This window comes from Paramesorhizobium salinisoli, from assembly GCF_003335045.1.
Taxonomy (GTDB): domain Bacteria; phylum Pseudomonadota; class Alphaproteobacteria; order Rhizobiales; family Rhizobiaceae; genus Paramesorhizobium; species Paramesorhizobium salinisoli.
Genome location: NZ_QOZG01000004.1, coordinates 56,694 through 281,739, shown reverse-complemented (window position 1 = coordinate 281,739; position 225,046 = coordinate 56,694). Strand labels below are relative to the sequence as shown.

Annotated in this window: 226 protein-coding genes, 2 tRNA genes, 1 other RNA gene and 2 pseudogenes (2 of these 231 only partly in view); 120 read left to right on the top strand and 111 right to left on the bottom strand. The window is 61.0% G+C overall.

Annotated elements, in window-relative coordinates; translation table 11 throughout:
• From DUT91_RS11075 to DUT91_RS11040, 8 genes are all read left to right on the top strand, one after another.
• Positions 1-469, top strand: the 3' end of a protein-coding gene (locus DUT91_RS11075) for a conjugal transfer protein TraG (protein WP_114440451.1). 1,517 nt of this gene lie to the left of the window's left edge; the window shows 469 of its 1,986 coding nt (coding positions 1,518-1,986); its start codon lies off the left edge, out of view; its stop codon occupies positions 467-469.
• 10 nt (positions 470-479) lie between these two features.
• Positions 480-914: a CopG family transcriptional regulator gene (locus DUT91_RS11070; protein ID WP_114440450.1), complete on the top strand. Its 435-nt coding sequence runs from the start codon at positions 480-482 to the stop codon at positions 912-914.
• 292 nt (positions 915-1,206) lie between these two features.
• Positions 1,207-1,491, top strand: coding sequence for a c-type cytochrome (locus DUT91_RS11065; protein ID WP_342634449.1), 285 nt, complete (start codon positions 1,207-1,209; stop codon positions 1,489-1,491).
• Between the two features lie 12 nt (positions 1,492-1,503).
• Positions 1,504-1,956 (top strand): (2Fe-2S)-binding protein, encoded by a 453-nt coding sequence (locus DUT91_RS11060; RefSeq protein WP_114440448.1) that lies wholly within the window; start codon positions 1,504-1,506, stop codon positions 1,954-1,956.
• Between the two features lie 3 nt (positions 1,957-1,959).
• Positions 1,960-4,179 (top strand): xanthine dehydrogenase family protein molybdopterin-binding subunit, encoded by a 2,220-nt coding sequence (locus DUT91_RS11055; protein WP_114440447.1) that lies wholly within the window; start codon positions 1,960-1,962, stop codon positions 4,177-4,179.
• Positions 4,180-4,400: 221 nt separating this feature from the next.
• Complete coding sequence (locus tag DUT91_RS11050) at positions 4,401-4,868, top strand: (2Fe-2S)-binding protein (RefSeq protein ID WP_114440446.1); 468 nt, start codon at positions 4,401-4,403, stop codon at positions 4,866-4,868.
• A gap of 77 nt (positions 4,869-4,945) precedes the next feature.
• Entirely contained in the window at positions 4,946-5,554 is a 609-nt protein-coding gene (locus DUT91_RS11045; protein WP_245419690.1) for an Isoquinoline 1-oxidoreductase subunit, read from the top strand.
• A 30-nt stretch (positions 5,555-5,584) separates the two neighbouring features.
• Positions 5,585-7,786, top strand: a complete 2,202-nt coding sequence (locus DUT91_RS11040) for a xanthine dehydrogenase family protein molybdopterin-binding subunit (RefSeq protein WP_245419677.1) — start codon at positions 5,585-5,587, stop codon at positions 7,784-7,786.
• An 11-nt stretch (positions 7,787-7,797) separates the two neighbouring features.
• Here DUT91_RS11040 and DUT91_RS11035 read toward each other — a convergent pair whose 3' ends face one another.
• Complete coding sequence (locus DUT91_RS11035) at positions 7,798-8,850, bottom strand: AraC family transcriptional regulator (RefSeq protein ID WP_114440444.1); 1,053 nt, start codon at positions 8,848-8,850, stop codon at positions 7,798-7,800.
• Between the two features lie 172 nt (positions 8,851-9,022).
• On the opposite strand from DUT91_RS11035, the gene DUT91_RS11030 reads away from it, so the two are divergent.
• From DUT91_RS11030 to DUT91_RS11020, 4 genes are all read left to right on the top strand, one after another.
• Positions 9,023-9,907, top strand: coding sequence for an NmrA family NAD(P)-binding protein (locus DUT91_RS11030; protein ID WP_114440443.1), 885 nt, complete (start codon positions 9,023-9,025; stop codon positions 9,905-9,907).
• A gap of 39 nt (positions 9,908-9,946) precedes the next feature.
• The gene (locus DUT91_RS27170; RefSeq protein ID WP_281032610.1) at positions 9,947-10,195 is read left to right on the top strand and encodes an SDR family NAD(P)-dependent oxidoreductase; all 249 of its coding nucleotides are present in this window, start codon (positions 9,947-9,949) and stop codon (positions 10,193-10,195) included.
• Positions 10,120-10,701, top strand: a complete 582-nt coding sequence (locus DUT91_RS11025; protein WP_281032609.1) for an SDR family oxidoreductase — start codon at positions 10,120-10,122, stop codon at positions 10,699-10,701. Before DUT91_RS27170 ends, DUT91_RS11025 begins: the two co-directional genes overlap by 76 nt.
• A 109-nt stretch (positions 10,702-10,810) precedes the next feature.
• A complete protein-coding gene (locus DUT91_RS11020; protein WP_245419676.1) occupies positions 10,811-11,239 on the top strand; it encodes a DUF1097 domain-containing protein in 429 nt (142 codons plus the stop codon).
• A 10-nt stretch (positions 11,240-11,249) separates the two neighbouring features.
• Here DUT91_RS11020 and DUT91_RS11015 read toward each other — a convergent pair.
• The 3 genes and pseudogenes from DUT91_RS11015 to DUT91_RS11010 form a co-directional block, all read right to left on the bottom strand.
• Positions 11,250-11,606: pseudogene (locus DUT91_RS11015) on the bottom strand (lipocalin-like domain-containing protein); the annotation flags it as partial.
• Positions 11,607-11,684: 78 nt separating this feature from the next.
• Positions 11,685-12,047, bottom strand: coding sequence for a Rossmann-fold NAD(P)-binding domain-containing protein (locus DUT91_RS25510; protein ID WP_147272174.1), 363 nt, complete (start codon positions 12,045-12,047; stop codon positions 11,685-11,687).
• Positions 12,044-13,000 carry a quinone oxidoreductase family protein gene (locus tag DUT91_RS11010; RefSeq protein WP_114440440.1) on the bottom strand — a complete coding sequence of 319 codons (957 nt, stop codon included), beginning with the start codon at positions 12,998-13,000 and terminating at the stop codon, positions 12,044-12,046. The genes DUT91_RS25510 and DUT91_RS11010 overlap by 4 nt, the downstream gene beginning before the upstream one ends.
• Positions 13,001-13,111: 111 nt before the next feature.
• Between DUT91_RS11010 and DUT91_RS11005 the strand changes: the two genes are divergently transcribed.
• A complete protein-coding gene (locus DUT91_RS11005; protein WP_114440439.1) occupies positions 13,112-14,059 on the top strand; it encodes an AraC family transcriptional regulator in 948 nt (315 codons plus the stop codon).
• A 79-nt stretch (positions 14,060-14,138) separates the two neighbouring features.
• Here the strand turns inward: DUT91_RS11005 and DUT91_RS11000 are convergent, their stop codons facing one another.
• From DUT91_RS11000 to DUT91_RS10990, 3 genes are all read right to left on the bottom strand, one after another.
• Positions 14,139-15,236, bottom strand: coding sequence for an aldo/keto reductase (locus DUT91_RS11000; RefSeq protein WP_114440438.1), 1,098 nt, complete (start codon positions 15,234-15,236; stop codon positions 14,139-14,141).
• Between the two features lie 73 nt (positions 15,237-15,309).
• Positions 15,310-15,894, bottom strand: a complete 585-nt coding sequence (locus tag DUT91_RS10995; protein WP_114440437.1) for a dioxygenase family protein — start codon at positions 15,892-15,894, stop codon at positions 15,310-15,312.
• 26 nt (positions 15,895-15,920) lie between these two features.
• On the bottom strand, positions 15,921-16,874 hold the full coding sequence (locus DUT91_RS10990) for an MBL fold metallo-hydrolase (RefSeq protein ID WP_114440686.1): 954 nt from the start codon (positions 16,872-16,874) through the stop codon (positions 15,921-15,923).
• Between the two features lie 138 nt (positions 16,875-17,012).
• Here DUT91_RS10990 and DUT91_RS10985 point away from each other — a divergent pair, with 138 nt between their 5' ends.
• The 12 genes from DUT91_RS10985 (at position 17,013) to DUT91_RS10930 (ending at position 27,997) form a co-directional block, all read left to right on the top strand.
• Positions 17,013-17,969, top strand: coding sequence for a LysR family transcriptional regulator (locus DUT91_RS10985; protein WP_200834946.1), 957 nt, complete (start codon positions 17,013-17,015; stop codon positions 17,967-17,969).
• A 352-nt stretch (positions 17,970-18,321) separates the two neighbouring features.
• Entirely contained in the window at positions 18,322-19,257 is a 936-nt protein-coding gene (trbB, locus tag DUT91_RS10980; RefSeq protein ID WP_425373782.1) for a P-type conjugative transfer ATPase TrbB, read from the top strand.
• Positions 19,254-19,586: a TrbC/VirB2 family type IV secretion system protein gene (locus tag DUT91_RS10975; protein ID WP_114440435.1), complete on the top strand. Its 333-nt coding sequence runs from the start codon at positions 19,254-19,256 to the stop codon at positions 19,584-19,586. The genes trbB and DUT91_RS10975 overlap by 4 nt, the downstream gene beginning before the upstream one ends.
• Positions 19,586-19,867: a VirB3 family type IV secretion system protein gene (locus DUT91_RS10970; protein WP_048649014.1), complete on the top strand. Its 282-nt coding sequence runs from the start codon at positions 19,586-19,588 to the stop codon at positions 19,865-19,867. Before DUT91_RS10975 ends, DUT91_RS10970 begins: the two co-directional genes overlap by 1 nt.
• A gap of 12 nt (positions 19,868-19,879) precedes the next feature.
• Entirely contained in the window at positions 19,880-22,318 is a 2,439-nt protein-coding gene (trbE, locus tag DUT91_RS10965) for a conjugal transfer protein TrbE (protein ID WP_114440434.1), read from the top strand.
• A complete protein-coding gene (trbJ, locus tag DUT91_RS10960) occupies positions 22,315-23,082 on the top strand; it encodes a P-type conjugative transfer protein TrbJ (protein ID WP_114440433.1) in 768 nt (255 codons plus the stop codon). Before trbE ends, trbJ begins: the two co-directional genes overlap by 4 nt.
• Positions 23,083-23,092: 10 nt before the next feature.
• The gene (gene trbK-alt, locus DUT91_RS10955; RefSeq protein WP_114440432.1) at positions 23,093-23,455 is read left to right on the top strand and encodes a putative entry exclusion protein TrbK-alt; all 363 of its coding nucleotides are present in this window, start codon (positions 23,093-23,095) and stop codon (positions 23,453-23,455) included.
• Positions 23,456-23,459: 4 nt separating this feature from the next.
• Positions 23,460-24,824: a P-type conjugative transfer protein TrbL gene (gene trbL / locus DUT91_RS10950; protein WP_114440431.1), complete on the top strand. Its 1,365-nt coding sequence runs from the start codon at positions 23,460-23,462 to the stop codon at positions 24,822-24,824.
• Positions 24,824-25,507 (top strand): conjugal transfer protein TrbF, encoded by a 684-nt coding sequence (trbF, locus tag DUT91_RS10945; RefSeq protein ID WP_114440430.1) that lies wholly within the window; start codon positions 24,824-24,826, stop codon positions 25,505-25,507. The genes trbL and trbF overlap by 1 nt, the downstream gene beginning before the upstream one ends.
• The gene (gene trbG / locus DUT91_RS10940) at positions 25,504-26,553 is read left to right on the top strand and encodes a P-type conjugative transfer protein TrbG (protein ID WP_114440429.1); all 1,050 of its coding nucleotides are present in this window, start codon (positions 25,504-25,506) and stop codon (positions 26,551-26,553) included. The genes trbF and trbG overlap by 4 nt, the downstream gene beginning before the upstream one ends.
• Positions 26,550-27,776: a TraB/TrbI/VirB10 family type IV secretion system protein gene (locus tag DUT91_RS10935; protein ID WP_114440428.1), complete on the top strand. Its 1,227-nt coding sequence runs from the start codon at positions 26,550-26,552 to the stop codon at positions 27,774-27,776. The genes trbG and DUT91_RS10935 overlap by 4 nt, the downstream gene beginning before the upstream one ends.
• A complete protein-coding gene (locus tag DUT91_RS10930) occupies positions 27,776-27,997 on the top strand; it encodes a DUF2274 domain-containing protein (protein ID WP_114440427.1) in 222 nt (73 codons plus the stop codon). Before DUT91_RS10935 ends, DUT91_RS10930 begins: the two co-directional genes overlap by 1 nt.
• A gap of 99 nt (positions 27,998-28,096) precedes the next feature.
• Here the strand turns inward: DUT91_RS10930 and DUT91_RS10925 are convergent, their stop codons facing one another.
• The 5 genes from DUT91_RS10925 to DUT91_RS10905 form a co-directional block, all read right to left on the bottom strand.
• On the bottom strand, positions 28,097-29,218 hold the full coding sequence (locus tag DUT91_RS10925; RefSeq protein ID WP_114440426.1) for an SDR family oxidoreductase: 1,122 nt from the start codon (positions 29,216-29,218) through the stop codon (positions 28,097-28,099).
• Between the two features lie 182 nt (positions 29,219-29,400).
• Entirely contained in the window at positions 29,401-30,315 is a 915-nt protein-coding gene (locus DUT91_RS10920; protein ID WP_114440425.1) for an SDR family oxidoreductase, read from the bottom strand.
• 200 nt (positions 30,316-30,515) lie between these two features.
• The gene (locus tag DUT91_RS10915) at positions 30,516-31,463 is read right to left on the bottom strand and encodes an SDR family oxidoreductase (RefSeq protein WP_114440424.1); all 948 of its coding nucleotides are present in this window, start codon (positions 31,461-31,463) and stop codon (positions 30,516-30,518) included.
• Positions 31,464-31,720: 257 nt separating this feature from the next.
• Positions 31,721-32,608 carry a DUF2306 domain-containing protein gene (locus tag DUT91_RS10910; RefSeq protein WP_114440423.1) on the bottom strand — a complete coding sequence of 296 codons (888 nt, stop codon included), beginning with the start codon at positions 32,606-32,608 and terminating at the stop codon, positions 31,721-31,723.
• Positions 32,605-33,075, bottom strand: coding sequence for a DUF2147 domain-containing protein (locus tag DUT91_RS10905; RefSeq protein WP_114440422.1), 471 nt, complete (start codon positions 33,073-33,075; stop codon positions 32,605-32,607). The genes DUT91_RS10910 and DUT91_RS10905 overlap by 4 nt, the downstream gene beginning before the upstream one ends.
• A gap of 392 nt (positions 33,076-33,467) precedes the next feature.
• Here DUT91_RS10905 and DUT91_RS10900 point away from each other — a divergent pair, with 392 nt between their 5' ends.
• The gene (locus DUT91_RS10900) at positions 33,468-33,929 is read left to right on the top strand and encodes a MarR family winged helix-turn-helix transcriptional regulator (RefSeq protein WP_114440421.1); all 462 of its coding nucleotides are present in this window, start codon (positions 33,468-33,470) and stop codon (positions 33,927-33,929) included.
• Positions 33,926-34,741: an NAD-dependent epimerase/dehydratase family protein gene (locus DUT91_RS10895; protein ID WP_114440420.1), complete on the top strand. Its 816-nt coding sequence runs from the start codon at positions 33,926-33,928 to the stop codon at positions 34,739-34,741. The genes DUT91_RS10900 and DUT91_RS10895 overlap by 4 nt, the downstream gene beginning before the upstream one ends.
• A gap of 129 nt (positions 34,742-34,870) precedes the next feature.
• Here the strand turns inward: DUT91_RS10895 and DUT91_RS10890 are convergent, their stop codons facing one another.
• Positions 34,871-35,794 (bottom strand): AraC family transcriptional regulator, encoded by a 924-nt coding sequence (locus tag DUT91_RS10890; RefSeq protein WP_200834945.1) that lies wholly within the window; start codon positions 35,792-35,794, stop codon positions 34,871-34,873.
• 164 nt (positions 35,795-35,958) lie between these two features.
• Between DUT91_RS10890 and DUT91_RS10885 the strand changes: the two genes are divergently transcribed.
• From DUT91_RS10885 to DUT91_RS10860, 6 genes are all read left to right on the top strand, one after another.
• Positions 35,959-37,272 carry an MFS transporter gene (locus DUT91_RS10885; protein WP_114440419.1) on the top strand — a complete coding sequence of 438 codons (1,314 nt, stop codon included), beginning with the start codon at positions 35,959-35,961 and terminating at the stop codon, positions 37,270-37,272.
• A gap of 71 nt (positions 37,273-37,343) precedes the next feature.
• Positions 37,344-38,192, top strand: a complete 849-nt coding sequence (locus tag DUT91_RS10880) for an SDR family oxidoreductase (protein ID WP_114440418.1) — start codon at positions 37,344-37,346, stop codon at positions 38,190-38,192.
• 229 nt (positions 38,193-38,421) lie between these two features.
• Positions 38,422-39,216, top strand: coding sequence for a MipA/OmpV family protein (locus DUT91_RS10875; protein ID WP_114440417.1), 795 nt, complete (start codon positions 38,422-38,424; stop codon positions 39,214-39,216).
• Between the two features lie 172 nt (positions 39,217-39,388).
• The gene (locus DUT91_RS10870; RefSeq protein ID WP_160113639.1) at positions 39,389-40,030 is read left to right on the top strand and encodes a DedA family protein; all 642 of its coding nucleotides are present in this window, start codon (positions 39,389-39,391) and stop codon (positions 40,028-40,030) included.
• Positions 40,031-40,080: 50 nt separating this feature from the next.
• The gene (locus DUT91_RS10865; protein ID WP_114440415.1) at positions 40,081-40,698 is read left to right on the top strand and encodes a class I SAM-dependent methyltransferase; all 618 of its coding nucleotides are present in this window, start codon (positions 40,081-40,083) and stop codon (positions 40,696-40,698) included.
• A gap of 83 nt (positions 40,699-40,781) precedes the next feature.
• Positions 40,782-41,738, top strand: coding sequence for a LysR family transcriptional regulator (locus DUT91_RS10860; RefSeq protein WP_114440414.1), 957 nt, complete (start codon positions 40,782-40,784; stop codon positions 41,736-41,738).
• Here the strand turns inward: DUT91_RS10860 and DUT91_RS27405 are convergent.
• Positions 41,722-41,913, bottom strand: a pseudogene (locus DUT91_RS27405) (IS5/IS1182 family transposase); the annotation flags it as partial. The gene DUT91_RS10860 and the pseudogene DUT91_RS27405 overlap by 17 nt on opposite strands.
• An 87-nt stretch (positions 41,914-42,000) precedes the next feature.
• On the opposite strand from DUT91_RS27405, the gene DUT91_RS10850 reads away from it, so the two are divergent.
• Both DUT91_RS10850 and DUT91_RS10845 read left to right on the top strand, forming a co-directional pair.
• Entirely contained in the window at positions 42,001-42,960 is a 960-nt protein-coding gene (locus DUT91_RS10850; protein ID WP_160113638.1) for an SDR family NAD(P)-dependent oxidoreductase, read from the top strand.
• A complete protein-coding gene (locus DUT91_RS10845; RefSeq protein ID WP_160113637.1) occupies positions 42,957-43,520 on the top strand; it encodes a TetR/AcrR family transcriptional regulator in 564 nt (187 codons plus the stop codon). Before DUT91_RS10850 ends, DUT91_RS10845 begins: the two co-directional genes overlap by 4 nt.
• A 250-nt stretch (positions 43,521-43,770) precedes the next feature.
• Here DUT91_RS10845 and DUT91_RS10835 read toward each other — a convergent pair.
• Positions 43,771-43,855, bottom strand: a tRNA-Leu gene (locus DUT91_RS10835).
• A gap of 366 nt (positions 43,856-44,221) precedes the next feature.
• Between DUT91_RS10835 and DUT91_RS10830 the strand changes: the two genes are divergently transcribed.
• Both DUT91_RS10830 and DUT91_RS10825 read left to right on the top strand, forming a co-directional pair.
• Positions 44,222-44,809, top strand: a complete 588-nt coding sequence (locus tag DUT91_RS10830) for a YqaA family protein (RefSeq protein WP_114440411.1) — start codon at positions 44,222-44,224, stop codon at positions 44,807-44,809.
• 48 nt (positions 44,810-44,857) lie between these two features.
• Positions 44,858-45,385 carry a disulfide bond formation protein B gene (locus DUT91_RS10825; protein WP_200834954.1) on the top strand — a complete coding sequence of 176 codons (528 nt, stop codon included), beginning with the start codon at positions 44,858-44,860 and terminating at the stop codon, positions 45,383-45,385.
• Between the two features lie 2 nt (positions 45,386-45,387).
• On the opposite strand, the gene DUT91_RS10820 is transcribed toward DUT91_RS10825, so the two are convergent.
• Both DUT91_RS10820 and DUT91_RS10815 read right to left on the bottom strand, forming a co-directional pair.
• Complete coding sequence (locus DUT91_RS10820) at positions 45,388-45,945, bottom strand: HNH endonuclease (RefSeq protein WP_114440409.1); 558 nt, start codon at positions 45,943-45,945, stop codon at positions 45,388-45,390.
• Between the two features lie 119 nt (positions 45,946-46,064).
• On the bottom strand, positions 46,065-46,709 hold the full coding sequence (locus DUT91_RS10815; protein ID WP_114440408.1) for a DNA-3-methyladenine glycosylase family protein: 645 nt from the start codon (positions 46,707-46,709) through the stop codon (positions 46,065-46,067).
• A 70-nt stretch (positions 46,710-46,779) separates the two neighbouring features.
• Here DUT91_RS10815 and gluQRS point away from each other — a divergent pair, with 70 nt between their 5' ends.
• From gluQRS to mbfA, 7 genes are all read left to right on the top strand, one after another.
• On the top strand, positions 46,780-47,655 hold the full coding sequence (gluQRS, locus tag DUT91_RS10810) for a tRNA glutamyl-Q(34) synthetase GluQRS (protein WP_114440683.1): 876 nt from the start codon (positions 46,780-46,782) through the stop codon (positions 47,653-47,655).
• Between the two features lie 81 nt (positions 47,656-47,736).
• Positions 47,737-49,764: a hydantoinase/oxoprolinase N-terminal domain-containing protein gene (locus tag DUT91_RS10805; protein ID WP_114440407.1), complete on the top strand. Its 2,028-nt coding sequence runs from the start codon at positions 47,737-47,739 to the stop codon at positions 49,762-49,764.
• Positions 49,765-49,931: 167 nt separating this feature from the next.
• Positions 49,932-52,103, top strand: a complete 2,172-nt coding sequence (locus tag DUT91_RS10800; RefSeq protein ID WP_114440406.1) for a malate synthase G — start codon at positions 49,932-49,934, stop codon at positions 52,101-52,103.
• A gap of 120 nt (positions 52,104-52,223) precedes the next feature.
• The gene (locus DUT91_RS10795; RefSeq protein WP_114440405.1) at positions 52,224-52,805 is read left to right on the top strand and encodes a helix-turn-helix domain-containing protein; all 582 of its coding nucleotides are present in this window, start codon (positions 52,224-52,226) and stop codon (positions 52,803-52,805) included.
• A gap of 12 nt (positions 52,806-52,817) precedes the next feature.
• The gene (locus tag DUT91_RS10790) at positions 52,818-53,327 is read left to right on the top strand and encodes a GNAT family N-acetyltransferase (RefSeq protein WP_114440404.1); all 510 of its coding nucleotides are present in this window, start codon (positions 52,818-52,820) and stop codon (positions 53,325-53,327) included.
• A 4-nt stretch (positions 53,328-53,331) separates the two neighbouring features.
• The gene (locus DUT91_RS10785; RefSeq protein WP_114440403.1) at positions 53,332-53,823 is read left to right on the top strand and encodes a GNAT family N-acetyltransferase; all 492 of its coding nucleotides are present in this window, start codon (positions 53,332-53,334) and stop codon (positions 53,821-53,823) included.
• Between the two features lie 109 nt (positions 53,824-53,932).
• Positions 53,933-54,916, top strand: coding sequence for an iron exporter MbfA (mbfA, locus tag DUT91_RS10780; RefSeq protein ID WP_114440402.1), 984 nt, complete (start codon positions 53,933-53,935; stop codon positions 54,914-54,916).
• A 24-nt stretch (positions 54,917-54,940) separates the two neighbouring features.
• Here the strand turns inward: mbfA and DUT91_RS10775 are convergent, their stop codons facing one another.
• Complete coding sequence (locus DUT91_RS10775) at positions 54,941-55,351, bottom strand: cupin domain-containing protein (RefSeq protein WP_425373781.1); 411 nt, start codon at positions 55,349-55,351, stop codon at positions 54,941-54,943.
• Between the two features lie 89 nt (positions 55,352-55,440).
• On the bottom strand, positions 55,441-55,668 hold the full coding sequence (locus DUT91_RS10770) for a DUF6356 family protein (protein WP_114440400.1): 228 nt from the start codon (positions 55,666-55,668) through the stop codon (positions 55,441-55,443).
• 119 nt (positions 55,669-55,787) lie between these two features.
• Here DUT91_RS10770 and DUT91_RS10765 point away from each other — a divergent pair, with 119 nt between their 5' ends.
• The 4 genes from DUT91_RS10765 (at position 55,788) to DUT91_RS10750 (ending at position 60,247) form a co-directional block, all read left to right on the top strand.
• On the top strand, positions 55,788-56,258 hold the full coding sequence (locus DUT91_RS10765) for an Lrp/AsnC family transcriptional regulator (protein ID WP_114440399.1): 471 nt from the start codon (positions 55,788-55,790) through the stop codon (positions 56,256-56,258).
• A gap of 53 nt (positions 56,259-56,311) precedes the next feature.
• Positions 56,312-56,791, top strand: coding sequence for a dUTP diphosphatase (gene dut / locus DUT91_RS10760; RefSeq protein ID WP_114440398.1), 480 nt, complete (start codon positions 56,312-56,314; stop codon positions 56,789-56,791).
• Between the two features lie 241 nt (positions 56,792-57,032).
• Positions 57,033-58,301, top strand: a complete 1,269-nt coding sequence (locus DUT91_RS10755) for an efflux RND transporter periplasmic adaptor subunit (protein WP_114440397.1) — start codon at positions 57,033-57,035, stop codon at positions 58,299-58,301.
• Between the two features lie 2 nt (positions 58,302-58,303).
• On the top strand, positions 58,304-60,247 hold the full coding sequence (locus DUT91_RS10750) for a MacB family efflux pump subunit (protein WP_114440396.1): 1,944 nt from the start codon (positions 58,304-58,306) through the stop codon (positions 60,245-60,247).
• Positions 60,248-60,338: 91 nt separating this feature from the next.
• On the opposite strand, the gene DUT91_RS10745 is transcribed toward DUT91_RS10750, so the two are convergent.
• Genes DUT91_RS10745 through exbB form a run of 3 tightly spaced genes read right to left on the bottom strand, consistent with a single transcriptional unit; the run spans position 60,339 to position 62,769 of the window.
• The gene (locus DUT91_RS10745; RefSeq protein ID WP_114440395.1) at positions 60,339-61,277 is read right to left on the bottom strand and encodes a TonB family protein; all 939 of its coding nucleotides are present in this window, start codon (positions 61,275-61,277) and stop codon (positions 60,339-60,341) included.
• On the bottom strand, positions 61,274-61,747 hold the full coding sequence (exbD, locus tag DUT91_RS10740; RefSeq protein WP_114440394.1) for a TonB system transport protein ExbD: 474 nt from the start codon (positions 61,745-61,747) through the stop codon (positions 61,274-61,276). Before exbD ends, DUT91_RS10745 begins: the two co-directional genes overlap by 4 nt.
• Before the next feature lie 5 nt (positions 61,748-61,752).
• Positions 61,753-62,769: a tonB-system energizer ExbB gene (gene exbB / locus DUT91_RS10735; RefSeq protein WP_245419675.1), complete on the bottom strand. Its 1,017-nt coding sequence runs from the start codon at positions 62,767-62,769 to the stop codon at positions 61,753-61,755.
• A gap of 260 nt (positions 62,770-63,029) precedes the next feature.
• On the opposite strand from exbB, the gene purU reads away from it, so the two are divergent.
• A complete protein-coding gene (gene purU, locus DUT91_RS10730; RefSeq protein WP_114440393.1) occupies positions 63,030-63,884 on the top strand; it encodes a formyltetrahydrofolate deformylase in 855 nt (284 codons plus the stop codon).
• Positions 63,885-64,050: 166 nt separating this feature from the next.
• Here the strand turns inward: purU and DUT91_RS10725 are convergent, their stop codons facing one another.
• Positions 64,051-65,331, bottom strand: a complete 1,281-nt coding sequence (locus tag DUT91_RS10725) for a glycerate kinase type-2 family protein (RefSeq protein ID WP_114440392.1) — start codon at positions 65,329-65,331, stop codon at positions 64,051-64,053.
• Positions 65,332-65,527: 196 nt separating this feature from the next.
• Between DUT91_RS10725 and DUT91_RS10720 the strand changes: the two genes are divergently transcribed.
• From DUT91_RS10720 to DUT91_RS10705, 5 genes are all read left to right on the top strand, one after another.
• Positions 65,528-66,700, top strand: coding sequence for an AI-2E family transporter (locus tag DUT91_RS10720; protein ID WP_114440681.1), 1,173 nt, complete (start codon positions 65,528-65,530; stop codon positions 66,698-66,700).
• Between the two features lie 86 nt (positions 66,701-66,786).
• A complete protein-coding gene (locus DUT91_RS25775; RefSeq protein WP_160113636.1) occupies positions 66,787-66,945 on the top strand; it encodes a hypothetical protein in 159 nt (52 codons plus the stop codon).
• Between the two features lie 68 nt (positions 66,946-67,013).
• The gene (locus DUT91_RS10715) at positions 67,014-67,172 is read left to right on the top strand and encodes a DUF3309 family protein (protein ID WP_114440391.1); all 159 of its coding nucleotides are present in this window, start codon (positions 67,014-67,016) and stop codon (positions 67,170-67,172) included.
• Between the two features lie 84 nt (positions 67,173-67,256).
• Positions 67,257-67,589 (top strand): ElaB/YgaM/YqjD family protein, encoded by a 333-nt coding sequence (locus DUT91_RS10710; RefSeq protein WP_114440390.1) that lies wholly within the window; start codon positions 67,257-67,259, stop codon positions 67,587-67,589.
• Position 67,590: 1 nt separating this feature from the next.
• The gene (locus tag DUT91_RS10705; protein ID WP_114440389.1) at positions 67,591-68,064 is read left to right on the top strand and encodes a phage holin family protein; all 474 of its coding nucleotides are present in this window, start codon (positions 67,591-67,593) and stop codon (positions 68,062-68,064) included.
• A gap of 10 nt (positions 68,065-68,074) precedes the next feature.
• Here DUT91_RS10705 and DUT91_RS10700 read toward each other — a convergent pair whose 3' ends face one another.
• The 3 genes from DUT91_RS10700 to DUT91_RS10690 form a co-directional block, all read right to left on the bottom strand.
• On the bottom strand, positions 68,075-68,995 hold the full coding sequence (locus DUT91_RS10700; protein WP_114440388.1) for a diacylglycerol/lipid kinase family protein: 921 nt from the start codon (positions 68,993-68,995) through the stop codon (positions 68,075-68,077).
• Positions 68,996-69,089: 94 nt separating this feature from the next.
• Positions 69,090-70,448, bottom strand: coding sequence for a sensor histidine kinase (locus tag DUT91_RS10695; protein ID WP_245419674.1), 1,359 nt, complete (start codon positions 70,446-70,448; stop codon positions 69,090-69,092).
• A gap of 200 nt (positions 70,449-70,648) precedes the next feature.
• On the bottom strand, positions 70,649-71,410 hold the full coding sequence (locus DUT91_RS10690; protein ID WP_114440386.1) for a Crp/Fnr family transcriptional regulator: 762 nt from the start codon (positions 71,408-71,410) through the stop codon (positions 70,649-70,651).
• A 218-nt stretch (positions 71,411-71,628) separates the two neighbouring features.
• Between DUT91_RS10690 and DUT91_RS10685 the strand changes: the two genes are divergently transcribed.
• Positions 71,629-72,015 carry a response regulator gene (locus tag DUT91_RS10685; protein ID WP_147272173.1) on the top strand — a complete coding sequence of 129 codons (387 nt, stop codon included), beginning with the start codon at positions 71,629-71,631 and terminating at the stop codon, positions 72,013-72,015.
• 8 nt (positions 72,016-72,023) lie between these two features.
• On the opposite strand, the gene DUT91_RS10680 is transcribed toward DUT91_RS10685, so the two are convergent.
• Positions 72,024-72,590 carry an RNA polymerase sigma factor gene (locus DUT91_RS10680; protein ID WP_114440384.1) on the bottom strand — a complete coding sequence of 189 codons (567 nt, stop codon included), beginning with the start codon at positions 72,588-72,590 and terminating at the stop codon, positions 72,024-72,026.
• A 24-nt stretch (positions 72,591-72,614) separates the two neighbouring features.
• Positions 72,615-72,833 (bottom strand): NepR family anti-sigma factor, encoded by a 219-nt coding sequence (locus tag DUT91_RS10675; RefSeq protein ID WP_114440383.1) that lies wholly within the window; start codon positions 72,831-72,833, stop codon positions 72,615-72,617.
• 169 nt (positions 72,834-73,002) lie between these two features.
• Between DUT91_RS10675 and DUT91_RS10670 the strand changes: the two genes are divergently transcribed.
• The 4 genes from DUT91_RS10670 (at position 73,003) to DUT91_RS10655 (ending at position 76,016) form a co-directional block, all read left to right on the top strand.
• Positions 73,003-73,797 carry a response regulator gene (locus DUT91_RS10670; protein ID WP_114440382.1) on the top strand — a complete coding sequence of 265 codons (795 nt, stop codon included), beginning with the start codon at positions 73,003-73,005 and terminating at the stop codon, positions 73,795-73,797.
• 125 nt (positions 73,798-73,922) lie between these two features.
• The gene (locus tag DUT91_RS10665) at positions 73,923-74,087 is read left to right on the top strand and encodes a DUF1328 domain-containing protein (protein ID WP_105741613.1); all 165 of its coding nucleotides are present in this window, start codon (positions 73,923-73,925) and stop codon (positions 74,085-74,087) included.
• A 168-nt stretch (positions 74,088-74,255) separates the two neighbouring features.
• Positions 74,256-75,263: a sensor histidine kinase gene (locus DUT91_RS10660; protein WP_114440381.1), complete on the top strand. Its 1,008-nt coding sequence runs from the start codon at positions 74,256-74,258 to the stop codon at positions 75,261-75,263.
• A gap of 363 nt (positions 75,264-75,626) precedes the next feature.
• Entirely contained in the window at positions 75,627-76,016 is a 390-nt protein-coding gene (locus DUT91_RS10655; protein ID WP_114440380.1) for a hypothetical protein, read from the top strand.
• Here DUT91_RS10655 and DUT91_RS10650 read toward each other — a convergent pair.
• Positions 75,986-77,104 (bottom strand): Gfo/Idh/MocA family protein, encoded by a 1,119-nt coding sequence (locus tag DUT91_RS10650; protein WP_114440379.1) that lies wholly within the window; start codon positions 77,102-77,104, stop codon positions 75,986-75,988. The two genes, DUT91_RS10655 and DUT91_RS10650, sit on opposite strands and share 31 nt — an antisense overlap.
• Before the next feature lie 197 nt (positions 77,105-77,301).
• Between DUT91_RS10650 and DUT91_RS10645 the strand changes: the two genes are divergently transcribed.
• On the top strand, positions 77,302-78,147 hold the full coding sequence (locus tag DUT91_RS10645; RefSeq protein ID WP_114440680.1) for a MurR/RpiR family transcriptional regulator: 846 nt from the start codon (positions 77,302-77,304) through the stop codon (positions 78,145-78,147).
• A gap of 45 nt (positions 78,148-78,192) precedes the next feature.
• Here DUT91_RS10645 and iolG read toward each other — a convergent pair whose 3' ends face one another.
• Positions 78,193-79,182, bottom strand: coding sequence for an inositol 2-dehydrogenase (gene iolG, locus DUT91_RS10640; protein ID WP_114440378.1), 990 nt, complete (start codon positions 79,180-79,182; stop codon positions 78,193-78,195).
• A gap of 164 nt (positions 79,183-79,346) precedes the next feature.
• Here iolG and DUT91_RS10635 point away from each other — a divergent pair, with 164 nt between their 5' ends.
• The 5 genes from DUT91_RS10635 to iolB are packed head-to-tail and all read left to right on the top strand — an operon-like array spanning position 79,347 to position 85,142.
• Positions 79,347-81,272: a bifunctional 5-dehydro-2-deoxygluconokinase/5-dehydro-2-deoxyphosphogluconate aldolase gene (locus DUT91_RS10635; protein WP_114440377.1), complete on the top strand. Its 1,926-nt coding sequence runs from the start codon at positions 79,347-79,349 to the stop codon at positions 81,270-81,272.
• A 49-nt stretch (positions 81,273-81,321) separates the two neighbouring features.
• Positions 81,322-83,172, top strand: coding sequence for a 3D-(3,5/4)-trihydroxycyclohexane-1,2-dione acylhydrolase (decyclizing) (gene iolD, locus DUT91_RS10630; RefSeq protein ID WP_114440376.1), 1,851 nt, complete (start codon positions 81,322-81,324; stop codon positions 83,170-83,172).
• Positions 83,173-83,216: 44 nt separating this feature from the next.
• Entirely contained in the window at positions 83,217-84,098 is an 882-nt protein-coding gene (gene iolE / locus DUT91_RS10625) for a myo-inosose-2 dehydratase (protein WP_114440375.1), read from the top strand.
• Positions 84,099-84,112: 14 nt separating this feature from the next.
• Positions 84,113-84,322, top strand: a complete 210-nt coding sequence (locus DUT91_RS10620; RefSeq protein WP_114440374.1) for a DUF3329 domain-containing protein — start codon at positions 84,113-84,115, stop codon at positions 84,320-84,322.
• A 4-nt stretch (positions 84,323-84,326) separates the two neighbouring features.
• On the top strand, positions 84,327-85,142 hold the full coding sequence (iolB, locus tag DUT91_RS10615) for a 5-deoxy-glucuronate isomerase (protein ID WP_114440373.1): 816 nt from the start codon (positions 84,327-84,329) through the stop codon (positions 85,140-85,142).
• 117 nt (positions 85,143-85,259) lie between these two features.
• Here iolB and DUT91_RS10610 read toward each other — a convergent pair whose 3' ends face one another.
• The 3 genes from DUT91_RS10610 to DUT91_RS10600 all read right to left on the bottom strand — a co-directional run bounded on the left by DUT91_RS10610 (position 85,260) and on the right by DUT91_RS10600 (position 86,451).
• Positions 85,260-85,688 carry a Fur family transcriptional regulator gene (locus DUT91_RS10610; protein WP_114440372.1) on the bottom strand — a complete coding sequence of 143 codons (429 nt, stop codon included), beginning with the start codon at positions 85,686-85,688 and terminating at the stop codon, positions 85,260-85,262.
• A gap of 111 nt (positions 85,689-85,799) precedes the next feature.
• A tRNA-Glu gene (locus DUT91_RS10605) sits at positions 85,800-85,875 on the bottom strand.
• Between the two features lie 111 nt (positions 85,876-85,986).
• Positions 85,987-86,451, bottom strand: a complete 465-nt coding sequence (locus DUT91_RS10600; RefSeq protein WP_114440371.1) for a hypothetical protein — start codon at positions 86,449-86,451, stop codon at positions 85,987-85,989.
• A 106-nt stretch (positions 86,452-86,557) separates the two neighbouring features.
• Between DUT91_RS10600 and DUT91_RS10595 the strand changes: the two genes are divergently transcribed.
• Both DUT91_RS10595 and rpoH read left to right on the top strand, forming a co-directional pair.
• Positions 86,558-87,565 (top strand): RluA family pseudouridine synthase, encoded by a 1,008-nt coding sequence (locus DUT91_RS10595; RefSeq protein WP_114440370.1) that lies wholly within the window; start codon positions 86,558-86,560, stop codon positions 87,563-87,565.
• Positions 87,566-87,812: 247 nt separating this feature from the next.
• Positions 87,813-88,718, top strand: coding sequence for an RNA polymerase sigma factor RpoH (rpoH, locus tag DUT91_RS10590; protein ID WP_114440369.1), 906 nt, complete (start codon positions 87,813-87,815; stop codon positions 88,716-88,718).
• A gap of 87 nt (positions 88,719-88,805) precedes the next feature.
• On the opposite strand, the gene DUT91_RS10585 is transcribed toward rpoH, so the two are convergent.
• From DUT91_RS10585 to DUT91_RS10560, 6 genes are all read right to left on the bottom strand, one after another.
• Complete coding sequence (locus DUT91_RS10585; RefSeq protein ID WP_114440368.1) at positions 88,806-89,576, bottom strand: SDR family oxidoreductase; 771 nt, start codon at positions 89,574-89,576, stop codon at positions 88,806-88,808.
• Positions 89,577-89,754: 178 nt separating this feature from the next.
• Complete coding sequence (locus DUT91_RS10580) at positions 89,755-91,293, bottom strand: transcriptional regulator (RefSeq protein WP_114440367.1); 1,539 nt, start codon at positions 91,291-91,293, stop codon at positions 89,755-89,757.
• Positions 91,294-91,421: 128 nt separating this feature from the next.
• Positions 91,422-92,711, bottom strand: a complete 1,290-nt coding sequence (locus tag DUT91_RS10575) for an adenylosuccinate synthase (protein WP_114440366.1) — start codon at positions 92,709-92,711, stop codon at positions 91,422-91,424.
• 160 nt (positions 92,712-92,871) lie between these two features.
• Positions 92,872-93,390 (bottom strand): GNAT family N-acetyltransferase, encoded by a 519-nt coding sequence (locus DUT91_RS10570; RefSeq protein WP_114440365.1) that lies wholly within the window; start codon positions 93,388-93,390, stop codon positions 92,872-92,874.
• An 8-nt stretch (positions 93,391-93,398) separates the two neighbouring features.
• Positions 93,399-95,000 (bottom strand): phosphoglycerate dehydrogenase, encoded by a 1,602-nt coding sequence (gene serA / locus DUT91_RS10565; protein ID WP_114440679.1) that lies wholly within the window; start codon positions 94,998-95,000, stop codon positions 93,399-93,401.
• Positions 95,001-95,074: 74 nt separating this feature from the next.
• A complete protein-coding gene (locus DUT91_RS10560) occupies positions 95,075-96,250 on the bottom strand; it encodes a phosphoserine transaminase (protein WP_114440364.1) in 1,176 nt (391 codons plus the stop codon).
• 247 nt (positions 96,251-96,497) lie between these two features.
• Here DUT91_RS10560 and DUT91_RS10555 point away from each other — a divergent pair, with 247 nt between their 5' ends.
• Positions 96,498-97,751, top strand: a complete 1,254-nt coding sequence (locus DUT91_RS10555; RefSeq protein ID WP_114440363.1) for an MFS transporter — start codon at positions 96,498-96,500, stop codon at positions 97,749-97,751.
• Positions 97,752-97,904: 153 nt separating this feature from the next.
• On the opposite strand, the gene DUT91_RS10550 is transcribed toward DUT91_RS10555, so the two are convergent.
• From DUT91_RS10550 to ybgC, 12 genes are all read right to left on the bottom strand, one after another.
• Complete coding sequence (locus tag DUT91_RS10550; protein ID WP_114440362.1) at positions 97,905-98,801, bottom strand: outer membrane protein; 897 nt, start codon at positions 98,799-98,801, stop codon at positions 97,905-97,907.
• A 189-nt stretch (positions 98,802-98,990) separates the two neighbouring features.
• Positions 98,991-99,851, bottom strand: coding sequence for an outer membrane protein (locus DUT91_RS10545; RefSeq protein ID WP_114440361.1), 861 nt, complete (start codon positions 99,849-99,851; stop codon positions 98,991-98,993).
• Between the two features lie 210 nt (positions 99,852-100,061).
• Positions 100,062-101,414, bottom strand: coding sequence for a phosphoglucosamine mutase (glmM, locus tag DUT91_RS10540; RefSeq protein ID WP_114440360.1), 1,353 nt, complete (start codon positions 101,412-101,414; stop codon positions 100,062-100,064).
• 297 nt (positions 101,415-101,711) lie between these two features.
• Entirely contained in the window at positions 101,712-103,643 is a 1,932-nt protein-coding gene (ftsH, locus tag DUT91_RS10535) for an ATP-dependent zinc metalloprotease FtsH (protein WP_114440359.1), read from the bottom strand.
• Between the two features lie 134 nt (positions 103,644-103,777).
• Positions 103,778-105,178, bottom strand: coding sequence for a tRNA lysidine(34) synthetase TilS (gene tilS / locus DUT91_RS10530; protein WP_114440358.1), 1,401 nt, complete (start codon positions 105,176-105,178; stop codon positions 103,778-103,780).
• A complete protein-coding gene (gene ybgF / locus DUT91_RS10525) occupies positions 105,153-106,268 on the bottom strand; it encodes a tol-pal system protein YbgF (RefSeq protein WP_114440357.1) in 1,116 nt (371 codons plus the stop codon). The genes tilS and ybgF overlap by 26 nt, the downstream gene beginning before the upstream one ends.
• A gap of 260 nt (positions 106,269-106,528) precedes the next feature.
• On the bottom strand, positions 106,529-107,041 hold the full coding sequence (gene pal / locus DUT91_RS10520; RefSeq protein ID WP_114440356.1) for a peptidoglycan-associated lipoprotein Pal: 513 nt from the start codon (positions 107,039-107,041) through the stop codon (positions 106,529-106,531).
• Between the two features lie 202 nt (positions 107,042-107,243).
• Positions 107,244-108,557 (bottom strand): Tol-Pal system beta propeller repeat protein TolB, encoded by a 1,314-nt coding sequence (gene tolB, locus DUT91_RS10515; RefSeq protein ID WP_114440355.1) that lies wholly within the window; start codon positions 108,555-108,557, stop codon positions 107,244-107,246.
• Between the two features lie 55 nt (positions 108,558-108,612).
• Entirely contained in the window at positions 108,613-109,677 is a 1,065-nt protein-coding gene (locus DUT91_RS10510) for a hypothetical protein (RefSeq protein WP_114440354.1), read from the bottom strand.
• Positions 109,678-109,684: 7 nt separating this feature from the next.
• Positions 109,685-110,134 carry a protein TolR gene (tolR, locus tag DUT91_RS10505; RefSeq protein WP_114440353.1) on the bottom strand — a complete coding sequence of 150 codons (450 nt, stop codon included), beginning with the start codon at positions 110,132-110,134 and terminating at the stop codon, positions 109,685-109,687.
• 26 nt (positions 110,135-110,160) lie between these two features.
• A complete protein-coding gene (tolQ, locus tag DUT91_RS10500; RefSeq protein WP_114440352.1) occupies positions 110,161-110,877 on the bottom strand; it encodes a protein TolQ in 717 nt (238 codons plus the stop codon).
• Positions 110,878-111,138: 261 nt separating this feature from the next.
• Positions 111,139-111,651 (bottom strand): tol-pal system-associated acyl-CoA thioesterase, encoded by a 513-nt coding sequence (gene ybgC / locus DUT91_RS10495; protein WP_114440351.1) that lies wholly within the window; start codon positions 111,649-111,651, stop codon positions 111,139-111,141.
• A 57-nt stretch (positions 111,652-111,708) separates the two neighbouring features.
• Here ybgC and DUT91_RS10490 point away from each other — a divergent pair, with 57 nt between their 5' ends.
• A complete protein-coding gene (locus tag DUT91_RS10490; protein ID WP_114440678.1) occupies positions 111,709-112,980 on the top strand; it encodes a glycoside hydrolase family 5 protein in 1,272 nt (423 codons plus the stop codon).
• Here DUT91_RS10490 and ruvB read toward each other — a convergent pair.
• The 6 genes from ruvB to DUT91_RS10460 form a co-directional block, all read right to left on the bottom strand.
• Positions 112,977-114,017, bottom strand: coding sequence for a Holliday junction branch migration DNA helicase RuvB (gene ruvB, locus DUT91_RS10485; RefSeq protein WP_114440350.1), 1,041 nt, complete (start codon positions 114,015-114,017; stop codon positions 112,977-112,979). The genes DUT91_RS10490 and ruvB overlap by 4 nt on opposite strands.
• A 67-nt stretch (positions 114,018-114,084) precedes the next feature.
• Positions 114,085-114,702 (bottom strand): Holliday junction branch migration protein RuvA, encoded by a 618-nt coding sequence (gene ruvA / locus DUT91_RS10480; protein ID WP_114440349.1) that lies wholly within the window; start codon positions 114,700-114,702, stop codon positions 114,085-114,087.
• Positions 114,699-115,214, bottom strand: coding sequence for a crossover junction endodeoxyribonuclease RuvC (ruvC, locus tag DUT91_RS10475; RefSeq protein WP_114440348.1), 516 nt, complete (start codon positions 115,212-115,214; stop codon positions 114,699-114,701). The genes ruvA and ruvC overlap by 4 nt, the downstream gene beginning before the upstream one ends.
• 92 nt (positions 115,215-115,306) lie before the next feature.
• The gene (gene rcdA, locus DUT91_RS10470) at positions 115,307-115,831 is read right to left on the bottom strand and encodes a protease adaptor protein RcdA (protein WP_114440347.1); all 525 of its coding nucleotides are present in this window, start codon (positions 115,829-115,831) and stop codon (positions 115,307-115,309) included.
• A 438-nt stretch (positions 115,832-116,269) separates the two neighbouring features.
• A complete protein-coding gene (locus tag DUT91_RS10465) occupies positions 116,270-117,460 on the bottom strand; it encodes an OpgC family protein (protein ID WP_425373780.1) in 1,191 nt (396 codons plus the stop codon).
• A gap of 197 nt (positions 117,461-117,657) precedes the next feature.
• The gene (locus tag DUT91_RS10460; protein ID WP_114440345.1) at positions 117,658-118,425 is read right to left on the bottom strand and encodes a sulfite exporter TauE/SafE family protein; all 768 of its coding nucleotides are present in this window, start codon (positions 118,423-118,425) and stop codon (positions 117,658-117,660) included.
• A 170-nt stretch (positions 118,426-118,595) separates the two neighbouring features.
• On the opposite strand from DUT91_RS10460, the gene DUT91_RS10455 reads away from it, so the two are divergent.
• The 7 genes from DUT91_RS10455 (at position 118,596) to DUT91_RS10425 (ending at position 125,869) form a co-directional block, all read left to right on the top strand.
• Positions 118,596-119,252 carry a thiamine phosphate synthase gene (locus DUT91_RS10455; RefSeq protein ID WP_114440344.1) on the top strand — a complete coding sequence of 219 codons (657 nt, stop codon included), beginning with the start codon at positions 118,596-118,598 and terminating at the stop codon, positions 119,250-119,252.
• Positions 119,253-119,255: 3 nt separating this feature from the next.
• Positions 119,256-120,245: a tetratricopeptide repeat protein gene (locus DUT91_RS10450; RefSeq protein WP_114440677.1), complete on the top strand. Its 990-nt coding sequence runs from the start codon at positions 119,256-119,258 to the stop codon at positions 120,243-120,245.
• 244 nt (positions 120,246-120,489) lie between these two features.
• Positions 120,490-121,053: an elongation factor P gene (efp, locus tag DUT91_RS10445; protein ID WP_114440343.1), complete on the top strand. Its 564-nt coding sequence runs from the start codon at positions 120,490-120,492 to the stop codon at positions 121,051-121,053.
• A 77-nt stretch (positions 121,054-121,130) separates the two neighbouring features.
• Positions 121,131-121,931: an inositol monophosphatase family protein gene (locus tag DUT91_RS10440; RefSeq protein ID WP_114440342.1), complete on the top strand. Its 801-nt coding sequence runs from the start codon at positions 121,131-121,133 to the stop codon at positions 121,929-121,931.
• Between the two features lie 168 nt (positions 121,932-122,099).
• The gene (locus tag DUT91_RS10435) at positions 122,100-123,137 is read left to right on the top strand and encodes a MotA/TolQ/ExbB proton channel family protein (RefSeq protein ID WP_114440341.1); all 1,038 of its coding nucleotides are present in this window, start codon (positions 122,100-122,102) and stop codon (positions 123,135-123,137) included.
• 2 nt (positions 123,138-123,139) lie between these two features.
• A complete protein-coding gene (locus DUT91_RS10430; protein WP_114440340.1) occupies positions 123,140-124,171 on the top strand; it encodes a peptidoglycan -binding protein in 1,032 nt (343 codons plus the stop codon).
• 39 nt (positions 124,172-124,210) lie between these two features.
• The gene (locus DUT91_RS10425; RefSeq protein ID WP_114440339.1) at positions 124,211-125,869 is read left to right on the top strand and encodes an FAD-binding dehydrogenase; all 1,659 of its coding nucleotides are present in this window, start codon (positions 124,211-124,213) and stop codon (positions 125,867-125,869) included.
• A gap of 43 nt (positions 125,870-125,912) precedes the next feature.
• Here DUT91_RS10425 and DUT91_RS10420 read toward each other — a convergent pair whose 3' ends face one another.
• The gene (locus DUT91_RS10420) at positions 125,913-127,655 is read right to left on the bottom strand and encodes an ABC transporter transmembrane domain-containing protein (protein WP_245419671.1); all 1,743 of its coding nucleotides are present in this window, start codon (positions 127,653-127,655) and stop codon (positions 125,913-125,915) included.
• Between the two features lie 262 nt (positions 127,656-127,917).
• Here DUT91_RS10420 and rpmE point away from each other — a divergent pair, with 262 nt between their 5' ends.
• Complete coding sequence (gene rpmE, locus DUT91_RS10415) at positions 127,918-128,139, top strand: 50S ribosomal protein L31 (RefSeq protein ID WP_114440337.1); 222 nt, start codon at positions 127,918-127,920, stop codon at positions 128,137-128,139.
• A gap of 127 nt (positions 128,140-128,266) precedes the next feature.
• On the opposite strand, the gene DUT91_RS10410 is transcribed toward rpmE, so the two are convergent.
• On the bottom strand, positions 128,267-129,016 hold the full coding sequence (locus tag DUT91_RS10410) for a YebC/PmpR family DNA-binding transcriptional regulator (RefSeq protein WP_114440336.1): 750 nt from the start codon (positions 129,014-129,016) through the stop codon (positions 128,267-128,269).
• Between the two features lie 271 nt (positions 129,017-129,287).
• Here DUT91_RS10410 and DUT91_RS10405 point away from each other — a divergent pair, with 271 nt between their 5' ends.
• From DUT91_RS10405 to DUT91_RS10390, 4 genes are all read left to right on the top strand, one after another.
• Positions 129,288-130,175, top strand: a complete 888-nt coding sequence (locus DUT91_RS10405) for an MBL fold metallo-hydrolase (protein ID WP_342634448.1) — start codon at positions 129,288-129,290, stop codon at positions 130,173-130,175.
• Positions 130,176-130,243: 68 nt separating this feature from the next.
• Positions 130,244-130,912: a GntR family transcriptional regulator gene (locus tag DUT91_RS10400; protein WP_114440335.1), complete on the top strand. Its 669-nt coding sequence runs from the start codon at positions 130,244-130,246 to the stop codon at positions 130,910-130,912.
• Positions 130,913-131,057: 145 nt separating this feature from the next.
• Positions 131,058-131,621 (top strand): biotin transporter BioY, encoded by a 564-nt coding sequence (locus tag DUT91_RS10395; protein WP_425373786.1) that lies wholly within the window; start codon positions 131,058-131,060, stop codon positions 131,619-131,621.
• A gap of 9 nt (positions 131,622-131,630) precedes the next feature.
• On the top strand, positions 131,631-132,056 hold the full coding sequence (locus DUT91_RS10390; RefSeq protein ID WP_114440333.1) for a DUF1284 domain-containing protein: 426 nt from the start codon (positions 131,631-131,633) through the stop codon (positions 132,054-132,056).
• A gap of 55 nt (positions 132,057-132,111) precedes the next feature.
• Here DUT91_RS10390 and DUT91_RS10385 read toward each other — a convergent pair whose 3' ends face one another.
• From DUT91_RS10385 to DUT91_RS10360, 6 genes are all read right to left on the bottom strand, one after another.
• Entirely contained in the window at positions 132,112-132,864 is a 753-nt protein-coding gene (locus DUT91_RS10385) for a TerC family protein (protein ID WP_114440332.1), read from the bottom strand.
• A gap of 102 nt (positions 132,865-132,966) precedes the next feature.
• On the bottom strand, positions 132,967-133,791 hold the full coding sequence (locus DUT91_RS10380; RefSeq protein ID WP_114440331.1) for a TIGR00282 family metallophosphoesterase: 825 nt from the start codon (positions 133,789-133,791) through the stop codon (positions 132,967-132,969).
• Positions 133,792-133,803: 12 nt separating this feature from the next.
• Positions 133,804-134,409 carry a 5-formyltetrahydrofolate cyclo-ligase gene (locus DUT91_RS10375; protein ID WP_114440330.1) on the bottom strand — a complete coding sequence of 202 codons (606 nt, stop codon included), beginning with the start codon at positions 134,407-134,409 and terminating at the stop codon, positions 133,804-133,806.
• 88 nt (positions 134,410-134,497) lie between these two features.
• Positions 134,498-134,654, bottom strand: a non-coding RNA gene (gene ssrS, locus DUT91_RS10370) — 6S RNA.
• 119 nt (positions 134,655-134,773) lie between these two features.
• Positions 134,774-135,145, bottom strand: a complete 372-nt coding sequence (locus DUT91_RS10365; RefSeq protein ID WP_114440329.1) for a cell division protein ZapA — start codon at positions 135,143-135,145, stop codon at positions 134,774-134,776.
• 16 nt (positions 135,146-135,161) lie between these two features.
• Positions 135,162-135,434: a DUF4164 domain-containing protein gene (locus tag DUT91_RS10360; protein WP_114440328.1), complete on the bottom strand. Its 273-nt coding sequence runs from the start codon at positions 135,432-135,434 to the stop codon at positions 135,162-135,164.
• A gap of 341 nt (positions 135,435-135,775) precedes the next feature.
• Between DUT91_RS10360 and tkt the strand changes: the two genes are divergently transcribed.
• The 5 genes from tkt to DUT91_RS10335 all read left to right on the top strand — a co-directional run bounded on the left by tkt (position 135,776) and on the right by DUT91_RS10335 (position 141,905).
• A complete protein-coding gene (tkt, locus tag DUT91_RS10355; protein ID WP_114440675.1) occupies positions 135,776-137,770 on the top strand; it encodes a transketolase in 1,995 nt (664 codons plus the stop codon).
• 47 nt (positions 137,771-137,817) lie between these two features.
• Positions 137,818-138,831: a type I glyceraldehyde-3-phosphate dehydrogenase gene (gene gap / locus DUT91_RS10350; RefSeq protein WP_114440327.1), complete on the top strand. Its 1,014-nt coding sequence runs from the start codon at positions 137,818-137,820 to the stop codon at positions 138,829-138,831.
• Between the two features lie 63 nt (positions 138,832-138,894).
• Positions 138,895-139,461: a putative glycolipid-binding domain-containing protein gene (locus DUT91_RS10345; RefSeq protein WP_114440326.1), complete on the top strand. Its 567-nt coding sequence runs from the start codon at positions 138,895-138,897 to the stop codon at positions 139,459-139,461.
• Positions 139,462-139,532: 71 nt separating this feature from the next.
• Positions 139,533-140,726 carry a phosphoglycerate kinase gene (locus DUT91_RS10340; RefSeq protein WP_114440325.1) on the top strand — a complete coding sequence of 398 codons (1,194 nt, stop codon included), beginning with the start codon at positions 139,533-139,535 and terminating at the stop codon, positions 140,724-140,726.
• A gap of 153 nt (positions 140,727-140,879) precedes the next feature.
• On the top strand, positions 140,880-141,905 hold the full coding sequence (locus DUT91_RS10335) for a class I fructose-bisphosphate aldolase (protein ID WP_114440324.1): 1,026 nt from the start codon (positions 140,880-140,882) through the stop codon (positions 141,903-141,905).
• A gap of 60 nt (positions 141,906-141,965) precedes the next feature.
• On the opposite strand, the gene DUT91_RS26155 is transcribed toward DUT91_RS10335, so the two are convergent.
• Positions 141,966-142,133: a hypothetical protein gene (locus DUT91_RS26155; RefSeq protein ID WP_200834944.1), complete on the bottom strand. Its 168-nt coding sequence runs from the start codon at positions 142,131-142,133 to the stop codon at positions 141,966-141,968.
• A gap of 171 nt (positions 142,134-142,304) precedes the next feature.
• On the opposite strand from DUT91_RS26155, the gene DUT91_RS10325 reads away from it, so the two are divergent.
• From DUT91_RS10325 to DUT91_RS10310, 4 genes are all read left to right on the top strand, one after another.
• Positions 142,305-143,090, top strand: a complete 786-nt coding sequence (locus DUT91_RS10325; protein ID WP_114440322.1) for an SDR family NAD(P)-dependent oxidoreductase — start codon at positions 142,305-142,307, stop codon at positions 143,088-143,090.
• A gap of 88 nt (positions 143,091-143,178) precedes the next feature.
• A complete protein-coding gene (locus DUT91_RS10320; RefSeq protein WP_114440321.1) occupies positions 143,179-143,364 on the top strand; it encodes a hypothetical protein in 186 nt (61 codons plus the stop codon).
• A gap of 150 nt (positions 143,365-143,514) precedes the next feature.
• Positions 143,515-144,102, top strand: a complete 588-nt coding sequence (locus DUT91_RS10315; RefSeq protein ID WP_114440674.1) for a DJ-1/PfpI family protein — start codon at positions 143,515-143,517, stop codon at positions 144,100-144,102.
• Between the two features lie 5 nt (positions 144,103-144,107).
• Positions 144,108-144,815, top strand: coding sequence for a helix-turn-helix transcriptional regulator (locus DUT91_RS10310; protein WP_114440320.1), 708 nt, complete (start codon positions 144,108-144,110; stop codon positions 144,813-144,815).
• A 90-nt stretch (positions 144,816-144,905) separates the two neighbouring features.
• On the opposite strand, the gene DUT91_RS10305 is transcribed toward DUT91_RS10310, so the two are convergent.
• Complete coding sequence (locus DUT91_RS10305) at positions 144,906-145,598, bottom strand: DUF1013 domain-containing protein (protein WP_114440319.1); 693 nt, start codon at positions 145,596-145,598, stop codon at positions 144,906-144,908.
• Between the two features lie 220 nt (positions 145,599-145,818).
• Between DUT91_RS10305 and DUT91_RS10300 the strand changes: the two genes are divergently transcribed.
• Positions 145,819-148,032 carry an esterase-like activity of phytase family protein gene (locus DUT91_RS10300; protein ID WP_114440318.1) on the top strand — a complete coding sequence of 738 codons (2,214 nt, stop codon included), beginning with the start codon at positions 145,819-145,821 and terminating at the stop codon, positions 148,030-148,032.
• Between the two features lie 55 nt (positions 148,033-148,087).
• Here the strand turns inward: DUT91_RS10300 and DUT91_RS10295 are convergent, their stop codons facing one another.
• Positions 148,088-149,092 carry an NAD(P)H-quinone oxidoreductase gene (locus DUT91_RS10295; protein ID WP_114440317.1) on the bottom strand — a complete coding sequence of 335 codons (1,005 nt, stop codon included), beginning with the start codon at positions 149,090-149,092 and terminating at the stop codon, positions 148,088-148,090.
• Positions 149,093-149,206: 114 nt separating this feature from the next.
• Between DUT91_RS10295 and DUT91_RS10290 the strand changes: the two genes are divergently transcribed.
• Entirely contained in the window at positions 149,207-149,395 is a 189-nt protein-coding gene (locus DUT91_RS10290; RefSeq protein WP_114440316.1) for a DUF1192 domain-containing protein, read from the top strand.
• A gap of 134 nt (positions 149,396-149,529) precedes the next feature.
• Complete coding sequence (locus tag DUT91_RS10285; RefSeq protein WP_114440315.1) at positions 149,530-150,774, top strand: MFS transporter; 1,245 nt, start codon at positions 149,530-149,532, stop codon at positions 150,772-150,774.
• Between the two features lie 99 nt (positions 150,775-150,873).
• On the opposite strand, the gene DUT91_RS10280 is transcribed toward DUT91_RS10285, so the two are convergent.
• Positions 150,874-151,056, bottom strand: coding sequence for a YdcH family protein (locus tag DUT91_RS10280; RefSeq protein ID WP_200834952.1), 183 nt, complete (start codon positions 151,054-151,056; stop codon positions 150,874-150,876).
• 395 nt (positions 151,057-151,451) lie between these two features.
• Here DUT91_RS10280 and DUT91_RS10275 point away from each other — a divergent pair, with 395 nt between their 5' ends.
• The 5 genes from DUT91_RS10275 (at position 151,452) to DUT91_RS10255 (ending at position 154,351) form a co-directional block, all read left to right on the top strand.
• Complete coding sequence (locus DUT91_RS10275) at positions 151,452-151,655, top strand: YdcH family protein (protein WP_114440313.1); 204 nt, start codon at positions 151,452-151,454, stop codon at positions 151,653-151,655.
• Between the two features lie 103 nt (positions 151,656-151,758).
• Positions 151,759-152,256 carry a 5-(carboxyamino)imidazole ribonucleotide mutase gene (purE, locus tag DUT91_RS10270; RefSeq protein WP_114440312.1) on the top strand — a complete coding sequence of 166 codons (498 nt, stop codon included), beginning with the start codon at positions 151,759-151,761 and terminating at the stop codon, positions 152,254-152,256.
• 2 nt (positions 152,257-152,258) lie between these two features.
• Complete coding sequence (locus tag DUT91_RS10265; RefSeq protein ID WP_114440311.1) at positions 152,259-153,332, top strand: 5-(carboxyamino)imidazole ribonucleotide synthase; 1,074 nt, start codon at positions 152,259-152,261, stop codon at positions 153,330-153,332.
• 141 nt (positions 153,333-153,473) lie between these two features.
• Positions 153,474-153,599, top strand: coding sequence for a type B 50S ribosomal protein L36 (gene ykgO, locus DUT91_RS10260; protein ID WP_114440310.1), 126 nt, complete (start codon positions 153,474-153,476; stop codon positions 153,597-153,599).
• A gap of 110 nt (positions 153,600-153,709) precedes the next feature.
• The gene (locus DUT91_RS10255; protein ID WP_114440673.1) at positions 153,710-154,351 is read left to right on the top strand and encodes a tetratricopeptide repeat protein; all 642 of its coding nucleotides are present in this window, start codon (positions 153,710-153,712) and stop codon (positions 154,349-154,351) included.
• A 61-nt stretch (positions 154,352-154,412) separates the two neighbouring features.
• Here the strand turns inward: DUT91_RS10255 and pyk are convergent, their stop codons facing one another.
• Both pyk and DUT91_RS10245 read right to left on the bottom strand, forming a co-directional pair.
• Positions 154,413-155,849: a pyruvate kinase gene (gene pyk, locus DUT91_RS10250; protein WP_114440309.1), complete on the bottom strand. Its 1,437-nt coding sequence runs from the start codon at positions 155,847-155,849 to the stop codon at positions 154,413-154,415.
• Positions 155,846-156,262, bottom strand: coding sequence for a DUF1036 domain-containing protein (locus DUT91_RS10245; RefSeq protein ID WP_245419688.1), 417 nt, complete (start codon positions 156,260-156,262; stop codon positions 155,846-155,848). Before DUT91_RS10245 ends, pyk begins: the two co-directional genes overlap by 4 nt.
• A 273-nt stretch (positions 156,263-156,535) precedes the next feature.
• On the opposite strand from DUT91_RS10245, the gene DUT91_RS10240 reads away from it, so the two are divergent.
• From DUT91_RS10240 to DUT91_RS10225, 4 genes are all read left to right on the top strand, one after another.
• Positions 156,536-157,369 (top strand): N-formylglutamate amidohydrolase, encoded by an 834-nt coding sequence (locus DUT91_RS10240; RefSeq protein WP_425373779.1) that lies wholly within the window; start codon positions 156,536-156,538, stop codon positions 157,367-157,369.
• Between the two features lie 100 nt (positions 157,370-157,469).
• Entirely contained in the window at positions 157,470-157,775 is a 306-nt protein-coding gene (locus tag DUT91_RS10235; protein WP_114440307.1) for a DUF1244 domain-containing protein, read from the top strand.
• A 129-nt stretch (positions 157,776-157,904) separates the two neighbouring features.
• A complete protein-coding gene (locus DUT91_RS10230; RefSeq protein ID WP_114440671.1) occupies positions 157,905-158,165 on the top strand; it encodes a DUF2312 domain-containing protein in 261 nt (86 codons plus the stop codon).
• Between the two features lie 41 nt (positions 158,166-158,206).
• Complete coding sequence (locus DUT91_RS10225; RefSeq protein ID WP_114440306.1) at positions 158,207-159,151, top strand: aldo/keto reductase; 945 nt, start codon at positions 158,207-158,209, stop codon at positions 159,149-159,151.
• Between the two features lie 29 nt (positions 159,152-159,180).
• On the opposite strand, the gene DUT91_RS10220 is transcribed toward DUT91_RS10225, so the two are convergent.
• The 3 genes from DUT91_RS10220 to DUT91_RS10210 form a co-directional block, all read right to left on the bottom strand.
• The gene (locus DUT91_RS10220; protein ID WP_114440305.1) at positions 159,181-161,001 is read right to left on the bottom strand and encodes an ABC-F family ATP-binding cassette domain-containing protein; all 1,821 of its coding nucleotides are present in this window, start codon (positions 160,999-161,001) and stop codon (positions 159,181-159,183) included.
• Between the two features lie 148 nt (positions 161,002-161,149).
• Positions 161,150-161,431 carry a hypothetical protein gene (locus DUT91_RS10215; protein WP_114440304.1) on the bottom strand — a complete coding sequence of 94 codons (282 nt, stop codon included), beginning with the start codon at positions 161,429-161,431 and terminating at the stop codon, positions 161,150-161,152.
• Positions 161,432-161,555: 124 nt separating this feature from the next.
• Positions 161,556-162,188 (bottom strand): thiamine diphosphokinase, encoded by a 633-nt coding sequence (locus DUT91_RS10210; protein ID WP_114440303.1) that lies wholly within the window; start codon positions 162,186-162,188, stop codon positions 161,556-161,558.
• A 315-nt stretch (positions 162,189-162,503) separates the two neighbouring features.
• Between DUT91_RS10210 and thiB the strand changes: the two genes are divergently transcribed.
• The 4 genes from thiB (at position 162,504) to cdlP (ending at position 167,624) form a co-directional block, all read left to right on the top strand.
• Entirely contained in the window at positions 162,504-163,508 is a 1,005-nt protein-coding gene (gene thiB / locus DUT91_RS10205) for a thiamine ABC transporter substrate binding subunit (protein WP_114440302.1), read from the top strand.
• Positions 163,509-163,551: 43 nt separating this feature from the next.
• On the top strand, positions 163,552-165,177 hold the full coding sequence (gene thiP / locus DUT91_RS10200) for a thiamine/thiamine pyrophosphate ABC transporter permease (protein ID WP_114440670.1): 1,626 nt from the start codon (positions 163,552-163,554) through the stop codon (positions 165,175-165,177).
• Positions 165,174-165,902 carry a thiamine ABC transporter ATP-binding protein gene (gene thiQ, locus DUT91_RS10195; RefSeq protein WP_114440301.1) on the top strand — a complete coding sequence of 243 codons (729 nt, stop codon included), beginning with the start codon at positions 165,174-165,176 and terminating at the stop codon, positions 165,900-165,902. Before thiP ends, thiQ begins: the two co-directional genes overlap by 4 nt.
• Before the next feature lie 243 nt (positions 165,903-166,145).
• Entirely contained in the window at positions 166,146-167,624 is a 1,479-nt protein-coding gene (cdlP, locus tag DUT91_RS10190; RefSeq protein ID WP_114440300.1) for a cell division protease CdlP, read from the top strand.
• Between the two features lie 6 nt (positions 167,625-167,630).
• Here the strand turns inward: cdlP and DUT91_RS10185 are convergent, their stop codons facing one another.
• From DUT91_RS10185 to DUT91_RS10155, 7 genes are all read right to left on the bottom strand, one after another.
• Complete coding sequence (locus tag DUT91_RS10185; protein WP_425373778.1) at positions 167,631-168,551, bottom strand: RNA polymerase factor sigma-32; 921 nt, start codon at positions 168,549-168,551, stop codon at positions 167,631-167,633.
• Between the two features lie 256 nt (positions 168,552-168,807).
• Complete coding sequence (locus DUT91_RS10180; RefSeq protein ID WP_114440668.1) at positions 168,808-169,392, bottom strand: CarD family transcriptional regulator; 585 nt, start codon at positions 169,390-169,392, stop codon at positions 168,808-168,810.
• A gap of 480 nt (positions 169,393-169,872) precedes the next feature.
• Complete coding sequence (gene fdxA, locus DUT91_RS10175; protein ID WP_114440299.1) at positions 169,873-170,211, bottom strand: ferredoxin FdxA; 339 nt, start codon at positions 170,209-170,211, stop codon at positions 169,873-169,875.
• Positions 170,212-170,476: 265 nt separating this feature from the next.
• On the bottom strand, positions 170,477-170,878 hold the full coding sequence (locus tag DUT91_RS10170; protein WP_114440298.1) for an RNA-binding S4 domain-containing protein: 402 nt from the start codon (positions 170,876-170,878) through the stop codon (positions 170,477-170,479).
• Positions 170,879-170,882: 4 nt separating this feature from the next.
• Entirely contained in the window at positions 170,883-174,095 is a 3,213-nt protein-coding gene (locus DUT91_RS10165) for a helicase-related protein (RefSeq protein WP_114440297.1), read from the bottom strand.
• Positions 174,096-174,662: 567 nt separating this feature from the next.
• Complete coding sequence (phbB, locus tag DUT91_RS10160; RefSeq protein WP_114440296.1) at positions 174,663-175,388, bottom strand: acetoacetyl-CoA reductase; 726 nt, start codon at positions 175,386-175,388, stop codon at positions 174,663-174,665.
• A 60-nt stretch (positions 175,389-175,448) separates the two neighbouring features.
• The gene (locus DUT91_RS10155) at positions 175,449-176,642 is read right to left on the bottom strand and encodes an acetyl-CoA C-acetyltransferase (RefSeq protein ID WP_114440295.1); all 1,194 of its coding nucleotides are present in this window, start codon (positions 176,640-176,642) and stop codon (positions 175,449-175,451) included.
• A gap of 271 nt (positions 176,643-176,913) precedes the next feature.
• Between DUT91_RS10155 and phaR the strand changes: the two genes are divergently transcribed.
• Positions 176,914-177,531 carry a polyhydroxyalkanoate synthesis repressor PhaR gene (phaR, locus tag DUT91_RS10150; protein WP_114440294.1) on the top strand — a complete coding sequence of 206 codons (618 nt, stop codon included), beginning with the start codon at positions 176,914-176,916 and terminating at the stop codon, positions 177,529-177,531.
• Positions 177,532-177,654: 123 nt separating this feature from the next.
• A complete protein-coding gene (locus DUT91_RS10145) occupies positions 177,655-178,086 on the top strand; it encodes a GlcG/HbpS family heme-binding protein (RefSeq protein WP_114440293.1) in 432 nt (143 codons plus the stop codon).
• A 129-nt stretch (positions 178,087-178,215) separates the two neighbouring features.
• Here DUT91_RS10145 and rpmF read toward each other — a convergent pair whose 3' ends face one another.
• Positions 178,216-178,398: a 50S ribosomal protein L32 gene (gene rpmF, locus DUT91_RS10140; RefSeq protein ID WP_114440292.1), complete on the bottom strand. Its 183-nt coding sequence runs from the start codon at positions 178,396-178,398 to the stop codon at positions 178,216-178,218.
• Between the two features lie 164 nt (positions 178,399-178,562).
• Positions 178,563-179,291, bottom strand: coding sequence for a monofunctional biosynthetic peptidoglycan transglycosylase (mtgA, locus tag DUT91_RS10135; RefSeq protein WP_200834943.1), 729 nt, complete (start codon positions 179,289-179,291; stop codon positions 178,563-178,565).
• Between the two features lie 216 nt (positions 179,292-179,507).
• On the opposite strand from mtgA, the gene DUT91_RS10130 reads away from it, so the two are divergent.
• On the top strand, positions 179,508-180,428 hold the full coding sequence (locus DUT91_RS10130; RefSeq protein ID WP_114440667.1) for a polyprenyl synthetase family protein: 921 nt from the start codon (positions 179,508-179,510) through the stop codon (positions 180,426-180,428).
• Positions 180,429-180,453: 25 nt separating this feature from the next.
• Here DUT91_RS10130 and ispG read toward each other — a convergent pair whose 3' ends face one another.
• The gene (gene ispG / locus DUT91_RS10125) at positions 180,454-181,707 is read right to left on the bottom strand and encodes a flavodoxin-dependent (E)-4-hydroxy-3-methylbut-2-enyl-diphosphate synthase (RefSeq protein WP_114440666.1); all 1,254 of its coding nucleotides are present in this window, start codon (positions 181,705-181,707) and stop codon (positions 180,454-180,456) included.
• 235 nt (positions 181,708-181,942) lie between these two features.
• Here ispG and DUT91_RS10120 point away from each other — a divergent pair, with 235 nt between their 5' ends.
• Entirely contained in the window at positions 181,943-182,725 is a 783-nt protein-coding gene (locus DUT91_RS10120; protein ID WP_114440290.1) for a 3-hydroxybutyrate dehydrogenase, read from the top strand.
• 5 nt (positions 182,726-182,730) lie between these two features.
• On the opposite strand, the gene DUT91_RS10115 is transcribed toward DUT91_RS10120, so the two are convergent.
• The 11 genes from DUT91_RS10115 to DUT91_RS10065 form a co-directional block, all read right to left on the bottom strand.
• Positions 182,731-183,951: an MFS transporter gene (locus tag DUT91_RS10115; protein WP_114440289.1), complete on the bottom strand. Its 1,221-nt coding sequence runs from the start codon at positions 183,949-183,951 to the stop codon at positions 182,731-182,733.
• 16 nt (positions 183,952-183,967) lie between these two features.
• Positions 183,968-184,756, bottom strand: coding sequence for a DeoR/GlpR family DNA-binding transcription regulator (locus tag DUT91_RS10110; protein WP_114440288.1), 789 nt, complete (start codon positions 184,754-184,756; stop codon positions 183,968-183,970).
• 311 nt (positions 184,757-185,067) lie between these two features.
• Positions 185,068-188,529: a pyruvate carboxylase gene (pyc, locus tag DUT91_RS10105; RefSeq protein WP_114440287.1), complete on the bottom strand. Its 3,462-nt coding sequence runs from the start codon at positions 188,527-188,529 to the stop codon at positions 185,068-185,070.
• Positions 188,530-188,767: 238 nt separating this feature from the next.
• Positions 188,768-189,883 (bottom strand): branched-chain amino acid ABC transporter substrate-binding protein, encoded by a 1,116-nt coding sequence (locus tag DUT91_RS10100; protein WP_114440286.1) that lies wholly within the window; start codon positions 189,881-189,883, stop codon positions 188,768-188,770.
• Between the two features lie 161 nt (positions 189,884-190,044).
• On the bottom strand, positions 190,045-190,407 hold the full coding sequence (locus DUT91_RS10095; RefSeq protein WP_114440665.1) for a DUF6867 family protein: 363 nt from the start codon (positions 190,405-190,407) through the stop codon (positions 190,045-190,047).
• Between the two features lie 69 nt (positions 190,408-190,476).
• Positions 190,477-191,208 carry an ABC transporter ATP-binding protein gene (locus DUT91_RS10090; RefSeq protein WP_114440285.1) on the bottom strand — a complete coding sequence of 244 codons (732 nt, stop codon included), beginning with the start codon at positions 191,206-191,208 and terminating at the stop codon, positions 190,477-190,479.
• Positions 191,208-192,263 carry an ABC transporter ATP-binding protein gene (locus tag DUT91_RS10085; protein ID WP_425373777.1) on the bottom strand — a complete coding sequence of 352 codons (1,056 nt, stop codon included), beginning with the start codon at positions 192,261-192,263 and terminating at the stop codon, positions 191,208-191,210. Before DUT91_RS10085 ends, DUT91_RS10090 begins: the two co-directional genes overlap by 1 nt.
• On the bottom strand, positions 192,263-193,642 hold the full coding sequence (gene livM, locus DUT91_RS10080; protein ID WP_114440284.1) for a high-affinity branched-chain amino acid ABC transporter permease LivM: 1,380 nt from the start codon (positions 193,640-193,642) through the stop codon (positions 192,263-192,265). The genes DUT91_RS10085 and livM overlap by 1 nt, the downstream gene beginning before the upstream one ends.
• 2 nt (positions 193,643-193,644) lie before the next feature.
• Positions 193,645-194,553, bottom strand: coding sequence for a branched-chain amino acid ABC transporter permease (locus DUT91_RS10075; RefSeq protein WP_114440283.1), 909 nt, complete (start codon positions 194,551-194,553; stop codon positions 193,645-193,647).
• Between the two features lie 389 nt (positions 194,554-194,942).
• Positions 194,943-195,944 (bottom strand): 4-hydroxyproline epimerase, encoded by a 1,002-nt coding sequence (locus DUT91_RS10070; RefSeq protein ID WP_114440282.1) that lies wholly within the window; start codon positions 195,942-195,944, stop codon positions 194,943-194,945.
• Positions 195,945-195,956: 12 nt separating this feature from the next.
• Positions 195,957-197,216, bottom strand: coding sequence for an NAD(P)/FAD-dependent oxidoreductase (locus DUT91_RS10065; RefSeq protein ID WP_114440281.1), 1,260 nt, complete (start codon positions 197,214-197,216; stop codon positions 195,957-195,959).
• 196 nt (positions 197,217-197,412) lie between these two features.
• Here DUT91_RS10065 and DUT91_RS10060 point away from each other — a divergent pair, with 196 nt between their 5' ends.
• Complete coding sequence (locus tag DUT91_RS10060) at positions 197,413-198,132, top strand: GntR family transcriptional regulator (RefSeq protein ID WP_425373776.1); 720 nt, start codon at positions 197,413-197,415, stop codon at positions 198,130-198,132.
• An 85-nt stretch (positions 198,133-198,217) separates the two neighbouring features.
• On the opposite strand, the gene DUT91_RS10055 is transcribed toward DUT91_RS10060, so the two are convergent.
• Entirely contained in the window at positions 198,218-198,493 is a 276-nt protein-coding gene (locus tag DUT91_RS10055; protein WP_147272172.1) for a hypothetical protein, read from the bottom strand.
• A gap of 253 nt (positions 198,494-198,746) precedes the next feature.
• Between DUT91_RS10055 and DUT91_RS10050 the strand changes: the two genes are divergently transcribed.
• Complete coding sequence (locus DUT91_RS10050; RefSeq protein WP_114440279.1) at positions 198,747-199,058, top strand: hypothetical protein; 312 nt, start codon at positions 198,747-198,749, stop codon at positions 199,056-199,058.
• A 27-nt stretch (positions 199,059-199,085) separates the two neighbouring features.
• Here DUT91_RS10050 and DUT91_RS10045 read toward each other — a convergent pair whose 3' ends face one another.
• The 8 genes from DUT91_RS10045 to DUT91_RS10010 form a co-directional block, all read right to left on the bottom strand.
• Positions 199,086-199,535 carry a MarR family winged helix-turn-helix transcriptional regulator gene (locus DUT91_RS10045; RefSeq protein ID WP_114440278.1) on the bottom strand — a complete coding sequence of 150 codons (450 nt, stop codon included), beginning with the start codon at positions 199,533-199,535 and terminating at the stop codon, positions 199,086-199,088.
• Between the two features lie 221 nt (positions 199,536-199,756).
• Entirely contained in the window at positions 199,757-200,164 is a 408-nt protein-coding gene (locus tag DUT91_RS10040) for a F0F1 ATP synthase subunit epsilon (RefSeq protein WP_114440277.1), read from the bottom strand.
• 78 nt (positions 200,165-200,242) lie between these two features.
• Positions 200,243-201,799 (bottom strand): F0F1 ATP synthase subunit beta, encoded by a 1,557-nt coding sequence (gene atpD, locus DUT91_RS10035; protein WP_114440276.1) that lies wholly within the window; start codon positions 201,797-201,799, stop codon positions 200,243-200,245.
• 76 nt (positions 201,800-201,875) lie between these two features.
• On the bottom strand, positions 201,876-202,754 hold the full coding sequence (locus DUT91_RS10030) for a F0F1 ATP synthase subunit gamma (RefSeq protein WP_114440275.1): 879 nt from the start codon (positions 202,752-202,754) through the stop codon (positions 201,876-201,878).
• Between the two features lie 74 nt (positions 202,755-202,828).
• Positions 202,829-204,358, bottom strand: a complete 1,530-nt coding sequence (gene atpA / locus DUT91_RS10025) for a F0F1 ATP synthase subunit alpha (protein ID WP_114440274.1) — start codon at positions 204,356-204,358, stop codon at positions 202,829-202,831.
• The gene (locus tag DUT91_RS10020; protein ID WP_114440662.1) at positions 204,358-204,918 is read right to left on the bottom strand and encodes a F0F1 ATP synthase subunit delta; all 561 of its coding nucleotides are present in this window, start codon (positions 204,916-204,918) and stop codon (positions 204,358-204,360) included. The genes atpA and DUT91_RS10020 overlap by 1 nt, the downstream gene beginning before the upstream one ends.
• A gap of 240 nt (positions 204,919-205,158) precedes the next feature.
• Positions 205,159-205,548: an AGROH133_08824 family phage infection protein gene (locus tag DUT91_RS10015; RefSeq protein ID WP_114440273.1), complete on the bottom strand. Its 390-nt coding sequence runs from the start codon at positions 205,546-205,548 to the stop codon at positions 205,159-205,161.
• A gap of 251 nt (positions 205,549-205,799) precedes the next feature.
• Entirely contained in the window at positions 205,800-207,986 is a 2,187-nt protein-coding gene (locus DUT91_RS10010; RefSeq protein ID WP_114440272.1) for a primosomal protein N', read from the bottom strand.
• 101 nt (positions 207,987-208,087) lie between these two features.
• Between DUT91_RS10010 and fsa the strand changes: the two genes are divergently transcribed.
• Positions 208,088-208,741 carry a fructose-6-phosphate aldolase gene (fsa, locus tag DUT91_RS10005; RefSeq protein WP_114440271.1) on the top strand — a complete coding sequence of 218 codons (654 nt, stop codon included), beginning with the start codon at positions 208,088-208,090 and terminating at the stop codon, positions 208,739-208,741.
• Positions 208,742-208,787: 46 nt separating this feature from the next.
• On the opposite strand, the gene DUT91_RS10000 is transcribed toward fsa, so the two are convergent.
• The 3 genes from DUT91_RS10000 to leuS are packed head-to-tail and all read right to left on the bottom strand — an operon-like array spanning position 208,788 to position 213,106.
• A complete protein-coding gene (locus tag DUT91_RS10000) occupies positions 208,788-209,885 on the bottom strand; it encodes an AAA family ATPase (protein WP_114440270.1) in 1,098 nt (365 codons plus the stop codon).
• A gap of 31 nt (positions 209,886-209,916) precedes the next feature.
• A complete protein-coding gene (gene lptE, locus DUT91_RS09995) occupies positions 209,917-210,501 on the bottom strand; it encodes an LPS assembly lipoprotein LptE (RefSeq protein ID WP_114440269.1) in 585 nt (194 codons plus the stop codon).
• Positions 210,488-213,106 (bottom strand): leucine--tRNA ligase, encoded by a 2,619-nt coding sequence (gene leuS, locus DUT91_RS09990; protein WP_114440268.1) that lies wholly within the window; start codon positions 213,104-213,106, stop codon positions 210,488-210,490. Before leuS ends, lptE begins: the two co-directional genes overlap by 14 nt.
• Before the next feature lie 124 nt (positions 213,107-213,230).
• On the opposite strand from leuS, the gene DUT91_RS09985 reads away from it, so the two are divergent.
• Positions 213,231-213,914, top strand: coding sequence for a YggS family pyridoxal phosphate-dependent enzyme (locus tag DUT91_RS09985; RefSeq protein WP_114440267.1), 684 nt, complete (start codon positions 213,231-213,233; stop codon positions 213,912-213,914).
• On the opposite strand, the gene DUT91_RS09980 is transcribed toward DUT91_RS09985, so the two are convergent.
• Both DUT91_RS09980 and DUT91_RS09975 read right to left on the bottom strand, forming a co-directional pair.
• Positions 213,911-214,426 (bottom strand): FUSC family protein, encoded by a 516-nt coding sequence (locus DUT91_RS09980; protein ID WP_114440266.1) that lies wholly within the window; start codon positions 214,424-214,426, stop codon positions 213,911-213,913. The genes DUT91_RS09985 and DUT91_RS09980 overlap by 4 nt on opposite strands.
• Positions 214,427-214,493: 67 nt before the next feature.
• Positions 214,494-214,763 (bottom strand): usg protein, encoded by a 270-nt coding sequence (locus DUT91_RS09975; protein WP_425373775.1) that lies wholly within the window; start codon positions 214,761-214,763, stop codon positions 214,494-214,496.
• A 282-nt stretch (positions 214,764-215,045) separates the two neighbouring features.
• On the opposite strand from DUT91_RS09975, the gene acs reads away from it, so the two are divergent.
• On the top strand, positions 215,046-216,998 hold the full coding sequence (acs, locus tag DUT91_RS09970) for an acetate--CoA ligase (protein WP_114440265.1): 1,953 nt from the start codon (positions 215,046-215,048) through the stop codon (positions 216,996-216,998).
• 61 nt (positions 216,999-217,059) lie between these two features.
• Here acs and DUT91_RS09965 read toward each other — a convergent pair whose 3' ends face one another.
• The gene (locus tag DUT91_RS09965) at positions 217,060-217,926 is read right to left on the bottom strand and encodes a LysR family transcriptional regulator (protein ID WP_114440264.1); all 867 of its coding nucleotides are present in this window, start codon (positions 217,924-217,926) and stop codon (positions 217,060-217,062) included.
• Between the two features lie 105 nt (positions 217,927-218,031).
• On the opposite strand from DUT91_RS09965, the gene DUT91_RS09960 reads away from it, so the two are divergent.
• Positions 218,032-218,601, top strand: a complete 570-nt coding sequence (locus DUT91_RS09960) for a DUF4865 family protein (protein WP_114440263.1) — start codon at positions 218,032-218,034, stop codon at positions 218,599-218,601.
• Positions 218,602-218,923: 322 nt separating this feature from the next.
• Here the strand turns inward: DUT91_RS09960 and DUT91_RS09955 are convergent, their stop codons facing one another.
• Positions 218,924-219,115 carry a DUF1674 domain-containing protein gene (locus DUT91_RS09955; protein WP_245419668.1) on the bottom strand — a complete coding sequence of 64 codons (192 nt, stop codon included), beginning with the start codon at positions 219,113-219,115 and terminating at the stop codon, positions 218,924-218,926.
• Between the two features lie 128 nt (positions 219,116-219,243).
• Between DUT91_RS09955 and htpX the strand changes: the two genes are divergently transcribed.
• The 4 genes from htpX to purH all read left to right on the top strand — a co-directional run.
• A complete protein-coding gene (gene htpX / locus DUT91_RS09950) occupies positions 219,244-220,236 on the top strand; it encodes a zinc metalloprotease HtpX (RefSeq protein ID WP_114440262.1) in 993 nt (330 codons plus the stop codon).
• A complete protein-coding gene (locus DUT91_RS09945; RefSeq protein WP_245419667.1) occupies positions 220,233-221,624 on the top strand; it encodes an RsmB/NOP family class I SAM-dependent RNA methyltransferase in 1,392 nt (463 codons plus the stop codon). The genes htpX and DUT91_RS09945 overlap by 4 nt, the downstream gene beginning before the upstream one ends.
• Positions 221,625-221,773: 149 nt before the next feature.
• Positions 221,774-223,489, top strand: a complete 1,716-nt coding sequence (locus DUT91_RS09940; RefSeq protein WP_114440260.1) for a heparinase II/III family protein — start codon at positions 221,774-221,776, stop codon at positions 223,487-223,489.
• A 133-nt stretch (positions 223,490-223,622) separates the two neighbouring features.
• Positions 223,623-225,046, top strand: partial view of a bifunctional phosphoribosylaminoimidazolecarboxamide formyltransferase/IMP cyclohydrolase gene (gene purH, locus DUT91_RS09935; RefSeq protein WP_114440259.1) — the 5' portion only. It continues 193 nt past the right edge of the window; the window shows 1,424 of its 1,617 coding nt (coding positions 1-1,424); the start codon lies at positions 223,623-223,625; its stop codon lies beyond the right edge, outside the window.

Sequence of the window (225,046 nt, the reverse complement as noted above, 5' to 3'; positions counted from 1 at the left end):
GGAAACCGCCAGGCAGTTACTCACGCCCGGCGAGATCATGCAGCTTCCGCCCTCCGACGAAATCGTCATGGTCGCCGGCACCCCGCCGATCCGTGCCAAGAAGGCGCGCTATTACGAAGATCGCCGGTTTCAGGAACGAGTTCTGCAGCCGCCCGCGATCACCAAGCCGGATGGGGTCTCGACCGACGACTGGAGCAAGCTGGCGTTACCGGCGTCGCCGGAGATCGTGAGAGCTGCGAGGGAAGCCAATCCGGACGAGGAGGACACAACGGATTCCGAGCGCCGCCGCCAGCCCGAGCTGAGCCGCGTGCAGCCGATCGCTAAGGTGGCGCCGATCGAGAATGAGTTCGAGATCGACCCGGCGGACGATGCCGATGACGACGCCGCGCGCCTCAGTCGCATGAACCAGAACATGCGGCAGGTCGCGCGCCAGGCTTCGCTCGACCCGGGCGACGGCATCGAGCTTTAGGAGTGCCGCGATGACGAAATCCCCGAAGAAGCAGCGGCTCTCCGTCTATCTCGACCCCGACGTCATGAAGGCGCTCTCTGCGCATGCGGCCCGGCGTGGCCATTCGCTGTCGCTGGTCGCAGAAGCCGGCATTGCGTCCTTCCTGTCGCCTGACGCGGTCGAGCGCCAGGAAGCAGCCATCACCAAGCGGCTCGACCAGCTCGATCGGCGCATGACCCGCATGGAACGCGATGTCGGCATCTCCGTGGAGACGCTGGCCATCTTCGTTCGCTTCTGGCTAGCCACGACGCCGGCATTGCCCGAGCCTGCCGCTCAGGCCGCTCGTGCTAAGGCCGGCGAGCGGTACGAGGCGTTCATCGCGGCTCTGGGTCGCCGACTCGCGAGCGGCCCAAAGCTCAGGCAGGAGATTTCGGAGGATATCAATCAAGCGCATCGGGCAGAATAGTTTCCGCCAACACGGCTATAATAGCGAGCGCATCCATCGAAGATATCAAACATCAATGCCGGACGATCGAAAAGATATCACGGATTTCCGAGCATAGATCGTTTCCACGGGCATAACTATCGTATCGCCTGACTAAGGAGGCGATACAATGATTTGCACCACGATCCATTCCATAACCGCGCCTGCAGCAGGTCGCATCAAAGGACCGGCGGGCGCTCTGCTTACAATCATTTTGCCTATCGGACTGTTCTTCGGGTCTTCAGCCGCCGCTCAGGAGGTAGATGGAGAGCGCTTGTTCCGGCAGCGTTGCGCCGCCTGCCACAACATCGAGCCGGGACAAACCAAAATGGGCCCCTCACTCCTTGGCATTATCGGCCGGACTGCCGGCAGCGTCGAAGGCGCGAACTATTCCCAGGCGATGCAATCTTCCGGCATCACCTGGGATCGCCAGTCACTCGAGACCTTTCTCACCGCGCCGCGCCAAATGATCCGCGGGACACGGATGACCGTCAGCATCCCCGATGGCGCACAGCGGGCTGCAATCATCAACTACCTCGAGAGCCAATCACCAGATTGAGGAGAAGCATTCATGACAGCCTTCACGATCAACGGACAAGCGGTCAATGTCGCCGCCGAACCGGATACACCGCTTCTTTGGGTGATCCGGGAACATCTGAAGCTCACCGGCACCAAATTCGGCTGTGGAATTGCTCAATGCGGAGCCTGCACCGTCCACGTCGACGGCGAGCCGATGCGCTCCTGTCAGACTTTCCTGGAGGATGTCGCCGGCCGGAAGGTCACAACGATCGAAGGTCTGTCGCCGGATTCCAGCCATCCGCTGCAGAGGGCTTGGATCGCCGAGCAGGTGCCGCAATGCGGCTACTGCCAATCCGGCCAGATCATGCAGGCGGCCGCCCTTCTTGCCGCCACGCCCAACCCCACCCGCGAACAGATCGTCGACCACATGGACGGGAATATCTGCCGTTGCGGGACCTATGTCCGCATCATCAGCGCGATCCAGCGCGCAGCAAGGGAGGGCTGAGCCATGACCCCGATTCTCCAGCCTCAAAGCCGCGTGCTGTCGCGACGTAGTTTTCTCGTCACGACCGGCGGCCTCGGCATCGCTGTCGCGTTCGGGAGCGTGCCCGACCTTGCCAGCGGCGCAGCCATGGCACCCGCCGCCGAGGGCGACTTCCGTCCCAACGCCTGGATCACGATTGGCGTGGATGGCACGGTCAGCATTATTTCGCCGGCCGTCGAAATGGGCCAGGGCATCACGACAACGCTGCCTCTGCTCGTCGCGGAGGAACTGGATGCCGATTGGAGCCGTGTGCGGGTGGTCCAGGCGCCGTCCGACGCGGAAACCTACGGCAATCCTGGTTTCTACGGGATTCAGCTTACCGGCGGCAGCGAGTCGACGCGCGGGTACAATGCGCTGCTTCGCATGACCGGTGCCCAGACACGATTAATCCTGCTGACGGGCGCAGCTGGGGTGCTAAACGTGCCAGTGGGTGAGCTCGAGACCGAGCCCCACAGGGTTCTGCATCCAACCTCGGGGCGCTCGTTGGACTACGGTGAGATCGCTGCCAGGGCGGTGCTTCCGGATCCGTTGCCGCAGGCCACAGAGGCCGACCTGAAGCAAAGCCACAGGTGGCGCTATATCGGAAGCAGGACGATCCAGCGCATCGACGTACCCTCGAAGGTCAATGGAACCGCGGTCTTCGGTATCGACGTTCAGCTTCCGGACATGCTCTACGGGGCGGTCCTGCGGGCGCCGGTTCAGGACGAACGGCCTGAGACCATCGACGATGCCGAAGCGCGCGATGTGCCCGGCATCACCCATATCGTCCCACTGTCGTATGGCGTCGGCATTGTCGGCGAAACCGTTGAAGCCACGCGGCGCGCGAAAGATCTGCTCAATGTGACCTGGAGCACGACGTCAAGGGTTCGCAACTATAGCAGTCAGCGGCTGCTCGACGAGTATCGCGCCGTCGGCCGCGACCTTGGCCAGCAAGGCGTTCCCGCGCATACCAATGGTGACGCCGAGGCCGCGATCGCTGGCGCCACGACGGTCATAGAAGCCGATTATATGAGTGACCATGTCGCCCACGCGACCATGGAGCCGATGAACGCCACGGCGCTCGTGACCGGCGACAGGGTGGAGATCTGGGCGCCGACGCAAGGTCCGACGGGCACACAGGGCTTCGCAGCAGAGGTGGTGGGCACCACGCCTGACAAGGTCAAGGTGAACACAACCCTGCTCGGCGGCGGCTTCGGACGCAAGGCGGAGGCGGACTTCATCATCGATGCAGTGTCGCTGGCCAAAGCCGTGGAGGGCCGACCGGTTAAGGTCATCTGGAGCCGCGAGGACGACGTCCGGCACGACAAGTTCCGGCCGCTCGAGGCGCAGCACGTCAAGGTCGGGCTCGATGCCGAGGGGAACATCGTCGGCTGGCGTCACCGCATTGTGGCGGATTCGATCTTTGCACGAACCTTGCCACCGGTGTTCGAAGAAGCAGGCGGCCACGACGACGTCGTGACCGAGGGTGCGAAGTTCAATTATACTGTTCCCGCCCATCAGATAGAATATCTACGCCAGGACAACGGTCTCGCCATCGGTTTCTGGTTCGCCGTGGGGGTCGGCTATACGAGGTTCGCAATCGAATGCGTTGTCGACGAGATCGCCGCCGCCAGAGGCATCGATCCGGTCGCGTTGCGGCTGGAGCTTCTCAAGGACCAGCCGCGCGCGCGCAAGGTGATCGAGACCGTGGCCCGGATGGCTGAGTGGGACCGGGCGCGAGACGGCCGGGGGCTCGGCGTCGCTTACTCCGATGCCTTCGGCTCGCATTGTGCCCAGGTCGCCGAGGTCTCGCTCAACCGGGACACCGGCGCCATCCGGGTGCACAAGGTCTGGTGCGCGATCGATCCCGGTGTGGCGATCCAGCCTCTCCATATCGAGGCCATGATGATGACCGGCATCACCAACGGTACCGGCCATGCGCTGTTCGAGCAAATCAACGTCGTCGACGGCGAGGTGCAGGAGTCGAATTTCGATACGTACCGGGTGATCCGAATGTCCGAGGCGCCTGAGATAGAAGTAGCTGTGGTGCCGACGCCCGGGAGTCCTTTTGGCGGCATTGGTCAGGCAGGTCTTCCCCCCACCGGCCCGGCAATCGCCAACGCTGTCGCGCGGCTCACCGGAGGTGTGCGGCTTCGCCACTACCCGTTCACGCCAGAACGAGTGAAGGCAGCTCTGGATACCTGAATCTTCTTTGGGCAACGCAGCCCCCCACAACTGGCTCGGCGAACGACTTCCCATAGCCGCGCGGCATCGCGGCTATGGGCTCTCCCGTTCAATCACTGCCGGCGGGCGGCCATTCAAGAATTTGTAGGAATGGGCAATTTTTCTGAAGGATCGCGCGTGTCCGTCTGAGCGAGAAAAGAATAGCCTCTCAGGCGACATAGCTGAAATCCTGAGAGTTGTTCATGTCCTATGCGATCTCCGTCAATGGCCAGATTCACCACGTCGAAGATGACGGGCAGACTCCTCTTCTTTGGGTGCTTCGCGACACGCTGAAGCTCACAGGCACCAAATATGGCTGCGGGGTCGCGCAATGTGGCGCCTGCACCGTGCATGTCGATGGCACACCGATGCGCTCCTGTACGCTCCCGCTGGAAGTGGCTTCCTCGGCTCGAATCACGACAATCGAGTCCGTCGAAGGAGTCGAGGCGCAGGCGATCCGGGACGCATGGGTTGCGCGCGATGTTCCGCAATGCGGATTCTGCCAATCCGGGCAGATCATGAGTGCCGTTGCGTTGCTCCGCACCCTCAAGACACCTACAGACCGTGACATCGATGTGGCCATGAGCGGCAACATCTGTCGCTGCGCCACGTACAACCGGATTCGTGCCGCGATCCATGACGCTGCAGCGCAACTCGGCGCGGCCCGATGAGGTGGCGACGATCCCGTTCCGAGCCGCGGCGTGGGCGCCTTCGCATCGGCCGGTGGCTGTTCGCCACATTCGCAGCGATGATCGCGGCAACGCTCGTCTATACGCTCTACCCTCGGCCCGTGCCGCAGACCCAGGCTATTCAGATCAGTCAGCCGCTTCCGGATATCGAGCGTCTGCGCACAGTGGCGGAGTTCGCTGCAATCGCCGATCTGGACCAGCGTTCGGTCGCGTTATTCGAGGAAGCGGGTCGCGTGATCCAGCACCCACGCTGCATGAATTGTCATCCGCGAACGGATCGTCCTACCCAGACAGACGCGATGCGTCCGCACAGGCCGTGGGTATCACGCGGTCTGGATGGCGCCGGAGAGCCGACGCTCCGCTGCTCGACATGCCATGGAACCACGAATTTCGAGTCATCCGGCGTGCCCGGCAACCCAATGTGGATGCTCGCACCGATCGAAATGGCCTGGCAGGGCAAGACTCTTGGCGAGATCTGTCGGCAGCTTCTGGACCCGGCACGCTCTCATATGAGCCGCGAGGAACTGCTTCAGCACATGAGCGAGGACGCGCTTGTTGGTTGGGCCTGGCGCCCTGGCGGAGGTCGCAAACCCGCGCCGGGCACGCAGGCGGAGTTCGGGGCAATCATCAAGGCTTGGCTCGATACCGGCGGAAAATGCCCTGCATGAACCAGCCATTTTTCTGAAAAGGAAACGCCCGTGAACAAGCCGCAGGCCCCCAAACGAGGGTTCCGTATGACGCGTCGGCGGATGATCCTGGGCGGATCGCTGATCGGCGGTGCCCTGATCGTCGGCTATACCGCCACGCACCCCATGCAAGTCGCTGGCGCGATCCTTCAGGGCGGCGGCAGCGATCCGGAACCGAGCGCCTTTGGGCCCTTCGTTCGCATCGGTTCCGATGGATGGGTGACAGTGGTCAACAAGCAGCAGGAGATGGGCCAGGGCATCCATGCCGGCATAGCCGCGATGGTCGCTGAGGAACTCGACGCGGATTGGGATCGCGTGCGCGTGATTGAGGCGCGCAACAACTTCCGCGCTTACGGCTTGCAAATGACGGCGGGGTCGAACGCCATCGCCAGCAATTGGGACGCAATGCGCAATGCAGGCGCTGCGGCGCGCGCCATGTTTGTCGCGGCCGCCGCGCACCGCTGGAATGTTTCGCGCCAGTCCATCGAGGTGCGGGACGGCGTTGTGTCGCATCCGGGCTCGAACCAGTCTGCGACGTTCGCCGACCTGCTTGAAGACGCGTCTCGCCAGACGCCTCCGCAGTCGCCCACGCTCAAACAGCCTAAGGACTATCGTCTGATCGGCACCGATAGGGTGCATCGCAAGGACAGCCTGGCAAAAAGCACCGGCGCCGTGATCTACACTCAGGATATTCAACGTCCCGATATGCTGGTCGCGATGGTGGCGCACAGCCCCCGTTTCGGCGGAACGCTGGCGCGGTTCGACGCGTCTGACGCGCTGAAGGTGAAGGACGTCGTCGACGTCTTCGCCATTGAGACCGGTGTCGCGGTGGTGGCGAAGACGACATTTGCCGCACGGCGCGGACGGGACGCACTGCGTATCGAGTGGAACGATAGCGAAGCCGAGATGCGGTCAACCCCGGAGCTCATCGAATATTATCATCAAATTGCGGCCGGGCGGGGTGACCTGGAGCCGGGCGACTTCGGGACCAAGGGCGAAAATCCTGAGGCCCCCTTCGACGGCGACGTCGTCGAGTTCGCGTTCGATTTCCCCTATCTGGCCCATGCTCCGATGGAAACGCTCGATTGCGTTGCCCAAGTGGACGGCTGGAACGTGTCGATCACCTCAGGCGCCCATCTGGCGACACTCGACCAGGTCATGGCGGCGATCGCCGCCCGCACGATCCCCGGCAAGGTCGACCTCGAAGTCGTGCCGGCCGGCGGCTCGTTCGGCCGCCGCGGCATCATGTCTTCCGATTATCTTGTCGAATGTGTACGGCTTGCAAAGCGGATCCAAGGGCGTCCCATCAAGCTGATCTGGAGCCGGGAGGACGAGATGATGTCTGGCTACTACCGGCCGATGTCGCATCATCGCGTTTGGGTCCAGATGGGGGCCGATACCTTCCCGGCGCGTTGGCGCGTCCACAGCGTTTGCCAGGCCTTGACGCCGATCGGGCCGAATTTTCAGGCGACTGAGGGGATCACCAACTCACCCTATTTTTCGACCGCCTCGACTGTCGACGGCAAGATCTTCAGTCCGAGCTTTCCGGTCGTGGTCGGCTTCTGGCGCTCTGTCGGCGCTTCGCACACCGCCTTCGTGATGGAGCATATCATCGATCAGCTCGCGCGGCGGGCCGATCGCGATCCGGCGGCGTATCGGCGTACCCTCTATGAGAAGGCCGGCGATACGAGACGGATCGGGGTGCTCGACGAGCTTTGTCACAAGGCGGACTGGGGCAGCCCGCTCCAACCCGGCTGGGCCCGCGGCCTCGCAATTGCCGAGGCGTTCGGTACGGTCGTCGGTCAGGTCGCCGAGGTGCGGCTGGTCGACGGCCGTCCGATCGTGCGCCGCGTTGTCGCTGTCGTCGACTGCGGCATTGCCGTTGCGCCCGACCAGATCGCAGCGCAAATGGAGAGCGGCGTCGGCTTCGGCCTATCGGCAGCGCTGTACGGGGCGGTCACCTTGAAGGACGGTATCGTCCAGGAGACCAATTTCGACAGTCATCCGGTCCTGCGCATGAACGAAATGCCGGCGGTCGAAACACATATCATCAAGTCCATCCGTCGGCCGACCGGCATGGGTGAGCCCGGCGTGCCGCCGATCGCGCCTGCGGTGGCGAACGCGATGCTGGCATTGACCGGATCTCCCACGAAAAGCCTTCCGTTCCTGAGCGGCAACGCGCTCGGCAATAGCGACATATCTGCGCAATCCTAGCGGTCAGCGTATCATGCAGGTCCTTGGTCCGACGCAAGTCGAATACCCACTGCCGCCGCCGCAACACGATGCTCAAGGCGCCGGCTCCCATTGTTGGCAACGGGGCGCATCCGACCGGTAGGCAAGTCTCCAGCAACAGAACGGGTCGTTGTTTCGACCTTCAGACGACCGTATTGGCGAGGCGAACAGCCCATGACGCGTTTGAAGGCCGTGCTGAACGCACTTTCCGATTCATAGCCGAGCGAAGCGGCAATCGTCGCCACGGGGTCGCCTGAATTTTCCAGCCTGTCGCAGGCAAGCAGCATCCGCCAACGCGCCACGTACTGCATCGGCGGCTCCCCGACGCGCTCCTTGAACCTGAGCGCAAATGTCGAGCGCGACATGCCGGCAATCTCACCGAGCGCTTGCAAGGTCCATTGATACGCCGGTTCGGCATGAATTGCCTTGATGGCGGCTCCAAGCTGCCTGTCCGCCAAAGAGAAGAACCAGCCGATACGGTCGCCGCCATCCGCGTCCAGATGCGCACGTAGCGCCTGCACCAGCATCATATGGGCCAAATGCTGCGCCACGAGGGCGTTGCCAGGCTGCTCTTCACGCAGCTCCTTCATCATTTGCTCGACAGACCAGCGCAGCGCCACCTGCTCGGGTTGCTCGTGGATGTGCACGATTGGCGGAAGCAGGCCCAGCAGCATATCGGCATGGCTGCCCTTCACGCCGAAGCGGCTTCCAACGAGGAACAAGCCGCCGCCGCCGTTGTGCGTGACGACGCCACCGCTTCGCACGACCGGGAATATCTCCCCGGCTCCGATGGCCGGCCCATCAAGGCTGCTGCCAAGCCGAAAAGGCCGCCCAGTCGGCAGTACGAAACATTCGCCGGCCTCGAGGCGCACTGCGTCGCTGACACCCTCGACGGTGAGCCAGCAACCACCCGACACGACCGCATAGCATTTGATGAGCTTGTGTTGATCGCCGAACTGAACAGCCCAATCGCCGCCTGCATCGAAGCCGGACGAGACGTAGGCATGCGGCTTAAGCAGAGAAAGGACGTCTGAAAGTGGATCCATGGCTCATCTCGGACGATTGCGCAGATAAGATGGATTATGCAGCATAGACCGTCCTAAAACAACCACCTACCTTCAAGCCGGAACATAAATGCTGGCACGGCATGTCTACATGTCCAACTGGCGGGTGCGGTCACGCCGCTCCCGCTTTCGCCGTCAAACACCGAAGTAATACATGATCGTTGTAACCACTCCCACTGGCGATATTGGCCATCAAGTCGTCCAAAACCTTCTCCAGTCGAGCGCGCAAATCCGAGTGATCGCGCGCGATCCATCACACTTAGCCGAAGAAGTGCGAGACAACGTCGAGATCGTCACAGGCTCCCATGGGGACGCTGGCGTCGTGAACGAAGCGTTCAGTGGCGCCGACACGGTATTCTGGCTCGCGCCTGCTGATCCGAAGGCCACCTCCGTCACGGAGGCTTATGTCGATTTCACACGCCCTGCAGCGGCGGCACTGAAAGACCAAGGCGTCAAGCGCGTTGTTTCGATCACCGCGCTCGGGCGGGGTTCTCCCGTCGCCGACAAGGCGGGCTTTGTCACCGGCTCTCTGGCGATGGACGACTTGATCGTCAGTATGGGTGTCGCATTCCGTGGCCTGGCTATGCCGTCCTTCATGGACAACATCGCCCGACAGGCGATCACGATCAGAAATCAGGGCAAGTTCTTCCTGCCGATCGCCGCCGATCTCAAACTTCCGAGCGTTGCGACGCGCGACATCGCAGCGGTCGCGGCACGTTGGCTGCTTGATGACAGTTGGACAGGCCAGAGCGAGGTTCCGGTCCTCGGCCCCGAGGACATATCGTTCGACGATATGGCCGCAATCATATCCGAGGTGCTCGGCAAGGCGGTGACCTACCAGCAGATCAGCCTCAACGCCTACAAGGCTCGCTTCGTGCAGTTCGGCATGTCCGACGCCATGGCGCAGGGCATGACGGACATGGCTTGGGCCAAAGATCAGGGCCTCGACCTGGCAGTGTCGAGGACACCGGAAAATTCAACGCCCACGAGCTTCCGCCAATGGTGCGAGGACACGCTCAAGCCCGCCGTGCTCGACTGAGCCCGCATTTCGATCCGCCAACAGCAGGAGCACTAAGCCATGCATTTGACTGGCCACACCATTCTCATCACCGGCGGCACGAGCGGCATCGGCCGGGGCCTCGCCGAGGCTTTCCATTACCTCGGCAACCAAGTCATCATCGCTGGACGTCGTCAGACGCTCATCGACGAGATCACCGCTGCGCATCCGGGAATGCGTGGCCTGAGGTCGATATGCAGGACCGGACGGCGATCGCTCATCTGGCCAAAGAGGTTCAATCGCATTTTCCCGACCTCGACGTTCTCGTGAACAATGCCGGCATTTCCCGGATCGAGGCGTGGGACGGCGATGTGATCGACATCGACACGTCGCTCTCCATCATCGAGACGAACGTTATTGGCGTCCTGCGTTTGACGGCTGCCCTACTACCAACACTCGCGAGGCAGGCGTCCGCGACCATCGTCACCACCACTTCAGGCCTCGCCTTCGTACCTCGCTTCAACTACCCGACCTATTGCGCGAGTAAGGCGTTCCTCCATTCGTGGCTGCAATCCCTGCGTCACCAACTGCGCCAAAAGCCGATTGAAGTCATCGAGCTTCCGCCTCCCTACGTGCAGACCGAACTCGCGGGTCCTCGGCAGGCGAGCGATCCCGCCGCCATGCCACTCGCTGACTACATCGCCGAAGTCATCAAGCTTCTCGGGGAGCCTGCGCCGGCCAGCGGCGAGATTCTGGTCGAGCGGGTCAAGGCTCTGCGCATGGCGGAGCAGCGCGGTGCGTATTCGGAAATCTACGCAAATCTGAACCCGGCATAGGTGTCGGTGTCGTCACACGGTCAGAGCGAAACGCCGAGAGCATAGTTCGACTGAGTGCAATCCTCATTTCGAACCAGGTCTTGAGAGATTCACGAAAGGAAACTTCACGATGAGCAGCGGACACGTTCAAGAAGTGCCCCGAACACAGCCACGGGCCAATCACGACCAGCCACGCGGAAAATACATCCTCTGGACAGTTATTGCTTCAGTCGTGGCGGCCTTCGCCGCCTGGCTCAGCGCGGCATTGAACCTCGAGGTCTGGGTGATGTTCGCTGGGTTTATCGCCTGGTTCACACGCCCAACATCGCTGAAGAATAGCGCGGCGGCGATGCTGTGCCTCTGGCTCGGCATCGCGATAGGCGCCGTATCTCATGTCGCGACCGGCGCCCTCATCCCCTCGCTTGACCACATGGCGCTGCCGGCCGTTGTGTTCCTTGTAGCAATCCTCATTGTCGGTCTGCGCACCCAGGCCGCAACAAAGGGTCCGACAAGCGCGGTTGAGCGCGAAACCTGGTGCTCAGCCGTAACATTTGCATAGCATCGGAGCGCTAACGCACACGCCCCCAGATAATCGTCACCTTCGCCCCCAAGGCGCGAAAGTTCTCGATCATCCGATTGCCCTCAACCACCATCTTTAGTTCGTTCGTTGTACGAACATCCCCGATCCAGTTGAGAAAGGACGCACCCTTCACCGTGTTTCCGCTGAAACTGCCGCCCACATCGACGGTGTATCGGCCACATAAGGCGAGAGTGCCTGCCATGGCGCCCCTATTCTCCTCGTCTGTCCCGCCACCACGTTCGTTCGACGTAATGCGGAGGATGCGCGGATCGTACAGGAACTCGACGAAATGCAGGTCGCTCGTAAACACCAGCTTTCCCTGCGGCTCAGGGATATAGGGGCGCGAAGCAACGCCACTGGGGTGGCGATGGAAAGGACCATCGCGGCGGGGCCGGCCACAAGCATTGCTCTGCGCTCGATGATCTCAATCTTCCTTTTGATCGGCCGAAGAGGCGAGACTCGTCGGCCTTCGAGCGCTCCCGGTCAATGTGAGCGCGGCGCGGATGTTCTCATTGGCGGTGCTACCTAGCGCGAGTTGCAATGGTGGGTGATCCGAGTCGGCGGTCTCGATCATCGCATCGACGGTGTTGGAGGCGTCACCGCGGATCTCGAACGCACCGTTGACGATGAGACGGCGAACTTCGCCTGCGGGTGACCTACTTCTTTGAATTTGTCGCCGGGCGCTTCCGCGCCCCTGGTCGAGACCGACGTTTTCAAAGCGGCCGGCCGTGTCCGAGGCCCTACCCGCCCGACCAACGGTCGGACGGATATTGCCCGTGCGCGTCAATATGTGTGACCCGCTGCCGACAGGATGTAGCGAATATCTGAGGGGCCGGTCCACGCGTCAGCGACGGCCATGAGTGGGAGCGTCGTGACGGGGGCATCGAATCCGGCACTGTTCGTCTCCGTCAGAAGCTCGCGAGCGCCAGCCAACAATTCCCGGATGGCGACGCTGCCGATGCCGCTGCCCATCAATTCGAGCCCAGAACTGCGAAAAGCATCGCCACGGATCGAAATCTCGTCGCCCGCCACCGTGCCGAGTTGCACGTAGCGCACACGCGGTTCGCCGCTCCGTGCCCCCCGGTTTTTGGTTGCGGCGGCAATGACCCTAGCGGCAGGCTCGCCCCATAGGAAATCAAGCACGACATCGACGCCTCGATCGAATTCCGCGCGCAGGGCTTCATCGGCACGGTCGTCGAGAGCGATGCGCGACTCGACATCGAGCCGGTCCAGCGCTGTCTTGTTGCGACCAACTGCGATGACCCTGCCTGCGCCGAAATGCCGCGCGATCTGCACGGCCATGCCTCCAGCAGCACCCGTCGCTCCGTTGACGAGAACGGTGGCGCCCGGCTGAACCGACGCCCTCCGCGTCAGAGCGACCCAGGACGCCAAGCCGCCGGTCGCGACCGCTGCGGCGCGCACGTCCGATATTTCATCGGGGATGGCAACGATCATTTCGTCAGAGACCAGCGCCAGTTCGCCCATCGAGCCGAAGGGGGCCTTGGGGAACAGGAAATAAACCCGCCGGCCCTCCGGGTCGGTGCCAACGCCGTCCACGCCTGGTACGAAACCCGCCTGGGCGCCACTTGTGTAATGCTTGCCTGATGCCAGAGCCTTGACGATTGGGCTCAACGGCGCGGCGTGAACCCGCACGATCGTTTCTCCTTTCCCCGCGACCGGGTCCCGGAAATCGCCATAGGCGGGCGCTTTCCCGAAATCTGTAACGACTGCTGCTTTCATCTTTTTCTCCTATCGGGCGATGGACTGTCGGTTCGGGGATGCAAGTAGCTTAGATCCTTGGTACGTTCTCTAGCTAGAGATACCAATTTTCTTCGCGATCGTACCGTTCCTATGGATCCACTGTCTGAAATCCTCTCGCTCCTGAAGCCGCGCAGCTACATCACCGCCGGGTTCGACGCCGGCGGCGACTGGTCGCTGCGGCTGGACGATCTTGCCGGCCGCATCAAATGCTACGCCGTGATGCGCGGCAGTTGCTGGCTGTTGCTGGAGGAGGCCAGAGAACCGGTCCAGATCGTCTCCGGAGACTGCTTCGTGCTTCCGAGCGGACGCCCGGTGCGAATCTCCAGCGACCCGGCGCTGGCGCCAACGCTCGCAAGCGAAGCCCTTGCGCCGGACCGGGACGGAGAGACTGTCATCTACAACGGCGGCGGAGACGTGCTGCTGACCGGAAGCCGGTTCGAAGTCAGCGGTCGGCATGCCGACGTGCTGCTCCGGACGCTGCCGCCCGTCGTGCATCTCAAGGCTGCCGCGGACCAAGCGGCACTCCGTTGGTCGATTGAGTTGATGATGCAGGAACTGCGGGAAGCGAAGCCGGGCGCGCCTCTCGTAGCGCAGCACCTTGCGCATATAATGCTGACGCAAACGCTCCGCCTATATCTGACGCAACAGTCCGGCACGGAGATCGGCTTGTTCGCCGGCCTGGCCGACCCGCAGGTCGGCTCCGCCATCGAGGCGATCCACGCCGATCCGAGCCACGGCTGGACGCTCGAAATGCTTGCCGCGCATGTCGGCATGTCACGAACTGTCTTCGCGCGACGTTTCCGCGAAAAAACCGGAGATACGCCGGTCGCTTACCTTACGCGCTGGCGGATGATGCTGGCCGCCGAGAAGCTCGCCGGAAATGAGACGCTAGCGCATATCGCGCGCGCTGTCGGCTACGAATCCGAGAACGCATTCAACACCGCCTTTACCCGTGTCATGGGGTTGTCGCCGCGGCGCTATTCCAAAGCCGTGGATGCTCGCTCCCTTGTCGAGCCGCGACCGGGTGAGGACCTCTGACCCCTGCGTGAAGAATACCCTGCGGGAGATCACACTGCAGCACAGTTCGTGAGAGCAACTGCTTTGCCAATTCGAAAACTCATTGCCCCAGACGCGTTCGAGCAGTTGCCTGGGCCGCTCGGATCAGTCCCTGATACTGGGCTTCCTTGCCGGGATACCAGGGCATCCGTCCTATGTCGGCGAAACCCGGGATCGTCTCCATATGCTGGACCATGCGCCGGCGCATCGTCTCGTCCGGCAAGGGCCCGTACATGGCTTGGACATTGTCCTCCGCATGCTCCGGATTCGAGGTGCCACACAGCACTGTCGTGACCGCGCGATGCGCCATAACCCACTTGAGGAAGAACTGCGCCCAGGTCGCCGCTTCAAATTCCCGGGCGAAGTCCGGCAGCGAGCGACCTTCCACCACCTTCATCAGGCGCGCCTTTTCGAGCGGAAGGTTGATGAGGACGCCGACCCCGCGGGCTTCGGCCGCCGGCAGCAGGCGCCGCTCAGCGCTGCGGTCGAATATCGAATAGTTCGTCTGAATGAAATCGACACCGCCACGCTCGACGAGTTCGGCAAGCTGGTCCTGCGCGGCGGCTTCATGATGGGTAACGCCGACATAGCGAATGCGACCTTCCTTCTTCCAGGCCTGCATCAGCGGAATGACCACCGGTGCGTTGACGATGCTGTGGCATTGCATGAGGTCGATCGTATCGCGCCAGATGCGCAGCCTCGACTGCTCGAAACTTGCCACAGCATGGCTCTCGTCGCCGAGATACTCGCCAGTCGACCAGATTTTGTTGGCAACAAAAATCTCCGATGCCTCCGGCGTGCCGGCGAGGAACGCGCCAACAGAGACTTCCGCCGATCCGTACAGAGGTGACGTGTCGACGACCCGACCACCGCCCGCGACGTAGCGCCGAAAGACCTCGCCGAGATTCCTTCGATCATCGCCCGGCTTAGCGTCAAAGGTCAGGAAGGTGCCGAGACCCAGAGTGGTGAGGGTCTGCTGCGTTCTCGGAATCGTTCGTGTTCGCGCAGATCTCGTGGAGGCGGTCGCCGCCACGCTCGGTTGGCCTTGGGCATGGGCCTCACCGGAAAAGAAAGGTGTTGCCGCCAGCATCGTGGCACCTGTGCCAAGAGCACCGATGAAGCCGCGTCGGTTGAGGCCGGAATGCTGCTGTTCGCTCATGCAATAGTCTCCATCCTTTGTTTGAGTGCCTCATGCACGTACCGCGGCGCGCCACCGCTGGGCGCCCCATGGCTCAGACCACGAAGTCAAAGCGCGCGAACTGGCCGTCGCCCGCGGGGCTGATCGTCATGAGCAGCGTTTCGTCAAAAATCCGATCGCGCGCATTGCCCGGCTCGCCCGGAAAGAAGAGCTGCGTCGTCAGGACATCTCCGCCCGGCCGTTGAACCCTGAAATGGAAGTGTCGCGTGCGTCCCGGATACAGCGCCGGCACAATGGTGTTGAACCACCAGCGTCCCCGCGCGTCGGTGAACTGATGTCCCCGCAAGCGGAAGCCTCGACGATCATACTCGCCGTTTTCGTCGGCTTGCCAGATCTCAACGAGGCTATGCGGCACAGGGCGGCAGCGATCATCGACGACGTGGCCGGCAATGGTGATGCGCTCGCCGCGCGGCGCATCCAGATAGAGATCCTGCTTCAATGGTGAATTCGGCTTGAAGTAGGGACCGGCCTCACGGGCGGGCGTCGGCTCAACTCCGTCAGCGCAGGCGCGTGTCAGCGACAGCACCGGCGCTTCCTGTCCGAAAGCGATCACTCCGGCCAGGGGCACGAGCGGCATGGCAAGGAAACCCGACAAAAGTGTGCGCCTTGATGTCGTCATTGCGGGGCCTCCGTTACTCACTGAAATTAGAACTGCCAATTGACCGGGACCCAGGCATAGCCGGCGTCCGTCTTGAGCATTCGGCCAAGGCCCGGGAACGGATAGTGGAAGCCGAGAACTAGGAGCCGGTCTGCCGCCGCCATGTCGAAGATGCGGCGGCGGGAGGCGAGTGCGGTGTCCTTGTCGCGATCTGGCCCAGGCACCCATGGCCGGTCGACATTGACGATCGGGTGGTAGGCGAGATCGGCCGTCAGCAGGAGTTGATCGTTCCCGGATTGAACAAGGAAGTTCGCCATGCCCGGGGTGTGGCCAAATGCCGGAAGCGTGGTCAGCCCAGGGACGATCTCCGCGCCGGCTTCATACAACTCGATCCCGTTGGTGACGGGTTCGACGCTCCGCTTAATGGCCGCTGCGAAACTGCGGCGGAAATCCTCGGGTACCGGCATGTAGGAAAGGTCCGGATCGTTGCGGACGAAGAAGTCCCAATCGGCCCGCGGCGTAAAGATCGCCGCCCGCGGAAATGCCTTGCCGCCGTCCGCCGTGCGAAGGTTGCCGACATGATCCGGATGCGTGTGCGAGACAACGACAACGTCGATGTCCTCGGGCGATAAACCAATGGCTGCCAGGTTCTCGAAGATGCGACCGCCTTGCGGACCCATGGTCTGCCCGGCTCCGGCTTCAAGGAGGATCCGCCTGCCATTCGTCTCGATAAGAAGCGTGTTGAGGTTCAGCGTCAGGCGGTCAGCCGGCAGGAAGGCGCGCCGCAGAACCTCCTGCAGTTCTGCCTCCGGCGCGTCGCTTGCGTAGACCCGCGGAGGGCCGCCGATCAGCCCGTCGCTCAACACGGTCGCGGAGATGTCGCCGACCCGAAAGCGGTAGTGGCCGGCGTTTCCACCCTGGGCTGGGGGCGACGCGGCGGGAGCCGTCTGCGCAAAGGCCATGCCGGTCGGCAAGATCAGTCCCGTCGCGGCCGTCAGCATGATCTTTCTGCGATTCAGTGTGATTTCACCCATAGTTTTGCTCCAATCCAATTGCTGATCGCGCGCTCGAGTTCAGCGTCGGTGGTAAGGGCCGCCATTGGCCGCGGCTTCGCCTCGCGACATGTTGTTTCTCTAGGGATGACACGGATTGGCCGCGCGGATAAGCTAATCAAAATTGATCAGCTTATTAAGCAGGACTTTGCAATGCGGCCACTACGACTTGATAGCTTGGAGATCTTTGAGGACGTCGTACGCTGTGGTGGCTTTAGAGCCGCCGCGCTTGGCAGGGGCGTTTCGTCGTCCGCCATCAGTCAATCGATCAGCGTGCTCGAAGAAGCGCTGGGCATCCGGCTGCTGAACCGAACGACACGCAGCGTCGCGCCTACTGAAGCAGGCGAGCAACTTCTCGAACGACTAAGTCCCGCCCTTCACGACATCAGAACAGCGATCGACGATCTCAATCAGCTTCGCGAGCGCCCATCAGGCACCGTACGGATCAATGCACCAGGTCCGGCCGCCGACCACGTCCTGTGCCCCCTGGCCTTTGAGTTCATGAAAATTTACCCCGACATCAACGTCGAGATCGTCAGCGATGCCGCGATCATCGATATCGTGGAGCAAGGGTTCGACGCCGGCGTGCGCTTCGGGAACCAACTCGCTCAAGATATGATCGCCATGCCCCTGGGCCCCGCCCTGCGATATGCCATCGTTGCCTCCCCCGAATATCTTCGCAAACGCGGCCGACCCGGCTCACCGAGCGATCTCTTGCAGCACGACTGTATTCGTCGTCGCTTTCCCGGCGGAACCATGGTGACGTGGAAATTTGAGAGAGACGGCGACGAAGTGGAAATCACGCCGAAAGGTCGGTTGACACTGAGTTCAGCGCAGCAAGAGCTCCAGGCCGCGCTTGCGGGATCTGGAATCGCCCACCTGTTCGAGGACTATGTCCGTGATGAGGTTGAACAAGGCCGGCTTATCGAATTGCTCAGCGACTGGAAGCAGAAGCTGCCGAGTTGGTATCTGTATTATCCGAGCCGGAGGCATATGAGCGCGGCCGTGCGAGTTTTCCTCGAATACATCCGCAATCGGAGATGACGTCCAATCACAAGTAATCCTCAGCGTGCCGCATACGCTCAGGATTACTGCGCCGCCAAAGACACTTTCATATCCGCAGGACGCCACGGCCACAGTATCCGGAAGTTCAACTGTGCGGGCGGTCGAATTCGAACGATGGATCCGTAGACGTTGCGCTTTCTCGGTGATCCCGCCGTTTGCCTGTCTTTGTACGCCACAGTACGACGACCACATTTCGGTTGTTGTCATGCCCTGATTTCTGCCTCTTCTACTCATCCCCGATCCAGGGCCGCACTTCGCGGGCCCGCACGAGAACGGGGACGACGTGGCGGCCACTCACCAGAAATCGGAGGCAATCCTTCGCGGCGCACGCATGCTGCGTACGGCCCTCGGGCCGGCGATCGCCCAATTTCTGGAAGATCCCGCGATCGTCGAGGTGATGCTCAACCCCGATGGGCGGCTCTGGATCGACCGCCTGTCCGAGGGACTGTCCGACACGGGTGAGAGGATGTCGCCGGCCGATGGCGAACGCATCGTCCGCCTCGTGGCGCACCATGTCGGCGCCGAGGTTCATCCAGGCAGCCCCCGCGTCTCTGCCGAGTTGCCGGAAACAGGAGAGCGGTTCGAGGGCCTTCTGCCGCCAGTGGTGGCCGCGCCGGCGTTCGCCATCCGCAAGCCTGCGGTCGCCGTGTTCACGCTCGACGACTATGTGTGGACCGGCGTCATGTCCGGCGATCAGGCCGAGGCGTTGCGCATCGCCGTCGCCGAGCGTCGCAATATCCTGGTCGCCGGCGGCACCTCGACCGGCAAGACCACGCTCACCAACGCGCTGCTCGCCGAGGTGTCGAAGACCGCCGACCGCGTGGTGCTGATCGAGGACACGCGCGAGCTCCAATGCGCCGCGCCGAACCTCGTCGCCATGCGCACGAAGGACGGCGTCGCCTCGCTCTCCGATCTCGTCCGATCCTCGCTGCGTCTGCGCCCCGATCGCATCCCGATCGGCGAGGTGCGAGGCGCTGAGGCGCTCGATCTGCTCAAGGCCTGGGGCACCGGCCACCCCGGCGGCATCGGGACCATCCATGCGGGCACCGCCATCGGCGCGCTCCGCCGCCTCGAGCAGCTCATCCAGGAAGCTGTCGTCACCGTTCCCCGCGCCCTGATCGCCGAGACGATCGATTTGGTTGCGGTGCTCTCCGGCCGCGGCGCCTCGCGCCGGCTCGCCGAACTCGCTCGCGTCGAAGGGCTCGGCCCCGACGGCGATTACCGCGTCATCCCCGCCAGCCAGCACCTCACAGGAGATCCGTCATGATCCAGCATGCCATGCGTATCCGCCGTCACGTAGCGACAGCGGCCTCCATCACCTTCCTCACCTTGGCGCTCGCGCCCGCGGCCCACGCGTCCGGGTCGTCCATGCCGTGGGAAGCGCCGCTGCAGTCCATACTCGAATCCATCGAGGGCCCTGTCGCCAAGATCGTCGCGGTGATCATCATCATCGTGACGGGCCTGACGCTCGCCTTCGGCGACACTTCGGGCGGCTTCCGGCGCCTGATCCAGATCGTCTTCGGCCTGTCGATCGCGTTCGCCGCGTCCAGCTTCTTCCTGTCGTTCTTCTCGTTCGGCGGCGGAGCGCTAGTCTGATGGCGACGTCGGCCGAGACGGCGAGCGAAGTGCCGGGCTTTTCGGTCCCCGTCCATCGCGCGCTGACCGAGCACATCCTGCTCGGCGGCGCGCCTCGCTCGATCGCCATCCTGAATGGGACGCTGGCGGCGGCGCTCGGGCTCGGCCTTCGCCTCTGGCTGGTTGGAATTGGCCTCTGGGCGATCGGACACTTCGCCGCCGTCTGGGCCGCCAAGCGCGACCCGCAGTTCGTCGATGTGGTGCGCCGGCATCTGCGCATCCCCGGTCATCTGTCGGTTTGAGGGCGCGCGGCCATGATGAACCTTGCCGAATATCGCAACCGCAACACCCGGCTCGCCGACTTCCTCCCCTGGGTCGCGCTGGTGGGGGAAGGCGTTGTCCTCAACAAGGATGGGAGCCTGCAACGCACCGCCCGATTTCGCGGTCCCGATCTCGACAGCGCCGTGCCGGCCGAGCTGATCGCGGTCGCCGGACGGCTCAACAACGCCTTCCGCCGCCTCGGCTCCGGCTGGGCGATCTTCGTCGAGGCGCAGCGACACGGCGCCGCGACCTATCCCGCCAGCATGTTCGCCGACAGCGCGTCCGCGCTGGTCGACGCCGAACGCAAAGCGGATTTCGAGGAAGCCGGCGCGCATTTCGAGTCGAGCTACTTCCTGACCTTTCTCTATCTGCCCCCAGCCGAAGATGCCGCCCGCGCCGAGACCTGGCTCTATGAGGGCCGCGACCACACCGGCGTCGATGCCCACGAAGTCCTGCGCGGCTTCACCGATCGCACTGATCGCATCCTCCAGCTCATCGACGCCTTCATGCCGGAATGCGCCTGGCTCGATGACGCCGAGACACTGACCTTCCTGCATTCGACGGTCTCGACGAAACGCCACCGCGTCCGGGTGCCCGAGACGCCGATCTATCTCGATGCACTGCTGGCCGATCAGCCGCTCACCGGCGGGCTAGAGCCTCGCCTTGGCGAAACGCATCTGCGCATCCTCACCATTGTCGGCTTCCCGACCGCGACCACGCCCGGCATCCTCGACGAGTTGAACCGGCTCGCCTTTCCCTATCGCTGGTCGACCAGGGCTGTCCTCCTCGACAAGACCGACGCCACCAAGCTGCTGACCAAGATCCGGCGGCAATGGTTCGCCAAGCGCAAGTCGATTGCAGCCATCCTGAAAGAGGTGATGACCAACGAGGCTTCAGCGCTGGTCGACACCGACGCGGCAAACAAGGCGGCCGATGCCGACATGGCGTTGCAGGAGCTTGGCGCCGACTATGCCGGCCAGGCTTATGTGACGGCAACGATCACCGTCTGGGACGACGATCCGCGCATCGCGGCTGAGAAGCTGCGCCTCGTCGAGAAGGTCATCCAGGGCCGCGATTTCACCGCAATGCCCGAGACCATCAACGCCGTCGACGCCTGGCTCGGCAGCCTGCCCGGCCACGCCTATGCCAATGTGCGGCAGCCGCCCATCAACACGCTCAATCTCGCCCACATGATCCCGTTATCGGCGGTATGGGCGGGACCGGAACGGGACGAGCACTTCGCAGCACCCCCACTGCTGTTCGGCAAGACCGAAGGCTCTACCCCGTTCCGGCTTTCCATCCATGTTGGCGACGTAGGTCACACACTGATGGTCGGACCGACCGGCGCCGGCAAGTCGGTGCTGCTCGCGCTGATGGCGTTACAGTTCCGCCGCTACGAGCGGTCCCAAGTGTTCGCCTTCGATTTCGGTGGCTCAATACGGGCCGCGGCGTTGGCCATGGGTGGCGACTGGCACGACCTCGGCGGCGGACTCACCGATGGCGCCGAGGACAGCGTGTCGCTGCAGCCGCTGGCACGCATCGACGACGTCGCCGAACGGGCCTGGGCGGCTGACTGGCTCACTGCCATTCTGGGACGCGAGAGCGTTTCGATCACGCCCGAGGTCAAGGAGCATCTCTGGTCGGCGCTCTCGTCGCTCGCCTCCGCGCCGATCGGCGAGCGCACACTGACGGGCCTATCGGTCCTGCTACAGTCCAATGATCTCAAGCAGGCGCTTCGGCCCTACTGCGTCGGCGGCCCCTATGGGCGCCTGCTCGACGCCGAAGCCGAATATCTTGGCCAGGCGTCGGTACAGGCGTTCGAGACCGAAGGACTGATCGGCACGGGCGCCGCGGCTGCGGTACTCGCCTATCTCTTCCATCGTATCGAGGATCGTCTCGACGGCCGGCCGACGATGCTGATTGTTGACGAAGGTTGGCTCGCCCTCGATGACGAGGGCTTCGCGGGTCAGCTTCGCGAATGGCTGAAGACGCTGCGCAAGAAAAACGCCAGCGTCATCTTTGCCACGCAGTCGCTCTCCGACATCGACGGCTCCGCCATCGCGCCCGCCATCATCGAGAGCTGCCAGACCCGCATTCTGCTGCCGAACGAGCGCGCGATCGAGCCACAGATCACCACGATCTATCGCCGCTTCGGGTTGAACGATCGCCAGATCGAGATCCTGGCGCGGGCGATGCCTAAGCGCGACTACTACTGCCAGTCACGGCGCGGCAATCGCCTGTTCGAGCTTGGCCTGTCGGATGTGGCGCTGGCCATCTGTGCAACATCCTCAAAGACCGATCAGGCCGCCATCGCGCAGACTATCGCAGCTCACGGGCGCGAAGATTTCCTGGCGGCCTGGTTGCGCCAGCGCGGCCTCGACTGGGCCGCCGATCTCATCCCCAACCTCAACAACATGGAGATGTCCTCATGACCCCGCGTCGTTCGCGCGGCGTGCGCCTTGCCGCCGCGCTGCTCACCGCTTCCACCGCATTGTCACCGATCTTCTGGGCGCCACCAGCGGCGGCGCAGTTGATCGTGAAGGATCCGACGAACTACGTGCAGAACGTGCTTCAGGCGGCCAGGTCGCTGGAGCAGATCAACAACCAGATCAGTTCGCTTCAGAACGAGGCGACGATGCTCATCAACCAGGCTCGTAATCTCGCGAGCCTGCCGTACTCCTCGATCCAACAACTTCAGCAGTCCGTGCAACGCACCCAGCAACTGCTGCAGCAGGCTCAGCGCATCGCCTACGATGTCCAGAACATCGATCAGGCGTTCCAGACCACCTACGGCAACGCCTCGATGTCGGCGTCCGATCAGCAACTCGTCGCTGGCGCCCGGGAACGCTGGCAGAATACCGTCGGCGGCTTGCAAGATGCCATGCGCGTGCAGGCCGGTGTCGTCGGCAATATCGACACCAACCGGTCCGAGATGTCGTCACTGATCGGCCGCAGCCAAGGAGCGACCGGCGCGCTGCAGGCGACGCAAGCCGGTAATCAGCTCCTCGCGCTGCAGGCGCAGCAGCTCGCCGATCTCACGGCCGTCGTCGCTGCCAACGGTCGCGCACAGTCGCTCTCAGAGGCAGAGCGCGCAGCGGCCGCCGAACAGGGCCGTGAGCAGCGCCGCCGCTTCCTCACGCCGGGTTCCGGCTACCAAGCGGGCAACGCCCGCATGTTCCCGAACAGCGGCAACTGAGGGCGCGGCGATGGACGGCAAGATGCTCGCCCGACTTGGCGCGGTGGTGTTCGTCGCGGTGGCCGTCACCGCGACGGCGATCGAGTTAAGCCGGGATGAGGAGCAGGCGGAGAGCTGGGCTTCGTCACGACCGAACACGGCTCCGTCCGACCCGTTGCGCGATGAGTTATTCCGCTGCCAGGCCCTCGGCGAAGCCGGGCCGCGTGATCCTGCCTGCCTGCGGGCCTGGGCGGAAAACCGCCACCGCTTCCTTGCGCCGGGCGCTCGACCGGCAGAGAGGCTGCCGGAAGCGGCGCCGGCTCCCCATCCGCAAGCGGACCCGGCCATGCCGACCCATCCGGCGCTGGTGTCGCCGTCGGCCGAGACTCGGTAGCGTCATGGGCAACACCGGCGTCATCGACCACTTTCTCGAAGTCTTCACCCGTTACATCGATTCCGGCTTTGGCCTGCTGAGCGGCGAAGTCGCGTTCATCGCCACGACCCTGATCGTGATCGACGTGACGCTGGCGGCGCTCTTCTGGTCCTGGGGCGGCGATGACGACATCTTCGCCCGGCTCGTGAAGAAGACGCTGTTCGTCGGGGTGTTCGCCTACATCATCGGCAACTGGAACAACCTCGCGCGCATCGTCTTCGAGAGCTTCGCCGGCTTGGGCCTCAAGGCCAGCGGCACGGGCTTTACGACCGCCGATCTGCTGCGGCCTGGCAAGGTGGCTCAGACTGGCCTCGACGCCGGACGTCCGCTTCTGGAATCCATCTCAGGCCTAATGGGCTACTGGTCGTTCTTCGAGAACTTCATCCAAATCGCCTGCATGTTCCTGGCCTGGGCGCTGGTGTTGCTCGCCTTCTTCATCCTCGCCATCCAGCTCTTCGTCACGCTCATTGAATTTAAGCTGACAACGCTGGCCGGCTTCGTCCTCATCCCGTTTGGCCTGTTCGGCAAGTCGGCCTTCATGGCCGAACGGGTGCTCGGCAACGTCATCTCGTCCGGCATCAAGGTGCTGGTGCTCGCCGTCATCATCGGCATCGGCTCGACGCTGTTCTCCGAATTCACCGCCGGCTTTGGTGGCGCGACTCCGTCCATCGACGAAGCCATGGCCATCGTGCTCGCCGCGCTGTCGCTCCTCGGCCTCGGCATCTTCGGTCCCGGCATCGCCAGCGGCATCGTCTCTGGCGGTCCGCAGCTCAGCGCCGGCGCGGCGGTGGGCACAGGCCTCGCCGCCGGCGGCATGATCGCAGCCGGAGCCGGCGCGGTCGGCGCCGTTGCCTCCGGTGGCGCGGCGCTTGCCGGAGGCGCGGCAGCCGCGGCCCGGGGCGGCGCGGCGATGGCGGGCGGCGCATCCACGGCCTACAGCCTCGGCGCGGCCGGCCAATCAGGCGCCAGTGGCGTCGCGTCAGGTCTCGGCGGTGTTGCCCGGGCCGCAGGCAGCGCCGCTGTCTCACCGCTGCGCCGCGCCGCCTCACGCGCCGCCGAGAGCATGCGCTCCAGCTTCAACGCCGGCGGCAAGGCTGCGTTCGAAGCCACTGGCGGCTCCTCGACGATGGGATCGGTCGGTGGCGATGCAGCGGGCGACAGCAGCGGCTCGGCCGCACCGGCAACCGCCGGCGGACCGCCCGCATGGGCGCAGCGCATGCGCCGCTCCCAACGCATGACCCACGCCGTCCAGGCGACCGCCCACGCCGTGCGTTCCGGTGACGCCCATGGCGGCGGCTCCTCCGTCAATCTCTCCGAAGGCGACCGCTGATGTTCAAACGACCCTCTACCCACTATGGCAAAGCCCCCGAACCCGAGACGCCCTACCAGCGCGCCGCGCAGGTCTGGGACGAGCGCATCGGCGCCTCGCGCGTCCAAGCGAGGAACTGGCGGCTGATGGCCTTTGGTTCGCTGATCCTCTCCACCGGCTTCGCCGCCGCGCTGGTCTGGCAATCGGCGCGCGGCACGATCGTGCCCTGGGTGGTGCAGGTCGACCGGCTCGGTCAGGCGCAGGCCGTGGCGCCGGCTGTTGCCGACTATCGCCCGACCGACCCCCAAATCGCCTTCCACCTGGCACGATTCATCGAGCAGGTCCGCTCGATCCCGGCCGACGCCATCATCGTGCGGCAGAACTGGCTGCGCGCCTACGACTTCACGACCGATCGCGGCGCGGCAGCGCTCAACGATTATGCGCGGGCCAACGACCCGTTCACCAAGGTCGGCCGCCAGCAGATCGCGGTCGAGGTCTCCAGCGTTATCCGCGCGTCCCCCGACAGCTTCCGTGTGGCCTGGGTCGAGCGCCGCTACGAGAACGGCCAGCTCGCTACGACCGAACGCTGGACCGCGATCCTGACGATCGTCGTGCAGGTCCCGCGCAACGCCGATCGGCTCAGGGCGAACCCGCTCGGCATCTACGTCAACGCCATCAACTGGTCACGGGAGCTTGGTCAATGAAGCCGTCTTTCCGTAAAGCCGGAAACCCGGCTTCACACATTTCCGCAGTTCCGGCTTTGCGCCCAGGCGCATTGCCGCTTCTGCTGCTCGCAACGTCCGCGCTCGCCGGCTGCGCCACCAACACGCCGCCGCCCGAAATCTCCTACGATGCTGCCGCGCCGGCTGTGCAGACCGTCGATCCACCGGCGCCGGTCACCGTGGTCGAAATTCCGCGACCGCTTCCGCTGCCCGGGCAGATGCAACGAGTCGAACCGTCTCGAACCACCCCGGAGCCGACCGATCCGACCGCCCGGGTCAACCAGGCCAACGCCGCTGCGCGCATACAGCCGGTGCGCAACGGCTTCATCAACTCGATGCAGGTCTACCCCTTCACGCAAGGTGCGCTCTATCAAGTCTACACCGCCGTCGGGCAGATCACGGACATCGCGTTGCAGCCCGGAGAGCAGTTGGTCGGATCGGGTCCGGTCGCCGCCGGCGACACAGTGCGCTGGATCATTGGCGACACGCAGAGCGGCGCCGGGCCGACGCTGCAGGTCCACATCCTGGTGAAGCCGACCCGGCCGGATCTGATGACCAACCTCGTCATCAACACAAACCTGCGCACCTATCACATGGAGCTGCGCTCGACCGAGCGGACCTATATGGCCTCGGTCTCCTGGCAGTATCCTCAAGATCAGCTCATCGCGCTGCGCCGCCAGAACCAACAGGCCGAGGCCGCGCAGCCGGTCGCATCTGGCCTCGACCTCGCCAACGTCAACTTCCGCTACGCGATCGATGGCGACCGCGCGCCGTGGCGGCCACTGCGCGCCTTCGACGACGGCCGACAGGTCTTCATCGAATTCCCGCGTGGAATCGGCCAGGGCGAAATGCCGCCGCTATTCGTCGTCGGCCCGGAGGGCAATACGTCGGAATTGGTGAACTACCGGGTGCGCGGCCATCACATGATCGTCGACCGGCTCTTCGCCGCCGCCGAGCTGCGGTACGGCTCCGGCGATCGCCAGAAGCGCGTCCGCATCGTGCGCACCGACGGGAGGCCGGCGTCGTGAGCGAGACGGAGCCCCGGAAAGAGGAAGGGCCGGACGAGGAGGCTCGGCCGTTGACCGGCGAGCCCGTCGGTCCCGCGCAGATGCGGCTGCGCGCCGAACCACCGCGCGTCACCCGACTGTCGCGAAAGGTGCTGGCCGGGCTCGGCCTGGTCGCGAGCGTCGGGATCGGGGGTGCGCTCATCTACGCCCTACAGACCCGCGATGACGGTCGGCCTAGCGAGGAGCTCTACTCGACAGAGAACCGCTCGACGGCCGACGGAATTGCGGGCCTTCCACGCGATTACAGTGGCGTGCCTCAGCTTGGCCCGCCGCTCCCGGGCGACCTCGGACGCCCAATTCTCGGGGCCCAAAACCGCGGCCAACCCGTGCCGACGCCCGGCGTGGCCCCGCCCAACCCCGGCCTCAGTGCGGAAGAGCAGCGGCGCATTCAAGAACTTGAATCGGCACGCACGGCGCGGCTGTTCGCCGCCACCGAAACGCGGACGGCCGCCGCAACGCCCTCCCAGGCGACGCCCGGCGCGCAATCCGTGCCCGATCTCACCAGTCTCGGGCTGGCCCCGCCGCCGACGACGCCAACCGCGCAGGATCGGCAAAACGCCTTCCTCAACGCTGCTGCCGATCGGCGCACTGTCGCCGCTGATCGCGTCGCCGCGCCAGCCTCGCCAAACGTGCTGCAGGCGGGCGCCGTGATCTCCGCCGCGCTGATCACCGGGATTCGATCGGATCTGCCTGGCCAGATCACTGCCCAGGTGACCGAAAACATCTATGACAGCCCGACGGGCCGCATCCTGCTCGTGCCCCAAGGCACGCGCGTCATCGGCCAGTACGACAACAACGTCCAGTTCGGACAAAGCCGCGTGCTGTTGGTATGGAACAGGCTGATTTTCCCCAACGGCCGGTCGATCGTGCTCGAGCGCCAGCCGGGGGCAGACGCCGAGGGCTACGCCGGTCTGCAGAATGGCGTCGACTACCACTGGTGGGACCTCGCCAAAGCCGCAGGCCTTTCGACCTTGCTCAGCGTCGGCGCCGAACTCGCCGTGGACAATGACGATCGACTATTCCAGGCGATCCGCAACGGCGGTCAGGACACGATCAATGACGCGGGCCAACAGATCGTCCGGCGCCAGCTCAATATCGCTCCGACGCTCACGATCCGCCCCGGCTTCCCTGTCCGCGTGATCGTCACGCGGGATCTGGTACTCGAACCCTATGGAGGATCGTGATGGCGAAGCTGAAGCTCGGCCCAATCGTCGATGATAGGCCTGTGAAAGTCACTCTGGAGCTGCCTGCGGCGCTGCACCGCGACCTGCGCGCCTATGCTGAAGCTCTTGGCAGGGAACAGGGCGAACCAGCCACCGATCCAATTCGTCTGGTAGTCCCGATGTTAGAACGGTTTATTGCAACCGACCGTGGATTCTCCAGCATTCGACGGCGATCAGCTTGAGAGCCAGATGTGCATCGAGACTCACAGCCTAGGGCTATTCATAAGGGGCACAAGATCAATGCGCACAGTGGATCGCGCATCGAGCGAGAACTTTGTGCATCAGCCCATTCGCCCGAATGTCACGTCGCCAAGCTGCTCAAGTGTGGTCCACAGCCTCCCCGCAACTTGCTGGTCGTCGGCTTTTTCAGGAATCCCGGCCCAGCCGGGTAAGCCGCCTAGCCCCATCGCCCCGTTGGGGCCGTAGTATCCGCCAGCCGCCGCTTGCGGCGACGTTGCCGCATACAGGGTTGGCAAAGCGCCTTGAGCGGGCGGTTGGAACAGGAAAGGCATGTATCGATGATTGCGCCCCTCCAGGCTGTCCGGGCCGGGGCCGTCGGGAACGAGGTTCGTGCGGGCGATGCCGGGATGGGCAGCTATAGACGAGATACCCCAGCCTTCCGCCACGCTGCGCCTCTGCATCTCGAAGGCGAGCATGAGGTTGGCGAGCTTGCTGTTGTCGTAAGCCGCCCCATAATCGTAATCCTGAACCAGTTGCAGGTCGGTGAAGTTGATTGCGCCCATGAACGAGCGGCTGCTGGAAACCCAGACGACGCGCGGGGATTGGCCTTCGCGAAGCAGCGGCAGCAGTAGGGCGGTCAACACAAAATGACCAAGCGTGTTCGTGGCAAAAACCCGCTCGAATCCGTTGGCGCTCACTTCGCGGCTTTTCCGCCCCATGACGCCGGCATTGTTGACGAGAATATCCAGACTTCCTCGGGACGCGCGCATACGCTCCGCAAATCCGGCGACCGAAGCGAGGTATGAAAGATCGAGCGTCTCGAAGCGGATCGAAGCGCCGGGAACGATGCTCCTGATGTGTCTGACCGCTTCCTCGCCCCGTTCTTGCTTCCGGGACGCGATGGTTACGTCCGCCCCGGCGCGAGCGAGTTCAAGGGCGTCATGAAAGCCCAGGCCGCTTCGATCGCCTACGGGATAGCCATTGCCACCGGTGACCAGCGCCGAGCGCCCTCGCAGCGAGGGGATGTCGGCCGCCGTCCAATCGGGGATCCTCGGCAGTCCCTGCTGACGCGGGGAAACGGGCGGCCTGTTCGCCCAGACGGCGACGCCGCCGCCCACGGCCGCAACAGCAAGGCCCGCCGCGCCGTATCGAACAAATGAACGGCGCGACAATCCCGATGCTTTGGCTTTGCTAGGCCCATTCCCTCCGCGCGTGTCTGTCATTTCAGGAATCCTTCCCAGTAATGAATTTGGATGGTTCGGCGATGTCAGTGTTGCGAAAGGTGAGCGGCGATGCACTCGTTTGCGATCAGCATGAACGGGAGTATCCGGTCGATCGTCGCCGGATTAGGTCAACCGTGTCACTTGCCTTCTCGATGTAAAACGGTGCCCACCACCTGGACGTTTCACACGAACGTCACGTTCGTCAGTTCCTGAGACGCATCCCAGAGGCGCGCCGCCACTGAGGCATCGAGCGCCTGCATGGGAGGCTTCTCTTCGGTCGGATAGCCACGCGTCCCACCCAACCTGTCAGGTCCGTAGTAGGCGCCGTCGCGCGCTGTAGGCTCCGTTGCCGCATACAGCGTCGGTAAGGCGCCCTGCCACGCGGGCTGGAACAGGAACGGCAGGAAGCGGCGCGCCATCCCAGGCGCGCTCGTCTGTCCCGCTCCGTTCGGGAGCAGATCGGTGCGCGAGATACCGGGGTGGGCCGCCAGGCTCTCGACGCCCCATCCGGCCGCCTTGCTGCGCCGGCTCAATTCGAATGCGAACATGACGCAGGCGAGCTTCGATTGGCTGTAAACCGGCATCGGCTTGTAGTCGTGCTCAGCCTGCAGGTCGTCGAAGTTGATCGCTCCTTGGCGCGCCGCGACGCTGCCGAGGGTCACGACGCGCGGCTTCCGGCCTTTCTTCAGGAGCGGCATCAGATGCGCCGTAAGCGCAAAATGGCCGAGATAGTTGGTTCCGAACTGCAACTCGAAGCCGTCCTTAGTCTCGCGGCGCGCCGGCGGCGTCATGACACCAGCATTGTTGATCAGAAGATCGAGGCCGTCTTGTTCCCGCGCAAGTTGCGCGGCGAATTCGGCGATCGAGGCGAGGTTGGCGAGATCCACCTCCCCAAACCGCACTTGTCCGCCAGGGATAGCTTTCTTGATCGCGGCCACGGCCTCAGCGCCCTTCCGCGCGTTGCGCCCGGCGATCACGACGCTTGAACCGGCTCGAGCCAAGGCCAATGCGTCCTCGTAGCCCAATCCTCCAGTCCCAGTGACGACCGCTGTACGGCCGTGTTGCGGTGGAACGTTGCTTGTTGTCCATTTGGTCATATAGGAGCCACGCCTTCTCAAAAGTTCAGCGAGACTTCGGGTGAGGATTGTCTCAACGCGCCCGCTTTTCACCTCCCTCAATAGAACGGCTGCGGCACCAAACCTCCATGCCTGAATTGGCAAAAAACGTGCCTATTCCTACATTCATTTGGCTGTCGAGGAATATCGAAAGAAAGTAGACGCCGACTTGTCGAGGCCTACTAGGTCGGCGCGGTCAAGGCCCGCTGGCGTCCTACAAGTATGTCCACGTTGGTCAGTTCCAGCGAAATCTCCCAGAGGCGAGCCGCGACGGCTGTGTCCAGCGCTTGGCCAGGAGGTTTCTCCTGGACCGGATGGCCTCGCGTCCCACCAAGCCGGTCAGGCCCGTAGTAAGCGCCGATCTGCGCCGCCGGTTCTGTCGCCGCAAAGAGCGTGGGCAAGGCGCCCTGCCATGCGGGCTGGTAGAGAAACCATAAGTAGCGCCGCGCGAACCCCGGTGCGCTCGACCAGCCCGGTCCGTTCGGTATCAGGTCAGTGCGTGAGATGCCGGGATGCGCCGCCAGGCTCTGCACGCCCCATCCGGCCGCCTCGCTGCGTCGGTTCAGTTCAAAGGCAAACATGATGCAGGCCAGCTTCGACTGGCTGTAAACCCGCATCGGCTTGTAACCGCGCTCGGCTTGAAGGTCGTCGAAGTTAATCGCTCCCCACCGCGCTGCCACGCTGCCCACAGTCACGACGCGCGGGTTTTGCCCCCTCTTCAGGAGCGGCAGTAGATGCGCGGTGAGAGCGAAATGGCCGAGATAGTTCGTGCCCAGTTGTAGCTCGAAGCCATCGCTGGTCTCGCGACGCTCCGGCGTTCTCATAACACCAGCGTTGTTAATCAAGAGCTCGAGGCCATCTTGCTCCTGTGCGAGCTGAGCGGCGAATTCAGCGATCGAAGCAAGGTTCGCAAGGTCCAGCTTACCGAACCGAACTTGCGCGCCAGAGACGACATTTCTGATCGCCGCGACGGCATCAGCGCCCTTCTGGGGATTGCGCCCGGCGATCACAACGTTAGTGCCGGCGCGCGCCAGGGCCAGCGCCGTCTCAAAACCCAGCCCTCCGGTGCCGGTGACGACTGCCGAACGGCCGTGTTGTGGTGGAATGTTACTTGTCGTCCACTTGGTCATCAATCATCCTTGCCTTTTCGCTCGGCGGAGATTTCGAGCGTTGATGGTCTCTACGCACCCGCCTTTTTGTCCTCTTCGGCAGGATGCCCGAAGCGCGGCAACCCTCCATGCCGAAACCAGTAAAAGGCATGCCCGATCCTACATTTGTGCGGCTTGCACCGGCTCGGGGAGGGCAAGCAACGGCAGATGTCCTGATGGTGCTGAAATTCACACGGTAACCGCGTCATCTGCCATGGCAGTACCGCGTGGCGGATGGCCTACAGTGCCGCTTCCGTGATGCCGCTGATCATTCCCGGCCCCCAACTGCGAGCGGTGAAGCTCCAGGTCGCGAAGATTATGAAGGCGCTTGCAGCCAAGAGCACCGTTGCTGCCGCACAGCTGGCAACCGCTCCGCGATCCCGCCGGCGCGCCCGAATGAAGAGTTCAGCGACGATGAGATTGGGGACGTAGAAGAAGAACATCATGATCGCGTCGAACCAGCCGGTAAATCCGCTCGCCGTTCCAATGCCACCGGATAGCAGGAACCAGGCGCCATATTCCATCCGGTACAGCCAGGAGCCGACCGTCAGCGCAAACAGCCTGATCGCCCAGGCACGATGCTCGTCGTAACTGCCAGCCCGGGCGCGGGCGTAGGCCATGGCGGCGCAGAGCACCATCAACGCGCCGTAGATGCCGAAGCCTGTGTCCATCAGCGGGCCGCCGACCGTGCCTCTTCCCAATATGAAGCCAAGCCCACCCAGACCAGCCAGGCCGGCCGAAATGACGTAGATTCGGCCCAGCCAGCGATGGAGGCCGGGCACATTGTGGCGCACGCTCCCAATCAACTGAACAGGTCCGAGCAACAGGAGCACACCCCCGGCCATGAAGTGCGCGCCGATGGCTGCCGTAGAAAGCAGTGCGCTCCCATCGTATAAATCGGGAAGAGACTCGTTCCATCGTTCGGCGGCTCCGCCTAACGCGACGCCACCGAAGAAAGCGAGGATGTAGGTGGCAAAGATGGCGCCGCTGATCCAACTTGCGGCCACGAGCAGCCGAGCGCTCCAGCGCAGGGCTGCACCATGAGAGCCGCCGGTTGGCTCGGCGAGTTCACGACCAACGATCGATGAACTGTCCGTTATGGGGATTGTCTTAAATCTTGCACTCATTGTGCGCGGCGAAGCACCATGGTTCGACCGAGTATGGCGGTGCCCATATATGCGCGAAGTTCCAGTTTTCCGCTCACCAGCGTTGCTCGAGCAGAGTGGGTCTGACCAGTTGCGCCGCTGTAGAAATTACCGCCTTCCCAGCGACCGTCAGCGGCATCCCATTTGAGGTTGGTCACGAGAACGGCTCGCTCCAGGGAGCGGCTTCTGAGGTTCGGGTCCGGATTGAGTGTGTCCTTCTTGAAGGTCTTGCCGTCGGCCTCCATCAGAAGCTTTCCGTAGAGGACCCGGGCGGCATAGGTTTCGCCGGCGTCGAACATCTCAAGTTTAAGATTGCCGTCCTCGGACTCCCAGACGCCGACAATCTGATCCGGCGAAGAGGCCTGTGCGAAAGCCTCTCCAACGGGGAGACCTGTCATTCCTGTGGCGAGCGTGGCGGCCAGCAAAGGCCCTCTTACCGATTTGAGCATCCTGCATTTCCTTTCTGATGGGTTGGCGCGTGTGGGATAGGCGCGAAAGATTTCGCGCCGCCCGAAACTTCATGCCTGCGGAGTGATCCGCCGTTCACCTCGTCGAGAAAGCGCGATGTCGAACCGAGCCCACTGCTCCCGAGGCAATGCGCCGTGAAGCTACCCGCCGGCTGTACGATGGCGAATACCGATTACCGCGAATTTCCTGCCTGATCCTCCAGCTGGATTGAGGTAAGTCCTGGCCGGTGGGTTCTTGCCCAAATTCTCGACGGGGCAGGATTCGAGGACCGGCACCCAGCCATCTGAAACGCGGTCGAGCGAAGCGGACCCCTTGGCACTTGTTAGGCACCTTACATATTTGCTAGGTAGCTAGCGAGATTGGAGGCGCAGCGATGGTTGAGAGGCGAAAAAGCGCGGATCGCGACCTCATCGGAGCTTGGGCAAAGCGGTGCTATTTCGCTGGCCGGGCGGTCATGGATTCCGTCCTGCGTCCTTATGATCTCGGCTCCGTGCAATGGTACGTGCTCTACCAGCTCGCGACTGTCGGGCCGACCATGCAGCGTGATCTCGTGCGGTTGCTCGCGATCGAACGGGCGACAATGACCGGAATCGTCGCAACGCTCGTGCGCAAGGGTCTCGTCGAGCAAGAGGCCGACCGTGTCGATCAGCGCCAGAAGCTCCTGCGCATTACCGCCGCCGGCGCGACGCTTTGGGGCGAGTTGCCCGATCTCTCTTTCATCCGCTCGGTCGCCTTCGATGGCGTCGACGATGCCGAAATCGCGGTCGCAGTCCGGGTTCTACAAACCGCGACGGAGCGCCTCGAGAACCTTCTTCAGAAAGGAACAACCGCATGACAATCCTGGTGACCGGTGCAACGGGGCTCGTCGGAGCCCGACTTCTTCCACGCCTTGTCGAGGCAGGGGTGAATTGCCGCGCGCTTATGCGCGGCGGCAAAGCGGCGCCTGACGGCGTGAGCGCGGTGGAAGCGGACCTTCTCGATCCGGATTCGCTGATAAGGGCGGTGGACGGCGTGTCTACGATCATCCATCTCGCCGCGGTTTTTCGAACGCCCGACACCGACCTGATTTGGAGGAGCAACCTCGAGGGCGCGCGCAACCTCATAGCTGCGGCGAAGGCAAATGCGCCCGAGGCGCGTTTCATCCTGGCAAGCACGTCCAATGTCTATAACGCGGACAGCCCGCGGCCTGGCCGCGAGGACGATGCAGCCGACCCGCAACAGGCCTATCCGGCCAGCAAGCTCGCTGCCGAGAACGCGTTGCGCGAAAGCGGGCTGAACTGGTCGATCCAAAGGTTCGGCTTCGTTTATGGCGACAAGGACGGACATCTAGAAGAGTTGCCCCGACTGGTCGCCAATTTCAAAATGCATCCCGCCCAAAGAATGAGCATGGTGCATCATCGCGACATCGCAACCGCCATGAGCTTGGCCCTGACCGGCGCGATGGATGGACGCATCGTCAACATCGCCGATGAGGCACCGACCTCGATCTACGAGCTTGTCGCCCTGGCCGGCGGAGCAATGGAACCGTCCTCAGTGCCGCTCGACAATCCCTGGCACCTTCACATGGATGTCTCGCTTGCGCGCAGTCTTGGATTTCAGCCGGTCGTGAAAACCGTCTACCAGGCCGCGCAGGAAAACCTGATGTGATGCGCGCTGGCCGGCGACTGAGAGCCTGGCGGATCCTTCCCCGTCTGCGCCAGTCATGGCAATTCTGTTCGCAGATCAGGAAAGCGGCTCCGGGCGCGCCGGCGCGGAGCCGCCTCCCGCAACACGCGCTTAGGCAGTTCGCGCCTTGCGGCTGGCGTACTGGCTGTACATGCGCTGATGGTTCAGCGCGTCCTGCTTTGGCGCGACGCCGAACATCCGGGAATATTCGCGGCTGAACTGCGAAGGACTTTCGTAGCCGACCTTGTAGGCGGCCTCCTCGACGCTTGCAGCGTCCGCCACCATCAGCCGCCGCGACTCGAGCAGGCGCAACTGCTTCTGGAACTGGAGCGGCGTCACCGAGGTGAGCTGCTTGAAGTGCTGATGAAACGATGACGGGCTCATGCGCGCCACCTCGGCCATCTGTTCCACACGCAGCGTCTCGGCGAAATTGGCGCGCAGGAAGTAGATCGCCTTTGCAACCCGCATGAAATTCGATTCCGGCACGGCCAGGCTACAGAGTTCGGGACCGTGCGGGCCGGTGAGAAGCCAGTAGCAGATCTCGCGCATGACCGACGGGTAGAGGATCGGTATCGCCTTCGGCGTCTGAGACATGCGGATCAGGCGCAGCACGCATTCGGATAATGGCTCATCGACCTTACCGACGAACACGCATGGACCGGGGGTGGCCGCTGGAACGGGCAGTGTCTCCAACTGCTCGAGCACCTCGCGCAGCATCGTGACGTCGAGGTCTATGGTGACGCCGAGATAAGGCGCCTGCGGACTTGCGTCGACAACCCGCCCACTGGCCGGCATTTCCATGCTGACGACCAGGCACTCCATGGCGCCGTAGCGAAGCGTCTCTTCGCCGAAGAGGATTTCCTTCGCCCCCTGGGCCACGACGCAGAGCGACGGCCGGTAGATCTGCCGCATCGGCATCCGCTGCTGGTAGGAACGGATGATATTGACACTCTCGATCTGCGTCGGAAACAGCCCTTCACCGCCGCCCTGGCTTTCGATGTAAGCGGTGATCCCGCCCAGAAGCGATGACGACACGCGAGCCTCCACTGGGTTTCGAGGCCAGCGCAGCACTCGCCCTTCAGCCTGCAGTGTATCGCGACGTGTAGGAATAGGCAAGTTTCTTGAGGTATCCGGCATTCTAGTCATTTGAGACTTCCTCTAGCTTGGTGATGCCAGTCACAGCCAGGGACGCTCCAAACATGACAGAATTCGCCGCGTCGTCAATAGATCAGCAGAATAGACTGCCCACTCTATCGAAGACGATCGGCGATGAACATGTTCATGGGTGGCGCGTTCCGGTGCTGCTCATTACGCTGTTTCTCGTCAGTGCCACTTCCCAGATCGACCGGATGCTTCCGTTCGTCTTGGCAGAGTCGATCAAGGGAGACCTCGATCTGAGCGATACCGAGGTGGGCCTGCTCACCGGCATCGCCTTTGCGGTCTGTTACACGCTGCTGTCGATGCCGCTCGCCCGCATCGCCGATCGCGGATCGCCCCGTTTCGTCCTCGTTTTGTGCATCCTGCTGTGGAGCGCGATGACATTGCTCGGCGGCATGGCGATGAGTTTCCTGTTTCTCGCCTTCACCCGCTTCGGCGTCGCCTTTGGCGAGGCCGGATGCACGCCCTCCAGCCATGCGATCATCGCCCGCAAGATCCCGCCCGAACGCCGCGGTCTGGCGATCGGCATCTTCTCAATGGGCATTCCGCTCGGCACCATGGTGGGCTTCGCCGTCGGCGGCGCGATCGGCGACACCCTTGGCTGGCGGACAGCACTGGTCGGGGCCGGCGCTATGAGCGCACTGATCGGTCTGCTGGCACTCGTCGTCATCGGCCCGACCCCGCCGCTCAAACGTTCGATCGCCAATAGCGAGCCCTTCCTGACGGCGAGCCTGCGATTGCTTTCGTCCCCGCCATTCCGCTGGCTGTTCATCGGCTCGGTCACACTCGGCTTCGCCGCAGCACCTTTCTACGCCTTCGCGGTTCCCTTCCTGATCCGCACCCACGGTTATAGCGCCAGCGAGGCCGGACTGGCGTTTGGACTGCTGCAGGGCGCAATGGGAATTTGCGGAACCCTGATTGGCGGGCGACTGTTCGACCGCGCCGTGCGCTCCGGCACCGGCCGCGTTCTCGGTCCGCCCGCCATCCTCCTCATGGTCGCGAGCATGACGACCGCTGCGGCGCTGTTCGCACCGGTCGGGTGGCTCTCCGTCCTGCTCTTCGTGCCCGGCATGCTGTCCTTCGCCTTTCTGCTGCCCTGGTGCTTCGGCGCTGCACACCTGGTGGCCGGCAAGGGCAGGGAAGCGATGGCGACGAGCCTCGCGATGATCGGCTCCGGGCTTCTGGGGCCAGCGCTTGGTCCTCTCATCGTCGGCATGATCAGCGATGGAGCGACAGCCGCCGAGATTTCGAATGGCTTGGGGCTCGGCCTGCTCATCGTGCCCGTCGCAAGCGTCCTGACCGGGGTTGCCATGCTGATCGCAAACCAGCGCATCGCCGCATGGCTCGGACGGTAGTGACGACCGAACGCGAAGCTATGGCCGCACCACCAGGCTTTTGCGAAATTTTGAGAAAGAGAGACTTTCCAATGTCCGATACCGATAACGCCCGCCGCACCTTCCTGGCGCTCACCGCCGCCGCGCCCGCAGCCCTCGCCCTCGGGGGTGTGGCCTCGGCTCAGACCTCCGAGATTGGTACCGGCGCATTGCCTGGCACTGGGCGGGCCGCCATCGTCACAGGCTCGTCGCGCGGCATTGGCGCCGCGACCGCCAAGCGCCTGGCGCGCGACGGCTATGCGGTGACGGTGAACTATTTCACCAACCGCGATCTGGCCGCTCAGGTCGTGCGCCATATCGAGGCGGCCGGCGGTCGCGCCATCTTCCGCCAGGCCGATGTCGCCGATCCGGCGGCGGTCAAGGCCCTGTTCGATGCCAATGACGAGGGCTTCGGCGGCGTCGATGTGGTGATCAGCAACGCCGGGATTATGAACGTCGCACCCTTCGCCCAGTTCACAGACGAAGCCTTCGACCGGATGATCGCCACCAATGTGAAGGGCAGCTTCAACGTGCTGCGGGAGGCGGCGCGGCGCACCCGCGACGGCGGTCGCATCATCACGCTCTCTTCGACCTCGATCCGCGCGCGTCGGCCGACCCATGGCGGCTATGCCGCGACCAAGGCCGCCCAGGAGATCTATGCCGGCTGCCTCGCCAAGGAGCTCGCCGGCCGCCGCATCTCGGTCAACGCGCTCGCGCCTGGACCGACCAACACGTCCCTGCTCGACGTGCCGCCCCCGCAGCGTGCCCAGGCTGCGCAGATGACGCCCTATGGCCGCATCGGTGAGCCGGAGGATGTCGCCAACGCCATCGCCGGGCTGTGCTCTGGCGACAGCGAATGGATCAACGGACAGCTCGTATTCGCCAATGGCGGCTTCTTCTGAGGCGATCGCTAGCCGCAAGGCATCACACCCGTGGGGCAGCCGAAGCCAGCCCTCGCTTCTTCGATCGCCTCGAACTGAACCCGGATCGCGGATAGCCGCCCCACTCCCGCCGATCCGATCGGAGGTCGCCGCTCCCCCATTACACCGGCGGCCTTCACCCCCGGAGGCGCACCGCGAACAAGGCGGGCGCCTTCGGGGACCCCACCTCCCTCCAGAAGGAGTTTCGATAATGCGTGTAGCCCTTCCCATCCTGCTCGCCGGTGGCGCAGTCTTGTCATCCACCAGCGCCAATGCCCAGTCGGCGCCCCCCGACAATGGCCCTCACGGCATCGTTGCGATCGGCGCGGGCGTGGTTCCAGAATATGACGGGGCCGAGGATCTCCGCGCGATCCCCTTCGTGCAGGCGGACCTCCACTGGGGCGACATCAATCTGGAAATCCGCGGGCTTCGGGTGCGGGCCGACCTGGCGTCCGATCCGCGCCTTTCGATTGGCCCCGTGATCGGCGCGCGCCTGCCAAGAAGCGACGTGGACGGCGCGGTTGGTTTGCTGCCGGAGATCGACACGGCGATCGAGGCGGGTGGGTTCATCGGCTATCGCTTCGGCGGCGACGAGAGCGGCCAGGGCTCGCTGGCGATGGAGCTTTCCGTCGTCCACGATGTCTCGGGCGTTCATGACGGGCTGCTCGCGACGGCGAGCGCCAGCTACGCCGCGGTTCGTCGCGACGATTTCTTCCTGTCGCTCGACGCGCAAACGACCTGGGTGAACCAGGACTATGCGCGCACCTATTTCGGCGTCACCCCGGCTGATTCCGCTGCCAGCGGTCTGGCCGCCTACAGCCCGGGGTCCGGCATCAAGGATGTCGGTGTCGGCGTCACGGCCGGATACTGGTTCAGCGAGCGCTTCGGCGTCACGGGCAGGGTCGGAGCAAACTACCTCGTCGGCGATATCGCCGACAGCCCCGTCACCGAAGATGGACGCCGCTGGCAGCCGAGTGGCGGCCTCTCGATCGCCTACCGGTTCTGAGGCGTCGCCATGTCCGGTGCTCCACGCCCTGCGCTCCAGGCAATCGTGGCCGTCAGTCGGATAGCGGGCGTCTTCATCGTGTCGCTCCTCCGTTGCTCCGCGCGACGAAGGCGGCAGCGCCATCCATGCCCGGCGAACGCAACCGCTCGCCTCAACTAAAGAGGATATGCCTATGGATTTCGACCCAGTAGGAGCAGTCATGGCGTGGATTGGCGCCTATGGGCTCGTTGGTCTGTTCGCCGTTGCCCTAGCCGAGCGCTTAGTGCCGGTGATCCCATCCTACGGGCTGCTACTCGCGGTCGGGATCGGCGCGGCGGACGGGGACTGGCCGCTGCCGGCTGCCTTTCTTTCGACGGCTGCTGGCAGCATGTTCGGCTGCGCCGCCTGCTTCTACGCTGTCCGGGGGCTGGGCGACGCGCGATCGACGCGCCTCCTTAGCAGAGCTGGCCGGCTCTTCGGGATGTCCGTCGATCGCGTTGAGCGCGGAATCGCTTCCGTTCCCCGCAACCAGATCGCGCTGGCCTTCGCGTTCCAGCTCGTGCCGACAGTAAGGCTGGTCGCTCCGGCCTTCGCCGCCCTTTCGCGCGGGAACTCCCGCAGTGTCCTGACGGCTTCGGCGGCCGGCATTGCGGTCTGGAATGGCCTCTTCATCGGCATTGGATTTTACGCTTCGCACTCGATCGAGTCGGCGAACTCGACGGTCCTCGCCCTGACTGCTCTCGGCTGCCTGCTCGTTGCAGAGGTATCCGTGTTCTGGATCGTGCGACGGGTTGGCGCCCACCGCAAAGCGGGGACCACGCTATGCAAGATCTGACACCTCGCAGATGCGCGCGATCAGCCGGGTCGTCGCCCCAACGCCAGCGTATGGCGGAAACGCTCGGCTTCTTCCAGGCGTGGCTCAAGAACCCCCTGCGCGTCGCCGCAATCGCGCCATCGTCGAGATCGCTTGCCAACCTTATCACCTCCGAAATCTCCCGCGACACCGGGCCGGTGATTGAGCTGGGCCCGGGAACCGGCGCGTTCACGCGCGCCCTGATCGCCCGGGGTGTCAGACAGGAAGACCTCGCGCTGATTGAATTCGGGTCAGAGTTCGCCGCCGCGCTTCATTTCCATTATCCGCGCGCGCGTACGCTCTGGATGGACGCCGCCCGCCTGCGGGCGGTCGACCTCTTCGACGGAAGGGCGGCCGGCGCCGTCGTCAGCGGGCTACCGCTGCTGTCGATGCCGCCGCGCAAGGTGATCGCCATCCTGACCGGCGCGTTCCGCAAGATGGAGCCGGACGGCGCGCTCTACCAGTTCACCTACGGGCCGCGTTGTCCGGTCTCGCTCAGACTGTTGGACCATCTTGGCCTCGAGGCGGAGCGGATCGGCGGCACGCTCGCCAACCTCCCTCCTGCGGCGGTCTACAGAATCAGGCGCAGGCATCCTATCCCTTTCCACTTTGTCCGCTTTTCGTCGCGGCAGCATGTGCCCGTCGAGTGAGATGACGGAGGCGCGATACACCCAATATCAATACAGTAGCGCCGTAAGGCGGGGCAGAAGGAGTTCTGCTGGATGGGCGACGCATGCCTGACCTCACCCTCGATTTACGCTTCCTGCGCTATGCGATCGTTACCGCGGAATACGGCAGCTTCCGACGCGCCGCTCTGGTGTTAGGCGTCCCACAATCCACTGTCAGCCGTCGCGTGCAGCTACTTGAGCACCGCCTTGGAGCGCGCCTTTTCGAACGGCACCACGGTGGAGTACGTCTCACCGCCGGGGGCGAGCACTTCCTCAAGGAAGCGGCGGCGATGGCCCGTGGCGTTCAGCGAGCAGCGGATGAAATAGCGGCGGCCCGCAAAGGAGAGGCGGGAAGTCTGAAGATAGGATTATTTACGTCGATATCCAGCGGGTTCCTCAGCGAGTTGCTTGCCGAGTTCCGGGTCAAATATCCCGCCATCAAGCTTATCTTGGACGAAGACACTGCCGAGGCCAATATTGCTGGAGCCATTTCCGGTCGGCTTGATCTGGCTTTCGTCTCAGGAGATCCCCGGGCGCCGAACTGCAACTCCAAAACGTTCTGGCAGGAGAGGATTTACGTCGTGATGTCCTCCGATCATCCCTTGGCCGATCAGCCAACGGTTTGCTGGGATGACATCCGCCACGAGGATTTCATTGTCAGCGCCGGCGGCCCCGGCCCTGAAATCCAGGACTTTCTCATCAAGCAGCTTTGGGCGATCGGTTTCCGGCCGAGCATCGTTGTGCATGGAGTGGGGCGAGAAAACCTGATGGGCTTGGTTGCCAAGCGATCTGGGCTTTCATTGACAACCGAATCCAGCCTTGGAGCGATCTACACCGGTGTGACCTTCCGGCCACTCGCCGAGGTATCGGACACCGTTATAATGTCCGCCATCTGGAGTTCAAGCAATGAGAACCCGGCACTTAAGCGCGCTATCGAGCTTTGCGTCCGGATTGCCGATGATCGGCGTCGAACGGCGCGCTCCAGGTCAAATCTAGGGTCCGGAATCATAAACAATAGCTGACGGTCGTCGCGATGCAGCCGACGGCGAGAAAATTGACGGCGAGGCGGTCGTATCGCGTGGCGACGCGGCGGACATGCGCTCGATCGCATTTGGTCGCGGTAGAGGACCTGTGAGAAGCATCTGTTCAGTGCCGGTTGGCCTTAGACGGGATGCTGGGCATCGTGCCATTCTCGTCGTGCGCCCGCATCGGCAGCGGACCCGTAGGTTGACAACGTCAACCTCGATCAGTATCAGGTTGACGTTGTCAACGACAGGTATGCTGATGCCCACCATTCTCATTACTGGCGGCCATGGCGGGATCGGTTTCGAATGCGTCAAGCAGCTTACGGCACAAGGTTTCGACATCGTCCTCGCCGGCCGCGACCCTTCACGCCTCGAACAGGCGGCGTCTGCCTTGCGCCCGAGCTCCGGCGTGCAAGTGACCGTGCTCACCATGGATGTGTCGTCGCTAAGATCGGTGCGCGAGGCAGCCGCCCAGTGCCGTCAGATGATCGACAGCCGGCAGATGAGTCGGCTGCAGGCGATCCTGTGCAACGCGGGCGCGACGTTCCGCGGCGCGCCGACCTATACCAACGACGGCTATGAGCTGACCTTCGCTACCAACTACCTTGGCCACTTCTTACTTGTGCAGCTTCTGCTCGACGGCCTCGAAGACGATGGCCGAGTCGTGTTCACCGCGAGCGGCACTCACGATCCCGACACCACGGACGGCAAGTTCATCGGCCGCGCGATGAAGCCCGGCGCGATCGCCCTTGCGAAAGACGGATTGGAAGGGAACGAGCCGCTGCCTGGAGGCAAGCGCTACACCACTTCGAAACTCTGCGTGGTGCTGCACGCTTACGAGCTCGGCCGGCGGCTCAAGGCGGCCAGCATAGGCATTTCCTCTATCGCATATGATCCGGGGGCGATCGCAGCAACCGGCTTGCTCAGGGACGTGCCGGGGCCGGCGCGGGCGCTGATCGGCTCGCGGCCGGTCCGCTGGCTGATGAAGCGGGTGGGCCTGACCCTAGGCGACCTGGTCCTATCCGGCCGCGCCCTTGCCGATCTCGCGGTCTCGGGCGACGTCGTGTCGGGGCGCTACTATCAGTGGAAGGACGGCGCCCTCCGCGAAAGGCGCTCGGCCGCGATGTCCTATGATCGGGAACTGGCCGAAGCTCTATGGCGGGATTCCAGGACGCTCGTGCAACTGAGGTCCGAAGAGGAACCGGAAAGGCTGAAATGAGCACGCACGACAAGCTGGTCAGGGCGGCAGCGTCGTTGCTGGACGCCGGAGGCGAACAGGCCTTGACCCTGCGCGCCGTTGGCCACGCCGCCGGCGTCTCGCACAACGCCCCATATAAGCATTATCGCAACCGGGACGCCCTGCTGGCCGCTGTCGCGACGGCAGACCTTGAATCTCTGACGACGACCTTTGCGGACATACGAGTCTCGGCTCAAGCGCCCAGAGACAAGCTGCTGGCCACGCTATCTACCCTCGTGAGCTTCAGCCGCGAGCGACCGGCGCGGTATCGGTTGGTGTTCAGCGCGCCCGCGCTCGCGCGGATGCATTCGGATCTGCAGACGCAAAGTACCGCCTGCCTGAGCGAGATTATGGCCATGGTCGAGGACTGCAAGAAAGCCGACGTGCTCCCCGACGCGCCCACCAAGAGCTTGGCCAGCCTATTCCTGGCCACCATGCATGGCCTCGTCACCATGGAGGCCAACGGTCTGCTCTCGCGGGAAAAGGGGCTACCGACCGTCGAGGAGAACATTGCGCTGATGGTCAGCCTAGTGTTGTCCTGACGCGGGGTTGCCGTCACTGAGGTGGCGGCGCAAACTCTGGAGGGGTTCGACCTTCCCGTATCCACGTCGGAACTGACGATCAGCCTGATGTGGCATCCACGCCTCGATGCGGACCCGGCACATCGTTGGTTCCGACAGAAGCTCGCCGAGATCTGTCAGGCAACATCCTGAAGCAGGCGAGGCGCAGGCCGCAATACTAAGGCGACGTTCTAAGGCTTTTGCCTAGATCGCGATCTATTTTCGAAGGAGATGGTGCGGGTGGTCGGAATCGAACCGACACTCCTTTCGGAACCGGATTTTGAATCCGGCGCGTCTACCAGTTCCACCACACCCGCACATTTGCTGCCGATTCTAGCCGACGCTCTCTGCACCTATACTGCACCTAGAGCGAAAACCGAATATCGCCAGCCATTTTTCCTTCCTTCTCAAACCCCTGAAAAATCGACGTTTTCAACTCGTCGTGTTTTCCTGTGGATTGGTAGACAAACCACTTTTTGAGTCGAGCGCGTCTACCAATTCCGCCACAGGGGCCAGACGCGGGAAGTGCGCGTCAGACGGGCCGAAATATAATTAGAACTACCTCCCCGTCAACAGGAGATCACATGCGGGCCGCACAATAGTTATGCCCGACGCAATTGCCTGAAGCCGCTTTTGCCTCTAGAGAGCATGATCACCCCGCACTCCATCGACCAGGAAAGCTGATGCTGCGCAGACTTTACGACTGGACACTTTCGCTCGCTTCCAGAAAATCCGCTCAATGGTGGCTCGCCTTCATCGCTTTCATCGAAAGTTCGGTCTTCCTGGTGCCGGCGGATGTGCTGTTCCTGCCCATGGCGCTGGCGCGCCCCGAGCGTGCCTATCGCTATGCCCTGATCGCCACCGTCGCATCGGTGCTCGGCGGCATCGCGGGGTGGTATCTGGGCTATCACGCCTATGAAACCGTCGCCAAGCCCGTCCTGGAAATGTATGGCAAGCTCGATACATTCGAACGCTTGCGCGGCTCGACCAGCTCCGACGCCATCCTCCTGATGCTGATCACCTCCGGCCTTGCCCACCTGCCGCCAATCAAGGTGGTGACGATCCTCTCCGGCGCCATCGGCGTCAATATATGGCTGTTCATCGTCTCGGCCATCGTAGCGCGTGGGGCGCGTTTCTTCTTTCTCGCCTGGCTGCTCCGGCGCTATGGCGAACCGATTCGCGAATTCATCGAAAAGCGGTTGGGGCTTATCGCCGGTTTCATCTCTGTTGCCATCATTTTGCTGTTTGTCGCGGTGAAATATCTCCACTGAGCGCCGCTCAAATAGTCGAACCGGAAGGAACCACCCATGTCCCTCGATATCGCCTCGCTCCGGGCGCCTGCAGGCCGCATCCAGGCAATTGCTGCCGGCTTCCTCGCTATAGCCATGGCCGCGACGGTCGGGGGCGCGCTTGGCTTCGAGCATCTGGGCGGGTTCCTCCCCTGCAAGCTGTGCCTTGAGCAGCGTACCCCCTATTATATCGGCGCACCGCTGATGCTCCTGGCGCTTTTCTCCCATGGTTTGAAATGGCCGGGCTGGCTGACACGCGGCCTTCTCCTCATCGGCGCCCTGCTGATGACCTATGGCCTCACACTGGCGATCTTCCATTCAGGCGTGGAGTGGAAATTCTGGGCCGGCCCGACCGATTGCTCAGCGGCGACCATGTCGATCACGACCAATGCCGGGAATCTTCTGAGCGATCTCAATGCGGTGCGTCCGGCCGCATGCGATACGGCGGCGGGCCGCTTCCTCGGCCTTTCCTTCGCCGGTTGGAATGCCGTGGCGAGCCTTCTTCTTCTGATCGTCGGCTTCTACGCCGCCTTTGCCCGGTCGGACGAAAAGGCGTAAAATCAGGGCTCCAGTTCGACATCCCAGTAAAGATAGTCGAGCCAGCTTTCATGCAGGAAGTTCGGCGGGAACAGTCGGCCATTATTGTGCAGATCGTGCACGGTCGGCGGAAAAGGCTTTTGCCGAGGCCACATCTTGGCTTCCACGGGCATCATGCCACCCTTGCGCAGATTGCATGGCGAGCAGGCAGCCACGACATTTTCCCATGTCGTTTCGCCGCCATGGCGGCGCGGGATGACATGATCGAAGGTCAAATCTTCGTGAGAGCCGCAATATTGGCACTCGAAACGGTCGCGCAGGAAAACATTGAAGCGCGTGAACGCCGGATTGCGCGACGGCCGCACATAAGTCTTGAGGCTGACCACGCTCGGCACACGCATGGCAAAGGAAGGCGAGGCGACTTCGTGGTCGTATTCGGCGACGATGTTCACACGGTCAAGAAAGACCGCCTTGATCGCGTCCTGCCAGGACCAGAGCGACAAGGGATAATAGCTGAGCGGACGGTAATCCGCATTCAGCACCAGAGCGGGCAACCCGCTGGGCGAGACGGCGACCGTCAAGAAACACCTCCTTTGGACCAACCAGCCGACCGGGATAATGTAAGCTGGAGGTGACACTATTGTGAAGCGCAAAACAACGTGACTGCCATCAGCCATCTGAATTTCTCTGTTTTGCGATTTTACAGCATGGGAGCAGCCTCCCTGCCGCGAATGGTGGCGTAATAGGCCCAGAACAGGCGCGCCGCGACGCCCCGCCAAGGCGACCATGCCTCCGCGAAGGCGCGCAAATCCGCCGCCCCGGGACGTGATTCGTGGCCGAACGCATGGCCCACCGCGCTTTGCAGCGCAACGTCGCCTGCCGGAAACACATCCGGGTGGCCCGCCGCAAACAGAAGGTAGACTTCCGCCGTCCATGGGCCGATCCCCTTGATCGCCGTCATCGTGGCGATAGCCTCCTCCGCCGGAAGGGCGCACAGGTCGAGAAGGTCGAGTTCTCCCGAAAGCACGGCCTTCGAGACATGGGCAAGCGTGCTCTGCTTGGGGCGCGACAGCCCGGCGAGACGCCAGGCTTCCTCGCCTCGTCCGAGATAATTCTCCGGGGTCAGCGGATCGACATGGGTCTTGAGCCGAGCCCAGATCGCCGCAGCGCTCGCCGTCGAAACCTGCTGCGCCACGATGATTGAGGCGAGGCTTTCGAAGCCCGGCATTGAGCGCCGCAACGGCACGGCGGTTACCATTGCGTGGATCGGCGCCAGCCGCGCATCGGCCGCGACAAGCGCGCGAACGCCCTCTTCTATATCGTCCAGCGTATCGATGCGCCGCATCCATCTTCCTTTTAATTCACAGCTTTTCGCTTTAAAGCGGAATGCACCCTATCCATGGTCCGCCGAAATGATCAACCGACCCGTTTTCCGCTTCGCGCCCAGTCCTAACGGTCTTTTGCATCTGGGGCACGCCTATTCGGCGCTGCTCAACGCGCGCATGGCCGGGGAAAACGGCGGATGCTTTCTCCTGCGCATCGAAGACATCGACACCGCCCGCTGCACGCCCGAGTTGGAAAAGCGGATGATCGATGATCTTCACTGGCTCGGGCTTTCCTGGGAGGAGCCGGTGCGCCGCCAGTCGCAACATTTCGCGGATTACCAGACGGCGCTGGACGTCCTCATCGAAGCGGGATTGGTCTACCCGGCCTTTATGAGCCGCGGCGAGGTTCGCGCGCGCATCGAGGAGCGAATGGGCGAAGGCGGCGAGTGGCCACATGACCCCGATGGGGTGCCCCTCTACCCCGAGGACGAACGCACCATGTCGCAAAGCGAGCGCCGCCGCCGCATCGCCGACGGCGAGCCCTTTGCCTGGCGTCTCGACGTGCCAAGGGCAATGATCCGCTACGGAAGAAATCTATTCTGGGACGAAAGCGGCGCAGGACCTGAAGGCGAGACTGGCCGCATTGCCGCCGATCCGGCGCGCTGGGGCGATGTCGTCATCGCCCGCAAGGAAACGCCGACCAGCTATCATCTCTCGGTCGTTATCGACGATGCGCTGCAGGGCATCACCCATGTCGTGCGTGGTCGCGATCTCTTCCATGCAACGGCGGTGCACCGGCTGTTGCAGGAAATCCTCGGCCTGCCCGTACCGCTCTATCATCATCACGACCTGATCGTGGACGAGCATGGCCGCAAGCTTTCCAAAAGCCGGGGCGACACCGCGCTCGCCGCGCTACGTCAGGCAGGCCTGCAGCCGGAGGATATCAGGCGGCAGGTGGGTCTGTGACAAGCGAAACGCCTTCTGCTTTCGCTGGAAAGTTTTTCCGCCATGCGCTAACCCTTCTCGCGAAACAGAGAAGGGGCGATCGTGGCGGCTGACCGGGCGACAGGCGATGAGCGCAATGCGCTCTTTCTCGGCATAGACACCGGCGGCACCTATACGGACGCCGTGCTCTGGTCGCAAGCAAGAGGCGTCGTCGCCAAGGCCAAGGCGCTGACCACTCGCCATGACCTCGCCGAAGGCATTGCCAATGCCGCCGACCGGGTGATCGCAACCGCTGAAATCAACCCCGGCATCATCCGGCTGGTTTCGATGTCGACGACACTCGCCACCAATGCGCTTGTCGAAGGCCAGGGCGGACGCATCGGGCTCGTCATGATCGGCTTTACCGAAGCGGATCTCGACAAATCAGGCTTGCGCCAGGCGCTGGGCTCGGATCCCGTTGTCTTTATCGCAGGCGGTCACGACGTGCATGGTCAGGCGAAAGCGCTTGATATGGAAGCGCTGGAGAAGGCCCTGCCAAACCTCGCGCGGACCGTTTCCGGTTTTGCCGTCTGCGCCTATTTCGCCGTGCGCAACCCCTCGCATGAACTGGCGATGCGCGACCGCATTCGGAAGAAAACCGGCCTGCCGGTGACCTGCAGCCACGAGCTTTCGGCAAAGCTCAACGGCCCGCGCCGGGCGCTGACCACGGTGCTGAACGCTCGACTGATCGCCATGATCGACCGGCTGATCACGGCGACGGAAGGCTTTCTCGACCGGCGCGGCATCCACGCGCCCCTGATGGTCGTGCGCGGCGATGGCGCGCTGGTTTCAGCAGCCTTTGCCCGGACCCGCCCGATCGAGACTATTCTGTCCGGCCCGGCGGCGAGCCTCGTCGGCGCCCGCCACCTGACGGGTCTCGACAATGCGCTCGTGTCCGACATCGGCGGCACCACCACCGATGTCGCCGTGCTCGACCGGGGGCGGCCGCGGCTCGATCCGGAAGGCGCGACGGTGGGCGGCTTCCGCACCATGGTCGAAGCGGTGGCGATGCGCACCTTCGGCCTTGGCGGCGATTCTGAAATCACGCTGGACGATCAGGCTCTGACACCCAAATTGAAACTGGGGCCGCGCCGCCTTGTGCCCCTCTCGTTGCTGGCAAAGAACCACGGGTCTGATGTCATCGCCCATCTCGAACGGCAGTTGAAAGCGCCGCAGCCGGGCCGTCTTGACGGGCGTTTCGCCTTACGCACTGGCGTGCCGGCAGCGCTTGCAGCGGGATTGAGCGCTTCGGAAGCCGAGCTTCACGACCGCATCACGGTAGAACCGCAGCCGCTCGATAAGTTGCTTTCCTCCACCTCCCAGACCGCGACGCTCAACCGGCTCGTGTCGCGCGGCCTCGTGCATATCTCCGGCTTCACGCCTTCCGATGCCTGCCATGTGCTGGGCCTTCAGCATAACTGGGATGCCGATGCCGCCCGCCTCGGCGCGGCGCTCTTCATCCGGCGCAAAGACAGCATCGGACGTCCCCTCGCCGAAACGCCGGAGGCACTGGCGCAACAGGTCCACGCGGCCCTGATACGCCGTTCCTGCGAGGTGATCCTGGAAACCGCCTTCGCGGAGGACGGACTGGACGGCCCGCAGACAGTGAAATCTCCCCTCATCGAGCGCGCGCTTTCCGGAAAAAGCGGTATCGCCGGCGTCAGGATTGCCATCGATCGCCCGATCATCGGCCTCGGCGCATCGGCACCGATCTATTATCCGGCCGTAGGCGAAATGCTCGGTGTCGAAGCGCGCGTGCCTCGGGATAGCGATGTCGCCAACGCCATCGGCGCTGTAGTCGGCCAGGTCCGCGTTTCGCTCACGGCTGAAATCAGCCAGCCGGTGGAGGGTCGGTTCCGGGTCAGCGCCGGCGAGACGATCCGCGATTTCGGCGAGGAAGCTGCCGCCCTCGCCTTTGCCGAATCGACTTTGCGCGAACAGGTTTCCGCCCGCGCCATGCAGGCTGGAACCGATGGAGCCGAAATCATCGTCAGCCATGACATTCGCGCCGCCACGATCGAGGACAAGCGCACATTCGTCGAGGCGATCCTGACCGCCACGGCCAGCGGCCGTCCCCGTATCGCTCGCTAAGCCATTTGTGCCGCAGCATTGAAAAAGATATCCATTTTTGACGAATTGACGAAACGCCCGCAACGGGCCTTAACTATCGTCAATTGAGAGACAAGGGCAGATCCGGGAAAAGCGGGAACCGATTTCCCCGGATTTGCGCAAACCAGATGGACCAAGGAGTACCTGGCATGAGCGAGCGCATCGAGATCGACGGAATGAAGGTCACGAAGGAACTCTATGATTTCATCAATAGCGAGGCGATTCCCGGCACCGGCGTCGAGCCCGCCGCTTTCTGGTCGGGCTTCGCGGAAATCGTGCGCGACCTAGCACCGAAGAACCGCGAACTTCTCGCCAAACGCGATGCACTGCAGGGGAAAATCGACGGCTGGTACAAGACGAAGCGAGGAACCGGCTATTCACCTGAGGAGTATCAGGCCTTCCTGAAGGAGATCGGCTACCTCCTGCCCGAGGGCGAGAAATTCTCGGTTTCCACCGCCAATGTCGATCCCGAGATCGCGGTGACCGCGGGGCCGCAGCTCGTCGTTCCCGTCATGAACGCCCGCTATGCGCTCAATGCCGCCAATGCCCGTTGGGGCTCGCTCTACGATGCGCTTTATGGCACCGATGCCATTCCCGAGACGGACGGCGCGGAAAGGGGCAAGGGCTATAACAAGAAGCGCGGCGAAAAGGTCATCACCTGGGCGAAGGCGTTTCTCGATGACAGCGCTCCGCTGGCTTCCGGAAAATGGGCGGATGTTACGGGCTTTGCCGTCGAGGACGGCACGCTGACGCTGAAACTTGGCGACGGCTCGACGACGCGCCTGAAGGATATCGGCCAGTTCGCCGGCTATCGCGGCGAGCCCGTATCTCCTTCCGCTGTCCTGCTGGTCAAAAACGGCATCCATTCCGAAATCGTCATCGACGCCGCCCATTCGATCGGCAAGACCGACCCGGCGCATATTGCCGATGTGGTGCTCGAATCGGCACTGACCACCATCCAGGATTGCGAGGATTCCGTCGCCGCCGTCGATGCCGAGGATAAGATCGTCGTCTACCGCAACTGGCTGGGCCTAATGAGGGGCGATCTGGAAGACACGTTCGAAAAGAGCGGCAAGCAGATGACGCGCCGCCTGAACCCCGACCGGGAATATACGGCGCCGAACGGCGCCTCCCTCGTCCTGCCCGGCCGCTCACTGATGCTTATCCGCAATGTCGGCCACCTCATGACCAATCCCGCCATCCTCGACGTTGACGGCAATGAAGTGCCCGAAGGCATCATGGATGCCGTCTTCACCGCATTGATCGCGTTGCACGATGTCGGCCCGAATGGGCGTCATAAAAACTCCCGCGCAGGCTCCGTCTATATCGTCAAGCCGAAGATGCACGGGCCGGAAGAAGTCGCCTTCGCCTCGGAAATCTTCGCCCGCGTCGAAAAGCTCATCGGCATGAAGCCAAATACGCTGAAGATGGGCATCATGGACGAGGAGCGCCGCACCACTGTCAATCTCAAGGAAGCGATCCGCGCTGCAAAAGAGCGCGTCGTCTTCATCAACACGGGCTTCCTCGACCGTACCGGCGACGAAATCCATACCTCGATGGAAGCCGGCCCGATGATCCGCAAAGGCGACATGAAACAGGCCGCCTGGATCAGCGCCTATGAGAATTGGAACGTCGATATCGGCCTTGAGTGCGGCCTTTCCGGCCATGCGCAGATCGGCAAGGGCATGTGGGCCATGCCCGACCTGATGGCCGCGATGCTGGAGCAGAAAATCGCCCATCCCAAGGCTGGCGCCAACACCGCCTGGGTGCCGTCCCCGACGGCAGCGACGCTCCACGCCACGCACTATCACAAGGTCAATGTCGCCGACGTGCAGGACAAGATGAAAAGCCGTCCCCGCGCCAAGCTGGACGATATTCTGTCCGTCCCGGTAGCGAGCCGCCCGAACTGGACGCCGGAGGATATCCAGCACGAACTCGACAACAATGCGCAAGGCATTCTCGGCTACGTCGTGCGCTGGATCGACCAGGGCGTCGGCTGCTCGAAAGTGCCTGACATCAACAATGTCGGCCTGATGGAGGACCGCGCCACGCTGCGCATCTCGTCCCAGCACATCGCCAACTGGCTGCACCATGGCGTGGTGACCCAAGGCCAAGTGATGGAGACAATGAAGCGCATGGCCGCTGTCGTCGACAAACAGAATGCGGGTGATCCGAGCTACCGCCCCATGGCCGGGGATTTCGATGGCTCGATCGCCTTCCAGGCCGCCTGCGACCTCGTGTTCAAGGGGCGCGAACAGCCCAATGGCTATACCGAGCCGGTGCTCCACGCCCGCCGGCTGGAGTTGAAGGCGAAGGGTTGATCGAGAAGCAATTCACGAACCAGGTTTGAAAAAGCGGCGGGGACCATCCCGCCGCTTTTTTCTTGTCGCCTGCCCCACGAATCCCGTTGACTCCATCATAGTAGATATTATTCTGAAATGATGGAAAATGATGTTAAACATCTCGATAGCGCTATCGGCGAAAATCTCCGCCGCCAGCGTCTGGCGCTAGGACTGACGCTGGAAGCCTTGGCGGAAGCCTCCGGGGTCAGCCGCGCCATGATCTCTCGCATTGAGCGTGGGGAAACCAGCCCAACGGCGCTATTGCTCGCACGGCTTTGCGCCGCATTCGGCACATCGCTTTCGGCCTTCTTTGCCGATGCCGAGCAGCCCGCCTCGCCCTTTCTCGCCCGCGACGAGCAACCCGTCTGGCGCGACCCTGACACGGGCTATATCCGCCGCGCGGTCTCGCCATCGGGCACCGGCTCGAATGTCGATCTGACCGAGGTGGAATTTCCAGCCGGTGCACGCGTCACCTTTGCCCCACAGACCGCCAATGCGGGCATCACGCAGCACATGTGGCTGTTCCAGGGGGAAATGGAATTGAAAGTCGGCGAGACGGAATACACGCTTCAACCCGGCGACTGCCTGTTCATGCCCCTGATGGCAGGGATCACCTTCCACAATCCCGGAAAGACGCCGGCACGCTACGCCATCGTGCTTGAACGGCGTTCCGGCTTCTAGAAAAGAACGTCCATGATCAAAGTGCTCGATGCGGATGCTGCCCGCTCTACCCTCCCCGCCCTTGCTGAAATCCTGACTGACTGCGTCAATGGCGGCGCTTCCGTCGGCTTTATGGAGCCTTTCTCGTCGGGCGATGCCCTGCCCTACTGGTCGCGTGTCGCATCCGAAGTCGAAGCCGGCAACACGGTACTGCTCGCAGCCGAGCACCAGGGCCAAATCGTCGGCACAGTGCAACTCGGCATGGCGCAGATGCCCAATCAGCCGCACCGCGCCGATCTGAAGAAACTGCTCGTCCATCGCAATGCGCGCGGCCTCGGTCTTGCCCGGCAATTGATGCAAAACGCCGAAACGGAGGCGCGCAAACGTGGCAAAACCCTGCTTTGCCTCGACACGGCAACCGGTAGCCCGGCCGAGGCGATCTATGCTCATCTTGGCTGGCAGAAAGCCGGGATCATCCCGAACTATGCCTTGTTCCCGGACGGCAGCTATTGCGCCACCACCTTCTTCTATAGGGATATCTAGAGACATGCCCCTCATACGCCATGCGACCGAAGCCGATCTGCCGGCCATTCTCGCCATCTATAACGACGCGGTGGAGAACACGACCGCCATCTGGAACGAAAGGCTGGTCGATCTCGAAGATCGGCGCGCATGGCTGAAGGCGCGGACTGAAGCCGGTTTCCCTGTTCTTATCGCCGAGCATGACGGCAGGACGATCGGCTATGCCAGCTACGGAGCATTCCGCGCCTTCGACGGTTATCGTCACACCGCCGAACTCTCGCTCTATGTCGATGAAGCCGCGCGCGGCGGCGGCGTGGGTCGCCTTCTCCTGACTGAATTGATCGACGAAGCAAAGCGGCGCGGCGTGCATGTGCTGATCGCCGGAATCGAGGCGGGCAACGCCGCTTCCATTGGGCTTCACGCCGCTCTTGGCTTCAAGGAAACCGGGCGTATGGCCGAGGTCGGCCGCAAATTCAACCGCTGGCTCGATCTCGTCCTCATGCAGCGGATTCTGTGATACCCGAACAGCCATGCCACTTCTGCATGGCTAGGCTTACTTCTTCGCACATTGACTTTTTAGGATGGCGGACTTAGTTTAGAATTATTCTAAACTAAGGTCTCGCATCATGTTCAGCCGCTTTTTCCGCATGGGGCGCCGCCCGTTCGATACGCTTTCCGAACAGGAGATCCTGGCGCTCGCCATCTCATCCGAGGAGGATGATGGCCGCATCTACCTCGCCTATGCCGACGGACTGAAGGATGAGTTTCCCCAGACGGCGCAGATCTTCGAGGAGATGGCGGCCGAGGAAAACACCCATCGCGAACGGCTGATCGAGATGCACCGCAAGCGGTTCGGCGAGCGCATACCGCTGATCCGCCGCGAGCACGTCAGCTTCTACTACGAACGCAAGCCTGACTGGCTCGTGCGACCGCTCGGCATCGACAAGGTGAGAGAGACGGCCGAAGCGATGGAGGATCAGGCCTACCGCTTCTATATCGAGGCCTCCAAACGGGTCAGCGACGCGTCGACCCGCAAACTGCTCGGCGATCTCGCCATGGAAGAAAAGCAGCATGAATCGCTCGCCCACCGCCTCGGGCTGAAATTCGCTCCGACCGACGTCAGGGAAGAGGAACGGGAAACCGAACGCCGGCAAAGAATCCTGACCTATATCCAGCCCGGTCTTGCCGGGCTGATGGACGGTTCGGTATCCACCCTTGCGCCCATCTTTGCCGCCGCCTTCGCCACGCAGGATACGTGGCAGACCTTCCTCGTCGGGCTTTCCGCCTCCGTCGGCGCAGGTATCTCCATGGGCTTCACCGAAGCAGCGCATGACGACGGCAAACTTTCAGGACGCGGCTCTCCGATCAAACGCGGCATCGCCAATGGCACGATGACCATGCTCGGCGGCCTCGGTCACGCCCTCCCCTATCTGATCCCGGATTTCTGGACGGCCACGAGCATCGCCATTGCGGTCGTCTTCGTCGAGCTTTGGGCCATCGCCTATATCCAGAACCGCTTCATGGAAACGCCCTTCCTGCGCGCCGCCTTCCAGGTGGTGCTGGGCGGCGCACTGGTTTTCGCAGCCGGCGTTCTTATCGGCAATGCCTGAAGCGGTTAGTTACGCGAGAGCCCGTCATTTCTGCAAGATAACGTTGCTCTCGCCCTTTTTGACCTGGTCAATAACCAGCAATTTGACGGGATCGGAGCCGATATTGGCTCCTTTGTGCCATTGATTGATGGATTCTATGATGAAATCACCTGCCTTGAAGACCTGGTTTTTTCCCGTATCCTCATTGGAAACCCGCAGCGTACCTTCCAGAACATAAGCATAACGCGGGTAGAGATGCTTATGCACCGGCAATGTCGCTCCCGGTGCAATCTCATATTTGGAGACACTGACTTGCACGTCCCCCTTCGGCAAATTGATCGGCTGCCCCGTTATCGTTTGGTCGGATTTTAGAACGGGCGTTACCGTCACGTCCTTGTGTTGCTTCATCTCCTTGGCCTGAACCGAATATGCCAGGGGAATGAGCGCGAAAGCCAAAATGGATCTCTTCATGGGAACAACTCCTGCCCAATGCATCACGCTCAAACAAATAGTAGTCCAAATCGTCTTTTTCTAGCTCTGGTTGTTTAGTTGGCGTTTGCCGTTCCCCGATTGTGCGTCCGCTCGTAAAGCCTGCGGATGATTCCACTTGCCGTCTTTTCGAACAGGAACGGCAGGAACGCATGGATCATTGCTGCGAAGGCAGCGGCAAAGAGCTTGACCGAAAAACCCGCCGCAAAGGCCATGTGCTCGAAATAGCTTTCGTCCACGGATGCCGGGTGCTGGGTGAAAAGACGGCTGATGCGGGTGGTCATGATGGTTTTCCCTTTGATCCCTCTGAAACCTCGATTTTTTGAACTTTAGCAAAGGTATACGGGCCATATGTCCCAATCTGTCCTTGCAAATCAGGAATTATTGGGACAATCATCCCAGCATGACTGTAGAAATCGATGAACTCGACCGCAGAATCCTCGCCGAACTGCAACGCGACGGAACCCTGTCTGTGGACGCGCTTTCGGAGCGGGTAAACCTGTCCCGCAACGCCTGCTGGCGTCGCATGAAGCGGCTGGAGGAGGAAGGCGTCATCACCGGCCGCGTGGCGCTGGTCGATGCCGACCGCGTCGGCCTCGGCCTATCCGTCTTCATCCTGATCAGAACGTCGAACCACGATCCGGACTGGCTGAAGCAGTTTCGCGAGGCAGTCTCGTCGCTGCCGGAAGTGGTCGGCGTCTACCGCATGACCGGCGATCTCGATTATGTGTTGCGAGCCCGCGTGGCCGACGTGAAGGGCTACGACCGGCTCTATCAGCGCCTGATCGCCAAGGTGCCGCTTTCCGATGTCTCCGCCTCCTTCGTCATGGAGGAGATCAAGGAAACGACGGTTGTACCCTTGGAAATCCGGTGAGTGTCGTTTATTGCGGTTGACGATTTCGAACCGCTGGTGAAAAAGTCCCCCTCATGTCCACCATATCAAATTCCGATTCCGTTCCGCGCCTTGGCATCGTGCGTCTTCAGCATGGGCAAGGCCTCGACCTTCCTTCCTATGAAACCACCGGCTCGGCGGGACTGGACCTGCGGGCAGCGGTTCCGGAAGATCGCCAGATCGTGCTTCTTCCCGGCCGCCGCGCGCTGATACCCACAGGGTTGATCTTCGAACTGCCCGCCGGCTACGAGGCACAGATCAGGCCGCGTTCCGGTCTGGCCTTCAAGCACGGCATCACCTGCCTCAACACCCCCGGCACCATCGACTCCGATTATCGCGGCGAGATAAAGGTGCTCCTTGTCAATCTCGGCAATGATGATTTTCGCGTCGAACGCGGCATGCGCATCGCACAGGCCGTCATCGCGCCGGTGGCGCAGGCGATCATCGAGGAACGCGAAAGCGTCGGCGACACGGCTCGCGGCGCCGGTGGTTTCGGCTCGACCGGAACGGCCTGATCAGGGCCGCTTCCGATAGCATGAGAGGGGTTTCGTTTTCTGGACCGCACCGGCGGTTGGCGGACGATTCTCGCCCCTCGCGAGGGGGCTCGGGTCAAGGTTGAGTTGCGCTCCCTCGAAGGATGTGCTCTGCGCCATCAGTGCCTAAAAAATTTGTAATTATTATTCCGTAGGGTGCGCCGTCTACTATGTGCCACACGGATCATATTCTTCATCTTACTTTGAATGGTAGACGACACAGATGCCCCAGACCGTCCCCCAGCCGAAAAACGGCAAAGGCGCCGCGCAGGCGCCTGAGATCACCGTGTTTCCGGGCTCGGCCAACCCGCCACGTCGTCGGGCGCGCAGACGTATCTGGCCTTGGCTCGCCGTTGCAGCCGCGCTGGCGATTGCCGCCGGCGTGGCGCTGTTCCCGGGCCTGCAGGGGGAGCAGACCACAAACTATCTCACTGAGCCGGTGACCCGCGGCGATATCGAAAACGCCATCACCGCCGTCGGCACGCTCAGCGCCATCAAGGATGTCAATGTCGGCGCGCAGGTTTCCGGCCAGCTCAGATCCGTTCTGGTAGAGATCGGCGACAAGGTGAAGGAGAACCAGCTCATCGCCGAGATCGATCCCTCCTCCATCCAGACGAAGGTGGAGATCAGCAGCGCCCAGGTCGACAATCTCAAGGCGCAGCTCGTCAGCAAGGAGGCCCAGCTCATTCTCAAGCAGGGCAATGCGGACCGCCAGCGCAAGCTTCTGGCGACGCGCGGCGTTTCGCAGGCGACCGTCGATCAGGCCGACGCCGATCTCGCTGCCGCTCAGGCCGACGTGAAGGCGCTGCAGGCACAGATCAGGATGCAGGAAGCGCAGCTCTCCGGCGACAAGGTGGATCTCGGCTATACCAATATCTATACGCCGATGGCCGGGACGGTCGTCGACCAGGCGGCGAAGGAAGGCGAAACGCTCAATGCCAACCAGACGACGCCGACTATCGTCACCGTCGCCGATCTCTCGACGATGACAGTGGAGGCGCAGGTCTCGGAAGCCGATGTCGGCAAGCTGAAGATCGGCATGCCGGCCTATTTCACCCTGCTCGGCCAGCCGGGCAAGCGCTTCACCGGCACGTTGCGCCAGATCAAGCCGACGCCCGACACCACCAACAATGTCGTGCTTTACTATGCACTTTTCGATGTGCCCAATCCCGATGGCGACCTGATGATCAACATGAGCGCGCAGGTCTATTTCCTTCTGGGCTCGGCAAAGGATGTCCTGCTGGTGCCGACGGCCGCCCTCAACACCACGCGTGGTCCTGATGGCAAGCGGCAGACGATTGTAAAGGTCGTCAATGCATCCGGTGGCACTGAGGATCGCGTGGTCGAACTCGGTATCCGCAATCGCGTCCAGGCGGAGGTCAAGAGCGGCCTCAAGGAGGACGACCGCGTCGTCGTGACGTCGGGCACAAGCGGAACGGAAAGACAGCAGGGCGGCAATTCGCGCCGCATGCGTATGCCACGGATGTTCTGAGCATGACCACACCGCTCATCCGGCTGGAGAACGTCCACAAGACCTATTTCAACGGTGATCTTGCCGTCGAAGTGCTGCATGGCCTCTCGCTCGATATCGAGGCGGGCGAGTTTGTCGCCATCATGGGCGCGTCCGGCTCCGGCAAATCGACGCTGATGAACATCCTGGGCTGCCTCGACAGCGCCACCGGCGGCCGCTATCTGCTCGATGGCGAGGATATATCGGACCTCGATGCCGACGAGCTCGCGGCCTTGCGCCGCCGCACCTTCGGCTTCGTCTTCCAGAGCTATAATCTGATCGCCACCTCGTCCGCGCAGGAGAATGTCGAGGTCCCGGCCATCTATGCGGGAACGCCCGCTGCTGAGCGCCGGGCCCGCGCCGCCGAACTCCTGACGACGCTTAGGCTCGGCGACCGGCTCGACCACCGCCCGAGCCAGCTTTCCGGCGGTCAGCAGCAGCGCGTCTCCATCGCCCGCGCGCTGATGAACGGCGGTCGCATCATCCTCGCCGACGAACCCACCGGCGCGCTCGATAGCCAGAGCGGCGAGGAGGTGATGGCGCTTCTGCGCTCGATGCATGAGCAGGGTCACACCATCATCGTCATCACCCACGCGCGCGAAGTGGCAGAACGCGCCGATCGCCTGATCGAAATCCGCGACGGACACATTCTTTCCGACCGCACCAAACGCCGGGTTCCGGATCGGGCAGCACCGGAAAAGCTGAAGCAGATCTCGGGCAGCAGCGGGGTCGCGGCCATCGCCGATTTCTCCGAAGCCGTGAAGATGGCCTTCCGGGCCTTGCGCGCCAATCTCTTCCGCACCATCCTGACGCTGCTCGGCATCATCATCGGCGTCAGTTCCGTCGTCGCCATGCTGGCCATAGGCACAGGCGCGCAAAAATCGATCCTCGATCGCATCAACGCCATGGGATCTGACCTGCTGTTGATCCGTCCGAGCATGGCGAATTTCCGCGGAACCGGCAACATCGTCACGCTCAGGCCGGAGGACGCAGACGCCATTCTGGAGTTGCCGAATGTCGCAACCGCCGTACCCGAGGTTACGGGGACGGTGACACTGCGCTACGGCAATGTCGATTACCAGTCGCAGGCCGACGGCACCGTTCCGACCTTCACCACGGCAAAATCCTGGCAGGTGGCGCGTGGAGACTTCATCAACCAGAACGACGTCAGCACCTATGCGCCTGTGGCCGTTCTGGGGACCACCGTGGCCAAGACGCTCTTCCCCGATGGCACAGATCCGATCGGCAAATATGTTCTGGTGCAGAAAATCCCGTTCCAGATCATCGGCGTGATGGAATCAAAAGGCGCCGGCGCCGGAGGCAACGATCAGGATGACGTGATCATCATGCCGCTTTCCACCGCCAATCTCAGGCTCTTCGGGCAAAAATACGTACGCACCATCACCGTGCAGGTCAAGAATGGCGACATGATCGACGCGACGCAGGACCAGATCCAGTCTCTGCTCAACACACGCCACAAGGCCGACGACACGATGATCACCAATATGTCCTCGATCAGGGAAGCGGTGACCGAAACGTCGAATACGATGACGCTCTTCCTCGGCTCGGTGGCGGCGATCTCGCTTCTCGTCGGCGGCATAGGCGTCATGAACATCATGCTGGTCAGCGTCACCGAGCGTACCCGCGAGATCGGCGTCAGAATGGCGACCGGCGCCCGCAGGCGCGACATCCTCATCCAGTTCATCACCGAAGCGCTTGTCGTCTCAGCCATCGGCGGCGCGCTCGGGGTGGCGCTGGGACTGGGAATAGGCGTCCTTGCACGCTATCTCGGCGCGCCGATCGAATTCAGCATCGGACCGGTGGCGCTCGCCTTCGCCTGCGCCTTCGCGACAGGCCTGATTTTTGGCTTCCTGCCCGCCCGCAAGGCTTCAAGGCTCCAGCCAGCAGTGGCGCTTTCTTCGGAGTAGAGTTTCCTGCGATGCCTCCTATTGACCCCTATGAGACTGAGGGGAGGAGCCTGTCCGGAGAAGATGACCGTCCTCGGACCGGCTTACATCTCTATTTGAAACGAATGGGAATCGTCAGCGACATCCGCGTCTTGGCGATTGCCGGCGGCGGCGCTGGAACCGGAGATGCCCGTTGCACCATTTCGGCCGCCAGTTGGTCGAGCGCCGGATTCCCCGAGGATCCGCGCGCCGAGAGCACGTTGCCGGAAGCATCGATGCTGAAGGTCAGCCGCACCGTGCCGGCTACGCCCGGCATTCGGCGCTCCAGATAGCGTTTCTGGCGGTTCAGATGCGCCTGGACCTTGGCCTGCCACCTGTTGGAATTCACGCCGGGTGAGCCCGCCGTATCGCTGTTGCGGCTTGCAGCGACCTTCGGCCCGTTTTTGGCATCCACCTGCGGAGCGGCAGCTTGCTTTGTCGGCTTGGGCTTCTGAAGCTTTTTCGGCTCAGCCTTCTCGACGACCTTAGGCTTCTCCTGTTTCGGCTTCGGCTTCGGCTTTGGCTTCTCCACCACCTTCGGCTTTTGCTTTGGAACAACGACCTCTGGCTTCGGCGCCTCGACGACATCGGGAACCGGCTCCTCCGGCTTCTCCACCTCTTCGGCTGGCTCTTCCCTGACAATTTCTTCGGGCGCCGTTTCCGGCTGAATTTCTTCGACCGGCTCGATGACCTCGGCCTGTTCGGTCTCGACCGCTTCCTCCGTCACGTCCTCAGGCTGCGCCTCGGGCACCAGGGCGGCCTCTTCCACCGCAGGCGCGATCGGCTCGGGCGCAAGCTCCATCATGATGGCGGGAGGCGGCGAACCATCGGGCTGGACGGACGGCTGCAGATGGCGGATCGCATAAGCGCCGGCGGCATGCGCCACCAGCATGACGGCGCCCGCCCCGCCCCACAGCGCAATGTCCCGCCAGCGCGTGCGCTGCAGGTCGGAAGAATGCGCCTGGATCGGAGGATGGTCTTTCGGCAGATCGGGACGCGGGGAACGGCTCATTGCGCGGGCGAGCCTCCCGGGGATGGCGCAGCGGCGGGTGCTGCCGCACTCGGCACTGTCTCGAGCCCCACCAAAGCTATCTTCAGATAGCCCGCCTGGCGCAATGCATTCATCACATTCATCAGTTCGCCATAGTCGACGACCTTGTCGGCGCGCAGAAAGACGCGGGTGTCCTTGTTGCTCTGCGACAGGCGGTCGAGCGTCGCCCCCAGCGTCTCACGCGTCGCCGGATCATTGCCGACATTGAGCGACAGATCCTGCTTCAGCGTGACGTAGAGCGGCTTGTCCGGCCGCGGCTGCGCCGTCGCCGATGAGGCCGGCAGGTCGACATTGATATCGACGGTCGCCAGCGGCGCCGCCACCATGAAGATGATCAGGAGAACCAGCATGACGTCGATAAAGGGCGTCACGTTGATCTCGTGGTTTTCCTCCAGCTCGTCGCCGGCGCCTTCGCGTATCCTGCTCGCCATCGCCCTTACTCCGCCGCCGAGGCCCTGGCGTCATGCGCCGCCGGCATCGCATGGATTCCAGCCGCGCGGAAATCGAGATCACGGCTAATCAGCCGCTCCACCCCAGCCGAGGCATCGGCGAGAAGCTGGCGATATCCGGTGATCGAACGGGCAAAGACATTGTAGATCACCACCGCCGGAATGGCGGCGACGAGCCCGATCGCCGTGGCGAGCAGCGCCTCCGCAATACCGGGCGCCACGACGGCGAGATTGGTGGTCTGGGATTCGGAAATGCCGATGAACGAATTCATGATCCCCCAGACGGTTCCGAAGAGGCCGACGAATGGAGCGGTCGAGCCGATCGTCGCCAGCACGCCGGTTCCTTTGCTCATACGCCGTCCGGCGGCAGCCTCGATGCGCGAAAGGCGCGATGCCACGCGCTCTTTCAGCCCTTCGCCGCTACCCTTGATCGCGCCCGCGGAAAGCCGCACTTCCTCCTCCGCCGCGCGCACCAGAAGCGCGCCCGTTCCCTTGCGGGCGTGCAGTGTGCGGAACGCATCGTTGAGGCTGCGCGCTTCGGCGATCTCCTTCAAGGCCCGCTTCGCCATGACCCGTGCGCCCGCCAGTTCCAGCGATTTGGCAAGCCAGACGGTCCAGGTGACGAGCGATGCGAAGGCAAGACCGAGCATGACGGCCTTGACCACCCAATCGGCGGCCATGAACATGCCCCAAGGCGAGAGATCGTGTGGCAGTTGCAGCTCGACGCTTTCATGGACATCCGTCGTGGGCTGGCCCTGCTCTGGTTGGGAAGGCTGAACGCTCTGGGGCGCTGGCGGCTGGACTGCGGGTTGCGAAGGAGCTAGCGCGGCGGGGGCCGTCGCTCCCGGCTGCGGAACCGCCGGTCCATCCTGTGCGGAACCGGACGCCGGAACACCGATGAATGCGAGACATCCGAATGCCACCGCAAAGAACTTCGCCTTGACCACTTCTATGCCCTCTTTCAACCGTTCAGCATAAGCCGGACAGGTGTCGCCGCCCATCATCAGGAATCCCTAGGGGCGCTGTCCGCGACTTGTTGGGGAAAACCCTTAACCGCGCATAACATGATAATGCAAGTCATGTTTTATGTTTAGCCCATGATGAGGTTTTTTTACAGGACGAAACCCTTGACTGATGTCTTCCCCGCTGGTGAATGGCCTCACGCCGGAAAATGACCGTTCCGCTTCGCTTTTGCGGCAATGCCTGCGCCGCACCCAACCTATTGTGGCCGCAACCAACAGACCTAAACATGCCCGGAGGATATATGGCCGATCATTCTTACATCCTGACGCTTTCCTGCGAGGATCAGCCGGGGATAGTCGCGGCGGTGACGACGGAGCTTGCGGGCGTCGGAGCGAATATCGCGGAATCCAACCAGTTCTGGGACCGCCAGACCAATCGCTTCTTCATGCGCATCGCCTTCACCGTGCCCGACGGCATATCGAAGGACGACATCGAGCGCGCCATCAAGCCGGCGGTCGAGCGCTTCGCCATGAAGACGGCCATCGTCGATCAGGCCAGGCGGCCGAAGATCATCATCATGGTATCGAAATTCGACCATGCCCTGCTGCATCTCATCTATCAGATCCGCGTCGGCTGGCTCGATGCCGAAGTCGTGGCCATCGTCTCCAACCATGAGGATTCGCGCCGGACCGCCGAACTTGAAGGCATCACCTACCATTACTGGCCCGTGACGAAGGACAGCAAGGGCGCCCAGGAAGAAAAGCTGATCGCGCTCGTTAAGGACACCGGCGCTGATCTTGTCATCCTCGCCCGCTACATGCAGGTCCTGTCCGACAATCTGTCGAAGCGGCTCTTCGGCAAGGTGATCAACATCCACCACTCCTTCCTGCCGTCGTTCAAGGGTGCCAAACCCTATCACCAGGCCTTCGAGCGCGGCGTCAAGCTGATCGGCGCCACCGCGCATTACGTCACGCCCGATCTCGACGAGGGCCCGATCATCGAGCAGGAGACGGAGCGGGTGACGCATGCGATGAGCGCGGATGATTTCGTTGCTACCGGTCGCGACATCGAAGCCCGCGTGCTTGCCCGCGCCGTCAAGCAGCACCTCGAAAGCCGCGTCATGCTCAACGGCCACAAGACGGTTGTGTTTGGGTAAAAGACGGCGGTGGCGTCTGGTTCTGCCGCCACCCCGTTCCGGCCTCCGGGGCCAGTGACAGGGCCATTCCTGCTCCTCCCGTGGATTCTCGGACTAGACCCGAGAATCCACAACAGAAAACCGGAAACCTTCCTGTCAGTGCGACGTAGTCCCGAAAGCGGACCGCCTATCCCTCCACCAGTATCGCGCGCAGATCGTTGACATTGGTTCCTGTCGGGCCCGGCACGAACAGATCGCCAATCGCGTCGAAGGCGGACCAGGCGTCGTTGCCGTTCAACAGCATCGCGCCGTCCTTCCCCGCCGCGAGCAGCCGCGAGACGGTCGTGCCGTCAGCGAAAGCACCGGCATTGTCCTCTGACCCGTCGATCCCGTCCGTATCGGCCGCAAGCGCCGTGATGCCCCGCGTGCCATCGATGTCGAGTGCGAAGGACAGGAGAAATTCCGTGTTGCGCCCGCCCTTGCCTGGCTCACGTACCGTCACCGTGGTCTCGCCGCCGGACAGGATCACCACCGGTTTCCGGAATGGCCGGTCTTTCGTCAACACCTCCTTGGCAAGCGCCGCATGGACATGGGCGACCTCGCGCGCCTCGCCCTCGACGGCATCGGACAGGATGACCGCTTCGACACCCCTGCTTCGCGCTTCGGCGGCAGCCGCTTCGAGCGAGACGGCTGCGGAGGCGATCACGCGCGTCTCATGGCCGGAGAAGCACGGATCATCCGGCTTCGGCGCATCCGCCGCCTTGCTTCGCAAATGCCTGAGAGCGGCCTCGGGCAATTGCAGCCGGTAGCGCTCGACCACCTTCAGTGCGTCATTGCGCGAGATTGCATCCGGCACTGTCGGCCCGGAGGCGACAAAAGCCGGATTATCGCCGGGAATATCGGAAACGACGAGCGAGACGACCTTTGCCGGACGGGCGGCGGCGGCAAGCCTGCCGCCCTTGATGGTGGAGAGATGCTTGCGCACGGCGTTCATCGCCGAGATCGGCGCGCCGGAGGCAAGCAGGGCCTTGTTGACGGTGATCTCGTCTTCGAGCGTCATGCCGTTCGGCGGCGAAGGCAGGAGCGCGGAACCGCCGCCGGAAATCAGCGCCACCACCAGATCATCTGCGGTCAGGCCTGAAACCGCCGCAACGAGCCGTTTCGCGGCTATAAGCCCGGCCTCGTCGGGCACCGGATGCGCTGCCTCGATGATCTCGATGTCGCGGCACTCCGCGCCAAAACCATAGCGCGTCACGACCACCCCTTCGAGCGGGCCGTGGCCCGCTTTCTCCCATGCCCTCTCGAAAGCCCGCGCCATCTGCGCCGATCCCTTGCCCGCGCCGATGACGATCGTGCGGCCTTTCGGCCTTCGCGGCAGATTGGCGGCAATGACATGTTCGGGGTCGGCGGCGGCGACCGCTGCGTTGAAGAGCGAAACCAGAAAGGCTTTGGGGTCGGTGACAATCATCGGGCACCTCGACGGCAGAACTTGACGGCCCGGCAACGTGAAGGGTTCAGCCCCTCCCCGGCCGGCTCGTTGCCTAGTCGCATGGAAAGCAGCGCCTTGTCCACAGGGCGCTGGGCAAACACCCGTCCGCACCGAAAGTGTCCATAGGAACCAAATGTTTATCCCCCGCGTTGATATGCGCCACAATGAGGGGATGATGCCACAATTTTCACCAAACCCGGCCCGAGCCAAACCAGTTCCAGCGAACCCGGCATTTGCCCGGCTGCCGCCGAAACTGGATATCGACGCTCTTCTCTCTATCGCTGCGCGTTTGTCGCTCGTGCTCTTGGCAACCATTGCGGCGATGGTCGCTCTCAACCTCGGCCGCTATATTTTTGCGCCGGTGGCGCTCGCCATCGTCATCGGCCTGATGTTCGGCCCCGTCGCCACCCGTCTGGAGCGATATGGCGCTCCCAAGGAGCTGGCAGCGATCCTCGTCGTCGTCCTCTTTTTCACGCTGATTGCCACCGGCGCCGTCATGTTCGCGGTGCCGCTTTCCGTATGGGCGGAAAAGGCCCCGACGGTCTGGCAAGAGTTGCGCCAGCAACTGATAGCGCTGAAGCAGCCGCTCGAAATGCTGGGCGCTCTACAGGACCAGATCCGCAATATCACCGGCGCGGCTACGGCCATGTCGGTGAAGGTGGAAGACGGAAGCACCGTGCAGAACATCGCTTTTCTCGCGCCGGCGATCCTGGGGCAGGTGCTGATCTTCCTGGCCAGTCTCTATTTCTTCGTCGCCACGCGCAACGAAATCAGTACCACCATACTGTCGATGTGCGTCGGCCGGCGGATACGCTGGCGCGTCGCCCATGTCTTTCGGGATGTTGAAGCGGATGTCTCGCGCTATCTGCTCTCGATCACCGTCATCAATGCCGGAATGGGCGTTGCCGTGGGGCTGGCCATGTGGATGGCCGGCGTTCCCTCCCCCGCTTTGTGGGGCGGGCTGGCCGCGATCCTCAACTATATCGTCTATATAGGTCCAGCACTAATGACGGCGATCCTCCTCGGCGTCGGCCTGGCCACCTTCGATGGGTATGCCGTCTTTTTACCGGTCGGCGTATATCTCCTGATCGAGCTTTTGGAGGGACAGTTCGTCACGCCTCACATCATCGGGCGCACCATGACGCTCAACCCTTTCACTGTCTTTCTGGCGCTCGCCTTCTGGCTATGGATATGGGGTCCGGTCGGCGGTTTCATTGCCGTGCCTTTCCTGCTGGTGCTCTATGCGGTGATCCGCAACATCCTGCCTCATTATGCCAAGCGGCCGGCAAAACCATTCATGCCGCCACGCCGTGACACGCCCCCCGAAATGCCTCGGGAGCGTCAATGAAAATTCATTTGCATTGGAACCCCAAATCACGCTCAGGTGTTCTGGCATCTGACCCAGCGTCCGATTGAAAATGTGGAGGACATGCCATGATGCATAAGGATATACAGACGCTCGAACACGCAGCGCGCACGGCGATGGCCGGACCTTATGAGCCCGTGCGGATTGATGTGCCCTCCTGGCGCGGCGGTTATGTGCTGGCGGGAATCGCCGTAATCGCGGCCGTGGCCTATTTCGTCTTCGTCTGATTTCGCCCGACAGGGGAACAAAAACAAAAGTTTAGCGTTTGCCTTCCGGTACAATTCGGGAGAAGTAAATGTCACTTACAACCATTCTGCTCATCATCTTGATCCTGGCGCTGATCGGTGTCTTTCCGTCATGGCCATATGCACGCGGTTGGGGCTACGGACCGAGCGGTATCGTAGGGCTTATTCTTGTCGTCCTGCTCATTCTGGCGCTGCTCGGCAGGATCTGAGTTCCCGCTATAGAACCGGCGAAAAAATCGCCCCCTTGAGCAATCAAGGCTCACTATTGCCTACCACTTCCAAGGAGAAACAACATGGCCCGTGCATCGACCACAATCCGCCAGCCTGAGGACATTAGCAATGAAATCCCCAAGGACGAGACGACAGGTGACCTTCAGGCCCAGATCGCGCGCCTGAAGGAGGATATCGCCGGTCTTGCCTCGGCAATGGCCAATCTGGGATCGGAGAAGGTACGCGAAGCAAAACGAGGTGCATCGGAAACCTACCAGAGTGCACGCCGCTCCGGGGAGGATACCGTAACCGAGCTTCGCGACCAGTTGACGGAAACGGCGCGCGAGAAGCCACTGACCACGATCGCAGTGGCGGCAGGCGTCGGTTTCCTGCTCGCTTTGATGACCCGCCGCTGACATGCTGCGCCTTCTTCTCCCGTTCCTGACCGGCGCCGTGACCGGCGAAGTCGGCCATGCCGTCCGTCGGACCAAACGCCGGGCTGGGTTTATGTTGGCCACCTGCCTGTTCGCACTAGCGGGGATGATCTTCCTGTTGGTGACGATCTATCTGGCGCTGGCGCGGCACTACGGCGATATCTACGCCGCGTTGATGGTTGCCGCCGGCTGTTTTGTGGTAGCGATCATGGCCCTGGTTGCCATGAAAATCTCCGATGCCTCCCACAAGCGGCGCGTGCGCGAGCGCCCGAATTTCGATGGATCGGCGCTTCTCACGGCAGGCGTTCTTGCCGCGCTTCCCGTATTGATCAAGCGGCCACTCGTTGCAGCGGCTCTCCCGATCATAGGGCTTGCCGCTTATGCCCTTATGTCCGACACGGGAAGCCCGAGAGGTAAACGCCGTCGCGACGATCGCGACGACTCGTCTGAAAGCTGACCGTCCGTCGTCATGCTGCCTCCGGCAGCTCGCTTTTCGGAACCAGTACCTTGAGCGAACCTGGATGGATGACGATCTCGACGATGTCGTCCTTGAGTGGCACGAGTTCGCCATCAATGACGGCGTTCGCCTTCTTCCGCAATCGGGGAAACCTGAGCCCAACTTCCTTGGCCGTGAATTCCTCGATGTCCCTGTTGCTGCGCCACCGGCCAAGCATGATATCGGCCATCAGCCGCATATAGCCCTGGGAGGCAAGCGGCGCGGTGATATAGACGCCGAGATATCCTGTCTCCAGATCCGGCGCGTAGGGCAGCGGCGCATCTCCATAGGGATTGTTGGAGATGGCGACGGCCGAGACATTGCGCAGCATCGCTTTTCCGCCGATTGTCAGTTCTACGGGAAAGGATGGCGGATCCTTGATCACCGTCCGGATCGCCCGCGCGCTCGCCAGGATTTTCCCCAGGCGCGAGCCGTATCGGAAATTTTTCCTGACCCTCACCATGCGAGGATGAAATCCTATCGCGTATTGGTGCACGAAGGGCCGGCCATTGGCTGTGGCGATATCGACATTGCGGATTTCCCCTGAAGCCAATGCTTCAAGAGCGTCGCTGAGTACCAGCGGAACTTTCAACGACCGGGCGAAGAGGTTCATGGTGCCGGCCGGCAGCACAGCCAGGGTGGTGTCGCTTTTCCAGGCAATATCGGCTGCGGCCGATACCGTGCCATCGCCGCCGCCGGCCATCAGCACGTCGCAGTCGCCTTCCGTCACCGCCTGTTCAAGCGCCGCGACGATCTCCTTCGCCGAAGTCGACCGGCAATCGATCTCATGGCCATGGCGCTTGAAAACATCCCGCGCCTGAGTACAGAACTCTTCGATGTCCATGGGACGGAACGTTCCGCCTTCGCGATTCAACACAGCAATGATTTTCATACGGAACACCCCCGGGGACGGAAGGCACCCCGCCAGTCCATTCGCTCCTGTGGAAACGCACAGGCGTGGCAGAACGTTCCTGACGCTTCTTGTCTCAATCCCGAACGTCGAGAGAGGGAAAGCGGACCACCGCCCTGGTGCCTGTATCCCCGCCGGAGTCATAATGCGGCGCATCGCCGAATTGCACGCAAAGCTGCTCGATCACCAGCATACCGAGACCCTGGTGTTTCGAATTTCGCGGGTTCTTTCGATTCCCCTGGCCAATGCCGTCATCGGCGACCGTCAAAGCCATGATTCCGTCTTCCCCCCGATCGAAGGTGACGGACACTGTCCCTCCGCGATTGTCCGGAAAGGCATGCTTGATCGCATTGGTGACGAGTTCACCCAGGATGATGCCGATGGTGGTGACGTCACGCGCATTCAGGCTGAGCGGCGCAAACCCGGTCTCGAAGTTGATCCTGTCGCCCGGCACCAGGGAAACCCTCATATCGTCAATGACCGCCTTCAGGAATTCATCTGCGCGCACCGTTTCCATGTCCTCGCCGAGCCGCAGGCGGCGATGCGCCGTTGAGATCGTCTGTACGCGATCGCGCGCGGCGATCAGCACCCTTCGCGCGTCCTCATTGGTCGCCTGACGCAGTTGCAGCCCCAGGAGCGAGGAGACCGTCGCCAGCGAATTGCCGATGCGGTGGTTGCTGTCCTGTAGCAGCACCTCGACACGCTCTCTCTCGCGCTCCGCAAGTGCGCGCGCATTTTCCAGCTCCGCGGTCCGTTCTCTCACCCGCTGTTCCAAAAGTACGTTTTCCGACAACAGCGCCGACTGCCCTTCACTGAGCTGTCTCACATAACGCTGCACCCGGTTGAATAACAGGCACGCCAGCATGACGGCGCTGGCGAGAGCCGCCAGCGCCGCAATTGTCAGCCAGTTCCGGGTCCGGTTTATTGTTTCATTGCGTTTGATGAGCCGCCGGTCTTCCTCGTCCCTGAAATCGCGGACAGTCTCGCGCAACCGATCCATCAGGACCTTGCCTTGGTCGCTGCGGATCTCCTCCAGCGCTTTTACTTGTTTGCCATCTATCGCCAGTCCAATGGTCTGCTTCACCTCGGCCTGCTTTCGCGCGGTAAGCGTTTCGATCTCCCTGACGCGTGTCTCCTGTGAAGGATTGCCCCGCGTCATTTCAGCCAGTCGTTTCAGGGATTCGTCGATCGACAGCGATGCGGCGCGGTAGAGATCGAGATAGGAACTTTGCAAAGTCAGGAGATAACCGCGCTGACTGGTCTCCATATTGGTGACAAGCAGGAGCGTGTGGTCCGACTCCTGAAGCAATTCGTAGGTATTGGAGACATCGGCCAGTTGCCTGTCGACACCACGCGACAAAAACACGGTCGATGAGGCCGTCAACAGGACAAGGGCGAGCGAGATGACCACCGCAAGCTGCCGCCTGTATGTCATGCTCGATTGAAAAGATGCAGGTAATGATTGCGAAGTATCGTTCATCGGATCGTAGAGCTGGAGGGGGACTTGCCATCAAACCATACGCTTTCCCGGATGAAAAACGAAATTCAATGTTCTTGGCGCAGGTTCAGAAAACGTGTGCTGCGGTTTTCCGATTCCATCAAAACATGAACGGACAAACATAGACAGCAGGACATTCAGATATAGACCCGTTTCAATGCCGGCAAACCCTCCCAGCCCGATATGTCGAGCAGCACGGCCTCATCCAGGACGCTGCAACCTCCCTCCCCCCAGCTCAGCGCCTTGCGGTCGGCAAGTTTCTTCAGGGTCTTGTTGGTGTGGACGAGCGAAAGCCCCAGGCTATCCGCAATATGCTGTTGCGTCACCGGGATAACATTTTGCCCGTTCAACATACGAACGGCCTTGGCGCGCTGGTAAAGAAACGCAATGAGATAGGCCGCCCTCTCGAGAGCGCTACGCTGTCCTACGCTCAGGAGGTGCTCGTCAAGCATGATCTCCTCGCGCGCTGCAAGCCAGGTGACATCAAAGGCCAATCGCGGAAGATTGCCGAACAGCTTGGGAAGACCATCCTTCTGAAAAACGCAAAGGGTGAATGTAGAAAGAGCCTCGATGGAATGCTGCATCTCCTCCATCAGCGATCCCTGCAAACCAATGAGATCCCCCGCAAACACAAAATTGAGGATTTGCCGCCGTCCATCGTCGAGCATCTTGTAACGAAATCCCCACCCCGAAAGAACGGTATAAAGATGAGGGCTGGCGCTTCCCTCCATCAAAATGGTAGCGCCGGAACGAACCGTCATTTCCCCAATTTTGAATGTAGAAATAAAGGCGCGTTCAGTATCTTCGAGGTCCCGAAAATGAGGAATGCCGTGCAATGGGCATTTTTCGCATTCAATACGTCGCGTCGTAGAAATCTCGGTCAATCCAGATGCCTCCATCAGCCGTCACGGAACTGAGATCAACGCCGGGGTTGCGCAAACCGTTCCTGTCCGCTGCCGTGCTGCTATGTCAAAGTTAAATGACAGAACGACTCTCGTTGCCAATAAGGATGGTCATTAACGCCGAGCATCCTCGAGGGATGCTGTGATTGAAGCAGCGCATCGTGACTTCCGGAAACCTTACAGGGTTTTGAGCCGATCCGCCCGGAGGACCCGCGGTGACGAGATTGAACGATGCCAGACTGCTGGTCCTGGAAGAAGAACTCCTTATCGCTCTTGAAATACAGAGAATTGCAGAAGAAGCCGGCGCGGCGGTGATCGACCTCGTCCATAGTCTCGACGAGCTGGGAGCATATATCCGAGCCAAACCGCCCTACGCCGCCGCGATCATGGAAGTCCGCGTAAAGGGCGTCTCGACGCTCGCTGCCGCAGCCCAGCTCCAACTCGTCGGACTGCCGGTTGTGTTCGCCACCGCCTATAACCATTACAGACGAGGAGTGACTGGATTTCCGATATCGCCCGTTGTCTTGAAGCCCTTCGAAAGCACTGCTCTCGTCGAGGCGATAGCCACCGCGGTTTCGAAACATCCGGCCATCGGCGCTTGAAAAGTCGCTCAGGCGAACGACCGTGACGTTGCGGGTGCGGAAATGGCGTCCGGGCCATAATCGGCTTCGCCGCTGACACCCAGAAGTTCCTGGAGACGCGTCCGCGCGCGGCTGACCCGGCTTTTGATCGTACCCACCGCACAGCCGCATATTTCCGCCGCCTCCTCATAGGCAAAGCCGGAGGCGCCGATCAGGATGATCGCTTCGCGCTGGTCGGCGGGAAGCTGGTCGAGTGCCTTGCGGAAATCCTGCAGATCGAGAGCGCCATATTGTGAGGGATGAACCGCAAGTTGGCTCGTAAATGTCCCTTCGCTGTCCTGGACCTCTCGGCCGCGCTTGCGCATCTGGCTGTAGAACTCGTTCCTGAGAATGGTAAAGAGCCAGGCCTTTATATTGGTCCCCATCTCGAAGGACTCCTGCTTGGCCCAGGCCTTCATGATCGTGTCCTGCACGAGATCATCAGCCTTGTCCTGTTGCCCGATCAACGAAACGGCAAAGGCGCGCAGGCTGGGAAGAGACGCCAGCAGGTCTCTTTTGAACTCAGCCCCACCATCGCTCAAGGGGTTACTTCCCATAGTGCCGCTCCCATAGTTCCGTCATTAAGCGGCCCCATCGGTGGAGCTTTGCTCTGCCTGATCCAGCTTTTCGAGTAGATCGAGGAACCTGTCAGGAATGGTTTCTTCCTGAATCGAGGTATAAAGAGCCCTCAGCTTCGAGCCGATCTCGGTATTGGGGCCCAGCTCGTCCCGGCGTGAGGAGCGGGCATCACCTGCCCCCCCATGCCCCGCCCTCGGACGAAGATTGGATTTTTCAGTCATAATTTGTCCCAGCCATTTTCACTTCCAAATGCGCCGCACTTTAATGCCGTATTGGGGAGCATAATGCATGGGCGTTGAAAAAGTTCCGACGTGGGTGGAACTTTTTTTTCGATCTTGCGTTTCGCAACGGCTGTACCGTAACTTTACGGGTCTAAGGGAGCTCAAAGACATGTCATTATCGACGCGTATCGCGCCGCATCTTCCTTATCTGCGCCGTTTTTCTCGTGCCGTCACCGGCTCGCAGACATCCGGCGATGCCTATGTAGCGGCAACGTTGGAAGCGCTTATCGCGGATGTTTCCATTTTTCCGCAAACTTCAACCGACAGGATAGGGCTTTATCGACTTTTCTCCACCATGTTCGAGTCAACAACGATCCGTGTTCCCGAACCAACCTCCGAATTTGCCTGGGAGACGCATGCCGCAGCCAACCTGTCGATGGTCGCTCCGAGGGCGAGGCAGGCTTTCCTTCTCGTTTCGGTGGAAGGTTTTACTGAGCAGGAGGCTGCCGAGGTGCTGGGCATAGGTGAAGAGGAACTGTCCTCTCTGCTGGCAAAAGCCTCGGTCGAGATTTCACGGCAGGTCGCCACGAGGATCATGATCATCGAGGACGAACCTCTGATCGCCATGGATATCGAGCAGATGGTTGAGAGCCTCGGCCATGAGGTCGTGGGTGTAGCCCGCACCCGACATGAGGCGCTGGATCTCTATAAATCCACCAAACCCCGCATGGTGCTCGCCGACATCCAGCTGGCTGACGGAAGCTCCGGCATCGATGCGGTCAACGACATCCTCCAGAAGAATACCATTCCAGTAATCTTCATTACCGCTTTTCCGGAAAGACTTCTCACCGGAGAACGCCCTGAGCCGACATTCCTGGTCACCAAGCCGTTCAATCCCGAAATGGTAAAGGCACTGATCAGCCAGGCCCTGTTTTTTGACGAGAGTTCGAAAGTAGCGGCATAAACCAGTTTCTCCCCGGGATTGTCACGGTCCCGGGGAGTATCACGCAAGAAAGAAGAACACGGATAAAAGGGAACCTATCCTCCCCGCTGGGCGTTTTGGCTGAAACGGACGAGAGGAGATTGGAAATGCTCTATTATGCACTTGTTTTCCTGGTTGTGGCGCTGGTGGCTGGCGCACTTGGTTTCGGCGGGATTGCCGGCGCTTCTGCTGGTATCGCTCAGATTCTGTTCTTCGTTTTTCTCGCCCTGCTGGTCATATCGCTGGTTGCGAGTTTCATTCGTCGAGCATGACGCTTCGCCGGACTGCCGGAGACGCCAGAACACCATTTGGCACCGGATTTGGCAGACGGTTGGACAAAGAGAAGTGGCCCGTATGAAGACGGGCCGCCTTGTTTTTGTCCCCTCCGGATTTTTCAAAGGCGGTACCGGCACCGCAGTTCACCGCTTGCCAATCACGACATGAACAGCCCTATGCCCACCCAAAAGCCTGCCCGCAGAGAAGCCAGCAAATTGCGTGCACTCTTGCGGGCGTTGCGTAATAGCAATGTCTGCGTACTGTACCAGACCTCGGACCTTGCCTATCTCTGGGCGGAAAACCTGCCGGATATTTGGGTCGATATTTGGCATGTGGGTGCACATGACCGTGAGCTCATGCAGGAATCCACGGCGGCGAGGCTCGACGCCGCCAAACTTCTGGTATTGGAGACGGGTGAGCCGCAAAGCGTGGAAATCGCCGTATCTCACGGCGATCAGTTGCGCTGGTTCGAGCTTTCGATCGATTGCGATCGCGACGGTGCCGATACTGTTATCGGCGTGGTGACGACGGCGGTTGACGTGACAGAGTTGAAACGCCGCGAACAGGTCCTCAAGACCCTTTTGCGCGAGGTCAGTCACCGCTCCAAAAACCTGCTCGCCATCATCCAGAGCATCGCCATGCAGACCGCTCGCTTCACGGGAACGGTCGACGATTTTCTTTTCAAGTTCCGCGGTCGCGTGCAGTCATTGTCCTATTCCCAGGATCTGGTCACGGATTCTAACTGGCGTGGCGCCCAGTTTCGTGAACTCGTCCGCTCGCAGATGCAGAAATATATCGACGTCTCGGATCCACGCTTCACCCTTTCGGGCGACGATCCCTATATCTTCCCCGGCGCCGCCCTCCATATCGGCCTCGCCATCCATGAGTTGATCGTCAACTCCACATCCTATGGCGCGCTGTCGAGCGGCCAGGGCACCGTCGCCATTTCCGGCAAGCTTGAAAATATCGGGACCGAGAGAATGTCGCTCTTGATAAAATGGGACGAGAAGGTTCCCGGCTCATTGAGGGAATCCGATCTCAACGCCCGTTTCGGCAGCGCCGTCCTGGAACGCATCGTGCCCATATCGGTCAATGGCACCTCGACCTACAATATCGAAGATGACGGCGTCACCTATTCGCTGGATGTTCCACGTTCCCAATTCGATCTCTGAACTCTTCTTTTCGGCAAAAAAAGATCGCCACGGGCTTGGGCCCATGACGATCATTTGATTGCGCGCACTGTCTGAAATCAGGACCTGTGCATCCTTTTGCAATGCGCGGTGACCGCAAGCATCAGGGGAAAGCTCGCGATCTCGGCACTAGGCTTTCTGAGGGGGCGGGGTCTACCTGATGCCGATGTCGAGGGAACGCGGTTTGGGGCGAAAGGTTCCGAAAAAACTGAACTTGCTTAAATTTTGTGGTCTGCCGGCAGCATCTTATACACGCGATTGTGCTTAGCTATAGGGGAGGAGCCTGGACGGCCAACGGAACTATTTCCGAGTTTTCTCCGTTGATTCCGTCAAAGGAGACAGGCCATGGAACAGCTGGCTGCCATTATGCTCTTGATTACATGCTCGGACGATTTGGCCGTGTGCAAAGAGCGGCCCACGCCGACGATATCCTATGAAACGGTCGCGACATGCGAGACGGAATTGAGACCGGCTCTCCGGAATCTCGCTGGCGAAAGCCCGAAAGTGTTTGGCAAATGCGTCGAGGTTGATCCAGAAATCATGGAACGCGATGCGGCCATCCTTTGGGAAATCGATGCGAATAACGAGCTGAAAGTCACCATTCGCGAGGAACATGAGACCGAAGAGCCAACAATAATGGGCACGAAATCACCAGAAACGAGGGGAAAACCGCGCCAGAAACTCAGGAATTATGCGTTTCGCTCTCACGGAATCTCGATCCAGCGCCCCTCGTGAAACGACCGCGCCATGGCGTGAACCGTTCGTTCGATCCGAAATCCCGCTTCGAAATCGATGATATTCACTTCGCCGTCGCCTGAAATGCGGCGGATCAATTCCCGACATTCGATAATTTTGAGATCGTTGAAACCCAGCCCATGCCCCGGCGCCGGTATGAACCGCCCATAGGGTTCATGCTGCGGACCCGTGAGAATCGTGCGAAACCCCTGCTCCGTCGCTCGGTCGCTGGCGAGATAGAGCTGGAACTCGTTGAACCTCTCCTGGTCGAACAGGATCGAGCCCTTCGACCCGAATATCTGCAGCGCGATCCGTCCCTTGCGCCCCCATGCCGCCCGGTTGAAATGCAGCGTGCCGGAAGCGCCGTTTTCAAGCCTGATCAGGGCATTGGCCACGTCATGGACCTCGACCTCACGCTCCGCGCCATCAGCGGTTCTCCGCCGCTCCTGCGGCTTCGCCATGTCGCACATCACGCTCGTCACCCGACCAAGCAGCACCGTGATCAGCGAAAGCGGGTGAACGCCGAAATCATCAAGCGCGCCATAGCCGGAAACGGCCTCGTGCCGATGCGAAAAGGGCGCGTCGGGATCCGCCATGAAATCCTCGTCCATCTCGACGCGAACATGATTTACCCTGCCAATGGCATTCTCGCGCAGCAACCGCCCGATATGGCGGATCGTCGGGTTCTGGATGTAGTTATAGCCGAGAACCGCCACCTTGCCGGACTGCCGCGCCGCTTCCAGCATCGCCTCTGCATCCCCGAGATTCGGCGCCATCGGCTTTTCGCACCATAGATGCTTCCCCGCCCGCAGCGTCGCGATGGCCATCTCGGCGTGGAATTTGTTCGGCGTCGTCACAGAGACAACATCGACCTCCGGATCCTCGACGACTTTTCTCCAGTCGCCCGACGATTTGACGAAGCCGAACTCCGCCGCCTTCTCCCGCGCCAGTTCCTCGTTCGCCTCGCCGAGATGCACCAGCGCGATATCGGGTGTATCGCCGAAGACCGGCTTGACCGCATTCCAGGCTAGGGCATGGCATTTGCCCATATAGCCCGTGCCGATCAGACCGACGCCGATCTTCCTCATGTTTTCCCTCCCATGCGAGCCAATCCGGAACGGTTGACCCATCATAATAATAATTGGAATTTTTATTCCACCTCCGTCATAGTCCGTCAAGCACCTGCATGCCGGCCCCGATAGATCGGGGATTTCGAGGGAAGCGGCTGGCAGCGTAAGGGCCAAAATGCAAGAACTGTCGAAAGAGACGGGAAGACAGGATGAACATGAACAACGGCGTCAACACCGGCGACGCGCCAAAGAACTTCCATAGCCTGCGCGAACGCATTCTGGAACGGCGCGATCTCTTTCCCAAACGCCTCTCGCAAGTCGCCGCCTTCGCTCTCGACAACGCTGATGAGATGGCCTTCGGCACGGCGGCGAGTATCGCCGCGCGCGCCCATGTACAGCCCTCCACGCTGGTGCGCTTTGCCCAGAGCATCGGCTATGCCGGGTTTTCCGATCTGCAGGCGGTGTTCCGGGAGCGGCTGCGCGAGCGCCCCTCCACATATGATGAGCGGCTGGAAGCCCTGCGCAACGACGCCAATCGCGATTCCAGTGTGGCGATTCTCGGCGGCGTCATTGCCGCCGCGCAATATTCCGTCGAGAGCGTTTCCTCCGCCATTGGCAGCCAAGCCTTCGAAAAGGCGGTTAAGGCGCTTGCGGCAGCGGAGACTATCTTTCTGGTGGCGCAGCGCCGCTCATTCCCGATCGCTTCCTACCTCGCCTATACGCTTGGCAAGCTCAAGGTGAAAAACCAGCTCGTTTCCTCTCCCTTCGGCATCGAAAGCGAGCAGATGGCCTTCGCCACCCCGCGTGACGCGGCAATTGCCATATCCTTCTCGCCCTATGCGGCGCCCAGCATGGAACATGCGCGCGTGCTTTCGCAGGCAGGCGTACCGGTGGTTTCGATCACAGACAGCGCGTTCAGCCCCCTCGTGCCGCTTTCGCAGCACTGGTTCGAAATCGCCGAAGCCGATTTCGCCGGCTTCCGCTCGCTTTCGGCGAGCATCGCCTTCGCCCTGGCGCTCGCTATCGCCGTCGGCGAGGAACGCACGCGGATAAAGAAGTGAGAAGGCGCTGGACCAGCGCCTTCTCATCATCGAACAGTCAGAACATCAGCCGAGCTTCACCGACTTTCCCGTCTGGTGCGCCGTCGTCGCGGCATCGGCAAGGCGCTGCGCCTCGAGACCATCGCGGCCGTTCGGACGAGGCTGCCTTCCCTCAGCGATCGCGTCGATGAAGGCCTCGATCTCTCGGGCATAAGCTGCCGCGTAGCGCTCAAGGAAGAAGTTCTGCACCGGATCGGCAGTGACGCCGTTCTTGCCCGCAAGCCGAACGGTCGTTTCATGTACATTGCCCGCCGAAATCATGCCTTCCGAACCATGCACCTCGATACGCTGGTCATAGCCATAGGTCGCGCGGCGCGAATTGGAGATCTGGCAGATCTTGCCGGAGGCGGTCTTGAGCAGCACCGCGGCGGTATCGACATCGCCGGCCTCGCCAATCGCCGGATCGACCAGCGATGATCCAACCGAATGGACCTCTACCACCTCCTCGCCGAGAAGGAAGCGCGCCATATCGAAATCATGGATCATCATGTCGCGGAACAGTCCACCCGAATGCTTGATGTAGGAAACCGGCGGCGGCGCGGGATCGCGCGATAGGATGGTGATGAGCTCGACCGTCCCGACCGCCCCTTCGGCCACACGGGCCTGCAATGCTGCAAAATTCGGATCGAACCGGCGGTTGAAGCCGATCATCAGCGGCACGCCGGCTTTTTCCACCGCCTTCAGCGTCTCCTCAATGCGTGCCGAAGAAAGGTCCACCGGCTTTTCGCACAGCACAGCCTTGCCCGCTTTTGCCGCCCGGTCGATGAAATCAGCATGGGTGTCGGTCGGAGTGGCGATCAGCACCGCGTCGATATCCCCGGCCGCCAGAATCTCGTCGAGGGTGCGCACCGATGCGCCCGTCGCCTCGGCCAGCGATTCGGCCGCGCCCGGCATCGGATCGGCAATCGCGACCAGGACCGCGCGTTTCGACGCGGCAATGTTTCTCCCATGGATCTGGCCGATGCGGCCAGCCCCCAACAAACCGAAACGAACCATCATTTCCTCCAGAACACGCTGAAAAGCACCTCGACCCAGAAACGGAACATATATTCTGAATTGACTATTAAACAGAATTTATGTTTCATTTTCGAAATTCATAATGGCGTTTGCGCCAATCGTCCATCACTTTTGCGGACGGGAAAAAAAGCGGGAGAAAAAAGATGCCACGCCAACCGGAAAAGAAGCTCGATGTCATCACCATCGGGCGCGCCTCCGTGGATCTTTACGGCCAGCAGATCGGCTCGCGGCTGGAGGACGTATCATCTTTCGCCAAATCCGTCGGCGGCTGTCCGGCGAATATCGCCATCGGCACGGCACGGCTCGGGCTGAAATCAGCGCTGCTCACCCGCGTCGGCAAGGAGCAGTTCGGCAATTTCCTGCGCGAGCAATTGCTGCGCGAAGGCGTTTGCGACAAGGGTATCGCGGTCGATCCCAAGCGCCTGACAGCGCTTGCCATCCTCTCCGTCGAGAACGATAAATCCTTTCCCCTGCTCTTCTATCGAGAAAACTGCGCCGACATGGCGCTCAATCCCGACGATATCGATGAGGATTTCATTGCTTCGGCAAAAGCAATAGTCGTCACCGGCACCCATTTTTCCAAGCCCAACACCGAAGCTGCCCAACGCAAGGCGATCAAAATCGCCAAGGCCAATGGCGGCAAGATCGTCTTCGATATCGATTACCGTCCGAACCTGTGGGGGCTGGCCGGCCATGCCGAGGGCGACAACCGCTACGTCGCCTCTGCGGAAGTTTCCAGCCAGCTCAAGACCGTGCTTGCCGATTGCGACCTGATCGTCGGCACCGAGGAGGAAGTGCTCATCGCCTCGGGCGAAAACGATCTCCTCGCCGCGCTTAAAGTCATCCGGGCGCTTTCATCAGCCACCATAGTCCTCAAGCGCGGTCCGATGGGCTGCATCGTTTATGAAGGCCCGATCAGCGACAATCTCGAAGACGGCATCGTCGGCGACGGCTTTCCTATCGAGGTCTATAATGTGCTCGGCGCAGGTGACAGCTTCATGTCCGGCTTCCTGCGCGGTTGGCTCGGTGGCGAAAGCCTCGAAACCGCAGCGACATGGGCCAATGCCTGCGGCGCCTTTGCCGTTTCCCGCCTGCTCTGCTCGCCCGAAATCCCGACCTTCGAGGAACTGCAATATTTCCTCAGGCATGGCAGCCCGCACCACGCGCTGCGCAAGGACGAGGATATCAACCATGTCCACTGGTCGACGACGCGGCGCGGCGACATCCCGTCGCTGATGGCTTTCGCCATCGACCACCGCAGCCAGCTTGAAGACATCGCCAAACGGGCCGGCGCCGATCCCGTGCGTATTTCCGCCTTCAAGGTGTTGGCGGTGAAGGCGGCGGCACGCGTGGCCGATGGTCGTGCGGGCTATGGCATGCTGATCGACGAGAAATTCGGCCGTGATGCGTTTTTTGAGGCGGCAAGGCATGGTTTCGACTGGTTGGGCCGCCCCGTCGAGCGCCCCGGCTCGCGCCCGCTTCGCTTCGAGTTCGGCCAGGATATCGGTTCGCAACTGGTGGAATGGCCGGTGACGCACACCATCAAATGCCTGTGCTTCTATCACCCGGACGATCCGGCGGAACTGAAGAAGGAACAGTCCGAAAAGCTGCGTGCGCTCTACGATGCGGCACGCAAGGTCGGCCGCGAACTGCTGATCGAGATCATCGCCGGCAAGCATGGAACCCTCGACGCGCAGACCATCGCCCGCGCCCTGACCGAGCTTTACGACCTCGGCATCCGGCCCGACTGGTGGAAGCTCGAGCCGCAGGCTTCAAACGAGGCATGGCGCAATATCCAGGAAGTCATCGCCACGCGCGATCCATGGTGCTGCGGCGTAGTATTGCTCGGCCTCGAAGCGCCGCACGACGAGTTGGAGGCGGCCTTCGCCGCAACCGCAGGGATCGACGCCGTCAAGGGCTTTGCCGTCGGCCGCACGCTCTTCGCCGACGCCGCGGAAAAATGGCTCGCCGGCAGGATCACCGATGACGAGGCCATTGCCGACATGGCCGCGCGTTTCGAAAAACTGACCGGCGCCTGGCTCAACGCCAGAGGACGCAAGGCAGCCTGAATTCGTATAGAATTATGCGCAGCAGGAGCGTTGCGCCGGGAGGAATGAAATGAGCAAAACGACAAGACTGACCATGGCGCAGGCGCTCGCCCGCTTCCTGACGCGCCAGATGACCGTCATCGACGGTGAGACCGTTCCGATCTTCGCCGGGGTCTGGGCGATCTTCGGCCATGGCAATGTCGCGGGGATGGGCGAGGCGCTATATCAGGTACGTGACGAACTGCCGACCTATCGCGCCCATAATGAGCAGGGCATGGCGTTTGCCGCCACTGCTTTCGCCAAGGCGACGTTCCGCCGCCGCTTCATGGCCTGCACCTCGTCCATCGGCCCCGGCGCGCTCAACATGGTGACGGCAGCGGGCGTCGCGCATGTCAACCGACTGCCGCTCCTGCTGCTTCCCGGCGATGTCTTCGCCAGCCGGATTCCCGATCCGGTTCTCCAGCAGGTCGAGAATTTCGGCGACGGCACCGCCTCTGCCAATGATTGCTTCCGCCCCGTCTCGCGCTATTTCGACCGTATTACCCGACCCGAACAGCTCATCCCGGCGCTTGCCCGCACCATGCAGGTACTGACCGATCCAGCCGATTGCGGCCCGGTCACACTTTCCCTCTGCCAGGATGTTCAGGCGGAGGCTTTCGACTATCCCGAGGACTTCTTCGCCGCGCGCATCTGGGCGCCCCGCCGTATACGCCCGGCGCTAGACGAGCTTGAAATCGCGACGGCGGCGCTCGCCAAGGCGAAAAAGCCTGTGATCATCGCCGGCGGCGGCGTGCTTTATTCCGAAGCCTCGCCAGCGCTGAAGCAGTTTGCCGAAAAGCACGGCATACCGGTCGCCGAAACCCAGGCCGGCAAATCCTCGCTTCCCGCCGACCATCCGCTCAATCTAGGCTCCATCGGCGTGACCGGCACCTCCGCCGCCAACGAGTTGGCGGTGGAAGCCGATGTCATCCTTGCTGTCGGCTCGCGCCTGCAGGACTTCACCACGGGCTCATGGAGCCTCTTCCGCAACGAGGGAAAGACCATCGTCGGGCTGAATGTCCAGCCATTCGACGCCGGCAAGCACCGGGCCCTGCCGCTTGTTGGCGACGCCCTCACCGGACTTGGCGAACTCTCGCAGAAACTAGGATCCTACACCGCCCCCGCCTCATGGCAGGACAAGGCGAAGACCGCGCTCGTCGCCTGGAACGAGGCTGCCGACAAGGCGACTGCGCCCACGAACGCAGCGCTTCCTTCCGACGCTCAGGTGATCGGCGCGGTGCAGCGGCAGCTCACCGCCGAGGCGACGGTCGTCTGTGCCGCCGGCGGCCTGCCCGGTGAACTGCACAAGCTCTGGCGTCAGGGCGCGCCGGGCTCCTACCACCTCGAATACGGCTTCTCCTGCATGGGTTATGAAATTGCTGGCGGACTTGGTGTCAAACTGGCCAAACCAGACAAGGAGGTGGTCGTCATGGTCGGCGACGGCTCCTATCTCATGCTCAATTCCGAGATTGCCTCCTCGGTCATGCTCGGCGCCAAGCTCACCATCGTCGTCCTCGACAACAGGGGCTATGGCTGCATCAACCGGCTGCAGATGGCGACCGGCGGCGCGAACTTCAACAATCTCCTGCGTGACACCCATCACGAGACGCTGCCCGACATCGATTTCCGGGCGCACGCGGAAAGTCTCGGCGCCGAGGCGGTCAAGGTCTCGTCCATCGCCGAACTGGAAACCGCGCTCGAACGCTCAAAAGGCGCAACCCGCACCACCGTCATCGTCATCGACACCGATCCGCTTGTGACCACCGAGGCTGGCGGCAATTGGTGGGATGTGGCTGTGCCCGAGGTGAGCAGCCGCAAGGAGGTAGAAGCGGCGCGCAAGCAATATGAGGAGGCCCGCCGACTCCAGCGCATCGGCAATTGAGCGGCGGCAACTGAAAAACGAATTCACAATCACGGAGAAAACATATGATCCGCATCGGCGCCAATCCGATCGGCTGGTCGAATGACGACATGCTGGAAATCGGCGGCGACATCCCCCTTGAGCAGTGCCTGACGGAAGCAAAGGCCGCCGGCTTCGAGGGCATGGAGCTCGGCAACAAATTTCCCCGCGAGGCCGTAAAGCTGAAACCGATCCTCGACGCCCACGGCCTTGCCCTTGTCGGCGGCTGGTATTCGACGGAGCTTCTGCTGCGCGGTGTCGCGGACGAGATGAAGAACGCCCGCGCCCATATCGACCTCCTGAAGGCGATGGGCTGCAAGGTTTTCATCGCGGCGGAAACCTCCAACGCCATCCACTCCGACAAGACTGTGCCACTCTCGGCTCGTCCGGTTCTGGAAAAGAGCGCCTGGAAGGAATTCGGCGCGCGCTACACGCAATTCGCGGAGCTCTTGCGCGAAGAAGGCCTGCAGCTCGTCTATCATCATCACATGGGAACGGTTGTACAGAGCGAAGCCGAGATCGATCGCCTCATGGAAGTGACCGGCGAGGCATTCCACCTGCTGCTTGACACCGGCCACGCCACCTGGGGCGGCGGCAATCCGGCACGCATTGCCCGCCATTATCGCGACCGCATCAGTCACGTCCATTGCAAGGATATCCGCGAGGAAGTGATGTGGCAGTCGCAGAAGGACGACTGGTCGTTCCTCGATTCGGTTCTGGCCGGCGTTTATACGGTTCCCGGCGACGGCCTCATCGATTATGTACGTGTGCTGAAGGAACTGCCCGGCTATTCCGGCTGGGTCGTGGTCGAGGCTGAGCAGGACCCGGAAAAGGCAGACCCGGCAACCTATGCTAGACTTGGCCGCAAAAATCTGGCCGGCTTCATCAGGGAAGCGGGCCTATCATGAAATAAGAGGCGATCTTGAACCAGAACAATTCCCATAGCTTTCTCGATCCGCTCTGGCGCCGCATCGCGCTCGTCGGCTTTTGCGCCGCCTGGAGCCTCTATGAATGGACGAACGGCGAAGCATTCTGGGGCACGCTTACCGCGGGGATGGCCGCCTATGGCGCTTGGTCCTATCTCATGAATTACGAGCCGAGCAATAAAGGCCCCGACAAAACAGGAGAATAGTGCGATGTCGAAACTGCACGTCAAGCCGGCAGCGGACACGGGCCGCACCATCGACATCACGCCGCAATCGGCTGGCTGGACCTATGTCGGTTTCGCGCTGCACCGCCTGGCATCAGGAGGCATCGCCAGCGGCAGCGAAAGCGGCCGCGAAACGTGCCTCGTTTTCGTCACCGGCAGAGGCAAGGTCGTCGCGGACGGAAAGGATCTTGGTGTGCTGGGCGAACGCATGTCTCCTTTCGAAGGCAAGCCCTGGTCGGTCTATGTTCCTGCCGGCGCATCATGGACGGTCGAGGCGTCCACTGATCTGGAACTTGCCGTCTGCACCGCGCCGGGAAAGCCACACAGCCATCCCCTCCGGGTCATCGCGCCGCAAACGCTGGGTCAGGAAACGCGCGGCAAGGGTACCAATGTGCGCCATGTCGTCAATATTCTGCCGGAGACCGACCCGGCAGCCGATTCGCTTCTGGTGGTCGAGGTCATCACCCCCGGCGGCCATACATCTAGCTATCCGCCGCACAAGCACGACAAGGACGATCTGCCGCGCGAATCCTCGCTTGAGGAGACCTATTATCACCGTCTCAACCCGCCCCAGGGCTTCGCCTTTCAGCGCGTCTATACCGATGCCGATAAAACGGGCAAGCGCAGGCTTGACGAGGTGATGGCGGTCGAGGATGGCGACGCGACAATGGTGCCCGAGGGATATCACCCCTGCGGCGCCATTCATGGCTATGATCTCTATTATCTCAACGTCATGGCCGGCCCGAAGCGGACATGGAAATTCCACAACGCGCCGGAGCACGAGTGGCTCCTGAAGAGCTGATTGCAACAATTCCCAGCGCAGATCGAAGCGGGAAGGCTCCGGAATGGATCATCGGATCAAGCCGATGATCCATTCCGTAACGTCAGCAACACCGCTGCACCCGGAAATTCCGCGAGCCTATTTCGCCTCGCGCTTGCGTCCGTAAAGCTCCAGCCGGTGATGCACGATATCGTAGCCGAGTGATCGGGCGATTTCTTCCTGCAGCTTCTCGATGCGATCGGAACGGAACTCGATGACGTCACCGGTCTCGATATCGATCAAATGATCATGATGGGCGCCGCTCGCCTGCTCGAAACGGGAGGGCCCGCCGTTAAAGGCATGGCGATGAATGGCGCCGCGCTCCTCCAAAAGCTTCATCGTGCGATAGACGGTCGACAGCGAGATGCTACTGTCGATGGAAACGGCGCGGCGGAAAATCTCCATCGCGTCGGGATGATCTTCCGTCTCGGTCAAAATGTCGAGAATGACGCGCCGCGGCCGGGTGATCCGAATGCCTGCGTCGCGCAATTCCTTCTCATAATCAGGCTTGTGATTCATCGTTGTCATAGAGCCGATTATGCGTCAGTTGACAAGCATTTGCAAAATTTGCGGTTGAGCGGGCAATGCTCAGACATCGATATCCGCAAACCTGACCTATTCGACCAAAAGGGGAGATGCTGGTACGCCCAAGGGGAATCGAACCCCTGTTTCCGCCGTGAGAGGGCAGCGTCCTGGACCGCTAGACGATGGGCGCGTAGCAGCGCCGATATAATCAAGCGCTGGTGAAAGCGCAATGATTATTCGGGGATTATTCGGGAAAATAATGCGCTGCTGCAAAAAACCTCGTTCGGCCTGAAAACCCCTCTCATTCGGGATTGCTCCCATCTCCAGGGCTTCCCACGCGCATCCGGGCAATGATGCGGGACTTGCGGAAGTCGTAGATCACGATTTCCGTTCCGCCATCCGGCAGAAGCGTCTCGAGCGAAACATGATCGCCGGAAAGGCTTTGCGACAGGAGGCGTGTGCCGGGGGTGAGCGGAATCTCCGATTCGATGATGGCAGGCGGAATATCCGGGTTGCCAGCCGCTTGCCCCGGGATTTCCGGTCGCGGCAGCGTGGTTTGCGCATCGTCTGGACGGGTGACCTTATAGACAACCGCCGCCAGCACAGCCATAAGACCGATAAGCATGACACCGATCGAAACCGCCAGAAGCCTCATCATCTTGCGGCGCACCCGTTCCATGGCGGGATCCAGCGGAGGTTCCTCCGGATTGGCGCCGGGATAGGCCTGGTGATCAGGATATCCCTGATGGTGGTATCGGTCCTGCATCGAATGGTGTCTCCGGTTCACGCATGATCCCGAAAAGTTCCAGACTTTTTGGATAAGATCAGGCGCCATGTAATACGGTAGGCGTGATAACGAAGGGAAGAGACGATTGAAAGAGCTAATTGCCGACGCAGACGCCGCGGGAAAGCGCCTCGACCAGTGGCTGGCGGCGCAGCTTGCCCCGGATTTGTCGCGCAACCGCATCCAGGCGCTGATTACCGCAGGCCAGGTCAGCATCGACGGCAAACCGGTGCACGAACCCAAGCACAAGCTGCGCGAGGGCGCGTCGATCCTGCTCGAAATGCCGGAACCAGAACCCGCGGAGCCCGAGGGCGAAGATATCGCGCTCGACATTCTCTATGAGGATAATGACGTCGTCGTCATCAACAAGCCTGCGGGGTTGGTGGTGCATCCGGGAAATGGCAATTGGACCGGCACGCTGGTCAACGCGCTGATCCATCATTGCGGCGACACGCTCTCGGGCATTGGCGGCGTCAAGCGACCCGGTATCGTCCACCGTCTCGACAAGGAGACGAGCGGCGTTATGGTCGTCGCCAAGAACGACCGCGCCCATCGCCACCTCAGTGAGCAATTCGCCGATCACGGCCGCACGGGCGACCTGGAGCGCGCCTATCTGGCGCTGGTCTGGGGCACCACCGACCGTGCCAACGGAACGGTGGACGCCACGCTCGGCCGCTCGCACCGCGACCGTACCAAGCAGGCGGTGGTCAACGACAGCCGCGACGATGCGCGCCATGCGGTGACGCATTATTCCGTGATCGAGCGATTTGGCGCCAAGGAGGATGCGACCGCCGTCGCCTCGCTGATCGAATGCCGCCTGGAAACCGGCAGGACCCACCAGATCCGCGTCCACATGGCCCATATCGGCCATCCGCTGGTTGGGGATATGGAATATGGCAGCGCCTTCAAGACCAAGGCCAACAAGCTGGCCGAACCGCTGAAGCAGGCGGTGACGGCGTTTCCACGACAGGCGCTGCACGCAAGGCTACTCAGCTTTGCTCATCCTGCCCACAATGAGGTGATGCGGTTCGAGGCTCCCCTGCCCCATGACATGACGGAACTTCTTGCAGCATTTCGGACTTATGCAGGCAAATAATGCATGTCGAACGGTTTGCATCCGGGAAAAGCCGTACGGATTTAAGTCTTTTTCTTTCGAAAAAAGTGAAACTTTTCGCACCGCTTTATCGTTCACATTGATGTGACAGATTGTTTCGCACCTTAAAGGATCGTGTTTTCGCCCAAATGATGATTATATAGGTCATCTTACGCCCGAGGTGCGAAGGGCAATCGGGCGCAACGGGTCTGCCGCGTTGGGGGCCCGATATCCAAGAGGAGGGTGCTATATGGCCCAGAGTCTTCCAAGTCTTGTTTCCGGTGACGGCGGTCTTACCCGCTATCTCGAGGAAATCCGTCGTTTTCCCATGCTTGAGCCGCAGGAAGAATACATGCTGGCCAAGCGATATCTCGAACATGCCGACCCACAGGCGGCGCACAAGCTCGTAACCAGCCATCTTCGTCTTGTTGCGAAGATCGCCATGGGCTATCGCGGCTATGGCTTGCCGATCGGCGAAGTCATCTCCGAGGGCAATGTCGGCCTGATGCAGGCGGTCAAGCGCTTCGAGCCGGAGCGCGGCTTCCGCCTCGCCACCTACGCCATGTGGTGGATCAAGGCTTCCATTCAGGAATATATCCTGCGTTCGTGGAGCCTGGTCAAAATGGGCACGACCGCCAATCAGAAGCGCCTGTTCTTCAACCTGCGCAAGGTGAAGAGCAAGATCCAGGCGCTCGATGACGGCGATCTCAACCCCGAACAGGTCAGCGAAATCGCCACCCGGCTGAACGTCAGCGAGGAAGAGGTGATCTCGATGAACCGCCGCCTCTCCGGCGACGCTTCGCTCAACGCGCCAATCCGCGCGACCGAGGGCGAATCCGGCGAATGGCAGGACTGGCTCGTCGACAACAGCTCCAGCCAGGAGCAGATCCTCATCGAGCAGGACGAACTGGAAAACCGCCGTTCAATGCTGACCGGCGCCATGGCTTCGCTCAACGATCGCGAACGCCGCATCTTCGAGGCGCGACGCCTTTCCGATGATCCGGTGACGCTCGAGGATCTGTCGACCGAGTTCGGCATCAGCCGCGAGCGGGTGCGCCAGATCGAAGTCCGCGCTTTCGAAAAGGTGCAGGATTCAGTGAAGGCGGCCGCGATCAGCCAGCAAAAGGCATTGGTACACACCGGCGCCGCTCATTGATCCGCTCGAAAGCGAACCTGGAATAGCGACCCGGCTGGCCGGAAAAACGAAAAGGGCTCCGTCGAATCGGAGCCCTTTTGCGTAATGTTAGGTCCGGTTGACGGACACGCCGCCATCCACCAGCAACGCGGTGCCGGTTATGAAGCTCGATGCGTCCGATGCAAGATGGAGCACTGATCGGGCGATCTCCTCAGGCTTCGCCATCCGCTTCAACGCATGGAGGTTCTCGACAAAAGCCAAGGTATCGGCGGTTGCCCCAGGAGCATTGGTGATGCTCATGGGCGTATCCGTCCCGCCCGGAAGAATGGCGTTGGCCCGAATATTTCTGGCGCCATATTCCGTGGCGAGCACCTGGGTGAGGCCGATCAAGCCCGCCTTTCCGGCGGCATAAGCGGCCATACCAGGCAAACCGGCGGTATATCCGACGAATGTCGAGGTGAAGATGATCGAACCGCCACCACGTGCGAGCATAGCCGGCACCTGATATTTAGCGCCAAGAAATGCGCTTGTCAGATTGGTATCGAGCGCTTCCTGCCATTGCGGCAGCGAGAGTTCGTAAATCGGTCCGGTCACTCCGACCATGCCCGCATTGTTGAAGGCGATATCGAGACCTCCAAACCGGCTGACAGCAGTATCGACCACGGCTTTGGCCAGCGCTTCGTCCTTCACATCTCCCGCAACGGCCGCAGCTTGCCCGCCGGCCGCTTCGATTTCGGCGACGAGACTGTCGAGCGCCGATTGACGGCGGGCTGTCACGACAACGCACGCGCCTTCCTGCGCAAACAGCTTTGCCGTCGCGTAGCCGATACCCGAGCTTGCACCGGTTACTATCGCAATCTTGCCTTTCAATACATTCATTCTGGAAACCTTTTGTTACGTCACAGGAACAGGCCCAAAATTTCAAATCGCACCGGTGGCCGCTATCCGTTCCTTGCGGCCAGATCAAAATAGCCCGCGGTTACCCGGATTCCCGCCCAACAAAAAAGGCTCCGCAAAGGAGCCTTTTTGATTTCAGCTATCGCCGTAGGTGCGGCTGTCAGCCTCCGGTATTGCTGGTGTCGCCCCAATCCTTGAAAACCTCATCGAAAACCTTGTCGCCGGGCACGCCCTTTTCGACCGTGATCAGCGCGCGGCGACCAGTCCGGTAAGTGATCGGAATATCGATCCACTGCTGGCGGCGCATCAGCGTCATATTGGTATCGACGGCGGTGCGCGCATCGTTCAGCGCGACAAAGAAGAAATTGTCGGCGATCTTCAAGGGGACGGCAATCAGCGGGCTTCCGGCCGATTGTTCGGTATCCTTGAACGTCACACGCTGCACATTATCGATCGCACCGCCGGCAAAATTATCGGGCACGATGAAGATCATCTCGATCACATGGCTCGCCGGCATGGATTTATCGGTATTGCGCCGGATGGTCATGCGCAACCTGAGATTACTTTCCGGTACGGAAACGTCTGCGCGAATCGCCGGCTCCTCCGGTTGGCCGTCGCCGGATGAATCCTGCACCACCGACCAGACGACCGAGCCCTTTTTCGCGGAGCCCGCCTCCCGGCCATTGCGCTCCTCGTAGAAGAACGCCTGTTGGCCGACGGGAACCGCTGCCGCGGGCGGCGTCGGAGTTGCCTCATTGGCCGCAGGCTGCTGGGCCTGCGCCTGGTCGCTCGATGCCGCAACCGACGTCCCTTCGCCTATGCCGGGCTTGTCGCCCGCAGGCCCTGGATCGACCTCAGAGCCATCCGGCATCAGACGCTGTGTCAGCTTCGGCACGCCTTCGGGCTGCTGGCTGGCGCCGTTTTCCGCGGGCGCTTGAGGTTCAGCGGTTGGCTGCTGCTCGCTCGGTGCTGGCGGCACCGGTTCGTCGGCGACTTCTCCACTGGTGTTGAACTGGTCCATCACGCCGGTCAGATAGGTCTGGAGTTGATCCTTGTTGCTCCAGGCAGCATATCCGGCGCCGCCGAGCACGAGCAGCGCCAGCAGGCCAAGAATGAGCCCGCGCCCTGGACCACGCCGTTCCTCATGGACATAGCCGGCATCATCATAGGATGGAGCGCGCGCGAAAGCATCTTCCTCGGCACGGTCATTGCGCCATTCATCACGCGCGCCAAGATCAGGCGAAAGCACCGGATCATCCGCGTGCAACGCCTGCAAACCCCGGTCCGGATGATGGGACGATGCAGGCTGCGCACCCTTTAAAAACTCTTCGAGCGGATCGGAGTGCTGTTCCTGTTCCAGCTCGCCGACAGGTTCGGCTTCCGGCACGATCGTTTCTTCCGCCGGAGCGGTTTCCTCGACGTGGTATGTCTGGGCCGCAGGCCCGTCCACGGCGGGCGCCTGCGGAATGACCTCCGGTTCTTCAGGCGTCTCGGGTGCGGAGTATTGAGCCTCGACGTCGGCGATCGCGTCTTCCAGCGCCTGGCGCTGGCGGTTGGCGACGGCGGCCGGCGCATTGGCGGCGACGAGCTTCTGCTCGATCGTCGCACGCGCCTTAGCATAGACACGCTGCCGCAATTCCGGTGTCGGATGCGCCTGCGCGTCGATCGTCTTCTTCAATACCGCTGCGAAATCTGCCATGCCGTGGTGCTCATGATGTGCGAATAGTTTTTGCTATTAAATTGCTCAATAATCATAATAATCAAGCAAAAGCAAAATTTCTGGGCGATTTCGCTTTCTCAACCCCTCCTGACCTGCCGCCGCGGCCATCAGTCCTGGAACGGGTCCGTCACCAGGATCGTATCTTCGCGCTCCGGGCTCGTCGAAAGCATCGCCACCGGCGCCCCGATCAGTTCCTCGATATGACGGACATATTTGACCGCCTGTGCCGGAAGCTCGTTCCAGGTGCGTGCGCCCGCCGTCGTTTCCGACCAGCCCGGCAGCGTCTCGTAGATCGGCTTGACGCGCGCCTGCGCGCCCATCGAGGCGGGCAGATAGTCGATCCGCTTGCCGTCCAGCTCATAGGCGACACAAATCTTGATCTCTTCAAGCCCGTCGAGAACGTCGAGCTTCGTCAGCGCGATGCCGGTGATGCCCGATGTGCGAACCGTCTGGCGCACGATGACCGCATCGAACCAGCCGCAGCGGCGCTTGCGGCCCGTCACGACGCCGAATTCATGGCCGCGCGTGCCGAGGAACTCGCCGATCTCATCATCGAGTTCGGTCGGGAACGGCCCCTCGCCCACGCGGGTGGTGTAGGCCTTCGTGATGCCCAGAACATAGCCGATTGACGTCGGCCCAAGTCCAGAACCAGCGGCGGCCTGCCCGGCGACGGTGTTGGACGAGGTCACAAAGGGATAGGTGCCGTGATCATTGTCGAGCAACGCACCTTGAGCCCCCTCGAACAGAATGCGGTCGCCCGCCTTGCGGCGCTCGTCGAGTACCCGCCCGACCTGATCGATATAGGGCAGTATCTCCCCGGCTACCGAGGTCAGTTCCTGCATGATCGCTTCAACAGCGATTTCGTCAAGCCCCATGCCGCGGCGCAGCGCATTATGGTGGGCGAGCAAGCGCTCCACCTTCGGCTCCAGCGTTTCCGGTTCGGAAAGATCAATGACTCGGATGGCGCGGCGGCCGACCTTGTCCTCATAGGCGGGGCCGATGCCACGCTTGGTCGTGCCGATTTTCAGACCCGAATTGGAGTTCTCGCGTATCGCATCGAGATCGCGATGCAGCGACAGGATCAGCGGCGCGTTCTCGGCTATGCGCAGCACTTCGGGCGAAATCTCCACGCCCTGTGCCCGCAGCTTCGCCACTTCAGCCACGAAATGATGCGGATCGACGACCACGCCATTGCCGATGACGCTGAGCTTGCCGCGCACCAGGCCGGACGGCAGCAGCGAAAGCTTGTAGCTGATACCGTCGATCACCAGCGTATGGCCGGCATTGTGGCCGCCCTGATAGCGCACGATCACATCGGCGCGTTCCGACAACCAGTCGACGATCTTACCCTTGCCCTCGTCGCCCCACTGCGACCCGACGACAACCACATTGGCCATGAAGAGATTCTCCGCTCCGGGCGGCAGACGCCCGCAAATAAACTGCAAACGTGAGCCTCTATATAGGCTCGCTTCGCAAAGCGCGACCTTTTCTTTTTAAAGCATGTCGCGGAAAAGTAGGAACCGGTTTTTCGATAACGACATGCGTTAAAATAAAAAATCAGGCGAGAGAAAGCGTCCGCATCATGAAACGGGCATCGCCGGAATAGCTGAGCAGCTTTTCGCCGAGTTCGGGCGCCTCGACAATGGAAAATCCCTGCTTCTGCCAGAAGACCGCCGAACCGTTGACCGCCACGAGTGACATCGAGCCAAAGCCGTCGCACATCGCCTGCTCCGCCATCAAGGTCACGATGCGGCCGGCAAAACCGCCGGACCGAGCTTCCGGCAAGAGCGCGATATCGTGGAGATAGTAGGTGTCGGCTCCATCCGGCAAAAGCCCGAGAAGCGTGTTCAGCGCCGGTATCCGATACCTGCGCCAGGGATGGCTGACCCCATATCCGATCAGTCCACCTGTCCCTTCAAGCACGAAACAGCCTGCGGGATAGAGCTTGAGCCGCTCGATATAAACGGCGTCATCCTCGAAAAAATCCGTGTGAATGGCGGATGCCATGGCGCTGACACGCGGAATATCCTCTCTGCGCATCAGCCGCCAGTGACCACCGCCAGTTACGTCATTCATATGTCAGTTCAAGCCTCGGCCACATCGAATTGCAGCGGCCGGGCGGAATTGATCGCCGTATGCGAGCGCAGTTCTTCCAGCACATGCTCCGGAACGCGCTCGTCCAGATAGAGCAGCGCGATCGCATCCCCGCCCGGGCGGTTACGGCCGAGCGAGAAATTGGCGATGTTGACGCCATGCTTGCCGCACACCGTGCCCAACATGCCGATCATGCCCGGCGTGTCATTGTTGGTGGTGTAGAGCATATGCTGACCGACCTCGGCATCGAGATTGATCCCCTTGATCTGGATGAAGCGCGGCTTGCCATCGGAGAAACAGGTGCCGGCGATAGACCGCGTGCGTTCCGTGGTCTTCACCGTCAGCTTGATATAACCGTCGAAGACGCCAGACTTGTCGCGCTTGACCTCCGAAACGATGATGCCGCGCTCCTTCACCATGATCGGCGCGGAAACCATGTTGACATCGGCCACCTGGGGCCGGATCAGGCCGGCAAGCGCCGCGCTGATCAACGCCCGCGTGTTCATCGCCGCGGTCGCGCCGTCGAACAGCACTTCAACTTCCTGGATCGGCTCGTCCGTCACCTGGCCCACGAACGCGCCCAGCACTTCCGCCAGCTTGACGAAAGGCTTCAGCCGCGGCGCTTCCTCAGCGGTGATCGAGGGCATGTTGATGGCGTTGGAAACTGCGCCCTTGATGAGGTAGTCCGCCATTTGTTCGGCCACCTGTAGCGCGACATTTTCCTGCGCTTCCGAGGTCGATGCACCCAGATGCGGCGTGCAGACGACGTTTGGCAGATGGAACAGCTCGTTCTCCGTCGCAGGCTCCACCTCGAACACGTCGATGCCGGCGCCAGCGACCTTGCCGGATTTCAGCCCTTCGATCAGGTCCTTCTCAACGATCAGCCCACCGCGCGCGCAATTGACGATGCGCACACCCTGCTTCATCCGGGCTATGGCATCCGCATTGATGATGTTGCGGGTCTTGTCGGTGAGGGGTGTGTGCAGCGTGATGAAATCGGCGCGGGCGAAAAGCTCATCGAGCTCCACCTTTTCCACGCCCAACTCCTGCGCGCGCGCTTCCGAAAGGAACGGATCGAAGGCGACGACATGCATCTTGAGGCCGATGCCGCGCGTAGCGACGATCGAGCCGATATTGCCGCAGCCGATCACACCCAGCGTCTTACCGGTGATCTCGACGCCCATGAACCGGTTCTTCTCCCACTTGCCGCCGCGGGTCGAGACATCCGCCTCCGGCAACTGGCGGGCGACGGCGAACATCAGCGCGATGGCATGCTCTGCGGTGGTGATCGAATTGCCGAATGGCGTATTCATGACGATGATACCGCGGCGCGAGGCCGCAGGGATATCGACATTGTCGACACCGATACCGGCACGGCCGATCACTTTCAGCTTCGTAGCGGCAGCGATCAGCTTCTCCGTGACCTTGGTGGCCGAGCGGATCGCCAGGCCGTCATACTGGTCGATGACTTCGAGGAGCTTTTCCTTGTCCTTGCCGAGATCGGGCAGGTAATCGACTTCGACGCCGCGGTCCTTGAATATTTGCACGGCAGTCGTCGACAGCTTGTCGGAAACGAGTACGCGGGGTGCCATGATGGCCTCCATCAAAATTGATATCAAACGGGGATGAAGACGGCCGCTCAGGCGCGGCCGCTCGGAAAACTCAATCAGGCGGCTTTTTTCAGCGCGGCTTTCTGATTGGCGAAGGCCCAGTCGAGCCAGCCGGTCAGCGCTTCGACATCCGAAGCCTCGATGGTTGCACCGGCCCAGATACGCAGGCCCGAAGGCGCATCGCGATAGGCGCCGATATCATAGGCGACGCCTTCCTTGTCGAGCGCCGAGACGATGCCCTTGGCGAAGGCTGCCTGTGCGTCCGCGTCGAGCGCCGTCACTTCAGGATCGACGATGGTCAGGCAAACCGAGGTATTGGAGCGCGTCTCCGGCTTGACTGCGAGGTTGGCCACCCACGGCGTCCGCCTACCCCAGCTGTCGATGACGGCGAAGTTCCTGTCGGCACGGGCAATCAGCGCATCGAGCCCGCCGATTGACTTCGCCCAATGGAGCGCATCGAGATAGTCCTCGACGCAGAGCATGGAGGGCGTATTGATCGTTTCGCCGGCGAAGATGCCCTCGATCAGCTTGCCGCCCTTGGTCAGGCGGAAGATCTTCGGCAGCGGCCAGGCAGGCTTGTAGGTCTCCAGCCGCTCGACAGCGCGGGGCGACAGGATCAGCACGCCATGCGCGCCCTCCCCGCCCAGCACCTTCTGCCAGGAGAAGGTGACGACATCGAGCTTGGAGAAATCGAGGCGTTGAGCAAAGGCCGCCGAGGTGGCGTCGCAGATGGTCAGACCCTTGCGGTCGGAGGGAATGAAATCGGCATTGGGAACACGAACACCTGAGGTCGTGCCGTTCCAGGTGAAGACCACATCGCGGTCGAAATCGACCTTGGCGAAATCGACGATCTCGCCGTAAGGGGCTTCGAAGATGCGCGTATCGGCAAGCTTCAGCTGCTTGGCGACATCCGTCACCCAGCCTGCGCCGAAGCTCTCCCAGGCGACCATATCGACGCCGCGCTCGCCGAGCAGCGACCACAGCGCCATTTCGACGGCGCCGGTATCCGAAGCCGGCACGATGCCGATGCGGTAATCGGCGGGAACTTGGAGAATTTCACGGGTGAGGTCGATGGCATCCTTCAGCTTGGTCTTGCCGATTTTCGCGCGATGCGAGCGGCCAAGAGGAGCATCGGCAAGCGCTTCGAGCGACCAGCCGGGACGTTTAGCACAGGGACCAGATGAAAAATTGGGATTGGCCGGACGCGTGCCCGGCTTGGTGATATCAGTCATGTTTTCTCCTATCCTCTCAGATAGCACGCCTTTCGTTGGGGAAAGGTGGCCCACTGCGGGAATTAGGAGAAACGTCGCATGCAGTCAAGAAATTTGTGCGACTGCGACATCACTTTCTTCTGAATTCTCTACGTTACGAACTTGCAGACGGTCACGCAGGGTGCGGCATCTCCGATTCCGCGGTGGATAGGAATTTCGCGATGAAACATGTAAACGACTGTCGGAAAATAAGAGCTGGGCGGCAGGAATGGGACATCAGAAGCAGCGGTTGAACTATGTGTTCTTCCTCATAGCGGGTTCAGGTCTTGTGACCATCGCGCGTGCGATGACGCTGTCGTTCCTTGCTATCAAATTGCAGCAATCATTCGGGCTTGGTCCTGCAATGATTGGCGCCTTGCTGGGCATCGGTCCCCTGGTTGGAGCCGTCGCCGCTCCCTTTGCGGGCTCATTGTCGGACAGGGTCGGACGCAAGACGGTGCTGACGCTCACTCTTGTTTCCATGGCTTTGGCCCTGGTGGGGATGGGGCTTGCTGAAACAGTTCTGGCATTTTGCCTTGCTCAGATCGTTGCCGCCGTGGCAGTCGCGATCAATGAGCCGATTTCTCGCGCTTTGCTAAGCGACGTATGCCCTGAACCGCTGCGTCTCAAATATTTCTCGTGGCGATACACGGCGTCGAATATTGGCTGGGCCGTCGGGCCTCTGATAGGAATTGCGGCCGGCGCAGCGTCCACAACACTGTTCATCATGGCAGGCGTGGTCTATGTGATGTTTGCACTGGCCTTGCACCTGCTCCAGGTGCCGGTTCATCAAAGTGCCGCCGCTCATCAAGCCCCTGCATCGGTGCCGTTGCTTGAGAGCATCAAGGCCGCAATACGCGATCCCCGATTGGCTTTCTTTGTCGGTGGCGGCACAATGCTGATTGCAGTTTATGGCCAATGGTCAGCCACGCTCGCTCCGTATCTTACTGAACATGTCGCCGGAGGCGTGGAGATCTTCGCATATCTCGTTTCGATCAATGGCGCGGTGGTCCTGATCGGCAGTTCATTTGCCCGGAGGTTCATCGAACGCGCGGGCGTCCTGAACGCTCTCATAATCGGCTGTATTCTCTTCCTCCTGAGTGAAATTGGTTTTCTCAGTGCCGGCGGATTTTGGAGCCTTGCGGCTTCGATGGTTGTTTTCACGATTGGCGAGATTCTGGTCGTGCCTTCCGAATACATGCTGGTTGATGGCATTTCGAACAACCGGAACAGAGGCAGCTATTTTGGTGCTCACTCGTTTTCAACCATCGGCAATTTTGTTGGCCCGACTCTGGGCGGAATCATGCTTGGCGCTTTAGTTGGTCCCGGCATGTTCCTGCTGTACGCGGCGTTTGCGGCTGCAAGTGCAATTCTGTTTGCCATCGGCACGCGAATGCCTCCCCCGAAGGCTGCGGTACAGATTTCTGCGGCTGCGTCGGCCGACACTTCATCGGGGACACACCTCCGCGGCTGTCTGGCGTAGGCTCTTGCCGCAAGAGCCCCGAAGAATGTTTCAAGAATTATTTCCAGACAAGAAAAACCGCCCACAACGTCCAATTGTGCAGGCGGTTCAGCTTTTATCTTACTCTGTATTCCATCTGGGGGCTGCCCGGGCGCCCCGAGAAACCACCGATATCTATTTATAAACCGGCGCTGGGCCTTCATTATAAACCGGCAGCGGTTCCGGCTGATAGGCCGCCTGTGGGCCGCCGAATTCGTAGCGCAGGCCGGCGCGCACCTGATGCACGCCAAAGCCATCGTCGCGGCCCTGCGTTCCCGATGCACCGGCGGCGAGATCGGAAGCATCCCAACCAAAGGCCTTGCCGCCCTTGATGTGGGAATAGCGATAGCCGAAATCGAACTTGGTGCTGGCGGTGATGTCTACCGTCATGCCGGCCATCAGCGCCCAGGTAAAGCGGGTTGAGGTGAGCCCACCGTGGTCGGCCCAATAATCTGTACAGCCGGGACCTGCAACATTGCACCAGGACCGATTCTTCATCGTGCCGTATTTGACCCGCGTGAAGCCCAGGCCACCGCCGATATAAGGCGTGACCTTGCCCCAGGTGACGAGATCGATATAGGCGTTCGCCATCATTTCCCAGGCGCTTGCCTTCGATGTGTCATCGAATGTGACTGTGTCGCCGAATGCGCTGCTCGAACCGAAGACATCACGCTTCCAATAGGCAAGCGTCGCATCCGCCCGCAGATACTGGTTGAAGCGATAGCCGACGCCGACGCTGAAATCCGTATTGCCGCGCAGTTTGATCTCGTCGTAGTCGAACTCGGTGGAAGTGCCGCTACCCTCGTCCCATACGCCATAGCTTCCGTCGCCCTTGGCATCGAAGCTATGGCCGACATCGCCGCGCAGATACCATCCTGATGCGACAGGCATCGGGGCCTGCTCCACGATGACGGGAGCTTCGGGCTGGGCATAGACCGGAGCGTAGTCGGCGGCAGAGGCCGCGCCTGTTACTAGTCCTGCCATCAGCGGACCGGAGAACGCAGCTATCAGAATTTGCTTCTTGCTTGTCATATCGTATCCCCACCGAAACGTGGCACAATCGCTTTGCCGTCACGTTTCCAATCATTAACCAAAAATCTTAAGCAGCCGTTAAGGATGGCACGCCTTGCGCCGACAACCTGACAGATCAAGCTGGGTCTTGAGGCGCGACGAAAAAACAGCCCGAACAAGTCGGGCTGCTGGAGGTTTGGAAATGTCGGTTTATTTGTAGACCGGCAGCGGCTCCGGCGCATAAGCCACGGTCGACGGTCCGCCGAACTGGTAGCGCAGGCCGACACGGACATCGTGCAGCGACAGGCCGTCATCATAGCCCTTGCCGACAAATTCACTGCCGGCGAACATGTTGCCGCCTTCGACCCGGCGATAGCGATAACCGGCATCGAGCTTGAGATTTTGCGTGAGATCGACTGATACGCCGGCCATGAGCGCCCAGGTGAAGCGCCAGCTTGCCGCGCCAGCATGCGTTTCGGTACCGCTCTGGTCGAAATCGCCGCCGATTGTGTTTTCGAGGGCTGACCACTTGACCCGCGTGCCGCCGATACCGGCGCCGACATAGGGGGTGAAGCCGTTGAAATTGCCGAGATCGACATAGGCATTGGCGAGAATTGATAGAGCCGAGAGCTTGCTGCTGTCGGTCGACGTGCAGTCGAACGCCACGCCGCCTGACGTGCAGGTTCCGAACGTCTCGCCCGAGAATTTGGAGCGGGTCAAATAATCCACCGTCAGGTCGGTGCGGAAATAATCCGTCACCTGATAGCCGATGCCGCCGCCAATGAGGAACGAGCCCTTCAGGTCGCCGTCGAGCTGGTTTTCACCAATGCCGCCGCCGCCGCATTCGTCGCAGCCGGAGGTGGCATAGGAAGCCTCACGGAACTTGGCCCAGGAATAGCCGACATCGCCGCGCAGGTACCAGCCGCCTATGGAGGCGGGAACCGCCACTTCCGGAATCATTGGCGCCTCCGGCATCGGCTCCGTTATATCAGCTGCAAAGGCTGAATGAGAGACCCCAGCGGCGGCCAGAAAGACCGCGCCAGCAATGAAATTTCTTGATCGATTTTGCATGGTCGCTTTCCCATCGAACTTGCTGGCGCTTGGCGCGCCTGACCCCACTAACTTCGATCATTAGGAATAGACGGGAAAAGTTAAGTCTGGCTTAACCGTGTTTTTTCACCATTTCGGCTCAGGAACGCCCGGTATCGGGTAGTAGTCACGCAAAGAAAAAGGCTCCGTTCAGGAGCCTTTTTGATATTCGGGAGAGCGGGTGTGACCGCTTCAAGCCGCCGTGCGAATGCCTGAAATCACGTTGACGATATCGTTCACGACGGCTTCGACAAGATGGCGATCGTCGCCTTCCGCCATCACGCGAATGAGCGGTTCGGTTCCCGATGGCCGGATAACCAGCCGTCCAGCCTTGCCGAGGCGATCCCGGGCATCGTCGATGGCGCTCTTGACGCTCTTGTCCTCGAGCGGCTTGCCGCCGGTGGTACGCACATTTTTCAAAAGCTGCGGCACCGGCTCGAATTTCCGGCAAATCTCACTAAGCGAGCGCTGCCGCTCCTGCATGACGGCAAGAATCTGCAACGCTGATACGAGACCGTCACCCGTGGTCGAGAAATCGGACAGCACGATATGACCGGATTGTTCGCCGCCCACATTGAAGCCATGCTCCCGCATATGTTCCACGACATATCGGTCGCCGACCTTCGTGCGCGCCAGCGTCAGCCCCATATCGCCGAGGAAGCGCTCGAGACCGAGATTGGACATGATGGTGGCTACGATGCCGCCGCCGGTCAACCGCCCCGAATTGGCCCAGGATTCCGCGATCACGGCCATGAGCTGGTCGCCGTCGATGACATTGCCGCCCTCGTCGACCAGCAGCACGCGATCCGCGTCGCCATCGAGCGCGATGCCGAGATCGGCCCGCACCTCGTGCACCTTCTTGATCAGGCTGACGGGATGGGTCGAGCCGCAATCCTCGTTGATGTTGGTTCCGTTCGGTTCATCATTGATCGTGACCACCTCCGCGCCCAACTCCCAAAGTGCCGTAGGAGCGACTTTGTAGGCGGCGCCATGTGCGCAATCGACGACGATGCGCAAACCCGAAAGCGACAAATTGCGCGGCAGAGTACGCTTGGCGAATTCGATATAGCGATAGATATCGCCATCGACGCGCTTGGCACGGCCGATCTCGCCATTGCTCGCCAGCCTGCCGCTCATGTCCTCCTCGATCAACTTCTCGATTTCCATTTCGAGTTCGTCGGAAAGCTTGAACCCGTCCGGGCCGAAGAGCTTGATGCCATTGTCGTAATAGGGATTGTGCGAAGCCGAGATCATGACGCCGATATCGGCGCGGAGCGACCGGCACAGCATCGCCACGGCCGGAGTAGGAATGGGGCCAAGCAGGAAGACATCCATGCCGGTTGCGGTAAAGCCCGCCACCAGTGCATTCTCCAGCATATAGCCGGAAAGACGGGTGTCTTTGCCGATCACCACCCGGCTGCCCTGGCCGGATTTCCTGAAGATCAGTCCGACCGCCATGCCGACTTTCATGGCGATATCGGGTGTCATAGGAAAGCTGTTGGCTTTTCCGCGAATACCGTCGGTTCCGAAATATTTGCGACTCATGATTGTGCCTTATCTGAGCTAGCTGCCCGCATTCTTGGCTGTTTTATCACAGAAACAGCAACTCTGCGCAATTTCACCTTTTGTAAGCAGCCTACACAATACCGCTAATGGGTGAAAAAGATGCAAACGAAGTATGCCCCGGAAATACTGGGGCAGGGCTTTCTATCTGCTTTGCCGCAATCCGTTCTGACCAGTTGCAGCCATACATGAAAGCACCATGGAGCCTTTTTGGGGCAACATAAACGAAACAGCCGGGCTTTCACCCGGCTGCGGTTCGTTGGAGATGTCGATGTGGCCTTACGACTGCGGCTGCGGCTCCAGCCCCGCGTCGGGCTCGTTGCCTTTGCGCTTCTTGGCGGCACCCGCCTTGGGAACGCTCGATCCGCGTGAGGGAGGCGTATCGTCGCCCAGATCGCGTGCAGGCTTCTTGCCGGCAATCAACGCCTTGAGTTCTTCGCCCGATAGCGTCTCATATTCGAGCAGCCCTTCCGCGATCGCGATCCATTCCTTCTTCTTCTTGGTCAGAATGCTCCGGGCCTCGGCATAAGCGTTTTCGATCAGCACGCGGACCTCGGCGTCGATCAACTGTGCAGTTTCTTCCGAAATATTCTGCTGACGAGCGACCGAATGGCCCAAGAAGACCTCTTCCTGGTTTTCACCGTAAGCCACTTGGCCGAGCTTGTCCGAAAAGCCCCAGCGCGTCACCATCGCCCGGGCAAGCTTGGTCGCCTGCTCGATATCAGACGATGCGCCCGAGGTGATGTTCTCCTTGCCGAACTTCAGTTCCTCGGCGATACGCCCGCCCATCATGATAGCGAGCCTGGAAACCATCCACTTGTAGCTCATAGAATATTTGTCGCCTTCCGGCAGCTGCATGACCATCCCCAGCGCACGGCCGCGCGGAATGATGGTCGCCTTGTGCACGGGATCGGCGGCAGCGACATTCATCGCTACGATGGCGTGACCCGCTTCGTGATAGGCGGTCAGTTCCTTTTCTTCCTGCGTCATGGCGCTCGACCGGCGTTCCGCGCCCATCATCACCTTGTCCTTGGCATCCTCGAATTCGAGCATGGTCACAAGGCGCTTGTTGCGCCGGGCCGCCATCAGGGCGGCCTCGTTGACGAGGTTCATCAGATCGGCGCCGGAGAAACCGGGCGTGCCGCGTGCCAGTATCTTGAGGTCGACATTGGGAGCAAGCGGCACATTGCGCACATGCACCTTCAGGATCTTCTCGCGGCCGGCCACATCCGGGTTCGGCACGACGACCTGGCGGTCGAAGCGGCCCGGACGAAGCAGCGCCGGATCGAGAACGTCAGGACGGTTGGTTGCGGCGATCAGGATGATGCCCTCATTGGCCTCGAAACCGTCCATCTCGACCAGCAACTGGTTGAGCGTCTGTTCGCGCTCGTCATTGCCGCCGCCGAGCCCCGCGCCGCGATGCCGGCCGACAGCGTCGATTTCGTCGATGAAGATGATGCACGGCGCATTCTTTTTGGCCTGCTCGAACATATCGCGGACACGGCTGGCGCCGACGCCGACGAACATTTCGACGAAATCCGAACCGGAGATCGTGAAGAACGGCACATTCGCCTCGCCGGCGATGGCGCGGGCGAGAAGCGTCTTGCCGGTTCCGGGAGGGCCGACGAGCAGCACGCCCCGCGGAATGCGTCCGCCCAGGCGCTGGAATTTCTGCGGATCACGCAGGAACTCGACGATTTCCTCCAGATCTTCTTTGGCCTCGTCCACACCAGCCACATCCTGGAAGGTCACGCGGCCATGCGCTTCGGTCAGAAGCTTGGCCTTCGATTTGCCGAAACCCATCGCCCCGCGCGAACCGCCCTGCATCTGGCGCATGAAGAATATCCAGACGCCAAGGATCAAGATCATCGGCAGCCATGAAAGCAGGATGCCGATAAGCGAGCTGGAGCCATCGGTTTCCGGCCGGGCAGTGATCGCAACGCCCTTGCTCTCGAGCCGCGAGACGAGCCCGGTATCACCGGGAGAATAGGTCTGGAAGGTGGAGCCGTTATCGGAATAGATTCCGCTGATACGCTCTCCTGTAATGGTCACCGATTTGACCCGGCCGTTCGCCACATCATCGATGAACTGCGAATACGAGACTTCGCGCGACGACGTGCGTTGCGCCGGACTCTGGAACAGATTGAAAAGCGCAATCAAGAGAAGGGCAATAATCGCCCACAGGGCGAAGTTGCGATAATTCGGGTTCATAACGGGTCCAATCGGTCATCACATCCATTCCAGAAAAACCTGGAACAGCAATTTGAACTAACATAGGATCGAAGCACGGCGTTGCCAAGGCAGGCGTTACATGTACCAGCAAATCTTATATGTCTGGTTTACGACTAATTCGGTAACATCGGTGATTCCGGATAGATTGTCCGCCCGAACAGCTGCGCGGTCGCATTCGCCAGCGCAAGATCGTGTCCGGGCAGGACGTTGTCAAACAAGGCGAGATGGCGCATCACCGCCAGTCCGTCCGGCAGGAAACAGCCGCCTGTCAATGCGGGAATGTCCACCATTTCTCCATCGAGACAAAGAGCGGGCCCGGTAAGCGCGGCAGGGCGATAAAACATTTCGCGCCCAATCCCGCGATCCACGCAGAATGCATCGAACTCCGCTGGGGATGGGCGCGCGATCCGCACGCTCTTGCCGCCGGGCATGGTATTGACGATCCGGTAGCGCCCGTCCCAGACGGCGCTTTGACCGGAAGCGAGCAGCAACTGCGGCAGCCCACGCGCCTCGCGCCAGATACTGTGCCGTTTGGCGCCCCGCTGGACGATGCAGCCGCCAAGGCCAAGCCTGGCCGGTCCGCCGCCCTCCCCCGCAAGATGCGAAACTAAACGCGCGCGCTCCGCCTCCGCGGGCAGGAAGCTGCGGCCACCTATGCAGGCAACCACGACGCCAAGTGCGAGAGCCGCGACATCATGTCCGGCCTCCGCCAGCCATCCGGCATCGATCCTCGCCACGCCACCGGGCTCCATCTGCACCTTGTCCCGTCCTGCGGAAAAAAAAGCCGCGACGGCGCTGCCTTGCGCTCGCCGCACCGCCGCTCTCTCGGCGATCTCCTCCAGAACGGCGGGAGGCTTCACATCAGCAATGCGATTGCGGACACGCGGACGTTCGAACGCCATGTTCTCATTGGTCGGATCCTCGAACCATTCGATCTGCCGTTCCGCAAGAAAGGCGCGCAGATCATTCCTCCGCGTATTCAACAAAGGGCGCAGCAGCCAGACGCGCATATCGAGCAAAGTCGCACCTGCCATTCCTGCCAACCCTCGAGCGCCGCCGCGCGCCTTGCGCATCGCAAATGTCTCGATCTGGTCGTCCAGTGTGTGACCGGTGAAGAGGAAACTGGCCCGCGCCTCCCGCGCGGCCTCCACCAACAGTCGGTAACGCGCCTCGCGCGCCGCCGCCGGAATGCCGGCCTGGGGCTTTTGGCCTTCCCAGCGCAGGATGCGATGGGAAATGCCATGGCTGCGGCAAAGCCTTGCCACTGCCTCCGCTTCATCGGCGGAGTCCGGCCTGAGGCCATGATCGATAGTGACGGCGATCAGTTCCGGCGCATCGCTGATGCCACAAAGATGTTCCTTGAGGAGAAACAATAGGGCCAGCGAATCGCCACCGCCCGAAACCGCCGCCATGACAGCATGTTGATGACTGAAATCGATCGGCGCAAAGATCCGGGCGGGATCGAGCGGGGGAGTCTGGGAGAACGGGTCAGCAGCGGTTCTTGGTACGCTCATCCGTTACCCGTTCCAGAACCGCCGGCGATGCGCTCGGATAGCGCGTAGGCACCTGCGCGAATGTCGCGCAGGCGACGTCGTGATCCTTCATTCTGGCAAGCGTCATTCCGAGCTTCAGGAGATTCTCTGCGCCCCGCTTCGACTGCGGGAAGTCGCGCTGCGTATCGATGAAAACCGTCGCCGCCTCCGGATAACGCTCCTGGCCATAAAGCGATTCTCCCAGCCAGAACCGCGCATCAGCCGTGGAGGGATCATTGGGAAACCGGTTGATATGTTCGCGGAAGGCCGTTTCTGCCGCACGGTAATCGCCCGCCAGTATGTATTGATAGGCCAACTGGTAGAGTTCCTGCGGATTGTCGGTCTCGGGCAGGGAAGCAATCGCGTTGCCGCCCTGCGGTACGATGGGCAAGGCGCCCGTCGATGCCGCGGGCGCATCCATCGTTTCGCCGATTACATTGCCATTGGCGTCAAAACGGATCGTACCGAGCGGGTGGGGAGGAACGCCCTGCTCGGTCTTCGAACCGGTTTGTGGTTCAATGGCAGTGGAATCGGCGGAGCCGGCGTTCCCGGACACAGAGGCGGTGGAAGAGGCATCTTTCGATGCCCCCACCTTGTCCCTGTCCCTGCCGGCACGAGGGGCAGCACCATGGGCGGCGGAAGCCGTCGCCCGGTCCTGCCGCCCGCCCGCATCCGAGCGCTTGCTCTTTTCGAGCTCCTCGAACCGGAATTCATTGTCTTCTTGCACTTTGCGCATCTGTTCCTGCATCTGGAGGATTTGGAAATTCAGCTCCTCGATCTTGCCGGTCAGGTTGCGGATTTGCTCCTCGAGCTGGCTGACGCGAGGATCGGCAGCCTGCGCGAGTTGCACTCGATCATATGCTGCGGGAGCGTTCGTATCGGCTTTCCGCATGATCCAGGAGGGCAGGAGCTCGTCTGCAAGCGTAGCGCGCCGCGCCTGCACCGGCTGCCCGACTCCCCGATCGACCCCAAGGTCGCCCCTAAGATCGCCACCGGCAGCGATTGCCGGTCCTCCGGCAAGCAGCGGCAGCATAGCCACGCACATCATCAGTTGTTTCAATGGTCCGTTCATTCCTCATTGGCCCCTTTTTCGGCCCCTACGCCGTGAGAAGAAACACCGCCATATCGGTCGGCTTGCTCATTCATGTATGAGTCCATGCCCCAATTGAAGGCCATACCCTCATTTGAAGGCAAGCGAGTTCGGCCAAAATTTGTTGAATGGGCTGGCAAAACGGAAAAGCGGCCGAAAGGCCGCTTTTCTTTATCCTCATGTGGCTTTTTTGCAAGTCCCACCCGCGCATCTGGCGAACCGATGGGACGTCCAGAGCCGGATTAGCTGCCCGCGCCACCGAGAACGGTGACGGCCCGACGGTTCTGGGACCAGCAGGAGATGTCGTCGCAAACGGCGACCGGACGCTCCTTGCCGTAGGAAATCGTGCGCATGCGGCTGGCGGGAACACCCTGCGAGGCCAGATAGTCGCGCGTGGCGGCGGCGCGGCGTTGGCCCAGCGCCAGATTGTATTCACGCGTGCCGCGTTCATCGGCATGGCCTTCGATAGTGATCGCGTAGTTCGGGTAGCGCTGAAGCCACTGGGCCTGCTTGGAAAGCGTCTGCTGCGCATCGGCGCGAATGACCGAGGAATCCGTATCGAAGAAGATACGGTCGCCGACATTGACCGTGAAATCCTGCGCCGAACCGGCAACGGCTCCGTTGGCTCCAACACCCAGCCCAAGATCACCGGCATTGTTGGGAAGATTTTTCTTGGAAGCGCATCCGGCAAGGGCAAGCGACATGAAAAGGGCAACAGCAATCGGGCTGCGTGCAATTGACTGGATACGGCGCATGGGCCGGAACTCCCTAAAATTTGAAATGTTGCGGTGAACAACCAGTAACCATATCGAGGTTAAGAGGCACCCAAGAAACATGGTTAATGCTTTCTTGATCGCCCGTCCAGTTCTCCGTAGTCCTTGTGGCCGCAGCTTAAAAGACAATGCGGCGGAAAGACGACCAGCGGCAAGAATTGCCGCTGTATCGCCCGATTTTTGGCTAATCCAGCAGTGGCGACCAGGCCGGATCCGACGCAAAGTTCGGCGTCTGGATCTGGCGTTCGTTGCGTCCCGTCACGTCGATCGTGAAGAGACGCGATCCGGCGCCGGGAGGCTGGCGGAAGAACATCAGCACCCGGCCATTGGGAGCCCAGGTCGGCCCCTCATTGTGGAAACCGGTTGTCAGCAGCCGCTCGCCCGAACCGTCGGTCTTCATCACGCCGATGGAAAACTGGCCGCCGGACTGCTTCGTGAAGGCGATCAGATCGCCGCGCGGCGACCAGACTGGCGTCGAATACGTGCCGTCGCCAAAGGAGATACGGCGCGGATTGGAGCCATCGGCCCCCATCACGTAGATCTGCGGACGGCCGCCGCGGTCCGACTCGAACACAATCTGCGTTCCATCCGGCGAATAGGAGGCGCCGGTATCGATCGCCGAACTGCTGGTCAGGCGCGTCGTGGTGCGGCTGCGTAGATCCATCGTGTAGATATTGGCGCTGCCATCGTCCTGAAGCAGGCTCATGACCACCTTCTGCCCGTCGGGAGAAAAGCGCGGCGCAATCGTCATTCCGGGAAAATTGCCGACGACCTCCCGCTGCCCGGTATCGAGCTGCAGGAGATAGACGCGTGGCCTGCCGCCGGCGAACGACATGTAGGTGATTTCCTGGCGGCTCGGCGAGAAACGCGGCGTCAGCACCAGATCGCGGCCGTCAGAGAGATAGATGACGTTGGCGCCGTCCTGATCCATGATGGCGAGGCGCTTGACCCGTTTTTCCTTGGAGCCCGATTCATCGATGAAGACGATGCGTGAATCGAAATAACCCTTTTCGCCGGTGAGGCGCTCATAGATGGCATCGGCGATGATATGCGCGATGCGGCGCCAATTGCCCGCCGACGTATAGAATTGCTGGCCGGCAAGCTGCTGGCCGGCAAACGTGTCCCACAGGCGGAACTCGGCCTTCAGCCGCCCGTCCGCTTCCTTGGTGACGCGGCCCGTAACCAACGCCTGCGCATTGATAACCTTCCAGTCCTCGAAGCGCGGCGCGGCATCGGGATTGGAGATCTTCTCGATGAAAGCACCCTTGTCGATGGGTGCGAACAGCCCGGATCGCTCCAGATCTGCAGCAATGATCGAGGTAATGTTGGCGCCGAGTTGGTCCCCCGACAAAAAATCGGTGATTGCAATCGGCAGCGGTTCGACATTGCCCTTGTTGATATCGATCTCGACGACAGCGTTGGCGGGTGGGACCGCCACGACGCTCACCGCCATGAACACGGCAAAAACCGAAAGAAACGTCCGGATCGTTGTCTTCATAATGTCGGGGACCTCGTTTGTCCTTGGCACTCGATTGGCAGAGCCGTTGAAATTGTCAGAACATCTCGCTGGGGTCGAAATTGACGATCACATCGGCCCAGGCGTCATATTTGTCACGCGGCAGATTATAGGGCGCGCAGCGGATGACGGCGCGGCGCGCGCTCTCGGCGGCAACTCGTCCGACGCCTGAATCGCCACCGCCGGAAACCACTTCCGGCGCACCTTCGATCTCACCGGATTCGGAGAGCTTCATCTTCACCGTAACGCGCAAGCCCTTGGCATCAGCCGCCCCGGCAGGCACATTCCAGCACCGGGAAATCTGGCCACGCAGCGCGTCCATCTCGCTCTGGCTGAGCTTCGAGCCGCCGGTGTTTTTCTCACCCCCGAGCGATGCCTGCTGGGTCGAACGCTTCGCGCCGCCGCCGGCTGCCTTTTCCCGGTTGAGAAGGGCTGTGACCTCATCGGCGATCGCATCCTTCTCCTGCGAGGAATTCTTCGCCGATGATGTCGATTTCGCCGTCTCTTCGGCCGGCTTGCGATCCGGTGTCTTGGCCGTCTGCGCCTGCGGTGGCTTCGGCTTGGCATCGGGAGCCGGCACCTTGTCCGGCAGCTTGATGGCCTCGGCGTCAGGGCTTTCCGTCTGCTTCTCGATCGCCTCGGCTACCGCGTCCGGCTTCACGTCCTCTTTCGGCTGCGGCTCGGGCTGGACCTCGGTCGCGGGGACCTTCACGGGTTCCGGCTTCGGCTCCGGTTTTTCGACCGGCTTCGGTTCCGGCTTTTCAACGGGCTTCGGCTCGGGCTTGGCAGCCTCCGCCGTTTCGACTGGCTTGGGCTTCAAATCGGGCTTGGGCGGCGTCTTCAGGTCGAGGTCATTGTCACCGGCGTTCTCGGCATTTTCGACCGTCTTCGGTTTGGTGCTAGGCTTGGGCGCGGATTTTTCCGCGATCGGCGCCTTCTTGTCGCCCTGCTGGATTTGCGTAATGGATTCGATAGGCACGATATCCACCGGCAGTGCCTCGGCATTGGACACGTCAAAGGCTTTCGGCGACGAGAAGGAAAACAATCCCCACCCGATGACGACGGCATGCAATATGGCAGAGGATGTCAGGCCAGCCTTCATGATGGCGTCAGCTATCCTGCTCCTGGAGTGTCACCAGACCGATATTCTTGAAACCGGCCGACGAGATCCGCGCCATGACCCGCATGACCGTGCCGTAATCCGCCGACTTGTCGCCGCGCACGAAAATGCGTTCCTCATAGCCGGTCTTGGAAATCGCTTCGAGCTTTGGCACCACCTCGTCAATGCCGATCTCGGTTTCCTGAAGATAGATCTGGCCCTTGTCGTTGACCGAAACAGTAATCGGCTGTGTCTGCGAGTTCAGTGCCTTGGCCTGTGTTTCCGGAAGGTCAATGGGTACGCCAACCGTCAGCATCGGGGCGGCGACCATGAAGATGATAAGCAGCACCAGCATCACGTCCACGAAGGGCGTGACGTTGATTTCGCTCATCAGCGCCTTCTTGCGACGGCGGCGACGTCCTGACTGGAGCCCCCCCTGATTTCCCACTGACATACCCATGGCATAGCTTCCTGCGTCTGGAATTCTTATTGTTGATTGCGCGGTGCGAGCTTCTCATCGATTTGCCGCGAGAGTATGGCAGAGAACTCATCGGCAAAGCTCTCCATGCGCGCGCTGATCTTGCCGGCGTCGCCGGAAAGCTTGTTATAGGCGATAACGGCAGGAATAGCCGCGAGAAGGCCGATGGCCGTCGCCAGCAACGCTTCGGCGATACCCGGAGCCACCACTGCCAGATTGGTCGATTTCGAAGAGGCGATCGCCTGGAACGAGGTCATGATACCGACCACGGTGCCGAAAAGGCCGATGAAAGGCGCGGACGAACCGATGGTCGCGAGAAAGCCCAGCCGGGATTCCAGCTTGTCGTTTTCGCGTGAAAGCGCAACGTCCATGGCCTTGTCGATACGCATCTGCAGCGCGATCGGCGACCGCGCGCCCTTTTCGAATGATTTCTTCCATTCCCGCATCGCCGCCATGAAGATGGCGCTCATACCAGTCGCGCGGCGATCGCCGAGATTGCGATAGAGTTCCTCCAGCGACTGGCCGGACCAGAACACCTGTTCGAAGCGATCGAGCGCGCGCCGTGTACGACCGAAGCTGAGCGTCTTGTCGACGATGATCGCCCACGTCCAGACCGACGCCACGAGAAGCCCGAGCATGACCAGCTTGACCACCCAGTTCGCCTGAATGAACAGGCCCCAGAGAGTGACGTCAGCGCTGGGTGCAGCAAGCGCAATGTTTTCCATAAGTCCACCATCCTCGAATCCAAACGCCCGGCGCGTGACCGGGCGGCAAGGGTCGCATTCATCGTCGCAATTGCCGCTTTTCCAGGGTTAAGCAACCCTTGATCGGCTTCTTGCGGCTAAATTTGGTGAAAGGAAGGCGCTTGAGTAAAAGGCATCTTCCCCTTCATCCTGTTCCTTCGTCACTAATGGATTGTTATGGTTAAGGATGAGTTAGGATTCAGGGCAATTCTAACGGGGTCAAAGATTTTATATTCCATCCCGCTATAACACCTTCAGCTGAAACAGCTCTTTCCATTCCTTCGGAAAACGGCGCGGCCGTCCCTGGCTGTTGATCAGCGCCGCTTCCACCCCGGCCTCGATCAGCAGGACGCCCTCGCGCGAAATTGTCTGCCGCATATAGATGCGCGCGCCCGAGACATCCTCCACCCGCGTTTCGATCGCGAGGATGTCGTCGATGCGCGCAGGCGCGCGAAAGTCGATCTCCATGCGCCGGACGACCCAGACGAGTTGTTCGCCATGCACACCATTTGCAAGCTCCGAATGGTGAATACCCGTCAGCCGCAGGAAATCCGTGCGTCCGCGCTCGAGGAATTCGAGATAGCGGCCATGGTAGACCACGCCGGAAAAATCCGTATCGGCATAATAGACCCGCGCAAGAAGCTGATGGCCTCCATTAACCAGAGCGCCCGCCAATGGACTTGCCGATGCGTTCGAAAGCGCCTTTTCATCGCCGCTCTTTGCATTATCATCGGCGAGCCTTGTTCGTTCGATCATCCCGCTTTTCCTCTACTGGAAGCACTCATGCAAACTATCATTGGCGAGGGGAAAGCGATGGCATTCTTGCCTGTTATGATCAAGAAACTGTTGGTGCTCAAGCTGCTATTCATCCTGGCGATCGCCAGCGCCTCCTGCATGCCGGCTGCCGCGGCGACCTTCAAGATGAAACGCGGCGTCAATCTGGATATCTGGTTGACATGGCCCAACGAAAGCCGCTGGAACGACGAAAGCGTGCTCCTCCCCTATCCTGAATGGCGCAAAACGCTCACGGAAAAGAATTTCCTCGCGCTGAAGCAGGCGGGGTTCGACTTCGTCCGCATCCCCGTCGATCCCTCACCCTTCCTTTCCGAGCAGACCGCAGCGTTCCGCGACCGCCTCTATCAAAGCGTGCTGCAATCCGTCCGCCTCGTCAACAAGGCAGGGCTGAAGGCGATCGTCGATCTCCACCTCTACCCCGCCGGCGACAATCGCAGCGCCGGAATGACCGAAGTCATGGCGAATCCCGCCCTTTTCGAGCGATATCTCGAAGTCGTCCGCGCCATGGGCAGCACGCTCGCGCACGAAGCGCCGGAACAGGTGGCGTTCGAACTTATGAACGAGCCGGTCATCGACTGCGAACCGGAACTCTTTGCCCGATGGCCTGAGAAACTGCGTAAGCTTTTCGCCGCCGCGCGCTCCTCCGCCACCCGATTGACCCTGGTGCTTTCAGGCGGCTGCTGGGCAAACGCCGATTTTCTGGCCCGCCTCGATCCCAAAGACATTCCCGATGACAACATCATCTGGACGTTTCATTCCTATGAGCCGTTTCTTCTGACCCATCAGGGCGCGCGATGGGCGGGCGATTTCATCCGCTACGTCACCGGCATTCCCTATCCGCCCTTCAGCATTGCGAAACCGCAACAGCAGGCGATACTCGACGAAATACGCATGCGCATAAAAGCCCAGGCGCCGCCACATCGCCGCGCCAGTATGCTCGCCTATCTCGACGAGCAATATGCGCTGATCGATACGCCGCAGAAACGGTCCGAAATCATGGAAGCGCCGTTCAAGACGGTGCAGGCCTGGGCAAAGAAATATGATATCGGCCCGGACGATATCTTCCTTGGCGAATTCGGCATGATCCGGCAGGAATATGACAATCCCTACAGAATGCCCGCCGAATGGCGCGCCGCCTATCTGCACGACGTCACCACATTGTCGCAGCGCTACGGTTACGCCTGGGCCGTCTGGTCCCTGGGCGGCGCTTTCAGCATTACCACGGACGATGAGAGCAGCACGCTGGATCCCGTCATCCTGAAAGGCCTGGGGATGGGGGCGCAGCCTTAATCGTCGTCTTCGAACAGCCTTATCTGCATCTGCGCGAGATCGGAGGGCGCGGTCAGCCCGAGATGCTTCCAGGCATTGACGGTCAACACCCGGCCGCGCGGCGTACGCTGGATGAAGCCCTGCTGGATCAGATAGGGCTCGATGATGTCCTCGATCGCATCACGCGGCTCCGAAAGACCGGCGGCGATGGTCTCGATACCTACCGGGCCGCCACCGAAATTCCGGGCGATCATGTTGAGATAGCGTCGGTCCAACTGGTCAAGGCCGATGCTGTCGACCTCCAGCCGCAACAACGCCTCGTCGGCCACCTTGCGGTCGACTGTGTCGGCGCGCGCCACCAGTGCAAAATCGCGCACCCGGCGCAACAGTCGCCCGGCGATGCGCGGCGTGCCGCGCGCCCGCCGCGCGATCTCCAGCGCCCCGTCATCGGAGATGCCCAATTGCATGATGCGAGCACCGCGTCGCACGATATGTTCGAGTTCCGGCACGGTATAGAAATTCAACCGCACCGGAATGCCGAAGCGATCACGCAGCGGCGTGGTCAAAAGGCCGATGCGCGTCGTCGCGGCAACCAGGGTGAACTGCGCGAGATCAATCTTGACAGAACGCGCCGCAGGTCCCTCGCCGATGATAAGGTCGAGCTGGAAATCCTCCATGGCCGGATAGAGAATTTCCTCCACCGCCGGGTTGAGCCGATGGATCTCGTCGATGAACAGCACATCGCGGTCTTCAAGATTGGTCAACAGCGCGGCGAGATCGCCCGCCTTGGCGATCACCGGGCCGGAGGTCGAGCGAAAATTGACGCCCAGTTCCTTCGCCATGATCTGCGCCAGCGTCGTTTTGCCGAGCCCGGGCGGCCCGACAAAGAGCACATGGTCGAGCGCCTCGCCGCGCGTCCGCGCCGCCTCGATGAACACTTTCAGATTGGCCCGCGCCGCCGTCTGGCCGACAAAATCGTCAAGCGTCTGCGGTCGCAGGGAATTGTCGATATCCTCGCCCCGCTTGTCGGGGGAAATCAGGCGGTTGGCATCGTTCATGCCCTTGTCCTAACGCAACGCACCGGATCAGGGAATCCGGAACAGGTGGTAATCCCCATTGCCGAAGTCACCGCGACAATTCCTTCAGGCCGAAACGGATGAGCTTCGCCGAATCAGCCCCCTCGCCAGCCTCCCGCAGCGCCGCAGCCACCGCGTTGGCCGCCTGGTCGCGCGAATAGCCGAGATTTGCCAGGGCCGAAACAGCATCGGCGACAGGGGCGGGAGCGACTCCCTCGCCAATTTCCTGTTTCAGGCCGATGGTACCAGCGGCCTCGCCCGCAAAGGCCGGAGCCTTGTTTTTCAGTTCGGTGACGATCCGCTCTGCCACTTTCTTGCCGACGCCAGGCGCGCGGCTTACCATGGCGAGATCACGCAGCGCGATGGCATTGGCGAGTTCCGAAGGCGTCAGTGTGCCAAGCACAGCCAGCGCCACCTTGGCGCCGACACCTTGCACATTCTGCAAAAGGCGGAACCACTCGCGCTCGAGCCGCGAGGCGAAGCCATAGAGCCGGATCATGTCCTCGCGCACATAGGTCTCGATGAAGAGTGTCGCCGCTTCGCCCGAACCGGGCAGATTACCGAGCGTGCGCGTCGAGCAATAGGCTACATAACCCACGCCATGCACGTCGATGATCACATGATCCTCGTCGATCTCGTCGATCGTCCCTTTGAGCTTGCCTATCATGCGATTGCCGCGAGCCTCCCCCTGCCAAGATAACTTTGTCTGTTATGGGCATGGCAGACCGCGATGGCCAGCGCATCCGCAGCATCGTCGCTATCGAAAGTGGCCTTCGGCATCAACACCTTGACCATCATGTGGATCTGATGCTTTTCGCCGTGCCCGACACCGATCACGGCCTTCTTGACTGCATTCGGCGCATATTCGGCAACGCTCAAGCCCGCCTGGGCCGGCACCAGCATGGCGATGCCGCGCGCCTGGCCAAGCTTCAGCGTCGCGGTGGCATCCTTGTTGACGAATGTATGCTCCACCGCCGCCTCATGCGGCATGAACAGATGGAGAACCGCCGAAAGCCCCTCATGCAACTGGCAGAGCCTGGAAGCCAGATCGGTCTTGTCGTCGGACTTGACTGTGCCGGAAGCGACGAAACGCAGCGAATTGCCAAGCGTCTCCACCACACCCCAACCGGTACGCCGCAGGCCCGGGTCTATGCCGATGATCCGAATCGCTTCCTTCATGTGCAGACCTTATCTTTTGACAGGCGCACTTGACAGCAGAATTGTGAACAAAAGAGAAACAGACGGCGACGACCGGACGCCGTCAGAAGCGATCAACGCCCGCCGAAAGCCGTCTGCAAAAGCACGAGCTGGTCCGATACCGGATTGCTGTTCGCAACAGCAGGCGAATCGGCCGGTTCGCCGTAGATCTCGTCATCCATGCGCCGCACGCGATCCTGCAGCCGCAACGAACGCTCGATGATGTCGATGAAACTTGCCGGCATCTCGGTCCAGCCGGGCAATGCATCGGCTGCCGAAAGCATATCGAGGCGAACCTTGGACTTTTCCATCGCCACCTGCTGGCGGGTCAGTTCTCCGCTGCGCGCGGCGCGCTGCAGAAGAAGCCAGGATGCGATCTGCATGAGACGCGTCGTCAGGCGCATCGACTCGGCGGCATAGAATGTCGCTGCGGTCCGCGACAGGGATTTTGCCTCGTCACGACCGGCGCCGTCGAGATAGGCGGCAGCTTCCTCGACGAGGCTCATGCCTTCCTTATAGAGGGGCTTGAACGAATCGGAGAAAAGGACGCGTTCCGCCAACCGAATGGTATTGTCGTTCCGGAATTCATGTTCGATCATGGTATTCTTCGCAACCCCGCGTCGCCGCTATTTTCATGACAGATGGTCATCAAGCCCAATGGGCTGTCGCCGCCATTGCCCGGCTTCGATCACGAACCGGAGGCGGACGATACTGGCCATGCCATGAATTCCACCGCAAACTGCATCGCAATACACCGTCGCGCAAGAATATGTTTAAGAAAGGGTTAACGCAATCCGCAAACCCCACAAAATTGTGAACAAAAAAAGAGCCGCATAGGCGGCTCTCAGGAGTTTAACAGGGAGGCGTCAAACAGAGTGGCAAAACCACTCGGTAAGTATCCAGAAGATCTGGATGACGAGAATTTAACGCAACTAGCATTAATGAATGGTTAACGCGGTTAAGGAATTCCAAACCATCCGCATCGATTCCGGCCCGAAAAACCAGCCCGGCAACCAAAAGCCGTCGCAGGCTTCATCTCAGGCCGGCTGGAAAACCGGCTTGCCCACAGGAAAATCATTGCCGGATACCGGCGCGGAAACACCCGGAACCGGTACAGCCGGCTTCGGCGCACTCTTGCCACTCCAGCCGATGCGCGGCAGCCATTCGAGATAATATGCCAGCGCGAACTGCACGACGATACCCGTGGCGATCAGCAGCGTATCATAAGGTATGCCGCCGGGGTTGACGAGCTTCATCACCTGCGCCGCCATCGAAAGGATCGTGCCCACGATGAAAACCGGCAGCGAATGCTTGCCGAGGATCGCCAGCGGATGGTCGGGCGAGGTACGTGCCAGATTCGAGATCGCCGGTATAGCCACGATCACATAGCTCAGCGCCAGCACATGCAGCAACCGGGGCGTAGAGAGGAATGTCTTGTCGAAGCCGGTCAGCACGGCTGGCAGTCCCATCGAGACATTGATGCCCCACAAAGGCAGGCGTACCCAGAGAAAGGCAAGCATCAGATAGGCGGATGCCGCACCGATCAGCCAGGCATTGGCCGGAATGGAGCCTCCCCGGCGCATATGGAGCGTCCCCGCAATGCCGATAACGAACAGGAACTGCCATGACAGCGGATTGAGGAACCAGAAGCCGTTCCCGGGGTAATTATGAGGGGCGATCTGGTAGATGCCTGCAAGAAGCCAGAGGATGCCGGAAACCCCGACCATAAGCGAAAGGCTCATCCTCGCCAGAAGCAGGAAAGCCGGCGTCATCAGCAGAAGCACCGCATACATCGAAAGGATGTTGTTATAGCCGAGCTGATGGCCGAGCGTGAAAACACCGAAAAGCGCCTCCACCGGACGATCCATGACCGGCGCGATATTGATCTGCGAAAGGAAGTCAGGGCGCTTGAGGAAGATCGCCGTCCCGCAGAAGATGGCCAGCGTCGCCATGGTGGTCATGATATGGGTGGTATAGAGAACCCCGGCCCGCCGCCACATCTTCAGCGCGATGAGAAGACGGCTGCCCGGCTGAAACTTTGTCCCATAGGCAAGCCCGACCGCGATACCCGAAATGAGCACGAAAGCCTCCGCAGCATCCGAGAAGCCCAGATTCTTGTGGGTCAGATGCTCGTAGATCGTACCAGGAACGTGGTTGACGAAGATCGTCAGAAGCGCCAGCGCCCTGAATACGTCGATGCGGGTGTCCCGCTTATAATGAGCCTGCATGATCATCTCTATAAAAGTCTTGGAAGAAGCTCGGGTTCCATAGCCACTCTGGCCAACTTCAGATTGAACCCGCAGCCATATTAAAGATTCATATACCGAATCTGGCGAAGTCGTTGAAAGCTATATCGTCCTGAAAACAGGCCTAATTCAGCATGGAAATGATCAACTTTCGTTCCATCTCAAAACAAACTGGCACCTCAAAACAAACTGGCAACCCCGTCATAGATCAGCTTGAGCCCGGTCAGGAAGACCATGGCATACATGAAGGGGTAGAAAACCTCCGGTTTCATCCTGCGCACGATCCATGCTCCGGCGAAGGGCGAGGCGAGAGCCAGCGGCGCGAGAGCGGCGGAGGCCGACAGGTTGGTCGCATCGAACTGGCCGAGAGCGAAATAGGGAATGACCTTCACGGCATTAATGATGGCAAAGAAGATGACGCTGGTGCCATTGTAGATTTTCGGATCCTGCCTGAGCGGCAGGGCATAGATCTGATAGGGCGGCCCGCCCGCATGGGCGACAAAACTCGTGAACCCGGCCACCATCGACCAACCCGTCGCCGCGACGAAATTATGTGGCCGCGCCGTCGCTCGTCCGGCTGCGCCGGCAAGCACATAACGCAGCACGAACAGCACCGCGACCGCGCCGACGATCAGCCGCACCATGCCGTCGGTGACGACCGCCGCCATTACCCATGCGATGGCGATGCCGATCAGCGCGCCCGGCAGCATATATCGAAGCGTCTTCATATCGCGATAGCCGCGCCAGGTCCAAAGGCTCGCCACATCCATCACCAGAAGGATCGGCAACATGATCGCCGCCGCCTGCACCGGTGCCATCACCAGTGTCATCAGCGGCACGCCAAGCTGCCCCATGGCGCCCCCGAGCCCTCCCTTTGAAAGGCCAACGAGAATCACCGCCGGAACGGCGGTCGCATAGAACCAGGGATTGGCGAGAAGGTCATACATTGGGAAGGACTCTGCGGGAACAACGGTTCATAGCCCCCCGCCGCACCGATGGCGAGATGTGATTTCGCCCAATGCACCTCTTAAGCACATAGTGTGAAGAGGACTGTTCAACGGGCAAACCATGCTCTATGCCCGAATTCGATCACTTTCTTCCGTTTTAGGCTTCACCCATGAATGCATCCAACCACGCCGACCGCTGCCGTATCGTTCTCATCGCTCCGCCGCTCGGCGATGGCGATGCGCTTGTCGCCCTTCTGCGCAAGGCGCTCTCCGGAGGCGATGCCGCAAGCGTGATCCTCGACTCCTCCGGCCTGGACGAAGCAACGTTCCAGGCTGCGGCACAAAAGGCCGTTCCCGTCATCCAGGATGCGGGCGTGGCAGCGCTGATCCTCAATGACACGCGCGCCGCTGGCCGCGTCGGAGCCGACGGCGTACATGTCGAGGGCAAGCTCGCCGATCTCGCGGAAATCATCGAACGCCATTCCCCCAAACTGATGGTCGGCATGGGCAATCTGCGCGACCGTCACGGCGCGCTGGAGATCGGCGAACTGCAGCCTGATTACGTCATGTTCGGTAAGGTCGGCGCCGACAAGAAGCCCGAGCCGCATTCGCGCAACATCAATCTTGCCGATTGGTGGGCCTCGATGGTTGATATTCCTTGCATCGTGCAAGCAGGAAACGCGCTGGCGAGCCTTGAGCAGGCCGCGGCCACCCGCGCGGAATTCATCGCCCTTGGTGCCGCCGTTTTCGAAAGTGCCGACCCGGCAGAGGCCATGCGGGAGGCAAATCGGCTGCTCGACGAAACCGCCCCACGTTTCGAGAATTGAATGATGAGACGACTGCCGACCATTGCTCTTGCGATTTCCGCCGCCATCCCGGGGGCTTTCGCACAGGCGGCGGCGCCTACGGATAAAGATGACAAGCCGGTCATGCTGCGCCAACCGGCCTCGACCGACACCTTGCCGTCGATTGATCCCAACCGCTTCGGCGACAAACCCGCGGATGAGGCCTTCGGCGCATTTCAGCGCGGGCTCTATTTGACGGCGCTCAATCTGGCGCTGCCGCGCGCCGAGAAGGGCGATGCCGCCGCGCAGGTGCTGGCCGCCGAGATCTATGCACGAGGACTGGGCGTGCCCATCAACCAGACAGAAGCCGCGCGCTGGTATGGCCGCGCCGCCGACCTGGGCGTGATCGAAGCGCAATTCCGCTATGGCGCCATGCTGCTCCAGGGTAAATATGTGCCTCGCGACAAGGCCAAGGCCGAAAAGCTGATGAAAGCCGCCGCAGAAGCAGGCAATCGCATGGCGCAGTTTAATTACGGCCAGTTGATGATGGTCAATCACCCCGGCGAGGCAGGACTCGACGAGGCGTTTCCCTGGTTTTTGAAAGCGGCTCAGGCAAAGCTCGCCGATGGTGAATATGCCGTCAGCCAGATCTATGCCAATGGTACCCTGAAAATCCCCCGCGACGACAAGAAGGCAAGGGAATTCCTCGAACGCGCGGCAAAGCAGAACTATGACACGGCCCAACTCGATCTTGCCACCTGGTATATCGAGGGGCGTGGTGGCCCGCGCGATTATAAGGCCGGCTTCCGCTGGATGCACCGCGCCGCCATGACCGGAAATGTGGCGGCTCAGGCCCGACTTGCCAGGCTCTACCGCGACGGCATAGGCACCGAAGGCGATTTCATCGAAGCGGCCGCATGGTATATCATTGCAAGGCGCGCCGGGCTTGCCGCCTACGATCTGGATTCCTTCATGGACGGCCTCGCCGAGGATCAGATCAAACAGGCTATGACCCGGGCCAATAACCTCCGCTAGGGCAAGCCCAGAACATACACAGCGGTTTTTCCGTCCATATCTGTGTAATAGAAAGAGTTGGAGCAGTCCCCCAGATCTTGTCTAACAGGCGTCGCTTCGAGACCATATTGCGGTTGCATCAGGTCAATTTGCCCCTATCTCTTGCGTAAATCCTCGTTTTATGGTCTTGGGAACCCGATTGCTGCGGCTCATGCCGTCTTCGGCACCACCGCGCCCTTTTTCAGATCAGATCCGGAATAACCCCATGAAGATCAATGGTAACGAAATCCGCCCCGGTAATGTCATCGAGCACAATGGCGGTCTTTGGGCCGCGGTGAAGACCAACGCGGTGAAGCCCGGCAAGGGCGGCGCGTATAATCAGGTCGAGTTGAAGAACCTCATCGACGGCACCAAGCTCAATGAACGCTTCCGCGCTGCCGAGACGGTTGAGAAGGTTCGCCTCGAGCAAAAGGACTTCACCTTTCTCTACGAGCAGGGCGAAGCACTGATCTTCATGGATTCAGAAACCTATGAGCAGTTGGAGCTCCAGAAGGAATTCGTCGGCGACCGCGCCGCGTTCCTGCAGGACAACATGCTCGTGACGGTCGAACTCTACGAGGAAAAGCCCATCGGTATTTCATTGCCCGACTATGTGACGCTGACGATCACCGAGGCTGATCCGGTCGTCAAGGGCCAGACGGCGGCTTCCTCCTACAAGCCCGCCATCCTTGAAAACGGCATCCGCATTCTCGTTCCTCCCTTCATCGGATCGGGCGAGCGCGTGATCGTCGATACGAATGAACTGACCTATGTTCGCCGCGCCGACTAAGCGTGACCCCGAAAAGTTGCAGACTTTTTGGATGAGATCGTGCGGCAAAACAAAATAATATAAAGGACTGAAGCGTAATGGCGCGTTCGGCGATACTCAATGTCATGGTCCAGGCCGCGATGAAGGCCGGGCGTTCGCTCGCGCGCGATTTCGGCGAGGTTCAGAACCTTCAGGTCTCCTTGAAAGGGCCCGGTGATTATGTCACTCAGGCCGACAAGCGCGCCGAAGATATTGTTCATACGGAACTGAGCCGGGCACGCCCCGACTACGGCTTCCTGATGGAGGAAGCAGGGATCATCGAAGGCCGTGACGGTCAGCACCGCTGGCTGGTCGATCCGCTCGACGGCACGACCAACTTCCTGCACGGCATTCCCATCTTTGCCGTCTCCATCGCACTGGAGCGCCAGGGCCAGATCGTCGCCGGCGTCATCTACAACCCCGCCATGGACGAGCTTTACACCGCCGAACGCGGTGGCGGCGCCTTCCTAAACGACCGTCGGCTGCGCGTTGCTGCCCGCAGCAAGCTGCCGGACGCGATCATCGGCACTGGCGTGCCGCATCTCGGCCGCGGTCACCATGGCAATTATCTGCTCGAACTGCGCAATGTCATGGGCGAGACGGCGGGTATCCGCCGCCTCGGCGCCGCCGCGCTCGATCTGGCTTATGTCGCCGCCGGACGTTTTGACGGCTTCTGGGAAGAGGCGCTCCATCCCTGGGATATGGGCGCGGGCATCATCCTCATCCGCGAGGCGGGCGGCTTTCTCTCCGACAAGAACGGCGGCCAGGAGATGTTCGACACCAAATCCATCGTTGCCGGAAATGAGTCCATTCATTCGGCCCTGCTAAAAATCCTGAAGAAACCCATCAAGCCCGCATAAGACGCTCCGCAAGAGCGCCAGCCGAAGATATACAGACGATCGGGGAAAAGCCTCCGTTTCGTCCTTTCATTTTCGCCGCAATTTCGGTTAGGCTCCGCATCCAGTGGGGTTGTCCCATGGCATTGCCTGATGAACAGGCGGGCGGGATTTAGCCGGGAGTGGGAATTTATGGCGAGATCGAAAGTATCGAGGACGGATCTGGACATCGGCGACGATTTCGATCCCTACAGGCTTTCAAGCCCTCGCATCGTCGTCCTGTCGATGGTGATCTTCCTGATCATCGTGGCCTTTCTCGTAGCCATTCTTTTTCGCCAGGTACAGGTCTTTTTCTTCACCAATCCCGGGTTGAACGGGCTCATCCTCGGCGTCCTCACAGTCGGCATTCTGCTGGCTTTCGGCCAGGTGCTGCGGCTTTTTCCGGAAATACGCTGGGTCAATTCGTTTCGCGGCGGCTTAGGGGAGAAAAGCAGTCGGCAACCGGTCCTGCTGGCGCCCATGCGCGCGCTGATCGGCCGGCGCCAGTCCATGGCGCTCTCCACGACGTCGATGCGCTCGATTCTCGATTCCATCGCCACCCGCCTCGATGAAAGCCGCGACATATCGCGCTATCTGATCGGGCTTTTGGTCTTTCTCGGCCTGCTCGGCACCTTCTGGGGCCTCCTCGAAACCATCGGCTCGATCAGCCAGACCATCCAGTCTCTCGATCCAAAGGGGGGAGACGCCAACGATATGCTCGATACATTGAAGACGGGGCTGCAAGCGCCGTTGAACGGTATGGGCACGGCGTTTTCCTCATCGCTTTTCGGCCTTTCCGGATCACTCATTCTCGGTTTTCTTGACCTGCAGGCGGGCCGTGCCCAGAACCGCTTCTATACGGAGCTGGAAAACTGGCTCTCCTCGGTCACCGATCTAGGCTCCGACCTGATCTCTCCGGAAGCCGCAGCCGGTTCGACGGAGGAAATCCGCATTCTTGCTGAACGCCTGCAGTCCATGCAGGACGCCGGCGCTCCCGGCCAGCGCACCACCGCGGCCTTGGCTAATCTCGCCGAGGGCATCCAGGGACTGGTGAAGAACATGCGCAACGAACAGCAATTGATGCGCGACTGGGTGGAAAAGCAGGCTGAGGAGCAAAAGGCGATCCGCACCACGCTCGACAAGCTCGGCAACGCCATCGCCAAGCAGCAACAGCATCGCGAGGTGAAATAAGCATGGCGCTCGCCCGCAGCCGTCGCCAGAACCGCACGATCGACTATTGGCCGGGCTTCGTCGATGCGCTGTCGACGCTGCTGCTGGCCATCATGTTCCTGCTGTCGGTCTTCGTCCTGGCGCAGTTTCTCCTGAGCCAGGAGGTGACCAGCAAGGATACGGTGCTGAACCGGCTCAACAGCCAGATCAACGAATTGACACAGCTCCTCTCCCTGGAGCGTAGCAACAAGCAGGACCTGCAGGATTCCGTCGCCGACCTACAGGCTTCGCTGGCGCAGGCGGAGAGCGAGCGCTCGCGCCTCCAGACACTTCTGAGCGCGGGAGCCGGCGCAGGAGCCGCAGCCGCTGGCCGCATCGGCGAGCTTTCGAGCAATCTTGAAGCGGAGAAACAGGTCAGCGCCCGGGCGCTGTCGCAGGTCGAACTGCTCAACCAGCAGATCAGCGCGTTGCGCCGCCAGATCGGAGCGCTCGAAGAAGCACTCAACGCCTCCGAAACGCGCGACCGCGAATCCAATACCAAGATCGCCGATCTTGGCAGGCGATTGAACGTGGCGCTCGCCCAGCGCGTCCAGGAACTCAACCGCTATCGCTCCGACTTCTTCGGGCGCCTGCGCGAGATCCTCTCCGACCGCGAGAACATCCGCATCGTCGGCGACCGCTTCGTCTTCCAGTCCGAGGTGCTGTTTCCCACCGGATCAGCGGATATCAACCCTGCCGGGCAGGATGAAATGAAGAAGCTCGCCGACGCCATCATCCAGCTGACCAGGGAAATTCCCGATGACATAAACTGGGTCCTGCGCGTCGATGGTCATACCGACAACGTCCCGCTCGCCGGCACGGGACGCTTCCGTGACAATTGGGAACTGTCGTCGGCGCGCGCCACCGCGGTGGTGAAATTCCTGATCGCCAACGGTGTTCCAGCCAATCGCCTGGTGGCCGCCGGCTTCGGCGAATATCAGCCCCTCGACCCGGCCGACACGCCCGAAGCCAGAAGCCGCAACCGCCGTATCGAGCTGAAGCTGACGGAGCGATAGAAGGTAACGCTCTTGGGGAAGAGCAGGAGAGGAGGGGGAATGAAAGCCGATGCGGATGTCATCATCGTCGGCGCCGGCCTGACAGGGCTCGTCGCCGCAGCGGAACTGGTGGCCGCTGGCAAACGCATCATCATCGTCGAGCAGGAGGGCGAAAACAGCATCGGCGGGCAGGCCTTCTGGTCGCTCGGCGGCCTTTTCCTGATCGATACGCCAGAGCAGCGACGCCTCGGCATCAAGGATAGTTTCCAGCTCGCCCGGCAGGACTGGTTCGGTTCCGCCGGCTTCGACCGACTTGAAGACCATTGGCCGAAGCAATGGGCAGAAGCCTATCTACAGTTTGCCGCGGGCGAAAAGCGCGCATGGCTTCATTCGTTAGGCATGCGCTGGTTCCCTGTCGTCGGCTGGGCCGAGCGCGGCGGCGGACTCGCCACCGGACACGGCAATTCCGTGCCGCGCTTCCATATCACCTGGGGCACCGGCCCCGGCGTTCTCGCACCCTTCGAACGTCTCGTGCTTGAGGCCGTCGCCAAGGGCCGCGTCACCCTCAAGTTCCGCCACCGCGTCAGCACGATTCTCAAGACGAACGGTATCGTCACCGGCGTCGCGGGTGAAATCCTCGAGTCCTCCGCCGTCGCTCGCGGAGAAAAATCGAGCCGCAAGATCGCAGGCGGGTTCGAATTGTCGGCAGGCGCGGTGATTGTCACCTCGGGCGGCATTGGCGGCAATTTCGATCTGGTACGCAGGAACTGGCCGCGCGACCGGCTGGGCGAGCCGCCTGCCCATATGATCGCCGGCGTTCCCGACCATGTCGATGGCCGGATGATCGGCATCACGGTGGCAGCGGGCGGCGCGACGATCAACACGGACCGCATGTGGCATTATACCGAGGGTCTGAAGAACTGGGCGCCAATCTGGACAAATCACGGCATCCGCATCCTGCCCGGCCCTTCTTCCCTCTGGTTCGACGCCACCGGCAACCGCCTGCCCGCCCCTTGCCTGCCGGGCTTCGACACGCTCGCCACCTTGAAGCATATTCTTTCCACCGGCCATGATTATTCCTGGTTCGTCCTGACCCAGAAGATCATCGAAAAGGAATTCGCCCTCTCCGGCTCGGAACAGAACCCGGACCTGACGGGTAAGGACTGGAGACTGCTCATCAGGAGCAGGCTCGCCAAGGGCGCACCGCCCCCGGTCGAGGCGTTCAAGCAGCATGGCGAGGATTTCATCGTGCGCAAGACCTTGGCCGAACTGGTCGAGGGGATGAACGCGCTGACCGGCGAAAAGCGGATCGACCTCGATCATCTGCGCACACAGATCGAAGCGCGGGACCGCGAGATCGGCAACAAATACTCCAAGGACGCGCAGGTGATCGCATTGCGCGGCACGCGCAACTATATCGGCGACAGGCTGGTTCGCACGGCAAAGCCGCATCGCGTCCTTGACCCCGAGGCAGGCCCCCTGATTGCCGTCCGCTTACATATATTGACGCGCAAGACCCTTGGCGGCCTGCACACCAACCTGCAATCCCAGGTGCTGGACAGTTCCGGCGAACCGGTGCCCGGCCTTTATGCGGCGGGTGAGGCCGCAGGCTTCGGTGGTGGCGGCTATCACGGCTATAATGCGCTGGAAGGCACATTCCTCGGCGGCTGCATCTTCTCAGGCCGCTCGGCAGGCCGCGCCGCGGCTGGGAATACATGAAACGAGTGAGTAGCGAGATAGAAGCTTCACTATTCACTCATTCTCATTCCGCAACCCCTTTGAACGCATCCGCCCCCGCCTGGAACTGCAGCTTGGCAAGGCGCGCATAGATCCCGCCTTGTGCGACGAGGCCTGCATGCGTGCCTTCCTCGACAATCCGCCCCTGATCCAGTACCAGGATGCGGTCGGCCTTGAGCACGGTCGCCAGCCTGTGCGCGACGACGAGCGTCGTGCGTCCTTGCATGAGATGTTCCAGCGCCTTCTGCACCAGCATCTCGCTTTCGGCATCAAGCGCCGAAGTCGCCTCATCCAGCAGCAGGATCGGCGCATCGCGCAATATGGCCCGGGCGATGGCGATGCGCTGGCGCTGGCCGCCGGAAAGCGTCACCCCACGCTCGCCGACTTCCGCGTGGTAGCCCTTGTCGAGCGCCAGGATGAAATCATGGGCTAGCGCGGCTTTCGCCGCCGCCTCAATTTCAGCCATGCCGGCGCCCGGCCTGCCGAAGCCGATATTGTCCCGGATGGACGCGGCGAAGATCGCGACATCCTGCGGGACGACAGCAATACGGCTTCGCACATCGAGCGGATCGGCTGTGCGCAGATCCACCCCATCGATGGTGATGCTGCCCGATTGCGGATCGTAATATCGCAGAATCAGCGAAAAGATGGTGCTCTTGCCGGCACCCGAAGGACCGACGATGGCGATGGTCTCGCCGGGCTTCGCCGCAAAGCTGATATCGTGGAGGGACGGCGCGTCAGGCCGCGCGGGATAGCTGAATCCCACATGATCGAAGGTAAGCGCGCCCCGCGCTGGCTCAGGCATGGCGACCGGATTGGCTGGAACGGTAATAGCTGGCTTCTCGTCCAAAAGTTCGCTCAGCCGTTCGGTAGCGCCAGCCGCCTGCGCCAGTTCGCCCCAAACCTCTGACAGCGCGCCCAAGGCACCCGCAGCAAACACCGCGTAAAGCAGGAACTGCCCCAGCGTGCCCGCCGACATCGTTCCGTTCAAGACGTCGCGCGAACCGAACCACAACACCGCCACGACGCTGGAAAACACCATGAAAATGGCGAAGGCCGTCAGGAACGAGCGCGCCAGGATCGAAGCACGTGCCGCCTGGAATGCGTGGTCCACTGCATCGGAAAAACGCTTCGTCACCAGCCCTTCATTGGTGAAGGCCTGAAGCGTGCGCACCGCCGAAATCTGCTCGCCCGCATAGGCCGTGGCATGGGCGAGCATATCCTGCGCAGCGCGCGAACGGCGGCGCACGGAACGCCCGAATGCGATCAGCGGCAGGACGACCAGCGGAATGGCCGCGATGACCAGCCCCGACAATTTCGGGCTGGTGACAACCATCATGGCGATCGCGCCAAAACCCAATATGAGATTGCGCAAAGCCGTCGATGCAGTCGCCCCCACGGCGGATTTGATCTGCGTGGTATCGGCCGCGAGCCTGGAGACGATCTCGCCTGACAATGTGCGATCGAAAAAGAGCGGCGACAATGTCGTCACATGGGAGAACACGTCACGGCGCAGATCTGCGACAACCCGCTCGCCAAGCGTGATGACGAAATAATAGCGTGCCGCCGAGGCGAAGGCGAGGATGGCGGCGAGCACCAGCAGCATGCCGAAGTAATTGTTGATGAAATGGCTGTTCGCGGTCGAAAACCCGTGGTCCATCATGCGGCGCACCGCGATGGGCAGTGTCAGCGTGGTCGCGGCGGCAAGCACCAGCGCGACGACTGCGCCGGCAACCAGACCTTTGTAACGGCCAAGATATGGCGCCATGCGTCGCAATGGAGTTATCGATGGGCGATTGCCAACCTTATTCCGGCCAGTGTCTCGTGAATCCGTATTTTGCGATAATGTCTCGGCCATCGTTTCTGGGAATGCCCTTGTTATTGCCGTTTGGCTGATGTATAGGCTCGCCAACGCTTTTGGAAGCCGTAGCCTTTGGTCTGCGGCTTCATGTTTGCCAGTGGGCGGAAGTGCCGCAGTTTCGATGCGCGTCGGACGTGGTTCTCGCCAGAATCCTTCAGGAATGTGACCGATGAAAGCCAATATCCATCCCGATTACCACACCATCACCGTCGTGATGACCGATGGCACCCAGTATACGACCCGTTCGACCTGGGGCAAAGAAGGCGACACGATGAACCTCGACATCGACCCGACCACCCATCCGGCCTGGACCGGTGGTTCGCAGCATCTCGTTGATCGCGGTGGTCGCGTCTCCAAGTTCAAGAACCGCTTCGGCAATCTCGGCATCTAAGCCGGATTTCAGCGACGAATATCGAAAACCCTGCTTCGGCGGGGTTTTTTGTTGCGATTGCACAAAAGAAAATCCCCGGAAACCGCAGGCTCCGGGGATTTTCCATTCGAAATGATATCTGACCGACTTACGCCGCGCTCAATTTTTCCATCACTTCGTCGCTGACTTCGAAGTTTGTATAGACGTTCTGCACGTCGTCATCGTCTTCGAGCACATTGAGAAGCTTGAGAAGAGAGCGGGCCTTGTCCTCGTCCAGTTCCGTGTTGGTCTGCGGTTTCCAGATCGTCTTGATCGATTCAGCCTCGCCCAGCGCCGCTTCGAGCGCTTTCGATACCTCGCCGATATTCTCGAAGGCGCAGATGATCACATGTCCGTCTTCATCCGACTGCACATCGTCGGCGCCGGCTTCGATGGCCGCTTCCATCACCTTGTCGGCATCGCCAACTTTGGCCTGATAGACGATCTCGCCCACCCGATCGAACATGAATGAAACCGAGCCTGTCTCGCCCATCGCGCCGCCGGCCTTGGTAAAGGCAGCGCGCACGTTGGAAGCGGTGCGGTTGCGATTGTCCGTCAGCGCCTCGACAATAACGGATACACCGCCGGGGCCGCGCCCCTCATAGCGCACCTCGTCATAATTCTCGGCATCGCCGCCCGCGGCCTTCTTGATGGCGCGTTCGATATTGTCCTTGGGCATGGACTGTGCCTTGGCGTTCTGGATCGCCAGACGCAGCCGCGGGTTCATCGCCGGGTCGGGCAAACCCTGCTTGGCGGCAACCGTGATCTCTCGGCCGAGCTTGGAAAAGATTTTCGACCGCACGGCATCTTGCCGGCCCTTGCGGTGCATGATGTTTTTAAACTGTGAATGGCCAGCCATGGCACCCCTGTCAGGTTCGATTGGCAGCACGGATTTGCGCGGGAGGCGCGCCGTCTCGCGCCATTGTGCAAACCGTGCGGAATGGCGGCCTTATAAGGAAAACGGGCGCCCGCGTCCAGAGCAAGCGATCCGCAGCTCCGTGAACGCCGGAAAAAAATACGGCGGGTCAGCCAACTGTGACTTGCGCAGGAACCGGTCCTGACCCTACGCTCCCACCGCTGCAGAATGCCGCCGCATCCATATCGGCTCCCCGCTTGATGGAGTGACCGCAATGCTGAATGCCCTGAATACCTTGAATGTCGTTCTGGTGCAGCTCCTGGAAAAATGGAGACCGGCTCTATTGGCCATGGCGCTCGTCACCTCGCCAGGCGCCCAGGCCCAGTCCCTTGAGACGGAGAGCGATCGGGCGCCAAGCCAGTGCCTCGCCATGGCGCAGTCGCTGCCCGGCGCCGTCTATGCCCGTTTCGATCCTCCGGTCGCTGCGGCAAGACCCCTCAAGGCTGCGGCACAAGCCGGCGTGGTTCGCATCACCTATGTCACCCATTCCACCTATCTGATCGAGACGCCTGAAGGGGTGAGGATCGCCACCGACTATGCGGGCTGGGCAGGCGAAGGCCCTGCGCCTGATGTAGTAACCATGAACAAGGCCCATTCCTCGCATAATACGAGCCACCCCGATCCGGCCATCAAACATGTGTTGCGCGGCTGGAACCCTGAGGGCGGCCCGGCCAGACATGCCCTGACCGTCGGGGATGCCTATATCCGCAACGTCACGACCGACATCCGCTCCGGCGCCGGCATGGAGAAGGACGGCAACTCCATCTTCATTTTCGAGACGGCCAATCTCTGCATCGGACATCTCGGCCATCTCCATCATCTGCTGACGCCGCAGCATTTTGCCGCGATCGGGCGCCTGGATATCGTCATGGTGCCGGTCGATGGCGGCCTAACGATGAGCCAGGAGCGCATGAGCGAGGTGATGAAGCGGCTGCAGGCCTCCATCGTTCTCCCCATGCACCGCTTCGCCATGCCGATGGACGGCTTCATCGCGCTGATGGGCGAGAACTTCACCGCCGATTACCGCGACGGCAATACGCTGGAGATATCGCTGTCCACCTTGCCGCGCCGGCCAACCGTCGTCGTGCTGGAAGGGACGTGACCCGAGTTTCCTGTGTTCAAGCCAGGCTATGCCTCGACATCACGGGCCTCGTAAATTATCTATAATTAATGGCCAAACAAAAAGACGACACCATCGCAATTCGGATCAGCCGCATTCTGGCGGAGCGGATCATATCCGGAGAAATCGATCCGGGCACCAAGCTGCGGCAGGATCATATAGCCGAGGAGTTCGCCACCAGCCATGTGCCGGTGCGCGAAGCCTTCCGCCGTCTCGAAGCCCAGGGGCTCGCGGTCAGCGAACCACGCCGCGGCGTGCGCGTCGCCTCTTTCGATCTCGGCGAAATCAAGGAAATCGCCGAAATGCGCGCGGCACTGGAGGTTCTGGCCCTACGCCATGCCGCGCCGCATCTCACCAGGTCCATTCTCGATCAAGCAGAGGAAGCAACGAAGGCGGGCGACAAGTCCGGAGATGTTCGCTCCTGGGAGGCGGCCAACCGCCGCTTTCATCGTCTGATCATCACACCATGCGCCATGCCGCGCCTGCTCGCCGCCATCGATGATCTTCACGCCGCCAGCGCCCGCTTCCTGTTCAGCACATGGCGTTCGGAATGGGAGACGAGAACCGACCATGACCATCGCGCCATTCTCGCGGCACTGCGCCAGGGGGATATAGACGAGGCCGCCACCATTCTCGCCCGCCATGTGCAATGGGTCGGCCAGAAGCCGGTCAGGACGGCGTCTGGCGCTGTGCGCGACAGTTTCGCCATCGTCGGCTGACATCTTTTCCAGGCCTGCTCCAACCGGGTGAAAGTGGCGCTTGGAATAGCTCCACTTGTCTTTTGTCGCGGGATGTGGATTCCTCAATAGATTGAATCAGAATTTATCTATAATTTTCGATCCCAAGGAGAACCTCATGTCCGATATGACCGCCCAGACGCTTCAAGCCTCGTTCAGCCCGCTGCGCCTCGACAGCCGTTCCGCCGCAGTTCAGATCGGCGCAGTCGCCTGCGGCACACTGATTCTGGCGCTGACCTCACAGATCGAGGTGCCGATGATCCCCGTACCGATCACGCTGCAGACCCTCGTCGTCCCGCTGATAGGCGCGCTCTATGGCTGGCGGCTCGGCGCGCTTACCGTTCTGGCTTGGCTGATCGAAGGCGCAATGGGCCTGCCGGTTCTGGCTGGCGGCGTCGGTGGCCTCAGCTGGTTCGCCGGGCCCACCGCTGGCTACCTCTTCTCCTTCCCCATCATCGCCGCACTGACCGGCTGGCTTGCCGAACGCGGCTGGAACGGGCGCAATGCGCTTCTCGCCTTCGCCTCTTTCCTCCTCGCCAATGCTTTATGCTTGGTTCTGGGCGCCATTTGGCTTTCCTCGCTGATCGGCATCGAAAAAGCCGTCGCCTTCGGCGTCACGCCATTCCTCATCGGCGCGCTGATCAAATCGGCGCTGGGCGCGGCGATCCTCAAGGCCTCGGTCCGCGCGTAGGCGTCAACCGTGACGATCCGCCTGCGCGCGCACCATCTTCTCTGCATGCTGACCTATGTCGGCAAAGGCTACAGCCCCGCTTTCACAGCCAATTACGATGTCATAGCGGGGCGGCTTTCCGCGGGAGAGGATATTCTGCTGGTGGCGGGTCCAGATGATATCTGCGCCCCACTGCTCGGCGACGAGGATTGCCACTGCCATCGCCCAAGCGTCATCGAACGCGACGTCGAGGCAACGAAGGCGCTATCAAGCCTCCTCGCCCGGACCTTCGGCACCGGCAGCCGGATCGTGCTCGACGAGAAAATGCTCGCTACGATGCGCAGCGCTTTTGCAACAGGGAAAACCCGGCAGGCCTGCCGGGAATGCGAATGGTCTGAACTCTGCAGGCAAGTGGCGGATGGCGGATTTGCAGGAGCAAAAATCGCCATCCGGTGATTTGAGCAAGTTCAGGAAATGTGAAGCGGTTTTCCGCCCGGACTTGCGTAACGCTTTACGCCTTCGGCGCGCTTTTCCTTTTCTTTCGCGCCAGCATGTTCAACCCTTCGACCAGGGCGGAGAAGCCCATCGCCGCGTAGATGTAGCCCTTGGGGACGTGATAGCCGAAGCCGTCTGCGATCAGCGTCATGCCGATCATCAAGAGGAAGCCTAGCGCCAGCATGACGATGGTCGGATTGTCGGAGAGGAACCGCGAAAGAGGATTGGCGGCAACCAGCATGACGGTGACGGCGGCGAGCACCGCGATCACCATGATGGCGATCTCGTCGGTCATGCCAACCGCCGTGATGATCGAATCGATGGAGAAGACGAGGTCGAGCAGCAGGATCTGCCCGATTGCCGCACCCATCGTCAGCTGCACCACACCGCCGACCATGCTGTCCTTGTGATCTTCGTGATCAACCGAATGGTGAATTTCCTTTGTCGCCTTCCAGACCAGGAACAGCCCGCCCGCAATCAGGATCAAATCGCGCCAGGAGAAGCCATGGCCGAACAATTCGAAGATCGGCGCGGTCAGTTGGACGATGATCGATATGGTGAAGAGCAGCGCCAATCGCAGGAAGAGCGCAGCGCCGATGCCGAGCCGGCGAGCGCGTACCTGCTGCTCCGGCGGCAGCTTGTTCGTGAGGATCGAAATGAAGATCAGATTATCGATGCCGAGCACGATTTCCATGACGACGAGTGTAGCCAGCGCCGCCCATCCCGCAGGACTGGAAAGAAATGCCAAATGTTCCGCAATGAAATCCATATTTCGATGTCCCCTCTAGAAAAATGCGTCAATGACCGCGTAGGTGGCCGAGCACGTTAGGTAGGAACCACCCTCTCCGCCGTCAATCCGCTGCCGCAGAGATTAGGACCAGAAATCCGGAATGCTCTCCTGGAGCCTCGGGCCAATGCGCAAGGGAGCGATCTTTTCCGCAAGTCCGGTGCGGTCGGATATTTCCACGCAAACCCCGGAAAGCGTCGCGGGCCCGCCCGCCGCCTCGAAACGCCCTTTCGGCACCTTGGACAAAAACCGGTTGAGCGGCTCTTCCTTGTCCATCCCAAGCGACGAATCGTAGTCTCCACACATGCCGGCATCGGACATGTAGCCGGTTCCGCCATTGAGGATCTGCCAGTCGGCGGTCGGCACATGGGTATGCGTGCCGACGACCAGGCTGGCGCGGCTGTCGACGTAATGTCCGAAACACTGCTTTTCGCTGGTCGCCTCGGCATGAAAATCGAAAATCACCGCATCGGCCTGCTCGCCCAGCGGGCACGCATCGAGGATTTCCGCCGCCACCTGGAAAGGATCGTCGAGATCGGGATGCATGAACACGCGGCCCATGATGTTGGAGACGAGCACGCGCGCGCCATTGCGGGCGAGATAGACACCGACGCCCTTGCCGGCGGTGCCTTTGGGGAAATTGGCGGGACGCAGGAAGCGCTCCTCGCGGCGGGCGAATTCAAGTGCCTCGCGCTGATCCCACACATGGTTTCCCGTGGTCACGACATCGGCGCCGGCACGTAGCGTCTGGTTGAAAATCTCCTCGGTAATGCCGAACCCGCCTGCCGCATTCTCGCCGTTGACCACGACAAAATCCAGCTTGAGGTCGGCAATGAGCCCCGGCAGCTTTTCATACACTGCCGTGCGCCCCGACCGGCCCACCATATCGCCCAGAAAAAGAAATCTCATCGCCTGCCTTTATCAGGCAGGCAGGACGCCGCGCAAGCCGCTCTCGGTGAGGATTTGTGCAAGCCGCAGATCATGCGGCTCATCGGGCACCTCAGCCACTTCCTGGCAGTCGAAGGCGAGGCCGATCAGCAGCGGATGGCGGCCCTTCTCGGCAAGGCGCGCCAGCGCACGGTCGTAGTGACCCGCGCCATAACCGAGCCGCCCACCGCGAACATCAAAGGCAGCGAGCGGCACCAGCATCAATTCAGGATCGAGCAACCGCGCCTCCGGGCTGGGTCCGATCGTACCAAAACCAGTGTCGACCATCGCTGTCTCGTCCAGATACTCACGGAAAATGATGGTTTCGCGATTCTGCACGACCGGCAGGCAAAGCCTGGCGCCGCGCTTACGCAGTACAGAGAGGAGTGGACGTGGGTCGATCTCGGAGCGGATCGGCCAGAAACCGGAGACAACGGCACCGGGTTCGAACGCAACGCCCCTTCCATGCCTTGCGACCTCCAACGAAGCATCGGCGCGGTAGCCGGCATCGAGCGCATCGCGCCGGGCAAGCGCTTCCCGCCGCAGCGCCTTTTTCAGTTCCTTACGATCCGGGACGGTCAGTTCCACCGGCTGCTCCATAAATGCACGACCGGAAACAACCGCAACTGGGCGTCAAGGTCAAGGTAATTGGGAGGCAGAACAAAACCGGAGGGCGGCAATGGAAAGGTGGCGACCACAACAACCGATGGAGAGATTGATCCCGGGAACCTACAAAGTAGGTGGGCGCCGTATGAAAAAGCCCACAGGCCTTTCCAGGGACAGCTCCCTTGAGATCAATTAAGGCCCCGGGGAAGTGTTACTCCTGTCGTGAAGTGCAGTACGCCAAGGACCAATATAAGCCTCCATGCCCCCATGCGCCAGTGGGTCAAGCTGCTTGTTGATGCTTTTCAGTAAAAATCACGACACCGGAGCGGTCACGACGCCCGCCCGCGGTTGGCACGCGTCACGCGACGCCGGGCTTCACTGCTATCTTGGTCGCAAGCATCTCGATGCGCTGCGCCACGTCCGAGAGCGTCCCGGTCAGCGCCGCATCGTTCTTGTCTGCCCTGCTCAAGGCTTCGTCGCGCGACCGCCGCAGGGTTTCCGCCTCGTTTTCCAGCCCCTTCAGGCGTTTCTGCAATTCGACCAGTTCGTCCATGACCATGATGCCGGCCATGACGGTCAGACGCTGGTCGCCAATTTCGCCGAAGGAGGATTTCAGATGGGTAACGTAGCGATCGAAGCGTTCGGCGAGCCCGGTCAGGTGCTGCTCCTGCCCTTCGTCGCAGGCCATGCGGTAGGCTTTGCCATCGATTGTAACCGTCACCGTCGCCATGTGATCTCCCTTACGGTTACCTGTCCAGCACTGCGCGGATCGTTTCCATCGCTGTGACAAGACGCCGCGACACTTCGCGGTTCGCAGATTCGAGACGTTCGGCACGGGATTCCGATATGTCCAACTCCTGTGCCAATCGGCTGCGATCGGTGTTCATGCGTTGCACTTCCTCCTCGGCTTCAGCAAAATCGCCCTCTTTTTCAAGCCTGAGATCAACCGCCTCCTCAAGCGCATCTAGTGCTCGCTCCAGCCTGTCCATGACTTGTTTGAGGGTCGTGTCCGGTGCCATCCCTGGTTATCCCTTGACCGTTCATTGCAAATTCAAATGTGACGAATCGCATTGCAACAAACGGTATTTCGTTTGAATATTAGAAGCCGCTCTGATTGCATGCAAGAAATCAAGGCAGTCATGAAAAAGTCATACACCGGTTATCGGCGCCATTATGTCCATTTGCTGGCAATGCACAAGTTCCCCGCCGGGCTTGGTTAACGCGCCGGGAGCCAACCAGATCACCTAATCATGAGGCATGGTTTTATTGACTCCACCTCTGCACCTGCTATGTGTCGCCTGCTTTTCCAGCATCGCCGGAACCGGCGCGCGCAAGCCCCTTTCGAAAGACGGCCGAGATCATGACCAATTCCGAAAAACTCAACAAAATGGCAAATGCGATCCGTTTCCTGTCGATGGATGCGGTTGAGAAGGCTAATTCGGGCCACCCAGGCCTGCCGATGGGTGCGGCCGACATTGCCACGGTTCTCTACACGCGGTTTCTCAAGCATGATCCGAAGAACCCGCATTGGCCCGACCGCGACCGTTTCGTGCTGTCCGCCGGCCATGGCTCGATGCTGCTCTATTCCGTGCTCTATCTCTCCGGCTACGAAGACATCACGATCGAGGAGATCAAGAATTTCCGCCAGCTCGGCTCGAAGACCGCGGGACATCCCGAATATGGCCATGCGGCGGGGATCGAGACGACGACCGGCCCGCTCGGCCAGGGCCTTGGCAACAGTGTCGGCATGGCGCTCGGCGAACGCATCCTCAATGCGAAGTTCGGCGACGACCTCGTCAACCACTACACTTATGTGCTCGCCGGCGACGGCTGCCTGATGGAAGGCCTCAGCCAGGAAGCCATCGCGCTTGCCGGCCACCTGAAGCTCAACAAGCTCATCGTCTTCTGGGACAACAACAACATCACCATCGATGGCGCTGTCTCGCTTTCCGACAATACCGATCAACCGGCGCGTTTCGCCGCCTCCGGCTGGAACACGTTGAGCGTCGACGGCCACGATCAGGAAGCCATCGCCCAGGCGATCGAGCAGGCCCGCGCCTCCGATAAGCCGACGATGATCGCCTGCAAGACGACCATCGGCTTCGGTGCGCCTGGCAAGGCCGGGACCAACAAGGTTCACGGCTCGCCGCTCGGCGCCGAAGAGATCGCCGCTACGCGCAAGGCGCTTGGCTGGGAAGACGCGCCTTTCGTCGTTCCCGCCGACATTCTCGATGCCTGGCGCGTCGCCGGCCTGAATGCCGCCCGCAAGCGCCAGGATTGGGAAAAGCGCCTGGCTGTCACTGATGCCGATACCCGCGCCGAATTCGAGCGCCGCATCCGTGGCGACCTGCCCGGCGGCTTCGAGCAAGCGATCGCAGATTACAAGAAGAAGCTTTCGGCGGAAAAGCCGAAGGTCGCCACCCGCAAGGCGTCCGAAATGGCGCTCGAGATCATCAATGGCGTGGTGCCGGAAACCATTGGCGGCTCCGCTGATCTCACCGGCTCCAACAACACAAAGACCAGCCAGACCAAGCCGATCACGCCGGACAATTACGGCGAACGCTATGTTCATTACGGCATCCGTGAGCACGGCATGGCGGCGGCGATGAACGGCCTGACCCTGCATGGCGGCATCATCCCCTATTCCGGCACGTTCCTCACCTTCTCCGATTACTGCCGTCCGGCAATGCGCCTGTCGTCGCTGATGGGCATCCGCGTTGTCTATGTGATGACCCATGATTCCATCGGCCTCGGCGAAGATGGCCCGACGCACCAGCCGGTCGAACAGCTTGCCGCGCTGCGGGCGATCCCCAACCATCTGGTATTCCGTCCCGCCGACGTGGTGGAAACCGCTGAATGCTGGGAACTGGCGTTGAAATCGACGAAGACGCCTTCCACTATCGCGCTCACCCGGCAGAACCTGCCGACGGTCCGCACCGACCACATCGAGGAAAACCTCTGCGCTTACGGCGCCTATGAGTTGGCGACCGCCACCGATGACGCCAAGGTGACGATCTTCGCCACGGGGTCCGAGGTAGAGATCGCGCTCAATGCTCGCGCTGCGCTTGAGAAGAAGGGCATTGCGGCCCGCGTTGTCTCCGTCCCCTGCTTCGAACTCTTTGAACAGCAGTCTCCGGCCTATCAGCAGGCGCTTATCGGCAACGCGCCGGTCAAGATTGCGGTCGAGGCGGCGATTTCGCTCGGCTGGGAACGCTTCATCGGCGAAGACGGCGTCTTCATCGGCATGAAGGGCTTCGGCGCCAGCGGTCGCATCGAAGATCTCTACAAATTTTTCGGTATTACCGCGGAGGCCGTCGTCGAGGCCGCGGAAGCCAAATTGCAGAAATCCGCCTGAGCGGGCTCATCAGGGCATCACCACACCCAGCAGGGAGAGAATAGAAAATGGCAGTTCGTGTCGCAATTAACGGATTTGGCCGTATCGGCCGCAATATCCTTCGCGCCATTGTCGAATCCGGCCGCACCGACATCGAAGTCGTGGCGATCAATGATCTCGGTCCGGTCGAAACCAATGCCCATCTGCTGCGTTACGATTCGGTCCACGGCCGCTTCCCGGCCACGGTCAAGGTCGACGGTGACACGATTACCATCGATGGCCGCAAGCCCATCAAGGTGACTGCGATCAAGGATCCGGCGATGCTCCCCCACAAGGAGCTCGGCGTCGATATCGCGCTGGAGTGCACCGGCTTCTTCACCACGCGTGACAAGGCTGCCGCGCATCTGACCGCCGGCGCCAAGCGCGTGATCATCTCCGCCCCCGCCGAAGGGGCTGACTTGACCGTCGTCTACGGCGTAAACCACGACAAGCTGACCAAGGATGATCTGGTCATCTCCAACGCATCCTGCACGACGAACTGCCTGGTTCCGGTCGTCAAGGTGCTCAACGACGCCGTAGGCATCGACCACGGTTTCATGACCACGATCCACTCCTACACGAACGACCAGCCCTCGCTGGACCAGATGCACAAGGATCTCTACCGCGCCCGCGCCGCGGCGCTCTCGATGATCCCGACCTCGACGGGTGCGGCCAAGGCCGTAGGCCTCGTCCTGCCCGAACTCAAGGGTAAGCTCGACGGCACATCAATCCGCGTCCCGACCCCGAACGTCTCGGTGGTGGATTTCAAGTTCGTCGCCAAGCGCGCCACGACGGTTCAGGAAATCAATGACGTCATCAAGGCTGCCGCGACCAGTGGTCCGCTGAAGGGCGTCCTCGCCTATACCGAGGAGCCGCTGGTTTCGCGCGACTTCAACCATGACCCGCATTCCTCGATCTTCGCGATCGACCAGACCAAGGTCATGGAAGGCAACTTCGTGCGCATCCTCACCTGGTATGACAATGAATGGGGTTTCTCCAACCGCATGGCCGACACGGCCGTCGCTTTCGCGAAGGTGATGTAAACTGATGTTTCGAGCATTTGCAGCCAGGTGGAATCACTTGGCGTCGCAGAAATGCGGTGCAAAATGAATCCCCTCTCCCGCAGAACGGTGCGCTGGCGCTCGGTCGAGGGAGAGGGTCTCGAACATCTCGTGATCGGACCGCATGACGGTGGCGTTCGCGCCGACAGCGTTGTCATCGGCGAGCGCGGCGGTATTCCCTATGGCGTTCGCTACCGTATCGATTGCGATGCGCGCTGGCATATCAGCGGTTTTTCCGTTGAGACGACGGCGGGAGAGCGCCTGGCGCTTCTTTCCGATGGCAGGGGCCATTGGCGCAACGAAGCAGGCGATGCCTTGCCGCAATTCGACAACTGTATCGATATCGACCTTGCGGGAACGCCCTTCACCAATACAATACCGATCAGACGTCTCGGCCTGACACCGCAATCCGAAACGGCCAAGCTCACCATGCTCTATGTGCCGTTCGATCGCTTCGAGCCGTTCCGCGACGGGCAGAACTATACCTGCCTGGAAGCCGGCCGGCTCTATCGCTACCAGGCCGAGGACCGCAGCTTCAGCGCCGATCTTCCTGTCGATGAAGACGGCCTCGTTATCGATTATCCAGGCCTGTTCGAAAGGCTGAAAGCGTGATTTGTTAGACCTCGGGCTTGCCCGGGACCCGTCCCGGCATCACGCGCCAACACCGACCGGAGAGAAGACCGATGAATTTCCGTACCCTCGATGAGGCCGATGTCAAATCCAAGCGTGTTCTTCTCCGCGTCGATCTGAATGTTCCCGTGGCCAATGGCGAGGTGACGGACGCGACCCGTATCGAGCGCGTGGTGGAAACCATCTCCGAACTCTCGGACAAGGGCGCGAAGACCATCCTGCTGGCGCATTTCGGCCGCCCCAAGGGCGCCCCCTCCGCTGAATTTTCACTGCATCAGGTGGTGAAGGCGCTGGAAAAGCAACTTCGCCATCCCGTACGATTCGCCGAGGACTGCATCGGCGGAAAGGCGGCGAGCGCGGTGGCCGCCATGAAGGACGGCGATATCCTGCTTCTGGAAAACACCCGTTTTCACGCGGGCGAGGAAAAGAACGCCCCCGATTTCGCCAAGGCGCTCGCTGCTAATGGCGATATCTATGTAAATGACGCCTTTTCGGCCGCCCACCGCGCCCATGCCTCGACGGAAGGCCTCGCCCACCTGCTTCCCTCCTATGCCGGCCGCGCCATGCAGGCCGAACTCGACGCGCTCGAGAAGGGCCTTGGCAACCCCGCACGCCCGGTGGTCGCGATCGTCGGCGGCGCGAAAGTTTCTTCCAAGATCGATCTCCTGATGAACCTGATCGAGAAGGTCGATGCCCTGGTCATCGGCGGCGGCATGGCCAACACATTCCTCGCCGCGCGCGGCATCGGCGTCGGCAAATCGCTTTGCGAGCACGACCTCGCCGACACGGCCCGTCAGATCATGGCCAAGGCTGAAAGCGCCAAATGTGCCATCATCCTGCCCGTCGATGCCATCGTCGCATGGCATTTCCAGGCCGACGCGCCCAACCATGCCTATGGGCTGGATGCAATCCCGGCCGACGGCATGATCCTCGACCTCGGCCCCCAGTCGATCGAGCGTGTTCAGGGCGCGATAGACGATGCCGCTACACTGATCTGGAATGGACCCCTCGGCGCTTTCGAGCTTCGCCCCTTCGACAAGGCGACGGTTGCAGCCGCGCGCCATGTCGCGGCGCGCACCAGGGCTGGCAATCTCGTCTCGGTCGCCGGCGGCGGCGACACGGTCGCAGCGCTTAACCATGCGGGCGTCGCCGATGATTTCAGCTATGTCTCGACGGCGGGCGGCGCCTTCCTCGAATGGATGGAAGGCAAGCCGCTTCCCGGCGTCGATGTGCTGAAGCGCGCATAGGACTGCCGGCCCTCTTTAACCGTTTGCCGAAAAAAGTGATGCTCCTAAATCGTTTGAAATAAATTCAATCGTTTCAAAGGTTTGCACTGGCGTTTCGTTTGTCGCACTCTTTTGTTATTGCGCTGATGAAAGAACGAAAGTTGGAGTCCATCTATGAGTGAACGTCTCGAAGATATCGCGATTGCCATGGTTGCCGACGGCAAGGGCCTTCTCGCCGCCGATGAAAGTTCGGGAACGATCCAGAAGAGGTTCGAGACGATCGGCCTCGCCTCCACGGAGGAAAGCCGCCGCGACTACCGCGAAATGCTGTTCCGCTCCGAAGATGCGATGAAGACCTGCATCTCCGGCGTCATCCTCTATGATGAAACCATTCGTCAGAGCGCAGCCGACGGCACGAAGCTCACCGAAATCATCAAGCAGGTCGGCAGCATTCCCGGCATCAAGGTCGATGCCGGCGCCAAGCCGCTTGCGGGCTTCCCCGGTGAGACCATCACCGAAGGGCTCGACGGTCTGCGCGAGCGCCTGGCCGAATATTATGCGCTTGGCGCGCGCTTCGCCAAATGGCGCGGCGTGATTTCCATTTCCGACGGCCTGCCGAGCTGGGGCGCGGTCAAGCAGAACGCGCAGGCGCTGGCCCGCTATGCCGCGCTTTGCCAGGAAGCCGGCATCGTCCCGATCGTCGAGCCTGAAGTGCTGATGGACGGCAAGCCCGGCACCCATTCCATCGACCGCTGCTATGAGGTCACCGAATGGGTGCTGAAGACGGTTTTCGCCGAGCTTTATGACGCCCGGATCGTGCTCGAAGGCATGATCCTCAAGCCGAACATGGTCATCGACGGCAAGAATGCTCGCAAGGCCTCTGTCGAGGAAGTGGCGGAAAAGACCGTGCGTTGCCTGAAATCAACGGTTCCTGCCGCAGTGCCGGGCATCGCCTTCCTCTCCGGCGGCCAATCCGACGAGGAAGCAACCGCGCATCTCTCCGCCATGAACGCGAGCTTCGACATGCCGTGGAAGCTTACCTTCTCCTATGGTCGCGCTTTGCAGGCAGCCGCGCTGAAGGCCTGGGGCGGCAAGCCGGAAAACGTCGCCGCCGGACAGCGCGCCTTCGCCCACCGCGCCCGCATGAATTCCCTTGCTGCAACGGGTGGCTGGAAGCAGGATCTGGAAAAGGCCGCCTAAGCCAGGACCGTCTCAGAAAAAGCCCGGATCGCACGATCCGGGCTTTTTCATTTAAAACACCTAAAACACCGTCCCCGCATGCAAGGCCACAACAAGAAACATCAGTCCGATCGCCACCACCGCGATCTTCCAGAAATCGCTGCGGCGCCTCAAGCCCGGCAGCCCGAGTGGTTTGACCAGATGCAGTGCCATGAGGATGAGGAGGAGAACGGGGAGAATCTTGGTCAAGTGGCGATCCTTTGAGAAATCTCTTACAGCGCGGCATGCCAAAGCGCCAAGTCTTTCCCGCCTGAATGGCCGGGGCGCACGCGCGATGCGCGGCATCGGCGGTTGACCCCTCGCCGGCCCCGGTCCAATCTCCGCCCGACATAGCGAATATTTGAAGACAGGAAAGACGGCATGGGACTGGAAGGCAAAGTGGCTGTTGTGACCGGCGGCGCTCAAGGCATCGGATATGCGATTGCCAAACGCTACCTGATCGACGGCGCCAGTGTGGTGATTGCCGATATCGACGAAACGAAGGGAGAGGCGACGGAGAAGGATCTATCGCGGCTCGGCGCCATCCGTTTCACGCCGGCCGATGTTGGCCAAAAGCTCGATGTTCATAACCTGGTGGCATTTGCCACGGATACGTTCGGCGACATCGACATTCTCGTGAACAATGCCGGTGTAGCGCATCATGCCGATTTCCTCTCCTTGAAAGAGGTGGATTTCGATCGCGTGCTGCGCATCAATCTGAAAGGCGCCTTCCTCTGCGCGCAAGCTGTTGCCAAGCGCATGGTAGCGAGAATCGCGGCTGGCGGTCCCGCCGGGACCATCATCAACATGTCGTCGGTCAACGCGCTGTTCGGGTTGGAGACCCAGGTACCCTATTCGATCTCGAAGGGCGGCGTGAACCAGCTCACGCGCGTCATGGCCGTTTCGCTCGCACCCTACGGCATCCGCGTCAATGCCATCGGCCCTGGTTCGATCGATACCCACATGCTGGCAAGCGTCAATGCCTATGACGGCGCCACGGAGCGTATTCTGTCGCGCACGCCGATGGGCCGCATCGGCGATCCCGCGGAAATCGCCGGCATAGCGGCATTCCTCGCCTCTCCCGATTCGAGCTATGTGACGGGCCAGACCATCTATGCCGATGGCGGGCGATTATCGTTGAACTACACTGTTCCTGTGAAGACCTGATCACCCGACGCTCTCCGGACACTCCTGACAGATAGCTGTCAGGAGTGGTATGCAATGATGCTCTCCTGAAACCAAGGGAGAAACCTCGATGGGTATCGTCATAGCTCCGATTTTGAGCGCGCTTCAGCACTATCGCCGGAAGATCAAGGCGAGGCGCGACCACATCCGCACCGAACGCCTCATCGGCAGCCTGCCGCGTTCCATTCAGAAGGATATCGGCTGGCCCGATGTTCACGCGAAACGCCTGGCTGATCGCTGGAAGTCTATTCCATGACGCGCAGGAACTTGGAGCGCCAAGCATCCGGTTGCATGCGCATGAGACGCTCTAACGTTTTGAATTGCCGCATGGTTTTACCCCATATCGATTCCGATTTGGGAAATTGTGCAGTAGAATGGAGGGGGAATTCTGATGGCGGATACAAAAATGGCTGAAAAAACGATGATCGGCCTCGTTTTCGTTGAGGGTTATGCCGATTGGGAATTCGGCTTTCTTTCCGGGGCCGCCGTCGAATTTTTCGATGCGCGTGTCGTCTCGCTCGCGCCTGGAAGGAAACCTGTCAAATCCATCGGCGGGCTGGTTCTGTCGCCGGAACGCGGCATCGATCACGACGAGAACACAGATCTCGATGCGGTCGCAGTCATCGGTTCCGAAACCTGGTTTTCTGACGCGCCTCCTGACATCGCGCCGCTGCTTCTGGCAGTCCATGTCCGCGGCGGAACGGTCGGCGGCATCTGCGCCGGCACGCTTGCGCTTGCCCGCGCGGGCCTTTTCTCGGGCCGGGGCCACACCAGCAACGGCCATGGATGGATACAGGGAAAGATTGGCGATTACGACGGCGCGGACCAGTATCGCGATATACCCTTCGCCGTCAGCGACAAGCGCGTCGTCAGCGCGTCGGGGACAGCGCCCGGAACCTTCGCCGCAGCCTTTCTCGAAACGCTTTTCCCGGCAAAGAACGACGATATCAATACAATGCGCCATTTGATGGCGCGTGAATACGGGAGCGCCTGACGTCCATGCGGCGCGCTGACCGTCTTTTCCAGATCGTGCAACGCCTGCGCGGAGGCAGGCTGGTGACGGCAAGACAACTGGCCGAGAGGCTGGAGGTCTCCGAGCGCACGATTTACCGTGATATCGCCGACCTGCAATCAACGGGCGTTCCCATCGATGGGGAGGCAGGTGTGGGCTACATCCTGCGCGAGGGCTTCGACCTGCCGCCGCTGATGTTCACGCGAGATGAGATCGTCGCCCTTGTCGCCGGCGCCAGGCTGGTTCGCGCCTGGGGCGGCGCATCCATGGCGCGCGGCGCGGAGGAAGCTCTGGTCAAGATCGAGGCCGTTCTGCCGAAAGAAGAGCGCTCCCGCATCACCAACACGCAGATCCATGCGCCCACCGCCTATATCAGCGAACATGAGCGACAGATCATCGATACCGTCGAGCGCGCGGTCGACGGCGGCAATGTACTGACCATACGCTACCGCGACCTTGAAGGACGCGAAAGCGGCCGCGATATCCGCCCGCTCGGCTTATGGTTCTGGGGAAAGGTCTGGACCGTCATCGGCTGGTGCGAACTGCGCACCGCCTTCCGCACCTTCCGCACCGACCGCATTTCGCTTGCCGCAGAATCAGGGCGCCGCTTCCGTCCTGAGCGGGGCAAGACGCTTGCCGATTTCTATCGGTTGATGGAGGCCCGCGAATTCAATGCCTACAAGGATCAGTACTGATCCTCCAAAGCACGACGGACCGACACATTAAAAAAATCCGGCGCGGATTTCTCCACGCCGGATTTTCTTTCAACTCAATTCGAAACGAGCTTATTCCTCGTCTTCGTCCTCGTTGCGTGTCCCCTTCAGCGACGAAAGCTTGGCGAAAACCTTGTCGGCATCGAGCTCCTGCTCGTCCTCGGACGGCCGGTCGCGATAATCCATGTTTTCCGTCGCGGAAGCCGGAAGCAGCGTGTCGCCGGTTTCTGGGGTAACGGGACGTCCGCGCGAGGCGCGTTCGACCTCAAGATCAAGATCGATTTGCGAGCAGAGACCCAGCGTCACCGGGTCCATCGGCTGGAGATTGGCCGAATTCCAGTGCGAGCGGTTGCGGATCTGCTCGATGGTCGATTTCGTCGTCCCTATGAGGCGAGAAATCTGTGCATCCTTCAATTCAGGATGATTGCGCACCAGCCAGAGAATAGCGTTGGGGCGGTCCTGGCGCTTCGACAGCGGGGTATAGCGCGGTCCCTTGCGCTTGGTCTCGGGCACACGGACCTTCGGCTCCAGCAGCTTCAGCTTGTGGTTCGGATCTTTCTCCGCCTTGGCTATCTCCTCGCGCGAAAGCTGGCCGGTAATGACAGGATCGAGGCCCTTGATACCCTGTGCGGATTCGCCATCGGCGATCGCCTTCACTTCAAGCGGGTGCAGCTTGCAAAAATTGGCAATCTGGTCGAAGGAAAGCCCTGTATTGTCGACAAGCCAGACGGCCGTTGCCTTCGGCATAAGAAGCTGGGTGGCCATTAGATAAGTCCTCTCGTTCGTCCGCTCCGGGGGCGCGGGCCGTGGGTAACCACAATTTTCCGGGAAATCACCGCCTATATAGCGATATTTTTGCCGAGGGGCAAGAAAGCCCTGAGGATTGCCGTTCATTATTCCCGTTTTCATCGAAATGTTATGAAAGTGTCATCGCACTGCAATGGAGTTGAACAAGGAGTGGCGCAAGAAATAGGGAGATCCATTTATGCAACGCCGTTCCGTCTATCTCGCCCTCTTCGCCGCACTGACCGCCTCCACCGCATTGCCGGCGGCTGCCGAGCCCGTCTTCAACCGTATCGCCACTTTCCCCGTCGCCAGCAATCTCCCGGCGGATGCCGACAAGAAGGCCGCGACGTCTTCGGAAATCATTGCCGCTTCCGAAGATGGCAATACGCTCGTCTATTCCGACAGCCCTTATGGCGGCGTCGGCTTCGTCGATATTACTGATCCAACCAAGCCCAAGCCGGGCGGTATCCTCAAGGTCGATGGCGAGCCCACATCGGTCATCGTAGTGGGCGGCAAGGTGCTGGCGGCAGTCAACACGTCTGAAAGCAAGGCGAAGCCGTCAGGCCGCCTCGATGTCATCGATCTCGCGACCCGCAAGGTCGAAGCGAGCTGCGATCTTGGCGGCCAACCCGATTCTGTCGCCGTATCGCCCGACAAGGCGTTTCTCGCCATCGCCATCGAGAACGAACGTGACGAGGATTTGAACGACGGTGAAATGCCGCAGCTTCCCGGCGGCGATCTCAAGATCGTGTCCCTGAAGGACGGCGCGCCCGATTGCGCCGGCATCAAGACCGTAGCGCTGACCGGCCTTGCCGAAATCGCGCCGGAGGACCCGGAGCCTGAATTCGTCTCGTTCAACGGCAAGAACGAGATCGCCGTGACGCTGCAGGAAAACAATCACATCGCCATCGTCGATGCGGCGAGCGGCAAGGTTCTTTCTCACTTTTCCGCCGGCAGCGTCGATCTCGACGGCGTCGACACCAAATCCGATGGAACGCTTGCATTCACCGGCAGCGTGAAAGGCGCCCTGCGCGAACCCGATGCCGTGAAATGGCTCGACGACCAGCGCCTCGTCGTTGCCAATGAAGGCGATTACAAGGGCGGCTCGCGCGGCTTCACCATCTTCGCCCGCGATGGGAAGGTTCTCTACGAATCAGGCCCGTCGCTGGAGCGGCGTATCGCCCAGATCGGCCACTATCCCGACAAGCGCTCGAGCAAGAAGGGCGTTGAGCCGGAAGGTCTCGAAGTCGCAACCTTCGACGGCGTGAAATATATCTTCGTCGTCACCGAACGGTCCTCCATCATCGGCGTCTACAAGGATACCGGCGGCGAACCGGAATTCGTCCAGCTCCTGCCCTCCGGCATCGCGCCTGAAGGCCTCGTCGCCGTACCCGGCCGCAACCTGCTCGCCACCGCCAATGAAGCCGATCTGGCCGAGGATGGCGGGCCCCGCTCGCATGTGATGATCTACAAGCTTGAAGACGGCAAGCCGGTCTATCCGCTGATCGCCTCTGTCGACAAGGAAGACGGATCGCCGCTCGGCTGGGGCGCGCTCTCGGGCCTCGTCGCCGATCCCAGCGAACCCGGCAAGCTCTTTGCCGTGTCCGACTCCTTCTATTCGACGGCACCGACGATCTTCACCATCGACGCGAACAAGCAACCGGCCCAGATCGCCAATGCGCTCGTCGTGACGCGCGGCGGACATCCGGCGCAGAAGCTCGATCTCGAAGGCATCACCACCGACGGCAAGGGTGGCTTCTGGTTGGCCAATGAAGGCGACGCCAAGAAGCTCGTCCCGCACGCCATCCTGCAGGTCAACGAAAAGGGCGAGATCAAGCAGGAGATCGCCCTGCCCGAGGAAGTCCTGGCAGGCCAGACGCGCTTTGGCCTGGAGGGCATCACGCTCACCGGCGAAGGCGACGACGCAACCCTGTGGATGGCCGTGCAGCGCGAATGGGCTGATGATCCGAAGGGCACCGTAAAGCTTCTCGCCTACAAGCCGAAGGGCAAGGCCAAGGGTGGGGAATGGTCGGCGGTCCGCTACCCCCTCGACAAGACAGAGTCCGGCTGGGTCGGCCTGTCCGAGATCACCGTGCATGACGGTCAGCTCTATATCGTCGAGCGCGACAATCTGGTCGGCGAAAAGGCGGCGATCAAGAAACTCTACCGAGTTGCGCTCGATGGGCTGAAGCCCGCGAAACTCGGCGGCGAACTGCCGGTCGTCCAGAAGACGCTCGTGCATGATTTCATGCCCGATCTGAAATCGGCGAACGGTTATGTTGCCGACAAGCTGGAAGGCTTCGCCATCGACAGCGACGGCAAGGCCTATGCCGTCACCGACAATGACGGTGTGGACGATTCCTCCGGCGAGACCCTGTTTTTCACCATCGGCAAGGTCCAGGCGCTAAACTGAGCCAGCGCCGGGAGCGAACAAGATTAATAGGCCGCGCAATGCGCGGCCTTTTCGTTCATGCCACATCGAGCACGATCTTGCCGATGTGGTGCCCGTCTTCCATCCGCTCATGCGCCCTCCATGCATCGCGCAGCGGAAAGATCATGTCCATAACGGGCGAGATGCGCCTTTCGGCCAGAAGCGGCCAGACCTTGCTTTCGAGTTCCCGGGCGATGGCGGCTTTGAACGCCACTGGTCGCGCGCGCAGCGTCGAGCCGGTGTGGGTCAAGCGCTTGGTCATCAGCTTGGAGAAATTGACCGTCGCCTTCGGCCCGTTCAGGAAGGCGATCTGAACGATGCGCCCGTCGAGCGCGGCCGCATCGTAATTGCGTTCGATATAATCGCCGCCCACCATGTCGAGAATGACATTGGCGCCTTTGCCGTCGGTCGCCTCCTTTACGATCTTGACGAAATCTTCCTCACGATAATTGATCGCCCTGTCCGCGCCAAGCCGAAGACAAGCCTCGCATTTCTCCGCCGAACCGGCCGTCGTGATAACATAGGCGTCGAAGGCACTGGCAAGCTGGATCGCGGCCGTGCCAATGCCTGACGAGCCGCCATGGATCAGGACCGTTTCGCCCTGCTTGAGACCTCCTCTTTCGAACATATTGTGCCAGACCGTGAAGAAGGTTTCAGGGATAGCCGCCGATTCGGCATAGCCGAAGCCGGAGGGGAGCGGCAGGGCATTGCTTTCGTCCACCACCGCGAATTCGGCATAGCCTCCACCCGCGACGAGCGCCATCACCTGGTCGCCTACCCGGAAACGCTGCACACGCTCGCCCGCCGCCGCCACGTCACCAGCGATTTCCAGCCCCGGAATATCCGGCGCGCCGGGAGGCGGGGGATAATGGCCCTGCCTTTGCAGAATGTCGGGACGATTGACGCCGGCTGCCCGGACCCGCACCAGGATTTCGTTTGGCCCTGGCCTCGGCACCGGACGTTGCGTCGGTTTCAGCACGCGCGGACCGCCGGGTTCGCTGATCTCGATTGCCGTCATCTGAGAGGGTATCTGCAGAGCCATCAGGATCGCTCTCCTTGTCGAATGATTTGATGTCGGACCCGATGGAATGTATCCTTTGCCCTGCATCTGGCAATGGGGTGTAATGGGCCGTCTTGGTGGAACGAGGAGAACATCATGGCACTTTTCGACGACGAGCCGCCGGTCAGGAAAACCGCTCATGAAATCGGGCAGGACCTTTCCCTGTTGTCGGTAGCCGAACTGGATGAGCGCATTGCCATCCTGCGCGCCGAAATCGAACGTCTTGAAGGCGACCGTGACAAGAAGGGCGTCAGCAAAGCCGCCGCCGAAGCTCTGTTCCGCTGAACCCCGGGAAACATGAGTGGCGAAACGCTTTCGTCAGGATTTCCGCCGATAGTGCGGTCACGCGACCAGTTTCTATTTTCGCCATTGTTCAGACCTAGGCGCTTGTCTCCATAGAATCCGATTCGGGGATCATTTTGTTCAGTTCTTTTGTTCAGGTTTTTGCGCTCCTCTGCGGTACGGCATTTCTTCTCGCTGGGTCGGGCCTCCACGGCCTTCTCCTGCCGCTGCGCGGCGGCAGCGAGGGCTTCGCCGTCAGTTCCCTCGGCCTTCTCGGCACCGCCTGGGCCGGCGGTTTCATCACCGGCTGCGTGCTCGCCCCGAGGCTTGTGCGCCGGGTCGGTCATGTCCGCGCTTTCGGTTTTTTTGCCTCATCTGCCGCCGTCATCGCCCTTCTTACCGGTCTCTTCATCGATTCGACCGTCTGGATTGTGCTGCGCGCCTTCACCGGTTTCTCCATGGCTGGCGCATTCATGGTCATCGAGAGCTGGTTGAACGAGCGCGCCACCAACGAAACCCGCGGCCAGATCTTCGGCCTCTACATGATGGTGAACTATGGTGCCGTCATGAGTGGCCAGATGATCGTCGCCACCGGCGACATCCATACACAAAGCCTTTTCATGGTGACTGGCATTTTTCTCTGCCTGGCGCTGATCCCGACCGCCATATCGACCGCGAGCAGCCCGAAGCCGCTCAGCGAAGTGCAACTGGATCTGAAAGCGCTCTACAAGAACTCGCCGGTGTCTTTCGTAAGCTGCATCCTGATCGGCGTCGCCAATGGCGCCTGGGGCACGCTTGGTGCAGTGTTCGGTGCCGGCTCCGGTATCGATACCACCATGATCGCCCTGATGGTCAGCTTCACCATCCTTGCCGGCGCGTTCACGCAGATACCTGTCGGACGCTTCTCGGACAGGATAGACAGGCGTTTCGTGCTGGCGGGCGTCGCTGGCGCATCGTCCCTCGTCGGGCTCGCCATCTTCTTCATCGCGCCGACCAACGCCACCGCCATTCTCATCATGACAGCGCTTTATGGTGGCCTCGCCTACGCGCTCTATCCCGTCGCCGTCGCCCACGCCAACGATTTCGCGGCTTCGGAAAACTTCGTAAAAATATCGGGTGGCCTGCTCCTGCTTTATGGCTTCGGCACGATGATCGGGCCGCTTCTAGCTGCCCTCGCTATGGAATATCTCTGGCCCTCGGCATTGTTTGCAGTGACTGCGCTGGCGCATCTCTCGATCACCGCATATGCCATCGTCCGCTCACGGCAGCGCGCAGCGCTTCCAACGGCCGAAAAGGATAGCTTCCAGACCCTGCCATCCGAACGCGCTGCCACCCCGGAAGGCCTTAAGCTTATTCCGCGCGCAGACGGCGAGCAGGGCTGACACCCGCAGCCGATATGTACGGCCGGCGCACCGCATGGTCGACCCCGAAGGGAGGGGCGTAGAATCTACAGCCACCCTTCGGGGTTCGCGTTTTCAAACTCAGTGGCGGGTGAACTGGATCCTCAATCTTTCAATCTGGTCCTTGAGCAGCAGTTTCTTGCGTTTGAGATCCGCAATGCGAAGATTGTCCATTGCCGGACATGCCATCGCTTCGGTGATCTCCTTTTCCAGGGCACCGTGCTTCTTCTCAAGTGTTGCAAGATGGGACTCAATGGCCATGATTGCATCTCCTATGGTTGATGTTCCTCAAGATGTCAGGCCATGAACTCATAATCCGACTGGCTATGTGACAACTGAAAGACGGTCACGCCGACGGCCTGAGTTCATTGGGCTCTGCAATGACACGCTGCAGAGGTAAAGAGGCTTTTTTCTGCTGTTTCAGGCATCATTCGATCAAACTTACGCGATCAGATTTACGAGCCCCTGGCCAAGCCCCGCCAAATGACTTCATGACAGAGCAATGACACTTTGCCACGACTTGGCGCGGAAGTCGAATTTGGGATAGTAGCATTTTCTCTGAACCAAAAATATGATATGGGCTCCGCCCGGAGTCGGAACGCGATCCCCGCGCTTCGTGGACTATCCCACAGCAGATAATCAGAACGGGACAAAACCGTATGTCCGAGCAGGATCAGGCTGAGATACGATTGGCTGTCGCGCGTCTGAAACAGGAACACGCGGATTTCGACGCCGCCATCAACGCCATGATCCAGGTCGGCTGCGATCAGTTGCGTGTCCAGCGCATGAAGAAGAAGAAGCTGGCCATCAAGGATAAGCTTCAGGAACTGGAAGACCAGGTCATTCCCGACATCATCGCCTGAGGGTATGAGGCATGGGCATGGGCATGGGCATGGGCTAGCCCCTTGCCTTGCGGGCTTTCCACTTTTCGGCTAAGTGCCCTTTCAGACAATAGGGGATTTGGCGATGGCTGGAACACGTGCTGAAGTTGCGATCATCATGGGCAGCCAGTCCGATTGGCCGACGATGCGCCATGCCGCCGACACGCTCGATGCCCTGGGCATCTCTCACGACGCCCGCATCGTTTCCGCGCACCGCACGCCCGACCGCCTCGTCGCCTTCGCCAAGGGCGCCAGGGCCGAAGGCTTCAAGGTGATCATTGCCGGCGCGGGGGGCGCGGCCCATCTACCGGGAATGGCCGCCTCAATGACGCCGCTTCCGGTTTTCGGCGTGCCGGTCCAGTCGAAGGCGCTTTCCGGCCAGGATTCGCTCCTTTCCATCGTCCAGATGCCGGCGGGCATTCCCGTCGGCACGCTCGCCATCGGGCGTTCCGGTGCGATCAATGCAGCACTCCTAGCCGCTGCCGTCCTGGCGCTTTCGGACCCGGCTCTTGCCGAGCGGCTCGATGCCTGGCGCGAGAAACAAAGTGCCGGCGTCGCCGAGCGCCCCCAGGACGAGGCGTGATCATGCTGCAGCCGGGATCGACGATCGGCATTATCGGCGGCGGCCAGCTCGGCAGGATGCTGGCCGTGGCTGCAGCCAGGCTCGGCTTCCACACTGTCATTCTGGAACCGGAGGCAGGCTGCCCCGCTGCGCAGGTCGCCAACCGTCAGATCACCGCTCCCTATGATGACGAGAAAGCGCTGGCCGAGCTTGCGCAGACCTGCGACGTCATCACCTACGAATTCGAGAACGTCCCCGTTGAAGCCGCACAGAAGCTCGTAGAAAAAAAGCGGGTCTATCCGCCGCCCATCGCGCTGGAGGTCTCGCAGGACCGCTTCCGCGAAAAGGCTTTTCTGAACGATTGCGGCATCGAAACAGCGCCATGGCAACTGGTAAACGATTCCGCAGGCCTGGCGGCGGCACTCGCCGCTTTCGACGGACGCGGCATCCTGAAAACCAGGCGAATGGGCTATGACGGCAAGGGCCAGGTGCGTTTCCGCGGCGACGGCAGCGACGATGTCGCGGGAGCGCTTGCATCGATCGGCAACGCACCCGCCATTCTCGAAGGCTTCGTCGCCTTCACGCGTGAGGTATCGGTGATCGCCGCGCGCGATCGCCTGGGAAATATCCGCTGCTACGACATCGCGGAGAATGTCCATTCCAACGGCATTCTCGCCAGTTCCACAGTTCCTTCCGCCATATCAGCCACAACGGCAGACACAGCCCGCCAAGCGGCCGGTAAGCTTCTGCACGCACTCGATTATGTCGGCGTGCTGGGCCTTGAATTCTTCGTTTTGCCCGATGGAACACTGCTCGCCAATGAATTTGCCCCGCGCGTTCACAATTCCGGCCATTGGACGGAGGCCGCCTGCGCAGTATCCCAGTTCGAGCAGCATATCCGCGCTATTGCCGGCCTGCCGCTCGGCGAAACCAGCCGCCACAGCGATTGCGTAATGGAAAATCTGATCGGCGACGACGTATCGCGCGTGCCCGAAATCCTGAGCGAACCTTTCGCCGTACTCAACCTCTATGGCAAGGCGGAAGCGCGGCCCGGTCGCAAGATGGGACATGTCACCCGGCTGAAAACCAGCAAATAGAGTCACTTATCATGCATCTTTTGCCCGACGGGAGTTGACAATCGGCCTAATCCTTGGCTATTTCGCGCAACCTTTACGGCGCGCCTCGGGTGAGCCTTCATTGACGCCCGCCAGCGGGCCAACCAGACACCGGTGATTGACATGAAAATCAAGAACTCGCTCAAAGCGCTCAAGGGCCGCCACCGTGACAACCAGATGGTTCGCCGCAAGGGCCGCATCTACATCATCAACAAGACCGCTCCGCGCTTCAAGGCGCGCCAGGGCTAATCCTGTTTGTTGGGCCGTTTGTGCTGAAGCGGATGCTTATCCGCTTCACAAAAAGCGTTTCACTGAAATTTGCATTTGACGTTTCGCTGTGCAGGGCTACCCTTGTGCACATGCGGAACGTTTTTGCTTTTCTTGCCCTCTTCGCTTTTCCCGCCACTTTGACGGCTGGGACTGGCGCGACCCTGGCGCAGGAACTGCCTGCAGCGCCCTCTCCCGCCGATCAGACCCCGGCCAATCTGCCGGAAGGCGAAGCCACCGTCGCGCAAAAGCGCAGCGCCGAACTGGACCGGCTGTTTCTGGAATTGCGCAAGACGCACGACGAAACCAAGGCGAAACGCATCGCAGATCAGATCTATGGCATATGGAACCAGTCGGGCAGCGCCACTGTCGATCTGATGATGGGATGGGCGAACACCGCTATCCGCGAAAAGAAATATCCGGTGGCGCTCGATTTCCTCAACGAAATCGTTGTCCTCAAGCCGGATTACGCGGAAGGCTGGAATCGCCGCGCCACACTTTATTTCCTGATGAACGACTATGGCCGCGCCATGTACGACATCAACAAGACGCTGCAGTTGGAGCCCCGCCAATTCGCGGCGCTCGCTGGCATGGGTTCTATCCTGAAGGAAACCGGTCGCAAGGAACTGGCCCTGCGCGCTTATGAACGCGCCCTCACTGTCTATCCGATGATGCGCGAGGCACAAAAGGAAGTCGGCGAGATCGCCGACGAACTGGCCGGCTCCCGAACCTGAGGACCTGCCCTTGGATCCATGGCCTCCGCTATGCGAGGCCATGGAAAGTTGTATCCCACAATCAGATGCCGGTCAGCCCGTCAGTGCCGATATAGGCGATACGCAGCATGTTGGTGGCGCCCGGGGTGCGCAGCGGTACGCCGGCGGTGATGATGACGCGGTCGCCAGGCTTTGCAAATTCCTCGCGGAAAGCGATGTTGCAGGCGCGGTCGACCATGTCGTCGAGATCGCGCGCATCCTCGGTGACAACGCAGTGCAGGCCCCAGACAAGGGAAAGCTTGCGTGCAGTCTCGACGATCGGCGAAAGCGCGATGATCGGCGTCTGCGGACGCTCGCGGGCGGCGCGCAAGCCGGTCGTTCCCGAAGCGGTATAGGTGATGATCGTGGAAAGCCTGAGCGTTTCCGCTATCTGGCGCGCCGCAAGCGAGATCGCGTCGGCGCCGGTAGCTTCTGGCTCGGAGCGCTGGGCGTAGATGATGCCCGGATAGGTCGGATCCCGCTCCACCTTCTCGGCGATGCGCGCCATGGTGGCGACCGCCTCGACGGGATAATCGCCCGCAGCCGATTCGGCCGAAAGCATGATGGCGTCCGCGCCCTCGAATACGGCAGTGGCGACATCGGACACTTCGGCTCGCGTCGGCACCGGCGCCGTGATCATCGATTCCAGCATCTGCGTAGCGACGACAACAGGCTTTCCGGCCCGGCGTGCGGCACGCGTGATCTGCTTCTGGATGCCGGGAACCGCTTCAAGCGGCATTTCCACACCCAAATCGCCGCGCGCCACCATCAACGCATCCGACAATTCAATGATTTCGTCGAGGCGGGCGACCGCCTGCGGCTTCTCGATCTTGGAGAGAAGCCCGACTCGGCCCCGCGTGATCTTGCGCACTTCCGCCAGATCTTCGGGACGCTGGATGAAGGAAAGCGCGACCCAGTCGATTTCCTCCAGCAGTACCGCATCAAGATCCCGGCGGTCCTTCTCGGTCAGCGCGCTGACGGAGAGTGTCGTATCCGGAAGGCTGACGCCCTTGCGGTCGGAAATTCCCGTGCCCGATACAACGCGGCAGCGAATCGACTTGCCATCAACCGCTTCGGCAACCAGCGCCAGCCGGCCATCGTCGATTAACAGCCGGTGGCCGGGCTCGACGGACTGGAGAATTTCAGGATGCGGCAGGAAAACGCGGGTGTTGTCGCCAGGCACGTCCTGATCGTCGAGCGTGAAGTTCTGGCCGGCCACGAGGCTGACCTTGCCATCCGCAAACTTGCCAACGCGCAGCTTCGGTCCCTGCAGATCGGCGAGAATGCCGATAGGCCGGCCAAGCTCGCGCTCCACGTTGCGGATGCGGCGGACAAGAGTACGCATCAGATCATGGTCGGCATGGCTCATATTGATGCGGAAAACGTCGGCGCCTGCCTCGAAAAGCTTGCGGATCGTCGCCTCTTCGGAGGATGCCGGTCCGAGCGTTGCGAGAATTTTGACCTTACGGCTGCGTCTCATGGATTGTTTGTTCCTGTCACTGTCGGATTTTCGGGCGGCGCCTCATCGGTCAGCTGGACCATCCAGCTCGATTGTTCACCCGTGTCGTATTCCTGGAAGCCGGAGCGCTGAAAGCCGCGCGCAAAGCAATCGTTGACGCCGGCTATCTTGAATTCCTTTTCGGCGACGCACATGTTGACCGGGCCGTCCCAGCGGCCGCCGCCCTCGGCGTCTTCGGCATAGAGATAATAATAGCGCTGGGAGAGCGGCCCTTCGATCAGGGTCTTGCAGCTGGATCCCTTGATGTGCCACCAACCCTCGGTAACCCACCCCGTCTTGGCGCGATAGCCGATGGCGACCCCAACGAGGTTTTGCGTGGAGTTACAGACGCGGAAATCGGCATGGGCTTCCACAGCCATGAACATCATGCCCATAGCGAAAATGCCGGAGAAAACCGTGGGGTGTCGAGAGCGCATCCGCCGAAACCTTTCAGCGCACATGTGCGGGCCTGTTACGCTTGGAAATGCCATTTTTGTTGCCCTCTTTTCGGCAGTTTCGCATGTGATGTCAACGCGCCAGAAGCGTATTGGGGCTAGTTGTTGAGCAAGAATCGGCCAGCGACGAGAAATTTCGGCAATGGTTCCCCATCGCTCACGAAAACGCCACCTAATGGCAGAAGAATGACGGCTTGCAATCCGCCCTCCCGCATGAGAGATCGAAATTCCCTCTCCATGGAATCCGCATTCATGCAGTTTTTCCCCGTGCATCATGTCGAAGGCGATTTCAGCCGAGGCCTGCTGCTGATTGCCGACCACGCCCGTCGCGATCTTCCACCGGAGTATGGCTCCCTAGGCCTCGCGGCAGCCGAGTTCGACAGGCATATCGCCTACGATATCGGCGTCGAGACCATGACGCGCAGCCTTGCCCACCGTCTGGGAGTTCCCGCGGTTCTCGGCGGATTTTCCCGCCTGTTGATCGATCCGAACCGCGGCGAGGATGATCCGACTTTGATCATGCGGCTTTCCGACGGAGCCGTCATTCCTGGCAACCATCCGCTGAGCGAGGCCGAGCGCGAGAAGCGCCTGGACCGGTTCTACCGCCCTTATGACAAGGCCGTGGCGATTGCGATTGAAAAGATCATGGCGGCAACCGGAAAGCCGCCGCTGGTCATTTCGATTCATTCCTTCACGCCGTTCTGGAAGACGAGAAAAAGGCCTTGGCACGTCGCCCTCCTCTGGGATAGCGATCCGCGCGCTGTCGTACCGCTTGTCCAGGCCCTGCGTAGCGACCCGGCGCTGGTGGTTGGGGACAATGAACCCTATGATGGCGCACTGCGCAACGACACGATGTTCCGCCATTGCGTTGCCGCTGGATATGCGCATGCTCTGATCGAGGTGCGACAGGATCTGATCGCCGCCCCCTCAGGCGCCGAAGCCTGGGCGGAAAGGCTTGCACCGATGCTTGCCGCCGTGAATGCACGTCCCGATATGCATGAGGTCCAGCATTTCGGTTCGCGGACGGGACCAGTCCCCGCTGCATAGCCCCTTAATCGGGATTGATTCGGGGGATTGTGCAGCACTTAAAGCGTTAAAGCGTCTTTGCGTCCCATGGACGCGCAGCACCCTGGAAGGAGAATGCGGCATGACCGAGCTTAGCCAACAGCAACGCACGGAGTTCGAGGCAGCGGCCTTTCGGACATTGGTGGAACATCTGCGCCAGCGGAGCGATGTGCAGAACATCGACCTCATGAACCTGGCGGGCTTTTGCCGCAACTGCCTCTCCAACTGGTACAAGGATGCAGCCGACGCCGCAGGCGTCGATCTTTCCAAGGAGGAAGCGCGCGAACTTATTTATGGCATGCCCTATGAAGAATGGCGCACCAAACACCAGAATGAAGCGTCCGCAGCGCAAAAAGCTGCCTTCGCGGCGAGCAAACCATCCCATTGATGGTCTCTGCTCCCCGGACGAAGCGCATCTCCGGTCTTGACCATCCGCATCGGGTCGGGCAACGAATTGCACCAACCCAGGCCCGCGAGTCGCTGGCTGCCTTTTCCCATCAATCCGGAGAACAATCCCGTGGACGATATCACAAGTGAAACCGCACAGACGGTAGCCGTCGGACAACTGCGCGCTTTCATCGAGCGCATCGAGCGGCTCGAAGAAGAAAAGAAGACCATTTCCGAGGACATCAAGGAAGTGTACGCGGAAATGAAGGGCACAGGCTTCGACACCAAGGCCGTGCGCAGCATTATCCGTCTGCGCAAGAAGGAAGAGCACGAGCGCCAGGAAGAAGAAGCGATGATCCAGCTCTACAAGGATGCGCTCGGCATGGGCTGATCCGTATCGGAGCCGATGGCTGGCCCAAAAGGAGCAAGTCGATGACCCGTAAGAAACTCGGACGCACCGATATCGAAGTTTCGAAGCTTTGTTTCGGCGGGAATGTCTTCGGCTGGACGGCGGACGAGGCAACCTCGTTTTCGCTGCTCGACCGCTTCGTCGATGCCGGACTCAATTTCATCGACACGGCTGATGTCTATTCCTCATGGGCGCCCGGCAATACGGGCGGCGAATCGGAAACCATCATCGGCAACTGGCTGAAGCAGCGCGGCGGTCGCGACCGGGTCGTGATCGCCACCAAGGTCGGCTCCGAAATGGGCCCCGGCCATAAGGGGCTCTCGCCAGCCTATATCCGCAAGGCGGTGGATGCTTCACTGAAGCGCCTCCAGACCGATCATATCGATCTCTACCAGTCGCACCGGGACGATCCTGAGACGCCGTTCGAGGAAACGCTCGGCGTTTACAAGGAACTGATCGACGTCGGTAAGGTGCGCGTTATCGGCGCATCCAATCTGACGGCGATAAGGCTCACCGAAGCGCTCGAAATCGCGGGGCGCACCGGCTTGCCGCGTTATGAGACGATGCAGCCGCTCTACAATCTCTATAATCGGGCGGATTTCGAAAAGGACATCGAGTCAGTCTGTCTCGCCAACGGGCTCGGCGTCCTCCCCTATTATTCCTTGGCGAGTGGGTTCCTGACAGGAAAATACCGTTCCCGGGATGATCTCAGCCAGAGCGCGCGCGGCCAGGGCGTCGCCAAATATCTGGACGACCGCGGCTGGACGATATTGGCGGCGCTCGATGAGGTGGCCGCCGAACACGACGCCACGCCAGCGCAGGTGGCGCTCGCCTGGATGATGGCCCGCCCGTCGATCACCGCGCCGATCGCCAGCGCAACAAAACTGAGCCAGTTGGAAGAACTGATCGCCGCCACGCAACTCAATCTCGGCGATTCGATCGAGGTGCTGGACGCGGCGAGTGCCTGATTGAATGAGGCGGCACTAAGTGGACCGCCCTACTCCCCGATTTCCTCGCGCAGCATCTCAAGCTCCAGCCATTCCTCTTCCATGACGGCGCGCGCTTCCCGCTTCTTCTCCAATTCCGCGGCGATCTTTGCGAAAAGATCGGGATTTTTCGCATAAAGCTGCGGATCGGCAAGCTTCGCTTCCAGCCCGGAGATCTCCGCGGCAAGTGCCACCAACTTGCCCGGCAAGCTTTCCAGTGCGAATTTCTGCTTATAGGAAAGCTTGCGCTTTTCGTCACGCTTCAGCTCGGATGAGGCTGCTCCTGCCTGGGCCGGGCTGCGGGAGTTGGAAACCTTGGTGGCCTCGCGTTTGATAAGCGCCGCCTCGCGCCGTTGCGCCATCATGTCGGCATAGCCGCCGGCATATTCGACCCAGCGTCCCTCGCCCTCCGGCGCGATCACCGATGTCACGGTGCGGTCGAGAAAATCGCGGTCGTGGCTTACCAGAATGACCGTTCCGGCGAACCCAGTGACCAGTTCCTGGAGGAGATCGAGCGTCTCCATGTCGAGATCGTTGGTCGGCTCATCGAGGATCAGGAGATTGGCCGGACGCGCCAGCACGCGCGCCAGCATCAGCCGCGCCTTTTCGCCGCCCGACAATTCGCGGATCGGCGTGCGCGCCTGTTCCGGCTGGAACAGGAAGTCCTTCATATAGGAGACGACATGGCGTTGCTCGCCATTGACGATAACGTTCTCCCCGCGCCCGTCCGTCAGGTAATGCGCCAGCGTTTCAGTCGGATCGAGGCTGTCGCGCCGCTGATCGAGCACGGCCATTTCGAGATTGACGCCGAGCCGCAGGCTGCCCTCGTCCTGGGCGAGCATACCTGTCAGCATGGAGAGAAGCGTGGTCTTGCCCGCGCCGTTGGGGCCGACGAGACTGATGCGGTCGCCGCGCATGATGCGGGTGGAGAAATCCTTCACCAGCGCGCGCCCGTCATAGGATTTGCTCAATCCCTTCGCCTCGATGACCAGCTTGCCCGATTCGCGGCTGTCGCTTGCAGCAAGTACGGCCGAGCCCTGCGCCCGGCGATGCGTGCGGAATTCGTTGCGCATGGAATGCAATTCCCCGAGGCGGCGCATGTTGCGCTTGCGCCGCGCGGTCACGCCGTAGCGCAGCCAATGCTCTTCGCGCACGATCTGGCGGCCGAGCTTGTGCAGATCGCGCTCTTCCTCCTCCAGAATCTTGTCGCGCCATTCCTCGAAATGGCCGAAGCCCTGCTCCAGCCGGCGCGTCACGCCCCGGTCGAGCCAGATGGTCGAGCGGCTGATATTTTCGAGAAACCGCCGGTCGTGCGAGATGACCACAAGACTTGAGCGGATCTGCCGCAATTCGTCTTCGAGCCATTCGATGGTGGTGAGGTCGAGGTGGTTGGTCGGCTCGTCCAGAAGCAGGATGTCCGGCTGCGGCGCGATCACTCGCGCAAGTGCTGCGCGCCGCGCCTCGCCGCCGGAAAGCTGGTCCGGCTTCTCATTGCCCGTGAGGCCCAGATGCTCCAGCAGATAGGTAACGCGATAGGGATCGTCGGAAGGCCCGAGCCCCGCTTCCACGTAATCGCGTACATTGGCAAAGCCCTCCATGTCGGGCGACTGGGCAAGATAGCGGATGGTTGCGCCCGGATGGCGGAACACCTCGCCCGATGTTGGCTCAACAAATCCGGCGGCTATTTTCAGCAGCGTCGATTTGCCCGAACCGTTGCGCCCCACCAGCGCGATCCGCTCCCCGTCGCTTACCGAAAGTGCTGCTTCCTCCAGAAGCGGCGTGCCGCCGAAGGTGAGTTTGATCTGGTCGAGACGGAGAAGCGGAGGAGCCATGGAATGCTAGGCCAATACTGTTGCTGCAAAAATCGATTGATGCGCTTGTCCGCGAGAAAGGCCATTCTGTCAAATGATACGGCGCGTCCAAAACAAGACAGGCCGGGTTTCCCCGGCCTGTCTGTTCGAATTCGCTTCAACCAGCAGATTACTGGCAGCGCGCCTCATAGGTCCGGCCATACTGGTCACGATAGCGGCAGTACTGGACACCGTTGCGCGGCTGGGCCGAGCCGATCAGCACACCTGCCAAGCCACCCAGCGCTGCACCTCCCAGTGCACCACGCGTACCGCCAAGGGCTCCGCCGGCCAAGCCGCCAATAGCTGCGCCGCCTACGCCGTATCCGGCAGTACGCTGGTCGGCAGTGGTGCAGGCAGCGGTGGATAGGGCAAGCAGCCCGCTGACTACGATCATGGAAAGACGTTTATTCATGGAGAATTCTCCCGTTCAAGAATCAAATGCGGCCAACGTTGCGTCCCCAAAGCGGCGGGAACAAGGTGGCACCATCCCGTTGAATTTACAATAGCCCTCTGCCTGCTCAGTACCCCATGTCAGCTCATTCCTCCAGCGTCGCGACAAGAACGCCGCATCCTGAACGCAGCAGAACGCCGAGAGTTCCCTTGACGACGTTGGAAACCGTGAGCGAAGAGCCGAACGGGACCTTCACATTGTCTAACGGCCATTCGACACTTGTGATCGTCAAGCCTTCGAGCGTTGTAAAGCCGATGATGCTGAAGAGTGCTCCGTCGGGCAAATCGGGCGCATGTGTGCCCGGCAGAATCGGCCAGGCTTCTTCAACGCCGCTCGACAGGAAGATCTCGCGCCCCTTGGCGGCCTGGGCCGTCGCCATGGTCAGATGCAGCATGGTATGGTCGGTCCGCGACCCCCCGAATGCGCCGCACAGGATGACGCTTGTCGCGCCCAGCGCAAATGCCTCGTGGAGCGCAAGTTCGCCGTCTGTCATGTCCTTTGCGGGGGGGAAAGTGCGCCGTGGCACATGTTTGTAGCGCCGCGCCAGGGCCGGCGCAGTCGAATCGAAATCTCCGAGCCATAATTCCGGCTCGACACCGAGGACAGCGGCATGGCGCATGCCGCTGTCTGCCGCCAGAACCCGCGCGCCGGCAATCTGGCGCTTCAGTCGTTCTGTTACCGTTAGGTGCCCGCCGAGGAGAATGAGAAATCTGCTCATCCGCGGCTCTTACCATGCGCCGTGTCGAGCTGAAAGGCTGTGGTTGCCGATAGGTTGCAAGCCGTCGCAGATCCGCGAAGGACGCAAAAAGAGCATGCGACAAGGAAGACTTAACCCACTGCCGCTCTCCCGCTTGCGAAGCCCGACTCCCGTCATTAATGTCGACCTGCTCTAACAGTGTGCGACGTTCGACAAGCGGCTGCGAGGACGATGATCCGGCCAACCAGATGGTCGGGTAGATACCGGCGGAGGGATTGGACGCGACCCTGGTTCGGCGCTTGATCCTTTCGACGACGAACGACAAAGGAAACGCCGATGATACCAGTAAAATTCCTTGCCTTCGCCGCCGTCGCATTGCTCGGTCTCGCCGCACCGGCGGCTGCGAAGGATACGCTCACCATTTACACCTATGAGAGCTTCACCGCCGAGTGGGGGCCGGGGCCGAAGGTCAAGGAGAATTTCGAGAAGCAATGCGATTGCACGATCGAATGGGTGGCGGCGACGGATGGCGTGGCGCTACTCAACCGCCTGAAGCTGGAAGGCCAGAGCACCAAGGCCGATATCGTGCTCGGCCTTGACACCAATTTGGTCACGGAAGCCAGGCAAAGCGGCCTCTTTGCCCCACACGGGATCGACACCTCTGACATAAACGTTCCGGGCGGCTTTGAGGACGACATCTTCGTGCCCTATGATTACGGTTATTTCGCCGTGGTCTATAATAGCGAAAAGCTCGCCAACCCGCCGACAAGCATGAAGGAGCTGGTCGAGGGAGACGCCTCGCAAAAGATCGTCATCGAGGATCCGCGCACCTCGACGCCGGGCCTTGGTCTGTTGCTCTGGGTCAAGGCGATCTATGGCGACAATGCGGCAGGGGCCTGGGACAAGCTGAGGCACCGCGTTCTGACGGTGGCGCCGGGCTGGGCAGAGGCCTATGGACTTTTCCTGCGAGGTGAAGCGCCAATGGTGCTCTCCTACACCACCTCGCCGGCCTTTCACATCATTGTCGACAAGGAGGACCTCTATAAGGCGGCCGCCTTCGCGGAAGGCCAGTACCTGCAGATCGAGCTCGCCGGTACGACCGTGAACGGCACGAAGAACCCGCTCGCCGCGAAATTCCTGACCTTCATGACCGGCCCCGGCTTTCAGGACGTCATCCCGGAAACCAACTGGATGTTCCCGGCAGGCAAGACCTCGAAGCCGCTTAACCCCGCCTTCGACACGCTCGTGAAACCCACCAAGATCCTGATGCTGCAACCGGACGACATTGCGAAGAATCGCAAGGCATGGATCGATGAATGGCTCGCCGCGATGAGCAAATAGAGTGATTGCGACCGGCACGCGGACATTCCATTTTGAACCCAAAATGGTGGCGGGCGCCATCGCCCTGGCTTTCCTCATGCTGCTCGCCGGCGGGGCGCTTTTTTCGCTTGGGTTCGAGGCCTCTCGCGACACCAACGCCGCCTTTGCCGGGTTCGATGCTTATCTCTGGCGGGTAGCACGGTTCACATTGTGGCAAGCGCTTCTCTCGACAGTGCTGTCGGTCGGCCTCGCCCTCCCCGTAGCGCGGGCCCTTCATGCGCATCAGCATTTCATGGGCAGGGCTTTCGTCTTCAGGCTTTTCGCCCTTCCGCTCGCGCTGCCTGCCCTTGTCGCGGTACTCGGCATCACCAGCATCTATGGGCGCAACGGCCTCATCGCCCATGCCTCACAGTCACTCGGCTTCGGCTTCATTCCTGATATCTACGGCATATCAGGCATTCTCCTGGCGCATGTCTTCTTCAACTTGCCGCTGGCGGTGCGCTTCATGCTGGTCGGGCTCGATTCCATTCCCGCCGACTACTGGAAACTGTCGGCGCAACTCGGCATGGGCGGTGGCACCCGCTTCCGCCTCATCGAATGGCCCGCCATCGCCCGCAACCTGCCCGGCATCATGGGCCTGATCTTCATGCTCTGCGTTACGTCCTTCACCATCGTCCTGACGCTCGGCGGCGGTCCGCGCGCCACGACACTGGAGGTGGCGATCTATCAAGCCCTGGCCTTTGACTTCGATATCGGCCGGGCCGTCGCCCTGACGCTCACCCAGTTGACGCTGACGCTTGCCATTCTTTCGCTCTTCCGCCTCACCGGCAGGCCGACCGAGGAAGGCTTTTCGCTCGCCGTCACCACGCGCCGCTATGAAAAATTCGGTGCAGGTGAGCGGCTCGTCAATACAGCCATCATCCTGCTCGCCCTCTTTTTTGTCGCGCTGCCGCTGGCCGGCACGGTCGTCTCGGGGTTAGCCGCCGATCTCGGCCGCCTGATGAGTGAGCGAGTCGTGTGGCGAGCGATCTCCACCAGCCTTGTTCTCGGCGCAACCGCGGCTTTCGTCTCCGTCCTGCTTTCGCTTGCCCTCGTCGCGGGGCGCGAGGCGGTGGCGGCAAACCGGAAAGCCGGTATCAAACGATCCCTCGTCGGAATCGGCTCCCTGTTCGAACGCGCGTTGGACACCGGCGCCAGTCTCATCCTCGTCGTGCCGCCGATCATTATTGGTGCGGGCTGGTTCATTCTGCTGCGCCATTTCGGCGATCCCTTTGGTTTCGCGCCCTGGATGGTGATATCGGTCAACGCCGCCATGGCCATGCCCTTTGCCGTGCAGATCCTGCGTCCGACATGGGATACCGCCAGCGCCAGGCACAACAGGCTCTGCGCGCAGCTCGGCATCACCGGCTGGACACGCCTACGCGTCGTCGACTGGCCAGTGTTGCGCCGCCCGCTCGGCGTCGCCTTCGCCTTTGCCATGGCCCTATCGCTCGGCGACCTCGGCACCATCGCGCTTTTCGGCAGCGACGCAGTGCAGACCCTGCCTTATCTTCTGTTGCAGCGCATGGGCAGCTATCGCACCTTGGATGCGGCGGGGTTGGCGCTGATTCTGGGGGTATTGAGCCTCGGACTGATGATGCTGGCCGACCGTGGATCGAAGCGCGCTGAACCGGCGGAAAGCATGCGATGACCGACAAGACGGGGGGAGCAAAAGTCGCACTTGAGGAAGTTCGCTTCAGCTATGGCGAAATGCGGATGCACTTCGATCTGAGTGTTCCCGCCGCGCAGATCGCCGCCATTATCGGCCCCAGCGGCTCCGGAAAATCGACGCTTCTCAACCTGATCGCCGGTTTCGAGACGCCCCAATCGGGCACCATCCATATTGGCCACATGAACGTCACCCGCACACCACCGGCGGAACGCCCGGTTTCGATGGTGTTTCAGGAGAACAATCTCTTTGCCCATCTCGATGTCGAGGCCAATATAGCGCTCGGCCGCTCGCCAAAGCTGAAGCTGACGGCCGCCGACCGCGCCGCAGTGGAAAGCGCCATTGCCCGCGTCGGCCTCGCGGGCAAGGAAAAGCGCAAACCCCAGGCGCTGTCCGGCGGCGAAAAACAGCGTGTGGCGATTGCGCGCGCGCTTGTCCGCAACCGCCCGGTTCTGTTGCTCGACGAAGCCTTCGCCTCGCTCGGACCGGCGCTGCGCATCCAGATGCTCGATCTCATAAAGGCTCTGCATGCGGAAACGGCGATGACCGTCCTGATGGTCACGCATCATCCCGAAGACGCGTTGCATCTCGACGCCGCGCTGATTTTCCTGGAGAATGGCGTGGTAGCCGCAAGCGGCAGCGCCAGCGACCTGCTCTCGGACAAGGGGCCGGAAGCGCTGAAGCGCTATATGGGCACCACCGCCTGAGTTCTGAGGCGGACGCGTGAGGAACAACGCCAGCAGATTGTCTGCCGGTCCAAACGCTTTGCGTCCGATATGCGGCAGATTTGACATATTTTGCCCCCAATCGGCGGCAACAAGCTGCGTCGGCGATCAACCGCTCTTGTGCGCCACACGCTCTCTGTTAGCGTGCGTGCAGCAAAAGCGGCACACGAAGAATCACATGAGGACAAGATTCTGAATTCGCAGTCGGAACCAGCAGGCGCAACGATGCGCCACACAAGACGATTGCTGCCGCCACGAATGATGCCGGGCGCGCTTTTGCTTGTCCTCCTTTCCGGCTGTCAGGCGCTCGACCTGAGCAAGCAGGATGTCGCCCTCGGCCCTTCCGCCAATCCGATCACCGTCGACAACGTTACCCGCAATGACCGGCTGGCCAAGCTCGGCGCCGAGCAGCATCCGCGCATCCTCGCCACTTATGGCGGAGAATATAACGATCCGAAGCTCGAGCGCATGGTCGCCAAGATCGTCGGCAAGTTGACGCTGGTTTCTGATAACCCGCAGCAGGTCTACCGCATCACCATTCTCAATTCGCCCAACATCAACGCCTTCGCGTTGCCGGGCGGGTTTGTCTACGTCACCCGCGGGCTTCTGGCGCTTGCCAATGATTCCGCGGAAGTCGCAGCCGTCATCGCCCACGAGATGGCGCATGTCACCGCCAATCACGGCGTCCAGCGTCAGCAGAAGGAGGCGGAAGCCGCCATCGCGGGCCGGGTCGTCTCTGAGGTGTTGCATGACGATATGGCGGGCCGCGAGGCGCTGCTGCGCGGCAAATTGCGCCTCGCGCAATTTTCCCGCAATCAGGAACTCCAGGCCGACGCGGTCGGCATCAAGTCCATCGGCGAAGCCGGCTATGATCCCTTTGCTTCAGCCCGCTTCCTGCAATCGATGGAAGCCTATCAGAGCTTTCGCTCGGTATCGGGGGCCACCGACGCAAGCCTCGACTTCCTGGCGACGCATCCGGCAACACCGCAGCGCATTGAGCTTGCCATGGGACATGCGCGCAGGATCGGCGCGCCGGGTGTCGGCACGACGGACCGCGATGCCTTTCTCAATGGCATCGATGGCATCCTCTATGGCGACACGCCCGATGAGGGCTATGTGCGAGGCCGTACCTTCCTCCACCCCAAGCTCGGCGTGACCTTTACCGTGCCGGCAGGTTTCACCATCGACAATTCAGCCGACGCGGTGATGGCGACGGGGCCGGGCGAGATCGCCATCAGATTCGATGGAGCGCCGCTTGCCAGCGGTTCGAGCCTGACTGATTATATCAAGAGCGGATGGGTATCGGGGCTTGATGAATCCTCTGTTCGCGCCACGACGCTGAACGGCATGCCCGCCGCGACAGCGCGCGCCAGCGCTGATCGCTGGCAATTCGACATATTGGTGGTCGGCGCCGGCGAGAAGGTCTATCGCTTCCTGACCGCAGCGCCCAAGGACAGCACCGCTCTCCTGCCTGCCTCGCAGGCCGTCACCCAGAGCTTCAAGATTCTTTCGCCGGCGGAAAAAGAAGCCATCAAGCCCTTGCGTATCCGTGTCGTCACCGTGAAGCCGGGGGAGACCATCGGCACGCTATCGGCGAGAATGCAGGGCACCGATCGCAAGCTTGACCTATTCCGCCTCCTCAACGCGCTTCCCCCCGGCGGCACGGTCTCCGTCGGTGATCGCGTGAAAATCATCAGCGAATAGGAATTTTCACGCCTGATAGGCGGAAATTTCGTGCTTGCTGAGAAGAGCGGTCTTCAGTTTTTCCAACGCGCGATTCTCGATCTGCCGCACGCGTTCCTTGGATATTCCGAGGCTTTCCCCCAGCGCCTCCAGGGTCGCGCCTTCGTCATCGAGGCGACGCTCGCGAATAATGTGCAGTTCCCGTTCGTTAAGCACCGCCAGCGCCTGCGTCAGCCAGGACGACCGCCGCTCCGAATCGATCGCTCCTTCGACGATTTCATCCTGGAGTGGGCTGTCATCGACGAGAAAGTCCATTCTTTCCAGATTGCTGCTGTCATCACCCGAAACGGGGGTGCTGAGCGAACTGTCGGGTCCTGAAAGCCTGAAATCCATCAGCTCGACATCGGCCGTCGATACGCCGAGACGGACGGAAATGCGATGATAGACATCCGCCTGGGATAGGGCTTCATCTTCCTGGACGAGCCGCGCCCGCAATCTGCGCAGGTTGAAGAAGAGCGCCTTCTGTGTCGAACTGGTGCCTCCGCGCACGATAGACCAGTTGCGAAGGATATAGTCCTGCATGGACGCGCGGATCCACCACGTCGCATAAGTGGAAAACCGCACCTCGCGTTCAGGCTCGAAGCGGACCGCCGCCTCCAGCAGCCCGACATGTCCTTCCTGGACGAGGTCGCTCATCGGCAGATCGAACCTGCGGAACCGCGAAGCCATCGAGATCACCAGCCGCATATGTGCCGAAGTGATGCGGTGCAGAGCCTCCTGGTCCCGCTTCTCTTTCCAGCGGATGGCCAGTTCCCGCTCCTCCTCCCGCTCCAGATAGGGCGCGGCCATCGCACTTCGTATCATCGACTGATTGAGGGGAGACGACCCGCAAGTTGATCGCCCAGATGACCGGGTGGCGGGGGAACGGCTTTCGGCAACCTGCTTCATATCGTTCTCCTGGATGTGGCCGCCGCCGGCCTGGGAGATGTCAAACAATGAAAGAAGTGGCCAGAGAAGTTCCTGGCCATGGTGCAAACGCGCGAAAAGTCCTGCGGTTCCCCGCTCCTGCACGATTCAGATCTCGGACGGGTCAGGTCTGGGACGGGTCTCACATTCAGCACATGGCCGGGAGCACGAAAATGCGGACATAAATAAAAAGCCCGGCAGTGCCGGGCTTTTTAAAGATAATGCGGGAGGCGCGCTATTATGCGGCTTCCGCCTCGTCTTCCTCGACTTCAACCTCGGCATCCGCCTTGGCGCCGCGCTTCGGCCCCTTGGCGAGATTTACCTCGATCAACCGGACAGCCTCGGTTTCCGACATCTTGTTGACGGCGGCGATTTCACGCGCCATGCGGTCAAGCGCCGCTTCATAGAGCTGACGCTCCGAATATGACTGCTCGGGCTGGTTTTCGGCACGGTAGAGATCGCGCACGACTTCCGAGATCGCGATGAGATCACCGGAATTGATCTTCGCATCATATTCCTGCGCCCGGCGCGACCACATGGTGCGCTTGATACGGGCACGACCCTGCACCACTTTCAGCGCACGCTCGACATAATCCGTTTCTGACAGCTTGCGCATGCCGATGGTGGACGCCTTGGCGACCGGCACCTTGAGGCGCATCTTGTCCTTCTGAAAATCAATGACGAAAAGCTCGAGCTTGTGGCCGGCCACTTCCTGCTCTTCGATGGCAACGATCTGGCCGACGCCGTGCGCGGGGTAGACGATGAACTCGCTCGTCTTGAAACCCTGACGCATCGCGGGCTTTTTCTGCTGCTGGGATGTCATACGCTTCATTACTCCCTGTTGTGCCCGGCGGCATTCGCCGGTTAACACATGGTAAGCCGGCGGCCCTGAGATGCGGGACAGCCGGTCTGTCGACCCATTTCTGAAAGGCGAAAACCAGAAAGCGCAAGATCTTGTCCCGAAGGATGGAAGCAAGGGCGGAAGCTGGAGGCGAGGCTTAGTCGCACATTTCCGCCCGGCACTGTTGAAGTCCGGGAAAAGAAAAGCAGCCCTTTCAGGATTAACGCATATGCGCCACGAGTTGACGTTCAGTCATCGACATTATGAACAGAACACTAACACAAAAAGCTGAAAGAATCAACAATTTGCCGCGAGTGCTAAAAATGAGCCGGCAAGACGTCCATTCGGCAAGCCACTATATGAGCCACTAATTTCAAGAGAGGCCGCAATTTCTGGATCGCCGCGGGTACATTAACCCGCAAGGAACGCACTCGCATCTGAAATCCTTGGCGCGACGATGCGCTAGTCGCCTTCGCCAGGTTCTGGGGAGAAGAACTTCTCGAACTTGCCCTCGACGCCATCCATTTCCTTGGCTTCGGGCAGTTCAGCCTTCTTCGCCGTCAGGTTCGGCCATTTGCTCGCATATTCCGTGTTGATTTCCAGCCATTTGTCGAGGCCTGGTTCGGTATCGGGACGAATGGCTTCCGCCGGGCATTCGGGCTCGCAAACGCCACAATCGATGCACTCGTCCGGATTGATGACGAGCATGTTTTCGCCCTCATAGAAACAATCAACCGGACAGACCTCAACGCAATCCGTGTATTTGCAGCGGATGCAATTGTCGGTCACGACATAGGTCATTGTCGAACTCCTGAGACGTTATTCCAGATATGGGCGAGATAAGGCCGGATATGGGGTGTGAGGTAACGATTTTGTAGCCCGCTGGCAAGAGCACGGACCTGTACCAGCGGCGCTTCACCGCAGAACGCCAAACCATATCTGTCATCGCGATGAAACGTGGAATATTTTACTAGCCCACCGGCTGCACAAGCCAGAACGCGCTTTCGCAACGCGCGATTTCCCATCTCGATGACTTGTAACATCATATGCGTCGTAACGACGCATTCTATTCGTTGTCGCCGCGATCGCGAAGCCGGTCTGTCTGCCTGCGCTCGCGCTTGGTCGGGCGCCCGCTCCCCGCCTCACGCTGGGGCGGCAATTCCGCCAGTCCTGCCCGCCCGCCTTCTCCCGGCGATGGCTGCGGCGACACATCCTCGTAGAGCAAGCGCGCTTCTTCCGCCGGGCCGCGCCGATGGCCCGTGGCGAGAACCTTGTAGACGAGAACCCGCCGTTCGAGCGTGATGGTCAGCACGTCCCCGATCTTCACGGGATGAGCTGCCTGATCCACCTTTTCACGGTTGACGCGCACACGTCCGCCCGTGGCGAGCTTCGCCGCCAGGGATCGGGATTTGACGACGCGCGCGAAAAACAGCCATTTATCGATACGCTGCCTGTCGCCCGCAATCATCAGCCTACTTTTTCAACTGTTCCCTGAGCGCCGCCAGCTTGGCGAAGGGTGAATCGGGATCGACCTTCACCGGACGCTCCTGCCGCTCGTGATGCCGCTCATGAGGCTTGCCGCTGTCACGATTCGGATGATGCCCCTTGGCGCCATTCCCTTTACGCGCATCGCGGTTCGATCCGTCACGATTATGGCCGTCACGGTTTTCAGGCCGGACATCGCCCGATTGGCCGGTTGGCTGGCTTTTATGGAAGCGTTTGCCCCCATCCTTCCCGCTGCCCTGGCCATGCCTGCCCCGGGAATTGCTGCGGCGCTCGCCCTGTTCGGCACCCTTGCCATCCACGGCTTCGCCGGGTTGACCAGCCTGGCCATGATTGCTGCGTGGCCGGTTGCGAGCCTGATCCGGCCTGCGGCCCCGCCCCTCGAAACGCCCCTGCCGCCACAACAGCACCGGCTTGGGCGCGTCCTCCGCCGCTGACGCCGGAGCGGAAGTCGGAGCCTCTTGCGAGGCAACGGCTTCAGAAGGCTCCGCCGCGGCAACCTCGGTAGGTGCTTCATCTTGCGGTTGGACAGGCGATTCGACCTCGACAGCAGCCTGTATTTCCGCCTGGATCTCCGCCGGCGCTTCAGCCTGAACCTCCGCCGCAGCATCGGTGTCTTCGGGCGCAACTGCCTCCACCCCATCGGGTGTTTCAGCAGTCAGCGCTTCCGGCTTTTCCGCGGTGGCAGCTTCAAGTTCGGCAAGCTTGGCAGTCACCTCCGCGGCATCGACCGCCTCATGACGATAACCGAGATTGCGCAGCACCTCTTCCATGTCATCGGCGGTCGCGCCGAGGATCGACATCATGGCTGGGGTGACGATAAAGCGGCTGCCGTCATAGGCACCGTCCGCCCGCGGCCCGGAGCCGGGACGCCATGCGAGGGCCGGGCGAATGAGATCGGCCAGACGCTCCAGAATGTCGATGCGCACGGCACGCCGCCCGAGAATGCGGAAGCCGGCGAGTTTGTAGAACATCGGATCGAAGGTCTGATCGGTAACGACGGATGTGCGGCCTGCGGCCAGCACATGGACGACATCGCCATAACCGGGCCGCTCGCGCGCATCTTCTTTCAGCGCCCAGAGTAGCGTGATCAGCCCTGCGGGCGCGGGCTTCAACAGAGCCGGCACGAACACATGATAGGCGCCGAAGCGCACGCCGAGCCGGCGAAGCGCTGCGCGCGAATCCTGGTCGAGGCCGCGCACTTCTTCCGCCACGTCGCGACGCTGCAGGATGCCTAGGTTTTCCACGATCCGAAAGGCGAGGCCGCGGGTCATGCCCGTCAGCGCATCGGCATTGGCAAGGTCGTGGAGCGGCTTCAGGACCGTTTCCAGATGATGGGCGACGAAACGATCGACGCGTGCGGCAACCTTGTCGCGTGCCGGCCCCGTCAATTGCTCGTCCGCCAGAAGCACAGCGCGTGGCTTCAGCGTATCCTCGCCCGCCACCAGCATGGCGATGGTCGCGCCGATCCAGCGCAGCACGCCGTCCGACCCCAGCGCGAAATCGCCATTGGCCGACGCGGCGAACCGCTCGGCCCGGCGTTCGAACTCTGCGGCAAGCGCCTTTTGTGCGGCTCCCTTCAGCGCCTTCGCATCAGACCCCTCGGCCTGGGTATCGGCGGTGAAACGGAACCCTTCCAATTGCCCTACAAGGTGACCTTCGACAAGGACGTCACCGGACGGGCTGATTTCGGCTTCAAGCATGGCATTCTCTCTTAGACGCTTCATGAGCACGCTTGTCCTGCGGTCTACAAAGCGTTTCGTCAACCTTTCATGCAGCGCATCGGACAGTCTGTCCTCTATTTCGCGCGTCTTTTCCTGCCAATGTGTCGGATCGGCAAGCCATCCGGGCCTGTGCGACACGAAAGTCCAAGTGCGAATCTGGGCGATGCGATGCGACAAGGTATCGATCTCGCCATCGGTCCGGTCCGCCCGATCCACCTGTTCGCTCATGTAGTTCTCGTCCACATGACCGCGGCGGACGAGATCATTATAGATCGCGGCGATGATGTCGGCATGCTGCGCCGGCGCGATCTTGCGATAGTCCGGCAGAGCACAGGCATCCCAAAGCATTTCGACGCGCCCAGGCGTATCCGTCAGCTTGGCAATATCCGCATCACGAACCAGATGCTCGAGCGCCTGGCTATCGACGGAAGGCAAAGCGCGCACCAGCCCCTCCACCGGCGCCGGCGTATCGATTGAGTGGCGCAAAGCTTCGATCGAAGAAAAATCAAACCGCGCAGTACGCCATTGCAGCACCTTCACCGGATCGAAGGCATGCGCCTCGATCTTCTCCACCATTTCATTGTCAAACGGATCGACCCGGCCGGTAACGCCGAACGTGCCGTCGCGCAGATGCCTGCCGGCGCGGCCGGCGATCTGGCCCAATTCGGCAGCGGTCAGGTTGCGGAACTGGTAGCCGTCGAACTTGCGATCCTGCGCGAAGGCGACATGATCCACGTCGAGATTAAGACCCATGCCGATGGCATCGGTTGCCACCAGGAAATCCACGTCGCCCGACTGATAGAGCGCAACCTGTGCATTGCGCGTGCGCGGGCTGAGCGCGCCCATGACGACCGCAGCGCCACCCCGCTGGCGGCGAATCAGTTCGGCGATGGAATAAACCTCATCGGCGGCAAAGGCGACGATCGCGGAGCGGCGCGGCAGGCGGGTGATCTTCTTCGGTCCGGCATAGGCCAGATGCGAAAGGCGCGGTCGCGTAACGACGGAAATGCCGCGCAGGAGCTTTTCCAATATGCCGCGCATCGTGGCAGCGCCGAGCAGAAGCGTCTCCTGCCGCCCGCGCAGATGCAAAATACGGTCGGTGAAGATATGGCCGCGCTCGAGATCGCCCGCCAATTGCACCTCGTCGATGGCGACAAAAGCCACATCGGTCCGACGCGGCATCGCCTCGACAGTGCAGACGGAGTATCGCGCGCCGGATGGAACGATCTTCTCCTCGCCTGTCACCAGCGAGACATGGGCCGGCCCCACCCGTTCGACGACACGCCCATAGACCTCGCGCGCCAGAAGCCGCAGCGGCAGCCCGATCATTCCGCTCTCATGCGCCAGCATCCGCTCGATGGCGAGATGAGTCTTGCCGGTATTGGTCGGCCCCAGCACCGCGGTCACATCGCGGCCGGAAACAACCAGGGGTATTTCGTTTGCGGGCTGATGATTCATCTTCTGTACAGACCGAATTCCAGTTTGAAACCCTGCGATAACATTATCGGCAGCGCATCGAAACCCGAATGTCGCCGGCTCCTTTGCTTTCGCCTGTTAAGAAACGGAACGCGGACAGAACGAATCGGCTACGAATCACTGACTCGCGTCGATTCCCGCTTTGTTCACGGCGATATGTGGTGGCCATCAGGTGTTTCCCCACCACATGCTGAATCGACCGGAAACCCAAAACGCCATATGGGAACACGGCTGTTAACCTTTGCCGCACACTGTGCGGGCACGAACTGACCCTGGGTTCGATATTTAGGAAAATCTCAACAATTCCTTATGCTTGCTTAAACTACACGCAGCGTCCAGGTGCCTTTGCGTTAATGCTTCGATCAAACGCGGAACGAATCGGCGACGAATCAGCTTTTCACAAGTCTTCCTGCTTTGTTCTCACCAGATATAGTGTCCTTGTCGCCGATTTCCGCATAGGCAGGAAAAATTATCGGTCTCCGATCGGTTTCAGCTCCGCGCTACGTTAATCATTTGTGCCGTTTTGAAACAAAACGGAACATGGTCAATTCAAGCGATATACTGCCCGCCATTGGCGGTAATGGTCGAACCTGTGATGAAGCCGGAATCGTCCGATGCGAGGAAGACGGCGATCCGAGCCATCTCCTCTGGCTCGCCCAACCTTCCCACGGGGATCTGCGGCAGCACCCGCTCTTTCAGCACCGTCTCGTCCATGGCGCGCACCATCTCGGTGCCTATATAGCCCGGACATATGACATTGACCGTTATCCCGACCCGCGCACCCTCTTGCGCCAGCGCTTTGGTAAAGCCGATATCGCCGGCCTTGGCCGCGGAATAATTGACCTGTCCCGCCTGCCCTTTCTGGCCATTGATCGATGAGATGTTGATGACGCGGCCGAATTTGCGCTCGCGCATTCCCGGCCAGATCGGATGCGTCATGTTGAAGACGCCCGAAAGATTGGTATCGACCACTTCCTTCCACTGCTCGACCGTCATCTTGTGGAACATCGCGTCGCGGGTGATACCCGCATTGTTTACCAGCACCTCGACCGGACCGAGATCCGCCTCCACCCTGGCAATGCCCGCGATGCAGGCCTCGTAGTCGGAAACGTCCCAACGATAGGCCGGGATATCGTTGTCGACGCTGAAGCGTGCCGCAACCTCGTCGCCTCCGCAATAATTGACGGCGACCCTGTAACCGGCCTTTTTCAATGCGATGGCAATGGCAGCGCCGATGCCGCGCGATCCGCCTGTAACCAGTGCGACTCTTCCCACATCCCCTCGCTTTATGATCTGTCCTCCGGCCTCTCGATATAGCCGGCTATACGCAATTCTTCACAGGCGTTCCACGCAAAGCGCGACACCCATTCCGCCACCGATGCACAAGGTCGCAAGCCCCTTCCTCGCGTCCCGCCGCCTCAGTTCGTAAAGGAGCGTATTGAGGATGCGGGCGCCGGAGGCGCCGATCGGATGGCCGATGGCGATCGCGCCGCCATTGACGTTGACGATCGCCGGATCGAGGCCAAGCTCCTTGTTGACGGCGCAGGACTGTGCGGCAAAGGCTTCATTGGCCTCCACCAGATCGATATCCTGAACGTTCCAGCCCGCCTTTTCCAGCGCCTTGCGCGAGGCGGGGATCGGACCGGTTCCCATGATCGAGGGATCGACACCCGCCGTCGCCCAGGAGACGATGCGCGCCAGCGGCTCGATTCCGCGCCGCACCGCCTCCTTCTCGCTCAACAGCACCACGGCTGCCGCGCCATCATTAATCCCCGAGGCATTGCCGGCGGTCACCGTACCCTCCCGGTCGAAGGCCGGCCTCAGTTTGGCCATGGCCTCCAGCGTCGCGCCATGGCGGATATATTCATCCTCGGAAACCACGACCTCGCCCTTGCGCGCCTTCACCGTGACCGGGACGATCTCGTCCAGGAAGCGCCCCGCCTTCTGCGCTGCTTCCGCCTTGTTCTGGGAAGAGACGGCAAAATTGTCCTGCTCATCGCGGCTCAATTGCCATTGCCGCGCGATGTTCTCGGCGGTGATTCCCATGTGATAACCAAAGAAGGCGTCCATAAGCCCGTCCTTGATCATGGTGTCGACCATCTGAAAGTCGCCCATCTTCACGCCACCGCGCAAATGCGCGCAATGCGGCGCCATCGACATCGATTCCTGCCCGCCGGCGACAATCACCTTCGCATCGCCCGTGGCGATCTGCTGCATACCGATGGCGACCGCACGCAGGCCGGAGCCGCAGAGTTGATTGAGGCTCCATGCGGTTGTCTCCTTGGCAAGTCCTGCTGCCATCGCCGCTTGGCGCGCCGGATTCTGCCCCTCGCCGGCAGTCAGCACCTGCCCCAGGACCACCTCGTCGACCTCGGCAGCCTCGATCCCGGCGCGCGAAAGCGCCTCGCGTATCGCAGCCGCACCCAGCTCATGCGCGGGAACATTGGCGAATACGCCATTGAACGAACCGACAGGCGTGCGTGCCGCACTTGCGATGACGATGCTGCCGTTCCCGTACGAACTGGTCATGAATTGTCCTCCTGGATTGCCGGTATGCTCCGGTCTGGTCTCTTCACCACAAGATGAAACGAGAAAAGACGGCTTGGCAAGGGCACTGCACAATGAAGCGGTCTGGGAAGCACTCCGGCGAGATTAAGCTCAAACCTTGCCCCTGATTTAGCTCCTGATTTTGCCCCCGACTTCGCAATGCACAAAACGCTTTGAATTATGACGAAATTGGGCCTATCCTCATGACCGGGAGATTATAAACAACAATAAGAAATGTGATCGGGAGGCGATCTTGGCATCAAAATCGGACCATACGCTTATCAAGAAATACGCCAATCGCCGGCTCTACAACACCGGAACGAGCACTTATGTGACGCTCGAGGATCTGGCCGAGATGGTCAAGAAAGGCGAGGAATTCAGCGTCCAGGATGCCAAGACGGGCGAGGACATCACCCATGCCGTCTTGACGCAGATCATCTTCGAACTGGAGAACAAGGACGGCCAGAACATGCTGCCGATCCCGTTCCTGCGCCAGTTGATCGCCTTTTACGGCGACCAGATGCAGATGATCGTACCAAGTTTTCTTGAACAATCGATGACGGCTTTCGTGCGCGAGCAGGAGCGGATGCGCGAGCAGCTTACCGCGGCTTTCGGCAAGTCGCCTGCCGAGCTGATGAGCATGAACCTGCCCGTCAAGCTGATCGAGGAGCAGGTGCGCCGCAACACCGAGATGTTCCAGCAGGCAATGAGCATGTTTACACCCTTCCCGCTCGGCGGCATGCCCAACGGCAAGGCTGCGGAACCACCGAGGGGCGAACCGGAGGCAGCAAAGCAGTCGAGCGATGACCTGCGCGAATTGAAGGAACAGATTGCCGCAATGCAGCGCAAGATCGACGAGATCGCCAAATAAGCGCCAATCCCACCTCAATATACCCCTGGAACAAACAGTTTTTCCATGAAATCACCGGAATTTGCCGTGCATTCGCGCCGGGCTGCGCTAAAAAGGCCGGATTGATAATTTCAGGAGAATTCCATGGCGCGGCTGACACTCAACAAGGCAAACCAGATCATCAAGGGCGCATTTGCCAAAGCGGACGAGATGAAGATGAAGCCGCTGGCGATCGCAATCTTTGACGCCGGCGGCAATCTCAAGGCCTTCCAGCGGCAGGACGGAACCTCGATCCTGCGCTTCGAGATTGCCTCAGGCAAGGCCTTCGCTGCGCTCGCCGTGGGCGCCGGCTCGCGCTGGCTTCACAATCAGGCGAAGGACCGCCCGCATTTCCTTGAAGGTCTCTCAGGCGTTTCCGGCGGCCGCATCGTGCCGGTTCCCGGTGGCGTCCTCATCAAGGATGCCAAGGGGGAGATCCTGGGCGCTGCAGGCATTTCCGGCGATACCTCCGATAATGACGAGATCGCCGCGGTGGCGGGCATCGAAGCCGCAGGTTTCGTTGCCGACGCAGGCTGAATCTACCCTGAAAAGCAGTAAATCGCACGAATAACACAAATAAAAAGACCGGCTTTTGGGCCGGTCTTTTCAATTTCGATACTGGAATAGATACGAAGAGTGAGAGCGGAAACCGCCCTAGCTGAAAGCTCAGCTTTCCTTCGGCGTCAGAACCTGACGGCCGCGATACATGCCGGACTTCAGGTCGACATGGTGCGGACGGCGCAGTTCGCCGGAGTTCTTGTCTTCGACATAGGTCGGCGCCTTCAGCGCATCGGCAGAACGCCGCATGCCGCGCTTCGACGGAGAGGTTTTACGTTTAGGTACAGCCATGGATTCTGCTCCACTGATCAGTCAACAAAAGTCCGGCCCGGCTCCGGTGGAGCCTGTCACGTCGGACAAAATTCCGGAAAGTCCGCGTGCCTATACACGCAACTTGGATGTTTGACCAGCGCGAACAGTGTTTTTTTTGCAAGTTCCCGCGGGCCGGGCCATTTTTATTGCAGGCAACCGACATAAGCCCCCGAACGCCTCGCCCGCGCCTCTACGACACGGGCCAGGCGTTGCATTCCCCGTCCCGGCTTTGCCGGATTGCGCAGGATCGGATTGGGCAGCGCCGCCGCGAGATAAGCCGCCTGCCGCGACGAAAGTTGCGAGGCGGAACGCCCGAAATGATACTGCGCGGCGGCTTCCGCCCCATAGACCCCCGGACCCCATTCGGCGATGTTGAGATAGATTTCCATGATACGCCATTTCGGCAATATCAGGTCGGCCACCACCGCAAGTGGTAATTCCAGGCCTTTGCGGATAAAGGAACGGCCGTTCCAGAGAAAAAGGTTCTTCACCGTCTGCATGGTGATGGTGGAAGCGCCCCGTGTCTTCTCGCCGTCCACCGCATCGGTGATCACCTCGGTAAGCTGGCGCCAGTCGATACCCGAATGGCTGCAGAACTGACCGTCCTCCGATACCAGCACCGAATTGACGAGGGCAGGCGAAATCTCTTCGATGGGCATCCAGCGCCGGTCGTACCCGTTGAACGTCACCACATCCTTCAGCATCAGCGTCGATACGGGATGGACGAAGGGGATCAGATAGACAAAAAGCAGAAGGATCGGTGCGACAGCGAGGATGATGACGATCCGCAGGATTTTGCGCGCAAGCCACGAATGGAGTGGATCGGCCAGATAGCCCCTGCCATTCCTGTTTCTGACCACAATTTTCGCCACTGTTCCGCCCGTTTGTGCACTGCCTCCGACATAAAGCATTCCTGGCGAAGATTGAACCCGTTGCTGGCGATAAGTAGGCTTTATTCCGGCAAATCAGCCCGGTTTTCGGCGGAATCGCAGCGACGAATTGCCCGCTACAAGACAGTTCCGTGAAAAAGCTCCATGTGCGATCACGCGCCTGTTGACCGGCGCACGGCTTTCGTCCATGCCGGATTCATGGCAACCGTTATTCCCAGCCCCGATTTTGAAACAACTCTGACGACGCGCGCCCGCGCAGTGGAAGCAGCGCTGGAGAAGCTTCTCGACGACCGCGTTCGCAATGGCGAGATCATCCGGCCGGAGCGTCTCATGGCGGCGATGCGCCACGGCGTTCTCAACGGCGGCAAGCGGCTCCGTCCTTTCCTGGTGATGGAAAGTGCGGCTCTCTTTGCCGCCGACAAGGAGCCGGCGTTGCGCGTGGCGGCAGCGCTCGAATGCATCCATTGCTATTCGCTTGTGCATGATGATCTGCCGGCCATGGACAATGACGATGTCAGGCGCGGTCAGCCGACCGTGCACAGGGCATTCGACGAAGCGGCGGCTATTCTGGCCGGCGACAGCCTGCTCACCTACGCCTTCGAGATCGTCGCCAGCGAGGAGACGGAATTGCCTGCCGCGACACGGGCAAAGCTCGTCTCAGCCCTTGCCCGGGCTGCAGGCCATGGCGGCATGGCGGGGGGGCAGGTGCTTGATCTCGCTGCCGAAACCCGTAAGCCGGACGAAGCCGGCATCATCATCCTGCAGGCGATGAAAACCGGCGCGCTCATCCGTTTCGCCTGCGAGGCGGGCGCCATCATCGGCAATGCCACGCCTGAGGACCGGGAGCGCCTGGCCGAATATGGCGCAGCGATCGGCCTTGCCTTCCAGCTCGCCGACGACCTCCTCGACGTCACCGCCGACGCGGCGAGGATGGGCAAGGCGACCGGAAAGGATGCGGCGGCAGGCAAGGCGACGCTCGTCTCGCTGCATGGTGTCGAGTGGACGAAAAAGCAGTTGCATGGTCTCGTGGAACAGGCCGAGATGCTGCTCGAACCCTTCGGTGCCGACGCCACGCTCCTAAAACAGGCCGCCCGATTTATCGCCGACCGGCAGAGTTAAAGTATCACTCCCCGCATCGACTGGTTTACACTCGGCCCGCCCCGAAGCGGTTTTCTATATAATCCGCCACCATCTTCTGGAATTCCCCCGCAATACCCGGCCCCCGCAAGGTCGTCACCTTTTTACCATCGACGAAAACCGGCGCCGATGGCGTTTCGCCAGTTCCCGGCAGCGAAATGCCGATATCAGCATGCTTTGATTCGCCCGGCCCGTTGACGATGCACCCCATGACCGCGACCTGAAGTGCCTCGACCCCGGGATATTTTTCCCGCCAGACCGGCATGTTGGCGCGCAGATCGTTCTGGATCGCCTGCGCCAGTTCCTGGAAGACGGTCGATGTCGTGCGCCCGCAGCCCGGACAAGCCGCGACAACAGGCACGAACTGACGGAAGCCCATGGTCTGGAGCAGTTCCTGCGCCACCTGCACCTCGCGCGTGCGATCGCCGCCCGGCTCCGGCGTCAGCGAAACGCGGATCGTATCGCCAATCCCCTGTTGCAGCAGGATGCCCATCGCCGCGGACGAAGCCACGATGCCCTTGGTGCCCATGCCGGCTTCCGTCAGGCCGAGATGCAAGGCATGATCCGAGCGCTTCGCCAGTTCTGTATAGACGGCGATCAGGTCCTGCACCTGGCTGACCTTCGCCGACAGGATTATTTTGGAGCGCGGCAGGCCGATCTCTTCGGCCAGTGTCGCGGAAATCAGCGCAGACTGCACGATCGCCTCGCGCACGACCTGCTGCGCCGTCAGCTTGAAACCTTCCGCCTGATTGCGGTCCATCAATGTGGTCAGCAGTTCCTGGTCGAGCGATCCCCAGTTGACCCCGATGCGCACTGGCTTGTCGTAACGGATCGCCATCTCGACGATATCGGCGAACTGCTTGTCCTTTTTATCCCTGAAGCCGACATTGCCGGGGTTGATGCGGTATTTTGCGAGCGCTTCGGCGCAGGCCGGGTGATCCGCCAGAAGCTTGTGGCCGATATAATGAAAATCCCCGACCAGCGGCACATCATGCCCTAGACGATCGAGCCGCTCGCGGATCCTCGGTACGGCGGCTGCCGCTTCGTCGCGATCAACGGTGATACGGACAATCTCCGAGCCGGCGCGATGGAGTGCCGCCACCTGCGCCACTGTCGCATCCACATCGGCGGTGTCCGTATTGGTCATCGACTGCACCACCACGGGCGCGCCGCCGCCGACCATGACGCCGCCGACATCGACGCCAACCGACGGGCGGCGGTCGAAGGGATAGGAGAAATAGCTTGGTGTCTCAGTTGCCATTTTGCTGCATTCGTCAATGGGCACGTCTTGAAGGGGCATGTCTTGAAGGGACACATCTCGAGAGAACATGCCCTGAGGTGGAGGAGACGAGGCGATCTGTCAACTCCCGTCGATCATCATCCCTTCATGGCGATTTATATTCGAGCTTTAGCATCTTGCCGAGGAGCTGTCGCCTTCGCATTATGCCTCGCATAATGATTGCCCAAAACCAGGCAAAAGGGAGGACGACGAAGGAATGACCTCACGCAAGACTGCCCTTATCACGGGCTCCAATTCCGGCATTGGCCTCGGCATCGCCCATGCGCTGGCTGCAACCGGCCACGATATCGTGATCAATTCCTTCACCGAGCGCGACGAGGACCATGCGCTCGCCGAGTTGCTCGGCAAGGAGCATGGCGTCAAGTCTGTCTATATCAAGGCCGACATGAGCAGGTCGGATGAATGCCGGGCCCTGATCGCAAACGCGGCTTCCGTTTTCGGCGGCGTCGATATCCTCGTCAACAATGCGGGCATCCAGCATGTCGCGCCTGTTGAGGAATTCCCGACGGAAAAGTGGGATGCGGTCATCGCCATCAATCTCACCTCCGCCTTCCACACTGTTGCCGCCGCCGTCCCGCTGATGAAGTCAGCCGGATGGGGACGTATCATCAATGTCGCCTCGGCCCATGGCCTGCGCGCCTCGCCGTTCAAATCGGCCTATGTGGCGGCAAAACACGGGATCGTTGGCTTCACCAAGGCAGTGGCGCTGGAGCTTGCCGAAAACAAGATCACCAGCAACGCCATCTGCCCGGGCTACGTCCTGACCCCCCTCGTCGAGGCCCAGATCCCCGACCAGATGAAGACCCACGATATGGACCGGGAGACGGTGATCCGCGAGATCATGCTCGACAAGCAGCCCACCAGGCAGTTCGTCACCACAGAGCAGATCGGCGCGCTCGCCGCCTTCCTGTGCAGCGAGAACGCCGCGCAGATAAACGGCGCGGCATTGTCGGTCGATGGCGGCTGGACGGCGGAATAAACGCCTCACAGATCGTGCGGAACGCCTGGCTCCTCCCCATGCCCATCGGCATAGCGGGCAAGACCGGAGAGCGCCAGAACGACGAGCAGAAGCAGGGGCAAGGCGGCGAACACCGCCGAAAAGCCCGTATATTCGGCAATGAATCCGATGCTGGATGGCGCAAAAAGAATGCCGGAATAGCCAAGTGTGGTGGCGATCGACAGGCCGACTCCGGGCGCCATGCCAGGCAGGTTCCCGGCGATGGAGAAAGCGATCGGGACCATGTTGGAAATGCCGATTCCGCACAGGGCGAAGCCGATGATGACCATGATCGGATCAGGCGCGAAGCTAGCGGCCAGCATACCGACGATCGCCGTCACCGTGCATAATCGGAGCGTCAGCACCGCGCCCAGCCTTTCGCGCACCAGATCGCCTGCAAAGCGCATGATGGCCATGGTCAGCGAAAAGGCGGCGAAGCCAAGCCCGGCGATGCTCACAGGCGCGCCCAGATCCTGCATGAGATAGAGCGCACTCCAGTCGAGCACCGCGCCCTCCGGCACCATGGAGAACAGCGCCATCAACCCGACCAGCCAGGGCAACGGCTGTAATGGCAGACGTGCGCGGGAGCTTCCATCAACGGATGATTTTGCAGGCCGGTCCACATGGACGATGGGCCACGCCACGGCCAGCATGACGACAACGATCACCGTCGCAACGACCGCGTGAACAACCGTGCCGAAATGCCCGATGAGATAGCCGCCGACGCCGGCGCCAATGAGACCGCCCAAGCTCCAGAAGGCGTGACAGGACGACATGATGGCGCGGCGCATCTTCTGCTCGACCGCCACCGCATTGGCATTCATGGCCACATCCATGCCGCCGACGAAACCTCCGAAGAGAAAGAGCGCTATCGCCGCAGCCGGGATGTTCTGCGTGAAAGTCAGCGCAAGGATGGACGGCAGCAGCAGGACCGCCGTTATCTTGGAAACCCGCGCCCCGCCAAGCCGGGCGATCTGCATTCCCGCCACCGGCATCATGACCAGTGACCCGATGCCGAAGACCAGGATCATCAGTCCGAGTTCGCCCTTGCTGAGATTGAGCCGCTCGGCGAATTCAGGAATTTTCGGCGCCCAACTCCCCACCATGAACCCGTTCATCAGGAAGAGCAGCCATATCGCCAGCCTTTCCCTAGGCAAATAGCCGGACCGGCCTGCTACCGCCCGCGGCGTATCCACGCGCATTTCCATAGAATACTCCTTCAATTCAGGCCTTTTCAGCCCTGATGATTTCGACGCCAAGCGCCTCGATATCCCTGATGAATGCCGCATCGGCATCCCATTCGACGATGAGTCTGTCGCATTCCGCCATCGCAATCACATCGTGCGATGCGGCGGCGCCCAGCTTCTCCGCGGTCGCCGTCGTCATGATCGAACGGCTGCGCCGGGCGATCATTCGCTTGAATTCGGCATCCTCCAGATGGAACGCCGTGACACCCGCCTGCGCATCGACGCCGCAAGCGCCCAAGATGCACAGATCAGGCCGCAGCAGCGCCGCATCGTTCAACGCCCTGCCGCCAACCGCCGCCCCGACCCGCCGGTCGATCGTGCCGCCAATGAGGATAAGCTCGGCGGCGTCCATCAGGGCAGAAGCAATAAGGGGCGCATTGGTTGCGACCGTAATGCCGGATGGTGATGAAATTTCCCGAGCCGAGATTTCTCGGGCGAGAGCCAGATTCGTCGAGGAAGCGTCAAGAAACACAAGCATCCCCGGCTCTATGATACGCGCCGCAGCACGGGCGAGTGCGCCTTTCCGCTCAGGCTGCTCCACTGCCCGCTGGGCAAAAGGCGCGGTGGGCGGAACCGGCGCAAGCGCCCCGCCATAGACCCGCTGGCAGAGCCCCGCCGCCGCCATCTCCCTCAAATCCCGCCGGATCGTATCTTCCGAAACCGAAAATTCAAGCGCCAGATCGCCCGCCAGCACCTTGCCGGTTGCCGCCAGCTTCTCAGCGATACGCGCCTGCCGCTCCTGAAGCAGAAAATCCGAAGTGCTCATGCTCGCTCTCTCTAATCATGCGTAATCATGCATAAACATGCACAACCCTTCAATACCGCCATCGAATGCCATTGGCAAGCGCCGCCGTGCACGGTTTTTCAGCCGATGAGCGATATAGCTGGATTGGTATTTGCCTGGTCACCCCCTCTGCCTCTGCCTATCGGGCATCTCCCCCGCGACGAGGGAGATTGGCTGGCACAGATGGCGCTCACTCTTCAGCGCTTGAGGTTGGTGGCCACATCAATGAAGGCTATTCACCCAGAGGGGGGGGGTGCCTCGCGATTCCATGAAAACAGAAACCGCCCCGGGGCTCACCCGTAAACGATCAGCAGATCTTTCGCGTCGATCTGGTCGCCTGCGCGTACCAGCACTTCGGCAACCGTCCCGTCCTTCTCCGCATGGATGGCCGTTTCCATCTTCATCGCCTCGATGGAGACAAGCACGTCACCAGCCTTCACCGGTTGGCCCGGCGCAATGGCCACAGTCGAGATGATCCCTGGCATCGGCGCACCGACATGGCTGTCATTACCGAGCTCTGCCTTGCGCCGCGCGCCGTTGCCCGCCGCACCATGCGCCCTGTCCGGCACCTTGACGCGCCGCGGCTGGCCGTTGAGCTCAAAGAACACGGTGACCATGCCTTTCTCGTCGGTATCGCCGACCGCCTGGTTACGGATGACCAGCGTCTTGCCGCGTTCGAGATCGACGAAGACCTCCTCTTCCTGTTCCAGCCCATAGAAATAGACCGGCGTCGGCAGCACGCTTGTCGGGCCGTAGGTCTCCTGCGCCAGCGCATAGTCGGTGAAGACCTTGGGATACATCAGATAGGAGGCAAACTCCTGGTCGCTGATCTTGCGCCCCAGCTTCTCCTCGATCTCCCGCCGTTCCTTGTCGAGATCGGCAGGCGCGAGCAGCGAGCCCGGCCGCACCGTGAACGGCTTTTCGCCCTTGAGAACTTTCTTCTGCAAGGCTTCCGGCCAGCAGGAGGGTGGCTGCCCGAGATCGCCACGCATCATCGAGACGACCGAGTCCGGAAAGGCTATGTCCTTGTCCGGGTTCTCCACATCGGCAACTGCCAGGTCCTGGCTGACCATCATCAGCGCCATGTCGCCGACGACCTTGGATGACGGCGTCACCTTGACGATATCGCCGAACATGCGATTGACGTCGGCATAGGCCTGCGCCACCTCGTGCCAGCGGGTCTCCAGCCCAAGCGAGCGCGCCTGCTCCTTCAGATTGGTGAACTGCCCGCCCGGCATTTCATGCAGATAGACCTCCGACGCTGGTCCTTTGAGATCGCTCTCAAAGGCGGCATACTGATTACGCACGGCCTCCCAATAGAATGAGATCTTGCGGATCCATACGGGATCGAGGCCTGGGTCGCGCTCCGTGCCGGAAAGGGCCTCGACGATCGAACCCAAACACGGCTGGGAAGTATTGCCGGAAAGCGCATCCATCGCGGCGTCCACCGCATCGACACCCGCCTCCACCGCCGCCAACACTGTGGCCGCCGAAATCCCTGATGTGTCATGGGTGTGGAAATGGATCGGCAGGTCGGTCGCCTCGCGCAGCGCCTTGAACAGCACCTTCGCTGCCGCAGGCTTCAACAGCCCCGCCATGTCCTTGACGGCGATGATATGTGCGCCGGCCTTCTCCACCTCTTTGGCGAGCCCGACATAATAGTTCAGATCGTATTTCGGTCGCGCGGCATTGAGTATATCGCCGGTATAGCAGATCGCCGCCTCGCAGAGCTTCCCCTCCTCAAGGATAGCGTCCATCGAGACGCGCATGTTCTCGACCCAGTTCAGGCTGTCGAATACGCGGAAGAGATCGATGCCGCCGCGCGCCGCCTCACGCACGAAATATTTGACCACATTGTCCGGATAGCTCTTGTAGCCGACACCGTTCGCCCCGCGCAGGAGCATTTGCAGGAGAATGTTGGGCGCCGCCTCGCGCACCAGCGCCAGCCGCTCCCACGGGTCTTCGGTCAAAAACCGCATCGACACGTCGAACGTCGCCCCGCCCCAGCATTCCAGCGAAAAGAGGTCGGGCAATACCCGGGCATAGGTGCCGGCAATGCGCGCGATGTCATAGCTGCGCATGCGTGTGGCGAGAAGCGATTGGTGCCCGTCGCGCATCGTCGTGTCGGTGATGAGCACGCGCTTTTCGTCACGCATCCATTGGGCAAATTTCTGTGGGCCCAGCGCATCGAGCCGCTGCCGGGTGCCGTCCGTGATCTTCGTCTCACCCGCATATGGAACGACGGGCGGAGCAGCATCCATGGGCGGCCGGGCGCGGCCCTTCGTCTCCGGGTGGCCGTTCACGGTCACATCGGCCAGATAGGTGATGAGCTTCGTGGCGCGATCCTGCCGCTTCACATGCTCGAAGAGTTCCAGCGTGTTGTCGATGAACTTCGTCGTATAGACATTGTCGCGAAACTCAGGATGCGTAATGATCGCTTCGAGAAAGGTCAGATTGGTCGCCACACCGCGAATGCGAAACTCGCGCAGCGCCCGGTGCATGCGCAGGATCGTCTCCTCCGCTGTCGGCGCCCATGCGGTCACCTTTTCCAGCAGCGGATCGTAGAAACGGGTGATCACCGCACCCGAATAGGCAGTGCCGCCATCGAGCCTGATGCCGAAGCCGGTCGCCCCGCGATAGGCGGTAATACGCCCATAGTCCGGGATGAAATTCTGCTCGGGATCTTCGGTGGTGATACGGCACTGCAACGCGTGGCCGTTGAGCCGGATATCGGCCTGCGCCGGGACGCCTGACGCGGGCATTCCGATGGCAGCGCCTTCAAGGATGCGGATCTGCGCCTTTACGATGTCGATGCCCGTCACCTCCTCGGTGACCGTATGCTCGACCTGGATGCGCGGATTGACCTCGATGAAATAGAATTTTCCGGTATCGGCATCCATCAGGAATTCGACGGTGCCCGCGCCTATATAATCCGTCGCATGAGCGATCTTCAGCGCATGGTCGGCCAATTCCTTGCGCTGCCGATCGTCGAGATAAGGCGCTGGCGCTCGCTCGACCACTTTCTGGTTGCGCCGCTGGATCGAGCAATCTCGCTCGAAGAGATGCACTGCATTGCCATGCGTGTCGCCAAGGATCTGCACTTCGACATGACGGGCGCGCTCGACCAGCTTCTCCAGATAGACCTCGTCCTTGCCGAACGCCGCCTTCGCCTCGCGCTTGGCTTCGGTCACCTCCTTGACGATCTCGTTAGCCGAACGAATAGCGCGCATACCGCGCCCACCGCCGCCCCAGGACGCCTTGAGCATCAGGGGATAGCCGATCTCCTCCGCCATCGCCTTGACCGCATCCATATCGTCGGGAAGCGGCTCGGTCGCGGGCACCACGGGAACGCCGATCTCGATGGCGAGATTACGCGCCGCCACCTTGTTGCCGAGACGGCGCATCGTCTCCGGCTTCGGTCCGATGAAGATGATGCCGTTTGCAGCGCAAGCCTCGGCAAATTCGGGGCTTTCCGACAACAGCCCGTAGCCTGGATGGATCGCGTCCGCGCCGGAGAGCTTGGTGACGCGGATGATCTCGTCAATGGAGAGATAGCTTTCGATCGGCCCGAGATCGCGAGCGAGATGCGGGCCGCGTCCTACTTGATAGCTTTCGTCCGCCTTAAAGCGATGCAGCGCCAGCTTGTCCTCTTCCGCCCAAATGGCGACCGTTTTCATACCGAGCTCATTTGCCGCGCGAAAGACGCGGATGGCGATTTCGGATCGGTTGGCGACGAGGATCTTCTTGATCGGCAAGGCAGGTCTCCCAAACTGCGAGGACGGAATACTCACGGTTCCGATCTGGTGAAGCCGATGCACCGCCCCGTTTCTTGTTCATGAACTTCGGACGGAAAACCGGCTCCGATGGGACCCGCTTTCCATGCTTACCGCGCAAAATGCTGCGGTGCAAACGGTGTGTTGATAGCTCTGCGAAAAAAGAGAATGCCCGGCGCGAAGGCCGGGCATTCATCTTTATGGGCTCTATGAAAAGAGCTTACTGCTGGATGTAGGTATACTTGCCGTCCTCACCCTTCTTCCACTCGTACATGACGTAGCCGGGAAGCTTCGGATCGCCCTTTTCGTCGAAGGAAATATCGCCGAGAACGGTCTTGAAGGTTTCCGTACCCTTCAAGGCTTTCGCCACTTCCTGCGGATCGTTCGATCCGGCAGCCTTGGCGGCGGCGGCAATCGCCTGGACGCCAGCGTAAGAATAGAGCGTGTAGGCTTCTGGCTCAAAACCGGCATCGCGGAATTTCTTCACCAGTTCGGCATTGTCCGGATTGACGCGCGGGTCGGGACCGAACGTGTTGAGCGTGCCCGCAACGGCGTCGCCGGCGATCGAGGCAAGCTCGTTGGAGACGATGCCGTCACCGGAGATGAACTGGACCTTGAGGCCCTGATCGGCGAGCTGGCGCATGATCAGGCCGGCCTCGGTGTGCAGGCCACCCCAGTAAACGACAGTAACGCCTGCCTGCTTCGCCTTGGCGATAAGGGCGGAGAAATCCTTCTCGCCGACATTCACGCCTTCATACATTACTTCCTTGACGTCAGCTGCGTTGAGCGCCTTTTTGGTTTCATCGGCGAGGCCCTGACCATAAGGGGTCTTGTCGTGAATGACGGCGATCTTGGCATCCTTGAAGTGGTCGGCAATGTACTTACCGGCGATGGTGCCCTGCTGGTCGTCACGGCCGCAGGTGCGGAAAGTGTTCCACAGTCCGCGCTCGGTGAAGACGGGATTCGTCGAAGCCGGAGTCACCTGGAGAATGCCGTTTTCGGCATAGACATCGGAAGCCGGGATCGAAACGCCGGAATTGAAGTGGCCGATGACGAACTTGACGCCGTCAGCAGCGAATTTGTTGGCGACCGAAATGCCCTGCTTCGGATCGGATACGTCATCGCCGAGAACGACCTTGATCTGCTCGCCATTGAGGCCGCCGGCAGCGTTGATCTCGGCAATTGCCGCTTCGGCACCCTTCTGGATCTGCGCGCCGTAAACAGCGTTCGGGCCGGTCAGCGGTGCGCCGATCCCGAAGAGAACATCAGCCCAGGCGCTACCGCCGCAGGCAAGCATCGCCACAAGTGCAACGCCGGAAAAAAGTGACTTCTTCATATAATTAGCTCCCATTCTTCTTACACCCCACGCGATGCGTGCCGCACCGCTTGTTAACACACTTGCCGATTTCCCGGCGCTTGTCACGCTGATTCAGTTGATGCCAGCGCGATTGGTTGAAGCATGATCCGGAAAGTTTGATCCTGCTTTTAAAAACCGATTTAGGACGCCGGGCTGCCCTTCTTTTCCTTCCACGAGAGCGGAGAGACCTTTTCGTATAGCCAGCTATACTGCCGTACCATTTGATTGGTGCGCGTGTAGCGATAACCAATCGTGCCAATGATCATCAGGATGATCGTGTCGACGACATAATAATGCAGCGACAGCATGCTTCCGCCAAAAAGCGCATAGTGAATGAAGCGCACGGCTATGCCGAGCGGGATCATGTAGAGCACGAAGCCGATATAGGTTCGCCAGGTCTGGGCACAGGCCCGTCCCGTCATCCATGCCGCCCAGCCGCCCAGGATGCATGTGACGAACAGGAACAGCAGGAACGAAGGTTCCTCATAGAGAATGCCTTGCATGGCCATGTCTCCCTTAGAGCATGATCCCCGAAAACGAGTTTTCGGATAAGATCATGCGGCTGAACAAAATTAGTGCCGTCCACCTTCGAGATAGGCGGCGCGGACTTCCGGATTGGCGAGGAGTTCCTTTCCGGAACCACTCATAGTGATGGAGCCGTTGACCATGACATAGCCACGGTCAGCCAGTTTCAGCGCACCAAATGCATTCTGCTCGACCAGGAAGACGGTCAGCCCCTTGGTGCGGTTGAGTTCCTTGATTGCCTCGAAGATCTGCTTGACGATCAATGGCGCAAGACCGAGCGAAGGCTCGTCCAGCAACAGGAGCTTGGGGCGCGCCATCAGCGCACGGGCAATCGCCAGCATCTGCTGTTCGCCGCCCGAAAGCGTCCCGCCGCGCTGGTTGATACGCTCCTTCAGACGCGGGAACAGATCGAACATCAGCCGCACGTCCTCGTCGAAATACTCCAGATTGTCGAGGCTTGCACCCATCTGGAGATTTTCCTGCACGCTCATGCGCGGGAAGATGCGGCGCCCTTCCGGTGACTGCGCTATGCGCAACCGCGCGATCTCGTACGGCGGCAACTGCGTAATGTCCTGCCCGGCAAAGATGATCTTGCCTGTGCGGGCGTGCGGATTGCCGCAGATCGTCATCATCAGCGTCGACTTGCCGGCGCCGTTGGCCCCGATGAGCGCGACGATCTCACCTTCATCGACCGTGATATCGACGCCTTTCAGCGCGCGGATATTGCCGTAATAGGTCTCGACATTCTCCACTTTGAGAAGTGCATTTTTAGCTGACATCACTTGCTCCCCCCGGAAGGCTTCTTTGCCCGAGCAGACGTCTTGCGCGCCGACACAGGTTTGGCAGCAGTTGTCTTCCGCGCGGGCTTCACTTTGGGCTCGCCCTTGGTGACCGCCTGCTCCTTTGCGATCTCTGCCACGGCCTCCTTGGCCAGGCGGGCGACCGCGATGTCGGCCGGATCTGCGCCGGTGGGCGCCGCCACCTCATCGATCAGCTCGGCGATCTCTTCGTCCTCGACCCCCAGATAGGCCGCGATCACCTTCGGATCATTGCGGACCATTTCCGGCTTGCCGTCGGAGATTTTCGTGCCGTATTCAAGCACCACCACGTGGTCGGAAATCTCCATTACCACCGCCATGTCATGCTCGATCAGCAGGATCGACGTGCCGGTTTCGTCACGTATGTCGAGCAGGAGCTTGTTGAGTTCCGCCGATTCGCGAGGATTGAGGCCAGCGGCGGGCTCATCGAGGCAGAGCAGTTCCGGGTCCGTGCACATGGCGCGCGCGATCTCCAGTCGACGCTGGGCGCCATAGGGCAGATCGCCCGCCGGATCGTCCGCCCGGTCGATAAGATTGATCTTCTCCAGCCAATACCTTGCCTTTTCGGTCGCCTCAACCGACGCCCGCTTATACCCCGGCAGACCGAGAAGTCCGAGGATCGTATAACCCGATGATTTCATCAGCATGTTGTGCTGCGCCACCAGCAGGTTTTCCAGCGCGGTCAGCCCTGAGAACAGGCGGATGTTCTGGAACGTCCGCGCCACCCTCGCCTTATGGGTGATGAGATAATCCGGCAGCCGCTCGAGGAGATATTTCTCACCGTTCTGCCTCGACAAGGTGAGCATCCCGCCCGTCGGCTTGTAGAAGCCCGTGATACAGTTGAACACGGTCGTCTTGCCCGCGCCGTTGGGGCCGATGATCGCGGTGATATCGCCGCGCCTTGCTTCAAGGCTCAGATCGTTGATGGCCACCAGCCCGCCGAACTTCATCGACAGATGTTCCACCTTTAGAATTGGGTCCATTGATTGACCAGACATGCTTTGTGTCACCGACATCAGCCGTGCCCCTCCTTGGTGAATGCCCCGGAGACCAGCTTGCGTTTATGCAGGAATGCGCTTGGCTCACGGCTTCCGACGAAGCCGCGCGGCTTCCACACCATGACCGTCACCATGGCAAGGCCGAAAATCAGCATGCGATAGAGTTCGGGCGTAAAGTTTGGACCGAAGACGAACTTGAGGAATTGCATTTCGCGCAGGATTTCCGTGCCGCCGATCATCACCACTGCTGCGACGGCGATCCCGATGAGTGAGCCCATACCGCCAAGGACGACGATCGCAAGGACCACGGCGGATTCCAGGAACACGAAGGATTCCGGGCTGACAAAGCCCTGCCGGGCGGCAAAGAACGAGCCCGCAAAGCCGCCGAACATGGCGCCTGTGGCAAAGGCGGTAAGCTTGGTTGTCGTCGTGTTGATGCCGAGAGACCGGCAGGCGATCTCGTCTTCGCGCAGCGCTTCCCATGCGCGACCGACCGGCATCCGCCGCAGCCGGATCGTTACCCATGCAGTCAGGAGCGCCAGGAACAGGATCAGGTAATAAAGGAAGATCTTGTAATAGGCGGCCGACAGCGGCAGGCCGAATATAGCCGCGAAGCCATTTGGGCCGGCGGTGAACGGAATGCCGAACAACGTCGCCTTGGCGATACCGGAAATGCCGAATGTGCCTTTCGTCACCGCCGTCCAGTTGATGAGGACAAGCCGGATGATCTCGCCGAAGGCGAGTGTCACGATGGCAAGATAGTCGCCGCGCAATCGCAGGACCGGAAAGCCGAGAATGACGCCCCAGGTCGCCGCGAAGATGCCGGCCATCGGCAGCAGGACCCAGAATGAAAGCCCATAATAGGTAGACAGCAGCGCATAGGAATAGGCGCCGACCGCGTAGAAGGCGACATAGCCGAGGTCGAGCAGCCCCGCGAGACCGACGACAATATTGAGCCCCCAGGCAAGCATCACGTAGATCAGGATCTGGATGCCGAAATTATCGACCCATTTCAGCGATCCCTGCAGGCCGACCATCAGCACGATGAGAACTGGATAGATCAGCAGGAACAGAATGGCCAGTTGCGAGAAATTGCGCCTGAAGAAGGAAGGCTCCCCCCCCTCGACTGTCTCAACAGCTTCCCGCGCCTTGAGGCGGGCCGTCAGCCAGGGCGAAATGAAGGCTTTGAAGAGGAACCGGCCCACGGCGGCAATCGCCACCATGATGGCCAGAAGCCCCCAGCGCTGGGTGAGGATGAGCTCATTGCTGATGTTCTGATCCGTACGAAAACCGATGATCAGTACGAAAAGGCCGAAAGCGATGATGCCGGCTATGATGCCTTCGCGGATGGCCGAGGGAAAAACGGATTCCGAATGCGGCTTTGAGAGTTCGGCCATGATTACACCTTTTCGACTTCTGGACGGCCAAGAATGCCGGAAGGCATGAAGATGAGCACGATCGCGAGAATGGAGAACGCCGCCACATCCTTGTAGTCGATGGAGAAATAGGCGGACCACAAGGCTTCGATGAGGCCGATGAGCAGACCGCCGACGACAGCGCCGGGAATCGAGCCGATACCGCCGAGCACTGCGGCAGTGAACGCCTTGACGCCGGGGATGAACCCGTCGGAAAACGAGATCACGCCATAGAACATCAGATACAGCGTGCCGGCGACGGCGGCGAGTGCCGCGCCCATGACGAAGGTCAGCGAGATGGTCCGGTCGACATTGATGCCGAGCAGCGCAGCCATCTTCCGATCCTGCTCGCAGGCCCGCTGGGCACGCCCGAGCGATGTACGGTTGACCAGATACCAGAATGCCGCCAGCAGAACCGCCGTCACCACGATGATGACGATCTGCTTCAGCGAAATGGTGATGTTGGTGCCGTAGATCGTAAAGCCGCTATTGACCAGCGACGGGATTGGCTTGTTGCGCGGCCCCTGCGTCACCTGCACGAAATTGGAAAGCGCGATCGACATGCCGATGGCCGTGATGAGCGGCGCCAGGCGGAACGATCCGCGCAACGGACGATAGGCGATCCGCTCGATGGTCCAACTCCACAGGCTGGTCAGGCACATGGACACAATCATCATCAGGAGCAGCGCCAACACGACAGGCACGCCACCGACGAATGTGGTCAGTATCAGAAAGACGATAAGCGCCATGAAGGCGCCGAGCATGAAGATATCGCCATGCGCGAAATTGATCATGCCGATGATGCCGTAGACCATTGTATAGCCGATTGCGATCAGGCCATAGATCGAGCCCAGCGTCAGCCCGTTGATCAGCTGCTGGATAAAATATTCCATCGAAAAGCCACCCTTATTACGATCGGGACGTTATTTCCTGCCTTTTCAGGCGGTTCCCTTTTCGCCGATCTTTCCCTACACCTAACCGCTGCAACGCGGAAAGCAACCGTTTTTATCTCAGACGAAGGACCAATAAGCCGAGCTTCGCATTCTACAGTGTCTTCCCCCGAAAAACCCCTTAGATACAAAATTTTTCTCTAAGATTTTACAATGAAGCGGGAACTCCCCCATTCCGCCGACGGGCGGCTATACCGAGGTCGGCTGGGCGGGACTGGTCGGAATGCGACATGGAGCGCCGCGCGTCCTGTCCGACGCGTAAAGGAGGCTCAACACCCGGAAATCCTGCATCATTTCATCCCTGAACCGGGTCGGGTTTTACTGCACCAGCTTCAAACGACAACGAAACCATGCGCGAACGGGTCGCGGTCGTCGATGAAGATCGTGTTGTAGCCAGTCATCCGGGCCCATCCGGCGATGGAGGGAATGATCGCCGGACGTCCCGCCACCTCCACCGCCTTCTCGACGCGCCCGTGGAAAAGCGAGCCGATGATCGACTCATGGACGAAATCGTCCCCGGGTTTCAGCAGACCCTTGCCGGCGAGTTGCGCCATGCGGGCCGAGGTTCCGGTACCACACGGCGAACGGTCGATGGCCTTTTCGCCGTAGAAGACCGCGTTGCGTGCATGCGCCTCGGGCATGGTCGGCTTGCCCGTCCACAGGATATGGCTGAGGCGGTTGATGCCAGGGTTCTCAGGATGGACGAATGTATAGAGTTCGTTCAGCCGCTGGCGCAAGACCGGACTCCATCCGATGAGATCGAGCGCGCGATAATCCGCCATGTCGGCATAGTTTTCCTGGGGATCGACAATGGCGTAGAAATTGCCGCCATAGGCCACATCGACGCGCAGCAGCCCAAGATCGGGGCACTCCACCTCCAGCCCTTCAGCGTAGAGGAAAGCCGGAACATTGGTGATCCGCACGTTTTCGACATATTGCCCCTTCTGCTCATATTCCGCCACGACCAGCCCGGCCGGCGTGTCGAGCCGCAGGACCCCTGGCGTTTTCGGCGTCACCAGTCCGTGTTCGATCGCCATCGTCACCGTGCCGATGGTCCCGTGCCCGCACATTGGCAGACAGCCGGAGGTCTCGATGAACAGGACGGCGACATCGCAATCGGGCCTGGTCGGTGGATAGAGGATGGAGCCCGACATCATGTCGTGGCCGCGCGGCTCGAACATCAGCCCGGTGCGTATCCAGTCATATTCGCGCAGGAAATGCGCCCGCTTCTCCATCATGTCGGAACCCTGCAGATTGGGTCCGCCGCCCGCCACCAGCCTTACCGGATTGCCGCAGGTGTGCCCATCAACGCAGAAGAAGGAATGCCTGGCCATTGTCTGTCAGCCTCAGAAACGTTGCGGATTGAAGGGTGTAAGATCGATTGCCGGAGTTTGCCCGGAAACCAGGTCGCGGATCAAGCGGCCGGTCGCTGCGGACTGGGTCAATCCCAGATGCCCATGGCCGAACGCATAGAAAACATTCGGCAAGTCTTTCGCCTTGCCGATAGCGGGAAGCGAATCCGGTAATGACGGCCTGTAGCCCATCCATTGCCGCCCGCCGCCCGTCTGTAAGCCCGGCAGGAAAGTTCCCGCTTTTTTCAGCATCGCCTCCGCCCGTGCATACTTGGGTGGCAGGCGCAGACCGCCGAACTCAACCGCACCGCCGACGCGAATACCGCTCTCAAGCGGCGTCATGACAAAGCCGTGGCCCGAAAAGATGAGCTGGCGCCGCAGGTCGAAGCTTCCGGCGGGAAGCGTGGTATTGTAGCCGCGCTCCGTCTCCAGCGGTATGATATCGCCACACTGCTGCGCAAGCTGATGCGACCACGCGCCCGCTGCAATGATAAGCTTGCCCGCCGACAATGCGCGGCCATCCGCCAGCCTGATCACAGAACTTCCGTCGGAAGCGGCAAGCCCTTTGACGTCTCCCTTGGTGAAACGGGCGCCGGCACGTTCCGCATAGGCCCATAATGCCTGCCCCAGCAACTTTGGATCGCTCACTGTCTTCCAATCCGGCACGAAGCTACCGACGACGAAGCGCGGCGAAAGCCCCGGCTGGTATTCTGCGAGTTCCCGGCCCCTTATGTGCCAATAGGCGATGCCTACCTTCTCCCGTGCATCCCAGCCCGGCTGCGCCGCCTTCAGTTCCGCCTCGCTTTCATAGAGCTCCAGCGAGCCATCTTCACGCAGCATGGAGGAGAGGCCGGCTCGCTGCATCAGCGACAGCATCTCGGTTTCTGCAAGCTGCATCATCATTGCCTGCGCCCGCAGGCTGTTCGCCTGGGCCGACGCACCGCTCGCCCGCCAGAAACGGTAAAGCCAGGGTACCAGCTTCGGCAGATAGGACGGACGAATGGTTAGGGGGCCCAGGGGATCGAGGAGCCAGCCGGGCATTTTGGCCAGAACGCCTTTTGAGGCGAGAGGCAATATGTCGGAAAAGGCGAGCGCTGCAGCATTGCCCGAACTCGTTTCCTCGCAGATCCCCGTACGGTCAATGACCAGCACCTGATGGCCCGCCTCGGCGAGAAAGGCCGCGATAGAGATACCGACGATGCCCGCACCGATGATGATGATTTCATGATCGTGTGGGTTTTCGGAGCCGGGCATGCTGCTTCTTCCTGCTGAGAGATACGCTCACACATGAAGCCTTCCTCCCGACGGAGAAAGGCGTCGGATCACCAGAACGCTGAAATGAGAAGCGCAAAGCGATCTCCTTATTGATATATCAGTGATATATCTTACGATAGAGGGCCGTCAAGCCCCATCGGAAGAGACCAGATATAGGGAGGAACACAATCGATTGATGAAGACGGTGAAACAGTGGCGGGGGCTGGAAAGCCTTCCAAACGGAGTTCTTTCAACGGGAAGCATGTCCGCCAGCTTGCAAAGCGAAAGCTTGGCCGAGCAGGCATATCGCACGCTCGAACTCATGGTCGTCACACTTGTGCTCGAACCCAATATGGTGGTCAACGAACGCACGCTGATTGAGCTGACGGGCATGGGACGCACGCCCGTTCGCGAGGCCATTCAGAGGCTGGCGTGGGAAGGGCTGATGGAGGTGCGCCCCCGCTCCGGCATCGCCATTACGCCGCTTGACCCGAAGGATTTTACAAAAGTGCTTGATGCGCGAGAGGGCGTCGAGCAAGTGCTGGCGCGCGACGCCGCGCGGCTTGCCACCCCACGCGACCACGCGCGTTTTCAAGTTGCCGCCGACGCCATGCGGGATGCAACCCGAAACGGTGATGTCGGTAAGTTCCTGGATGCGGATAAAGCGCTTGATGCGGTACTCGGCCAAGCTGGAGGCAACGTCTTCGCTGCACGTCTTGCAGCGCCTCTGCAAACCCATAGCCGCCGCTTCTGGTTTCGCCTGAAACCAGATGACGGCATCGCCGCCTCGACCGATGCCCACATCGGACTGATCGAAGCGATCATCGCACGCACCCCGACAAACGCCATGGCTGCCGCCGCGGACCTGATCCGTCATCTGCGAACGCTTGCACCATCGAGCACATTGAAAAGATGAGCCGCTTGAACTCAATCCCGTTGCGACCACAACAAAACGGCAGGGGCTATTTCCCCTGCCACTTTCGACCATTCATCCCGATCTTCTACAGATCCTGCGCCATAGTGGCCGTCGGTCCAACATAGTCAGCATAGGAATCGCCGTTTACATTGTCCTGCCAATCCACCACGACGGCTTCGCCGGGACGGATATTCGGATGAAAGTCTGGATTGAGGATAAATGACGCGCCACTGTCGAGCGTCACCACCCGGCTGTCTGGGTCGTACATCTTCACTTTGCCATAGGTGAAATCTTCTGCCTGAGCACTGTAAGCGGACAAGCAGAGAACGGCTGCAGCGGTAGCAAGAATCTGAATGCGCATGGAAAAATCCTCCATAAGCGACGGCCGCCTTTTCACGCCCGTCGAGACGAGCCACGAGGTCCCACTGGTAATGGCATGCAGCCAGCGTTTCCGGGCTCAGGAAGCATACTTTGCCCGAAGGAAAGCAAATCCGTGACCACGCCAATCAACATCTTTCACTTGTGTTCACGCGAAAGCGACCGGAACCATCTGATCAGACACCGCGTTACGTTCATTGGTGCTTTAAGCGTCAAGCAGACAAAGGAGACGACATATGGCTTCACCGGGAACCAAGGCACGCGGGTTCAATAGCAAGGATCTCGAAAGTCAGATCGCCGAATTGCGCAGGGAAGTTTCCGCTATCTCCGAAGCTCTTTCCGGGCAGGGCTTCCATATCCTGGATAGCGCGAGGGATACCGCCGCCGATGTCTACGATCTTTTACGGACAAAGGGCGCAAAAGCTGCGCATGCGGCAGGCAGGCAAGCCCATCACGTGGCCGATACGGCGCGCGAAAGGCCGCTGGCATCAGCAGCCGTAGCCATTATCGGCATTGGCCTTCTCGTCGGCCTGCTCTCGCGGCGCTGACCCCGTTAAGATACCACAAGAATTCGATCAGGCACCCGGCCGGCCGGTGTTGTCGATCGAATGACCCATGGCGTGCAGGACACGCACCGTGGCTGCGAGATCGTCATCACTGACGGAATCGAGGAGGTCATGGCGCACATTTTCGGCGAGCTTGACCACCAGTTCGGCCTGTTCCCGTCCGGCGCGCGTCATGACGATTTGCTTTGCCCTGCGGTCGCCTTCGACAGCGCGCCGTTCGATGAAGTTCTGCTTTTCGAGGCCGTCGAGAAGCCGCACCATTGTGGCGTTTTCGATCTCCAGCACCTCTGCCAGTTCTTTCTGGTAAAGGCCTTCCTGATTGTTGAGGACAAGGAGTATGCGAGCTCGCGCCAGCGTCAAACCCTGCTCCTTGACCCGTCCGTCAAAAAGCGTACGCAGCTTTCGGCTGACCTTTGAAAGCGCATCGACCATCTCTGAGCGAAGTTCGTTGGTTTCCATGATCGCAAATCCAATATATGTAGTATACTAATGATTACTAAGCCACTATATCCTGTGGCGAATATTTTCAAGTAAAGATTTCGTTCTCACGCAAGTGTGAATAGGAGAACTGATGTGCCCGCGCTTTCTCATCTGCCTTCACCGGGTATGACGTCCACGGGCATCATAGCCACAATAAAAAAGCGGCCGAAGCCGCTTTTTCGATTGAATGTGGGGTCTTATCAGGCCGGAAGAACCGAGCCTTCGAGCGTCATCAACTGATGCAGAAACTGTTCTGCTTTCGTGCGCTGCTCATGCGTCGCCGCACCGTCCAGATCATCGCGTGCACCCTGGATGCGGTTGCGAAGCTCGTCGCGATTCAGATCGTCGACGTGGACGGCTGATTCAGCGAGAACCGTGCAGGCTTCCTGCGAGATATCGGCAAAACCGCCGAAAACCACATAAGACTCCTGCTTGCCGTCGCTGAGCTTCACCTGGATGACCCCGGGCTTGATGGTGGTCATGAGGGGAGCATGGCGGGCCATGACCGTCATGTAGCCCTCACTTCCGGGGATCACGACTTCAGTGACCTCCGCAGAGAGCAGAAGACGTTCCGGCGACACCAGTTCGAAATGGAAGGCTTCGGCCATGTTCTTTACTCGAATTCCCTGAAATCAGCGGTCCGGAATGCCGGCGGGCTTGGATAAGCCCGCCTGGCGATCGGTCGATCAGGCAGCTTCCGCCGCCAGACGCTTTGCCTTCTCCACGGCTTCCTCGATGGAACCGACCATGTAGAAGGCGGCTTCCGGGAGATGGTCGTATTCGCCGTTCACGAGGCCCTTGAAGCCCTTGATCGTGTCGGCGAGATCGACGAGCTTGCCCGGCGCGCCGGTGAAGACTTCAGCCACGAAGAAGGGCTGCGACAGGAAGCGCTCGATCTTGCGGGCACGGGCGACGGTGAGCTTGTCCTCTTCGGAAAGCTCGTCCATGCCCAGGATCGCGATGATGTCCTGCAGCGACTTGTAGCGCTGCAGCACCGACTGAACCTGACGAGCGATGTTGTAATGCTCTTCGCCTACGACCATAGGATCGAGCATGCGCGAGGTCGAGTCGAGCGGATCCACGGCCGGATAGATGCCCTTTTCCGCAATCGAGCGCGACAGCGTGGTCGTCGCGTCAAGATGCGCGAACGAGGCTGCCGGAGCCGGATCGGTCAGATCGTCGGCGGGCACGTAGATGGCCTGCACCGAGGTGATCGAGCCCTTGGTCGTTGTCGTGATGCGCTCCTGCAAGGCGCCCATGTCGGTGGCCAGCGTCGGCTGATAGCCCACCGCCGAAGGAATACGGCCGAGAAGCGCGGACACTTCCGAACCCGCCTGCGTGAAGCGGAAGATGTTGTCGACAAAGAACAGAACGTCCTGGCCCTGATCGCGGAAATTTTCAGCAACCGTCAAACCCGACAGCGCAACACGCGCGCGCGCGCCCGGAGGTTCGTTCATCTGGCCATAAACGAGTGCTGCCTTCGAGCCCTCGCCGCCGCCAAGCTTGTTGACGCCCGATTCGATCATCTCGTGGTAGAGGTCGTTGCCTTCGCGGGTACGCTCGCCCACGCCGGCGAACACGGAATAACCACCATGCGCCTTGGCGACGTTGTTGATGAGTTCCATGATCAGAACGGTTTTGCCCACGCCGGCGCCGCCGAACAGGCCGATCTTGCCGCCCTTCGCATAAGGCGCGAGGAGATCGATGACCTTGATGCCGGTCACGAGAATCTCGGCTTCGGTCGACTGCTCGATATATTCAGGCGCATTCTGGTGGATGGCGCGCCTTTCCTTCGTCTTGATCGGGCCGGCTTCGTCCACTGGCTCACCGATGACGTTCATGATGCGGCCGAGCGTTGCTTCACCGACCGGAACCTCGATTGGAGCGCCGGTGTCGACCACTTCCTGACCGCGCACCAGACCTTCGGTCGAGTCCATGGCGATGGTGCGGACGGTGTTTTCGCCCAGATGCTGCGCCACTTCGAGAACCAGGCGGTTGCCAAGGTTGTCGGTTTCCAGCGCGTTCAGGATCAGCGGCAGATTGTCATCGAACTGCACGTCGACGACGGCGCCGATGACCTGCTTGACGCGGCCGACCGAACCCTTCGCCTTCAAAACGGCGCCAGGTGTTTTCACTGCTGCCGTCTTTGCAGGGGCTTTTGCTGCCGCGGCTTTCGGCGCGGCCTTTGCTGCCGCAGCCGGCTTGGCCTCGGCGGTTGTTTTTGGGGTCGCTGCTTTTGCCATCGATCCTTACCTTCCGTTAGCACGATCCCGAAAAGTTGCAGACTTTTCGGATAAGATCGTGCGGTAAACCCAAACTTTAGAGCGCTTCTGCGCCCGAAATGATTTCGATCAGTTCTTTTGTGATCTGAGCCTGACGCTGGCGGTTATACGTGATCGACAGCTTGTTGATCATGTCGCCGGCATTGCGCGTCGCGTTGTCCATGGCGCTCATCTTGGCGCCCATCTCGCCTGCCACATTCTCCAGGAGCGCCCGGAAAATTTGGACCGAGATGTTGCGCGGGATAAGATCGCTCAGGATCACGCTCGGGTCGGGCTCGTATTCATAAAGCGCGCCTTTGCCGCTATCGGCTTCCACCTCGCCTCCGGCAGATGCCGGGATGAGCTGCAGCGCGGTCGGCACCTGGCTGATGACCGACTTGAATTCCGAATAGAACAGCGTGCAGATGTCGAAAGCGCCTTCCTCGAAAAGCGCTATGACCTTGCGGCTGATTTCATCGGCATTGACGAAACCGAGTTGCTTGACCCCGCGCAGATCGAAATGATCGATGATGAACTGCCCGAACTCACGCTTGAGGATATCCGCGCCCTTCTTGCCGACGGTGATGATCTTCACCGTCTTGCCTTCGCTCAAGAGCTTGCGCGCATGGTCGCGCGCCAGGCGAGCGATCTGCGAATTGAACCCGCCGCAAAGACCGCGTTCCGCCGTGCAGACGACGAGCAGGTGCACACTGTCTGCACCCGTCCCGGCCATCAGCCTCGGCGCATCGTCGCCGCTGACATTCTGCGCGATGTTTGCGAGAACCGCGCCCATGCGCTGCGAATAAGGCCGTGCGGCCTCGGCAGCTTCCTGCGCGCGGCGCAGCTTCGCCGCGGCGACCATCTGCATCGCCTTGGTGATCTTCTGCGTCGCCTTGACCGAGGCGATACGGTTTCTCAGATCCTTGAGTGAAGGCATCCGTTTATCCCGTCAGTGCATGATTCCGAAAAGTTGCAGAATTTTCGGATGATATCATGCGGCTAAAACAAAACTCAGGCGAAGTTCTTGGCGTACGCGTCAACGGCCGCCTTGAGCTTGGCCCGGATATCGTCGGTAAGCTGCTTCTCGTTGCGGATCGCATCGAGCACGCCCTTGTGCTCGGTGCGCAGCCACGCCAGCAGGCCAGCCTCGAACTTGCCAACCTGGTTGACAGGAAGCTTGTCCAGATAGCCGTTGACGCCGGCATAAATCACGGCGACCTGTTCTTCCGTCTTCAACGGCGAGAACTGCGGCTGCTTCAAGAGCTCTGTCAGGCGTGCGCCACGATTGAGAAGGCGCTGTGTCGAGGCATCGAGATCCGAGCCGAACTGCGCGAACGCAGCCATTTCGCGATACTGCGCCAGTTCACCCTTGATCGAACCGGCGACCTGCTTCATCGCCTTGATCTGGGCGGCGGAGCCGACGCGCGATACCGACAGACCGACGTTCACGGCAGGACGGATGCCCTGGTAGAACAGGTTGGTCTCAAGGAAGATCTGGCCGTCGGTGATCGAGATCACGTTGGTCGGAATATAGGCCGAAACGTCGTTGGCCTGCGTCTCGATGACGGGAAGCGCGGTCAGCGAGCCGCCGCCATTGTCGTCATTGAGCTTCGCCGCGCGCTCCAGGAGACGCGAGTGCAGGTAGAAAACGTCGCCCGGATAAGCTTCGCGGCCCGGAGGACGGCGCAGCAGGAGCGACATCTGGCGATAGGCAACCGCCTGCTTCGACAAATCGTCATAGCAGATAAGGGCATGCATGCCGTTGTCGCGGAAATATTCGCCCATGGCGCAACCGGCGAACGGCGCCAGGAACTGCATCGGCGCCGGATCGGACGCGGTGGCCGCAACGATGATCGAATATTCGAGAGCGCCGCGTTCTTCGAGAATCTTGACGAACTGCGCAACGGTCGAGCGCTTCTGGCCGATAGCGACATAGACGCAGTAGAGCTTTTCTTTCTCGGGACCGGAATCGTGAACCGCCTTCTGGTTCAGGATCGTGTCGAGAAGGATCGCGGTCTTGCCGGTCTGGCGATCGCCGATGACGAGCTCGCGCTGGCCGCGGCCGACCGGGATCAGTGCATCGATGGCCTTGAGGCCGGTTGCCATCGGCTCGTTGACCGACTGCCGCGGGATGATGCCGGGCGCCTTGACGTCGACGCGGCGACGCTCCGTGGCGACAATCGGGCCCTTGCCGTCGATCGGATTGCCGAGAGCGTCGACAACGCGGCCGAGCAGGCCCTTGCCGACAGGAACGTCCACGATGGTGCCGGTCCGTTTGACGGTGTCGCCTTCCTTGATATCGCGGTCGGCACCGAAGATAACGACGCCGACATTGTCGCTTTCAAGGTTCAGCGCCATGCCGCGGATGCCGCCCGGGAACTCGACCATCTCGCCCGCCTGGACGTTGTCCAGACCATAGACACGGGCGATACCGTCGCCGACGGACAGAACCTGACCGACTTCGGAGACCTCAGCCTCCTTGCCGAAGTTCTTGATTTGCTCTTTCAGGATTGCGGAAATTTCCGCAGCACGGATGTCCATCAGCCGACCTCTTTCAGTGCAAGCTTGAGAGAAGAAAGTTTGGTGCGAAGGGAAGTATCGATCTGGCGTGACCCCATCTTGACAATAAGGCCGCCGAGAATCGACGGATCGACGGTGACATTGATCGTCACGTCCTTGCCGGCCACGCCCTTGAGCGTCGCCTTCAATTCATTTTGCTGCGCCGCCGTCAGCGCATGGGCAGCGGTTACATCGGCAGCGATCTCACCGCGATGCTCAGCCGCTATTTCGCGAAAGCCCTGGATGATACCGGGCAGCACGAAGAGCCGGCGGTTTCCCGCGACAACGCGGAGGAAATTTCCAACGAGGCCTTTTATGCCTGCCCCGTCGGCGACGGCGGAGATCGCCCTCACCTGCTCTTCGGTCGAAAAAACCGGACTGTTGATCAGGCGCTTGAGCTCATCGCTGCCATCCAGAAGTGCCTCGAACCGGCCGAGATCCTTTTCCACCTGAACGACGGAGTTGGCTTCCAGCGCCAGATCGAAAAGCGATCCGGCATAACGCCGCGCAACACCTGAAATGAGCGATGAAGTTTCTGCCACGAACAACCAGCTCTCTGCTTTGTCGCCAAGGCCCGGATACCCGAAAAGTAGGGTCAACCTAAGGCATTGACTTTATTGATTTTTCTCAGCGATTTTTTGATGCGCTAAACATCCCCGCTGAAATTCGATTGCCGTCTAGCATACACGGACAGGACTCGCAACACGCGAATCCCGCAGTTTTTGGTCAGCTTTGTCGCAATTGCGGGGAATTCTCGTCCCCGGACGGGATCTAATGCCCCTTCAAGAGACAAATCCGAAGGCGAAAAGCAGCGGCGCCGCTGCTAGCAAAAACTCCAGCACCACCGCCATCCAATTGTAGAAGGTGTTGCCCCGATCGGACATGATCGAGATAAGCCTGCCGAAGAGCGTGAAGCCCCACGCCGCGCCGAGCGCCAGCCAGAGAAACGGCTGCGCGAACATAAGGCAGCTGAGGCCGAGTCCGATGTGGAATCCCGCCATTGTCGCGCGTACCGAGGCAAAAGCCTCCGGCCGCTCATTGACTGGCGCCAGCCGCAAGAGCTTCATCGACAGCCCCGGCGCGAAAAACAGGATCGCCCCGAAGAGCACGGTTATCGCCGCGGAAATCCAGGCGAACCATTCGCCATCGCTCGCCGGCCAGTAGAACTCCATTTGCTGTCCTCGTCTTCAGAAATCGATCTGCCGTCTATAGAGCAGATCGGTGAAAAGTGGCACGGGTTTTCCACGCGGGATGCGACAAAAAGCGCTGCATGGCCGAACGCCAGGTCTGTTTCAAAATGGATCAGGCCGAGCCGAAAATGGTGGTTTTCGGTACCGGAGCAGAGCGTCCATGAGGTACGGGAGCACCGGAACAGAGAATATTGCCCATCTGCAGGTCGCCTCATCCATTTCCAAACAGGCTCTCACAGGAAGCTCTGCGGATCGATATCCACCTGCACCCGCACGGAACCACGCTCCTTCGGTCCTGACGCCAGAAGCGTGCGAATGAATGCCTGGATGTCGGCGCGCTTCGTTCCATGGACGAGCAGCCGGAAACGGTGCCTTCCGCGAATCAGCGCGAGCGGCGCTTCCGCCGGGCCGAGCACCGCGATTTCGGGCGAAGACGGCGCTGCCCGGCGTAAGCCGCGCGCATGGCCCTCCGCCTCGCCACGCGAGTTGGCCGAAACGATCAGCGCCGCCAGCCTTCCGAATGGCGGTAGACCGGAGCGTTCACGCTCCTCGATCTCGCGCGCATAAAAAGCTTGCGCATCGCCCGAGACGATGGCGCGCATGACAGGATGGTCGGGCTGATAGGTCTGGAGGAGACCGAGGCTCTTACGCCCCGTGCGTCCTGCCCGCCCCGTAACCTGGTTGAGCAGTTGAAACGTCCGCTCGGCGGCGCGTGGATCGCCATTGGCAAGGCCCAGATCGGCATCGATGACGCCGACCAGCGTCATGTCGGGGAAATTATGCCCCTTGGCCACCAGCTGCGTGCCGATGACGATATCGGCCTCGCCCTTGGCGACGGCCTCCAGCTCCAGCCGCAGCCGCTTTACCCCGCCTAGAAGATCGGAGGAAAGCACGATGATCCGTGCATCGGGAAAGGCCGCCGACGTCTCCTCCGCAATGCGTTCCACGCCAGGACCGCAGGCGACCAGGTGATCGAGCGCCCCACAGGAGGGACAGGATTGCGGCGTCGGCTCGTGATAGCCGCACTGGTGGCACATAAGCTGGCCGCGGAAGCGGTGCTCGACCAGCCAGCTCGAACAGCTCGGGCACTGGAAACGATGCCCGCAGACACGGCAAAGCGTCAGCGGCGCATAGCCTCGCCGGTTGAGGAACAGAAGCGCCTGCTCCTTGCGCTCGAGCGTTTTGGCGATAGCTCCCGTCAGCACCGGCGACAGGAACCGTCCGGGCGGCGGCGGCGAGCGGCGCATGTCGATGGTTTTGAGATCCGGCATTGCCGCTTCTGCATAACGGGCGGAAAGCCGGATGCGCTTGTAACGGCCCTGCTCTGCGTTGACCTGGCTTTCGATGGACGGCGTCGCCGAGGCAAGCACGACGGGGAAGCTGCCGATATGGCCTCGCACAACAGCCATGTCGCGTGCATTGTAGAAGACCCGATCCTCCTGCTTGTAAGCCGGATCATGCTCCTCATCGACCACGATCAGCCCGAGATCGCAAAATGGCAGGAACAGCGCCGAACGTGCGCCGGCCACGACTCGCACCTGACCTTCCGCCACCTGCCGCCAGACCCGTTCGCGCATGCGCGGCGCCAGATCTGAATGCCATTCGGCGGGTTTTGCGCCGAAACGGTCGTGGAAACGGTCGAGAAATTGCTGCGTCAGCGCGATTTCCGGCAGCAGGATCAGAACTTGCCTGCCCTGCTCGATAGCTTTTGCCACCGCTTCGAAATAGACCTCCGTCTTGCCCGAACCGGTCACTCCATCGAGCAGTGAAACGGAAAAAGCCTGCGTCGAAACATTCTCCACCAGCATGTCGGCCGCCGCCCGCTGGTCTGGCGAAAGATCGGGGCGAGCGTAAGCGACGTCGGGCAGGGCCACGACGGGACGCGGCGGGATCATCACCTCCTCGAAGACGCCCTGCGCCTTCAGCCCGTCAACGACGGTGAGCGAGACGCCGGCGGCATGCGCAAGGCCCGAGCGCGTCCAGGCCATGCCGTCCTCGGCCAGTTCCATGATCCGGCTCCGCGCTTCGGTGAGCCTGTCCGGCCTTACCCCCACATAGCGCAGGCCGGGAATGGGCGGCTCAGGATCGAAGGCGGCGGGGACACGCAGAAGCATACGCGCCACCATGCCCGGCGGCGAAAGCGTATAATCCGCAGCCCATTGGATAAAACGCAGCATTTGCGGCTCGACTGGCGGGCAGTCGAAGATCGCTGAAATCGAGCGTAATTTCTTTGCGTCTACGGAATCGGTTTCGCCCCCCGTCACGATCCCGGCCACCTCGCGCGGCCCGAGCGGCACGCGCACGATCGAGCCTGGAAGGACACTCATCCCATCCGGCACGGCATAGCTATAGGGACGTTCCGCGGGCAACGGAACGAGCACCGGAACCGTCCTCGGGGGTGTTTGCGAATCTTTCGACATGACCGCGTGACCTTGGCTTGGCTTTGGGCTAAAGAAAAGCCACCTTCCGGGATATGATCCCTCAAACGCCCCGGCTAGCCCTATTATGGAGGACCGCTGAAATGAAATTCTTTGTCGACACCGCCGATGTGAAGGAAATCCGTGAACTGAACGATCTCGGCCTGCTCGACGGCGTGACCACCAATCCTTCGCTGATAGCCAAATCCGGACGCAGCATCCTCGAAGTCACCAAGGAAATCTGCGACATCGTATCGGGCCCCGTCTCCGCCGAAGTCACCGCCATTGACTATGACGGCATGATGAAGGAAGCCGCCGTTCTCTCCAAGATCGCCGACAACATCTGCATCAAGGTGCCGCTGACGCTCGATGGCCTTAGGGCCTGCAAGGCCATCACCTCCGATGGCCGCAAGGTCAATGTCACGCTCTGCTTCTCGGCCACCCAGGCTCTGCTTGCCGCAAAGGCCGGCGCGACCTTCATCTCGCCCTTCATCGGCCGCATCGACGATATGGGCGTCAACGGCATGGAACTGATCGCCGAGATCCGCACGATCTACGACAATTACGATTACAAGACCGAGATCCTGGCCGCCTCGATCCGCACCGTGAACCACGTCAAGGAAGCCGCCCTCATCGGCGCCGATGTCGCCACCGTCCCGCCGGCAACGCTCAAAGCCCTGGTCAAGCATCCGCTGACCGACAAGGGCCTCGAGGCATTCCTCGCCGATTGGGCGAAAACCGGACAGAAAATCGTCTGACGAGAAGGCTGGAGCGGTTCGATCAAGGGATCGGCCGCTCCCCTCCTCACCCCTTCACAACCGTCTCGCCATCCTTGCGCATGACGGTGGCCGGTCGCGCGCCGGTCCGCTCCCGGATGGCATCCGCCAGCGCTTGCGAGTGGGTGACCACCCACACCTGGCAGCGTTCCGCCGCCTTGGCGATCATATCGGCAAGCGGCGGCAGCATGGACGGGTGGAGGCTCGCTTCCGGCTCGTTGAGAGCGATCAATGGCGGCAGCCGGTAGGAGAGCAGCGCACCGGCGAGCGCCAAGAATCGGATCTGCCCGTCGGAGAGTTCCTCGGGCGCGAAGACACGTTGGGGGAACTCCGGAACGATCAGGCCGAAATGTGCTGTCTGTCCCGGCAACGGAATGTCGAGCTCTGCCCCGCCCATGGCGTCCGCAATGCAGCGCTTGAGATCGACCGTGTCTCCCCTGATATGGGCGAGCGTTGCAAAAACCGCAGCGAGATTGCTGCCGTCCTCGTCGAGCATCGGCGAGGTGATGGCAAGCGCGGGCCGCCGCGCAGGCGCGTCCCGATCCGTGCGGAAACCGTGATAGAACCGCCAGCCCGTCAGCGTGGCGCATAGATCGCCGATCTCTGGATACCGGCCTGAGCCTGCGAGCGCGGCAAGCGCCGTTTCGGAATTCATCATCCGCACGGGATGCTCGACACGCCGCCCCTCGCCGTCGCGCGCGAAAACCATCGGCCCCTTGCGGCTCATCATTTCAACCGACCGGCGCCCGGTATCGAGACTCAGTTCCTCTTCCTTCAGGTGAGGCTCGAACTTGAACCCTGCCGATACCGGCGGAGGAAGGCCCGCCTCGACGTGATAGGAGAACCGCGCTGCCGTCTCCTCGTCTTCGAAATGCGCCTCCAGGATGATCCGCACCGGTTGTCCCGATTTGCGGACCCCGGTCCAGAGAGCCGAATGCATTCCGCCTTCCCGGGCGATCTCGCTGGCCAGCGTGCCTTCGGCCGCGGCCTTCACCAATTGCAGCGCGCGATAGAGATTGGATTTTCCCGCCCCGTTTTCGCCCACGAACAGCGAAACCTGCCCGATTTCGAGATGAACAGAACGGAGCGATCGATAACCGCGGGCGGAAAAGGAGGTCAGTCGCATGGCAGAAAAGGGCGGCGGTGCTGCCCTAGCCTCAACGTTTCGAAAGATTCTGGGCGATGGCCAGCATCAGTTGTTCGGCCAATTCCTGCGCCGCCCTGTCCTGCGCATCGCGTTCGGCGCGTAGATTGGCGAACTCCTGGCGCGGACGGTCGAAGGATGCGCTGACGACGCGCGTGCCCTTGGCTACCGGCTTGCCATTCGTATCGCGCAGCACATAGTTTGATGCGACGCGAACCGTACCGGCGGAGGGACGCCCGGTCCTGTCGGTCGAATCGCCGATATCGACACTGACCGCGGCAATCGTCGACGACGTGACGCCGAGCGACAGGCGATAAGCCGGAGTGGCCGGCTCGCCGGCACCGCCGCTCAGGAGGAAGATCAGCTTGTTGCGCACTTCCTGCCCGTAGCGTGTCGTGGCCGGCTCAATCGCGATGGAGGCAAGCTTCTCGCGCATGCCCGGCGCAACGGTCCCACCAATGCCTGCTGCACCACCCCCACCGGAATAGAGCGGCTGAACGGTGCAGCCTGCAATGGTCATCAACGTTCCGGCCAAGATGGCGAAAAGCGCGGAGCGCTTTAGTTTCGGCATGAAAAAAGCGCGATCAGGCAACGACATTGACGATCCTCTGCGGCACCACGATGATCTTCTTCGGTGCGCTCCCGTTCAGGGCTGTCTTGATGAAATCAAGTTCGAGCACCGCCTTTTCGACGGCCAATTGATCCGCATCGCGGGCAATTGTCAAATCACCTCGCTTCTTGCCGTTGATCTGGACCGGCAGGGTGATTTCATTCTCGACGATCAGCGCCGGATCGAAGGCGGGCCAGGCCGCCGTGGCGGCGAGGCCGTCAGCCCCGAGCTCTGTCCGGCACTGTTCCGCCAGATGCGGCATCATCGGCGCAATCATTGCGATGAGGATATCGACCGCCTCGCGCAAAGCTGCCTCCAGCGCCGTGTCCGCCTTGCCGGCCGCAGCAATCTGCAAAGGCCCCGCAATCGTGTTGACCAGCTCATAGAGACGGGCCACCGCCTTGTTGAAAGACAGCTTCTCGATATCCTCGCCCACAGCCTTCAGCGTCTTGTGAACCGCCTTCGAGACCAGTCCCGCCTCGCCCTCGAACGCCGATTTCGGCGTGACGTCCCTCAACGCCGGTGCCGCTTCGGTAATCAGCCGCCAGACGCGTTGCACGAAGCGATGCGCGCCTTCAACGCCTGATTCGGTCCAGATCACATCGCGGTCCGGAGGCGAATCGGACAGCATGAACCACCGTGCCGTATCCGCGCCATAGGAAGCGATGATGTCATCTGGATCGACGACATTCTTCTTCGACTTAGACATCTTCTCGATGGAACCGATCTCGACCGGCTCCCCCGTCGAAATCAGCACAGCCTTGCGTTCACCGTCGCTCTCCTCGATGCGGATATCGGCGGGAGCGACCCAGCCGTCTGGGCCCTTATAGGTCTCGTGCACCACCATGCCTTGCGTGAACAGCCCCTTGAACGGCTCCTCGATGCCGACATGGCCGGCCACCTTCATCGCCCGGGTGAAAAAGCGCGAATAGAGCAGATGCAGGATCGCATGTTCCACGCCGCCGATATACTGGTCCACCGGCAGCCATTCGTTCACAGCCTTCAGGTCGGTCGGTTCGTTTTCCCAGGGCGCGGTGAAACGGGCGAAATACCAGGACGAATCGACGAACGTATCCATGGTGTCGGTTTCGCGCCGCGCCGCCTTGCCGCATTTCGGGCAGGCAACCTGCTTCCATGCGGCATGCCGGTCAAGCGGATTGCCGGGTCGGTCGAATTCGACGTCGTCAGGCAACTTCACCGGCAGGTCGGCCTTTGGCACCGGCAACACGCCGCAATCGTCGCAATGGATCATCGGAATGGGGCAACCCCAGTAACGCTGGCGCGAGATGCCCCAGTCGCGCAGGCGAAACTGCACCTTGCGTTCGCCCTGCGGGCGGCCGTTGATGGCGATCTTCTCCAGACGGTCGGCAACCTGCTTGAACGCCTCTTCCGGCGTCAGCCCGTCGAGGAAGCGCGAATTGATCATGGTTCCGTCATCCACATAGGCCGTCTCGGTGACCCTGAAATGCGCGGCATCCTCGCCCGCCGGCAACACAACGGGCGTGACCGGCAAGCCGTATTTATTCGCGAAATCCAGATCGCGCTGGTCATGCGCCGGGCAGCCGAAGATTGCGCCGGTGCCATAATCCATCAGCACGAAATTGGCGACATAGACCGGCAGCGTCCAGTCGTCGTCGAAGGGATGCTTCACCCGCACGCCGGTATCGAAGCCCTTCTTCTCCGCGGTTTCAACCGCCGCGACGGATGTCCCGGTATGCCGGCAATCGTCTGCGAACGCAGCCAGGGCCGCATTGTCTTGCGCGAGCTTCTTCGCCAGCGGATGATCGGCAGCGATTGCGATGAAGGACGCGCCGAACAGCGTGTCGGGGCGCGTCGTATAGACCTCGATCTCGCTCTCGCCTTGCGGGGCCGTGGCCTGGTCCACCCCAAAGCGGACCAGCAAGCCTTCCGAACGGCCGATCCAGTTGCGCTGCATCAGGCGCACCTTCTCCGGCCAATGGTCGAGCGTATCCAGCCCGCTCAGCAGTTCCTCGTTGAAATCGGTGATCTTGAAGAACCATTGCGTCAATTCACGCTGTTCAACCAATGCGCCCGAGCGCCAGCCGCGCCCGTCCACCACCTGCTCGTTGGCAAGCACGGTCTGGTCGACCGGATCCCAATTGACCTTGGAGGTCTTGCGCGTCACCAGGCCCTTCTCGAAGAAATCGAGAAACAGCATCTGCTGGCGGTGATAATAATCCACGTCGCAGGTGGCGAATTCGCGGGACCAGTCGAGCGACAGGCCCATCGATTTCAGCTGCTGCCGCATGGTGGCGATGTTCTGATAGGTCCATTCCTTGGGATGAACCTTGTTCTGCATCGCCGCGTTTTCCGCCGGCATTCCGAAGGCGTCCCAGCCCATCGGATGCAGCACGTTGAAGCCCTTCGCGCGCTTGTACCGCGCCACCACATCGCCCATGGCATAATTGCGGACATGGCCCATATGGATGCGCCCCGACGGATAGGGAAACATTTCGAGGACGTAGTATTTTTCCCGCGGATCGTCATTCTCGGTCTCGAAGATCTTTGCGTCTTCCCAGACCTTCTGCCAATGGGTTTCCGCTGCACGCGGATTATAGCGTTCGGTTGCCATGACCGTATTTCTCTTGCAAAGAGGATTTGATATGTGGGCGGACCTTCACCATGGATTGGCGGAGGCGTCAACCATCACCGACAGTTAGCGAGCCTAAACCGCGTTTAAAAGGGGTGTTAATGCCATGACCGATGCCGCCGCCAACGTTATTGGGCGCTTGGAAAACGTGCGCGGCGCCATTGCGGATGCGGAACACGAGGCCGGCCGGCCGCATCGATCAGTAACGCTCGTCGCCGTCTCCAAGACATTCGAAGCTGAGGATATCCGCCCGGTTCTGGAAGCAGGCCAGCGCGTCTTCGGCGAAAACCGCGTGCAGGAGGCGCAGGCCAAATGGCCGGCGCTTAAAGAACGCTACGAGGGCGTCGAGTTGCATCTGATCGGGCCGCTGCAGTCCAACAAGGCCGCCGACGCGGTGGCGCTCTTCGATGTGATCGAAACCGTCGACCGCGAGAAGATCGCCGCGATGCTTGCCTCGGAGATGAAAAGGCTGAACCGCTTTCCCAGGCTCTACGTGCAGGTCAACACGGGACTTGAGCCGCAAAAGGCGGGTATCGCGCCTACCGAGGCGGAAGCGTTCGTCAAGCGCTGCCGGCAAACGCATGGCCTCGCCATTGAAGGGCTGATGTGCATCCCGCCGGCAGACGAAAACCCCGGGCCGCATTTCGCTCTGCTCGAAAAGATCGCGCGGGCGGGCGGCATCGAGAAGCTGTCGATGGGCATGTCGGGCGACTACGAGACGGCTATCGCCTTCGGCGCGACATCGGTCCGCGTCGGCTCGGCCATCTTCGGCAGCCGCGATTACGCTTAAGTCACGTCGGTTTCCCGAGGCTTGCGCCCGGCGAGATAGGTGTAAAGGCGGGCTAGCGCGAGCGCCACGCCGCAGCCGACAGCGATTTCCAGCATGCGCATCATGGCATAGCTGATCTCTTGGTGTTGCGTAGCCGCCAGCCGCCCAGCATCCATCACGATGAACACGGTCGCCGGCGCCAACCGCCAGTTCGCCGGATAATGGTCTATCATCATGATGCTGATCACAGTCAGCGCTATGGCAACGAGGCTTGCTTCCGGCGAATAGCCGAAGATGAGCATCGTCGCGAGGCCGACGGTGCAGCCAACCGCCGTATTGATGGTGCGCACCTTGGCCAGATCGAGCGCCGTGGCGACATCCGGATCACTGACGATCAGTACGGTGATCACCCCCCAAACGGGATCGGCCACGCCCATGGCCAAAAGGCCGTACCAGCAGATCGCCGCCCCGAGCAGCATCTTCGACGCATAGACGAGGGCTTTTTTGAAACGGTCGAGAGGGTGAGCGATCATGCGCCGGTTCTACAGCATCGGCCCGAAAACCGGAACAAGCTCAGGCCCACCCTTTTGATCTGTCCTGTCAATGCAGAACGATTTCGCCATTCACATTGCGCCATTCGTTCGGTCCAATGAGGCGCTTGTGCGCATAGACGATCGAATGGATCGGACCCTCGATCTTTTCCTTCCAGAAATCGATAAAGTTGAACAACACCGGAAAATCTGGCTCCAGATCATATTCCTGCCAGACGAAGGTCTGGAGCAGGTGCGGGTGATCCGGCAAATGATAGAGGATTTGTGCCGTCGTCAGACCATAGCCTTCAAGCTGAAGTTCAAATGCAGATTTCATCATTCGATTCCATCCTGTTTACCGATATGAATTTCTACCTGTTCATCCCTCTCGTCTAGAGGTAAATAATCGCATCGAATCGTTTTTCAATCGTAAAAACAATATGTTAGCATCAGCCTCCGGTGAGTGCTGACAGCGAGCCCGTTGCGCTACATCACTTTAATCCTCCTCCCAAGTCGTTTGTCTAATTTACGAACCGCTAGAGCAGTTGCTAGAAAGGCCTCATTCAGTGGTCAACACTGCACCCGGTGCGGAGGCACACCGGTCCATATTCGGAGGAATTTCATGTCGGAGAAGATTTACCCCGTGCTCCCCAGCGCGAAAAAGAACACGCTGATCGACGACGAGACATATCTCGAATGGTATCGCAAAAGCGTCGATGATCCGGAGGCGTTCTGGGCCGAGCACGGCAAACGCATAGACTGGTTCAGACCTTACACCAAGGTGAAGAACACGTCCTTCACCGGCGACATCTCGATTAAATGGTTCGAGGACGGGGTCACCAACGTCACCTACAACTGCATCGACCGCCATCTGGAGAAGCGCGGCGATCAGGTAGCGATCATCTGGGAGGGCGACAATCCCTATATCGACAAGAAGATCACATATAGGGAGCTTTACGCCGAAGTCTGCCGTCTCGCCAATGTGCTAAAAAAGCAAGGCGTCCAGAAGGGCGACCGCGTTACCATCTACATGCCGATGATCCCCGAGGCCGCTTATGCGATGCTCGCATGCGCCCGCATTGGCGCCATTCATTCGGTCGTTTTCGGCGGCTTTTCGCCGGATGCCCTTGCCGGACGTCTCGTCGATTGCCAATCGACCTTCATTGTCACCGCCGACGAAGGTCTTCGCGGCGGAAAGCCAATCCCCCTGAAGGAAAATACCGACACTGCGATCGATATCGCGGCAAAGCAGGGCCTCCAGGTCAAGAGCGTATTGGTCGTGCGCCGCACCGGCGGCAAGATCGCCTGGGCCCCGGACCGGGACCTCTGGTATCATCAGGAAATCGCCCGCGCGGAGCCGGAGTGCCCCCCGACCGAAATGAAGGCGGAAGATCCGCTGTTCATCCTCTACACATCAGGCTCGACGGGCAAGCCGAAAGGCGTCCTGCACACGACGGGAGGCTATCTCGTCTATGCCGCGATGACGCACGAATATGTCTTCGACTATCGTGACGGTGACATCTATTGGTGCACCGCCGATGTCGGCTGGGTAACCGGCCACTCCTATATCGTCTACGGCCCGCTAGCCAACGGCGCGACGACGTTGATGTTCGAAGGCGTGCCGAATTATCCGGACTACGGCCGCTTCTGGGACGTGGTGGACAAGCACAAGGTCAACATCTTCTATACCGCGCCGACGGCGATCCGCGCGCTGATGGGTGCCGGCAACGATTTCGTCAAACGTGCATCGCGTGAAAGCCTGCGACTGCTCGGCTCCGTCGGAGAGCCGATCAATCCGGAGGCCTGGGAATGGTATTACCATGTCGTCGGAGAGGACCGCTGCGCCATCGTCGATACCTGGTGGCAAACGGAGACGGGCGGCATCATGATAACGCCGCTGCCCGGCGCGACGAAATTGAAACCCGGTTCCGCGACCCGTCCCTTTTTCGGGGTCCAGCCGGAACTGGTCGATCCCGAAGGCAAGGTGATGGAGGGCTCGGCGAACGGCAATCTATGCATCGCCGACAGTTGGCCCGGTCAGATGCGCACCGTCTATGGCGACCATCCCCGCTTCGTCGAAACCTATTTCTCGACCTACAAGGGCAAATATTTCACTGGCGACGGCTGCCGCCGCGACGAGGACGGCTATTACTGGATCACCGGCCGCGTCGATGACGTGCTCAACGTCTCTGGCCACCGGTTGGGGACGGCGGAGGTCGAATCCGCGCTGGTCTCGCATCATTTCGTTTCCGAGGCGGCGGTGGTCGGCTATCCCCACAACATCAAGGGACAGGGCATCTATTGCTATGTCACGCTGATGGCCGGCACGGAGGGGACCGACGATCTGCGCAAGGAGCTCGTCACCCATGTGCGCAAGGAGATCGGCCCGATCGCCACGCCCGACAAGATCCAGTTCGCGCCCGGCCTGCCGAAGACGCGCTCGGGCAAGATCATGCGCCGCATCCTGCGTAAGATCGCCGAAGACGATTTCGGCTCGCTCGGCGATACCTCGACGCTCGCCGATCCGGGCGTGGTGGACGGCCTGATTGAAAACCGCCAGAACAAGCAGGGCTGATCCACTACTATCCGGATGGTCCCCGATATTCCCTCCCCTCGGCAAGGGGCGGGAACGACGGTTACCGTCCCGCCGCACCTTTGAAAGCTGCGGCGAGCACCTTCAGGATCTCGCGTGAACGCTGATCCGTCTGGCGCGAGAGAAGGACAATATCCAACGTCGGCAGCGGCGGCAGCCCGAACCGCTCACCCACGTCGAGTGCCCCGGCGGGCGCGACGCGACGCGCCAGCGCAGCGACGGCAAGCCCGGCATTGACCGCAGCGCCAAGCGCCAGCACGCCGCCGCCGACAAAAGCTTCCGTCCAGGGTATGCCCGCCTGTTCGAGCGCATCGATCGCGACCGCCCGGATCCCGCATGGCGCCGCAAGAGTCGCCAGCCGTAGCGATTCTCCCGGCCGGTAGCGGAAGGAAGGCGCGGCGAACCAGCAGAATTGCTCCGCTAGGAGCTTCTCGCCGTCCATCCGCCCTTCACCCCGCCGGATGATCACTGCATCGAATTCATTGTGATCGAAGCGCTCCATAAGATAGCGCGATGACGCGATCCTGACCTCGATCACCACAGCGGGATCATAAGCACTGAGCCGACTAAGAAGCAGCGGCAATTCCGGTCCCGCCACATGATCGCTGATCCCAAGCGTCAGCTTTCTGCGCGGCGCAGCGCCAATGCCCGACAATGCCGTTTCATGGGCTGTCATCAGATCGCGGGCGGCCGGCAGGAAGCGATTGCCCTGATCCGACAGCCGCACATGCCGTGGCGTCCGCTCAATGAGACGGCAGCCGAGCCGGTCCTCCAGGCGTTTCAGCTTGAGGCTGATCGCGGCCTGGGAGGTTTCCATCACTTCGGCTGCGCGCGTGAAACTGCCAAGATCGGCGATGAGGACAAAAGCCCGCACCGTTTCGAGATCAAGCGTTTTAGAAGCATCATTCATATTGATATCTTATCTCAGATATATCCATGCATATGTTTTCATAATCGATGAAATCTGGCAAGCCATGGTCAATCCCACAGATGGAGCCCACGGACGGAGATTGCCATGTTCATGAAGCAGTACATTCACCGATTGCCCGCCGATTACGACATGAACCGCATCCGCGAGCGCGCAGCCATCCTCGGACCGCGCTGGGACGGGACGCAGGGACTGGGCTTCAAGGCATTTATCACGCAGCAACGCCAAGCTCATGGAGCGCCCGGCAACAGCTATTCCTCGCTCTATCTATGGCTTGACGACGAAGCCGTCGCCGATTTCATTACCAGCGACCGGTTCCAGGCCGTCATCGACGGCTTCGGCCGCCCGCAAATCGAAACCTGGATACCCCTCGACATTCATCTCGGCCGTGCCGAAACCGCCCGTTCCGTCTATCGTGAAGATCTCGACATCGGCAGGGATCTGGCCGGGTTGAAGCCTCGTGAGACCGCTCGCAACAACATTCTCGCCCGGCATGCCGACACGCTGGCGGCGATAACAGCGCTCGACCTTTCCACATGGCGGCTGTCGCGCTTCCTGTTGAGCGCGGAGAAAGCACGCACACCGGAAACCGGCTCCGCCTATGAGGTTCTGCATCTGGCCAAACCCGGCTTGCCGATGCTCCTGGCCGCCGCCTGACCGGATGCCGAACAGGCTTTGGATAATTTTTACCCTTGCACATCGGGCAAAAAGCCCCCACCTTGCGAGAGTGTTCAACAAACGAAAGGAGGTGATCCGATGTCGAGTGATTTCGTAATCCGTTACGAGGCCCGGGTGGATTGCCTTTGCGGAGAGCAGCCTCTTCGTTGATTGCATGAGACCGCAGCTTGAGCCGGCACCGCCGGTGAAGCCAAAGGCTGCGTAACGGACGAAATTGCGGGGCCACTCCTAGGAGTGGCCCTTGCCATTTGTGCTTGGTGTTTCGCCGCGTGGCGAATCCTCGATCCTGATTTCGAACCGCTTAGAAATCGATTGCCCGACCTTTGATTTCCCAATCGCCAAAACGCGCTGGATCCCGGCCACCGCGTCCGCCGATTTCGCGCGGTTCGGATTTTTCCTCTGCTTCCGCCATCTGACGCCGTGCTTCGGCTTCTTTCAGCGCGCGCAGGGCCGCTGGCGGCAGATCGCTTAAATCAGTTCTTTTCGCGCTCATTTCCGGTCCTCGCCTGTATAGGGACTCATTGAAGCTTGGCCGCTTCGACACCATGATATAGGCAACCACAGCTATTCGGGGCAAATCAAGGCCCAAACAGGACTACGCCGCGGAACGGAGACCATACGATGAACATGATGCGTACTGCCATGCTGATCGCCTTCATGACGGCGATGTTCATGAGCCTGGGCTACCTCATAGGCGGTAGCGGCGGCATGATGATCGCCTTTGTCATTGCCGCGGGCATGAACATTTTCAGCTATTGGAATTCCGACAAGATGGTGCTGCGCATGTACAACGCCCACGAGGCAAGCGAGCACACTGCCCCGGAATATTACCGCATCGTGCGCGAGCTCGCGCAGCGCGCCGGTCTGCCCATGCCCAAGATTTACGTCATCGACAACCCTCAGCCCAATGCCTTTGCCACCGGGCGCAACCCTGAAAATGCCGCCGTAGCCGCGACGACGGGCCTGCTGCAGCGCCTGACGCCGCAGGAAATCGCGGGCGTGATGGCGCATGAGCTGGCGCACGTCCAGAACCGCGATACGCTGACCATGACGATAACCGCGACGCTTGCCGGCGCGATTTCCATGCTCGGCAATTTTGCCTTCTTCTTCGGAGGCAACCGCGACAACAACAATCCCCTGGGCTTCATCGGCGTCCTCATTGCCATGATCGTCGCGCCGCTGGCGGCGATGCTGGTGCAGATGGCGATCAGCCGTACACGGGAATATTCCGCCGACCGGCGCGGCGCGGAAATCTGCGGCAACCCGATCTGGCTTGCCTCCGCACTGCGCAAGATCGCGAGCGGCGCCCACGATATCGTCAACGAGGAGGCGGAGCACAATCCCGCCACAGCACATATGTTCATCATCAATCCCCTGAGCGGGCGCGGCGCAGACAATCTGTTCTCGACCCATCCCGATACCGAGAACCGCATCGCCGCCCTGCAGGCGATGGCCGCGGAAATGGGCCAGGCCGAACCCATGATGCCTGGTAGGACATCCCCTTCCCCCGCATCACGCTCGCCTTTGCAGGCCGGCCGGCCAACGCCGCGCGGGCCATGGGGTAGCCCCGACGACGATCAGCAAGCCCGCCCGCCGAAAGGACCCTGGTCGTGAGCGGCGGCGGGGCTGCTTTCCGTCCAAAGAAGCATTCGGGAAAACCAAATCAGCCAGAAGCCGCTGACAGGCCGGGTCTCGCTGCGCGCCAATGCGCTGCAAGGCTCCTCGGCGCCGTCATCGAGAAGAAGACTTCGCTCGACGGCCTGACCGATAACCAGCATGGCCACCCCTATTATATGGCGCTCGACGATCGTGACCGTTCGCTGGTCCGCGCCATTTTGGGCGCGGCACTGCGCAATCGCGGTACCATCGAGGGACTTCTGGCGCAATTGCTCGATCGGCCCCTGCCGGAAAACGCAGTGGCGCTCAAGACCCTTCTGCATATCGCCGCCGCCCAAATCCTCTATCTCGATATTCCCGATCATTCCGCCGTCGATCTGGCCGTGACCGCCGCCAATGACGATCCGCGCAACCGCCGCTATGCCGGTCTCGTCAATGCCATCCTGCGCCGTCTCTCGCGCGACAAGGACAAGCTTTCCATCTCGGCACCCAACGCACCCGCTTGGTTTGCCGAAAGCCTCGTGAACGCCTACGGCGCGGAAAAGGCTGCGGCGATCCTGGCGATACAGTCGGTCGAGCCGCCGGTCGATCTCACGGTCAAGAGTGATTCGCAGGGCTGGGCCGGGCGGCTGGGCGGCATCGTGCTGCCGAACGGTACGGTGCGGCTCGCCCGCATCGAAGGCACCAGGATCGAGGGGGCGCTGACCGATCTCCCCGGCTTTGCGGAAGGCGACTGGTGGGTGCAGGACGCCGCCGCTAGCCTGCCTGCCCGCCTTTTCGGTGATCTCACGGGCAAGCGCGTCGCCGATCTCTGCGCTGCACCGGGCGGCAAGACGGCTCAGCTCGCTTTGGCCGGGGCAGATGTGACCGCGATCGAAATTTCCGCCAATCGTCTCGCCCGCCTGCGCACCAATCTGGAAAGGTTGAAATTGTCAGCTCATACGGTCGAGGCCAATCTGATGCAGTACCAGCCGGAAGAACTGTTCGACGCCGTGCTGCTCGATGCGCCCTGCTCCTCCACAGGCACTGTCCGCCGCCATCCTGACGTGCCATGGACGAAATCGCCTGAGGACATCGCCAAGCTCGCAGCCCTTCAAGCCGACTTCCTCGCCCGCGCGGTCGAAATGGTCAAACCCGGCGGCATCATTGTCTTTTCCAACTGCTCGCTCGATCCGTCGGAAGGCGAGGCAGTGGCACGATCAGCCCTTGAAAATCTCGCGCTTAAGGCGTTTCCTGTTGCCGAGGGAGAGTTCCCAGGCTTCGATGGTTTGATCACGCCCGAGGGCTTTCTGCGGTCCACACCTGCAGATTATCCGCATTCCGATCCCCGGCTTGCGGGCATGGACGGCTTCTTCGCGGCAAGATTTCGCCGTATTTCTACATAAGTGCTAGATTCAATTACTATTTTTCCGATTTTTATTCCTTCGGTAAACATGGTTAACGCAAGCTTCACTATTAGCAGGCCATAATTTACCGAAAGAATCAGATAATTCGCTCAGTGAACGAAACTGCGGCGAGACAAGGAGACAAACGCGTGACGGTCGCCCTGAGCGAAACGCCACACCTCTGGGGATTGGCCGCCGCGCAAATGTGGCGGCGGATGCGTCGGCGTGTCCGCATGGGTCCGCTCTTTCGCTGGCGCTTCACCGGTTTCACGCCCGACCGGGTGCTGATCGCGCCGCCCGATTTGCGCGTCCCCGATCCGCAACTTGCTCAGGAATTCTATCACGGCCGCTTCTCCCTGGCCGGCCGCACCGTCGAAACCGGGGGGCGCTCGCCTTTCGCCGTCGAACCGCCATCTGCGGCATGGGAAGCAGCGCTTCACAATTTCGGTTGGCTGCGCCATATGCGCGCCGCCCACAGCGAACTTTCCACGGTCAACGCCCGCGCGCTCGTTGACGATTGGATCACCTTGCATGGACGTCGCATGGGCGGGCCGGCATGGGCTCCCGACATCACCGCGCAGCGCATCATCGCCTGGCTTCAGCATTCCAATCTCATTCTCGCCGGCGCCGAACTCTCCGCCTACCGCAAATTCATGCGGTCGCTTGCCTTCCAGGTGCGTTACCTCAGGACGGTGGCGGCGGTCATGGACGATGGCGAGGAAAAGCTCAGGGCGCGCATCGCGCTTGCCTTCGCCTCGCTGGCCCTCCCCGTTTCGCCGACGACAGCCCGGGCCGCGCGACGTCATCTGGAGCATGAGTTGATCCGCCAGATCCTGCCCGATGGCGGCCATATCTCCCGCAACCCGATGACCATCCTGGAACTTCTGGCCGATCTGCTGCCGCTTCGCCAAACCTATGCCAATGGCGCGGAGGCTCCCCCGAAGGCATTGATCGAGGCAGTCGAGCGCATGCTGCCGGCGCTGCGCTTTTTCCGCCATCACGACGGCAGCCTGGCGCTGTTCAACGGCGTTGGTCCGACACTGCCCGAACGCGTCATTGCCGTGCTCCGCCATGACGAGACGGCGGGCTCGCCGCTCGCCCACGCGCCGCATTCGGGCTATGAGCGGCTCTCCATGGGCTCGACCACTATCATCGCCGACACAGGCCTGCCGCCGCCGGTCACCGCCTCGCGCGATGCCCATGCCGGATGCCTTGCTTTTGAGATGTCTTCGGGGCGGCAGCGCTATGTCGTCAATGCCGGCATCGACCGTCACGGCCCGCCGGAGTTCCGCCCGCTGGGGCGCTCCACCGCGGCTCATTCGACGGCGACCGTCAACGACACGTCTTCTTGCCGGTTCAGCCTCAGCGCCGGTCTTTCCAGCATGCTCGGCACGCCGATCATCGCCGGGCCGACCAAGGTGCAGATCGAACGCATCGAAGGCATGAACGAACAGGGCTTCGTCGCCCGTCATGACGGCTACGCCAGGCTGTTCGGCATCCATCACGAACGCTCCATCGTGCTTTCGCACAACGGTAGCGTCATCGAAGGCAGGGACAGCTTCCTGGCTCAGGGCGGCAAGGCGCCACCCGCCAACGGGCGCGACAACATTACCGTGCGTTTTCACGTCCATCCCACCGTGGACATCGCCTTCGATGAGGACGGGCTTCTCGTGCTACGCGCCGAACGCGACGACACATGGGCTTTCTCCTGCGTCGAGGTCGCGCCGCAACTGGAAGATTCCATCTTCTTCGCCGGCTTCCGCGGTCCGGTGAAGACCAAGCAGATCGTACTCTCCTTTCCCGCATCGGAGTTCCCCGAAGTCAACTGGCGCTTCACCCGCATTGCGCTTGGAAGCTACGTCTAAGAACCTCCTCCGAACGGTTGACCCAACCGACGCAGGCCGTGCGTATCCACTTTAGAGGATAGGATTCCACCCACGCCTATGCTAACCCGCGCCATAATCCCTTCCCGTCCCCGACTGACGTAGAGACATTTCCATGGCTGTCACCTCCAAGAATATTCCCGCTCCCGATCTCACCCGCGTGCGTCGGGCGCTCCTGTCCGTATCCGACAAGACAGGTCTGATCGAACTGGCTCGGTCCCTGGAGCGCCGCGGCATTGAAATCATCTCGACCGGCGGCACGGCGAAATCCATCGCCGCCGCAGGCATCGCCGTGCGTGACGTCTCCGACATCACAGGTTTCCCTGAGATCATGGATGGCCGCGTCAAGACCCTGCACCCCGCCGTTCATGGCGGCTTGCTCGCCGTGCGTGACGATCCGGAACATGCGAGCGCGATGGAAGCCCATGGCATCGGCGGTATAGATCTGGCCGTCATCAACCTCTACCCGTTCGAGGACGTGCGCTATCAGGGCGCCGACTATGCAACCACGGTCGAGAACATCGACATCGGCGGGCCAGCGATGATCCGCGCCGCCGCCAAGAACCATGCCTATGTCGCCATCGTCACCGATCCCGACGATTACGACAAGGTTCTGGCCGAGCTCGACACACACGAAGGCTCTCTGCCTTATGATTTCCGCCAGAAGCTTGCGGCCAAGGCCTTCGCCCGAACCGCTGCCTATGACGCGGCGATCTCCGGCTGGTTTGCCGAGGCGACGAAGACCGAAGCGCCGACATGGCGCGCCGTCGCCGGAAAACTCCATCAGGTCATGCGCTATGGCGAAAACCCGCACCAGGCGGCAGGCTTCTATCTCACGGGGGAAAAGCGCCCCGGCGTCGCCACAGCGAAACAGCTTCAGGGCAAGCAACTCTCCTATAACAACATCAACGATACAGACGCCGCCTTCGAATTGGTTGCCGAGTTCGATCCGGCGCGCACCGCCGCCGTCGCCATCATCAAGCATGCGAATCCCTGCGGCGTTGCGGAAGGCACGAGCCTGAAGGAAGCCTATCTCAATGCGCTCGCCTGCGATCCGGTTTCGGCATTCGGCGGCATTGTCGCGCTAAACGGCACGCTGGACGCCGAGGCCGCGGAGGAGATCGTCAAGATCTTCACCGAAGTCATCATCGCTCCCGACGCGACCGAGAAAGCCCAGGCCATCGTCGCCGCCAAGAAAAATCTGCGGCTGCTGGTAACCGGCGGACTGCCCGATCCGCGCGCGCCCGGCATCGCCGCCAAGACCGTGGCCGGCGGACTGCTGGTGCAGTCGCGCGACAACGGCGCCGTCGACGATCTCGACCTGAAGGTGGTGACCAAACGCGCGCCGACGGAAAAGGAAATGGCCGATCTGAAATTCGCCTTCCGTGTCGCCAAGCACGTGAAGTCGAACGCGATCGTCTATGTCAAGGACGGCACGACGGTTGGCATCGGCGCGGGCCAGATGAGCCGGGTGGATTCATCGCGCATCGCCGCGCGCAAAGCCGAGGATGCGGCTCAGACAGCAGGCATTGCCGAACC

What these genes read in the sequence shown, in the direction of transcription:
- htpX (WP_114440262.1), top strand. Translation starts at nt 219,244, where the DNA reads ATGAACATGATGCGTACTGCCATGCTGATCGCCTTCATGACGGCGATG.
- DUT91_RS10070 (WP_114440282.1), bottom strand. Translation starts at nt 195,944, where the DNA reads ATGGCCAGGCATTCCTTCTTCTGCGTTGATGGGCACACCTGCGGCAAT.
- DUT91_RS10790 (WP_114440404.1), top strand. Translation starts at nt 52,818, where the DNA reads ATGATCAAAGTGCTCGATGCGGATGCTGCCCGCTCTACCCTCCCCGCC.
- DUT91_RS11005 (WP_114440439.1), top strand. Translation starts at nt 13,112, where the DNA reads ATGGATCCACTGTCTGAAATCCTCTCGCTCCTGAAGCCGCGCAGCTAC.
- ybgF (WP_114440357.1), bottom strand. Translation starts at nt 106,268, where the DNA reads ATGAACGGACCATTGAAACAACTGATGATGTGCGTGGCTATGCTGCCG.
- DUT91_RS10865 (WP_114440415.1), top strand. Translation starts at nt 40,081, where the DNA reads ATGGCGGAAACGCTCGGCTTCTTCCAGGCGTGGCTCAAGAACCCCCTG.
- DUT91_RS10555 (WP_114440363.1), top strand. Translation starts at nt 96,498, where the DNA reads ATGGGACATCAGAAGCAGCGGTTGAACTATGTGTTCTTCCTCATAGCG.
- ftsH (WP_114440359.1), bottom strand. Translation starts at nt 103,643, where the DNA reads ATGAACCCGAATTATCGCAACTTCGCCCTGTGGGCGATTATTGCCCTT.
- DUT91_RS10060 (WP_425373776.1), top strand. Translation starts at nt 197,413, where the DNA reads ATGAAGACGGTGAAACAGTGGCGGGGGCTGGAAAGCCTTCCAAACGGA.
- DUT91_RS10030 (WP_114440275.1), bottom strand. Translation starts at nt 202,754, where the DNA reads ATGCCTTCACTCAAGGATCTGAGAAACCGTATCGCCTCGGTCAAGGCG.
- DUT91_RS10010 (WP_114440272.1), bottom strand. Translation starts at nt 207,986, where the DNA reads ATGTCGAAAGATTCGCAAACACCCCCGAGGACGGTTCCGGTGCTCGTT.
- DUT91_RS10235 (WP_114440307.1), top strand. Translation starts at nt 157,470, where the DNA reads ATGACCGAGCTTAGCCAACAGCAACGCACGGAGTTCGAGGCAGCGGCC.
- DUT91_RS10645 (WP_114440680.1), top strand. Translation starts at nt 77,302, where the DNA reads ATGAACAACGGCGTCAACACCGGCGACGCGCCAAAGAACTTCCATAGC.
- DUT91_RS10800 (WP_114440406.1), top strand. Translation starts at nt 49,932, where the DNA reads ATGAGCGAGCGCATCGAGATCGACGGAATGAAGGTCACGAAGGAACTC.
- DUT91_RS10120 (WP_114440290.1), top strand. Translation starts at nt 181,943, where the DNA reads ATGACCTCACGCAAGACTGCCCTTATCACGGGCTCCAATTCCGGCATT.
- DUT91_RS10970 (WP_048649014.1), top strand. Translation starts at nt 19,586, where the DNA reads ATGGCGACGTCGGCCGAGACGGCGAGCGAAGTGCCGGGCTTTTCGGTC.
- ispG (WP_114440666.1), bottom strand. Translation starts at nt 181,707, where the DNA reads ATGGCAACTGAGACACCAAGCTATTTCTCCTATCCCTTCGACCGCCGC.
- DUT91_RS10015 (WP_114440273.1), bottom strand. Translation starts at nt 205,548, where the DNA reads ATGGAGTTCTACTGGCCGGCGAGCGATGGCGAATGGTTCGCCTGGATT.
- lptE (WP_114440269.1), bottom strand. Translation starts at nt 210,501, where the DNA reads ATGTCGTTGCCTGATCGCGCTTTTTTCATGCCGAAACTAAAGCGCTCC.
- DUT91_RS10300 (WP_114440318.1), top strand. Translation starts at nt 145,819, where the DNA reads ATGCAACGCCGTTCCGTCTATCTCGCCCTCTTCGCCGCACTGACCGCC.
- DUT91_RS10045 (WP_114440278.1), bottom strand. Translation starts at nt 199,535, where the DNA reads ATGGAAACCAACGAACTTCGCTCAGAGATGGTCGATGCGCTTTCAAAG.
- trbG (WP_114440429.1), top strand. Translation starts at nt 25,504, where the DNA reads ATGAAGCCGTCTTTCCGTAAAGCCGGAAACCCGGCTTCACACATTTCC.
- DUT91_RS10215 (WP_114440304.1), bottom strand. Translation starts at nt 161,431, where the DNA reads ATGAATAAACGTCTTTCCATGATCGTAGTCAGCGGGCTGCTTGCCCTA.
- thiQ (WP_114440301.1), top strand. Translation starts at nt 165,174, where the DNA reads ATGACCGACAAGACGGGGGGAGCAAAAGTCGCACTTGAGGAAGTTCGC.
- DUT91_RS10385 (WP_114440332.1), bottom strand. Translation starts at nt 132,864, where the DNA reads ATGGATTTCATTGCGGAACATTTGGCATTTCTTTCCAGTCCTGCGGGA.
- DUT91_RS10410 (WP_114440336.1), bottom strand. Translation starts at nt 129,016, where the DNA reads ATGGCTGGCCATTCACAGTTTAAAAACATCATGCACCGCAAGGGCCGG.
- DUT91_RS11010 (WP_114440440.1), bottom strand. Translation starts at nt 13,000, where the DNA reads ATGAAAGCAGCAGTCGTTACAGATTTCGGGAAAGCGCCCGCCTATGGC.
- DUT91_RS10550 (WP_114440362.1), bottom strand. Translation starts at nt 98,801, where the DNA reads ATGACAAGCAAGAAGCAAATTCTGATAGCTGCGTTCTCCGGTCCGCTG.
- DUT91_RS10340 (WP_114440325.1), top strand. Translation starts at nt 139,533, where the DNA reads ATGAATTTCCGTACCCTCGATGAGGCCGATGTCAAATCCAAGCGTGTT.
- DUT91_RS10690 (WP_114440386.1), bottom strand. Translation starts at nt 71,410, where the DNA reads ATGGAGGCATCTGGATTGACCGAGATTTCTACGACGCGACGTATTGAA.
- DUT91_RS09955 (WP_245419668.1), bottom strand. Translation starts at nt 219,115, where the DNA reads ATGAGCGCGAAAAGAACTGATTTAAGCGATCTGCCGCCAGCGGCCCTG.
- DUT91_RS10155 (WP_114440295.1), bottom strand. Translation starts at nt 176,642, where the DNA reads ATGACCAGTTCGTACGGGAACGGCAGCATCGTCATCGCAAGTGCGGCA.
- exbB (WP_245419675.1), bottom strand. Translation starts at nt 62,769, where the DNA reads ATGATGGGCGGCGACACCTGTCCGGCTTATGCTGAACGGTTGAAAGAG.
- trbL (WP_114440431.1), top strand. Translation starts at nt 23,460, where the DNA reads ATGGGCAACACCGGCGTCATCGACCACTTTCTCGAAGTCTTCACCCGT.
- iolG (WP_114440378.1), bottom strand. Translation starts at nt 79,182, where the DNA reads ATGGTTCGTTTCGGTTTGTTGGGGGCTGGCCGCATCGGCCAGATCCAT.
- DUT91_RS10795 (WP_114440405.1), top strand. Translation starts at nt 52,224, where the DNA reads ATGGAAAATGATGTTAAACATCTCGATAGCGCTATCGGCGAAAATCTC.
- DUT91_RS10220 (WP_114440305.1), bottom strand. Translation starts at nt 161,001, where the DNA reads ATGGCTCCTCCGCTTCTCCGTCTCGACCAGATCAAACTCACCTTCGGC.
- DUT91_RS10705 (WP_114440389.1), top strand. Translation starts at nt 67,591, where the DNA reads ATGCTGCGCCTTCTTCTCCCGTTCCTGACCGGCGCCGTGACCGGCGAA.
- DUT91_RS10910 (WP_114440423.1), bottom strand. Translation starts at nt 32,608, where the DNA reads ATGAGTGCAAGATTTAAGACAATCCCCATAACGGACAGTTCATCGATC.
- DUT91_RS10975 (WP_114440435.1), top strand. Translation starts at nt 19,254, where the DNA reads ATGATCCAGCATGCCATGCGTATCCGCCGTCACGTAGCGACAGCGGCC.
- tilS (WP_114440358.1), bottom strand. Translation starts at nt 105,178, where the DNA reads ATGAGCGTACCAAGAACCGCTGCTGACCCGTTCTCCCAGACTCCCCCG.
- DUT91_RS10040 (WP_114440277.1), bottom strand. Translation starts at nt 200,164, where the DNA reads ATGGCCGAAGCCTTCCATTTCGAACTGGTGTCGCCGGAACGTCTTCTG.
- tolQ (WP_114440352.1), bottom strand. Translation starts at nt 110,877, where the DNA reads ATGGAAAACATTGCGCTTGCTGCACCCAGCGCTGACGTCACTCTCTGG.
- DUT91_RS10310 (WP_114440320.1), top strand. Translation starts at nt 144,108, where the DNA reads ATGCGGCGCGCTGACCGTCTTTTCCAGATCGTGCAACGCCTGCGCGGA.
- rpmE (WP_114440337.1), top strand. Translation starts at nt 127,918, where the DNA reads ATGAAAGCCAATATCCATCCCGATTACCACACCATCACCGTCGTGATG.
- DUT91_RS10490 (WP_114440678.1), top strand. Translation starts at nt 111,709, where the DNA reads ATGGCATTCTTGCCTGTTATGATCAAGAAACTGTTGGTGCTCAAGCTG.
- gap (WP_114440327.1), top strand. Translation starts at nt 137,818, where the DNA reads ATGGCAGTTCGTGTCGCAATTAACGGATTTGGCCGTATCGGCCGCAAT.
- DUT91_RS10755 (WP_114440397.1), top strand. Translation starts at nt 57,033, where the DNA reads ATGCCCCAGACCGTCCCCCAGCCGAAAAACGGCAAAGGCGCCGCGCAG.
- DUT91_RS10420 (WP_245419671.1), bottom strand. Translation starts at nt 127,655, where the DNA reads ATGGCGCCATATCTTGGCCGTTACAAAGGTCTGGTTGCCGGCGCAGTC.
- DUT91_RS10400 (WP_114440335.1), top strand. Translation starts at nt 130,244, where the DNA reads ATGGCCAAACAAAAAGACGACACCATCGCAATTCGGATCAGCCGCATT.
- DUT91_RS10145 (WP_114440293.1), top strand. Translation starts at nt 177,655, where the DNA reads ATGGCGCGGCTGACACTCAACAAGGCAAACCAGATCATCAAGGGCGCA.
- atpD (WP_114440276.1), bottom strand. Translation starts at nt 201,799, where the DNA reads ATGGCAAAAGCAGCGACCCCAAAAACAACCGCCGAGGCCAAGCCGGCT.
- rcdA (WP_114440347.1), bottom strand. Translation starts at nt 115,831, where the DNA reads ATGATCGAACATGAATTCCGGAACGACAATACCATTCGGTTGGCGGAA.
- DUT91_RS10660 (WP_114440381.1), top strand. Translation starts at nt 74,256, where the DNA reads ATGAACAGCCCTATGCCCACCCAAAAGCCTGCCCGCAGAGAAGCCAGC.
- DUT91_RS10450 (WP_114440677.1), top strand. Translation starts at nt 119,256, where the DNA reads ATGAGACGACTGCCGACCATTGCTCTTGCGATTTCCGCCGCCATCCCG.
- trbB (WP_425373782.1), top strand. Translation starts at nt 18,322, where the DNA reads ATGCTGCGTACGGCCCTCGGGCCGGCGATCGCCCAATTTCTGGAAGAT.
- pyk (WP_114440309.1), bottom strand. Translation starts at nt 155,849, where the DNA reads ATGAGACGCAGCCGTAAGGTCAAAATTCTCGCAACGCTCGGACCGGCA.
- rpmF (WP_114440292.1), bottom strand. Translation starts at nt 178,398, where the DNA reads ATGGCTGTACCTAAACGTAAAACCTCTCCGTCGAAGCGCGGCATGCGG.
- fsa (WP_114440271.1), top strand. Translation starts at nt 208,088, where the DNA reads ATGAAATTCTTTGTCGACACCGCCGATGTGAAGGAAATCCGTGAACTG.
- DUT91_RS10065 (WP_114440281.1), bottom strand. Translation starts at nt 197,216, where the DNA reads ATGCCCGGCTCCGAAAACCCACACGATCATGAAATCATCATCATCGGT.
- leuS (WP_114440268.1), bottom strand. Translation starts at nt 213,106, where the DNA reads ATGGCAACCGAACGCTATAATCCGCGTGCAGCGGAAACCCATTGGCAG.
- DUT91_RS10905 (WP_114440422.1), bottom strand. Translation starts at nt 33,075, where the DNA reads ATGCTCAAATCGGTAAGAGGGCCTTTGCTGGCCGCCACGCTCGCCACA.
- iolD (WP_114440376.1), top strand. Translation starts at nt 81,322, where the DNA reads ATGAGCAAAACGACAAGACTGACCATGGCGCAGGCGCTCGCCCGCTTC.
- DUT91_RS10995 (WP_114440437.1), bottom strand. Translation starts at nt 15,894, where the DNA reads ATGACGACATCAAGGCGCACACTTTTGTCGGGTTTCCTTGCCATGCCG.
- DUT91_RS10610 (WP_114440372.1), bottom strand. Translation starts at nt 85,688, where the DNA reads ATGACAACGATGAATCACAAGCCTGATTATGAGAAGGAATTGCGCGAC.
- DUT91_RS10665 (WP_105741613.1), top strand. Translation starts at nt 73,923, where the DNA reads ATGCTCTATTATGCACTTGTTTTCCTGGTTGTGGCGCTGGTGGCTGGC.
- DUT91_RS10895 (WP_114440420.1), top strand. Translation starts at nt 33,926, where the DNA reads ATGACAATCCTGGTGACCGGTGCAACGGGGCTCGTCGGAGCCCGACTT.
- trbK-alt (WP_114440432.1), top strand. Translation starts at nt 23,093, where the DNA reads ATGGACGGCAAGATGCTCGCCCGACTTGGCGCGGTGGTGTTCGTCGCG.
- DUT91_RS10700 (WP_114440388.1), bottom strand. Translation starts at nt 68,995, where the DNA reads ATGAAAATCATTGCTGTGTTGAATCGCGAAGGCGGAACGTTCCGTCCC.
- DUT91_RS10920 (WP_114440425.1), bottom strand. Translation starts at nt 30,315, where the DNA reads ATGACCAAATGGACAACAAGCAACGTTCCACCGCAACACGGCCGTACA.
- DUT91_RS10320 (WP_114440321.1), top strand. Translation starts at nt 143,179, where the DNA reads ATGGGTATCGTCATAGCTCCGATTTTGAGCGCGCTTCAGCACTATCGC.
- DUT91_RS10290 (WP_114440316.1), top strand. Translation starts at nt 149,207, where the DNA reads ATGGCACTTTTCGACGACGAGCCGCCGGTCAGGAAAACCGCTCATGAA.
- purE (WP_114440312.1), top strand. Translation starts at nt 151,759, where the DNA reads ATGGCTGGAACACGTGCTGAAGTTGCGATCATCATGGGCAGCCAGTCC.
- trbJ (WP_114440433.1), top strand. Translation starts at nt 22,315, where the DNA reads ATGACCCCGCGTCGTTCGCGCGGCGTGCGCCTTGCCGCCGCGCTGCTC.
- DUT91_RS10570 (WP_114440365.1), bottom strand. Translation starts at nt 93,390, where the DNA reads ATGAATGACGTAACTGGCGGTGGTCACTGGCGGCTGATGCGCAGAGAG.
- efp (WP_114440343.1), top strand. Translation starts at nt 120,490, where the DNA reads ATGAAGATCAATGGTAACGAAATCCGCCCCGGTAATGTCATCGAGCAC.
- DUT91_RS10600 (WP_114440371.1), bottom strand. Translation starts at nt 86,451, where the DNA reads ATGCAGGACCGATACCACCATCAGGGATATCCTGATCACCAGGCCTAT.
- DUT91_RS10465 (WP_425373780.1), bottom strand. Translation starts at nt 117,460, where the DNA reads ATGCAGGCTCATTATAAGCGGGACACCCGCATCGACGTATTCAGGGCG.
- DUT91_RS10765 (WP_114440399.1), top strand. Translation starts at nt 55,788, where the DNA reads ATGACTGTAGAAATCGATGAACTCGACCGCAGAATCCTCGCCGAACTG.
- ykgO (WP_114440310.1), top strand. Translation starts at nt 153,474, where the DNA reads ATGAAAATCAAGAACTCGCTCAAAGCGCTCAAGGGCCGCCACCGTGAC.
- ruvB (WP_114440350.1), bottom strand. Translation starts at nt 114,017, where the DNA reads ATGAACGATGCCAACCGCCTGATTTCCCCCGACAAGCGGGGCGAGGAT.
- DUT91_RS10295 (WP_114440317.1), bottom strand. Translation starts at nt 149,092, where the DNA reads ATGGCTCTGCAGATACCCTCTCAGATGACGGCAATCGAGATCAGCGAA.
- DUT91_RS10115 (WP_114440289.1), bottom strand. Translation starts at nt 183,951, where the DNA reads ATGGAAATGCGCGTGGATACGCCGCGGGCGGTAGCAGGCCGGTCCGGC.
- acs (WP_114440265.1), top strand. Translation starts at nt 215,046, where the DNA reads ATGTCGGAGAAGATTTACCCCGTGCTCCCCAGCGCGAAAAAGAACACG.
- DUT91_RS10725 (WP_114440392.1), bottom strand. Translation starts at nt 65,331, where the DNA reads ATGATTGTCACCGACCCCAAAGCCTTTCTGGTTTCGCTCTTCAACGCA.
- ruvC (WP_114440348.1), bottom strand. Translation starts at nt 115,214, where the DNA reads ATGAAGGAAGCGATTCGGATCATCGGCATAGACCCGGGCCTGCGGCGT.
- DUT91_RS11030 (WP_114440443.1), top strand. Translation starts at nt 9,023, where the DNA reads ATGATCGTTGTAACCACTCCCACTGGCGATATTGGCCATCAAGTCGTC.
- DUT91_RS11050 (WP_114440446.1), top strand. Translation starts at nt 4,401, where the DNA reads ATGTCCTATGCGATCTCCGTCAATGGCCAGATTCACCACGTCGAAGAT.
- DUT91_RS10875 (WP_114440417.1), top strand. Translation starts at nt 38,422, where the DNA reads ATGCGTGTAGCCCTTCCCATCCTGCTCGCCGGTGGCGCAGTCTTGTCA.
- thiP (WP_114440670.1), top strand. Translation starts at nt 163,552, where the DNA reads ATGGTGGCGGGCGCCATCGCCCTGGCTTTCCTCATGCTGCTCGCCGGC.
- DUT91_RS10085 (WP_425373777.1), bottom strand. Translation starts at nt 192,263, where the DNA reads ATGTCGGTGACACAAAGCATGTCTGGTCAATCAATGGACCCAATTCTA.
- iolE (WP_114440375.1), top strand. Translation starts at nt 83,217, where the DNA reads ATGATCCGCATCGGCGCCAATCCGATCGGCTGGTCGAATGACGACATG.
- rpoH (WP_114440369.1), top strand. Translation starts at nt 87,813, where the DNA reads ATGGCCCAGAGTCTTCCAAGTCTTGTTTCCGGTGACGGCGGTCTTACC.
- DUT91_RS10395 (WP_425373786.1), top strand. Translation starts at nt 131,058, where the DNA reads ATGACCGCCCAGACGCTTCAAGCCTCGTTCAGCCCGCTGCGCCTCGAC.
- DUT91_RS10695 (WP_245419674.1), bottom strand. Translation starts at nt 70,448, where the DNA reads ATGACATACAGGCGGCAGCTTGCGGTGGTCATCTCGCTCGCCCTTGTC.
- DUT91_RS10380 (WP_114440331.1), bottom strand. Translation starts at nt 133,791, where the DNA reads ATGAGATTTCTTTTTCTGGGCGATATGGTGGGCCGGTCGGGGCGCACG.
- DUT91_RS10185 (WP_425373778.1), bottom strand. Translation starts at nt 168,551, where the DNA reads ATGAAGCAGGTTGCCGAAAGCCGTTCCCCCGCCACCCGGTCATCTGGG.
- exbD (WP_114440394.1), bottom strand. Translation starts at nt 61,747, where the DNA reads ATGGCGAGCAGGATACGCGAAGGCGCCGGCGACGAGCTGGAGGAAAAC.
- DUT91_RS10990 (WP_114440686.1), bottom strand. Translation starts at nt 16,874, where the DNA reads ATGCTGACGGCCGCGACGGGACTGATCTTGCCGACCGGCATGGCCTTT.
- thiB (WP_114440302.1), top strand. Translation starts at nt 162,504, where the DNA reads ATGATACCAGTAAAATTCCTTGCCTTCGCCGCCGTCGCATTGCTCGGT.
- DUT91_RS10985 (WP_200834946.1), top strand. Translation starts at nt 17,013, where the DNA reads ATGACACGGATTGGCCGCGCGGATAAGCTAATCAAAATTGATCAGCTT.
- DUT91_RS10265 (WP_114440311.1), top strand. Translation starts at nt 152,259, where the DNA reads ATGCTGCAGCCGGGATCGACGATCGGCATTATCGGCGGCGGCCAGCTC.
- DUT91_RS09960 (WP_114440263.1), top strand. Translation starts at nt 218,032, where the DNA reads ATGTTCATGAAGCAGTACATTCACCGATTGCCCGCCGATTACGACATG.
- DUT91_RS10715 (WP_114440391.1), top strand. Translation starts at nt 67,014, where the DNA reads ATGTCACTTACAACCATTCTGCTCATCATCTTGATCCTGGCGCTGATC.
- DUT91_RS10180 (WP_114440668.1), bottom strand. Translation starts at nt 169,392, where the DNA reads ATGACATCCCAGCAGCAGAAAAAGCCCGCGATGCGTCAGGGTTTCAAG.
- DUT91_RS11055 (WP_114440447.1), top strand. Translation starts at nt 1,960, where the DNA reads ATGACCCCGATTCTCCAGCCTCAAAGCCGCGTGCTGTCGCGACGTAGT.
- ruvA (WP_114440349.1), bottom strand. Translation starts at nt 114,702, where the DNA reads ATGATAGGCAAGCTCAAAGGGACGATCGACGAGATCGACGAGGATCAT.
- ybgC (WP_114440351.1), bottom strand. Translation starts at nt 111,651, where the DNA reads ATGATCGAACGAACAAGGCTCGCCGATGATAATGCAAAGAGCGGCGAT.
- DUT91_RS10000 (WP_114440270.1), bottom strand. Translation starts at nt 209,885, where the DNA reads ATGCGACTGACCTCCTTTTCCGCCCGCGGTTATCGATCGCTCCGTTCT.
- DUT91_RS11045 (WP_245419690.1), top strand. Translation starts at nt 4,946, where the DNA reads ATGATCGCGGCAACGCTCGTCTATACGCTCTACCCTCGGCCCGTGCCG.
- DUT91_RS10870 (WP_160113639.1), top strand. Translation starts at nt 39,389, where the DNA reads ATGGATTTCGACCCAGTAGGAGCAGTCATGGCGTGGATTGGCGCCTAT.
- DUT91_RS10225 (WP_114440306.1), top strand. Translation starts at nt 158,207, where the DNA reads ATGACCCGTAAGAAACTCGGACGCACCGATATCGAAGTTTCGAAGCTT.
- DUT91_RS10360 (WP_114440328.1), bottom strand. Translation starts at nt 135,434, where the DNA reads ATGGCACCGGACACGACCCTCAAACAAGTCATGGACAGGCTGGAGCGA.
- DUT91_RS10930 (WP_114440427.1), top strand. Translation starts at nt 27,776, where the DNA reads ATGGCGAAGCTGAAGCTCGGCCCAATCGTCGATGATAGGCCTGTGAAA.
- dut (WP_114440398.1), top strand. Translation starts at nt 56,312, where the DNA reads ATGTCCACCATATCAAATTCCGATTCCGTTCCGCGCCTTGGCATCGTG.
- trbE (WP_114440434.1), top strand. Translation starts at nt 19,880, where the DNA reads ATGATGAACCTTGCCGAATATCGCAACCGCAACACCCGGCTCGCCGAC.
- DUT91_RS10055 (WP_147272172.1), bottom strand. Translation starts at nt 198,493, where the DNA reads ATGCGCATTCAGATTCTTGCTACCGCTGCAGCCGTTCTCTGCTTGTCC.
- DUT91_RS10050 (WP_114440279.1), top strand. Translation starts at nt 198,747, where the DNA reads ATGGCTTCACCGGGAACCAAGGCACGCGGGTTCAATAGCAAGGATCTC.
- DUT91_RS11070 (WP_114440450.1), top strand. Translation starts at nt 480, where the DNA reads ATGACGAAATCCCCGAAGAAGCAGCGGCTCTCCGTCTATCTCGACCCC.
- DUT91_RS10440 (WP_114440342.1), top strand. Translation starts at nt 121,131, where the DNA reads ATGGCGCGTTCGGCGATACTCAATGTCATGGTCCAGGCCGCGATGAAG.
- purU (WP_114440393.1), top strand. Translation starts at nt 63,030, where the DNA reads ATGGCCGATCATTCTTACATCCTGACGCTTTCCTGCGAGGATCAGCCG.
- DUT91_RS10650 (WP_114440379.1), bottom strand. Translation starts at nt 77,104, where the DNA reads ATGAGGAAGATCGGCGTCGGTCTGATCGGCACGGGCTATATGGGCAAA.
- DUT91_RS10745 (WP_114440395.1), bottom strand. Translation starts at nt 61,277, where the DNA reads ATGAGCCGTTCCCCGCGTCCCGATCTGCCGAAAGACCATCCTCCGATC.
- DUT91_RS10770 (WP_114440400.1), bottom strand. Translation starts at nt 55,668, where the DNA reads ATGACCACCCGCATCAGCCGTCTTTTCACCCAGCACCCGGCATCCGTG.
- pal (WP_114440356.1), bottom strand. Translation starts at nt 107,041, where the DNA reads ATGCGCCGTATCCAGTCAATTGCACGCAGCCCGATTGCTGTTGCCCTT.
- DUT91_RS10655 (WP_114440380.1), top strand. Translation starts at nt 75,627, where the DNA reads ATGGAACAGCTGGCTGCCATTATGCTCTTGATTACATGCTCGGACGAT.
- DUT91_RS10560 (WP_114440364.1), bottom strand. Translation starts at nt 96,250, where the DNA reads ATGACTGATATCACCAAGCCGGGCACGCGTCCGGCCAATCCCAATTTT.
- DUT91_RS10675 (WP_114440383.1), bottom strand. Translation starts at nt 72,833, where the DNA reads ATGACTGAAAAATCCAATCTTCGTCCGAGGGCGGGGCATGGGGGGGCA.
- DUT91_RS10090 (WP_114440285.1), bottom strand. Translation starts at nt 191,208, where the DNA reads ATGTCAGCTAAAAATGCACTTCTCAAAGTGGAGAATGTCGAGACCTAT.
- DUT91_RS10510 (WP_114440354.1), bottom strand. Translation starts at nt 109,677, where the DNA reads ATGAAGGCTGGCCTGACATCCTCTGCCATATTGCATGCCGTCGTCATC.
- DUT91_RS10210 (WP_114440303.1), bottom strand. Translation starts at nt 162,188, where the DNA reads ATGAGCAGATTTCTCATTCTCCTCGGCGGGCACCTAACGGTAACAGAA.
- DUT91_RS10885 (WP_114440419.1), top strand. Translation starts at nt 35,959, where the DNA reads ATGACAGAATTCGCCGCGTCGTCAATAGATCAGCAGAATAGACTGCCC.
- trbF (WP_114440430.1), top strand. Translation starts at nt 24,824, where the DNA reads ATGTTCAAACGACCCTCTACCCACTATGGCAAAGCCCCCGAACCCGAG.
- DUT91_RS10455 (WP_114440344.1), top strand. Translation starts at nt 118,596, where the DNA reads ATGAATGCATCCAACCACGCCGACCGCTGCCGTATCGTTCTCATCGCT.
- DUT91_RS10430 (WP_114440340.1), top strand. Translation starts at nt 123,140, where the DNA reads ATGGCGCTCGCCCGCAGCCGTCGCCAGAACCGCACGATCGACTATTGG.
- DUT91_RS09980 (WP_114440266.1), bottom strand. Translation starts at nt 214,426, where the DNA reads ATGATCGCTCACCCTCTCGACCGTTTCAAAAAAGCCCTCGTCTATGCG.
- fdxA (WP_114440299.1), bottom strand. Translation starts at nt 170,211, where the DNA reads ATGACCTATGTCGTGACCGACAATTGCATCCGCTGCAAATACACGGAT.
- DUT91_RS10830 (WP_114440411.1), top strand. Translation starts at nt 44,222, where the DNA reads ATGCTGCGCAGACTTTACGACTGGACACTTTCGCTCGCTTCCAGAAAA.
- tolB (WP_114440355.1), bottom strand. Translation starts at nt 108,557, where the DNA reads ATGAAGACAACGATCCGGACGTTTCTTTCGGTTTTTGCCGTGTTCATG.
- DUT91_RS10575 (WP_114440366.1), bottom strand. Translation starts at nt 92,711, where the DNA reads ATGGCCAATGTGGTTGTCGTCGGGTCGCAGTGGGGCGACGAGGGCAAG.
- DUT91_RS10130 (WP_114440667.1), top strand. Translation starts at nt 179,508, where the DNA reads ATGGCAACCGTTATTCCCAGCCCCGATTTTGAAACAACTCTGACGACG.
- DUT91_RS11020 (WP_245419676.1), top strand. Translation starts at nt 10,811, where the DNA reads ATGAGCAGCGGACACGTTCAAGAAGTGCCCCGAACACAGCCACGGGCC.
- DUT91_RS10095 (WP_114440665.1), bottom strand. Translation starts at nt 190,407, where the DNA reads ATGCAAGGCATTCTCTATGAGGAACCTTCGTTCCTGCTGTTCCTGTTC.
- DUT91_RS10075 (WP_114440283.1), bottom strand. Translation starts at nt 194,553, where the DNA reads ATGGAATATTTTATCCAGCAGCTGATCAACGGGCTGACGCTGGGCTCG.
- glmM (WP_114440360.1), bottom strand. Translation starts at nt 101,414, where the DNA reads ATGAGTCGCAAATATTTCGGAACCGACGGTATTCGCGGAAAAGCCAAC.
- DUT91_RS10670 (WP_114440382.1), top strand. Translation starts at nt 73,003, where the DNA reads ATGTCATTATCGACGCGTATCGCGCCGCATCTTCCTTATCTGCGCCGT.
- cdlP (WP_114440300.1), top strand. Translation starts at nt 166,146, where the DNA reads ATGCGCCACACAAGACGATTGCTGCCGCCACGAATGATGCCGGGCGCG.
- DUT91_RS10545 (WP_114440361.1), bottom strand. Translation starts at nt 99,851, where the DNA reads ATGCAAAATCGATCAAGAAATTTCATTGCTGGCGCGGTCTTTCTGGCC.
- DUT91_RS11060 (WP_114440448.1), top strand. Translation starts at nt 1,504, where the DNA reads ATGACAGCCTTCACGATCAACGGACAAGCGGTCAATGTCGCCGCCGAA.
- DUT91_RS10110 (WP_114440288.1), bottom strand. Translation starts at nt 184,756, where the DNA reads ATGAGCACTTCGGATTTTCTGCTTCAGGAGCGGCAGGCGCGTATCGCT.
- atpA (WP_114440274.1), bottom strand. Translation starts at nt 204,358, where the DNA reads ATGGACATCCGTGCTGCGGAAATTTCCGCAATCCTGAAAGAGCAAATC.
- livM (WP_114440284.1), bottom strand. Translation starts at nt 193,642, where the DNA reads ATGGCCGAACTCTCAAAGCCGCATTCGGAATCCGTTTTTCCCTCGGCC.
- serA (WP_114440679.1), bottom strand. Translation starts at nt 95,000, where the DNA reads ATGGCACCCCGCGTACTCGTTTCCGACAAGCTGTCGACGACTGCCGTG.
- mbfA (WP_114440402.1), top strand. Translation starts at nt 53,933, where the DNA reads ATGTTCAGCCGCTTTTTCCGCATGGGGCGCCGCCCGTTCGATACGCTT.
- DUT91_RS10460 (WP_114440345.1), bottom strand. Translation starts at nt 118,425, where the DNA reads ATGTATGACCTTCTCGCCAATCCCTGGTTCTATGCGACCGCCGTTCCG.
- DUT91_RS10815 (WP_114440408.1), bottom strand. Translation starts at nt 46,709, where the DNA reads ATGCGGCGCATCGATACGCTGGACGATATAGAAGAGGGCGTTCGCGCG.
- DUT91_RS10315 (WP_114440674.1), top strand. Translation starts at nt 143,515, where the DNA reads ATGGCTGAAAAAACGATGATCGGCCTCGTTTTCGTTGAGGGTTATGCC.
- DUT91_RS10585 (WP_114440368.1), bottom strand. Translation starts at nt 89,576, where the DNA reads ATGAATGTATTGAAAGGCAAGATTGCGATAGTAACCGGTGCAAGCTCG.
- DUT91_RS10635 (WP_114440377.1), top strand. Translation starts at nt 79,347, where the DNA reads ATGCCACGCCAACCGGAAAAGAAGCTCGATGTCATCACCATCGGGCGC.
- DUT91_RS11000 (WP_114440438.1), bottom strand. Translation starts at nt 15,236, where the DNA reads ATGAGCGAACAGCAGCATTCCGGCCTCAACCGACGCGGCTTCATCGGT.
- tkt (WP_114440675.1), top strand. Translation starts at nt 135,776, where the DNA reads ATGACCAATTCCGAAAAACTCAACAAAATGGCAAATGCGATCCGTTTC.
- DUT91_RS10325 (WP_114440322.1), top strand. Translation starts at nt 142,305, where the DNA reads ATGGGACTGGAAGGCAAAGTGGCTGTTGTGACCGGCGGCGCTCAAGGC.
- DUT91_RS10405 (WP_342634448.1), top strand. Translation starts at nt 129,288, where the DNA reads ATGCTGAATGCCCTGAATACCTTGAATGTCGTTCTGGTGCAGCTCCTG.
- DUT91_RS10165 (WP_114440297.1), bottom strand. Translation starts at nt 174,095, where the DNA reads ATGAATCATCAGCCCGCAAACGAAATACCCCTGGTTGTTTCCGGCCGC.
- DUT91_RS10900 (WP_114440421.1), top strand. Translation starts at nt 33,468, where the DNA reads ATGGTTGAGAGGCGAAAAAGCGCGGATCGCGACCTCATCGGAGCTTGG.
- DUT91_RS10240 (WP_425373779.1), top strand. Translation starts at nt 156,536, where the DNA reads ATGAGAGATCGAAATTCCCTCTCCATGGAATCCGCATTCATGCAGTTT.
- DUT91_RS10375 (WP_114440330.1), bottom strand. Translation starts at nt 134,409, where the DNA reads ATGGAGCAGCCGGTGGAACTGACCGTCCCGGATCGTAAGGAACTGAAA.
- DUT91_RS10100 (WP_114440286.1), bottom strand. Translation starts at nt 189,883, where the DNA reads ATGAAGAAGTCACTTTTTTCCGGCGTTGCACTTGTGGCGATGCTTGCC.
- DUT91_RS10365 (WP_114440329.1), bottom strand. Translation starts at nt 135,145, where the DNA reads ATGGCGACGGTGACGGTTACAATCGATGGCAAAGCCTACCGCATGGCC.
- DUT91_RS10860 (WP_114440414.1), top strand. Translation starts at nt 40,782, where the DNA reads ATGCCTGACCTCACCCTCGATTTACGCTTCCTGCGCTATGCGATCGTT.
- DUT91_RS10925 (WP_114440426.1), bottom strand. Translation starts at nt 29,218, where the DNA reads ATGACAGACACGCGCGGAGGGAATGGGCCTAGCAAAGCCAAAGCATCG.
- DUT91_RS25775 (WP_160113636.1), top strand. Translation starts at nt 66,787, where the DNA reads ATGATGCATAAGGATATACAGACGCTCGAACACGCAGCGCGCACGGCG.
- DUT91_RS10880 (WP_114440418.1), top strand. Translation starts at nt 37,344, where the DNA reads ATGTCCGATACCGATAACGCCCGCCGCACCTTCCTGGCGCTCACCGCC.
- DUT91_RS10850 (WP_160113638.1), top strand. Translation starts at nt 42,001, where the DNA reads ATGCCCACCATTCTCATTACTGGCGGCCATGGCGGGATCGGTTTCGAA.
- DUT91_RS10275 (WP_114440313.1), top strand. Translation starts at nt 151,452, where the DNA reads ATGTCCGAGCAGGATCAGGCTGAGATACGATTGGCTGTCGCGCGTCTG.
- DUT91_RS10170 (WP_114440298.1), bottom strand. Translation starts at nt 170,878, where the DNA reads ATGATTGCGGGCGACAGGCAGCGTATCGATAAATGGCTGTTTTTCGCG.
- DUT91_RS10710 (WP_114440390.1), top strand. Translation starts at nt 67,257, where the DNA reads ATGGCCCGTGCATCGACCACAATCCGCCAGCCTGAGGACATTAGCAAT.
- DUT91_RS10245 (WP_245419688.1), bottom strand. Translation starts at nt 156,262, where the DNA reads ATGGGCATGATGTTCATGGCTGTGGAAGCCCATGCCGATTTCCGCGTC.
- DUT91_RS10785 (WP_114440403.1), top strand. Translation starts at nt 53,332, where the DNA reads ATGCCCCTCATACGCCATGCGACCGAAGCCGATCTGCCGGCCATTCTC.
- DUT91_RS11035 (WP_114440444.1), bottom strand. Translation starts at nt 8,850, where the DNA reads ATGGATCCACTTTCAGACGTCCTTTCTCTGCTTAAGCCGCATGCCTAC.
- DUT91_RS10255 (WP_114440673.1), top strand. Translation starts at nt 153,710, where the DNA reads ATGCGGAACGTTTTTGCTTTTCTTGCCCTCTTCGCTTTTCCCGCCACT.
- DUT91_RS10335 (WP_114440324.1), top strand. Translation starts at nt 140,880, where the DNA reads ATGAGTGAACGTCTCGAAGATATCGCGATTGCCATGGTTGCCGACGGC.
- DUT91_RS27170 (WP_281032610.1), top strand. Translation starts at nt 9,947, where the DNA reads ATGCATTTGACTGGCCACACCATTCTCATCACCGGCGGCACGAGCGGC.
- DUT91_RS10305 (WP_114440319.1), bottom strand. Translation starts at nt 145,598, where the DNA reads ATGGCCACCCAGCTTCTTATGCCGAAGGCAACGGCCGTCTGGCTTGTC.
- DUT91_RS09985 (WP_114440267.1), top strand. Translation starts at nt 213,231, where the DNA reads ATGACCGATGCCGCCGCCAACGTTATTGGGCGCTTGGAAAACGTGCGC.
- DUT91_RS10915 (WP_114440424.1), bottom strand. Translation starts at nt 31,463, where the DNA reads ATGACCAAGTGGACGACAAGTAACATTCCACCACAACACGGCCGTTCG.
- DUT91_RS10720 (WP_114440681.1), top strand. Translation starts at nt 65,528, where the DNA reads ATGCCACAATTTTCACCAAACCCGGCCCGAGCCAAACCAGTTCCAGCG.
- DUT91_RS10750 (WP_114440396.1), top strand. Translation starts at nt 58,304, where the DNA reads ATGACCACACCGCTCATCCGGCTGGAGAACGTCCACAAGACCTATTTC.
- DUT91_RS10425 (WP_114440339.1), top strand. Translation starts at nt 124,211, where the DNA reads ATGAAAGCCGATGCGGATGTCATCATCGTCGGCGCCGGCCTGACAGGG.
- DUT91_RS10680 (WP_114440384.1), bottom strand. Translation starts at nt 72,590, where the DNA reads ATGGGAAGTAACCCCTTGAGCGATGGTGGGGCTGAGTTCAAAAGAGAC.
- DUT91_RS10345 (WP_114440326.1), top strand. Translation starts at nt 138,895, where the DNA reads ATGAATCCCCTCTCCCGCAGAACGGTGCGCTGGCGCTCGGTCGAGGGA.
- DUT91_RS11025 (WP_281032609.1), top strand. Translation starts at nt 10,120, where the DNA reads ATGCAGGACCGGACGGCGATCGCTCATCTGGCCAAAGAGGTTCAATCG.
- DUT91_RS10580 (WP_114440367.1), bottom strand. Translation starts at nt 91,293, where the DNA reads ATGGCAGATTTCGCAGCGGTATTGAAGAAGACGATCGACGCGCAGGCG.
- DUT91_RS10845 (WP_160113637.1), top strand. Translation starts at nt 42,957, where the DNA reads ATGAGCACGCACGACAAGCTGGTCAGGGCGGCAGCGTCGTTGCTGGAC.
- DUT91_RS10435 (WP_114440341.1), top strand. Translation starts at nt 122,100, where the DNA reads ATGGCGAGATCGAAAGTATCGAGGACGGATCTGGACATCGGCGACGAT.
- tolR (WP_114440353.1), bottom strand. Translation starts at nt 110,134, where the DNA reads ATGGGTATGTCAGTGGGAAATCAGGGGGGGCTCCAGTCAGGACGTCGC.
- iolB (WP_114440373.1), top strand. Translation starts at nt 84,327, where the DNA reads ATGTCGAAACTGCACGTCAAGCCGGCAGCGGACACGGGCCGCACCATC.
- DUT91_RS09975 (WP_425373775.1), bottom strand. Translation starts at nt 214,763, where the DNA reads ATGATGAAATCTGCATTTGAACTTCAGCTTGAAGGCTATGGTCTGACG.
- DUT91_RS09965 (WP_114440264.1), bottom strand. Translation starts at nt 217,926, where the DNA reads ATGAATGATGCTTCTAAAACGCTTGATCTCGAAACGGTGCGGGCTTTT.